Annotated in this window: 206 protein-coding genes, 1 other RNA gene and 5 other annotated features; of the genes, 24 read left to right on the top strand and 183 right to left on the bottom strand. The window is 37.3% G+C overall.

The genetic code is table 11. From position 1 onward, the window contains the following. Positions 1 to 41: 41 nt before the first annotated feature. From AC6CHV_RS14300 to AC6CHV_RS14285, 4 genes are all read right to left on the bottom strand, one after another. Entirely contained in the window at positions 42 to 431 is a 390-nt protein-coding gene (locus tag AC6CHV_RS14300) for a DUF4190 domain-containing protein (RefSeq protein ID WP_341330855.1), read from the bottom strand. A 115-nt stretch (positions 432 to 546) separates the two neighbouring features. Further along, positions 547 to 960 carry a zinc uptake transcriptional repressor Zur gene (zur, locus tag AC6CHV_RS14295; RefSeq protein ID WP_341330854.1) on the bottom strand — a complete coding sequence of 138 codons (414 nt, stop codon included), beginning with the start codon at positions 958 to 960 and terminating at the stop codon, positions 547 to 549. Further along, a complete protein-coding gene (locus tag AC6CHV_RS14290) occupies positions 957 to 1,799 on the bottom strand; it encodes a metal ABC transporter permease (RefSeq protein WP_341330853.1) in 843 nt (280 codons plus the stop codon). The genes zur and AC6CHV_RS14290 overlap by 4 nt, the downstream gene beginning before the upstream one ends. A 4-nt stretch (positions 1,800 to 1,803) precedes the next feature. Continuing rightward, complete coding sequence (locus AC6CHV_RS14285) at positions 1,804 to 2,577, bottom strand: metal ABC transporter ATP-binding protein (RefSeq protein WP_341330852.1); 774 nt, start codon at positions 2,575 to 2,577, stop codon at positions 1,804 to 1,806. Between the two features lie 167 nt (positions 2,578 to 2,744). On the opposite strand from AC6CHV_RS14285, the gene AC6CHV_RS14280 reads away from it, so the two are divergent. Beyond that, on the top strand, positions 2,745 to 3,011 hold the full coding sequence (locus AC6CHV_RS14280) for a DUF2624 domain-containing protein (protein WP_246006428.1): 267 nt from the start codon (positions 2,745 to 2,747) through the stop codon (positions 3,009 to 3,011). A gap of 25 nt (positions 3,012 to 3,036) precedes the next feature. Here AC6CHV_RS14280 and AC6CHV_RS14275 read toward each other — a convergent pair whose 3' ends face one another. Beyond that, positions 3,037 to 3,930 (bottom strand): deoxyribonuclease IV, encoded by an 894-nt coding sequence (locus AC6CHV_RS14275; RefSeq protein WP_341330851.1) that lies wholly within the window; start codon positions 3,928 to 3,930, stop codon positions 3,037 to 3,039. 57 nt (positions 3,931 to 3,987) lie between these two features. Next, positions 3,988 to 5,295 carry a DEAD/DEAH box helicase gene (locus AC6CHV_RS14270; protein ID WP_498079085.1) on the bottom strand — a complete coding sequence of 436 codons (1,308 nt, stop codon included), beginning with the start codon at positions 5,293 to 5,295 and terminating at the stop codon, positions 3,988 to 3,990. A 236-nt stretch (positions 5,296 to 5,531) separates the two neighbouring features. On the opposite strand from AC6CHV_RS14270, the gene vrrA reads away from it, so the two are divergent. Together vrrA and AC6CHV_RS14260 are read left to right on the top strand one after the other, a co-directional pair. Next, positions 5,532 to 6,110, top strand: a complete 579-nt coding sequence (gene vrrA / locus AC6CHV_RS14265; protein ID WP_341330849.1) for a VrrA/YqfQ family protein — start codon at positions 5,532 to 5,534, stop codon at positions 6,108 to 6,110. A 103-nt stretch (positions 6,111 to 6,213) separates the two neighbouring features. After that, positions 6,214 to 7,161, top strand: a complete 948-nt coding sequence (locus AC6CHV_RS14260) for a 4-hydroxy-3-methylbut-2-enyl diphosphate reductase (protein WP_341330848.1) — start codon at positions 6,214 to 6,216, stop codon at positions 7,159 to 7,161. Between the two features lie 61 nt (positions 7,162 to 7,222). Here AC6CHV_RS14260 and AC6CHV_RS14255 read toward each other — a convergent pair whose 3' ends face one another. From AC6CHV_RS14255 to rpsU, 27 genes are all read right to left on the bottom strand, one after another. After that, positions 7,223 to 8,350, bottom strand: coding sequence for a Nif3-like dinuclear metal center hexameric protein (locus AC6CHV_RS14255; RefSeq protein ID WP_341330847.1), 1,128 nt, complete (start codon positions 8,348 to 8,350; stop codon positions 7,223 to 7,225). Next, positions 8,347 to 9,051 carry a tRNA (adenine(22)-N(1))-methyltransferase gene (locus AC6CHV_RS14250; RefSeq protein ID WP_341330846.1) on the bottom strand — a complete coding sequence of 235 codons (705 nt, stop codon included), beginning with the start codon at positions 9,049 to 9,051 and terminating at the stop codon, positions 8,347 to 8,349. Before AC6CHV_RS14250 ends, AC6CHV_RS14255 begins: the two co-directional genes overlap by 4 nt. 435 nt (positions 9,052 to 9,486) lie before the next feature. Then, positions 9,487 to 9,840 carry a cytochrome c550 gene (gene cccA, locus AC6CHV_RS14245; RefSeq protein ID WP_341330845.1) on the bottom strand — a complete coding sequence of 118 codons (354 nt, stop codon included), beginning with the start codon at positions 9,838 to 9,840 and terminating at the stop codon, positions 9,487 to 9,489. Between the two features lie 229 nt (positions 9,841 to 10,069). Beyond that, a complete protein-coding gene (locus AC6CHV_RS14240; RefSeq protein WP_341330844.1) occupies positions 10,070 to 11,209 on the bottom strand; it encodes an acyl-CoA dehydrogenase family protein in 1,140 nt (379 codons plus the stop codon). Between the two features lie 66 nt (positions 11,210 to 11,275). Continuing rightward, positions 11,276 to 11,800, bottom strand: coding sequence for a hypothetical protein (locus AC6CHV_RS14235; RefSeq protein WP_341330843.1), 525 nt, complete (start codon positions 11,798 to 11,800; stop codon positions 11,276 to 11,278). 151 nt (positions 11,801 to 11,951) lie between these two features. Continuing rightward, the gene (rpoD, locus tag AC6CHV_RS14230) at positions 11,952 to 13,088 is read right to left on the bottom strand and encodes an RNA polymerase sigma factor RpoD (RefSeq protein WP_121447233.1); all 1,137 of its coding nucleotides are present in this window, start codon (positions 13,086 to 13,088) and stop codon (positions 11,952 to 11,954) included. A gap of 52 nt (positions 13,089 to 13,140) precedes the next feature. Then, positions 13,141 to 14,949, bottom strand: coding sequence for a DNA primase (gene dnaG, locus AC6CHV_RS14225; protein ID WP_341330842.1), 1,809 nt, complete (start codon positions 14,947 to 14,949; stop codon positions 13,141 to 13,143). A 34-nt stretch (positions 14,950 to 14,983) separates the two neighbouring features. After that, positions 14,984 to 15,424, bottom strand: a complete 441-nt coding sequence (locus AC6CHV_RS14220; protein ID WP_099352237.1) for a YaiI/YqxD family protein — start codon at positions 15,422 to 15,424, stop codon at positions 14,984 to 14,986. A 381-nt stretch (positions 15,425 to 15,805) separates the two neighbouring features. Beyond that, positions 15,806 to 16,618: a pyruvate, water dikinase regulatory protein gene (locus AC6CHV_RS14215; RefSeq protein WP_341330841.1), complete on the bottom strand. Its 813-nt coding sequence runs from the start codon at positions 16,616 to 16,618 to the stop codon at positions 15,806 to 15,808. A 40-nt stretch (positions 16,619 to 16,658) separates the two neighbouring features. Continuing rightward, complete coding sequence (ccpN, locus tag AC6CHV_RS14210; RefSeq protein ID WP_341330840.1) at positions 16,659 to 17,303, bottom strand: transcriptional regulator CcpN; 645 nt, start codon at positions 17,301 to 17,303, stop codon at positions 16,659 to 16,661. A 193-nt stretch (positions 17,304 to 17,496) separates the two neighbouring features. Beyond that, a complete protein-coding gene (glyS, locus tag AC6CHV_RS14205; protein WP_341330839.1) occupies positions 17,497 to 19,575 on the bottom strand; it encodes a glycine--tRNA ligase subunit beta in 2,079 nt (692 codons plus the stop codon). Then, a complete protein-coding gene (glyQ, locus tag AC6CHV_RS14200) occupies positions 19,568 to 20,458 on the bottom strand; it encodes a glycine--tRNA ligase subunit alpha (RefSeq protein WP_099352233.1) in 891 nt (296 codons plus the stop codon). The genes glyS and glyQ overlap by 8 nt, the downstream gene beginning before the upstream one ends. An 851-nt stretch (positions 20,459 to 21,309) precedes the next feature. After that, positions 21,310 to 22,059 carry a DNA repair protein RecO gene (recO, locus tag AC6CHV_RS14195; protein ID WP_341330838.1) on the bottom strand — a complete coding sequence of 250 codons (750 nt, stop codon included), beginning with the start codon at positions 22,057 to 22,059 and terminating at the stop codon, positions 21,310 to 21,312. Between the two features lie 99 nt (positions 22,060 to 22,158). Continuing rightward, complete coding sequence (locus tag AC6CHV_RS14190; protein WP_099352231.1) at positions 22,159 to 22,302, bottom strand: YqzL family protein; 144 nt, start codon at positions 22,300 to 22,302, stop codon at positions 22,159 to 22,161. A 151-nt stretch (positions 22,303 to 22,453) separates the two neighbouring features. Next, positions 22,454 to 23,365, bottom strand: coding sequence for a GTPase Era (gene era / locus AC6CHV_RS14185; protein ID WP_341330837.1), 912 nt, complete (start codon positions 23,363 to 23,365; stop codon positions 22,454 to 22,456). Continuing rightward, complete coding sequence (locus AC6CHV_RS14180; protein WP_121447240.1) at positions 23,355 to 23,756, bottom strand: cytidine deaminase; 402 nt, start codon at positions 23,754 to 23,756, stop codon at positions 23,355 to 23,357. The genes era and AC6CHV_RS14180 overlap by 11 nt, the downstream gene beginning before the upstream one ends. 124 nt (positions 23,757 to 23,880) lie before the next feature. Next, the gene (locus tag AC6CHV_RS14175) at positions 23,881 to 24,258 is read right to left on the bottom strand and encodes a diacylglycerol kinase family protein (RefSeq protein ID WP_341330836.1); all 378 of its coding nucleotides are present in this window, start codon (positions 24,256 to 24,258) and stop codon (positions 23,881 to 23,883) included. Further along, on the bottom strand, positions 24,242 to 24,712 hold the full coding sequence (gene ybeY, locus AC6CHV_RS14170; RefSeq protein ID WP_341330835.1) for an rRNA maturation RNase YbeY: 471 nt from the start codon (positions 24,710 to 24,712) through the stop codon (positions 24,242 to 24,244). Before ybeY ends, AC6CHV_RS14175 begins: the two co-directional genes overlap by 17 nt. Beyond that, positions 24,709 to 26,907 (bottom strand): HD family phosphohydrolase, encoded by a 2,199-nt coding sequence (locus AC6CHV_RS14165; RefSeq protein WP_341330834.1) that lies wholly within the window; start codon positions 26,905 to 26,907, stop codon positions 24,709 to 24,711. The genes ybeY and AC6CHV_RS14165 overlap by 4 nt, the downstream gene beginning before the upstream one ends. A 73-nt stretch (positions 26,908 to 26,980) precedes the next feature. Continuing rightward, positions 26,981 to 27,952, bottom strand: coding sequence for a PhoH family protein (locus tag AC6CHV_RS14160; RefSeq protein WP_341330833.1), 972 nt, complete (start codon positions 27,950 to 27,952; stop codon positions 26,981 to 26,983). Positions 27,953 to 27,955: 3 nt separating this feature from the next. After that, positions 27,956 to 29,143 carry a sporulation protein YqfD gene (yqfD, locus tag AC6CHV_RS14155; protein WP_498079084.1) on the bottom strand — a complete coding sequence of 396 codons (1,188 nt, stop codon included), beginning with the start codon at positions 29,141 to 29,143 and terminating at the stop codon, positions 27,956 to 27,958. 26 nt (positions 29,144 to 29,169) lie between these two features. Next, positions 29,170 to 29,454, bottom strand: coding sequence for a sporulation protein YqfC (gene yqfC, locus AC6CHV_RS14150; protein WP_341330831.1), 285 nt, complete (start codon positions 29,452 to 29,454; stop codon positions 29,170 to 29,172). Between the two features lie 206 nt (positions 29,455 to 29,660). Continuing rightward, positions 29,661 to 30,143, bottom strand: coding sequence for a YqfB family membrane protein (locus AC6CHV_RS14145; protein ID WP_498079083.1), 483 nt, complete (start codon positions 30,141 to 30,143; stop codon positions 29,661 to 29,663). Positions 30,144 to 30,188: 45 nt separating this feature from the next. Beyond that, positions 30,189 to 31,175 carry a flotillin-like protein FloA gene (floA, locus tag AC6CHV_RS14140; protein ID WP_341330829.1) on the bottom strand — a complete coding sequence of 329 codons (987 nt, stop codon included), beginning with the start codon at positions 31,173 to 31,175 and terminating at the stop codon, positions 30,189 to 30,191. Between the two features lie 24 nt (positions 31,176 to 31,199). Beyond that, entirely contained in the window at positions 31,200 to 32,531 is a 1,332-nt protein-coding gene (locus AC6CHV_RS14135; protein WP_498079082.1) for an NfeD family protein, read from the bottom strand. 217 nt (positions 32,532 to 32,748) lie between these two features. Next, positions 32,749 to 33,195, bottom strand: coding sequence for a GatB/YqeY domain-containing protein (locus AC6CHV_RS14130; protein WP_341330827.1), 447 nt, complete (start codon positions 33,193 to 33,195; stop codon positions 32,749 to 32,751). Between the two features lie 16 nt (positions 33,196 to 33,211). Continuing rightward, positions 33,212 to 33,385, bottom strand: coding sequence for a 30S ribosomal protein S21 (gene rpsU / locus AC6CHV_RS14125; RefSeq protein WP_010678174.1), 174 nt, complete (start codon positions 33,383 to 33,385; stop codon positions 33,212 to 33,214). Between the two features lie 340 nt (positions 33,386 to 33,725). On the opposite strand from rpsU, the gene AC6CHV_RS14120 reads away from it, so the two are divergent. After that, the gene (locus AC6CHV_RS14120; protein WP_341330826.1) at positions 33,726 to 34,652 is read left to right on the top strand and encodes a Na/Pi symporter; all 927 of its coding nucleotides are present in this window, start codon (positions 33,726 to 33,728) and stop codon (positions 34,650 to 34,652) included. Positions 34,653 to 34,685: 33 nt separating this feature from the next. Here the strand turns inward: AC6CHV_RS14120 and deoC are convergent, their stop codons facing one another. The 13 genes from deoC to gpr form a co-directional block, all read right to left on the bottom strand. After that, positions 34,686 to 35,354, bottom strand: a complete 669-nt coding sequence (deoC, locus tag AC6CHV_RS14115) for a deoxyribose-phosphate aldolase (RefSeq protein WP_498079081.1) — start codon at positions 35,352 to 35,354, stop codon at positions 34,686 to 34,688. Positions 35,355 to 35,501: 147 nt separating this feature from the next. After that, positions 35,502 to 36,860 carry a tRNA (N(6)-L-threonylcarbamoyladenosine(37)-C(2))-methylthiotransferase MtaB gene (mtaB, locus tag AC6CHV_RS14110; protein WP_341330824.1) on the bottom strand — a complete coding sequence of 453 codons (1,359 nt, stop codon included), beginning with the start codon at positions 36,858 to 36,860 and terminating at the stop codon, positions 35,502 to 35,504. A gap of 5 nt (positions 36,861 to 36,865) precedes the next feature. Beyond that, entirely contained in the window at positions 36,866 to 37,609 is a 744-nt protein-coding gene (locus AC6CHV_RS14105) for a 16S rRNA (uracil(1498)-N(3))-methyltransferase (protein WP_341330823.1), read from the bottom strand. A gap of 27 nt (positions 37,610 to 37,636) precedes the next feature. Then, positions 37,637 to 38,581 carry a 50S ribosomal protein L11 methyltransferase gene (gene prmA / locus AC6CHV_RS14100; protein WP_498079080.1) on the bottom strand — a complete coding sequence of 315 codons (945 nt, stop codon included), beginning with the start codon at positions 38,579 to 38,581 and terminating at the stop codon, positions 37,637 to 37,639. A gap of 49 nt (positions 38,582 to 38,630) precedes the next feature. Beyond that, a complete protein-coding gene (gene dnaJ, locus AC6CHV_RS14095) occupies positions 38,631 to 39,761 on the bottom strand; it encodes a molecular chaperone DnaJ (RefSeq protein ID WP_498079079.1) in 1,131 nt (376 codons plus the stop codon). A gap of 363 nt (positions 39,762 to 40,124) precedes the next feature. Continuing rightward, positions 40,125 to 41,966 (bottom strand): molecular chaperone DnaK, encoded by a 1,842-nt coding sequence (dnaK, locus tag AC6CHV_RS14090; protein ID WP_498079078.1) that lies wholly within the window; start codon positions 41,964 to 41,966, stop codon positions 40,125 to 40,127. 32 nt (positions 41,967 to 41,998) lie between these two features. After that, positions 41,999 to 42,595: a nucleotide exchange factor GrpE gene (grpE, locus tag AC6CHV_RS14085; RefSeq protein WP_341330819.1), complete on the bottom strand. Its 597-nt coding sequence runs from the start codon at positions 42,593 to 42,595 to the stop codon at positions 41,999 to 42,001. 94 nt (positions 42,596 to 42,689) lie between these two features. Continuing rightward, entirely contained in the window at positions 42,690 to 43,721 is a 1,032-nt protein-coding gene (gene hrcA / locus AC6CHV_RS14080) for a heat-inducible transcriptional repressor HrcA (RefSeq protein ID WP_341330818.1), read from the bottom strand. Positions 43,722 to 43,823: 102 nt separating this feature from the next. After that, positions 43,824 to 44,960, bottom strand: a complete 1,137-nt coding sequence (gene hemW, locus AC6CHV_RS14075; RefSeq protein WP_341330817.1) for a radical SAM family heme chaperone HemW — start codon at positions 44,958 to 44,960, stop codon at positions 43,824 to 43,826. A 204-nt stretch (positions 44,961 to 45,164) separates the two neighbouring features. Then, positions 45,165 to 46,988, bottom strand: a complete 1,824-nt coding sequence (gene lepA, locus AC6CHV_RS14070) for a translation elongation factor 4 (protein ID WP_341330816.1) — start codon at positions 46,986 to 46,988, stop codon at positions 45,165 to 45,167. A 129-nt stretch (positions 46,989 to 47,117) separates the two neighbouring features. After that, on the bottom strand, positions 47,118 to 47,471 hold the full coding sequence (locus tag AC6CHV_RS14065) for a YqxA family protein (protein WP_341330815.1): 354 nt from the start codon (positions 47,469 to 47,471) through the stop codon (positions 47,118 to 47,120). 375 nt (positions 47,472 to 47,846) lie between these two features. Beyond that, positions 47,847 to 49,043: a stage II sporulation protein P gene (gene spoIIP / locus AC6CHV_RS14060; protein ID WP_341330814.1), complete on the bottom strand. Its 1,197-nt coding sequence runs from the start codon at positions 49,041 to 49,043 to the stop codon at positions 47,847 to 47,849. A gap of 88 nt (positions 49,044 to 49,131) precedes the next feature. After that, positions 49,132 to 50,259, bottom strand: a complete 1,128-nt coding sequence (gpr, locus tag AC6CHV_RS14055; RefSeq protein ID WP_341330813.1) for a GPR endopeptidase — start codon at positions 50,257 to 50,259, stop codon at positions 49,132 to 49,134. Positions 50,260 to 50,522: 263 nt separating this feature from the next. Between gpr and rpsT the strand changes: the two genes are divergently transcribed. Then, a complete protein-coding gene (rpsT, locus tag AC6CHV_RS14050; RefSeq protein WP_121447264.1) occupies positions 50,523 to 50,789 on the top strand; it encodes a 30S ribosomal protein S20 in 267 nt (88 codons plus the stop codon). 44 nt (positions 50,790 to 50,833) lie between these two features. Here the strand turns inward: rpsT and holA are convergent, their stop codons facing one another. Beyond that, positions 50,834 to 51,850 (bottom strand): DNA polymerase III subunit delta, encoded by a 1,017-nt coding sequence (gene holA, locus AC6CHV_RS14045; protein ID WP_498079077.1) that lies wholly within the window; start codon positions 51,848 to 51,850, stop codon positions 50,834 to 50,836. 426 nt (positions 51,851 to 52,276) lie between these two features. On the opposite strand from holA, the gene AC6CHV_RS14040 reads away from it, so the two are divergent. Then, complete coding sequence (locus tag AC6CHV_RS14040) at positions 52,277 to 52,411, top strand: YqzM family protein (RefSeq protein WP_121447266.1); 135 nt, start codon at positions 52,277 to 52,279, stop codon at positions 52,409 to 52,411. Between the two features lie 79 nt (positions 52,412 to 52,490). Here AC6CHV_RS14040 and AC6CHV_RS14035 read toward each other — a convergent pair whose 3' ends face one another. Genes AC6CHV_RS14035 through AC6CHV_RS14025 form a run of 3 tightly spaced genes read right to left on the bottom strand, consistent with a single transcriptional unit; the run spans position 52,491 to position 56,055 of the window. Next, positions 52,491 to 54,860, bottom strand: coding sequence for a DNA internalization-related competence protein ComEC/Rec2 (locus AC6CHV_RS14035; protein ID WP_498079076.1), 2,370 nt, complete (start codon positions 54,858 to 54,860; stop codon positions 52,491 to 52,493). Next, positions 54,823 to 55,392 (bottom strand): ComE operon protein 2, encoded by a 570-nt coding sequence (locus AC6CHV_RS14030; protein WP_341330808.1) that lies wholly within the window; start codon positions 55,390 to 55,392, stop codon positions 54,823 to 54,825. Before AC6CHV_RS14030 ends, AC6CHV_RS14035 begins: the two co-directional genes overlap by 38 nt. A 60-nt stretch (positions 55,393 to 55,452) precedes the next feature. Then, positions 55,453 to 56,055: a helix-hairpin-helix domain-containing protein gene (locus AC6CHV_RS14025; RefSeq protein ID WP_341330807.1), complete on the bottom strand. Its 603-nt coding sequence runs from the start codon at positions 56,053 to 56,055 to the stop codon at positions 55,453 to 55,455. A gap of 104 nt (positions 56,056 to 56,159) precedes the next feature. On the opposite strand from AC6CHV_RS14025, the gene comER reads away from it, so the two are divergent. After that, on the top strand, positions 56,160 to 56,993 hold the full coding sequence (gene comER / locus AC6CHV_RS14020) for a late competence protein ComER (RefSeq protein ID WP_341330806.1): 834 nt from the start codon (positions 56,160 to 56,162) through the stop codon (positions 56,991 to 56,993). A 78-nt stretch (positions 56,994 to 57,071) separates the two neighbouring features. Here the strand turns inward: comER and AC6CHV_RS14015 are convergent, their stop codons facing one another. From AC6CHV_RS14015 to AC6CHV_RS13980, 8 genes are all read right to left on the bottom strand, one after another. After that, a complete protein-coding gene (locus AC6CHV_RS14015; protein ID WP_341330805.1) occupies positions 57,072 to 57,815 on the bottom strand; it encodes a class I SAM-dependent DNA methyltransferase in 744 nt (247 codons plus the stop codon). Beyond that, on the bottom strand, positions 57,812 to 58,168 hold the full coding sequence (gene rsfS, locus AC6CHV_RS14010) for a ribosome silencing factor (protein ID WP_341330804.1): 357 nt from the start codon (positions 58,166 to 58,168) through the stop codon (positions 57,812 to 57,814). Before rsfS ends, AC6CHV_RS14015 begins: the two co-directional genes overlap by 4 nt. 1 nt (position 58,169) lies before the next feature. Next, positions 58,170 to 58,742: a bis(5'-nucleosyl)-tetraphosphatase (symmetrical) YqeK gene (yqeK, locus tag AC6CHV_RS14005; protein WP_341330803.1), complete on the bottom strand. Its 573-nt coding sequence runs from the start codon at positions 58,740 to 58,742 to the stop codon at positions 58,170 to 58,172. Beyond that, positions 58,732 to 59,301: a nicotinate-nucleotide adenylyltransferase gene (locus tag AC6CHV_RS14000; RefSeq protein WP_341330802.1), complete on the bottom strand. Its 570-nt coding sequence runs from the start codon at positions 59,299 to 59,301 to the stop codon at positions 58,732 to 58,734. The genes yqeK and AC6CHV_RS14000 overlap by 11 nt, the downstream gene beginning before the upstream one ends. Before the next feature lie 228 nt (positions 59,302 to 59,529). Next, on the bottom strand, positions 59,530 to 59,832 hold the full coding sequence (gene yhbY, locus AC6CHV_RS13995) for a ribosome assembly RNA-binding protein YhbY (protein ID WP_121447275.1): 303 nt from the start codon (positions 59,830 to 59,832) through the stop codon (positions 59,530 to 59,532). Then, positions 59,826 to 60,671, bottom strand: coding sequence for a shikimate dehydrogenase (gene aroE / locus AC6CHV_RS13990; protein ID WP_341330801.1), 846 nt, complete (start codon positions 60,669 to 60,671; stop codon positions 59,826 to 59,828). Before aroE ends, yhbY begins: the two co-directional genes overlap by 7 nt. A 37-nt stretch (positions 60,672 to 60,708) precedes the next feature. Continuing rightward, positions 60,709 to 61,818, bottom strand: a complete 1,110-nt coding sequence (gene yqeH / locus AC6CHV_RS13985) for a ribosome biogenesis GTPase YqeH (protein WP_341330800.1) — start codon at positions 61,816 to 61,818, stop codon at positions 60,709 to 60,711. A gap of 5 nt (positions 61,819 to 61,823) precedes the next feature. Beyond that, a complete protein-coding gene (locus AC6CHV_RS13980; RefSeq protein ID WP_341330799.1) occupies positions 61,824 to 62,378 on the bottom strand; it encodes a YqeG family HAD IIIA-type phosphatase in 555 nt (184 codons plus the stop codon). Positions 62,379 to 62,743: 365 nt separating this feature from the next. Between AC6CHV_RS13980 and AC6CHV_RS13975 the strand changes: the two genes are divergently transcribed. Continuing rightward, positions 62,744 to 62,884, top strand: coding sequence for a sporulation histidine kinase inhibitor Sda (locus AC6CHV_RS13975; protein WP_121447319.1), 141 nt, complete (start codon positions 62,744 to 62,746; stop codon positions 62,882 to 62,884). A gap of 21 nt (positions 62,885 to 62,905) precedes the next feature. On the opposite strand, the gene AC6CHV_RS13970 is transcribed toward AC6CHV_RS13975, so the two are convergent. Further along, the gene (locus AC6CHV_RS13970) at positions 62,906 to 63,706 is read right to left on the bottom strand and encodes a phosphatidylserine decarboxylase (protein WP_341330798.1); all 801 of its coding nucleotides are present in this window, start codon (positions 63,704 to 63,706) and stop codon (positions 62,906 to 62,908) included. Positions 63,707 to 63,848: 142 nt separating this feature from the next. Between AC6CHV_RS13970 and pssA the strand changes: the two genes are divergently transcribed. After that, the gene (gene pssA, locus AC6CHV_RS13965; protein ID WP_341330797.1) at positions 63,849 to 64,388 is read left to right on the top strand and encodes a CDP-diacylglycerol--serine O-phosphatidyltransferase; all 540 of its coding nucleotides are present in this window, start codon (positions 63,849 to 63,851) and stop codon (positions 64,386 to 64,388) included. A 114-nt stretch (positions 64,389 to 64,502) separates the two neighbouring features. On the opposite strand, the gene AC6CHV_RS13960 is transcribed toward pssA, so the two are convergent. Next, positions 64,503 to 66,296, bottom strand: coding sequence for a M3 family oligoendopeptidase (locus AC6CHV_RS13960; RefSeq protein ID WP_498079075.1), 1,794 nt, complete (start codon positions 66,294 to 66,296; stop codon positions 64,503 to 64,505). Positions 66,297 to 66,475: 179 nt separating this feature from the next. Here AC6CHV_RS13960 and AC6CHV_RS13955 point away from each other — a divergent pair, with 179 nt between their 5' ends. The 6 genes from AC6CHV_RS13955 (at position 66,476) to sigK (ending at position 71,432) form a co-directional block, all read left to right on the top strand. Then, positions 66,476 to 66,700, top strand: coding sequence for a hypothetical protein (locus tag AC6CHV_RS13955; protein WP_498079074.1), 225 nt, complete (start codon positions 66,476 to 66,478; stop codon positions 66,698 to 66,700). A gap of 15 nt (positions 66,701 to 66,715) precedes the next feature. Further along, complete coding sequence (locus AC6CHV_RS13950) at positions 66,716 to 68,029, top strand: spore germination protein (protein ID WP_498079087.1); 1,314 nt, start codon at positions 66,716 to 66,718, stop codon at positions 68,027 to 68,029. Positions 68,030 to 68,032: 3 nt separating this feature from the next. Next, the gene (locus tag AC6CHV_RS13945) at positions 68,033 to 69,142 is read left to right on the top strand and encodes a GerAB/ArcD/ProY family transporter (protein ID WP_498079073.1); all 1,110 of its coding nucleotides are present in this window, start codon (positions 68,033 to 68,035) and stop codon (positions 69,140 to 69,142) included. Then, a complete protein-coding gene (locus AC6CHV_RS13940) occupies positions 69,117 to 70,373 on the top strand; it encodes a Ger(x)C family spore germination protein (RefSeq protein WP_498079072.1) in 1,257 nt (418 codons plus the stop codon). The genes AC6CHV_RS13945 and AC6CHV_RS13940 overlap by 26 nt, the downstream gene beginning before the upstream one ends. Positions 70,374 to 70,376: 3 nt before the next feature. Further along, positions 70,377 to 70,535: a hypothetical protein gene (locus AC6CHV_RS13935; RefSeq protein ID WP_165918189.1), complete on the top strand. Its 159-nt coding sequence runs from the start codon at positions 70,377 to 70,379 to the stop codon at positions 70,533 to 70,535. 183 nt (positions 70,536 to 70,718) lie between these two features. After that, positions 70,719 to 71,432 carry an RNA polymerase sporulation sigma factor SigK gene (sigK, locus tag AC6CHV_RS13930; protein ID WP_309099832.1) on the top strand — a complete coding sequence of 238 codons (714 nt, stop codon included), beginning with the start codon at positions 70,719 to 70,721 and terminating at the stop codon, positions 71,430 to 71,432. A 465-nt stretch (positions 71,433 to 71,897) separates the two neighbouring features. On the opposite strand, the gene AC6CHV_RS13925 is transcribed toward sigK, so the two are convergent. From AC6CHV_RS13925 to AC6CHV_RS13835, 19 genes are all read right to left on the bottom strand, one after another. After that, positions 71,898 to 72,038 carry a YrzI family small protein gene (locus tag AC6CHV_RS13925; RefSeq protein WP_121447284.1) on the bottom strand — a complete coding sequence of 47 codons (141 nt, stop codon included), beginning with the start codon at positions 72,036 to 72,038 and terminating at the stop codon, positions 71,898 to 71,900. Between the two features lie 368 nt (positions 72,039 to 72,406). Then, positions 72,407 to 72,637: a YrhC family protein gene (locus AC6CHV_RS13920; RefSeq protein WP_246006429.1), complete on the bottom strand. Its 231-nt coding sequence runs from the start codon at positions 72,635 to 72,637 to the stop codon at positions 72,407 to 72,409. A gap of 138 nt (positions 72,638 to 72,775) precedes the next feature. Next, complete coding sequence (locus tag AC6CHV_RS13915; protein ID WP_498079071.1) at positions 72,776 to 73,909, bottom strand: bifunctional cystathionine gamma-lyase/homocysteine desulfhydrase; 1,134 nt, start codon at positions 73,907 to 73,909, stop codon at positions 72,776 to 72,778. 2 nt (positions 73,910 to 73,911) lie between these two features. Continuing rightward, complete coding sequence (locus tag AC6CHV_RS13910) at positions 73,912 to 74,835, bottom strand: cysteine synthase (protein WP_498079070.1); 924 nt, start codon at positions 74,833 to 74,835, stop codon at positions 73,912 to 73,914. Positions 74,836 to 75,099: 264 nt separating this feature from the next. Continuing rightward, the gene (gene mtnN / locus AC6CHV_RS13905; protein WP_121447287.1) at positions 75,100 to 75,804 is read right to left on the bottom strand and encodes a 5'-methylthioadenosine/S-adenosylhomocysteine nucleosidase; all 705 of its coding nucleotides are present in this window, start codon (positions 75,802 to 75,804) and stop codon (positions 75,100 to 75,102) included. A 22-nt stretch (positions 75,805 to 75,826) separates the two neighbouring features. Then, on the bottom strand, positions 75,827 to 76,471 hold the full coding sequence (locus tag AC6CHV_RS13900; protein WP_498079069.1) for a methyltransferase domain-containing protein: 645 nt from the start codon (positions 76,469 to 76,471) through the stop codon (positions 75,827 to 75,829). Positions 76,472 to 76,620: 149 nt separating this feature from the next. Next, complete coding sequence (locus tag AC6CHV_RS13895) at positions 76,621 to 77,379, bottom strand: DUF1510 family protein (protein WP_498079068.1); 759 nt, start codon at positions 77,377 to 77,379, stop codon at positions 76,621 to 76,623. 89 nt (positions 77,380 to 77,468) lie between these two features. Then, positions 77,469 to 79,244, bottom strand: coding sequence for a penicillin-binding transpeptidase domain-containing protein (locus AC6CHV_RS13890; RefSeq protein ID WP_498079067.1), 1,776 nt, complete (start codon positions 79,242 to 79,244; stop codon positions 77,469 to 77,471). A gap of 90 nt (positions 79,245 to 79,334) precedes the next feature. Then, positions 79,335 to 79,811, bottom strand: coding sequence for a transcription elongation factor GreA (gene greA / locus AC6CHV_RS13885; protein ID WP_099352177.1), 477 nt, complete (start codon positions 79,809 to 79,811; stop codon positions 79,335 to 79,337). Positions 79,812 to 79,979: 168 nt separating this feature from the next. Continuing rightward, on the bottom strand, positions 79,980 to 80,615 hold the full coding sequence (udk, locus tag AC6CHV_RS13880; RefSeq protein WP_121447291.1) for a uridine kinase: 636 nt from the start codon (positions 80,613 to 80,615) through the stop codon (positions 79,980 to 79,982). Position 80,616: 1 nt separating this feature from the next. After that, on the bottom strand, positions 80,617 to 81,891 hold the full coding sequence (locus AC6CHV_RS13875) for a U32 family peptidase C-terminal domain-containing protein (RefSeq protein ID WP_498079066.1): 1,275 nt from the start codon (positions 81,889 to 81,891) through the stop codon (positions 80,617 to 80,619). Positions 81,892 to 82,095: 204 nt separating this feature from the next. Continuing rightward, complete coding sequence (locus AC6CHV_RS13870; RefSeq protein ID WP_498079065.1) at positions 82,096 to 83,025, bottom strand: U32 family peptidase; 930 nt, start codon at positions 83,023 to 83,025, stop codon at positions 82,096 to 82,098. Continuing rightward, positions 83,022 to 83,672, bottom strand: a complete 651-nt coding sequence (locus AC6CHV_RS13865; RefSeq protein WP_341330781.1) for an O-methyltransferase — start codon at positions 83,670 to 83,672, stop codon at positions 83,022 to 83,024. Before AC6CHV_RS13865 ends, AC6CHV_RS13870 begins: the two co-directional genes overlap by 4 nt. 305 nt (positions 83,673 to 83,977) lie before the next feature. Then, complete coding sequence (gene mltG / locus AC6CHV_RS13860) at positions 83,978 to 85,114, bottom strand: endolytic transglycosylase MltG (protein WP_498079064.1); 1,137 nt, start codon at positions 85,112 to 85,114, stop codon at positions 83,978 to 83,980. Positions 85,115 to 85,576: 462 nt separating this feature from the next. Next, positions 85,577 to 85,864 (bottom strand): DUF1292 domain-containing protein, encoded by a 288-nt coding sequence (locus tag AC6CHV_RS13855; protein ID WP_341330779.1) that lies wholly within the window; start codon positions 85,862 to 85,864, stop codon positions 85,577 to 85,579. 14 nt (positions 85,865 to 85,878) lie between these two features. Further along, positions 85,879 to 86,295, bottom strand: a complete 417-nt coding sequence (gene ruvX, locus AC6CHV_RS13850) for a Holliday junction resolvase RuvX (RefSeq protein WP_121447297.1) — start codon at positions 86,293 to 86,295, stop codon at positions 85,879 to 85,881. 5 nt (positions 86,296 to 86,300) lie between these two features. Continuing rightward, positions 86,301 to 86,567, bottom strand: coding sequence for an IreB family regulatory phosphoprotein (locus tag AC6CHV_RS13845; RefSeq protein WP_010678229.1), 267 nt, complete (start codon positions 86,565 to 86,567; stop codon positions 86,301 to 86,303). Between the two features lie 147 nt (positions 86,568 to 86,714). Then, the gene (gene alaS, locus AC6CHV_RS13840; protein WP_341330778.1) at positions 86,715 to 89,348 is read right to left on the bottom strand and encodes an alanine--tRNA ligase; all 2,634 of its coding nucleotides are present in this window, start codon (positions 89,346 to 89,348) and stop codon (positions 86,715 to 86,717) included. A 53-nt stretch (positions 89,349 to 89,401) separates the two neighbouring features. After that, positions 89,402 to 89,617, bottom strand: a binding site (T-box leader). Between the two features lie 92 nt (positions 89,618 to 89,709). Next, positions 89,710 to 90,783, bottom strand: a complete 1,074-nt coding sequence (locus tag AC6CHV_RS13835) for an AI-2E family transporter (RefSeq protein ID WP_498079063.1) — start codon at positions 90,781 to 90,783, stop codon at positions 89,710 to 89,712. Between the two features lie 124 nt (positions 90,784 to 90,907). On the opposite strand from AC6CHV_RS13835, the gene AC6CHV_RS13830 reads away from it, so the two are divergent. After that, positions 90,908 to 91,834 carry an NERD domain-containing protein gene (locus tag AC6CHV_RS13830; protein WP_498079062.1) on the top strand — a complete coding sequence of 309 codons (927 nt, stop codon included), beginning with the start codon at positions 90,908 to 90,910 and terminating at the stop codon, positions 91,832 to 91,834. Positions 91,835 to 93,366: 1,532 nt separating this feature from the next. On the opposite strand, the gene AC6CHV_RS13825 is transcribed toward AC6CHV_RS13830, so the two are convergent. The 9 genes from AC6CHV_RS13825 to AC6CHV_RS13785 form a co-directional block, all read right to left on the bottom strand. Next, on the bottom strand, positions 93,367 to 93,498 hold the full coding sequence (locus AC6CHV_RS13825; RefSeq protein ID WP_121447300.1) for a DUF3918 family protein: 132 nt from the start codon (positions 93,496 to 93,498) through the stop codon (positions 93,367 to 93,369). Between the two features lie 24 nt (positions 93,499 to 93,522). Further along, the gene (locus AC6CHV_RS13820) at positions 93,523 to 93,711 is read right to left on the bottom strand and encodes a YrzR-like zinc ribbon domain (RefSeq protein ID WP_010678234.1); all 189 of its coding nucleotides are present in this window, start codon (positions 93,709 to 93,711) and stop codon (positions 93,523 to 93,525) included. A gap of 26 nt (positions 93,712 to 93,737) precedes the next feature. After that, positions 93,738 to 94,217 (bottom strand): PRC-barrel domain-containing protein, encoded by a 480-nt coding sequence (locus tag AC6CHV_RS13815; protein ID WP_121447301.1) that lies wholly within the window; start codon positions 94,215 to 94,217, stop codon positions 93,738 to 93,740. 102 nt (positions 94,218 to 94,319) lie between these two features. Next, positions 94,320 to 96,728: an SF1B family DNA helicase RecD2 gene (recD2, locus tag AC6CHV_RS13810; protein ID WP_498079061.1), complete on the bottom strand. Its 2,409-nt coding sequence runs from the start codon at positions 96,726 to 96,728 to the stop codon at positions 94,320 to 94,322. Positions 96,729 to 96,748: 20 nt separating this feature from the next. Continuing rightward, a complete protein-coding gene (locus AC6CHV_RS13805) occupies positions 96,749 to 97,411 on the bottom strand; it encodes a tetratricopeptide repeat protein (protein WP_498079060.1) in 663 nt (220 codons plus the stop codon). A gap of 86 nt (positions 97,412 to 97,497) precedes the next feature. Then, positions 97,498 to 98,610, bottom strand: coding sequence for a tRNA 2-thiouridine(34) synthase MnmA (mnmA, locus tag AC6CHV_RS13800; RefSeq protein ID WP_341330773.1), 1,113 nt, complete (start codon positions 98,608 to 98,610; stop codon positions 97,498 to 97,500). 11 nt (positions 98,611 to 98,621) lie between these two features. Further along, on the bottom strand, positions 98,622 to 99,764 hold the full coding sequence (locus tag AC6CHV_RS13795) for a cysteine desulfurase family protein (RefSeq protein WP_341330772.1): 1,143 nt from the start codon (positions 99,762 to 99,764) through the stop codon (positions 98,622 to 98,624). A 51-nt stretch (positions 99,765 to 99,815) separates the two neighbouring features. Next, positions 99,816 to 100,229 (bottom strand): cysteine metabolism transcriptional regulator CymR, encoded by a 414-nt coding sequence (gene cymR, locus AC6CHV_RS13790; protein WP_099352159.1) that lies wholly within the window; start codon positions 100,227 to 100,229, stop codon positions 99,816 to 99,818. 12 nt (positions 100,230 to 100,241) lie between these two features. Beyond that, positions 100,242 to 100,913: a DUF6198 family protein gene (locus AC6CHV_RS13785; protein WP_494776416.1), complete on the bottom strand. Its 672-nt coding sequence runs from the start codon at positions 100,911 to 100,913 to the stop codon at positions 100,242 to 100,244. A 194-nt stretch (positions 100,914 to 101,107) separates the two neighbouring features. Here AC6CHV_RS13785 and AC6CHV_RS13780 point away from each other — a divergent pair, with 194 nt between their 5' ends. After that, entirely contained in the window at positions 101,108 to 102,409 is a 1,302-nt protein-coding gene (locus tag AC6CHV_RS13780; protein ID WP_440272226.1) for a replication-associated recombination protein A, read from the top strand. A 27-nt stretch (positions 102,410 to 102,436) separates the two neighbouring features. Here AC6CHV_RS13780 and AC6CHV_RS13775 read toward each other — a convergent pair whose 3' ends face one another. Both AC6CHV_RS13775 and AC6CHV_RS13770 read right to left on the bottom strand, forming a co-directional pair. After that, a complete protein-coding gene (locus AC6CHV_RS13775; protein ID WP_341330770.1) occupies positions 102,437 to 103,387 on the bottom strand; it encodes an ABC transporter permease in 951 nt (316 codons plus the stop codon). Then, the gene (locus AC6CHV_RS13770; protein ID WP_341330769.1) at positions 103,380 to 104,300 is read right to left on the bottom strand and encodes an ABC transporter ATP-binding protein; all 921 of its coding nucleotides are present in this window, start codon (positions 104,298 to 104,300) and stop codon (positions 103,380 to 103,382) included. The genes AC6CHV_RS13775 and AC6CHV_RS13770 overlap by 8 nt, the downstream gene beginning before the upstream one ends. Before the next feature lie 504 nt (positions 104,301 to 104,804). Here AC6CHV_RS13770 and AC6CHV_RS13765 point away from each other — a divergent pair. Continuing rightward, positions 104,805 to 105,500 (top strand): RsfA family transcriptional regulator, encoded by a 696-nt coding sequence (locus AC6CHV_RS13765; protein ID WP_498079059.1) that lies wholly within the window; start codon positions 104,805 to 104,807, stop codon positions 105,498 to 105,500. 31 nt (positions 105,501 to 105,531) lie between these two features. On the opposite strand, the gene AC6CHV_RS13760 is transcribed toward AC6CHV_RS13765, so the two are convergent. The 5 genes from AC6CHV_RS13760 to AC6CHV_RS13740 all read right to left on the bottom strand — a co-directional run bounded on the left by AC6CHV_RS13760 (position 105,532) and on the right by AC6CHV_RS13740 (position 110,645). Further along, positions 105,532 to 106,296, bottom strand: a complete 765-nt coding sequence (locus AC6CHV_RS13760; protein WP_341330767.1) for a tRNA threonylcarbamoyladenosine dehydratase — start codon at positions 106,294 to 106,296, stop codon at positions 105,532 to 105,534. A 183-nt stretch (positions 106,297 to 106,479) separates the two neighbouring features. After that, positions 106,480 to 106,672, bottom strand: a non-coding RNA gene (gene ssrS / locus AC6CHV_RS13755) — 6S RNA. Between the two features lie 195 nt (positions 106,673 to 106,867). Next, positions 106,868 to 108,637 carry an aspartate--tRNA ligase gene (aspS, locus tag AC6CHV_RS13750; RefSeq protein ID WP_440272229.1) on the bottom strand — a complete coding sequence of 590 codons (1,770 nt, stop codon included), beginning with the start codon at positions 108,635 to 108,637 and terminating at the stop codon, positions 106,868 to 106,870. A gap of 11 nt (positions 108,638 to 108,648) precedes the next feature. Beyond that, positions 108,649 to 109,917 carry a histidine--tRNA ligase gene (hisS, locus tag AC6CHV_RS13745; RefSeq protein WP_341330765.1) on the bottom strand — a complete coding sequence of 423 codons (1,269 nt, stop codon included), beginning with the start codon at positions 109,915 to 109,917 and terminating at the stop codon, positions 108,649 to 108,651. A 91-nt stretch (positions 109,918 to 110,008) separates the two neighbouring features. Beyond that, positions 110,009 to 110,364 (bottom strand) — a binding site (T-box leader). Between the two features lie 104 nt (positions 110,365 to 110,468). After that, on the bottom strand, positions 110,469 to 110,645 hold the full coding sequence (locus tag AC6CHV_RS13740; protein WP_498079058.1) for a hypothetical protein: 177 nt from the start codon (positions 110,643 to 110,645) through the stop codon (positions 110,469 to 110,471). 135 nt (positions 110,646 to 110,780) lie between these two features. Here AC6CHV_RS13740 and AC6CHV_RS13735 point away from each other — a divergent pair, with 135 nt between their 5' ends. Further along, entirely contained in the window at positions 110,781 to 112,562 is a 1,782-nt protein-coding gene (locus AC6CHV_RS13735) for an SH3 domain-containing protein (RefSeq protein WP_498079057.1), read from the top strand. 47 nt (positions 112,563 to 112,609) lie between these two features. On the opposite strand, the gene dtd is transcribed toward AC6CHV_RS13735, so the two are convergent. The 7 genes from dtd to AC6CHV_RS13700 form a co-directional block, all read right to left on the bottom strand. Next, a complete protein-coding gene (gene dtd, locus AC6CHV_RS13730; protein ID WP_341330763.1) occupies positions 112,610 to 113,050 on the bottom strand; it encodes a D-aminoacyl-tRNA deacylase in 441 nt (146 codons plus the stop codon). Between the two features lie 13 nt (positions 113,051 to 113,063). After that, positions 113,064 to 115,253: a RelA/SpoT family protein gene (locus AC6CHV_RS13725; protein ID WP_341330762.1), complete on the bottom strand. Its 2,190-nt coding sequence runs from the start codon at positions 115,251 to 115,253 to the stop codon at positions 113,064 to 113,066. Positions 115,254 to 115,482: 229 nt separating this feature from the next. After that, positions 115,483 to 115,995, bottom strand: a complete 513-nt coding sequence (locus tag AC6CHV_RS13720; protein WP_121447738.1) for an adenine phosphoribosyltransferase — start codon at positions 115,993 to 115,995, stop codon at positions 115,483 to 115,485. Continuing rightward, on the bottom strand, positions 115,995 to 118,349 hold the full coding sequence (recJ, locus tag AC6CHV_RS13715; protein WP_498079056.1) for a single-stranded-DNA-specific exonuclease RecJ: 2,355 nt from the start codon (positions 118,347 to 118,349) through the stop codon (positions 115,995 to 115,997). Before recJ ends, AC6CHV_RS13720 begins: the two co-directional genes overlap by 1 nt. A gap of 86 nt (positions 118,350 to 118,435) precedes the next feature. After that, the gene (locus tag AC6CHV_RS13710; protein WP_341330760.1) at positions 118,436 to 119,332 is read right to left on the bottom strand and encodes a cation diffusion facilitator family transporter; all 897 of its coding nucleotides are present in this window, start codon (positions 119,330 to 119,332) and stop codon (positions 118,436 to 118,438) included. 137 nt (positions 119,333 to 119,469) lie between these two features. Beyond that, on the bottom strand, positions 119,470 to 121,716 hold the full coding sequence (secDF, locus tag AC6CHV_RS13705) for a protein translocase subunit SecDF (protein WP_498079055.1): 2,247 nt from the start codon (positions 121,714 to 121,716) through the stop codon (positions 119,470 to 119,472). A gap of 277 nt (positions 121,717 to 121,993) precedes the next feature. Next, positions 121,994 to 122,275, bottom strand: a complete 282-nt coding sequence (locus AC6CHV_RS13700) for a post-transcriptional regulator (RefSeq protein ID WP_341333516.1) — start codon at positions 122,273 to 122,275, stop codon at positions 121,994 to 121,996. A 272-nt stretch (positions 122,276 to 122,547) separates the two neighbouring features. Here AC6CHV_RS13700 and spoVB point away from each other — a divergent pair, with 272 nt between their 5' ends. Then, complete coding sequence (spoVB, locus tag AC6CHV_RS13695) at positions 122,548 to 124,110, top strand: stage V sporulation protein B (protein ID WP_498079054.1); 1,563 nt, start codon at positions 122,548 to 122,550, stop codon at positions 124,108 to 124,110. A gap of 30 nt (positions 124,111 to 124,140) precedes the next feature. Here the strand turns inward: spoVB and AC6CHV_RS13690 are convergent, their stop codons facing one another. Beyond that, positions 124,141 to 124,806, bottom strand: a complete 666-nt coding sequence (locus tag AC6CHV_RS13690) for a YetF domain-containing protein (protein WP_121447732.1) — start codon at positions 124,804 to 124,806, stop codon at positions 124,141 to 124,143. Positions 124,807 to 125,013: 207 nt separating this feature from the next. Here AC6CHV_RS13690 and AC6CHV_RS13685 point away from each other — a divergent pair, with 207 nt between their 5' ends. Beyond that, on the top strand, positions 125,014 to 125,397 hold the full coding sequence (locus AC6CHV_RS13685) for a TIGR04086 family membrane protein (protein ID WP_121447731.1): 384 nt from the start codon (positions 125,014 to 125,016) through the stop codon (positions 125,395 to 125,397). Between the two features lie 49 nt (positions 125,398 to 125,446). Here the strand turns inward: AC6CHV_RS13685 and yajC are convergent, their stop codons facing one another. The 44 genes from yajC to AC6CHV_RS13465 all read right to left on the bottom strand — a co-directional run bounded on the left by yajC (position 125,447) and on the right by AC6CHV_RS13465 (position 172,219). After that, positions 125,447 to 125,707, bottom strand: a complete 261-nt coding sequence (gene yajC / locus AC6CHV_RS13680) for a preprotein translocase subunit YajC (RefSeq protein ID WP_099352139.1) — start codon at positions 125,705 to 125,707, stop codon at positions 125,447 to 125,449. A gap of 45 nt (positions 125,708 to 125,752) precedes the next feature. Continuing rightward, entirely contained in the window at positions 125,753 to 126,892 is a 1,140-nt protein-coding gene (gene tgt / locus AC6CHV_RS13675; RefSeq protein WP_121447730.1) for a tRNA guanosine(34) transglycosylase Tgt, read from the bottom strand. A 65-nt stretch (positions 126,893 to 126,957) separates the two neighbouring features. Further along, complete coding sequence (queA, locus tag AC6CHV_RS13670; RefSeq protein ID WP_440272238.1) at positions 126,958 to 127,983, bottom strand: tRNA preQ1(34) S-adenosylmethionine ribosyltransferase-isomerase QueA; 1,026 nt, start codon at positions 127,981 to 127,983, stop codon at positions 126,958 to 126,960. A gap of 26 nt (positions 127,984 to 128,009) precedes the next feature. Continuing rightward, positions 128,010 to 128,201 carry a DUF2905 domain-containing protein gene (locus AC6CHV_RS13665; RefSeq protein WP_099352136.1) on the bottom strand — a complete coding sequence of 64 codons (192 nt, stop codon included), beginning with the start codon at positions 128,199 to 128,201 and terminating at the stop codon, positions 128,010 to 128,012. Positions 128,202 to 128,395: 194 nt separating this feature from the next. After that, positions 128,396 to 129,397, bottom strand: a complete 1,002-nt coding sequence (ruvB, locus tag AC6CHV_RS13660; protein WP_341330756.1) for a Holliday junction branch migration DNA helicase RuvB — start codon at positions 129,395 to 129,397, stop codon at positions 128,396 to 128,398. 13 nt (positions 129,398 to 129,410) lie between these two features. Continuing rightward, positions 129,411 to 130,013 (bottom strand): Holliday junction branch migration protein RuvA, encoded by a 603-nt coding sequence (ruvA, locus tag AC6CHV_RS13655; protein ID WP_121447727.1) that lies wholly within the window; start codon positions 130,011 to 130,013, stop codon positions 129,411 to 129,413. A 110-nt stretch (positions 130,014 to 130,123) separates the two neighbouring features. Next, the gene (locus AC6CHV_RS13650) at positions 130,124 to 130,651 is read right to left on the bottom strand and encodes a BofC C-terminal domain-containing protein (protein WP_341330755.1); all 528 of its coding nucleotides are present in this window, start codon (positions 130,649 to 130,651) and stop codon (positions 130,124 to 130,126) included. A gap of 177 nt (positions 130,652 to 130,828) precedes the next feature. Beyond that, entirely contained in the window at positions 130,829 to 131,734 is a 906-nt protein-coding gene (locus AC6CHV_RS13645) for a YhcN/YlaJ family sporulation lipoprotein (protein ID WP_341330754.1), read from the bottom strand. A 227-nt stretch (positions 131,735 to 131,961) separates the two neighbouring features. Next, positions 131,962 to 133,395 carry a SafA/ExsA family spore coat assembly protein gene (safA, locus tag AC6CHV_RS13640; protein ID WP_498079053.1) on the bottom strand — a complete coding sequence of 478 codons (1,434 nt, stop codon included), beginning with the start codon at positions 133,393 to 133,395 and terminating at the stop codon, positions 131,962 to 131,964. 262 nt (positions 133,396 to 133,657) lie between these two features. Continuing rightward, on the bottom strand, positions 133,658 to 134,512 hold the full coding sequence (gene pheA / locus AC6CHV_RS13635; protein WP_498079052.1) for a prephenate dehydratase: 855 nt from the start codon (positions 134,510 to 134,512) through the stop codon (positions 133,658 to 133,660). A gap of 11 nt (positions 134,513 to 134,523) precedes the next feature. Next, positions 134,524 to 134,964 (bottom strand): transcriptional regulator ThrR, encoded by a 441-nt coding sequence (thrR, locus tag AC6CHV_RS13630; RefSeq protein ID WP_099362046.1) that lies wholly within the window; start codon positions 134,962 to 134,964, stop codon positions 134,524 to 134,526. Positions 134,965 to 135,006: 42 nt separating this feature from the next. Continuing rightward, on the bottom strand, positions 135,007 to 136,293 hold the full coding sequence (gene obgE, locus AC6CHV_RS13625) for a GTPase ObgE (RefSeq protein ID WP_498079051.1): 1,287 nt from the start codon (positions 136,291 to 136,293) through the stop codon (positions 135,007 to 135,009). A gap of 33 nt (positions 136,294 to 136,326) precedes the next feature. After that, positions 136,327 to 136,866, bottom strand: a complete 540-nt coding sequence (locus tag AC6CHV_RS13620) for a Spo0B C-terminal domain-containing protein (protein WP_341330750.1) — start codon at positions 136,864 to 136,866, stop codon at positions 136,327 to 136,329. Positions 136,867 to 137,297: 431 nt separating this feature from the next. After that, positions 137,298 to 137,591 carry a 50S ribosomal protein L27 gene (gene rpmA, locus AC6CHV_RS13615; RefSeq protein ID WP_309099782.1) on the bottom strand — a complete coding sequence of 98 codons (294 nt, stop codon included), beginning with the start codon at positions 137,589 to 137,591 and terminating at the stop codon, positions 137,298 to 137,300. A 29-nt stretch (positions 137,592 to 137,620) separates the two neighbouring features. Next, the gene (locus AC6CHV_RS13610; RefSeq protein WP_341330749.1) at positions 137,621 to 137,947 is read right to left on the bottom strand and encodes a ribosomal-processing cysteine protease Prp; all 327 of its coding nucleotides are present in this window, start codon (positions 137,945 to 137,947) and stop codon (positions 137,621 to 137,623) included. 11 nt (positions 137,948 to 137,958) lie between these two features. Beyond that, on the bottom strand, positions 137,959 to 138,267 hold the full coding sequence (gene rplU / locus AC6CHV_RS13605; protein ID WP_010678279.1) for a 50S ribosomal protein L21: 309 nt from the start codon (positions 138,265 to 138,267) through the stop codon (positions 137,959 to 137,961). A 16-nt stretch (positions 138,268 to 138,283) separates the two neighbouring features. Beyond that, positions 138,284 to 138,363: a sequence feature (ribosomal protein L21 leader region), on the bottom strand. Positions 138,364 to 138,427: 64 nt separating this feature from the next. After that, positions 138,428 to 139,894 (bottom strand): Rne/Rng family ribonuclease, encoded by a 1,467-nt coding sequence (locus AC6CHV_RS13600; protein ID WP_498079050.1) that lies wholly within the window; start codon positions 139,892 to 139,894, stop codon positions 138,428 to 138,430. A 59-nt stretch (positions 139,895 to 139,953) separates the two neighbouring features. Beyond that, positions 139,954 to 140,820 (bottom strand): site-2 protease family protein, encoded by an 867-nt coding sequence (locus AC6CHV_RS13595; RefSeq protein WP_498079049.1) that lies wholly within the window; start codon positions 140,818 to 140,820, stop codon positions 139,954 to 139,956. Continuing rightward, positions 140,813 to 141,592 carry a peptidoglycan DD-metalloendopeptidase family protein gene (locus AC6CHV_RS13590; RefSeq protein ID WP_440272245.1) on the bottom strand — a complete coding sequence of 260 codons (780 nt, stop codon included), beginning with the start codon at positions 141,590 to 141,592 and terminating at the stop codon, positions 140,813 to 140,815. Before AC6CHV_RS13590 ends, AC6CHV_RS13595 begins: the two co-directional genes overlap by 8 nt. Positions 141,593 to 141,715: 123 nt before the next feature. After that, positions 141,716 to 146,125 (bottom strand): S8 family serine peptidase, encoded by a 4,410-nt coding sequence (locus AC6CHV_RS13585; RefSeq protein ID WP_498079048.1) that lies wholly within the window; start codon positions 146,123 to 146,125, stop codon positions 141,716 to 141,718. A gap of 644 nt (positions 146,126 to 146,769) precedes the next feature. Next, positions 146,770 to 147,570: a septum site-determining protein MinD gene (gene minD / locus AC6CHV_RS13580; RefSeq protein WP_341330743.1), complete on the bottom strand. Its 801-nt coding sequence runs from the start codon at positions 147,568 to 147,570 to the stop codon at positions 146,770 to 146,772. Positions 147,571 to 147,572: 2 nt separating this feature from the next. Then, positions 147,573 to 148,265 (bottom strand): septum site-determining protein MinC, encoded by a 693-nt coding sequence (gene minC / locus AC6CHV_RS13575; RefSeq protein ID WP_498079086.1) that lies wholly within the window; start codon positions 148,263 to 148,265, stop codon positions 147,573 to 147,575. An 83-nt stretch (positions 148,266 to 148,348) separates the two neighbouring features. Further along, on the bottom strand, positions 148,349 to 148,858 hold the full coding sequence (gene mreD, locus AC6CHV_RS13570) for a rod shape-determining protein MreD (RefSeq protein ID WP_165918213.1): 510 nt from the start codon (positions 148,856 to 148,858) through the stop codon (positions 148,349 to 148,351). Beyond that, the gene (gene mreC, locus AC6CHV_RS13565) at positions 148,855 to 149,718 is read right to left on the bottom strand and encodes a rod shape-determining protein MreC (protein WP_121447714.1); all 864 of its coding nucleotides are present in this window, start codon (positions 149,716 to 149,718) and stop codon (positions 148,855 to 148,857) included. The genes mreD and mreC overlap by 4 nt, the downstream gene beginning before the upstream one ends. A 76-nt stretch (positions 149,719 to 149,794) precedes the next feature. After that, the gene (locus AC6CHV_RS13560) at positions 149,795 to 150,817 is read right to left on the bottom strand and encodes a rod shape-determining protein (protein WP_099352118.1); all 1,023 of its coding nucleotides are present in this window, start codon (positions 150,815 to 150,817) and stop codon (positions 149,795 to 149,797) included. Positions 150,818 to 150,922: 105 nt separating this feature from the next. Beyond that, positions 150,923 to 151,594, bottom strand: a complete 672-nt coding sequence (gene radC, locus AC6CHV_RS13555) for a RadC family protein (RefSeq protein WP_440272291.1) — start codon at positions 151,592 to 151,594, stop codon at positions 150,923 to 150,925. A gap of 152 nt (positions 151,595 to 151,746) precedes the next feature. After that, on the bottom strand, positions 151,747 to 152,313 hold the full coding sequence (locus tag AC6CHV_RS13550; protein WP_121447712.1) for a Maf family protein: 567 nt from the start codon (positions 152,311 to 152,313) through the stop codon (positions 151,747 to 151,749). Between the two features lie 217 nt (positions 152,314 to 152,530). Further along, positions 152,531 to 153,613: a hypothetical protein gene (locus tag AC6CHV_RS13545; protein WP_498079047.1), complete on the bottom strand. Its 1,083-nt coding sequence runs from the start codon at positions 153,611 to 153,613 to the stop codon at positions 152,531 to 152,533. Positions 153,614 to 153,794: 181 nt separating this feature from the next. Beyond that, entirely contained in the window at positions 153,795 to 154,610 is an 816-nt protein-coding gene (locus AC6CHV_RS13540; protein ID WP_440272249.1) for a PRC-barrel domain-containing protein, read from the bottom strand. Between the two features lie 74 nt (positions 154,611 to 154,684). Then, positions 154,685 to 155,881: a hypothetical protein gene (locus AC6CHV_RS13535; protein WP_498079046.1), complete on the bottom strand. Its 1,197-nt coding sequence runs from the start codon at positions 155,879 to 155,881 to the stop codon at positions 154,685 to 154,687. Between the two features lie 357 nt (positions 155,882 to 156,238). Further along, the gene (locus AC6CHV_RS13530; protein WP_498079045.1) at positions 156,239 to 157,033 is read right to left on the bottom strand and encodes a hypothetical protein; all 795 of its coding nucleotides are present in this window, start codon (positions 157,031 to 157,033) and stop codon (positions 156,239 to 156,241) included. Positions 157,034 to 157,035: 2 nt separating this feature from the next. Beyond that, the gene (locus AC6CHV_RS13525) at positions 157,036 to 157,704 is read right to left on the bottom strand and encodes a PilN domain-containing protein (RefSeq protein ID WP_498079044.1); all 669 of its coding nucleotides are present in this window, start codon (positions 157,702 to 157,704) and stop codon (positions 157,036 to 157,038) included. 2 nt (positions 157,705 to 157,706) lie between these two features. Further along, positions 157,707 to 158,678 carry a pilus assembly protein PilM gene (gene pilM, locus AC6CHV_RS13520; RefSeq protein ID WP_498079043.1) on the bottom strand — a complete coding sequence of 324 codons (972 nt, stop codon included), beginning with the start codon at positions 158,676 to 158,678 and terminating at the stop codon, positions 157,707 to 157,709. 17 nt (positions 158,679 to 158,695) lie between these two features. Beyond that, positions 158,696 to 159,460 (bottom strand): prepilin peptidase, encoded by a 765-nt coding sequence (locus tag AC6CHV_RS13515; RefSeq protein ID WP_498079042.1) that lies wholly within the window; start codon positions 159,458 to 159,460, stop codon positions 158,696 to 158,698. 72 nt (positions 159,461 to 159,532) lie between these two features. Next, positions 159,533 to 159,982 carry a prepilin-type N-terminal cleavage/methylation domain-containing protein gene (locus tag AC6CHV_RS13510; RefSeq protein ID WP_498079041.1) on the bottom strand — a complete coding sequence of 150 codons (450 nt, stop codon included), beginning with the start codon at positions 159,980 to 159,982 and terminating at the stop codon, positions 159,533 to 159,535. A gap of 142 nt (positions 159,983 to 160,124) precedes the next feature. Continuing rightward, positions 160,125 to 161,330, bottom strand: coding sequence for a type II secretion system F family protein (locus tag AC6CHV_RS13505; RefSeq protein WP_498079040.1), 1,206 nt, complete (start codon positions 161,328 to 161,330; stop codon positions 160,125 to 160,127). After that, the gene (locus AC6CHV_RS13500; RefSeq protein WP_498079039.1) at positions 161,323 to 162,369 is read right to left on the bottom strand and encodes a PilT/PilU family type 4a pilus ATPase; all 1,047 of its coding nucleotides are present in this window, start codon (positions 162,367 to 162,369) and stop codon (positions 161,323 to 161,325) included. The genes AC6CHV_RS13505 and AC6CHV_RS13500 overlap by 8 nt, the downstream gene beginning before the upstream one ends. Positions 162,370 to 162,380: 11 nt before the next feature. Further along, positions 162,381 to 164,036 carry an ATPase, T2SS/T4P/T4SS family gene (locus AC6CHV_RS13495; RefSeq protein ID WP_498079038.1) on the bottom strand — a complete coding sequence of 552 codons (1,656 nt, stop codon included), beginning with the start codon at positions 164,034 to 164,036 and terminating at the stop codon, positions 162,381 to 162,383. A 13-nt stretch (positions 164,037 to 164,049) separates the two neighbouring features. Then, positions 164,050 to 165,390 (bottom strand): G5 domain-containing protein, encoded by a 1,341-nt coding sequence (locus AC6CHV_RS13490; RefSeq protein ID WP_498079037.1) that lies wholly within the window; start codon positions 165,388 to 165,390, stop codon positions 164,050 to 164,052. 262 nt (positions 165,391 to 165,652) lie between these two features. Continuing rightward, positions 165,653 to 167,182 carry a PilX N-terminal domain-containing pilus assembly protein gene (locus tag AC6CHV_RS13485; RefSeq protein ID WP_498079036.1) on the bottom strand — a complete coding sequence of 510 codons (1,530 nt, stop codon included), beginning with the start codon at positions 167,180 to 167,182 and terminating at the stop codon, positions 165,653 to 165,655. Positions 167,183 to 167,192: 10 nt separating this feature from the next. Further along, positions 167,193 to 167,585 carry a prepilin-type N-terminal cleavage/methylation domain-containing protein gene (locus AC6CHV_RS13480; protein WP_341330727.1) on the bottom strand — a complete coding sequence of 131 codons (393 nt, stop codon included), beginning with the start codon at positions 167,583 to 167,585 and terminating at the stop codon, positions 167,193 to 167,195. A 13-nt stretch (positions 167,586 to 167,598) separates the two neighbouring features. Beyond that, positions 167,599 to 168,024: a prepilin-type N-terminal cleavage/methylation domain-containing protein gene (locus AC6CHV_RS13475; RefSeq protein ID WP_341330726.1), complete on the bottom strand. Its 426-nt coding sequence runs from the start codon at positions 168,022 to 168,024 to the stop codon at positions 167,599 to 167,601. Between the two features lie 168 nt (positions 168,025 to 168,192). Further along, the gene (locus tag AC6CHV_RS13470; protein WP_341330725.1) at positions 168,193 to 169,497 is read right to left on the bottom strand and encodes a bifunctional folylpolyglutamate synthase/dihydrofolate synthase; all 1,305 of its coding nucleotides are present in this window, start codon (positions 169,495 to 169,497) and stop codon (positions 168,193 to 168,195) included. A gap of 79 nt (positions 169,498 to 169,576) precedes the next feature. After that, a complete protein-coding gene (locus AC6CHV_RS13465; RefSeq protein WP_498079035.1) occupies positions 169,577 to 172,219 on the bottom strand; it encodes a valine--tRNA ligase in 2,643 nt (880 codons plus the stop codon). 168 nt (positions 172,220 to 172,387) lie between these two features. Next, positions 172,388 to 172,614, bottom strand: a binding site (T-box leader). Between the two features lie 214 nt (positions 172,615 to 172,828). Between AC6CHV_RS13465 and AC6CHV_RS13460 the strand changes: the two genes are divergently transcribed. Continuing rightward, positions 172,829 to 173,023, top strand: coding sequence for a YszA family small membrane protein (locus AC6CHV_RS13460; protein WP_121447694.1), 195 nt, complete (start codon positions 172,829 to 172,831; stop codon positions 173,021 to 173,023). 13 nt (positions 173,024 to 173,036) lie between these two features. Here the strand turns inward: AC6CHV_RS13460 and ysxE are convergent, their stop codons facing one another. From ysxE to hemA, 8 genes are all read right to left on the bottom strand, one after another. Next, positions 173,037 to 174,077 carry a spore coat protein YsxE gene (gene ysxE / locus AC6CHV_RS13455; protein WP_341330723.1) on the bottom strand — a complete coding sequence of 347 codons (1,041 nt, stop codon included), beginning with the start codon at positions 174,075 to 174,077 and terminating at the stop codon, positions 173,037 to 173,039. Between the two features lie 87 nt (positions 174,078 to 174,164). After that, on the bottom strand, positions 174,165 to 175,454 hold the full coding sequence (gene spoVID / locus AC6CHV_RS13450; protein WP_498079034.1) for a stage VI sporulation protein D: 1,290 nt from the start codon (positions 175,452 to 175,454) through the stop codon (positions 174,165 to 174,167). A gap of 142 nt (positions 175,455 to 175,596) precedes the next feature. After that, positions 175,597 to 176,886, bottom strand: coding sequence for a glutamate-1-semialdehyde 2,1-aminomutase (gene hemL, locus AC6CHV_RS13445; protein WP_341330721.1), 1,290 nt, complete (start codon positions 176,884 to 176,886; stop codon positions 175,597 to 175,599). A 96-nt stretch (positions 176,887 to 176,982) separates the two neighbouring features. Then, positions 176,983 to 177,969: a porphobilinogen synthase gene (gene hemB / locus AC6CHV_RS13440; protein WP_341330720.1), complete on the bottom strand. Its 987-nt coding sequence runs from the start codon at positions 177,967 to 177,969 to the stop codon at positions 176,983 to 176,985. Continuing rightward, on the bottom strand, positions 177,970 to 178,773 hold the full coding sequence (locus tag AC6CHV_RS13435) for a uroporphyrinogen-III synthase (protein ID WP_341330719.1): 804 nt from the start codon (positions 178,771 to 178,773) through the stop codon (positions 177,970 to 177,972). Next, entirely contained in the window at positions 178,773 to 179,705 is a 933-nt protein-coding gene (gene hemC / locus AC6CHV_RS13430) for a hydroxymethylbilane synthase (RefSeq protein WP_341330718.1), read from the bottom strand. The genes AC6CHV_RS13435 and hemC overlap by 1 nt, the downstream gene beginning before the upstream one ends. A 15-nt stretch (positions 179,706 to 179,720) precedes the next feature. Further along, positions 179,721 to 180,554: a cytochrome C assembly family protein gene (locus AC6CHV_RS13425; RefSeq protein WP_341330717.1), complete on the bottom strand. Its 834-nt coding sequence runs from the start codon at positions 180,552 to 180,554 to the stop codon at positions 179,721 to 179,723. Between the two features lie 16 nt (positions 180,555 to 180,570). Next, a complete protein-coding gene (gene hemA, locus AC6CHV_RS13420) occupies positions 180,571 to 181,920 on the bottom strand; it encodes a glutamyl-tRNA reductase (protein ID WP_341330716.1) in 1,350 nt (449 codons plus the stop codon). Between the two features lie 252 nt (positions 181,921 to 182,172). Between hemA and AC6CHV_RS13415 the strand changes: the two genes are divergently transcribed. After that, positions 182,173 to 182,658 carry a LiaI-LiaF-like domain-containing protein gene (locus tag AC6CHV_RS13415; RefSeq protein ID WP_341330715.1) on the top strand — a complete coding sequence of 162 codons (486 nt, stop codon included), beginning with the start codon at positions 182,173 to 182,175 and terminating at the stop codon, positions 182,656 to 182,658. 103 nt (positions 182,659 to 182,761) lie between these two features. Here AC6CHV_RS13415 and AC6CHV_RS13410 read toward each other — a convergent pair whose 3' ends face one another. The 28 genes from AC6CHV_RS13410 to AC6CHV_RS13275 all read right to left on the bottom strand — a co-directional run bounded on the left by AC6CHV_RS13410 (position 182,762) and on the right by AC6CHV_RS13275 (position 212,675). Next, positions 182,762 to 183,484, bottom strand: coding sequence for an amino acid ABC transporter ATP-binding protein (locus AC6CHV_RS13410; RefSeq protein ID WP_341333514.1), 723 nt, complete (start codon positions 183,482 to 183,484; stop codon positions 182,762 to 182,764). 31 nt (positions 183,485 to 183,515) lie between these two features. Further along, entirely contained in the window at positions 183,516 to 184,178 is a 663-nt protein-coding gene (locus tag AC6CHV_RS13405; RefSeq protein ID WP_341330714.1) for an amino acid ABC transporter permease, read from the bottom strand. 82 nt (positions 184,179 to 184,260) lie between these two features. Beyond that, complete coding sequence (locus AC6CHV_RS13400) at positions 184,261 to 185,010, bottom strand: transporter substrate-binding domain-containing protein (protein WP_341333513.1); 750 nt, start codon at positions 185,008 to 185,010, stop codon at positions 184,261 to 184,263. A 242-nt stretch (positions 185,011 to 185,252) separates the two neighbouring features. Next, a complete protein-coding gene (gene yihA / locus AC6CHV_RS13395; RefSeq protein ID WP_341330713.1) occupies positions 185,253 to 185,849 on the bottom strand; it encodes a ribosome biogenesis GTP-binding protein YihA/YsxC in 597 nt (198 codons plus the stop codon). Further along, on the bottom strand, positions 185,846 to 188,170 hold the full coding sequence (gene lon / locus AC6CHV_RS13390) for an endopeptidase La (RefSeq protein ID WP_341330712.1): 2,325 nt from the start codon (positions 188,168 to 188,170) through the stop codon (positions 185,846 to 185,848). The genes yihA and lon overlap by 4 nt, the downstream gene beginning before the upstream one ends. 333 nt (positions 188,171 to 188,503) lie before the next feature. Next, entirely contained in the window at positions 188,504 to 190,183 is a 1,680-nt protein-coding gene (gene lonB, locus AC6CHV_RS13385) for an ATP-dependent protease LonB (protein WP_121447680.1), read from the bottom strand. A 491-nt stretch (positions 190,184 to 190,674) separates the two neighbouring features. After that, positions 190,675 to 191,937 (bottom strand): ATP-dependent protease ATP-binding subunit ClpX, encoded by a 1,263-nt coding sequence (gene clpX / locus AC6CHV_RS13380; protein WP_099352083.1) that lies wholly within the window; start codon positions 191,935 to 191,937, stop codon positions 190,675 to 190,677. Positions 191,938 to 192,410: 473 nt separating this feature from the next. Then, the gene (gene tig / locus AC6CHV_RS13375) at positions 192,411 to 193,697 is read right to left on the bottom strand and encodes a trigger factor (RefSeq protein ID WP_341330711.1); all 1,287 of its coding nucleotides are present in this window, start codon (positions 193,695 to 193,697) and stop codon (positions 192,411 to 192,413) included. Positions 193,698 to 193,901: 204 nt separating this feature from the next. Beyond that, positions 193,902 to 194,930 (bottom strand): tetratricopeptide repeat protein, encoded by a 1,029-nt coding sequence (locus tag AC6CHV_RS13370; protein WP_341330710.1) that lies wholly within the window; start codon positions 194,928 to 194,930, stop codon positions 193,902 to 193,904. Positions 194,931 to 195,061: 131 nt separating this feature from the next. Continuing rightward, on the bottom strand, positions 195,062 to 195,649 hold the full coding sequence (leuD, locus tag AC6CHV_RS13365; RefSeq protein WP_121447676.1) for a 3-isopropylmalate dehydratase small subunit: 588 nt from the start codon (positions 195,647 to 195,649) through the stop codon (positions 195,062 to 195,064). Between the two features lie 2 nt (positions 195,650 to 195,651). Then, positions 195,652 to 197,079: a 3-isopropylmalate dehydratase large subunit gene (leuC, locus tag AC6CHV_RS13360; RefSeq protein WP_341333512.1), complete on the bottom strand. Its 1,428-nt coding sequence runs from the start codon at positions 197,077 to 197,079 to the stop codon at positions 195,652 to 195,654. Positions 197,080 to 197,171: 92 nt separating this feature from the next. After that, entirely contained in the window at positions 197,172 to 198,284 is a 1,113-nt protein-coding gene (gene leuB, locus AC6CHV_RS13355) for a 3-isopropylmalate dehydrogenase (RefSeq protein ID WP_341330709.1), read from the bottom strand. 53 nt (positions 198,285 to 198,337) lie between these two features. Beyond that, positions 198,338 to 199,882, bottom strand: a complete 1,545-nt coding sequence (locus AC6CHV_RS13350) for a 2-isopropylmalate synthase (RefSeq protein WP_121447673.1) — start codon at positions 199,880 to 199,882, stop codon at positions 198,338 to 198,340. Then, the gene (gene ilvC / locus AC6CHV_RS13345) at positions 199,869 to 200,897 is read right to left on the bottom strand and encodes a ketol-acid reductoisomerase (RefSeq protein ID WP_341330708.1); all 1,029 of its coding nucleotides are present in this window, start codon (positions 200,895 to 200,897) and stop codon (positions 199,869 to 199,871) included. The genes AC6CHV_RS13350 and ilvC overlap by 14 nt, the downstream gene beginning before the upstream one ends. Positions 200,898 to 200,971: 74 nt before the next feature. After that, positions 200,972 to 201,490, bottom strand: coding sequence for an acetolactate synthase small subunit (gene ilvN, locus AC6CHV_RS13340; RefSeq protein WP_121447671.1), 519 nt, complete (start codon positions 201,488 to 201,490; stop codon positions 200,972 to 200,974). Further along, a complete protein-coding gene (gene ilvB / locus AC6CHV_RS13335) occupies positions 201,487 to 203,205 on the bottom strand; it encodes an acetolactate synthase large subunit (RefSeq protein ID WP_341330707.1) in 1,719 nt (572 codons plus the stop codon). The genes ilvN and ilvB overlap by 4 nt, the downstream gene beginning before the upstream one ends. 269 nt (positions 203,206 to 203,474) lie before the next feature. Further along, positions 203,475 to 203,735: a binding site (T-box leader), on the bottom strand. Between the two features lie 570 nt (positions 203,736 to 204,305). After that, complete coding sequence (locus AC6CHV_RS13330) at positions 204,306 to 204,461, bottom strand: group I intron-associated PD-(D/E)XK endonuclease (RefSeq protein ID WP_341333511.1); 156 nt, start codon at positions 204,459 to 204,461, stop codon at positions 204,306 to 204,308. Positions 204,462 to 204,768: 307 nt separating this feature from the next. Beyond that, positions 204,769 to 205,629, bottom strand: a complete 861-nt coding sequence (locus AC6CHV_RS13325; RefSeq protein WP_341330706.1) for a DUF421 domain-containing protein — start codon at positions 205,627 to 205,629, stop codon at positions 204,769 to 204,771. A gap of 24 nt (positions 205,630 to 205,653) precedes the next feature. Then, positions 205,654 to 205,860: a DUF1657 domain-containing protein gene (locus tag AC6CHV_RS13320; protein ID WP_341330705.1), complete on the bottom strand. Its 207-nt coding sequence runs from the start codon at positions 205,858 to 205,860 to the stop codon at positions 205,654 to 205,656. A 12-nt stretch (positions 205,861 to 205,872) separates the two neighbouring features. After that, complete coding sequence (gene spoVAE, locus AC6CHV_RS13315) at positions 205,873 to 206,223, bottom strand: stage V sporulation protein AE (RefSeq protein WP_341330704.1); 351 nt, start codon at positions 206,221 to 206,223, stop codon at positions 205,873 to 205,875. After that, positions 206,220 to 207,239 carry a stage V sporulation protein AD gene (gene spoVAD / locus AC6CHV_RS13310; protein WP_498079033.1) on the bottom strand — a complete coding sequence of 340 codons (1,020 nt, stop codon included), beginning with the start codon at positions 207,237 to 207,239 and terminating at the stop codon, positions 206,220 to 206,222. Before spoVAD ends, spoVAE begins: the two co-directional genes overlap by 4 nt. Continuing rightward, complete coding sequence (spoVAC, locus tag AC6CHV_RS13305) at positions 207,239 to 207,718, bottom strand: stage V sporulation protein AC (RefSeq protein WP_341330702.1); 480 nt, start codon at positions 207,716 to 207,718, stop codon at positions 207,239 to 207,241. The genes spoVAD and spoVAC overlap by 1 nt, the downstream gene beginning before the upstream one ends. A 22-nt stretch (positions 207,719 to 207,740) precedes the next feature. Then, positions 207,741 to 208,208: a YhcN/YlaJ family sporulation lipoprotein gene (locus AC6CHV_RS13300; RefSeq protein ID WP_341330701.1), complete on the bottom strand. Its 468-nt coding sequence runs from the start codon at positions 208,206 to 208,208 to the stop codon at positions 207,741 to 207,743. 109 nt (positions 208,209 to 208,317) lie between these two features. Further along, on the bottom strand, positions 208,318 to 208,524 hold the full coding sequence (locus AC6CHV_RS13295) for a DUF1657 domain-containing protein (protein WP_341330700.1): 207 nt from the start codon (positions 208,522 to 208,524) through the stop codon (positions 208,318 to 208,320). Between the two features lie 1,076 nt (positions 208,525 to 209,600). After that, a complete protein-coding gene (locus AC6CHV_RS13290; protein WP_341330699.1) occupies positions 209,601 to 210,110 on the bottom strand; it encodes a metallophosphoesterase family protein in 510 nt (169 codons plus the stop codon). Further along, the gene (locus tag AC6CHV_RS13285) at positions 210,107 to 210,712 is read right to left on the bottom strand and encodes an XTP/dITP diphosphatase (protein WP_341330698.1); all 606 of its coding nucleotides are present in this window, start codon (positions 210,710 to 210,712) and stop codon (positions 210,107 to 210,109) included. Before AC6CHV_RS13285 ends, AC6CHV_RS13290 begins: the two co-directional genes overlap by 4 nt. 1 nt (position 210,713) lies before the next feature. Next, entirely contained in the window at positions 210,714 to 211,463 is a 750-nt protein-coding gene (rph, locus tag AC6CHV_RS13280) for a ribonuclease PH (protein ID WP_341330697.1), read from the bottom strand. A 141-nt stretch (positions 211,464 to 211,604) separates the two neighbouring features. Further along, complete coding sequence (locus tag AC6CHV_RS13275) at positions 211,605 to 212,675, bottom strand: GerMN domain-containing protein (RefSeq protein ID WP_498079032.1); 1,071 nt, start codon at positions 212,673 to 212,675, stop codon at positions 211,605 to 211,607. Positions 212,676 to 212,839: 164 nt separating this feature from the next. Here AC6CHV_RS13275 and AC6CHV_RS13270 point away from each other — a divergent pair, with 164 nt between their 5' ends. Further along, positions 212,840 to 213,757, top strand: a complete 918-nt coding sequence (locus tag AC6CHV_RS13270) for a nuclease-related domain-containing protein (RefSeq protein WP_341330695.1) — start codon at positions 212,840 to 212,842, stop codon at positions 213,755 to 213,757. Positions 213,758 to 214,102: the final 345 nt, after the last annotated feature.

Here is a 214,102-nt window from a genome sequence, read left to right as displayed (position 1 = left end):
ACAATATGTCGGGCTTATTTTTATTTCACATAATCAAGTTGTTAAAAAAATGGGAGGATAAAGATGCCAACGATAATCGAAACAGCACCAATTCCAATTGCCCATGCTCCTAAACCAGTTGCACCACGACGACGTGCGATAAATCCAATGATAATACCTGCTGCTCCTAATAGTACAGGCATTACAAACAAGGAAATGATTGATAAAGCTAGAGCTAGCCAGCCTAAACCAGCACCACCCGCTACCCTATCATCCGTATTGTTTTCTTCATAGTTCGCTTCACGTCTTGTCGTCCCATAATTAATTGGAGCGGCAACTTCTGCTGCCGTTTCCTCATCGTAGCTTGAGTCAGCATTTGCACCTAAGTTTGGATCAACGTATTCAAAATCATCATCTCGAATCTTTCTTACGTTTGTATCTTCTTCCGCCATGCTTATCCCTCGCTTTCCTTATCGGTAAGGAGCATTTTTAGTATGAGTTAAAGGAGCGAGAAATATAATTGTTAATCATTGACTCTAATACCAATGCAGATTAGTCTAAAAAGCGTTAAATTCTACATTCTGGACATGAACCATAAATTTCGAATTTGTGACCGGTTATATCATATCCAGCTAAATTATCGTTCATTTTATCCATAGGACATGATTCTATTTCCTTGGTTTTACCACATTCTAAGCAAATAAAATGATGATGATGGTGATTTCCACCACATGTAAATCGAAAATGCTTCTCACCTGAAAGCTCCGTCATTTCCAATATACCTAGCTCTACAAATAATGAAAGATTTCTATAAATTGTATCAAAACTTAATCCAGGATAGTTTTCCTTTAAATCGTCCAAAACATCCTTAGCTGTTAAATACTTATCAGATACGGAAAAGAGTTCAAGCATTTCCTGTCTTTTTCCTGTATGTTTAAACCCTTTTTCCTTCATTAACTGCATCGCTTCAGAAACATTCATGCTGATCTTCCTTTCCGCCTTTTTTTCCAACTAATTGCGCCTAAAAGAATAATAATTGCAAGTACAACGATGGTTCCCCCTGGAGCTAAATCCAGATAATATGAAAGCACTAATCCAATAATGACGGCTAACTCTCCAAATACAACCGAGAGGATAATCGTTTGTTTAAAGCCTTTTGCAATTCGAATGGCTGCAGCAACAGGCAATGTCATTAAAGATGACACTAATAAAATTCCAACAATCCTCATTGATGCAGCAATAACTAATGCTACGGTAACAATAAAGATAAAATGAATTGTTTTTGCATTAATCCCTGAAACAGCGGCATGCTCTTCATCAAATGATAATAAAAATAATTCCTTGTATAGAAAAGTAACAATAATAATAACAAGCACAGAAATTGCAAGAATGGTCCATAAATCTGACCGGCTAATCGCGCTTACACTACCGAACAAATAATTGAATAAATCTGTATTAAAGCCGTCCGCGAGTGAAATAAAAATAACACCTAAACCAATTCCACTTGATAAAATAATGGGGATTGCAAGTTCCTGATAATGCTTATACACCGTTCTTAAACGTTCAATAAATAGAGAACCAACGACTGAGAATGTCATTCCCATGTAGATGGGATTGATTGGCCCTGCTAACCCGAGTTTCTTTTCAAGTAAAAGACTCGCAGCAATCCCTGCTAAGGTCACATGGCTTAAGGCATCCGCAATAAGTGACAGTCGTCTTACCACTATAAAAACACCGAGTAACGGTGCTATAAATCCAATTAGCAAACCACTAAAGAATGCATTTTGTAAAAATTCATATTGAAAAATATCTGAAAGCATCGTTTCACCTTCCATGGTTATGTTCATGAGTAATTACTTGAAGCGAATGTCCATAAAATTGGGATAAGTCCTGATCTTGAACATGTTCAAACTCATCAGCACTTCCATGGAAATGAAGATGCTTATTCAAACATGCAACATGTGACACTTTTTCCGATACTGTCCCTACATCATGGGTAACTAATATCAATGTAATTCCCTTGTTTTTATTTATGTCTTCAAGCATATTGTAAAAAGTTTGAACCGTTTGGGCATCCACCCCAACAGTCGGTTCATCAAGGATAAGAAGATCTGGTTCACTGACAAGCGACCTTGCAATAAAAACGCGCTGTTGTTGCCCTCCAGAAAGCTCTCCAATGTTCCGATATAGAAACTTTTCCATTCCAACTGCTTGAAGTGCGTCCGTGACTTTTTTCTTGTGTTCTTGTTTGAAAAAATGAAATAATCCAAGCTTTGCGGTTAGGCCGCTTGATACAACCTCAAATACCGTAGCCGGAAATCCTGAGTTAAAACTATTTGCTTTTTGAGAAACAAAACCTATTTTTGGCCAATCTTTAAATTTCGAAATTGGTGTGCCAAATAATTCAATTGACCCCTTTTGAAGTTTAACTAATCCGAGAATGCTTTTTAAAAGCGTGGTTTTACCAGATCCATTAGGACCGACAATAGCTAAGAAAGATCCTTGAGGGACAACTAGGTTAATGTTTTCTAAAACGGTTTGTTCCTCATATCGAAAAGAAAGATCCTTTATCTTTAATACCGAATTTGGATGTGTCAAGTTATCACCTTATCTATCGTTAATTTTTGTTCTTATTAAGAATCATTACGATTTATACTTTAAGAAGTATACAGGATGAATTTTATAAAGTAAAGAAATTGATTATCAAAAAAGATTTATGCACACACCTTTTCGTTATGAAATAGACTAACGAGAGGAAGGTGAAGATGATAACAATGAACATTTATCAACAAATCATTAACCAAAAATTAAAGACGTTAACACCTGATGACTTAATGAAATACGGGAAACAATATGATATATATGTATCCAAAGAACAAGCAACAAATGTATTAAAATTAATTCGAAAAAACAAGAATATTAATATCTTTAATCCAGAAGAAAAAAATCAATTATTAAGAGAAATTGCCCGTGTTACAAGTCCTGAGGTCGCAAGAAAACTCAATCAATTGTTTATCAAATTTACAAGTTAAAAAAAGCTGTCTATCGACAGCTTTTTTACTGATTGGTTATTTTCTCGAGTAAGCCTTCATCAAATGATTTTGATCGAATCATTTCAATTTCGTACTTATATGGAGCCTTTTTATTGTTTTTGTCCTCACCTACATATGGTGTTTCAAGGATTTTAGGGACATTTTCTAGGGATGGATGATGAACAATGTAATTGATTGCATTAAACCCAATTTTACCAAACCCAATATTTTCGTGACGGTCTTTTCTCGCCCCTTTATCGTTTTTGCTATCATTGATATGAAGGACTTTGATTCGATCTAGACCCACTAGTTTATCGAATTGTACTAAGACTCCATCAAAATCATTCACAATATCATAGCCTGCATCATGAGTATGACAAGTGTCAAAGCAGACAGATAACTTTTCATTGTGAGTAACTCCATCAATAATTTGGGCAATTTCCTCGAACGATCTTCCACATTCAGTGCCTTTACCAGCCATTGTTTCTAATGCTATCTGTACTTTGTGGTCCTTTGTCAGAACCTCATTTAAACCTGCAATTATCTGCTTTATTCCTGCTTCTGCGCCTGCGCCTACATGTGCACCAGGATGAAGAACAATTTGATTTGCACCGAGCGCCTCTGTTCTCTCAATTTCAGAACGTAAAAAGTTGACACCTAGTTCATACGTTGCGGGGTTTGAAGTATTACCGATATTTATGATATACGGAGCATGTACAACAATGTCATCAATCCCATTTTCCTTCATATGAGCATGTCCTGCTTCTATATTTAAATCCTCTATTTTTTTACGTCTTGTATTTTGTGGTGCCCCTGTATAAATCATAAATGTATTTGCACCATATGATACTGCTTCTTCACTCGCTGCAAGAAGCATTTTTTTTCCACTCATCGAAACATGTGAGCCAAGTTTTAGCATGGTATACCTCTCCTATCTCCCAACTATTTCATAAATGTATATTATCATAATTCATGTTTATTTTCTCTTTAAGCGTTTTTGGCGCTTTTTAATTTTTTCCATTTCTTGATTCATCTTTTTCTTATAGCCTGGTTTCACTTTCTTAGGCTTCTTCACTTGACTTTGCGCAAGTTTATCAATTTCATCAACTTGTTTTTTGCGAGCCTTTCGTTTGTTTCTTTCACCAATGTTGACCCATTCACCGTTTTCAAGGTCCCTATTTACAAAAGTAACGCCCATTTTTTCAAGCCTTATAATTGCATCTTCATCCCCTGGCTCATAAATAGTTGCTGCGATTCCTGAGTAGCCTGCCCTTGCCGTTCTACCAACCCTATGAATGTAAAAATCAAGATCGCTAGGTAGCTCATAATTGATGACATGGCTCACACCTTCAATGTCAATTCCTCTTGCTGCTAAATCCGTTGCCACTACATATTGAAACTCTAATGAGTTAATTTGCTTCATGACCTTTTTACGTTCTCTTGGAGGAAGGTCTCCGTGGAGTCTTCCTACCTTCATCCCTTTTGTAAGTAACCCATCCGCTACTTCGTCTGCCAACTTTTTCGTATTGGTAAAAATAATGGCTAAATATGGATTATAAACCTCTAACATAGATTGCAAAAGGTTTAGCTTATTCCGATGTCGTAAAGGAACAAGTATATGTTCTACCTTGGCTGCGGTAGCTTGTTCAGGTGCAACATGAGTGTATCTAGGGTTTTCCATATACTTTTTTAGAAATGGCTTTAATTTTTCAGGAATGGTTGCTGAAAACACTAAAATTTGTAGGTCTTCGGCCATCCTCGCTGCAATTTGGTCGACATCTTCGATGAAGCCCATATCAAGCATTAGATCAGCCTCATCGACTACAATTTGATTCGCTGTGTAAACTTGAAGAGCTTGTTCTTTAATTAAATCGTGAATCCTTCCAGGAGTTCCTACCACAATATGTGGTTGTGTTTTCAGTTTTTCAATGGCCCTCGCTTTATCCGTCCCACCTACAAACAATTTTGCTGTGACGGGATTTTCTCCACTAAATTTAATGATTTTTCCAATTTCATGATGGATTTGAGTTGCAAGCTCACGAGTAGGCGCAGTTATAACGGCCTGTACCTCCTGTCTTGCTGAATCAATATTATTTATAATTGGCAGTATATATGCATGGGTTTTACCTGTACCAGTTTGTGATTGCCCAATCGCACTTTCGCCCCGCTGAATGCTCGGTATTAACCGTTCTTGAATTTCGGTTGGCTTTGTAAATTTTATCTCTTTTAATGCTTCAAGTATAAATGGCTGAAATTGAAAACGTTCAAAATCTTTTACTGTCATTACGATCCCTCATTTTATATAAATATGAATTTGTTTTGCAAGGTTTGGGTTTAATTATATGTTTTCTCATAACCTAACAATTTATTATATAGGAAAGCTTGTCAAAATACCAATTGCGCCCATTTGAAGCAATTGGGAAAACATTTAATTCACCCACCGCATATCCTAAAAATAAGGTATTATCACCCGATTCATTCTTCTACTTAACTTAGGTAATTTGAAAGGAGGAGAAGCAAATGTTTTATCCACGACAACCAATGAATCAAATGAGACCAATGAGAGCAATGAGACCGATGAGACCGCCATCCATGTTTCCACAGCAATATGGGGTTCGACCACCAGGAATGTTCGGTGGTATGCAGGGAATGCAGGGCATGCAAGGACAAGGAAGATCCGGATTAAGTGGCCTTTTGAAAAAGTTAATCCCTGGAATGGGAAAGTCAAACCCAATGCAAGGAATGGGTGGTATGCCGGGTTTCTTTAATCCTTCACAAGGAATGAACCCTGGCACCCTTCAAGGTTTAGCAAATCCCTCAAACCTTAGTGCGATAATGGGAAATGTACAAAAAACGTTAAAAATGGCTGAATCTGTAGTTCCAATGGTTCAACAATATGGACCATTAATGAAAAACATCCCAGCAATGGTTAGGATGTATAGTGCTATTAAAAATGCAGGGAATGAACAAGAAGAAGAAGAAGATAATGAGACTATTTCACTATCGGATGTGACATCAAATAGTGAAGGAGTTGAAAATGAAGAAGAAAATTCAAAAGCAAGCGGTACCGGTAAATCTGTTCCAAAGCTTTACATTTAAAAGACTTTGTATTATCCTTCATACTCAGATATAATAAATACGAGATTACGAGAGTACCAATAGGTATGAGCTATCCGATTTATTGACTGAGGAGGAGAAGAGCATGGAAGTAATCAAAATTGCTCCACGTGGATACTGCTATGGTGTAGTAGATGCGATGGTAATTGCGAAAAATGCAGCTTTAGATAAAACATTACCAAGACCTATATATATACTAGGAATGATTGTTCATAATAAGCATGTAACTGATGCCTTTGAAGAAGAAGGAATTATTACGCTTGATGGAGCAAACCGTTTAGATATACTAAATCAGGTTAAAGAGGGTACCGTTATTTTCACAGCACATGGCGTTTCACCTGAGGTGAAAAATTTAGCAAAAGAACGTGGTCTTTTTACACTTGATGCAACTTGCCCTGATGTAACTAGAACACATGATTTAATTAAGGAAAAAACAGCTGAAGACTATCATATCATTTATATTGGTAAAAAGAACCACCCAGAGCCTGAAGGCGCATTAGGTGTAGCACCTAGTTTCGTTCATCTTGTTGAAACGGTTGAAGATGTTGAAAAACTTGAACTAAATCATGAAAAGCTTGTTGTGACCAACCAAACAACAATGAGTCAGTGGGACGTTCTTCATGTAATGGATAAAGTTAAGGAAAAGTTCCCACATGCTGAAGTCCACAATGAAATTTGTTTAGCTACACAGGTCCGACAAGAAGCTGTTGCCCAACAAGCAACCGTGGCCGACTTAACGATCGTAGTTGGAGATCCGAAAAGCAATAATTCAAACCGACTTGCACAAGTTTCCGAAGAAATTGCAGGAACAAAAGCATATCGTGTTGCAGACGTAAGTGATATACAACTTGAATGGCTTAAAGGTGTTGAAAAAGTAGCCGTAACAGCTGGTGCTTCCACCCCAACGCCGATTACAAAAGAGGTCATTACCTTTTTAGAGCAATTCGATCCTGAAAATGAGGAAACATGGGAACGATCTCGAAAAGTTCCACTCCATAAAGTGTTACCAAAGGTAAAAGCAGCTAAAAAATAAACGTTCAAAAGCGATCTTAATTAAAGTAAAAGGTACTCCAGTAAAATTGGAGTACCTTTTTTCATAGATATCGAAATGGGTCTGTATTAAGTTCTGAGGTTATCACAGTAACCTCGAATTTCCTTTCTTTAAAACGCTCTGTTAAGATATTAGCTACCCCTGTTTTCATGACCTTTTCAACATTGTGGCCAGGATCAACGATATTAAGTCCCATCATCATCGCATCGTGAGCAACATGGTAGTACATATCTCCTGTTACATACACGTCTGCACCAGCTCTTTTAGCATGTGAAACATACTTATTTCCGTCTCCTCCAAGCACCGCAACCTTCTTCACTTTATCTGAAAGAGAACCAACAACCCGAAGTCCATCTACCTCTAATTTATTTTTAACATGCAAGGCGAATTGTTCAAGTGTCATTTCCTGTTCAAGATTGCCAACACGTCCAAGTCCAAGCACATTACCTTCATTTTCAAGGGGATAAATATCGAAAGCAACCTCCTCGTATGGATGCGCGTTAAGCATAGCAGTGACCACCTTCTTTTGAAGGCCACTTGGGAAAACTGTCTCAATTTTGATTTCCTCTACAACTTCTAATTTACCGACTTCGCCAATATGTGGGTTTGTCCCTTGGTGTGGTAAGAATGTGCCTGTACCAGGGGTATTATACGTACAATGACTGTAATTTCCGATATAACCTGCACCAGCCGAGCCTAAAGCAGCTCGTACTTTATCAGCAGACTCCCGAGGGACATAAACAGCTAGTTTTTTTAATTTTTCCTCGTAGGTCGGCGCAAGCAATTCAACATTCGTTAAACCCAATGCATCCGCAAGCATGTCATTAACGCCACCGACAGCCACGTCTAAATTTGTATGTGCTGCATAAATCGCTATATTATGTAAAATACATTTTTCAATGATTCTTCCAGATGATGTATCTGTTTGAACTGTTTTTAAGGGTCGAAAAATAGGAGGATGATGCGCAATAATCAAATCAACATCATTTGAAATGGCTTCATCGACGACGTTTTCTAACACATCAAGTACAACCATGATTTTTTTTACCGGCTTGTTTAATGTCCCAACTTGAAGGCCGATTCTTTCTCGATCACCTTCGACGGCTAAGTGCTTTGGAGAAAATTGCTCAAATACTTGTATCACTTCAAAACCATTAGGTATTTTGCTCATTGTAATGCCTCCTTTACTATTTTTATTTTTTGCTTAAGCTCTTCTTTTCGTGTCCGATTATCGGGTGTTTCACCTGCTGTCTCAAGCTGTGATAAAATCTTTTCCCAATGTTTGAGTTCATGAGCCCATTTTTTTTCGAAAACTGAATTTTTTTCTTTTAGTAAGAAAGGTCCTAGTAAAAGTTCTTGTTCCTTATGCTGATAAGGCTTAAGGGGGTTTCCTTTTTCAGCAACTAAAACTTCATAGATTTTTTTGTCTTCCTCTAGGATTTCTTCGGCGATTAGCTCCCAGTCGTTTTCAATAAGCCATTCTCTAATTGCTGATGCGCCAATATTCGGTTGTAGGATAAGTCTTTTTACACCTGGCAGTTTGTTTTTACCATTTTCCAGAATGGAGCGAATAAGCGAGCCACCCATACCTGCTATGGTTATACATGTAACTTCATTTGGTTGAATGACTTCAAGTCCATCCCCTTTACGAGCTTCAATTTTGGAATCAAGCTTACTTTTGGAGATTTGTTTTTTTGCAGATTGTAATGGCCCCTCTGCAACCTCACCAGCAATTCCCCCAGAGATGAACCCATTTAAGTATGCATAGCATGGAAGATATGCGTGGTCAGATCCGATGTCTGCTAAAATTGCCCCTTTTGGTATGTATGATGCGACCGTTTCAAGCCGCTTCGATAATCTCTCTTCATTCATAATAGCACCACATTTTTTTAGGATAGTTAAAAAGTCCGGTGAAAATGACACATCGATAGAGGAACTTCGACTAAAAACCGACACGTCCTGTGTCGAACGTCGAAGTCACCACATCCTGTGGAAGCTCGTTGGCTTGTTTTTCCGTTCCTTGGAAAAGAAACCCACTTTTCCGGCGTGCAAAATCGTCTGCTCAAGTATTCACTACATACTATCCGCTACTCAAAACTGCGCCGCCTTGAACTTTCGACGCACAGGATGTGCTAGTGTCGACAATGCCACAGGATGTGGCGTTTTTGTCGACGCGGTCCTTTTCATCCTCCTTTTTAACACAATATTTTTTAGTTTTTATTATACAAGATGTCAGTAGAAACTTCCATCTTACTGGGAATGGCAGTAAAAAACCCTTTACATTTATGCAAAGGGTTTTTTTATTATTTATTTTTGTTCAACTAACCAATTTGCGATTTCTTGTACTTGTGCAGGGTCTTTAACTAAACCAGCCGGCATCGCACCTCTACCATTCGTGATTACATCCTGAATCTCTTCTACGGAAAGATCAATACCTTTTAATGCAGGTGCATTACCTTGACCTGATAAATCTTGGCCATGGCATGCTGCACATGTACCTTGGACAACTTCTTCTGGGGAAGCAGCTGCTGTTTCTGGAGCCTCTTCACCTTGGTTTGCCATTTCATCCATGTTACCTAGTCCAACAAAGCCTAATAGGAACATAAGTCCAATACCGAAAACTGCAATCAGGGCAAATGGTATTAATGGATTCTTTTTCATTATTCTGACCTCCCTTACCTTATGTACATCAAAAATAGATATAATTATTATTCTATACAAACACTCTCTATTTTACTTGAAAAATGATAGAAGTAAAAGACCTATTTGTACAAGAACTTATTTAACATAATATTGTAAAATTTTTTTACACAAAAATGTCACAAATTTGTCATAATAAATAATAAAACTCCTTACCAATTGGTAAGGAGCTATATCAGACATATTCATTTTAGCATCCAATTGAACGTGCGATGACCATTCGTTGAATTTCAGATGTCCCCTCTCCGATTTCAAGAAGCTTTGCATCTCGCATATATCTTTCAACATGATATTCCTTCATATAGCCATAACCACCATGTATCTGGACGGCTTGATTTGTCACCTCCATACAAATTTCAGAGGCATAAAGCTTCGCCATTGAAGCTTCTTTTGAGAAATTTTTTCCTTGATCCTTCAACCAAGCAGCTTTATACACCATATTCCGTGCTAGTTCAATCTTCATTGCCATATCTGCTAATTTAAATTGAATAGCTTGGAAGCTTGAAAGGGACTTACCAAATTGTTTACGTTCTTTTGCATAATTTAGGGCCTTCTCATAGGCTGCTTGTGCAATTCCAACTGCCATTGCTCCAATACCGATTCTTCCCCCATCCAGCGTAATTAGAAACTGTCTGAAGCCTTCTCCTCGCTTTCCAAGCAGGTTCTCTTCAGGTACATGTACATCCTCTAAAACTAATTCCGTCGTGTTTGAAGCATTCAGTCCCATTTTCTCGTAATTATCAATAACCTTAAAGCCTTCTGCATCAGTTGGGACTATAATTGCGCTTATTTCTTTTTTAGTCCCGTGACGGCCCGTTATCGCTGTGAGGGCTAAATGCTTTGCAAAACTTGCATTTGTGATAAAGCATTTATTTCCATTAATGACAAATTGATTATTTTCAAGAAGGGCTTCTGTTTGGGTTCCACCTGCATCTGATCCAGCATTGGGTTCTGTTAATCCAAATGCTCCCAAGGACTCTCCTGTGCAAATAGGGGTTAAGTATTTTTGTTTTTGCTCTTTTGTTCCAAATAAATGAAGGGGTGCACCACCAAGTGAGATATGTGCCGAGTATGTAATTCCGGTAGACCCACAGGCACGGCTTAGTTCTTCGACCACGATTGCAAAGCTAATTGTATCAGAGTCTGCTCCACCATATTCTTCAGGAAACGGCAAACCCATCATCCCTAATTCACCAAGCTTTTGAAAAACTTCTTTTGGGAAACGTTTATCTTTATCCCGTTGTTCAGCACCTGGTGCAACTTCTGCTTCGGAAAACTCTCTAATTGTTCTTTGAATCAATTTTTGCTCGGTCGTTAAATCGAAATTCATAATACCCCTCCCGTTGTATACGTTTTCATATCTATTATATCGGGAGTTGACGAATTTTCAAATAATTTAAATATTCAATAAAGTGACGACTGAAATTATACTAACCAGAATACCTGCAATCAAAAAATACCGCATCTTTAAAATAACCCCAACAAAAATCCAGCCGATACAATTCAAAAAGATCATACCGATTAAATATAGTGCCTGTCCTTTAAAAATGAGTTCACTTACATTCGCTGTTAAAAGCAAGATAAATAGAGCGAGAATAATGGAGCCAATATGAACGAAAAGTGAATTTGTTCTTTGAGTAATTAGGCCTAAAATGCAGATAATTAAAAAAATAAAGTTTAATACCATTTGCAAATTAGTCGATATTTCAGTAAAATAAGTGACAAGTAATAAAACTGGTAAAAGTGAACCAATTACGATAATCAAAACAAATGGTGTTTTCTGATTTTCTTTTGTTGATTCAATTCCTTCACCCTCTGTATATAACGAGAGTAGGAAATTACAATATGCTTCTGGCAGTAATTTATTTTTACGCCAATATAGAATTTCATTGATAATAATCTTTTTTCTATCTTGATTCATGAAAGCGCTCACCTTGTTTAATTGATATCTAAATCTAAAAACTCCACGATTAAGTGGCAATGTCTTCATGACCCACATCGGATGGGCTAGAACAAAAAAAATAGTTTACTTCAATTGTATGAAGTAAACTACGGAATGTAAATGAAAATGTTTATTCTAAGAAATCCTTTAATCTCTTACTTCGACTTGGGTGACGAAGCTTTCGTAGAGCTTTTGCTTCTATTTGTCGAATACGCTCACGAGTAACACCAAACACTTTACCAACCTCTTCGAGAGTACGAGTACGTCCATCATCCAATCCAAAGCGAAGACGTAATACATTTTCTTCTCGATCGGTTAGGGTATCCAGAACATCTTCCAGTTGTTCTTTTAATAGCTCGTATGCAGCATGTTCTGATGGAGAAGTTGCGTCTTGGTCCTCAATAAAGTCTCCAAGATGTGAGTCATCTTCTTCACCAATTGGTGTTTCTAATGATACAGGTTCTTGTGCAATCTTTAAGATTTCCCTTACCTTTTCTGGTGTTAAATCCATATCTTCTGCAATTTCTTCAGGCGTTGGTTCGCGCCCAAGGTCCTGGAGTAACTGACGTTGTACACGGATTAATTTATTAATTGTTTCTACCATATGAACCGGAATACGGATAGTTCTAGCTTGGTCTGCAATCGCACGTGTGATGGCTTGACGTATCCACCATGTTGCATACGTACTAAATTTGAATCCTTTGCGATAATCAAATTTCTCAACAGCTTTAATAAGTCCCATATTACCTTCTTGGATTAAATCTAGGAACAACATACCGCGACCAACGTAACGCTTTGCAATACTTACTACAAGTCGTAAATTGGCTTCAGCAAGTCTACGTTTAGCCTCTTCATCACCTTGTTCAATACGTTCAGCAAGTTGAATTTCATCATCAGCTGATAGTAAATCAACACGGCCAATTTCTTTTAGGTACATACGCACCGGGTCATTTATCTTTACTCCTGGAGGAACACTGAGATCATTAAGATCAAATTCTTCTTCCTTGGATAATTCTTGAATATTTGGATCATCTTCATTGTCATCATCAACATCATGATCCCCGCTATCACCTAATAATTCAATACCCTGCTCTCCAAGGAACTCATAGTATTCATCAAGGTGGTCTGATTCAACTTCAAAACCAGACATACGCTCTGCGATTTCTTCATATGTCAATACACCGCGCTTTTTTCCTAGTGCTGTTAATTTTTCTTTAACTTGCTCTAATGTTAATTCTGTATCGACTTCTTTAGACTTTTCAGCCATTTGTTCCCCTCCTTCCAAACTTGTAAGACATAGAGGTTAGAAAACCTATTTGTTAAATTAATGCTTTTTTCATTTGAATGATTTCATTTGCAATTGTAGCAGCCTTTAAATAATCCTTACTTCGTTCAGCCTCGAGTTGCTCAGATTCTTTTTCTTTTATCATTGACATTTTTTTGTGATTCAACACCTGTTTCACATAATCCGATAAAACAGAATCCGATACTTCCTCTTCAATTGACATCATTGCAATATCAGTGACAATCCTTTTTAAACTCTCATCATGAACCCTTGTTAGTAGTGTACTGATATCTGGTTCAAATCCTTCTTCATAAAATGCATATAAGTACGTTACAATCGCTCGATGCTCTTCGATATTAAATTCGGCTTGAAGCTGATCCTGTATTTTTTCAGCAATATCCCGACTACGTAACATATAAGCAATTAAATATCGTTCTGCATTATGATAGGCTTTTAGTAAATGTTTTGATACGGCAGGTTTCGCTTTCGTATTATTTCTATTCGAAGAGAAATTATCCCTTTTTTTCCGTTCAGATTTATAATATTGAAGCTGTTGCGTTTTTAATGCATCCAGTGAAATAGAAAATTCACTGGATAATTGGCGCAAGTAATGGTCTCTTTCTACAGCCTTTTCTAATGAGGAAATTTCTTTAATAACATCTTCTATATAACGGATGCGATCTCCTTCATCCTGAAGATTTTTTCCTTTTCTTAAGTACTGCATTTTAAATGCCATTAATGTAAGACTTGCCCCTATTACATCATTTTTAAACTTCTCTGCGCCATATTTTCTAATGTAGTCATCAGGGTCCATACCATTTGGCATTGTAGCTACTCTAACATAACAACCCGCTTCACCCAGCATAATTGAAGCTCGTAAAGCCGCATCTACCCCCGCGTTGTCAGAGTCATAACAGATAACAACAGATTCCACATTCCGTCTAATTATTTTCACATGTTCATCCGTCAAGGATGTGCCCATCGTACCTATTGAATTAGGAACATCAGCTGTATCAGCTGCAATGACATCTGCAAATCCTTCAAATAGAACCACTTGCTGTTGTTTTCGAATAGCAAGTCTAGCTTGATGAAAATTATAAAGGGTCTTGCTTTTATTAAAAATAATCGTTTCGGGACTGTTTAAATATTTTGGTTCCTGCCCCTTATCAAGCACCCTGCCAGAAAATGCTATGGTTTTACCTTGGTGGTCCCATATCGGGAACATTATGCGGTTTCGAAATCTATCAAAGAATGTACCGGTATCCTCCTTTTTCACAAGCAGTCCGGCCCTTTCCATCAACTCAGGCCTAAAACCTCTTTTCTGGAGAAATTTCGTGGCAAAGTCCCACGAGTCAAGGGCATAGCCAATTTCAAACTTATCGATGATTTCTCTTGTAAAGCCCCTATTGGTTAAATAGTCTAGCGCTGGTTGACCCTCTTTTGTATTAAGTAATAGGTGATGATAGAATTTCTTTAATAATTCGTGTGCTTCTTGCATTTTTGATGCTTCATTGTTTTTATCAGAAACAGCAGTTGGCTGTTCATAATCTGACAAATCTATGTTCACTTTATTAGCAAGGTTTATTGCCGCTTCCGAAAAGGAGTACCCTTCTAGGTCCATTAAAAAAGAAAATACATTTCCACCTGCTCCACACCCAAAACAATGAAAGATTTGTTTATCGGGAGATACAGAGAATGAAGGGGTATTTTCACCGTGAAATGGGCATAAGCCAAAATAATTTCTTCCTTGCTTCTTCAATTGAACATATTCACTAACAACATCAACAATGTCAACAGAAATACGAATTTTTTCGATTGTTTCTTCGGGTATTCGATATCCCATGTATAACATCCCCAAGTACTAAATTATTCGATGTTTAGAGTTTAAATCCTGCAAGATTCGACAAACTTTTTTTAAAAATTTTAGTAAAATGTTGTCTGTCTTCGTCAGTAAAGGGTTTTGGTCCTTTTGAATATGAACCACTACGTCTTTCTTTTGCAGATAAAAAGCGAAAATGGAGGATCTGTTCCATATCCTCTTCCTTAAACTCTTTGCCACGAGGTGATATAACATTTACACCTCTATTTACTAAAATACTCGCTAAGCCAGTATCCTGGGTAATGACGATGTCTTTTTTTATTGCATGATTCATAATATAGAGATCTGCTGCCTCTTTCTCAGCATCCACGTACACCCATTTCCCACCCATCGGGGTCGACATAACATGGGCATATGACGCTACAAATACAACATTGATATTATATGTACCTGCTATGCTAAGTATTTCTTCTTTAACTGGACATGCATCAGCATCCACAAATATTTTATTCTTTTTTTCGTCATATTTCTCTATTCTACATCACTCCGAAGAATCCTTCTTTTCAAGGGAAAAGATTAAAAATAAGTTCAAAAATCTGTGATTGGGCCATCTTTAGGTGAGCAATTATGGGTAAATATTCTATCATTTTTCGAAGGCGAACCACTGAATCAAGAAAAAAATGTCGAAAATTAATTCACCTATTCCATAATTTATCCTTGACAACCTTCAATATATAGTTTATTCTATCCAATCGAACTCTAAACCTAAAAATATGTATTTTTATCACAATTTTTTATTATAATACAAAATTCTTTCAAGCGCCATAAAAAAACATATCTTTTTAGAGATATGTTTTTTACTGTATAGGTAGTCTTAAGATTATTTTGTTTTACGATTACTTATTTTATTTAAAATAATATTTGCCGTTTCTTCAACCGCTTTATTTGATACATCCACTACATCACAATTGATTTTATTCACAAGAGACTCAAAATGGTCCAGTTCTTCTTTAATACGATTAATATTTGCATAGATCGCTTGATCATCTAAACCTAATGACTTTAATCTTTCACGTCTAATATGGTTTAGCTTCTCAGGGCTAATTTTTAGTCCAAAGCACTTGTTGGGTGATACTTTGAAGAGTTCTTCGGGTGGATCAACTTCTGGTACAATTGGCACGTTTGCCACTTTATAGCGCTTATGTGCAAGATACTGAGATAATGGTGTTTTAGATGTTCTTGAAACACCGATTAAGACGATATCTGCACGCAAAATCCCTCTTGGGTCACGACCGTCATCATACTTAACAGCAAATTCTATAGCCTCGATTTTTTTGAAATAATCCTCGTCGAGTTTTCGTACAAGACCAGCCTCAAATCTTGGGTTACTTTCATAAAGGCCAGACATTTTTTCGATTAGTGGACCTATTATATCGTTTACAATTACCCCTTCACGTGCAGCTTCCATCACAAGAAAATCTCGTAGTTCTGGAACTACAAGTGTGAATGCAATTATTGCATTATTCAGTTTGGCAAGTGCTACAACCTCTGCTAATGTAGCTGTATCTTCTACATAAGGAATTCGTTTAATTTCTGTATGTGAGCCGTTAAATTGGCTAACTGCCGCTTTAACAACTAATTCAGCTGTTTCCCCAACTGAATCTGATACTACATATACAACCCGATTACTCATTTTAATTCTCCATCTCCTAACTTAAAAGATCAAATGCTCATTAAAGGATTTCATCACCAGCAAGTCCTACCAACGCTTTTGTCATATTTGTCTTAGTAATTCTGCCAATTACCTCGATACCCCGTTCCGATTGCTTAACAATTGGTAATGCATCAATTTGTTTTTCAATCAATTTATGTGCCACGTCAATTAAAAGATCATCTTTTTCACACATCGTAATATTTGGCATTCTTGTCATAATAATAGTAACAGGGACAGATTTTAAATCTTGATTTCCAAGACTTGCCCGCAGTAAGTCTTTTCGAGATAAAACGCCAACAAGAAGTGAGGATTTATCCACTACAAACAATGTACCGACATCTTCTAAAAACATAGTAACAATTGCATCATAGACAGATATACTCTCATTTATCACAACAGGGATAGATTGGTAATCCATCACTTTAATTTTGTTTATTCTATCCGCAAGTAATTGCTGCCCTGTTTTGCCCGTATAGAAATAGCCGACACGAGGCCTGGCTTCCAGATATCCTGCCATAGTTAAAATAGCGAGGTCCGGACGAAGAGTAGCCCTAGTCAAATTTAAACGATCTGCAATAGCCTCACCAGTGATAGGCCCATTGTCTTTTACAATTTGTACAATTTGTTGTTGCCGCTTACTCAGTTCTATTGTACTCACCACCATTCCTAAAATCTATACTATTTATTTTAAATATGTAAAGTACTGAAAAGAGTTATACTAATTATTAATTATTATATACTAATTGCGTAATCACGTATAGTAAATAGAAAAAGACTAGGAGCTAATTTTTCTGCTCCTAGTTTTTAATTTGTTTTTTAAATGTGCTTCTTTTTTGAGTTCAAAATGTTGTTCGCGCTTATTTTACAATAATTGCGTTCATGTCCCCAATTAAGTAAATAATGTTCGCTAGTTGCACCATTTGTGCAAGTCTGTTTTGCCTTACTGCCGCATCTTCTGCCATAACCATTGTATGTTCGAAGTATTGATCAATTAGCTCTCTCAATGAAGCTAACAAATGGAATGCTTCAGCTACTTCATGATTGTTTAGACTTTCAATTACTTTTGGCTTTACTTCCGTGAACTTCTCAAAAAGATGCTTTTCCTCTTCAGATTGGAAAAGGCTTGGATTAATTTCAGCTTCTTCGCCTTTTTTGGCAATGTTAACAACCCTACCTAATGACTCAATAGTTGTTTTAAAATCTTGATGGTCCTTGTTGTTCTCAAGCATTTCCGCTTTTTTAATAACAAGACCAACATTTCCAATCTGGGTGCCAAGAACCGCGTCAATTATATCATAGCGGATGTTTCTAGTATTTAGTTCATGTTTGATTCGTAATTTAAAGAACTGAACAAGTTCTTTCTTAATTTCTTGTTTTTCAAGTTTCGCAACTTTTGCCTCAATAAACAGATCTAAAACATCATCGATTAGTTCTTCAAGGCCAATATTCCAACCTTTATCAAGTAAGATTTGAACGACACCAGAAGCCATACGGCGTAATGCATATGGATCCTGTGAACCTGTTGGAATAATACCGATAGAGAAACATCCAATGATTGTATCCAATTTATCAGCTAAACTAACTAATGCTCCAATAGTGGAAGTTGGACTAGAATCGTCAGCATGTCTAGGCATGTAATGCTCGTTAATAGCTACCGCCACCGCCTCGTCTTCTCCACTAATTCGTGCATAGCGTTCACCCATTACACCCTGAAGCTCAGGAAATTCATATACCATATTGGTTACAAGGTCAAATTTGCATATTTCGGCTGCTCTATTTGCTTTTTCCTGTGTTTGACTATCAATTTTCAAAAGTTCTGACACGTTCTTAGTGATAAGCTGGATTCTTCTAACCTTATCACCAATTGAACCAATCTCTTCATGGTAAATGATTTTATCAAGCTTTTGAACTAAGTTATCAATTTCTAACTTTTGATCTTCTTTATAAAAGAAGTCTGCATCAGATAAACGTGCTCGTAAAACCTTCTCATTCCCTCTAGCAACTTTTTCAAGATAGTTATGATCACCATTACGAACTGCAACAAAGTAAGGTAGCAGAGCCCCGTTTTTGTCCTTTACAGGAAAATAACGCTGATGCTCCCTCATACTTGTAATTAAGACTTCTTCAGGTAAATTCAAGAATTCTTCTTCAAATTTTCCGAAAAAAGCAGTAGGATATTCAACAAGATTCGTTACTTCACTAAGTAAATCTTCGTCAATTGGAATCTCCCAATTATTGTCTTCTTCAAGTATTTTAATTTGATTCGTAATGGCTTCCTTACGCTCTAAATAATCCGCAATAACATACTGAGACATAAGCACTTTTTCATAGTCCCTAGGAGATGTGACTTCAACCTCTTGGCCTAAGAAACGATGTCCCCATGTTTTATTCCCTGATGATACATTTGTAATTGTGATTGGAATAATTTCATCTCCAAACAAAGCAACAATCCATTTAATAGGACGGACATAGCGTAGATCTTGATCGCCCCAGCGCATATTTTTAGGGAATGAAAGATGTACGATAACATTCTCAAGTTCACCTAAGATTTCTTTTGTGTTTTTTCCTTGAATAAATTTATTGATATGTGCGTATTCCACACCATTTATTTCTTTAAAAAAGATGTCCTCAACAGTAGCACCCTGTCCTCTTGTGAACCCCATTGCAGCTTTTGTCCAATTTCCATCTTGGTCTAAAGCAATTTTTTTCGCAGGACCTTTTGCTTCTAGTTCAACATCCTTTTGTTTGTCAGCAACGTCCCGAACAAGAACTGCTAGTCTTCTCGGTGAAGAAAAACTCTCTACCTGCTCAAATGAAATATTATGTTCAATCAACCAATTTGTAATCTTGTCAGAAAGCTGATTCATAGAATCTGTTACAAAGCGTGCTGGCATTTCCTCTAATCCAATTTCAATCAATAAATCTCGATTACTCATTACGATCGTCTCCTTTTGCCTTCAGCATCGGGAAGCCCAATTTTTCCCGCTCTTCATAAAACGTCTTAGCTACCTTACGAGCTAAATTACGAACTCTGCCGATATATCCTGTTCTTTCGGTAACTGAAATTGCTCCCCTTGCATCTAATTGATTAAAGGTGTGAGAACATTTTAAAACATAGTCATAGGCTGGATGGACGAGTCCTTCGTCCATTTGACGATGCGCTTCCTTTTCATAAATGCTAAATAAGTTAAAAAGCATTTCTGTATCTGATGTTTCAAACGTATACTTTGAATGTTCGTATTCAGGCTGATGGAAAATATCTCGAACTGTAAATCCTTTTGTCCATTCAAGATCAAATACATTTTCTTTATCTTGAATGTATGAGGCTAAACGTTCAATTCCATATGTAATTTCGACTGACACTGGCTTACATTCAATGCCTCCAACTTGTTGGAAATAGGTAAATTGAGTAACTTCCATCCCATCTAGCCATACCTCCCAGCCAAGTCCCGCTGCTCCAAGTGTTGGTGCTTCCCAATTATCTTCAACGAAGCGGATATCATGTTCTAATGGATTGATTCCTAATGCACGTAAGGAATCCAGATATAATTCCTGAATATTATCAGGCGACGGTTTCATGATCACCTGAAATTGATGGTGTTGATATAAGCGGTTTGGGTTTTCTCCGTAACGGCCATCGACTGGACGTCTTGAAGGTTCAACATATGCCACATTCCATGGCTCAGGGCCAAGGCTTCTGAGAAATGTGTAGGGGCTCATTGTTCCTGCACCTTTTTCAACGTCATAGGCCTGCATCAGAATGCAACCTTGATCTGACCAATGCTTCTGTAGGGTTAATATCATTTCTTGAATATTCATTAATCTTGCACCTCCAAAATTATAAAGCGGAAGCGCCTTGCTCAGAAACGAGGAAACTGGCCGACTAGAATCGCCACGTCCTGTGGCAACGTCGGCACTAGCACTTCCTGTGCGTCGGATATTCCGACAAAGAGGCACTATTTGCCTCTGCAGGAGGAGTTGAAGTTTCTCGAGTTTCTAGGCGCTGCAGCTAGATTGAAAAAACTATTTAAAATAAAATAAAAAAACTCCCCTCCTCTATGCCTAATTGTAGACATAGGGACGAGAGTTTACCCGCGGTTCCACCCTATTTGCAAATAACTCTATTATGAGTTATTGCCTCTTTCAAGCGATACACTCTGGAACGCCTTCCTTATCTGTTCATACCCTAGCTTCCACCATCCTAGGTTCGCTTTTATGAACTAAAGCGGATGTTCAAAAGTCCGGTAAAAATGACACATCGAATTTCTTCGTTGGCTTGCTTTTCCGTTCCTTGGAAAAGAAAATCACTTTTCCTTCGTGCTAGAACATCTGCTCACGTATTAACTGCATACGTTCCGCTACTCAAAGCTGCACCGTCTCGAACTTCTTGGTCCTTTTTATCCTTCTTTTTGCACACTCACTGTAATAAGTACTACTTTCCTTCACCGTGCAAATATTTTTAGATGAATTTCAAAAAGTAGCCAAATGATAAGACTTCGAATCTCTGCGTCACTCGGCCTCTACGGTCCTCACGTATTAAAATTAAAAGCATACGCTGCGGTCCTCAAGGCACTCTTTCCTTGACCTTCTCGCTTCTGATTCGTCAACTTTTTGAACTCTTATTTTAATTGAACTATATTCCAATTTCACTGCGATGTCAAGTCGCCACGTTAGGTTAGACGTAAATTTTCAAGTTGGTCTAGGAATCGTTTAGACTTTAGATACAAGCCTGAATATTCCTCGTAGTACATGTCAATAACCATCTTCAATTCTTTCTTCGTTTCGTCTTTTACGGCAATTTTTCCTAATCGGTTTAAATCAAAATAATAAAATAAGCGCAACAATCGTATTGTTGCTTGCGATACTTTTAAATGATAGGGTTCTTTTTCATAACAACGGTGGCAAAGTAAGCCACCCTCTCTAACTGAAAAAGCAAATTCTCCCTCTGTACTGTTACAGTTTGTACATTCATTAAGTCGAGGATACAACCCAAGCAATGGCAGCATCTTAAGCTCATATATGTACAATAGAATATCAGGATCATACCCCTCATTTAAGTAATTTAGTGTTTGATACAACATTTCAAATAAAAACGGGTTTGATCTCTTATCTTCAGTACATTTATCAGTTAACTCGACAACATAAGATGCATATGCCGTTAGGAAAATATCTTCCCGAATACTTCGGAAGGTTGAAATCGTTTCACCTTGTTGTAAAACACCTAAACCTGACGTCTTTTGAACTAAAAACTGTCCATATGTAAAAACCTGGGTAATGGCTGCGAGGCGACTACTAGGTTTCTTCGCACCTCTTGCCATTACCCCTATTTTCCCCCATTCACGGGTATACAAAGTTACGATTTTATTTGTTTCACCATAATCACTTGTTCTTATGATAATACCTTCGCATTTTTGTAGCACTACTGTCACCATCCGTTGGCAACTAGGCAATCCAATTACCATTGTTTATTTGCGTCATACATGCCTTATAAAGGTTTAAGACGCTTGTTTTTAGGATGGTCAAGTAATTGGAAAATCTATTTCTGCTAGCTCCTCACTTTGTGCCTCGGGTCTCTCTGTCTTCTCTTGTTCCAATTCCTTAAAAAGAAGATACGTATCAACATTACCTGTTTGACTAAACACCTTCCAGGTAAAATCTAACATAGTAACCCCACCTTTCTGTAATTTAAACACTAGCAAAGACTATTCCAATTTCATTCACTTGTAAGAATATCATGACCGAAAATCCTAAAAAACATGTTACATAAATTTTGCTAATCCGTGTATTTTTTTGGAATTTACGTATACTTAGACTTTAATATTCATCTTCCCTAAAGCCATAATCGCGAAGTTGAGAACTTTTGTTGCGCCAGTCCTTTTGAACCTTAACCCAAAGCTCTAGAAAAACTTTTGAACCGAGCAATGCTTCAATATCTGCTCTTGCTCGTTTTCCTACTTCTTTTAGCATACTGCCCTGCTTTCCAATTACGATTCCTTTTTGGGAATTACGTTCGACAATAATAGTAGCTCCAACGTACACCGTATTTCCACTTTCTCTTCTTTCGAGTGAATCCATTACAACTGCAATCGAGTGTGGGATTTCCTCTCTCGTTAGGTGAAGAACTTTTTCACGAATCAATTCCGTAATAATGAATCGCTCAGGATGGTCCGTTACCTGATCAGCAGGATAGTATTGAGGTCCCTCTGGTAAATAAACTTTGATCTGTTCAACTAATCTAGCGGTATTCGTTCCTTGGAGTGCTGAAATTGGAACTATTTCCTTAAATGGATAAAGTCCTTTGTACTTCTCGATCAACTCCAATAATTGGTCAGGATGTATTTGGTCTATCTTATTAACAACGAGAAAAACTGGTGTCTGAATATTTTTTAGTCGTTCAATAATAAACTCATCCCCACGACCATAACCTTCTTCCGCATTGATCATAAATAAAACTAGATCAACTTCCTTAAGAGTGTTCTGAGCGACTTTCATCATAAAATCGCCCAGCTTATGCTTTGGCTTATGAATACCAGGCGTGTCAATAAAAATAATTTGAGAATTTTCTTCGGTATAAACACCTTGGACTTTATTTCGTGTCGTCTGTGGTTTATCACTCATTATAGCAATTTTTTGTCCAATAACATGATTTAAAAAAGTGGATTTTCCAACATTCGGTCGTCCTATTATTGAAACAAACCCTGATTTATAATTAGTCTTAGTTTCCATGTAAATCCTCCGGTGTAAATGCTCCTGGTAGCAGTTCATCAATTGTAATCTCTTGTACGTCACCTTTAAGATTCGATAAGAATACCTTTGTATCACGTCCACAAAGCTCTGAAATCACTTGACGACATGAGCCACAAGGCGGTACTGGTCGTTCTGTATCTGCAACTACAGCTATTGCTGCAAACTCTTTATCTCCTTCAGAAACAGCCTTAAATAGTGCTGTCCTTTCTGCACAGTTTGTTACACTGTATGCTGCATTTTCGATATTACAGCCATGGTACACTTTACCATCCTTTGTTAATATCGCAGCCCCTACTTTAAATTTTGAATATGGAACATATGCTAATTCTCTTGCTTTTTTCGCTTCGTTGATTAGTTCCTCTGTTTTCACTATTTCTTCTTCCTTTCTTCGTATCTAAGTACGGAAGTGTATTTTCATTTTACATAAAAACGTTCACGAAATCATCGTTTATGTTTCATTTGTTACATATGTTACATAATTGTAAGAATTTTCTCTAAATTAGATAAGGTAGAAAAATGATGAATCCAACTAAAATGGAGATTATCGCATATATAAGAACAGCTCCGGCCGCAATATCTTTAGCCTTTTTGGCTAAGGGGTGATACTCATCCGTGACTAAATCAACCACTTTTTCAATTGCGGTATTTAGCATTTCTATTGCAAACATTCCACCGAATAAAAGGAGTACAATCAACCATTCTACCTTTGTAATATGAAACAAGAAACCACAAAAAATAACGATAACCGAGAAAAAAAAATGAATTTGCAGATTTCGTTCTGAAAAAAATGCTTCTCGCAAGCCTTGTAAAGCATACGAAAAGCTATTGATTAAGCGTGACCATTCATTCTTTTGTTTATCTTTCAAGACCATACGCCTCTAAAATTTCCTTTTGTCTTGAAAACATTTTTTCCTCATCTTGTTTTGTTATGTGGTCATAGCCAAGTAAATGCAAGAAACCATGGACAGCAAGGAAACCTAATTCCCTTGCAAAAGAATGACCATAATCTTCAGCCTGTTCCTTTGCTCTCGGAATCGAGATGATGATATCCCCTAATACTTTTGGTATGTCTTCACCGACAATCGCAATTTCCCCTTCACCCATCTCTTCCATAGCAAATGAAATGACATCAGTCGGTTGATCTTTGTCACGATATTCTCGGTTTATTTCTTTAATCCGTTCGTTATCAACAAACGTGACAGAAACCTCAGTTCCTTCACTGACTCCTTCTTTATCGGCAGCCAAAAATAATAGTTCTTGAACTAATCTACATTCTTCTTCTTTTACTTCACCAATTTCATCATTAAAATCAATTTCTAGTCTCATGCTTCCTTCACCTTCTGTTTTGTGGTCTCGGCAGGGTACTCAATTCTTGAATGAAAAATTCCCTTGAGTGATTCACAAAGTGTTTTCGCAACTACATCAAGCTCTTTAAGAGTTATATCGCATTCATCAAATTGTCCATCCTGTAAGCGGTCCGCAATAATGCTATTTACTAGAGATTCAATTTTATGTGGAGTAGGATTTGATAGAGACCTTACAGCTGCTTCAACACTATCTGCAATCCCAATCACCGCTGCCTCTTTGGTTTGTGCTTTTGGACCTACATATCTAAAATCTGATTCTAGGATATCGCGTTCACTTTGTTGTTTAGCTTTATGGAAAAAATATTTTAACAGTGTTGTACCATGATGCTGTTCTGCTATATCCACGATTTCTTTTGGCATCTTAAATTTTCTCAAAGTTTCTGCCCCGTCTGTAGCATGTGCTGTAATAATTGTTTTGCTAAGCTGCGGTGCAATCTTATCATGCGGATTTTCAATATTCATCTGATTCTCAATAAAGAAATGCGGGCGCTTTGTTTTTCCAATATCATGATAATACGATGACACTCTAGCTAATAATCCATTAGCTCCGATTGCTTCACAGGCAGATTCTGACAAATTCGCAACCATAACACTATGATGATAGGTTCCAGGAGCTTCTGTCAAAATTTTTCGCAGTAACGGATGATTTGGGTTTGATAATTCAATTAATTTCATCGTTGATAAAATATTAAACCCTGCTTCAAAGAATGGTAGTAACCCAATCGTTAATACAGCAGCAATTACACCAGATAAAACGGCCATAATAATCGAAGAACCATAGTCTAGACTTGAATAACTACCGTTTTGCAATAACATAATGGAAAATATGACTAAGATATTGATTAAAGCTACGAAGAGTCCAGCTTGGAGAATTTTCCCCCTACGATTGTGCTTACTTAGGAAAAGTACCCCAGCTAAGCTGCCAAACAGGAAGTAGATCCCCGCTGAGAAATTAAGCGTGCCCGTCACACCTTCATTAAAGATAAGGCTTCCACAAACTGCAAAAACCATGCTTGAAAGTATTGCAACTTTTTCATTAATCAATAGCTTTATCAGCATTGCCCCCATTGCCACGGGCACAATATATCCTATATCAGAATAATCGATTTGTTGGAATAAACTAATACCCTTCATTAATAGAATGGTAATAGTAAAGATAATTGCAAAAATTAATAAATAGATATTCCGATGCCGATCAGTTGGAATCATCTCATTATGAAAATGATAAATTATCCCGGTAATAATTAATAGAATAATCAATAACAGGCCGATGAATGGCTGTATAGGGTTATTAGTGTTAGTCATACCAAGCAGCTCTAACTGACGATATATATCCCTAGTGATTAAGTGTCCTTCTTCAACAATAATTTGACCTTGTAGGATCTTAACCGGCTCGACTGCTTCAATCGCTTGCTGTCGCTTTTCTTCCGTGGCTTCAACATCATAATAGACATTTTGAACAACTGCAAAACGCGCCATTTCCCGCATTGGTTCTCGAAGAGCAGTATCTACACTTGAATAACGTAGTTCCTCCACTACCTTATTTTTTGCAGTCTCAACTTCAGAAGCTGGAATTCTTGTGTTCATCACATTATTAACTGCGGTGATAACTGCATCCTTTGTGCGTGATAATTGATTGGGACTAGCTGTTAATAATGCGGTAAGAACATCGTTTTGAATTCGATCAGTTAAATCTTGTGGAAGTTTTGTTTTTAAAATTTGTAACTTTTCAGAAGCTGTGAGCTGCTTTGGTTCTTCTCCTCGATCATCCTCCGAAAGGTTTTCCCACTCTTTGACCTTTGATTTGTGTATATCCATTGCTTCATTATTTGTTTCATCAATAGAATCAAAAATTGAAATGACTAGGTCAACTTGATTGTCTGCATAATCTGATTTGAGAGTGAAAACATCTTCAACCTCTTTTGCAGCTGCATCTTGTTTTGTTTTTGTGGCAACCTTATCCTCTATTGTCAAAGGTGAACGAATCGTCTGTTCAGAGGGTTTTAAAGCTTCGATTTGTAAAACATCCGGTTTCACATTGCTAAACATGACTAAAAACATAATTCCCGCAAGGAGGATATATATCAAAATATGTAGGGATTGATAGCTTTTTAAGATGGACAACTTATGTTGCAGCTTATTCGGTTTCCTCATCTCTCTAACCTCCTTTAACCTGATTTTACCAGTTTCACTAATGGTAAAAAAGACCCATTTCGCATGGGTCTTGTCATGATTGTCCTGCTTCTGCCTTTTCATAAGCTTCAATGATACGAGCTACAAGTGGGTGACGTACTACATCAGACTGCTCTAAGAAGATAAAGGCAGAACCATATACGTCCTTCAGTATATCCATTACTTCATGTAATCCAGACTTTACCCCTCTAGGTAAATCGATTTGCGAGATATCCCCAGTAATGACCATTTTAGAGCCAAAACCAAGTCGTGTCAAAAACATCTTCATTTGGGCTAGTGTTGTGTTTTGAGCTTCGTCTAAAATGACGAAAGCATCATCAAGAGTACGCCCTCTCATATAGGCTAATGGAGCAATTTCAATTGTTCCTCTTTCTATTAGTCGTTCCGTATGTTCTGCTCCGAGTACGTCATGTAATCCATCATATAATGGTCTTAAATATGGATCGACTTTTTCTTTTAGATCTCCAGGTAAAAATCCTAAGCTTTCACCCGCTTCTACAGCAGGGCGGGTTAGAATAATTCGTTTGACCTGTCCATTTTTTAGTGCATTTACAGCCATTACTACGGCCAAATAAGTTTTTCCTGTACCTGCTGGACCAATCCCGAAAACTAAGTCATGCTGTTTGATAGCAGCTACATATTGGCGTTGTCCATGTGTTTTTACACGAATTGATTTTCCTTTTGCAGTTTTTGTGATTTCTTCATCATATAATTCTTCAAATGAATCTAAATTTCCATTCTTCGCCATTTGAATACAATAAATAACATCACGTTCACTTACTCGTATTCCTTTTCGAATTACCCCAAGAAGCTTTTCAATAATTTCTTCAACTAATTGAACACTTGTTAAATTTCCTGAAACATTAAGTGCCTCGCCTCTAGTTATAATTGAAACATTTAATTCCTCCTCGATCCTTTTAAGGTGGAGGTCATTGTTTCCAAACAGCACAAGTGCTTCGTTTGGATTTTCCAGTTGATGTTTACTCATTACTAAATCTTCTGACATCCTTTAGTCTCCTTGAACTAATGGTATCGTAGTGACGATATTCTCAATAACATTATATTTTATTTCCAATTTTACTTTACCATTGTTAATGGATTGACGCAAAACTTTTTCTTCAATAATTTCGGCATCACTATCCAAATCTTGTTCTAAAGCATTCCGACCTATTCTTTTTGCTTCTTCTACAGCCTCATTTGTTGTATATTTTCTTGTGATTTCTTCACTTTCTCGAATAGCCACTTTTTCATACGCAATTGGAAGTTCCCAATTAAAGAATTTGATAGGTCTCTTATCTATTTCAGTTTGATATTCCTTATATTCAACTTTACCATATCCCCATACTGGAATACGTAAATCCCCTATCGAGATATAATGCTTTTGTTTATTTTCTCCTGTCATCACATTAAGTTTCGTTGTAATTTCTACCTCTACTGAAGACTTGTACCAAGTCTCGCCAAAAATCTTCCCACGAGCAGGTACGTAGACTTCTTCTCCTTCTTTTCCAATTTTGCCCGAAACTAGTATGTCTCCTTTTTTAACAAGATCATTTACTGCTTTAACTGGTCTTCCTTCTTCGACAATTAATTTTTTGATAATAGCTGTTTTATTTGCAACAAGATTTCTTGGACTATACTGTTCCGGCGGGTCAGGTTGGTTCTTTTCAACAACCTCAAAATGATAGGTCGTCCCATTTAACTCCACACCAATCCAAGTAATATCGTTAATCGCTTCTTCTAAATGCCTTTGTAAGGACTCATTATCTTCAATAAAAAATTGAAGCTTCCCTTTTTCAACTCCAAGTTTCTTCAGCTCTTTAATAATTAAATGTTCTGTTTCTGGCTTAGCACCCTCTACTTTAATGCCCCATACCATATTTGATAACAAAGTAACAATGATAAGAAATAAAAAAGCTCCAATTAGAAATCCACTATTGTATATTGCCTTTTGAACGAGAAATGGCAATCCTTTTTTTCCAATAAAGCGAAGCTTACAATCATTTTTACGGACAACCCTTCGAATTTTTTTTATATCCTTTAAATACATAGAGAAGCTCAGGGCATGGGTTCCTGGCTTCTTTACATCCCACACGACAATTCCTTGTCGTACACATTCATTTATGAATCTCTCTGTACCTTTTCCAGTAATAACAGCTTTGACACTCCCACTAAAAAAGTGCATCCAATGATTTTTCATGCTTATCCCCCTACTGATTCATTGATTCAATTCTCAATATATTGCACATGTTCAATTTTTCCTTCGAGCATTATTTCCTCAGGTAAAATTGTTTTAATCACAAATGCATTTCCCTTTATCAGAAGTTGTCCTTGTTTCAGTAATAGCCGTACCTCTTTATCTGAAAAGGTTAATAATCCTCGATGATTTTCTATGTAAATATGTAATTGTCCAATCATGGTTATTCTTGGAAGATCCATCATGACGTCAGCAGGAAGTTCCATCTTGTTTGTAATCCAACTCTTCATTCGTTGACCTAGTTTTTTAGGCATAACAAAGAACCCCCTTTCATCTCATGTTTATGAGTGAAAAGGGGTTCTTAGTACATTTTTTAAGGAGGATGTAAATGAGACATCGAACTCCTGTGTTGGCTTACTTCTCAGGTCCTCACGTATTTACTGTATACGCTCCGGTCCTCAAAATTGCGCCGCCTTAAACTTCTTGGTCCTTTTTATCCTCCTAGATCAGAGAACTAGTCTTAACGACGGATTTGGTATGGTCTTTTTGCTCTAGGCGGACCTAGAATTTCGGACCATATAATACCTTCTACAACCTTATTTTTCGAGTATGTTTTCGCTTGCCTTGTTTCTCTAGAAGCAGTTGGTTTAAGAACCTTTAGCATTGGTTCTTCTTCCCTGGTTACAGTTTCCGTCTCTGTATAGACGCCCTGCTGTTGAAGCTCTAGATAACGATCATAAAACGTATTTGGAACTTGAGTATCGGGAATCTCTTCTGGTTCTACTTCAGTTTCATATTTTGTTTCAACCTGATATTCATCTTTTTCAGGTTTACGTTCTTGGTCAAACGGATTAAACTGTTTTGGCATTGGAACCGGGGTTGTAGGTTCTGACTCCCCTCTGGTAAATCGCCTGAACGTATTAAAAACAAAACCGATTATAATGACCACAATCCAAGCATTTGCCATTACAAATTCAATCAAGTCTTGCAAAGGTGATTCCACAATGTAAACCTCCCTTCAAATTTTGAGGTTTATTTCAGTTTATTATTATTTTTCTTCATCTTCTGGATGTGTGCTTTTACCAATTGAATTTCTCATATCAGTATCAGCCATGATATTCTTAAGGTTCGTATAATCGAGTACTCCTAAGTTACCTGAACGTAATGCTTCTGCCATAGCAAGAGGTACTTCTGCTTCTGCTTCCACAACCTTCGCTTTCATTTCTTCAACGCGAGCGCGCATTTCTTGTTCACTTGCAACCGCCATTGCGCGACGTTCTTCAGCTTTCGCTTGAGCAATTTTCTTATCTGCTTCGGCCTGGTCTGTTTGAAGCACAGCACCAATGTTTTTACCAATATCAATATCGGCGATATCAATGGAAAGAATTTCGAATGCAGTACCTGCATCAAGTCCTTTTGCAAGAACGGTTTGAGAGATCATATCTGGATTTTCAAGTACTTTTTTATGGTCAGTTTGTGAACCAATTGTACTAACGATACCTTCACCTACACGGGCAATAACAGTTTCTTCTCCTGCTCCCCCGACCAAGCGGTCAATATTCGCACGCACAGTGATACGTGCTTTCGCTTTAACTTCGATACCATCCATTGCCACACCAGAGATAAATGGTGTTTCAATAACCTTTGGATTAACACTCATTTGAACGGCCTCTAGCACGTCACGACCTGCTAAATCGATTGCAGCTGCCCTTTCGAAAGTTAATTCAATGTTCGCACGTTGTGCAGCGATTAACGCGTTTACGACGCGGTCAACATTACCACCTGCCAAATAGTGACTCTCCAGTTGGTTTGTATTAAGATTTAGTCCCGCTTTTTGGGCCTTAATTAAAGGGATAATGACACGGTTTGGGATAACCCGACGCAATCTCATCCCAATCAATGTAAAGATACTTACACGGACACCCGCAGCCAGTGCAGAAATCCATAGTGCAACTGGCACAAATGTAAATAGTACAGCTAATAAAATAATACCCAGTGCAACTAATATTAGAATTGTTATCATACCTGTTGGCATTCTAATTTTCCTCCTAGATTAAGTTTATTTATCAATATCAGTAACCTCTCGAACAACAATTCGAGAACCTTCTGTTTTGATCACTTCAATTTTTGTGTCTTTCTCAATGTAATTCCCTTGTGAGACAACATCTAGTCTTTCTTCACCAATGATTGCTGTACCAGAAGGTCTTAAGGTTGTTAAGGCCATTCCTCGTTTTCCAATTAAATCATCACGATTCTTATTTGACACATACCCGCTTTCAGTATTGGTAGAATCGAAGAGAATAATCTTTTTAAAGGCATGTAATTTCTTTCCGAATATTTTAACTAAAATAATTGAAACAATGACAGTAGCTACTAAAGCAACTAATAATGAAACTCCAATAACCATAACACTACTCCCTGCCAAGAAAAAGCTTGTTAAAATTGCTCCTAAACCTATCAAGCCTATGATCCCCCCCGGCAATACAAACTCCAATAGAACTAACACAATTCCAATTACAAAAAGGATAATGGACTCCATACCAGCTAGTCCCGCTACCAAATGTCCGTAGAAAAAGAGTAGTAGCGATGATATTCCCATTATACCTGGAATACCAAATCCCGGTGAGTAAAGTTCAACAACTAAACCTAAACTTCCAATTGTTAATAAGATCGAAACGACAATTGGATTCGTAATAAAGCGTGCAATTTTTTCTGCCAAGCTAAGTTCAGCTTCTTCAACTGCAGCCTTTTCATAGCCAATTGTCTTTAGTAAATCTCCTCGATTCTTTACAACACCTTCTGCGTACCCAACTTCGAGAGCCTGATTTGCAGTTAAAGTGAGAAATTTACCTTTTTCAGCACCTAGTTCTGGCAGGTCTATTTCTTTGTCGGCCATTGCTAATGCATAAATCGGATTACGACCATTGTTTTCAGCAGCGCCTTTCATCGCTGAAAGCCAGTAAGAAACGGCTTTTTCATCAGCAGTATTCCCTGCCTGGTCGATTATTCCTGCTGCCCCCATTCTTCCATTCTCAGACATATAAATCTCATCGGCATTTAAGGCGATAAAAGCACCTGCAGAGATGGCGTCGTTATTGACAAAAGCAACGGTAGGAATAGCTGCTTCCTGTATTCGTTTTCCAATTTGAGTTGCTGCATCAACAGCCCCACCAGGAGTATTTATCTCAAGAATGATGACATTGGCTCCTTTCTCCTCAGCATCGGTAATCGAGCGATCAATAAAAGCATGTAAGCCTTTTTCAACCGTTTCTTCCAACGGAATAATGTAAACTACCTGATCTGTTGCACTTAAGCTTTTATTGGGCGTTAGTGTAAGGAGTAAAGGTAAAACAATAATGGAAAGATACAAAAATATTCTCAATCTTTTCAAGGCGTTCCCCCCCTCTCTATTTATTTTTACGACTTGATAGTATGTTATACGATTGAGATGTAAGCGAGGTTTCAATATTTTGTGTAATTCTATACATTATTTTCGTTGGTAATTCTTGGGTTTTGTATGTATGGAGATGAAGATCAAGGCCAGCGAAACGAGCAATTTATTTCCTCCCATATAAGAAAAACACCTTACACAATGTAAGGTGCTTTGTTTAAGATAGTTGCTGTTGAACAAGTTTGTTGATGAGACTGCCATCAGCCTTCCCTTTTACTTTTGGCATAATTGCAGCCATCACTTTGCCCATGTCAGCTTTTGAAGAAGCATTGACCTCTTGTACTGTTGCTTTCACAATCTCAACAAGTTCCTCTTCGGATAATTGCTCTGGAAGGTATACTTCTAATATCTCAATTTCAGTTTGAATTTTATTAACAAGATCTTCACGACCAGCGTTACTAAATTCGCGGAGGGAATCTTTTCGTTGTTTTAATTCACGAGTAAGAACAGTTAGTTCTGCTTCTTCTGATAGCTCATTGGTACCAAGCTTAATGCCTTCGTTTTGAAGAGCAGCCTTAACCATTCGAATAACAGATAGCTTATCTTTCTCTTTATTCTTCATCGCTGTTTTCATATCATTATTTAAACGCTCGAGAAGACTCATAAAACTACACCCTCTTTTAGTATTTGCGCTTTCTAGCAGCTTCAGATTTCTTCTTACGCTTTACGCTAGGCTTTTCATAGAATTCGCGCTTTCTAGCTTCTTGAATAGTACCTGATTTAGATACAGTACGTTTGAAGCGGCGAAGAGCATCTTCAAGCGATTCGTTTTTACGAACGACCGTTTTTGACATTCTAATTCCCTCCCTCCGAAAACAACCACTAACATCTAATTAAGACACATGTTCCATTGGTTCTCTTAGTGTCGATAGCTAAATATCGTCTAAAAAATAAACATGTACTTTGCAATTATAATATATGCATGTTTTTTGGTCAACTATTTATCACAATTGAACACTACAAAGTAGTTCATATTCAATAGTTTTGATAAAGTTTTATGCTCTATTCCTACTAAATCCTTACTTTTTACAGTTTGTTACTTATTCCAAAATTTTAACAAGTAAAAAGTTTAATAAATTGAAATAGTCATTTTCAAGCAGCCTTGTCCATACAATGTGATAGGGGTGAAGATGAATGATTGAACTTATATCATTATTTGCTGTATTTATCGCCATTTTCTTATTTGGTATGACTGTTATGAGGACAGGCTTATATAATCTGACAGGCGAAAAATTAAGAGTATGGTTAATTCGTTTTACAAATAATCCGATAAAAGGTTTATTAACTGGCATGATCATTACAGCAATTATCCACAGCAGTTCTGCTGTTATGGTTCTTGTTGTTGGATTAATTGCTACTGGATATTTAACCTTTAAACAATCGTTTGGAATTATTCTTGGGACAAATATAGGCACGACATTTACTGCAGAAATGATCACTATTGATATATTCGAATGGATTGTCCCAATATTAATCATAGGATTTTTATGTTTATTTGTTCGAAATCAGCAGGTTTTTAGTTTTGGTGCCTTTTTGTTTGGGTTGGGATGCATGTTTGTGGCAATGAATGGATTCGAACAACTCGCAAGACCTATAGGAGATTTCCCCTCAATTTATACTTTTTTTCAGCAGACAAACCAAAGTAATCTCTTTGGTGTAGGGGTTGGAACCATTTTAACTTCTATTATTCAATCAAGTACAGCGACAACTGGAATTATTATGGGGTTTATGAATGAACAACTATTAACTTTAAATGCAGGAATCGCCGTATTACTTGGTGCGAATATAGGAACTTGTATTACAGCGTTTATAGCAAGTATTGGGAGTAAGCATGAAGCAAAATTAGCGGCATATGCTCATATTTGGGTGAATGTAATCGGGGTAACCTTATTTTTCCCGTTTATTAATGTACTTGGTCAAATCGCCATGTTACTCACATCACATCCTGATGTGCAAATCGCACACGTTAGTTTAATCTTTAACGTCCTCAGTTCACTCCTATTTTTACCATTTGCAGGAGTTTTAACAGATTTTATCACGAAAGTACATAGAACTACATAATAAGCTGGCCATTTGGCCAGCTTATTTTCTTTATTAGTAATCTGAAGAACCAGATAATCCATTGACGATTGCAACACCCGCACTCGCACCGATTCTGGTTGCCCCAGCATCAATCATATCTTGAGTTCCCTTCACATCACGAACACCACCGGATGCTTTTACCCCGATATCGGGACCTACTGTTTTACGCATTAAACGAATATCTTCCACTGTAGCACCGCCTGTTGAGAAACCAGTTGATGTTTTAACAAAATCAGTTCCAGCTTTGACGGAAAGTTCACAAGCTCTTACCTTTTCCTCTTCAGTTAGCAAAGATGTCTCGATAATAACCTTAGTAAGTGCCTTACCTTTCGCTGCTTCAACAACCATACGAATGTCTTTTTCAACTAATTCGTCATTTTTATCCTTCAGAGCACCGATATTGATTACCATATCAACTTCAGTAGCTCCTTTTTCAATTGCATCCTTTGTTTCAAATGCCTTTGTTTCAGAAGTACTAGCTCCTAATGGAAAACCAATAACCGTACAAACCTTTACATCTGAACCATTTAACAAGCTTGCTGCTGTTTCCACCCATGTTGGATTTACACAAACTGACATGAACCCATATTCTTTAGCTTCTGCACAAAGGGTTTCAATCTGTGCTTTCGTAGTATCCGCTTTTAATGCTGTATGATCAATCATTTTTGCAATATTTGTCATTATGTATTTCTCCCTTCAACTTTCAGTTGTACGTACCTCTAACATCATATCATTGTTGCAATAGCTTGACTAGCACTTCTCTTTCATATTATGCGATAAAAAAAAGAAGCTAATCCAACGATTAACTTCTTTACGTTATTCTAATCTTTATGCAGTCGTTCTTTGTTCTTGTTCAACCGAAAGTTCTTCTTCGACTTTTACAAATTTACCTTCGTTATATGGATAACCGGCTTTTGTAATTTTCACTTTTACGATTTTTCCAATCATATCTTCAGTGGCATCGAACTTTACTTTCAAATAATTATCGGTATACCCGATGTATAGACCGCTTGCCGGGTCATCTTTGTCAATTTCCTCTGGAATTACCTCTAGTACTTCGCCTTCGTAATTAGACGCATACTCCTTCGCTAATTGGTCAGATAGTGAAATTAAACGGTGTACACGCTCGTTTTTCACTTCTTCATCAATTTGGTCTTCCATTCTAGCGGCTGGTGTACCAGTACGCTTTGAATATGGGAAAACGTGTAATTCAGAGAATTTATGTTCGTTAATAAAGTTATAAGTTTCCATAAACTCTTCTTCCGTTTCTCCAGGAAAACCAACAATAACATCTGATGTAATTGCCAATCCTGGTAAAGCCTGACGTAATTTTGTAAGACGTTCAGCAAAGAACTCCATTGTATATTTACGTCTCATACGCTTTAACACGGTGTTTGAGCCCGATTGTAATGGAACATGTAGATGTCTAACTACTTTTTCGGAGTTATCTAACACTTCAATAATTTCATCTGTAATTTGGCTAGCTTCAATGGAAGAAATACGAATTCTCTTAAGTCCTATCACCTTTGATTCTAGGTCACGTAAAAGAGCTGCGAGATTGTAATCTTTCATATCTTCCCCATAGCCACCTGTGTGGATTCCAGTTAAAACAATCTCTTTATAGCCTGCATTCACAAGCTGTTGTGCTTGTTTGATAACCTCTTGTGGGTCACGAGAACGCATTAAACCACGTGCCCATGGAATGATACAGAACGTACAGAAATTATTACAACCTTCTTGGATTTTTAATGAAGCACGCGTACGGTCAGTAAATGCAGGTACATCAAGTTCTTCATATACACGTGTTTTCATTATATTTCCAACACCATTTATCGGTTGTCGCTCTTCTTTGTATTGCTCGATATATTCAAGCATCTTCTTACGATCCTGTGTACCTACGACAATATCAACGCCAGGAATCGCCATGATTTCCGCTGGTGATGTTTGTGCATAACAGCCTGTAACACAAATAACAGCATCAGGATTTTTACGGATTGCTCTACGAATAACCTGTCTACTCTTTTTGTCCCCTGTATTTGTAACAGTGCAAGTGTTAATTACATACACATCAGCAGTGCTTTCAAACTCAGTACGCTCATAGCCAGACTCTTTAAAAAGCTGCCATATGGCTTCTGTTTCATAATGATTTACTTTACATCCTAATGTATGGAATGCAACTAATGACATGATTGTCACCTCGCTAATTCAAAATGATATGATACAGCTGATAAAACATATAGTGGTGCTGTTTCAGTACGTAAGATTCTTGGTCCAAAGCTGCAGGAAATAAACTCATTTTCGATTAATGAGGAAACCTCTTTTTCGGTTAGTCCTCCTTCAGGCCCTATCACAACAAAAAGAGATTCCCCATTTTGCATTTGTGATAAAAGACGTGCCAAATTAGAGTTTTCACCGCGCTTTGCATCCTCTTCATAAGCTACTACCTTATAAGTATAAGATTGACTAAAGGACAATAGTTCTCGGAATGATAATGGTTTGGTAACGTTTGGAACCATTCCGCGATGGGATTGCTCAGCTGCTTCTTTTGCAATTTTCCCCCATCGTTCAACCTTTTTTTGTCCTTTTTTTTCATCCCATTTGACGATTGAACGTGCCGCAACAAAAGGGACAAACTCAGATGCCCCAAGCTCCGTCCCTTTTTGGATTACATATTCAAGCTTATCCCCTTTTGGTAGTCCGCTTGCAATACATACCTTAATGGGAAGCTCATTCGAGTTCTCTACCCATTCTACAACATTTGCCAAAACTGTATCATTGGTAATTTCAGTAATTGTACAAATAGCTACTCTACCATTATAACAACAAAAAATAGAGTCTCCAACTGACATTCTCATAACTCGTGTTATATGGTGTACATCTTCACCTGTAATTGTAGCTTGTGTTTCGTTAATATGATCGACGAAATATCTTTGCATTTATTCTTCCACCACCTGCAAATATCCTTATTCGCTTATCTTTCTAGCAATCATTGATACCCAGTCTTCCATAACAAGTACTTCCTCAATCTCGAATCCGGATGCTAGAAGACTGTCCTTTACTTCTTGTTTTTTCGTATTAATAATCCCAGAAACAATGAAAGCTCCATTCGGTTTTAGGATTTTTGCTGCATCATCAGTGAAACGGACAATAATTTCAGCAAGGATATTCGCTACAATGAGATCCACAGGTCCCTCAATACCATCAAGGAGATTATTTTGAGAGACAGTAACTTTATCATGAACCTTGTTTAATTTAATATTGAGTTTTGCACTTTCAACTGCAACTGTGTCTAAATCAAGCGCTTTGATAGAACTAGCACCTAGCATTGCTGCTGCAATACTTAACACACCCGAACCGGTACCGACATCGATAATTGTATCTCCGTCCTTAACTGTTCGTTCTAAAGCTTGAATACTCATGACAGTAGTAGGGTGTGTACCTGTTCCGAAAGCCATGCCTGGGTCTAATTCAATTATTAATTCATCACTATGAACAGGCTCGTACATCTCCCAAGTAGGCACGATTGTAAATCTCTCAGAGATTTTTACAGGATGATAATACTTCTTCCATGCTGTGGCCCACTCTTCCTCATGTACTTCACTAATAGTGACTTTATTATGGCCCAAGTCTATATCAAAAAGCAAAAGATTGTTAATTGCTTCTTTTATCTCTTCAACAGTTTCACCTAAAAAACTATTAACTGGGAGGTACGCCTTAACGATAACACCTTCTTCAGGATAGTCATCAGGATTGAGTTGGTAGATCTCACCAAACACATTTTCACGTTCTTTTGTTAAGTCAAATGGATCCTCAATGACAACTCCACTTGCACCTGCCTCATGAAGTATATTTGATACCGGCTCCACTGCCTCTTGTGTAGTGTGAATACTAATTTCAGACCATTTCATTACTACCAACTCCAATCCATTTGTTAAAAAGTTACTAAACCATTCTGTATCATTCGCCTTTAAAAGCTCGTTTTACCTTCGCGAAAAAATTATCATGTTGTTCATCTGGAGCTTCATTACCGCTTATTTCCGTAAATTCACGAAGCAATTGTTTTTGCTTTTCAGACAACTTTGTTGGGGTAATAACCCGAACCCGAATATGTTGATCTCCTTGACCATATCCACGAACATTTGGGACACCCTTGCCTCTAAGTCGGAATTTTGTTCCAGTCTGAGTGCCCGCAGGTATCTTAAGCTTTACCTTCCCATGAAGAGTAGGCACTTCAATTTCATCACCTAATGCAGCTTGCGCAAAGGTTAGTGGCATTTCACAGAAAATATCGTCTCCGTCACGCTCAAAAAACTCATGTGATTGAACATGGAACACAACGTATAGATCCCCTGGAGGTCCTCCGTTTACACCTGGTTCACCTTGACTTGATACGCGAAGCTGTTGGCCATCATCAATACCAGCTGGAATTTTCACATGAATTTTCTTACGTTTTTTCACTTTACCCGTTCCACTACATGTAGAACATTTATCCTTAATAAATTTACCTGTTCCACTACAATGGTGACAAACACGTCTGTTTACAATTCTTCCGAAAGCTGTGTTTTGTTCAACATTGATTTGACCCGAACCTCCACAGTGTGAACATTCTTGTGGGTTTGTTCCAGGTTTTGCACCTGACCCATGACAGGTTGAACATTCTTCCTCTCTCGGAATTTCAATGTCTGTTTCCTTACCAAAAACAGCCTCTTCAAACTTAAGTGTCATTGTATATTGTAAATCTGCCCCTTGACGTGGTGCATTTGGGTCTCTTCTTCTAGTTCCGCCACCAAAGATTGAGCTGAAGATATCTTCGAAACCAAAGCCACCACCAAAATCTGCACCTCCACCAAAGCCGCCGAATCCTTGATTTGGATCTGAATGGCCAAATTGGTCATAATGAGCACGTTTGTTATCGTCTGTTAAGGCATCGTAAGCCTCTGTTATTTCCTTAAATTTATCTGCAGCATCTGCTTCTTTATTGATATCGGGGTGATATTTTTTTGATAATTTTCGATATGCTTTTTTAATTTCGTCTTTACTAGCATTTTTCGAAACCCCGAGTACCTCATAATAATCTCTTTTACTCATTGAATCCACTCCCGCATCATTCACATAAAGAATATTGTATCATTTAATTTTATGAAAAGGCAATAATACTTGTTTCAAGCATCAAGTTCATAATTGTCAAACTTTTAAGAGGTATCCACTTTAAACAAAAAAAGTCAAAGCCAAGACAGGCCTGACTTCGACTTTTTTTACATTTAATTCTTTTTAATGATGTCTGGTTTCAGTGCCTAGAAACTCGAGAAACTTGAACGCCTCCTGCAGAGGCAAACTACGCCTATTTGTCGGAGTCTCAAGCACACAAGAAGTGCTAGTGCTGTTTTCCCACAGGACGTGGTGTTTTAGGCGGCCAGCTTTCTCGTTTCTGTACAAGGCACTTACGCCTTTCTATTTATCATCATTTACTTCTTCATATTCAGCATCTACTACATCGTCGTCTTTCTTGCCTTGAGTTGCGCCTTCTGCTCCTTGTGCACCTTGAGCTGCTTGAGCTTGTTGCTGAGCTTGCTCATATAGTTTCACAGAAAGCTGTTGAACGATTTCTTGTAGAGCATCTTTCTTTGCTCTAATTTCATCAAGATCGTTTTTCTCGATTGCTTGTTTTAATGCGTCTTTAGCTTCGTTAGCTTTCTCAACTTCTGCAGCATCTACCTTACCTTCTAAGTCTTTAAGTGTTTTTTCAGTTGTAAACACTAATTGATCTGCTTCATTGCGAAGTTCAACTTCTTCTTTACGCTTTTTGTCGGCTTCTGCATTTTCTTCTGCCTCACGTACCATACGTTCAACTTCATCGTCAGAAAGGCCTGAAGAAGATTGAATTGTAATAGCTTGCTCTTTATTTGTACCAAGGTCTTTTGCACGAACATTTACGATACCGTTCTTATCGATATCAAATGTTACTTCAATTTGTGGCACTCCACGTGGTGCTGGTGGAATATCAGTTAATTGGAAACGACCCAATGTTTTGTTATCTGCAGCCATTTGACGTTCACCTTGAAGTACATGGATGTCAACAGCTGTTTGATTGTCTGCAGCAGTTGAGAATGTTTGAGACTTACTAGTTGGGATTGTTGTATTACGATCGATTAAACGAGTAAATACACCACCCATTGTTTCAATACCAAGTGACAAAGGTGTTACGTCTAATAGAACGACGTCTTTAACATCTCCAGTTAATACTCCACCTTGAATTGCTGCACCTAATGCAACTACTTCGTCAGGATTAACCCCTTTATGTGGTTCTTTGCCAGTTTCTTTCTTGATTGCTTCTTGAACAGCAGGAATACGAGTTGAGCCACCAACAAGGATGACTTTATCAATATCGCTAGCTGAAAGACCAGCATCTTGAAGCGCGCGTCGAGTTGGGCCCATTGTACGCTCAACAAGTCCAGCTGAAATCTCATCAAATTTTGCACGAGTTAAATTTACTTCTAAGTGAAGTGGTCCTGCTTCTCCAGCAGTGATGAATGGAAGAGAGATTTGTGTAGAAGTTACACCAGATAAATCCTTCTTCGCTTTTTCAGCAGCATCTTTTAAACGTTGTAATGCCATTTTATCTTTTGAAAGATCAATTCCATTATCTTTTTTGAATTGATCTACTAAATAATCAATAATTACTAGGTCAAAGTCATCTCCACCAAGACGATTGTCACCTGCAGTGGACTTAACTTCGAATACTCCGTCACCAAGTTCTAGGATGGACACGTCGAATGTACCACCACCAAGGTCATATACAAGAATTGTTTGATCTTCTTCTGTTTTATCTAAACCATATGCAAGAGCAGCAGCAGTTGGCTCGTTAATAATACGTTCAACTTCAAGACCAGCAATTCGACCCGCATCCTTAGTTGCTTGACGTTCAGCGTCATTAAAGTATGCTGGGACAGTGATAACTGCCTTTGTTACCTTTTCTCCAAGGTATTCTTCTGCATACGATTTAAAGTATTGAAGTAGAATAGCAGATACTTCTTGTGGAGTATATTGCTTACCTTCTATTTCAGTTTTGTAATCTGTTCCCATATGACGTTTGATCGACATAATTGTGTTAGGATTTGTGATAGCTTGACGTTTTGCCACTTCACCAACTTGTCTTTCCCCATTCTTAAAAGAGACAACAGATGGTGTTGTGCGGTTGCCTTCTGGGTTCGGAATAACTTTCGGTTCTCCACCCTCCATAACAGCAACACATGAGTTTGTTGTACCTAAATCTATACCAATGATTTTACTCATAAAAAAACCTCCTAATTGAATAAAACTTAGAACTATTCATTTACCTTCACCATTGAAGGTCTTAACACTCTATCTTTAAGTTTGTATCCTTTTTGGAACTCTTCTAGAACCACATTTGATTCCGTATCTGGCTCACTCACTTGCATAACAGCTTGATGCACATTCGGATCAAATTGTGTTCCCACTGCTTCAATTGCTTCTACCCCTTCTTTTTTCAGGGCATCTATAATGCTTCGGTATACCATTTCTACACCTTGCATAATTGATTTTGCTTGATCATTTGTCGCTTCTATTTGAAGTGCCCTCTCAAAGTTATCAAGAGCTGGTATCAAATCCGTTACAAGACTTTGTGATCTATATGTAGCAGCTGTTTCTTGATCTAAGCGTGCACGTCTCTTAAAGTTTTCGAAGTCGGCAATCTGGCGCAAAATTCGACTTTCTGCTTCCTCTAGCTTAGCTTCAAGTTCTGCAATTTTTTCATTGGCTTTCGAAAGTTCGGCTTGCACATTATCTTCTTGTTCTTCTACTAATTCTGCTTCAGCCTGTTCAATCGTTTCTACCACATCATTGTCTACGTTAGTTTCTTCTAGTTCAATATCTTCTTTTACTACTTCGTTCTCGTTAGCCAATACACTCACCTCCCTTAAAGTGAAGTCCCTATTATCATAGTACCTAGTATATGTATTAGAGGGTTATTCCACCCTCTACTAAATATAGCCACGGCTATTCGTTTTGATACAGTTTTGTCAGCACCTTTGAAAAATCATGACTGATATGCTGCAACAATGTAATAACACGTGAATATTCCATTCTGGTAGGGCCTAAAATCGCGATTGACCCAAGGTGTTCATTCCCAACGGAATAAGTTGCTGTTATTAGGCTACAATCATTCATTGCGATATTGTTGTTTTCATGACCGATTTTAATATTGATTCCCGCTTTATCTGTTCGTAACAGTCGAGAAAATTCATGTTCACTTTCAATCATTGTTAATAAAGATCGAATTTTTTCAATGTCATGAAATTCTGGTTGACTTAACATCTTTGTTTTTCCACCAATAAACACTTTTTCTTCGGTAGATAGTGAAAGTGTTTTGTCTAAAACACTTATAACCGTATCGTAGTTACGAATATTTGTTTTCAGCAGAGATGCAACCTCTTTATAAATTTTGTTTTTTAGATCAGTCAGTGGAACACCAACAAGACGCTCATTTAGAATATTTACCATCTTTTCAATATCGCTTGGATCGATGGACTCCGGAAATGAAATTGTTCGATTTTCCACATGGCCATTATCTGTAATGATAATCGCAACAGCTGTCTCATTGTTAATTGGAACAATTTGCAGCTTTTTCACTTTATTTTCTTTAAAGGCGGGACCTAAAACAATCGAAGTATAGTTTGTTAGATCTGATAAAATCTGTGCAGATTTTTGAACAATTTTTTCAAGCTCATAAATTTTCTCTGCAAAAATAGACTTTATCTCATGCTTTTCCTTTAAAGTTAATCGACTCGGAGATAATAAATGGTCCACATAGTATCGATAGCCTTGTTCAGATGGGACTCTACCAGATGAGCTATGAGTTTTCTCAATAAATCCTAGTTCTTCTAGATCTGCCATCTCATTGCGAATAGTTGCTGAGCTAAACACAATCCCATCCTTTTTCGACAATGTTCTTGACCCTACTGGCTGTGCAGATCTAATAAAGTCATCAATTATTACTTGAAGAATCAATAGTTGACGATCTGTTAGCAAGGAACATCACCTCTGTTAGCACTCCTAATCTGCGAGTGCTAATTCTATAATTAAATTACCAAATACGAGTGCCATTGTCAACGATTTAAACTCCTTCTTTATTTACAGCAAAAACGCTTGAAAAACTTCATTCCCAAGAAACTTTCCGGCATGAGTTAATCGAATATAATCATCTTTTTCTTCTAGCAGACCTTTTTCTTTTTGTTCTTTAATTTGGTCTGCAAAAACATCAAAAATACTGATTGAAAATTTTTCCGAAAAATGAGGAATTGAAACACCTTTTGTTTTACGCAATCCTAAAAAAAGCTCTTCTTCCATTTTTTCTTGTTTTGTCACTTCATGCGTTTCGACATACGGAAAGCCATGATCATCTATGGTTTGCATATATTTTTTAATGGGTCCTGCATTTGAAATTCTTCTTCCTCCCAAATAGCTATGAGCGCCTGCACCGATTCCATAGTACTCTTCATTATTCCAATACGTTAGATTATGGCGACTTTCATAGTTATCCTTTGAGAAATTACTTATTTCATATTGATGCAAACCATGTTTCCCCATCTCTTCCATTAAGATTTCATACATTCTTGCTTCATTTTCTTGGCTTGGCAGATGCAAATTTCCTTTTCTCATCAAATTATAGAACACTGTTTTTGGTTCAATGATGAGGGAGTATGCTGATACATGCTCTACATCGAGTGAAAATGCTAAGTTAAGCGATTCTTGAAAACTTTCTATCGTTTGTTGGGGTAAGGCATACATCAAATCAATACTAATGTTTTTAAAACCAACACGTTTCGCTAATTCAATTGTGTGAAAAACATCTTCACGACGGTGTGTTCTACCAATCGCCTTGAGGAGCTCATCATCAAAGGTTTGTACCCCAAAACTTATTCGATTGACACCTGAATCAAGCAATACTTTTAATTTATCCTCTGTAAGATCACCAGGGTTTGCTTCAAAGGTGAATTCAATTGTATCGCTTTGGGGCTTTAAATATTGATTAATACTCGTGAGGAATGTCTCTAACTGGTTTACGGAAAGAACGGTTGGCGTTCCCCCACCGACGAAGATGGATTTGAGAGTAGCAGGAGGATGAGCCTCGACTGTATTTTTCATTTCAGTATCCATGTATTGAAGATATTCATCAACAGGTTGACCTTTTAGAAAAACTTTATTGAAATCACAATAGTGACAAATTTGTTCACAAAAGGGGATGTGAAGGTATGCTGCTCGTACCAAAAAATCACTTCTTTCTTTAAGCGAATGTCGTAAATAATAGAATAAAGAAAACCGCAGAAAAGTCTGCGGCATCTTACTTTATATGTCTAGTACCAGGCGCCATCAGCTCTCTGGTATAAGCCAATCGCTTCGGAAGGTAAAAGGCACCTTCTGTCAGCTCTTATCTTATGCTTGTCACCTTAGACCTCGCGCCTTGCACTTTTCTTATTTATCATCCATTTTCAATACTGCCATGAATGCCTCTTGAGGTACTTCGACTGAGCCGACTTGCTTCATTCGTTTCTTACCTTCTTTTTGTTTTTCAAGAAGTTTACGTTTACGGGAGATGTCCCCACCGTAACATTTTGCCAATACATTTTTACGCATTGCCTTAATGGTTGATCGAGCAATAATCTTTTGACCAACCGCGGCTTGAATAGGTACTTCAAAATGCTGTCTTGGAATTAATTCCTTTAGCTTTTCTACGATCACTTTTCCTCGATCATAAGCTGAATCCTTGTGGACAATGAAGGAAAGTGCATCTACTTTTTCAGCATTTAATAAAATATCCATCTTCACAAGCTTTGAAGGCTTGTAACCTATTAATTCATAATCAAATGATGCATAGCCTTTAGTGCTCGATTTTAATTGGTCAAAGAAATCATAAACGATTTCTGCAAGTGGAATTTCATAGACGATACTTACACGTCTCTCATCAAGATACTGCATATCAATGAAGATACCACGTTTGCCTTGGCATAACTCCATAACAGCACCAACATAATCATTTGGAACCATCATGGTTGCTTTTACGTAAGGCTCTTCAATTCTGTCAATTTTTTGTGGATCTGGCATTGCTGATGGATTATCAATTCGTACATCTGTACCATCCGTTAGAAACACATCGTATATAACGCTTGGTGCAGTGGTAATTAAGTCGATTTTAAATTCTCTTTCAATTCTTTCTTGAATGATTTCCATATGCAATAGACCTAAAAATCCACATCGGAAGCCAAAACCTAGTGCCTGAGAAGTCTCTGGTTCGAATTGAAGGGCTGCATCATTTAATTCAAGTTTTTCTAATGCTTCACGTAAATCATTATATTTAGCTGTATCGATTGGATATAAACCGCAGTACACCATAGGATTTAAGCGTCTATATCCTGGTAGGGGCTCAGTAGCACCGTTTTTCGCGTTGGTAATCGTATCACCCACACGTGTATCCCCTACATTTTTGATTGCAGCTGTTAAAAATCCAACGTCACCAACAGTTAATTCTTCCTGAAGGGTTGCGCGAGGTGTAAATACACCAGCTTCAATTACTTCAAACTCCTTACCTGTTGCCATCATTTTTATTTTATCACCAGGTCTAACTTTACCTTCTATTACTCGAATGTAAGCAACTACACCACGGTATGGATCATATAAAGAGTCAAAAATAAGAGCTTTTAGAGGTGCCTCAGGGTCCCCCTGCGGTGCAGGGACTTTTTCAACAACCTGCTCTAATATCTCTTCAATTCCAATCCCTGCTTTCGCAGAAGCTAAAACAGCTTCTGACGCATCGAGTCCGATAACATCTTCAATTTCTTGTCTAACACGCTCTGGATCTGCACTCGGTAGGTCGATTTTATTAATTACCGGTAATATTTCTAAGTCATTGTCTAAAGCGAGGTACACATTTGCTAGTGTTTGTGCCTCAATCCCCTGTGCTGCATCGACAACGAGCACTGCACCCTCACATGCTGCTAAACTCCGTGAAACTTCATATGTAAAGTCAACATGTCCTGGGGTGTCAATAAGATGGAAAATATATTCCACACCATCTTTTGCCTTATATTTTAATTGTACTGCGTTTAATTTAATCGTAATGCCACGTTCTCTTTCAAGGTCCATGGAATCTAGCAATTGTTCTTTCATTTCACGATGGGTTAACGCATTGGTTTTTTCAAGTATGCGGTCAGCCAATGTAGATTTACCATGGTCTATATGAGCAATAATTGAAAAATTTCGAATTCTAGATTGTCTATTACGTCTCTCTTCTTGGTTCATTAAAAATCCTCCTGTATGGAACAACTACACTAGATTAGATTATACAGAACTATTTTGTCACATTCAATTACGAAAAAAAACGACCATAAAACAAAGAGAGCTTGCTTATTATTCATAGCATGCTCTCTTCTAAATTTTATCAAGTAAATTTCCTATTCCATTTCCAATTGCAATCATGATTTTTTCAAAAATAGCACTGATTCCATTTCCTAGTTTTTCACCAATACTTGAAAAAAAGTTAAATGATTCTACATTTTCAAGTTGTTTCTGTTTTTCTTCTAGGTCATGACTTGTGACCTTTCTGCCTAAGACAGATGCTTCAACTTCACCGTCATTATCGGTGATATGAAAGGCGCCTTGAAGGGAGGGGTCATTATAGCCCCTCATTTTCTTCATCCCTTCATTCGCCTGCTGCATGCCAATCAACACACCCAGGAGAAGCACGGTTACTATTAAAAAACATTTCATCATGAATTTAACCATTGGAATTACACCCTTTTTTTAACACAATGTTTTTTTACATGGATATTTTTTTATCGGTTTTGCAATGATGTGTTACTTAGGTGCCTTTTTTCACTTTAGCAAGTGCCTCAAAATGGCTCTTGCGATACATGCTTTTGCTTTTTTCACCTGAGCATGTACCTCTAAACGGTGCTTGTGGTACATGCTTTTGCTTTTTTTACCTGAGCATGTACCTCTAAACGGTTCTTACAGTACACGCTTTTGCTTTTATCACCTAAGCATGTACCTTAAAAAGGTGCTTAACGGTACATACCATTACTTTTGACTTTTTACCGCCCAAACATGTCCTGAAAGCTATTTTTAGGTCAATAAGGTCCGAATATAGCATCGATAAAGTTATTCTTTATTCGTTTCATTTGCATTCACTTTTTCGGCTTGCCAGTAGTATTCTGCTAAGACATCAGCTACAGCAGCTGCTGTTCGGCGGAGTTCTTCGAAATTATTATCGACACCACCAAATTCAATTAACATGGCATTGCCTGATTTATCTTGGTTATATACTCCATTATTGCCAACTCCGCCTTGTTTAAAAATACCTCGATTTAAACCTGGATATTTTTTTTCAAATATATCGTGGAGCGCATTGGCAAGCTCAAGATTTTTCGCAATGTTTGGATTCTCTGACCCAACTATAAAAGCTATTTTCGCATAGGCCTTTCCGTTAATTTCTACGGTGGTTTTTTCTTTTCGATGCGCATCACGGTGAATATCAATGAAATAATTTAAGTCCTTATTATTTGCCATAGCGCTAGCCATAATCTCACCAGAGCCCTTGTATGACTGATAATAATCATAGCCTTTAGACTTTAAATACTTGTCCATATTTGTCTTATCAATATCTGTACCGATTCCTCTTGCCTCTAATTCTTGCTTAAGCATTTCCCCTACTTTGGTTACATTCACTTCAGGATGTCTTGCATTATTCGCATTGGTTGTATCTACACCTTTTAAATGTGGAAAATAGGCTTCTGCTGAGTGAGTATGATAAATATAGGCAACTTTTTTCTCACCAGTTGTCATCGTCGGTGGTGGCACAGGTTGAGTAGGCTTTTCTGCCTGTTCAACATTTTGTGTAGCCACTTTTCGTTCATCTAATAAAACATCTAATGGTGGTGGAGACTCTATCGGCATATTCGTGTAATTGGTTCCTTCACCTGCTACTATTATCTTCCCATCAAAAATCGAGAACCCAGGGAGCTCCCTGCCTAAGAAGCTTCGTGGGTCATCTAATGTAAGGTTTGTAGCTGCTTTAAAAACAGCTCCTAAATAGTCTGGTTTCGTAGTCGATTCAGGTAAGCCTTGAACAAAATAATGGTTTTCATACCCTAATAGATGTACAAGTGCTTCTCCTGAGAGATTTGTTGCGACATTACTTATAGACGAAGAACTTATTCTAAACTCTGGTTTAAGAGAGACAATTGCTCCCGTAATCGTAAACAATAAGATAAAGCTAAATATGAGGAATAGAATCCCTTTTACAACGCTGGTTCCTTGAATTGAGATCATCATTCCTTGAGACCGAAAACCCTTCATATTCTACCTCCTCAATGGTTTGTCTATCATATTGATATGAGCAAACAAGAGTTAGTAGAACCGAAATGATAGAATCTATTCAATTTTATTAATGAGTATACGCACCTGAATTATCTTGGCCAATCTCACCATGCAATGCAGTATTTAGGCCACCCGCTATTACATTTGCCATGTCCTCAATGAAGACATCTACCTCTTTTGGTGTAACCATTAAGTTATGGCCAAGAGGTGACAACACTTCGTGAATTAATTTTCTTTTCTCATCTTCTGGTAGAGTTCCGACTATTCCTAAGAATGTATTCCTTTCTTGCTCACCAGGCAAGTCATCCTCTGTTAATACTTTTTTCTCCCCAAAAGTCATGCCCGCAGGTATTAGAGAACGTGAAGGTTTATCCCCTTCTTTAAGCTCTCTACCAAAATGCTTTAATATAAAATCAAACGCATCACTTGTAATAGAAACAGCATCAACGACTGTTGGAATCCCAATCGCGATTACGGGAATACCTAATGAATCCTTACTTAGTTCTTTGCGTTTGTTTCCAACTCCAGAACCCGGATGAATACCTGTGTCCGATATTTGAATCGTTGAATTCACCCGCTCGACTGAACGTGCTGCCAATGCATCGATGGCAATAATAAAATCAGGTTTTGATTTTTCAATGACTCCGTAGATGATGTCACTTGTTTCGATTCCTGTTAACCCCATCACCCCTGGTGCAATTGCACTTACAGAACGAAAACCATCCTGCACATTTTCAGGCTGCAATTCAAAGAGATGCCTTGTAATGACAAGGTTCTCAACTGCCAACGGCCCCAGCGCATCTGGTGTTACGTTCCAATTTCCTAAACCAACAACTAGACAGCTAGCATCTTTCCCGATATTTAGTTTTGATAAAAAGTGATTAAATTCCTTAGCGAATACTTCTTGCACCTTTTGTTGGAGTTCTGAATCTTTTTGACGTATCCCCTGAACCTCTAGTGTTAAATAATTTCCTTTTTTCTTTCCAACTGCATTTGCACCTTCCTCGGTAATTTCGACTGTAGAAATGGTAATTCCATCCTCTTGTCTCTCTTTTATGATGACACCTTCAATTTCTGATACAGGCTGTTGATCTTCTTTTAGTGTTTTATTTCGTTCTTCGACTGCCATTGCGCTTGCTTCTAGCGCTAAGTCAGTACGAACAGAGTATTTTGTTAAGTCTAGTTGTTCTCCCATTCCAATGACCTCCAATTTTTACATAGTATCTATAGCTTTACCTGTTAAAATGTGGTTCATGCAATTTTTATCAAGTAGGAATTAGATTGGTATTGCATTCTCACAGCCAATTTGATAGAATAACTTTTGTTGTAACATCAGAGTATCAATGAATGTATAAGAGATCATTAAGCGAAGGAAAACTATAATAGAGAAGGTTTTCGTTAATTTTCGTAGATGATTGATCGTGTTAGATCATCTTGATATTCGCAGGAGGTGAAAGTATGCCAAATATTAAATCAGCTATCAAACGTGTAAAAACAAGTGATGAAAGCCGTGCTCATAATGCAACTGTTAAGTCTGCAATGCGTACTGCTGTAAAAAACTTTGAAGCTTCAGTTGCTAACAATGACGTTGAAAACGCAAAAGCAGCTTTTCTTACTGCTTCAAGCAAGCTTGACAAAGCGGCTCGTAAAGGTCTTATCCATAAAAATGTTGCTGACCGTCAAAAATCTCGTCTAGCGAAAAAACTTAACGAGGTTAACGCATAATAAATAAACGACTCGATTTGAGTCGTTTTTTTTTGCGTTCTATTTTACTTACCTAACTTCATAATAAATAATTCCAGAATTAATTTTTTATCCATTTTTCCGTTTTTCATTTCATAGTCAGCTTCAGCAAGCTGGCTTAAAATACCCAGCAATTCTTCCTGTGTAAATAAATTTGCTTGTCCACCCGCAAGCTTGACCCGGAACGGATGAACTTTAAGATTTCCAGCAATCTGCTGTTGTCCGTAGCCTTGTCTAGAAAGCTCCTTCACCTGAAAAATCAACCTAAATTGTGTAGCAAGCAAAGATAATATTTTGATGGGCTCTTCATTATTTTGCAAAAGGTCATAAAAAATTCTTAGTGCCTCATCAAGTTTCCTATTTACTACCTTATCAATTAATGAAAAAATATTTTGCTCCAAAGACCTAGGTACGAGTAATTTAACGGTTTCCTCTGTTATCTCGCCATTTTCCCCAAGGTATAAACACATTTTATCGATTTCTTGGGTTATGTTCATAAGATTCGTCCCAGCCACATGTAACAGTTCCTGAATCGCAGAGGGGGAAATGGTAACCCGATGCTGGTTTGTTCTTTCAGTTATCCAGCTATGTAAATCCTTTTCAGATAATGTATTAACAGTCAACACTTCAGCATTTTTCTTTAACTGCTTAACAATTTTCTTCCGCTCATCTAACTTTTCATACGGAGCCGTAATCACAAGAATCGTAAAAGGAGCAGGCTCTTTTAAATATTGTTCGAGTACCGTTACATTATGTTCAACCTTTTCCTTACTCTTTTCAGCTTTTAAAAAGTGTGGATTTTGTAAAATAACCAGACGTCTTTCTCCTATAAAAGGAAGGGTCTCAGCATCAGCCAAGGCAATTTCAACAGGAGTTTCCTCTAAATCAAAAATAGATAGGTTAAAATCTTTTTCTTCCTCTTCAACGCTATATTTGATCAGCAACTCCTTTGTTTCCTGTATTAAAAAGGTTTCTGAACCATGTAATAAATAGACAGGTGCAAATTGCCTTTTCTTAATTTTTTTCCAAAGCTCTAAATTCATACTTATTCCTCTCCACTGTAAGCCTTCAAATCTTCTCTAATCGTATCGGTAAAACACAAATTTTTCAACCTCCATAAAAATTTCAAAGGGAATTGGTTTTCACCAATTCCCTATCTATAGAAACATTACCAAACAAGCCCCGGGTATCTTGTCGAGTAATGATTATTTGTAATCTGACTATTACTGTGTTGTTGTTCTTATGTACTATTAGGATTTACATTGTTTTTTGAACTATTTGTGACAAGTGTTGTTAATAAAGGAAGAGTATCGGATAATAGGGGAAAAAGGGTTCTACCTTTTTTTGGCTTTGTTTTATTCACTGAGGTTTCTAACTTTTTGATTTTAAAACAAAACCAACTTTTTAAAGGAATTATAGATTTTTTTGACTAGTTAGGCTATACTATAAGTGTTTAGGAGGGGTTAGGCGTGAACGAATTCGAAAAGAATATAAAAAACACACGAAATGACGTTATCGATGCTGGAGTAGCTTTCGTTGTATCATTTGGCTTCTTCGCTATAATTTTCATTATCGCAACTTTAATTAAAGTTATCGGAGCTTAATACCGACAGAATACATACTGTCAAAACCAAGACTGCCCATATAAGGCAGTCTTTTTTCGTTCCTTGCCTATACTGTATCTTATGGAATTGTCGTTATAAAGGTTCCTGGTTTTTTGAAAAAACGGTATTGTATCGCCCCATCTGTGTCAGTTCTATATACTATGATTTTTTCTTGTTTTAATCGATTAATCACCTCTGGATGTGGATGATTAAAACGATTATTAACACCCACTGGAATTAGGGCAATTTTAGGTTTTAAGGATTGGATAAATCTCTCCGTAGATGAGGACTTGCTTCCGTGATGTCCCACCTTTAATACATCTATCCTCATGTTTTTATATGTATTGATAAGATCAAGTTCCACATCTTTTTCAATGTCCCCTGTAAATAACCAACTTAGACCACCGATTTTTGTAAATATAACGATTGAATTGTTATTTTCCACCATTTCATCTCCCTTTGGGGAAAGTGTATAAAATGTATTTCCTCCTTCCTGCCATTTATGTCCACGTTCAACTAAATGTATGGGAATCCCTTCTTTAGTAGCTATTTTCTTCAACTCTGTTTCTTGTTTTGTATCTTTCGTGCTTTTTCCTATGACGATTTCATTAATCCTCATTTTTTTTATAATTTCCTTCGCTCCACCGATATGATCTTGGTCACCGTGGGTAATGATTAGCTTATCTAAACTTCGTACTCCTTTTGACTTTAGGAATGGAATGATTATATCTGCAGTCGAGAACTCTTTCCTTCTTTGCCGCCATTGCTCTTGATTAAACTCAATGTTTCCACCTGTATCAATGAGATACGTTCCTTTTCGATACGGTAGCTCAATTAATATACTATCGCCTTGTCCAACATCTAACATTGTAATTTCACCATATGGATTTATATATGGTAAAAGCAAATGGAGTATCAAAACCGAAATTGGCGCGAAAAGTGCCCTTTGGACTAAGGTTTTTCTTTTTTCCCAACAAATTAAAAGGTATAGAATAGATACACAATACAGAATCATTAAGATGAAACCTGGCTTACCTAGTGTCAATAAAGTGAAAGGGAATTGTGATGCCCAAACCGTCACTTGATTTAAAGTTTCGAGCATCCACGAAAGCATCGCAGCAAAGATTTGGCCAATCGGATCGAATATGCTCAGCAAAAATACGGTGAGTAAGGCAAATGGTAAAATCACAACTGAATATAATGGGACATAAAGCATATTTAGAGGTAAGCTCAATAACGAGAACTCATAAAAGTGGAAGAGTAGAACCGGCATTGAAGTAATTTGCGATAACAATGAAACGACAAATAAAGAAGCAATCGTAGTTGGATAGTATTTAAAAATGGCTCTAGAAGAAAGGATCAGGGACGCACTCACTAAAAAGGACAATTGAAAACCGATATTTACGATATAGTACGGATTAAACAGTAGCATAGTCATGCAGGAAAAACTAATGACATCAAGGACACTACCTTTTTCCCACCATTTAATGCTTGCTAATAAAAGCATACTCATTAAAACGGAGCGAATAACTGAAGGAGAGCCTCCGGCAATTATGATATATGCTGGCAGTAAACATAACAGTAAAATTGTGGTTATTTCACGTGTCAAGCCAAAGCGAATACATAAATAGTAAAACATCCCTGTCATGAGACTTACATGCAGTCCTGATATCGCCAATAAATGTATCAATCCTAATGATTGATAGGAACTTTCTATTTCATTTGCGATATTTGTTCTTTCCCCATAGATCAATGCTTGGATAATCCCTGCGGTTGAGCCAGCAAAATAAGTATTAATATGATGGATTCCAGTATCTCTTATATTTAGAAGCATATGATTTATCGTCCACTTTTCGTTTGAAGAACAATTTTCTATTTTTATTTCATTCGCTTCAAAAATCCAATGGATTTTTTGTGTATACAAATATTGTTTATAGTTATAAGAATTGGGATTTCGTGCGACTTGGGGTTCCTTTAGACTTCCATGAAAAGTACAAACCAACCCTATTCGAACAGTAGAGCTTAGCTGCTTTCTCTCTAACTCCGTTTCGAAATAATAAACTAACAGCAGTTTTTCATCCTTTGAAGTATTTACGGTAACGGATAGCTTGTCACCATTAATATCTGGTGTTTCAACTATTTCCGCATCAATCCTTTCTGTGGTAGGGATCAAATTTGTATGATTGTTGGAGTCGATGATGGTAAAAATACACATAAAAGTAAAAAGAGTGATAATACAGAGGATAACGAGTGAATAATGGTGGCGGATCATAACAAATCCTAATAAGAGTAGGGTGAGGATTAAACTTAACCATGAAAAAGATGTATAGGGGACTAGTATTCCAAATATTGCAAAGGATGCAAGAAAAACAAGCTTTCCTCTTACATAGTCCCCATACTTATTTATCAAACTAACCAATATTTGAAAATAGTGCAGCAGTTTTCTCATGCAGCTTCTCTATTTCTCTATCATCCGCACCTGACTCTGTTATTTTTTCTATTAAATCATTAACAAATGCTAATTTCTCCTTTGATTTTAAGTCAATTACCATTTCTTGAAGAGGAACCTTCTCAATTCTTACATTTGATTTCTCAAGTAATTCTATTGCGTAAGGATGATTTTTATAATCTTCTGCATAATATACAACCTTAATCCCTGCTTGAATAATTGCTTTTGTGCATTGGAGGCATGGAAAATGAGTAACATAGATTTCCGCATTTTCTGTAGGGACTCCAAACTTGGCACATTGCAGTAATGCATTTATTTCAGCGTGAACGGTTCTTATACAGTGATTTTCGACTACATAGCAGCCCTCATCTGAACAGTGTGTACCGCCAGACACAGAGCCATTATATCCCCCTGCGATAATTCGCTTATCTCGTACAATGGTTGCCCCAACTGTTAGTCGTGTACAGGTACTTCTTAATGCAAGTAAATGGCTTTGTGCCATAAAATATTGATCCCATTTGATTCGATTCAAATTTTCCCCATCCCTTCAACAAAATCTTACAATTATTTTATCGGTTATTTGTACAAACCGTCAATTTAATTTGAGTTTGTCCCTTATTTTTTCAAAGGATTTTTCCCCGATTCCGCTAACTTCCATCAGGTCCTCAAGTTGTTTAAACGGTCCATTTTCTTCACGGAATGCAATGATCGCTGCCGCTTTTGATGGGCCGATTCCTGATAACGTTTCAAAATCTGCCTGTGCTCCTTTATTTAATGAAATCTTTCCATCGCCTTTTGGGGACAAACTGCTATCCATTTCAAAATCCTCACCAATGCGTGGAACATAAATAACCATTTCATCCTCCACTCGCTGTGCTAAATTCACCTGATTGATGTTTGCATCTTCAGTAAATCCACCCGCCATCACTATAATGTCCTTAATTCTCATCCCATCCTCGGCCTTATATACATTTTCATTATGTACCGCTCCCTTGATATCAACAAGAATTACCTTAATCTCTTCCTCTGCATCAGTCTCTTCCTCAACGTTCGGTTCAAAGAGCAAATCCTCTTCTACCTCGTAAGGTTCTGCCCTTGTTCCATGATCAAAAATATTATAAAAGACAATAAAGATAACTAGACAGACTCCACAACATATACTAAATAACTTAATCTTTTTTTCTCTAAAATTCATGGTTTGGTCTCCTTTGTTTTTTTTTACTTTAAGTAAAATCATTCATAATTTTATTCGGGAAAACATATTGTTTTAGGAGAATAGTCTGTAAAGGAGGGACGAACTTGAATATAGGGTTTATTGGTACAGGAAATATGGGGAAAATTTTAATAGAGTCCTTTGTAGAATCTCTTGCTGTTCCGCCTTCAAAATTAACGATAACAAATCGAACCATTGAAAAAGCAATAGCCATTAAGAACTACATGCCAGATATCACAGTTGTAGCAACAAATGAAGAGGTTGTAAAAGGCTCTGATTTAATTTTCATTTGTGTAAAACCTTTGGAAATTCACCCCCTTTTACACCAATTATCTCCTTGCCTAACGAGTAGTAAATGTATCGTTTCAATTACGAGTCCGATTTCTGTTGAACAGCTCGAATCAATTGTAAACTGTCAGGTCGCACGTATTATTCCAAGTATTACAAATCGCGCACTAACAGGCGTATCCTTATTTACTTTTGGAAGTAGCATTAGCAGCAGATTTAAGGATTATTTGGAATTTCTTTTTGAGCAAATTTCTGCTCCGGTTCACATAAATAACGACATTACAAGAGTCGCTTCTGATATTGTAAGCTGCGGCCCTGCGTTTTTTACTTATCTTGTGAGAAAGTTTATTAATGCAGCAGTGAAGGAAACGAAAATTACAGAGGAGCAAGCAACAATTTTAGCTAGTGAAATGATTGTCGGAATGGGAAAATTGCTTGAAAAGGAAATATATACGTTGCCCACTCTCCAGGAAAAAGTATGTGTAAAAGGTGGTGTTACTGGGGAAGGCATTAAGGCAATGGAAGAAAATATCGGTGAGTTATTTGTAGAACTTTTTAGGAGTACCCATCGAAAATTTGATGAGGATATTTACGAAGTAAATAAACAATTTAACGAGACTCCATCTCGATAAATATACCATGTTCCTTCTTAAATAGGAATACTCATTTTTTCACGACAAATAAAACGAGGGCAGACATCGTCTGCCCATCTATTTTTTTGCGGTAAATAATATCCGTTCAGAAGTCTCCTGAACTGGGTTACTAAAATCTGCAAGCACATTAACTACTTTGAAACCTATTCTCTCAAGCCAATTTTGTAAAGTCTGAATCGGAAAGGTTCGCTGTTCATGAAATTCGTCAAATCTCGTATAATCATCAGAATGTTTATTTTTTACAAAAAACGATAATTCATGTTCTACACTGTGAGGATGTTCCCCCTCAAAACAATTCCAAATAAAACTAACCTCTTCATCACTGCTCACAAATGGCCCATCCATAAAAATGGAGTCCATTTTATAAACGGAATGGACATCAAACAAGAAAAGTCCATCGTGTTCCAATAGCTTGAAAACATTTTGAAAGGTTTTCTGCACATCTTCTTCAGTACGCAAATAATTAAGTGAATCACAGAAAATCACAATCACATCAAATGGATCTAACCCCGAGATTTCCACCATATCCTGTTGGTAAAACTCAATCTTCACTCCGGCTTCCATTGCTTTGTTATTCGCGACTGCCAGCATATCCTCAGAGAGATCTACCCCAACAACCTCAAAGCCTTCTTTTGCAAGTCGAATCGCAATTTCACCTGTTCCGCATCCAATATCAAGAACACGCAGTGGATGTTTTTTATTAAAGTGCGAAACTCTCTCTTTAAAGAACAAAATCCATTGCTCATAATCCACATCACGCATTAGTTCATCGTAGATATAGGCAAATTCTCCATAGCTCATAAACTCAGCACATCTTCTATTGTTTCAGTAGGCGCATCTCCCCACAGACGTTCTAAATTATAGTAGGTACGCTCGTCTTTATGAAATATGTGAGCAATTACATCTCCAAGATCAACAAGAACCCATCTTGCTTCGTCAAAGCCCTCAAGACGCTTGATTTGAATACCATTTTCATCGGCTTTGTCTTTGATTTCGCGTGCAATTGCTTGTACTTGTTTTTCAGAATTCCCATGACAGATTAAGAAATAATCGGCAACAAGGGATAGCCCCTTCATATTTAATGCTACAATATTTTCAGCGCGCTTATCGTCAGCAGCTTGAACTGCAAATGTTAAGATGTCTCTTTCATTCACCCTAGGATTCCCCCTTTTTATTTAAGATTAATGCATTATATGTTTGCAAAGTATCAGGATAAATGGCTTGATTTTTTTTTGCCAAAAACATGATCGTGTTTCTTAATGAATAGATGAGGGCTGTGTCTAAATCCTGTTTTGCGATTTCTCTAACTTCCTCTACACCCGGAAAATGTCTACCTGGCTCGATGTAATCTGCGACAAATATAACCTTTTCAAGCAGAGTCATTCTTTCACGTCCAGATGTATGGAAACGAATTGCATCAAGGATTTCTTCATCCTGAATCCCCACCTCTGTATTAACAAGGTAGGCTCCTACCGGCGCATGCCATAGTTCTGTATTATAAAATAATAAATCCTTCGGCATATGTTGGTCGATAATGATCTGCTTCATCTCTTCCTTTGATCTAAATTTCGCATAGTCATGGAAGATGGCAGCTGTTTCGGCCTTTTTCAAATCAGCATCATATCGTTTGGCCAGGTCAATGGCTGTCTCCATAACACCTAGTGTATGCTGATAGCGATGCTCCGTTAACTGTTCTTTAACAAGTTCTAGGGCCATATCACGTTCCATATAAATGCTTCTCCTCTATATAGTTTCGTACTTTTTCAGGAACTAAATACATTGTATTTCTATTTTCCCTCAGCCTTTTTCTAATCATCGAAGAGGATATATCTAATTGAGGAACATCTACTTCAACAATTGGATATTGAGTCGGAAAAGAATATCCTGGTCTTTTCACCCCAACAAACGTAATCAAATCGATGAGTTCATCAATTTTATGCCAATGCGGCAAATATTCGACCATGTCCCCACCAATAATAAAATAAAATTTTGTATCACGATATTGTTCACGTAACAATAGAATTGTGTCGTATGTATATGAGGGTCCTTCTCTATCCAGTTCAATAAGCTGTAATTTGAATTTTGGTTGGCCTGCAATGGCTAGAGAGAGCATTTCAACCCGCTCCTCATCAGTCACATAACTTTTCCGTTCTTTGTGTGGAGGTATACGATTTGGCATAAACCAAATCTCCGATAAGTTTAGCTGTGTTAATACCTCTGAAGCAATGAACAAATGACCAATATGGGGCGGATCAAATGTACCACCTATGATTCCGATATGGTTCATTTTTTCCCTCCTAGTCGGTCGAAAATGACGCATCAAATTTCTTGCGTACTTAGCTCCGAGAACATAGTGAACAACCAGTTATGCGCTTGCGTCTACTAGTATATTCACGATGTTAATTCCTTAGCGCAAGGGTGTTAGGAAGTAATCTCAAGCAGTTGCCTCGCTTCGGTACTCGGAAGCTCGCGCCGCCTTGAACTTCGGTCCTTTTCAACCTCCTTATTTGAATGCTTATTTGTTAGCCTTTGGTAGCTCCAATTGCTTGTTTTCTTTAGACTCTTTGTATAGTACAATTGTATTTCCAATGATTTGGACCAATTCAGCTTTTGCACCATTGCTCAGCTCTTGCGCTACCGTATCACGGTCATCCTCGCAGTTTTGAAGGACACTTACCTTTAATAGTTCACGAGCTTCTAACGCATCGCTGATTTGTTTAATCATGTTGTCATTTACCCCACCTTTTCCAACCTGAAAGATTGGATCTAAATGATGAGCTTTAGATCGCAAAAAGCGTTTTTGTTTACCTGTTAGCATGTCTTACCTCCTAATAGCTTTGTAACTAGTCTTTCCATTCTGTCCGTGTCTGGAAATATTCCTGTCCATTTTTCAAATGCTAAAGCACCCTGATAAACAAACATTCCAATTCCATTTTGCGTAATTGCACCACGTTTTGCTGCTTCATGCAAGAGTTTGGTTTCAAATGGATTATAAATGATATCACTTACGATAGTTTTTGGAGCCAAATTCTCCAGTCTAAGCGGAATTTCATCAACCTTAGGATGCATACCAACTGAAGTTGTATTGATTATGACTTTATATTTACCCAGAATACTCTCTGCTTCCGCAAAAGCGAGTGCATGCGAGTCAACCGCGAATTTGCAATCGTCAATAATGGCTTTTGCCCGGTCAATCGTGCGATTTACAATATCAATTCTTTTCACACCCATAGCTGCTAATGAAATAAATATCCCTCTAGCTGCACCACCGGCTCCGATTATCAATACATTTGAAGAACACAATTCCTCATTATTGATGACGCGATTTAATGAACGGATAAATCCATTTCCGTCCGTGTTATAGCCTACTAATTTCCCATTTTCATTTACAATCGTATTCACTGCACCGATATTCTTAGTAACCTCTTCAATTTCATCTAAATAGTCGATTACCTTTAATTTATGTGGAATTGTTACGTTAATGCCTGATACCCCGAGTGCCCTTATTCCTTCAATTGCGGCTTTCACCTGGTCCTGTTCCACATGGAAAGCATGGTATCTAGCATTAAGCTTATAATGTTCAAAAATATCATTGTGCATCATCGGTGACATCGAATGTGAAATGGGACTTCCAATTACCCCATATACCTTTTCCATTTCCTCACCCATTACCATTAAGATTACTACTTTTTTGTTAAATTAATGATTTTCTTATCATAACCCCAACGCCCTTTGGAACATGAGCTACTACCTTCGTATGTGGTTCATTAATCGTTACCCAACCCAGTCCTGAGAAAACAATATCTGTTTTCGCTTCTTTGATCATGAATTCATGGGCAACCAGTGGCGGAAAATCATTTAATTCATGTTTACCAGGAGGCTGTAAGAGCTCACCCTGATGTTTCTCATATAATTCATCAGCATTTTCTAGTTTTGTGCGATGGATATTTAACAAATTTGAGAAATGACAAACGAAAGACTGTCTGCCACCACTTATAAAATCAAACCTTGCTAAGCCACCAAAAAACAAGGTTTGTGCTTCATTTAACTGAAAGACTTTCGGTTTAATTTCTTTCTTAGGTGTAATAACTTTTAAGTCTTGTTTTGATACAAAGTGTGCCATTTGGTGATGATTGATTATTCCTGGAGTATCAAATAAGGAATGCTCCTCATCAAGAGGAATATCAATAATATCTAATGTTGTACCTGGGAAGTGAGAAGTAGTGATGATGTCCTCTTTCTCTCCACTAAATTCCTTAATCAGACGATTAATGAATGTAGACTTTCCGACATTCGTACATCCTACTACGTATACATCTTTTCCAGAGCGATAATGCTCAATTGCCTCAGCTACCTCCTTGATGCCTGTACCTTTTTCTGCACTGATTAAAAAGACATCTACCGGTTTTAAGCCAAGTTCTCGAGATGATTCTTTCATCCAGTTTACTAGTTTTTTTGGTTTTACCGATTTCGGTAGCAAATCCACTTTATTACCTACTAATAGTATATTATTGTTCCCCACAAAACGATGAAGACCTGGTAACCAACTGCCATTAAAGTCGAATATATCAACAATCTTTACGATTAATGCATTAGTAGAGCCTATTCCGTGTAGGATTTTTAAAAAGTCATCATCGGTTAAGGATACATCTTGTACTTCATTATAATGCTTTAATTTAAAGCAGCGTTGGCATATGACTTTATCCTTCTCTAAAGCAGATGTTGGTGCATATCCTAATTTTGTTTCGTCAGCTGTTTGGATTTCTACTCCACAGCCAATACAGCTAATCTTCTCTTGTTCCACTCTATTTAATCCTCCCAATAAAGCATTCCACGACGCTTCATCCAAGTTAATATTCTTCTTTCGACTAGGCGGTTAAATTTTGTAAAGAAACCGTCCGTTTGGGCAACTGGAACAACAAGAATAGTATGCATGCCACTCCTGTTCCCACCAAAGACATCTGTTAGAAGTTGGTCACCGATTACAACAACCTCCTCCTTTTGTAGACCCATTTCCTTTACTGCGCGCTTAAAAGCACGTACTAATGGTTTTCTCGCCTCAAAAATAAATGGAATACCTAGTGGATCTGCAAATTCTTTTACCCGTTTTTCATTATTATTTGAGACAATTGTGACGGTAATACCTTGCTCCTTAATTTCCTTAAACCATTCAACAAGTTCTGGAGTTGCACTTGGGCGATCCCATTCTACCAACGTATTATCTAAATCGGTAATGACACCTTTGATGCCTAGTTCTTTTAATTTGCTTGGTGAAACCTCAAAAACTGATTTCACATGTTCATTTGGTAAAAAAACATTTAACAATTTGTTACACCTCTCTCGGACTACCCTTTTTATACCCATCCTATCATAACGAATTAATATGATTTCCACAAAGCAAAAAGATGACAAAATGCATGATAATCTTTCATTTTTTATACAAAAAATAAAAAGTTTTCGACAAAAGTCAGTAAATTTCAACACCTGTGGATAATCTTATACACATTTTACACAGCGATATACATAGATTTCCAAATTTTATAAACAAAATACCCACAGGTTATCCACTATTTCCTGTGGATAACAGAACGGTTGTTCTATTATTTTTTTCGTGATAGAGTAATTTTAACAACAACGAATAACATAATAGTATATGCAACATGAGAAACTTTAGAACATATTACATGTAATTAATTTAGGAGGTGAATGGCCAACTATTGGCAGTTGATATGAAAAAATTATCAGATGACTTGTTAGTTGAATCTTATTTTAAAGCAATAAAATTAAAGCTAAGTCCTGATTTTATTCACCTTATTGAAACTGAAATTATGCGCAGATCATTGGGACATAAAATTAAAAATATATCATAATTCATTTAATTAAAGAGCCATTTAACGGCTCTTTTTTTCTTTATCATTAATTATCCCTAATACTTCACCTACTTTAATATCCGTCAAAGCATTAATTTTAGGGTTAAGCATAAAACTGTCTTTTTCAAATAACAATATGACGGTTGAGCCAAATGAAAAGTACGCAATTTCTTCCCCTTTTTCCACAGTATCACTTGTATATGTAGTTTCTATACTATTTACAAACATTGCACCTACCTTAACCATTGCAACATATGTATCTTTGCCCTTTATTTCTGTGATTTTTCTAAAATTCTTGGATAAAGGATCTCTACCATATTTTAACCCCAGTCGATTAACCGGATACGATTTCCGGCCTAATGCCCATTGTTTCGTAACGACCCCAGTTATTGGACTATGAATTCGGTGATAGTGGCTTGGGCTTAAATAAAGAATAAGGAAGGTACCACCTATGTATTTTGAAAGGGACTCTTCATCACCTAGCATTTCGGCAACCTGGTAGTGTTTACCCTTTACAATCATTTCTTTTGAAGCGGTAATAATCCCCGTTTCTTCAATGACAGCATCAACAGGACTAATAACCGTATTTTCGGTCTGATCGATTTCCCTACTTCCTTTTCTAAGCCGTCTTACAAAAAGGTCATGTAGGGTTGAGAACTCTGTCAAGTTTTTTTCCATTTCGGCTTGGTTAATATTGTATATTTTCGCATAACTCGGAATAAGTATAGCACTAACTCTTGATTGTGAAAATTTTTTTAAAATCGCCGATGAAAAACGATGATTTGTTAATTCTATAAAAAAGCGATAAAGCCATTTTTGCAAACCCAATTCCTCCTAGGATGTAACAATTCTCTTTACAAAAGCAAAATGGAACGAATAAAATAAGATTAATAAAGTAATACTATACCATTTTATTGATTTTTGGTCCTTTTTACAAAGACTTTTCCAAGAAAGGAGTGATGAGATGTTTTTATTAGATTATTTAGATTCAACTTTAAAAAAGCTTAAAGCACACACCGCTAATATTCTTACTTTAATTAACTTAAGCTTAGGTGGTTTTTCAATATTATTTATTCTTAAAAACGAATTAAATTTAGGATTATTATTGATCTTTTTAGCCGCTCTTGCTGATCGATTTGATGGAATGGTAGCAAGAAAATTTCAAATTGAATCAGAGCTTGGAAAACAGCTTGACTCGATGTGTGATATTATTTCATTTGGAGTCGCACCTGCACTTTTATTATACCAAGGAATTATTCATGAATTCGGAGCACCGGGAATGTTTTTCACCGTTTTTTATATCGGATGCGGCGCATTTCGATTAGCAAAATTTAATATTAGCGACAATAAAGGCTTCTTCATTGGCTTACCAATTACAGCTGCAGGCTGTCTTTTGACATTAAGCTTCTTAGCAATCCCTTATGTTTCTCCTCAATTTTTTATTTACCTCATGATTATCCTGTCCTTCCTGATGGTTGGTACATTTAAATTAAGGAAAGTTTAATTCAAATCCAAAAACACCTATCCACTTTTAACAGCAGATAGGTGTTTTTTCTTTTCTGGCTCCAGGCACCAAAGGATTCTATTGCCTAAGGCCATGCAGATTTTGCTTTTCTAATTACTTGGTCAGTTCTAAAAATTCCTCGACATCTTTTATCGAAAGTTTTACTGCTTTTTCCCAGAAGTCGCGCTTCGTCAAATCAACACCTAAGTGCTTTGCAGCAAGGTCTTCTACTTTCATGCTTGCTGTATCCTTTAACAGTGCAATGTACTTCTCTTCATAATCTGTTCCCTCTTCTAATGCCTTTGCATAAATACCTAAAGAGAATAAATAGCCAAATGTATATGGGAAGTTATAAAAAGGTACTCCAGTTATATAGAAATGCATTTTTGACGCCCAGAATTGTGGATGGTATTCCTCTAGTGCGCCACAGTATGCTTCCTTCTGCGCTTCAAGCATAAGTTCATTAAGACGATCTGTGCTTACAATACCCTGTTTGCGTTCTTCATAGAATCTTGTTTCAAATAAGAACCGAGCATGAATATTCATATAAAACGCAACACTTCTCTGGATTTTATCCTCTAGAAGAGCGAGCTTTTCATCTTCTGATTTTGCATTTTTTACAGATGCATCCGCGACAATCATTTCTGCGAACGTGGATGCAGTTTCTGCAACGTTCATTGCATAACTACGATTTAACGTGTGAACCCCTGCCATAGCATGCTGATGAAATGCATGGCCCAGCTCATGGGCAAGCGTTGATACATTAGATGGTGTTCCTGAGAACGTCATAAAGATTCTAGATTGATTGCTTTCAGGGAAACTTGTGCAAAACCCGCCTGGTCGTTTACCAGGACGATCTTCAGCTTCAATCCAGCTATCTTCAAATGCTTTTTGGGTAAATTCAGTAAGCTCAGATCCAAACTTACTAAATTGGTCTAATATAAATTCGGCACCTTCTTGATAGGAGACCTTTGATTCAGTTTGTCCTACTGGTGCATCCAAATCATACCAACTAAGTTTATTTAGACCTAATACCTTTGCTTTACGGTTCAAATACTCAACAAATGGAGCTTTGTATTCCGTAATAACGGACCACATGGTTTCAAGCGTTTCCTTAGACATTCTGTTTATATCTAACGGTTCTTGGAGAACATTTTCCCACCCTCGTGCTTTATACACATTTAAACGGAACCCGCCAAGATGATTCAACGACTCACCAATATAATCTGAATGTTCAGCCCAAGCTTTTTCCCATTGCTCAAACATCGTCTTGCGGACATTACGGTCAGAGCTTGAAAATTTGTTAAATGCTTGTCCAACAGAAAGTTGTTTTTCTTCTCCATTTTCCTTAAATGGAACTTTGATGTTTCCAACTACCATATTATAAAGCTGTCCCCAAGCGTGATATCCATCAACACCTAAGGCATTAATAAGATTTTCTTGCTCAAGTGATAGCTTTTCTTTTGCTCTCATTCTTCTTTCTTCTAATACATACGATAGCTCATTTAATGGCTCCTCTGATAAAAGCTTATTCCAAACTGATTCCTCAATTGCAACCAGCTTTTGATCAAAAGCAGTAAGTACCGATTGAAGTTGTGCACTTAACTGTGTTGTTTTTCCTTGTAAAAGAGTAGCGCCACGATCTGTAGTATCTTGTGCTGTCAAGCAGCTAACAAAGGCACCTGCTTGGCGAAGCTTTTTAAAAGATGATTGGAAAGCATTTAGTATGTTTAATAATTCTTCTTTATCTTTCTCATTTGTTGGTACTTGAAAAGCGTCAACTAAAGCATCGAATTCTGAAAGTTCCTTATGTAGCGCTTCCAAGAAGGAGTGAAATGCAGGTGAACTGCTTCCCCCTTCGAAAAAGACGTCTAAATCCCATTTTAGTTCATATGTACTCGTGCTCATATTTGTTTCTCCCTTCTAATTACTTAGTCTCCCTAAATAATTTATATGATTCATTATAAATGGATTTTTAAAAAATTTCTATCATTTCGGGAAGTTTTTGACTTTCTCACCTTTTTACATACCTTGAATGAAATTTTACCTTTGGTGGTAAACTTAGGAAAAACCCGGAGTTGTTTGTAATGAAGAAGAAATTAATTCAAAACTATATAGAAAAGTTTAAAGACACTAAACTGGACCCCGAACAATATCCGGAAGAATCTGCTACTGAAGATATTCAAATAAAAAAGCAGGAAATTGACTTAGACCTGCAAATAAATATTTCAATATTAAAAAAGATATATTCGGTCCCGGAAAACAATGATGTAAAAATCCATAATTTTACGATTGGTGGGCTAAATAAATAAGCAGCTGTATTATTTATTTCAACTATCACTGATATAAAAATGATTAGTAATCATATTCTAGAACCTTTGCTTAACAATCAAAGTCCATCTAAGGAAATACAGGACCTTATAGAAGTCCAATCATTTTCAAAAGTAAACAAAGTTCAAGATATTGTTATCGGTGCAAATCAAGGGAATGCAGTATTACTAATTGATGGTAAACCACATTCATTTATCATCGGTACCTCTGATTTTCAAAGTAGATCCGTTGAAAAAGCCGAAAATGAAGTTGTCATTAAGGGCCCAAAGGAAGCTTTTAACGAAAAGGTAGATACAAATATATCACTAATTCGAAAAAAGATTAGAAGTGAAAACTTAATCGTAGAGCAATCTACTATATCCAAACGATCTAATAATGAACTTTATATTCTATATATCAAGGATCTCGCCAACGACAAAATGGTCAAAAATATAAAAGAGAGAGTAAATTCATTGGATGTCGATGCAATCCAAAACCTTTCACTTTTAGAACAATATATTGAAGAAAGACCGAAATCAATCTTCCCTAGTCTCTTGTATACTGAAAGACCTGATCGTGCGTCTTCATTCTTAGAAGACGGATATATCGTGTTATTAATGAATAACTCACCTGCTGCATTAATATTGCCGACAACATTTTGGTCTTTTATTCATAACCCTGAAGATCATTATTTACGATTTATTTATGGTAATTTCATCCGAGTATTACGTGTATGTGCATTGTTTATTACTCTTTTCGCATCAGCTATTTATGTATCAGTAACGAATTACCATTCAGAAATGGTCCCCACTGATCTTTTATTAGCTATATCTGCAACTCGTGAAAAAGTTCCTTTCCCTGCACTTGTAGAAATATTAATGATGGAAATAGCTTTCGAACTTATTCGAGAAGCAGGACTTCGAGTCCCTAATCCTATCGGACCGACAATTGGGATTGTTGGGGCACTTATTTTAGGTCAGGCAGCTGTACAGGCGAACATTGTTAGCCCCATTGTAGTTATTGTTGTAGCTTTAGGTGGTCTTTGTTCATTTACACTAAGTGATGTAAGCATGAATTTTGCGATAAGAATTATACGTTTCATTATTATTCTTTCTGCTGGCCTATTTGGTATTTTTGGTATGACTGCTTTGTTTACTGTTGGGATGTTTTATATGGTTTCCTTAAAATCTTTTGGTGTTCCGTACTTATCTCCAATGTCACCAAAATACCTTTCATCTAAGGATACAATCATCAGACAGATTTTAAAGAGTGAAAGAATTCGTCCAGGTTATCTAAAGCCAAAAGACGTCATAAAAAAAGCTGAGGAATAAAAAATGGAGCAATCTAAAGGTAAAATTGGAATAAGAGAATTTGTTGCTATGGTAATCTTGGTTGTTGGTGTAAAGCTTTCTGATGATACCCCAGCCATTTTCGTAAACTATCTTAGTAACGCCTTATGGATGGCACCTATTATTATTGGGTTATTTTCTATTATTCCAATTTTTTTAACATTAAAAGTCATAACAGCCTACAAAAATAAAAATTTACATGACGTTATTATTCATCTATTTGGAAAATTTTTAGGAACCTTTCTTTCCTGTATTCTGGTCCTTTCGGGTCTTACTGGGCTCACTTTGGACTCTGCCATTTATGTTGATATTATTGGAACAATGTATTTTACAGAGACACCTATCTTAATCATTTATACTGTGCTAATGGCTGTTTGTGCTTATGGCGCAAACAAGGGCCTTGAACATATTGGAAGTGTTTCATGGCTAGTACTTTTCTATATAAAATTTTCACTGCTCATCGCCTTAATTTTATCGCTAAAAGAAAGTAGCTCTTCTTTCTTGTTTCCATTTTTCGGACCAGGGATTGTAGAAGTAGTAAAAAAGAGTACAACCCATGTATCTATTTTTGTAGAATTCTTTTATTTAGGATTAATTGCTCCCTACCTTGTATCAGCAAAAGCCTATAAAAAAGGAACCTGGATTGCATTTTCTATTGTGATTATTGAGATTACTATTTCATTTATCATCTATTTACTTGTTTTCGATTATGAGGGATTAAAAATGATTGATTATCCTTATCAAGAATTAATACGCTTAATTAGGGTAGGATTTTTAACAAATATTGAAACTTTTTTCTTTCCATTTTGGATAATTGCCTCATTTATTCGTTTTACAGTCTATTTATATTTAATTGCCATATTTATCGGGGGTATATGTAATATTAAAAATTTTGAATATCTAACACCCATTATAGCAACAATCGTTGTTATTTTCGGGATTGCACCAGAGGCGCCTACCTTCACAATCTTTAAGATAAGAGAAAATCTGATTAACATTCTGAGCCCTATGTTTCTTTTGCTTCCTTGTGTCATGTGGATAGTTGCAAAATTTAAAGGGGATTTGAAACATGAAAAAACAAGCCAAAAAAATTAGGCCATTCTTAATACTATTTATTTTATTTATGTTAGTCGGCTGCTGGGATATGGAGGAGATTGATCAAAGAGCTTATGTCCTTGGAATTGGTCTTGATAAATCAGATGTAAAAGGATTTATAGAAATCACTTATCTAATATCTAATCCAGAAGCTGGTTCAACGCAAGAAGGTGGAGGCTCAAGTGAACCAACACATGAAACAATTACATTCAATGCTTCAGATTTTATTCAATCACAAAATATCGCTAACGCTGTTATAGCGAAAGCTATTACATACGACATTTTAGACTTCTTTATTGTTTCAGAGGAGCTTGCAAAAGATAAGGATTTTGTTCGCTGGATGTATGATGCAACCAAGGACCGTGAAATTAGACGTGATTCAAAAATCATAGTTACGAAGGAAGAGGCAAAGACTTTTATTGATCAAAACAAACCAAAGCTTGAAACAAGAAGACACGAATATTTTGAGACAATGTTCGTCCATGCAACCGAAATTGGATTTATTCCAAATTCTAAGATACACAATTTTTTTAGAATAACCGAAGCAGATGCAGATCTATTTATTTCTGCCTATGCAACAACTGAGCAAGACAAAGTGACTGCCAAAAAAAACATGGATGCAAACTTCATAGCTGGAAACTTACATGTAACTGGTGATACTAACCCTGCCCAATTTCTTGGTTCTGCAGTCTTTAAAGAGGGACAAATGATTGGAAAATTATCAGTGGAGGAGACAAGGTTAACTCAATTGCTTAACAAAGAGGCAACTAACCCTAGCTTTTTGGTTTCTTTCCCAGATCCTTTTAAGAAAAATTATTATATTACATCACGCTTTATTCAAATAAACTCCCCTCAAATAACTATGGATGTATCAAAGCAAGCACCAAAAATCAAGGTGAATCTACCTCTCCAAGCAAAAATATTAACTGACCATAGTATGGTGAGTTATGCAGATAATGAGCAAAAAAGGAGCGAATTAAAGGATCACATCAAAAAAGGTTTTGAGCAAAGAATTAATAATCTGCTTAAACGTACGCAGGAGGAATTCAAAGCTGACCTCTTTGGTTTTTCCCTAGAAGCTAGGAAACAGTTCTTAACTATCCCAGAATGGGAGGATTATGATTGGATGAAATCCTATCCTGAAGCAGATATTAGCGTTAATGTCGATATCACTTTTTCTGAATTTGGGCGTCAGTCGGAATTACCAAGTTATGAAAGGATAAGAGATTAAGGTATGAATGCATTTATTTATTTGATGATGACTATTACCACTCTCTATGCAGTCGGGTTTTCCATTTCTCTTTGGAAAGATAAAAATAAACCTGGTTCCATCGTTGTTTTTGGATTAGCTTTAATTATTGCAATCGCACCATTTTTTACTATTATAAAGTAACTCGAAATATTTTAGGGCTGTTGGAGTATAAAAGATCGTCTTTTGTACTATCATCAGCTTTTTTACATTGGACAGACACAAGGAAGCATCTTTCCACATAACATTAAGTAAATGGGCAAACGCCTAGGGTAGTAGTGTAATGGATATGGATACATACACTACGATATATGTGGAGGTGAGCGAATGTCTGGACTTTTAGCAGCATTAGGTTATTTTGTAAAAGAATTATTATTTTTAGTATCCTATGTTAAGAACAATGCTTTTCCTCAACCGTTATCTTCTTCTGAAGAGAAGAAATACTTACAATTGTTGGCCGAGGGAAATGAACATGCTCGGAATGTGTTAATTGAACATAATCTACGGCTAGTCGCTCATATAGTAAAAAAATTCGAAAACACAGGTGAGGACACAGAGGATCTCATATCAATTGGGACTATCGGTTTGATTAAGGCAATCGAAAGCTATTCACAAGGAAAAGGAACGAAACTTGCAACGTATGCCGCGCGTTGTATAGAAAATGAGATTTTAATGCATTTGCGAGCCCTAAAAAAGACAAAAAAGGATGTATCTCTTCATGATCCAATCGGCCAGGATAAAGAAGGAAATGAAATTAGTCTAATTGATGTGTTAAAATCTGAAACGGAAGATGTGATTGAAACCATCCAATTAAATATGGAGCTTGAGAAGATTAAAGAATACATTGATGTCCTTGATGACCGGGAAAAGGAAGTAATTGTGGGCAGGTTCGGACTTGATTTAAAGAAGGAAAAAACCCAGCGTGAAATTGCTAAAGAACTTGGTATCTCAAGAAGCTATGTATCGCGGATTGAAAAGCGTGCATTAATGAAAATGTTCCATGAATTTTATCGCGCAGAAAAAGAAAAAAGAAGGACATAAAGTATAAGTGGACTGCAGGCTATGCAGTCCACTTTTTTTCTAATTTTTTATAATTCTACACTTACCTCTGTTCCAATAACAATGGCAATAACAGCTGTAATAACAACTCCCATAACGATCATAAACATAATTATCAACCTCCATAAAGGATGTACTTCTTACTTTTACTTTATCACTTAGGAACTGTGTAAACGTTATCCACTTTTGAACATTGTGTTAAAGAAATTTGACAAAATTAAGTCGGCAAAAAGGAGCGCCTCTTATGGCGCTCCTTTCAATTTATTGTTTATCTTTCTTTGAAAATAAAATGGTAAAAATCAGCACATGTACCGAAAGCATTCGAAACTCCTCCTATGATTTTAGTACGTTAGGTGGAATCCTTCTCCACAGATAACCAAGCTATAATCGGAAAATTTCTCATTAACATTTTCAACATTCCCCTTTCCTTTTCTTATTTTTGGTTGATTAAAATAAGCGTATCATTGAATATTGGCGTTCCTTCATTTCTTCCATATGTTTATTGACTTTTTCTTCATGTACATATTCCTCGATAGACTTTTCACGTTTTGAAATCGAGATTGTTAAGAAAAATAGATTGATGGTCATTATTGGCTCACCTCCTTTGTTCGTTAGCTTTACATTTAAAAACTTGTGCAGGAAAAATTGACACAAAAAGGCCACAGGTATACGAGTCCTGTGGCGTTAAGGCCATAATAAAGCCACAGGCATACTATTCCACCTGTGGCATGATTAACGTATCAATAAAATTAAAAATTAATCACCGGTTTGGTCGAATAGATTGTTTCATATGAAGTTGTAATATTTGTCATCGTCACTTTTACTTTCATCATTTTACTCGACCTCCTTTTGTCATTAATTTTTTCCTACTGTGGTAATTATAACCAATTAAGGTGCACATGTAAACACTTTTTTTGCAAAAAAATTCCTTCACCAAAAATTCAGGTGAAGGACTATTATTCTTCGAGTCGTTTTTTATATTTAATCACTAAAATAAAAAATGTAAATGACAAGCTTAAGAGAATGAGTGTAGAACCCATCATTGTATATAGTTGAAACGGAGAACGTCCCTCCGGAATGATAACGCCGATATATAAAAATACACTTAATACAAGAAGGATGTAACCGAAGTTTGTGTAGTCTTTGACTTTAGTACGCAGGTTCTTCATTTGTTTACTTTGTTCCATCATGTATCCACCTACCAATTTATTAAACTTCTACCCTATAATATCATAGCTTGATAGGTTGTTACGGATGTAAATATTAGCAGTTTGAATCACTGAAAAAAACCTCTAACCCATAAAAGGGCCAGAGGTTTATAATTTTTATCGCAAGCCTTGTTCGAGGTCTTCGATTAAGTCTTCAACATCTTCTAAACCAACAGAAATACGTACTAGCCCATCTCCAATGCCTAGTTCCGCACGGCGATCTGCTGGGATGGAGGCATGGGTCATTTTAGCTGGCACAGAAATCAAGCTTTCGACTGCACCTAAACTTTCCGCTAAGGTAAAGTATTTAACTTTACTTAATAGCTTATCTGCATTTTCTTCACTGCCAACATCAAAGGAAACCATTCCACCAAATCCTTTTGCTTGTTCTTTAGCAATGGCGTGATTTGGATGGGATTCAATCCCTGGATAATATACTTTATTAACCGCTGGATGGTTTTGAAGAAACTCAACTATTTTCTTCGTATTTTCCTCATGCTCTTCCATCCTTATTCCAAGTGTACGAATTCCACGAATTAATAACCAGGAATCCTGAGGACCAAGAACCCCTCCAGTTGAGTTTTGAACGAAATGTAATTCTTCACCCAGCTTAGCAGAGTTAACAACCGCAAGACCAGCTACTACATCGCTATGACCACCAATATATTTGGTAGCACTGTGTAAAACAATATCAGCACCAAGTGCAATTGGTGTTTGCCAATACGGTGTGCTAAACGTGTTATCAACGATAGTTAAGAGGTTATGTTTCTTTGCAATTGCTGAAGCCCCTTTAATATCGGTAATTTTTAATAAAGGATTTGTTGGAGATTCGATATAAATCGCTTTAGTATTTTCACGAATTTCACCTTCAATATTGTCCAGATTACTCGAATCAACAAAGGTTGAATCAATACCTAGTCGGTTAAGAACCTTTGTCATTATGCGATATGTTCCACCGTATACATCGTCTGTTAAAATGACATGGTCCCCGCTGTTAAATAACATCATTACGGCTGTAATCGCAGCCATACCAGAGCCAAATGCAAACCCTCTTTCTCCACCTTCAATATCCTTAATTAATTCTTCTAGTGCATGTCTGGTTGGATTTCCAGTTCTTGAATATTCAAAGCCTTTATGGCCTCCAATTCCTTCTTGTTTATATGTGCTAACCTGGTAGATAGGCGTATTAACCGCACCTGTCTGTGGATCCTCGCCAACTCCTCCATGAATAAGCATCGTTTTACGTTTCATCTTTAAATCCCACCTTGATATATTTTTTTACTTAAATAGCGTTCACTACTATCAGGAAAAATGACTAGAATATGTGATCCTGGCAGTGCCTTTTCTGACTCTACAAGAGCAGCATGAAGGGCTGCACCTGAAGAACTGCCGACAAGAAGCCCCTCCGAACGTGCTATTTCTTTCACTCGTCGGAACGCATCTTCATCAGATACAGTATGAATCGAGTCAAAATAGGATGTATCCATATAGCCTGGAAGAAATTCCATTCCAATTCCTTCTGTTTTATGTGGGCCTGATTCACCACCATTTAAGATTGAGCCCTCTGGTTCAACGATAACGGTCTTTATTGACTGTTTCTTTTCCTTTAAATACTTCGCAGTCCCCATAAAAGTACCACCAGTACCTGCTCCCGCTACGAAAATATCTATTTGTCCCTCAAGCTGTTGCCAAATCTCCGGTCCAATTGTTTTATAGTAGGTTTCAGGGTTCGCTGGGTTTGCGAATTGCTGTGGACAATAGGAATTTGGAATTTCATTAAGAAGCTCTTTTGCCTTTTCAATCGCACCAGTCATACCTGCCTCTGTTGGAGTATTGACGATAGTGGCCCCTAACGCCTTCATCAACTCTTGTTTTTCAACTGAAAACTTTTCAGGAACACAAAGAATCACATTTACATTACGATCGATTGCAGCAAGTGCAAGTCCAATCCCAGTATTGCCGGCAGTAGGCTCAATAATCGTTCCTCCTTCAGTTATCTGACCTGTAGCAAAGGCTTCTTGAAGAAGTTCAACTCCTAAACGATCTTTTATACTCCCGCCCGGATTAAAGAATTCGAGCTTTGCAAAAAGACGAACACCATTAGTTAATGGAAATTTCGTAATCTCAACAATCGGGGTATTTCCGATAAGCCCGTGAACATTTTGATACACTTGCATGTTAATTCACTCCGTTTTAATCAAATTCGCCTTGGCGAATTCCCGCCCAGATTTTAGGTCCACAGGAAAGTGGGTCATATAGACGTTGCCACAGGAAGTGGCGTTTTTAGTCTTTGATCTTACTGATTGATAATCTTCCATTGAAAATCTGTGGCATCCGCCAGGGCATAACTTTATTCAGCCTGTTACTGACTCTATTCAAAATATTGTAAAAATCATTATGGAATCAATTACTTTCAAAGGTCTAAGGTATCCTGAATAAAGTTATAAAGACTTATTAATCTGTTCTACTATTTTTTCAACCACGTTTGATGAATGTGCTGCTGCCGTTTGGAGGAATTGTTCAAACGATACATCAGACTCTTTACCTGCGATATCCGATAAAGCACGGATTACTACAAATGGTACTTTAAATTGGTGGCAAACTTGCGCTACAGCCGCTGCTTCCATCTCTACAGCATATAGATCACCAAACTTTTGACTTACAAATGAAACTCGCTCTGGATCATTCATGAAGGAGTCACCTGTTGCAATCAATCCTGTCACAACCTGTATATCTGTGATTCCTTCCGCACTTTTTTCAGCTAATTCGATTAGCTTTTCATCTGCTTTAAATGCAGCAGGCAATCCAGGAACTTGCCCATATTCATAGTTAAAAGCAGTTACATCCACATCATGATGTCTTACCTCTGAAGAAATGACAATATCTCCTACATTAAGCGTTTTTAAATGACCACCTGCAGAGCCTGTATTTACAACATAATCTGGTTTAAATTGCTGTAATAAGATAGTTGTAGATATAGCTGCATTAACTTTCCCAATTCCTGATTTTAATAAAATAACATCATACCCATTCAGCGTCCCGGTATAAAAAACACTTTCAGCAACTTTGGTTTCCTGTCTATTCTCAATTTTCTCTCTTAAAATTGCTACTTCTTCATCCATTGCTCCGATAATTGCTATCTTCATTAGTACGTATCACCTTTCGTATTTACTGTTTCGTTGCCTCCATGACCCATACAAAATGATTAAAACGTGTAAAATCAACAGTAAAGCCATTTTGCTCTGCAATTTCACGTAATACAGGAATAGTTGTGTAATATTCCGTCTCTAGATCTTTTGCAAGGTTATGAAAGCCATTTTGTTTTGCGGAATGAATCGTCATTGTATATTCTTGTTTATTCTCAAACATTGTATCCGCAAACACTATTTTACCACCTTTTTCAAGCAAGTTGCTATATTGTGAAATAGCTTGTTTTTTCTCGGTGTCAGTTAAGTGGTGAAATGCATACGTACTTACAATAGTATCAATCTGAGCAGCTGGCTTATTGAAAACAATAAAGTCTCCATCTTCTATTTCAAAAGCAAAGTTATGAAGCTTTTCTAATGCGATTTCCCGCATCGGCTTTGATGGTTCCACTCCATACACTTTTTTATTATCGTTAAGTAATTTTTGAGTGAGATTTCCTGTGCCAACACCAAACTCCAAAACAGCATGGCCAGATTTTTGTACAACATCATTTAAAATGTCATCATATCGTGAAAACACTTCTTTATATTCCACATCATGACCGGTCACAGTTGAATCATAGGATTCCGCCCAACCTTCAAAAACATCTAAAAATTCTCGTCCCATTTTTCTCACTCTCCGCAATTGATTATTATTCCTATAAGTATAGTATGAATTAAACAATGAATTGTTCTAAATTTAACATATTATACTGCTATTATCAATTATTAGTTGAGAAAACGGCACAAAAAAACGCAGGAATATCCTGCGTTTACTTAATCTTCATCCTCATCTGGTTCGTTTTCGTCTTCATCAGGTTCTGAAGTTTTATAGTTTTTATAAGTTTCACTGTCATTTTCTTTTAATTCTTCAATTTTAGTTGGTTTCCAGCCTTCGTTAGGAACCCAATCTAAATATACTTTAAGTACTTGTTTTGTTGTTTTTGATGAAACCGTAGCAGTTATCGAATTTCCACCATTTCTGCCAAGCCACCACACAACCATATCTGAGCGGTCAAAGCCAGTGGCATAGCTTGTAGCCATTTCCATTTCATTTCGGTCAACTGAATCAGGAGCGAAGTTCGTTGTATGTGGTTCTGCTTGTTCAGTACCGACAGGCTTCCAAGCAGAATTAACGATTGTTTTCACAATATTTGATTCAGGATCACCTTCTGTAATCACTTCAGATTCTTCCGATTCTGTTGTTTTTTGCTCTTCATTTTCTTCAGGCGATTCTTCTTTGGTGTCTTCTTTCGTTTGTTCATTTGTTTCGCCAGAAGTTTTCTCTGCTTCATTCTCTTTGTTGTCTGAAGGATCTGGAGCAGCTTTTCCATTATCATTTGACGGTTGGTTTGTCTGTTTGGAAGCTACTGAATCATCAACATTTTTATCACCAAAAATTAACTTTCCTCCAAAAAAGACGATCATAACAACCACAAGGACAATTAAAATATTTAAAATTCGATTTACCTTTTTTCTTTTCGCTCTTCTTTCAGATCGAGGCCCTTCATTCAGTTTGTTTATCTCATACCCCATATAATAGTACCTCCTAAAAACGACTATTAATCAGTAAACTATCTTCTTATTCTAGCATGTGTGAAAGAAAGGTTGAAGACATTTCTTTATCAGTCGCTTTGATTGGTACCTTTTTCCTGTTCCAATTGATATATCCCTTGTACAATTTCATAAAAAACAGTATTGGTTACAGATTTTGATCCTGGCTGTTCTAAATCGACGACGACAAGCGCGTACTTTGGTTTTTCAAATGGAAAATAACCTGCAAACCATTTATTTACAAGGACTGCATCACCTTGTTTTTTTCCTGTCTCAGCAGTACCAGATTTTCCGGCTACAGTATAGGGAAGTTGTGCGAACCTTTGTCCCGTTCCGGATAAAACCACTCCCCTTAATAATTCTTGAAGTTTACTTGCCGTATAAGGAGCGATTTTTGGTCCGTCCATATCCTGTTTCGAAAATGAGAATAGAGTTGTTCCGTTTTTATATAATACATCACTAACTGTACGAACTTCCTTTTTGGATCCGCCACGAGCAATAGTTGCCATCATATTTGCAATTCCCAATGGAGTTACTCTAACATCCTTTTGGCCAATTGCTGTTTGCGCAACTGCTTTTGCTACTTTTTTGTCACGTTCATCCGTCCAAATTCGACCATTGTATTCATTTGGTAGCTGCTTAAAATCTTGAAATCGGAATACATCCCCATTCCAACCAACTGGTCCAAGTAAACCAAGCATTTCTGAATACTGTTCAATAACGTTTTGGTCTTTTTGTATTAATTCTTGCGCGAGCTTAGCAAAGGTGAAATTACAGCTTTTTGCAAAGCTATCCTGAAAGTTCAGCATACCATGTGGGTATTCGGCTCGCCCTTCTCCGTACAAATCTTGGTCACAATTAAACATTCGATCGTTTGAGATTTGTTGATTTTCAATTGTAGCTGCGGCTATGACTGTCTTAAATACAGAACCAGGGAATTGTGGCATAATCATTTGATTTTCTGCAGAACCATCCCTAAATGGGTTTGATGAATTTATATCTGGTTTGCTCACCATAGCAAGTAAATCGTTAGATTCAATATCAAGAAGAACAATTCCACCCTTTTTCAAATCATGCTTATCAAGTATCTCTTCTGTTAACATCTGGAGGTCTCGATCAAGTGTTGTCTGAATAGCAACTGGATAATAAGGATTTGCAGGTGCTGTGTACTTTACATCAATACCGAATAAAGGTCCTCCATCGCCTGCTACGTGATATAAAAGCTTCGCTTCTCCTTCTGGTAATAAAAATTCATCAAACGTAGATTGTAAACCAGTGATACCTAGCTTTGTATTTTTCGGTAAATAGTTTTTCTCTGGATAACGTTTTTCAAACAACTCTCTGTTTTCCCGGATTAAACCGATTAAGTGTTCGGCGATTTCACTATCGAGTTCATATTGACGATGGACAGCAAATACACCAGGAATTTGGAGGTTATTGATATTATTCATTTGCGTTTCCGTTAATTCTATGGGTCTTTCTCCACCTACAATAACCGGTTTTTTCGCTTCATGGATTTCATTTTTTAGTTTTGAAGCAGGAATATTTACAATATCCGCCACTTCTTCAACTGGCCATTCAACGTTTTTTAAAAAAGGAAACAACACGAGTGTAGGATAATATTCATGAGTTAACGCCTTTTTATTTCGGTCAATAAATCTACCACGGCCTTGATCAATAACAAGTTCTTGAGTTCGTTGCGATACACTTGCCTCAATTAAATTCACATCTCGATCCGTAAATGATTCTGTACTTACTAGCTGTAATTGTATAAGCCTGCCCATTAATCCAGCTAAGCCTAACAGAATGAATATCAGAATTAGTACTGCTCGTCTTTTAATAGCCATAGAAAAAACACCTCGTCTACAGTTTCGACGAGGTGTCACACTATTTATACATATTAAAATGTTATAAAAAGTCCTAGTGCAATGTCAATACTAGTCAATCTTAGTGATTTCGACAAGCATTTCTCCACCTGGAGTTTGAACAGTTACCTTATCACCAACATGTTTACCTAAAAGGCTTTTGGCAATTGGAGAGTCATTTGAGATTTTTCCTTCAAATGGGTCTGCTTCTGCACTTCCTACAATTGTATATGTTTCTTCTTCACCATCTGGAAGTTCAATAAACGTCACAGATTTTCCTAGTGAAACACGGCCAGCACTGTCAGCGTCTTCTTCAATAATCTTTGCATTACGGATCATATTTTCAATTGTTGTAATACGTCCTTCAACAAATGCTTGTTCATCTTTCGCAGAGTCATACTCTGAGTTCTCTGAAAGATCCCCAAAGCTTCTTGCAATTTTAATGCGCTCAACTACTTCTTTGCGCTTAACTGTCTTTAAATGCTCTAATTCCTGCTCTAATTTTTGCTTTCCTTCTAATGTCATAGGAAATACTTTCTCTACCATAATCCCTTCACTCCTTGTAGTCGTTACAATCCCCCTGTGATTGCTTTTAAGTTAAAATATGTAGTACGATTTGTTTCTTTATTGTATGTAGGGAAAGGAATGGTAGAAAATTACCACCATTCCTTTCCTTATTGATTGTACTATCATAACACCTTTTTCTCTGTTATGTTATTACAAAATCACTTTTTGTTCAAGAATTGTTTGAATTTTTGTTACCATTAGGTCTATTGCAACGTGATTTTGTCCACCTTCGGGGATGATAATGTCTGCATATCTCTTCGTTGGTTCAATGAATTGATTATGCATCGGACGAACCACTGTTTCATACTGTTCGATAACAGAATCTAACGTACGGCCACGGTCTTTTATGTCACGTAGCATTCTTCGGATGATGCGGATATCGGCGTCCGTGTCAACATATAGCTTAATATCCATCAGATCGCGTAATCTTTCATCCTCAAGAACAAGAATTCCTTCTAAAATAATGACATCTTTAGGTTCAACATCGATCACTTCAGAAGACCTTGTATGAAATTTATAGTCATAAACTGGTTTTCTTATACCTTTATATTCAAGAAGATTTTTAATATGCTCAATGAGTAAATCATTGTCAAAAGCCAATGGATGATCATAATTTGTACTTAATCTATCTTCAAAAGGTATATCACTTTGATCTTTGTAATAGGAATCCTGCTCAATCATCATGATTGAATGGCCTCTAAAATGCTCATAAATGGCTTTGGAAACACTTGTTTTACCAGATCCTGAGCCCCCAGCAATGCCAATGACAATTGGCTTTCTGCTCATCTTACTTCCCCTTTCGCATCATGTTGTTTGGATAAACAGGCTTGTCCACTTTAAATGAAACAATTTGCAATGGATGTTTCGCAGCTTCTATTTCGTTTCCGTCCTCATCCCAAATCGTATCAACTGTTTGTGTAAAGTTGTCAATTTCAGGGCCGAAAAATTCAACCTGGTCTCCCTTTTTAAAGTAATTGCGCTGTTGTAACGTTACAATTCCTGATTCCTTCTCATAGTCTAACACGAGACCCGCAAAATCATAAGTTGTTTTTTTACTATGCATACCATACATTTGCTCTGATACACCAGGAACCCCTTCAAAGAAGGCAGGAGCCGTCTCACGATTTGCACATTTATCAAGCTCTTTAAGCCACTCTTCATCTATGACGAAATTATCTGGATCAGCACTATACGCATCGATAACTTTACGATAAACACTTACTACTGTTGCAATATAATGAATTGACTTCATTCGTCCTTCAATTTTCAAGCTATCAATTCCTAATTCAATCATGCGTGGAATCGATTCGATTAGCTTTAAATCTTTTGGACTCATTGCAAATGGAGCATCACTATCATCAAAAAGGGCTACTTCATTTTCATTTTCATCCAACTTAAATAAATCGTAATCCCAACGACATGATTGGCAACAACCACCACGATTCGAATCGCGGGCTGTCATATGATTACTTAATGTACAACGTCCAGAATAGGCAATACACATCGCACCATGAACAAAAGTTTCGATTTCAATATCGACCTTTTCCTTCATTTCTTTTATTTCTTCGGCACTTGTTTCACGCGCTAAAACAACACGTTCTAATCCCTCTTCTTTCCAAAATTGAACAGCCTTCCAGTTAGAAAGTGATTGCTGTGTACTTAAGTGTACTTCCATCTTTGGAGCCACTCGCTTGCACGTTTCAATAATAAGTGGATCTGCTACAATAATTCCAGATACTCCAGCATTTTCTAGTCCGACCAAGTATTCATCTAATCCATCTATATTTTCATTATGAGCAAATATATTTGTTGTAACATAGATTTTCGCACCATATTTTTTCGCAAATTCGACACCTTCTGCGATTTCTTCTAATGTAAAATTATCAGCATTTGAACGCAATCCATATTCTTGACCACCAATAAAAACAGCATCCGCCCCATAATGAACAGCAATTTTTAGTTTTTCAAGGTTACCTGCTGGAGCAAGCAATTCAGGTTTTTTAACAATTACACGTTTGCCGTCTACTATTTTTGAAATAGGTTCTTTCACAACTGCTGTCATACAATATCCTCCTTTATCACTTTATATCAAATGCGCCTTGGCATATTGCGCCCAGATTTTAGGCCCACAGGAAGTGGGTCATAAAGACGTTGCCACAGGAAGTGGCGTTCTTAGTCTTTGATCTTACTGCTAGAAAAACTTCCTTTAAAAATCGCATGTCTCCGCCGGAGGCTCTAGCTTTATTCAGTCTTCTAATGAATAAAGTTAGTAAACTGTTTCTTTAAAATAGAAACCTGTATCTAGTGGTCGATTAGTTGGTTGAAGTTTCTCAAGTTTCGTTAATAATTCATCCTTGATATCTTCATACTCATCACGATTTTCGACACATAAGTCTATTGCTTTTCGATAGATTTTTGTAACCTCAATCAGATACTCTGTTGATTTTAAAATCCCCTCAATTTTAAAGCTATCTACACCAGCATCAATCATTTCTTCCAGTTCATCGACAATACACACATCATTTGGGCTCATGATATGAGTGCCATTTTCGTCTTCAAAAATAGGATATTTATTACCGCGCTCTTCATCAAATAGAAACATATCTTTTTCTTTTTTGCGATTTTCAATTTCCATTACATTGCCTTGATATTCGAAATAGTTTCCGACTAAGGAACGCTTCGATTGGAACATGCACATCATTCCATGTACTTGAACTTCAATTTCAACTTCTGCATTGTCCTTAATTTCAACAATTGCATCCATATTTAACTCACGTGCTAGAACTGCACGCTTTGAGCCTTTTCTGCCCCAGTAATTGCATGTATACCAATTTGTCGCTGTTGTTTCAGTATTCCAGTGAAGTTTCATTTCTGGTGCAACCTCTTTAACAGTCATCAGTACGGCAGGGTCACCAAAAACAATCGCATCAACATTGCTATCACGTAGAAACGCAACATAGTCTCCTAACTCAGGGACCTTTTCATTGTGGAAAAGAGCATTCATTGCAATATATATTTTAGCGTCATGTGCATGAGCAACCTCAACTGCTTTTACTATTTCCTCCCGGTTAAATTCACCTGCAAGACGTAAGCCGTATCGTTGTTCACCAATAATAAATGCTGTAGCACCAGCATTTATCAGTGGTTCAATATCTTCTACACATGTAGGAGTCACCAGCAACTCTGGTTTCTTCATTCCGTTACACCTCTTCTTTTACTTAATGCAACCCCATCCCCAACAGGTAAGATAGTAGTCAGATAATCTGGGTGTGCAAGGAGCCATTCATTATAGGATTTAATTTTTGTAACAAGATTTCTTATTCTTTTACTCTCAATTTGTTCCTCTGCAACAAGCCCTTTAAATAGTACATTATCCGTTACAATTAAACCATCCTTTGAAAGGCATTTTTCATAGATGTCAAAAAAATGTCGATATTGCCCTTTAGCAGCATCGATAAAAATGCAATCAAATTCCCCATGTTTCTTTACTTCTTCAGCAGCTTCAAGAGCATCCCCGAAAATCACTTCAATTTGTGAGCCTGTCCTTGTTCGTTCAATATTTTCAAGGGCTTTTTCGTATCTTTCTAGATCCCTTTCAATAGTGACAATTTTTGTCTTTGGAAGTGCCTGAGCCATTCGAATCGCAGAATAGCCGATTGCTGTTCCAATTTCTAAAATTTGCTTTGGCTCAGATATACGCAATATTTGAAGCATTGTTTCAATGCCTACTAGTTCCATAATTGGTACATTGTTTTCTTTTGCATATTGTTCAATTTCTTCAATGATTTCGTCTCTTTTTGGAAATAGATCTTCTAGATAATTGGTTATTTTGCTTGATAACAAGAAAAAAACCTCCATTTCAGTATGGTGGTATTGGTTAAAAAGTGCAGTCATTTGTTTTTGTATACCTAATCAAATACGCATTGGCGTATTTGCGCCAGAGTTTTTCGAGCATGCTCGAAAAACTTCCTTTGAAAAATCTTTGCATCCGCCGGAGGCTAATTTTATTCAGTCCGTGTTATAACCCACAAGAAGGTTTTTAACTAATACTTAATCCCACTATAAATGAGAGTGATATCTACTGAATAAAGTTCCAACTTATTTTACCATAAAGAAAAAGGGAACGCCATATTGGGTTCCCTAGTAAGTTATTCTTGATTGGTTATATACTGTGCTTTTTTAGCGTTATGCTCTTCTAATGTCTTGGAGTAATACACTTCTCCTGTTGGAGCGGCTAAGAAATATAAATAATCAGTCTCTGCAGGATTTAAGGCAGCTGATAAGGATGATTCACCGGCATTTGCAATTGGTCCAGGTGTTAAACCTTGGTTTTTATATGTGTTGTATGGCGAGTTCACTTCAAGATGATCATATAGGACACGTTTTTTATGTTCTCCTAATGCATAAAGAACAGTAGGGTCGGTCTGAAGTGGCATTCCATCATCTAGACGATTATAAAATACGCTGGAAATTTGCTCACGGTCTGTTTGTGCCGTTGCCTCTTCTTCTATTAATGACGCCATGGTTAATAGTTTATGAGTAGAATCAATGTAGTTGTTCCCTTCCATTAGCCCTACGTATTTCACTAGGATTTTATCCGTTTGTTCTAGCATGGTTTCGACTATGGATTCAATTGAAGGTTTTTTCTCATAAAATGAATACGTTGCTGGGAATAAATAACCTTCTAGTGGATGTTTAATATCCTTGTTTAAAATTTCATCCGATAGTGTATTTGGAAACCTGCTAATCAAGTCTTTAACATAGGCAGGGTCATCGACCTTTTCCATGATCTCTTCCTGAGTATAACCGGTTTGCTCCGCAATAATTGTTGCAATTTCTTCAAGTTGTTTTCCTTCTGGTATCACTAGTTTAAAAGCTGCTTCTCCCATAAGGATTCCTGATTTCAGACTTTCAATGATTTGGTCAAAATTCATAGATTGATTAAATGTATATTCGCCAGCCTGAAAACCTGATACATTTTTAAATTTTGTGTAATAACGAAAAACTTTTGCGTGTTTCACAATATTATTTTCTTCAAGGATTCTTGCAATCGCTGTTGGCGACGAACCAATTGGTATAGTTACTTCGATTGGTTCCTTATTCGTAGGGTCAACAGGCTCAAGTGCTGATTTTATATATAAATAGCCTCCGCCAATTATTCCAGATAAAACTACTAATATAACGATAAATACGATAAACACAATTTTACGGATTGTTTTGGCTTCTCTATGCCGTTCTTGCAGATTCTTTTTATATAAATCCTTTTTCGATTCGTTATCAGACATATATCGAAAATCCTCCCCTCACTCGAATTATTATACTACATTTTTTTATCTAATTCGTCAATTTTAGGGAGAATTCACTATATTTTTGCAGTTTTTTCTAAAAATTTCGTGCATTTTTAGGTATCAATTGAAATTTTTTAAGCCATAAGTTGGAGAAAAACATAGACTGCCTTTGCAGGTTTTTTTTGTCTTTGACGCCGTTGATCTTCACTGCAGGCGGCCGCTTTCCGCGGGCGTGACTTGAGCCTCCTTGTCGCATACGCTCCTGCGGGGTCTCAAGTTTCACGCTTTTCACGCTGGACATTGAATTTGCTTCTTTGAAATAACCCACGCACGAAGAAAATGTGAATACATTTTCGAGGAGTCGCCGCCTTCCGCTTCAATCAACTTTGTTTGCATATCTTATAAAAGCAACAAATAATTAGAAAGGAGCCAAAAGAAAAAAACAGCCCGAGGCTGTTTTTATTCTTCTCCTTCTTCATCAAGGAATGTATTTAACATTTCTTCGACAAGGTCCCATTCTTCTTCCGTTTCGATTGGTTTTAGTTCACCATCTTCTCCGTCTTCAGAAGGGCTGAAGCTTGATGCATGAATTTCGATGTCTTCATCATCTTCATTTTCATCACTTACAGGATAGTAAAGGACGTATGATTTTCCAAATTCTTCTGATTCGAATGTAAATAAAACCTCACAAAGAATTTCATTTCCTTGCTCGTCAATTACTGTTATTTGCTTTTCACCATGTTCCATTTTAATCCACCTCATTAATTTTTACTATCTAGATACCCCTGGAGGATCATGACTGCAGCCATTTTATCAATGACCTGCTTTCTCTTTTTTCGACTTACATCCGCTGATAATAGGACACGTTCAGCTGCTACTGTTGAGAGACGCTCGTCCCACAATACAACAGGCAAACCGAATTTCTCTTGTACCATATCCGCATAGTATTGACTGGCTTCACCACGTGGTCCAATAGTTCCATTCATATTCTTAGGTAAACCAATCACAACAGATTCTACTTTATATTCCTTGATAATTTCACCAAGTCTTTCTAAGCCAAACTGCTGTCGTTCTTCATTTATCTTGATTGTTTCAATGCCTTGAGCAGTCCAGCCCATTTCATCACTAACGGCGACACCGACTGTTTTAGAGCCGACGTCCAAACCGAGAATCCTCATTCGTTTTACCCCTCACGATGGATCTTTAAATACGACTTAACTAACTCCTCGATTATTTCATCTCGTTCAAGCTTTCGGATAATATTCCTTGCATCATTATGACGTGGAATGTATGCAGGATCTCCGGATAACAAGTATCCTACAATTTGATTAATTGGATTATATCCTTTTTCTTGAAGAGCATCATAAACATTGAATAATACTTCATTTACATTTGTTTCAACTGGTTCCTCTGGAAAGTTGAATTTCATCGTTTTATCAAATGAGCTCAAGTTTTGCACCTCACTCTTTAGATTCTGGTGTCCGCATCCGTACATGTAAATCTTACCACTCATTGTACACTAATCACAACTAAATAGAAACAAGAAGTGACATTTTGTATCATACTTTTGTGACAGTATGATACAAATTCACTTATTTTAGATACTTTTTACCCATTCTTCTACAAATTGTAGTGCGGATTCAAGTTGTTCTGGATTTTTACCACCCGCTTGCGCCATATCAGGTCGGCCACCACCGCCCCCACCACAACGAGTTGCTACTTCCTTAATTAATTTTCCGGCATGGAAACCTTTTTCAATTAAGTCTTTTGTTACACCAGCCGTTAAGTTTACCTTGTCTTCGTTTACAGAACCTAAGACAATTACTGCTGACCCAAGCTTTTGCTTTAAGTCATCTACCATTGCACGAAGATTATTCATATCTTGGGCATTTACCTTACTATATAAAACAGTTGCGCCATTAATTTCTTTCGCTTTTTCAACCAGGCTTCCAGCTTCTATATTGCCAAGTTTTGCTGAAAGTGATTCATTTTCACGATGCAAATTGCGAATTTCAAGTTGTAATGCTTCAATACGACTTGGAACTTCTGCAGGCTTTGTTTTTAATAGGCTAGCAACTTCCTGTAGCATTTTTACTTGGTCATTGATTACATGATATGCCGCTTCACCAGTTACAGCTTCAATACGGCGTGTACCTGCGCCTATTCCGGACTCAGAAACGATTTTGAATAACCCGATAGTTGATGTATTTGGTACATGACAACCACCACAAAGCTCTAAACTATAGTCACCAACCTGAACAACACGAACGATGTTGCCATATTTTTCACCGAATAGGGCCATTGCTCCCATTGCTTTTGCCTCAGCTAGAGATTTATTGTCAATATTAACTGGGATGCTGCTCCACACTTTTTCATTCACAATCGCTTCAATTTGCTCAATCTCGGCTTGCTTAATTTGACCAAAATGAGAGAAGTCAAAACGTAAACGATTAGATGTCACAAGTGAACCCGCTTGGTTTACGTGCGCACCGAGCACATCTTTTAATGCTTGATGTAACAAGTGAGTTGCCGTGTGGTTTTTAATAACACCCGAACGATTCTCTTGGTCAACCTTCGAATGAAGCTTGTCACCTTTTGTTAAACTTCCTTTTTCAACAACTACCCGATGAAGGTTTTGTCCATTAGGCGCTTTTTGAACGTCTTTTACAACTAGTTTTGTATTTTCGTTTTCAACTGTACCTCCATCCGCGATTTGTCCACCACTCTCAGCGTAAAAAGGTGTTTGGTCTAAAATAAGTTGAATTTCGTCACCTTCATTTGCCTTCTCCACCATTTCTCCGTCTTTTACGATGACAAGAACGGTTGATTCAGCTTCAAGTTCATCATACCCAACAAATGTACTTTCAACTTTAATTTCACCAAGAACCCCGCTTTGGACCTGCATGGAATCAACATCTTGACGAGCAGATCTTGCTCGTTCACGTTGACTTTCCATTTCACGCTCAAAGCCGTTGTGGTCGACTTTCATACCTTCTTCTTCAGCGTATTCCTCAGTTAATTCAACAGGGAAACCATACGTATCATATAAACGGAAGACATCTGCACCTGAAATAATGTTACTGCCTTTTGCTTTTTCCTTTTGAATAACAGTTGATAGTATTGCTAATCCATCATGTAAAGTTTCGTGGAAGCGTTCCTCTTCTGTTTTCACGACTTTCTGAATAAATTCAGTCTTCTCTTTAACTTCCGGATAAAAATCAACCATAATCTCCCCAACAACTGGAACGAGTTCATACATGAACGGACGGTTGATGGATATTTGTTTTGCATAACGTACAGCGCGTCTTAATAAGCGTCTGATTACATAACCTCGACCTTCATTGGAAGGAAGCGCCCCATCACCTACTGCAAATGTAACTGTACGGATGTGGTCAGCAATAACTTTAAATGCTTCATCCTTTTCTTTTGATTGACGATATTTTTCACCTGAAATGGATTCAGTTGCCTCTATAATCGGCATAAATAGATCTGTGTCAAAGTTCGTAGGCACGTTTTGAATAACAGAGCACATTCTTTCAAGACCCATTCCTGTATCAATATTCTTTTTTGGTAGTGGTGTATAAGAACCATCTGGATTATGATTAAATTGTGAGAACACAAGGTTCCAGATTTCTAAATATCGCTCATTTTCTCCACCTGGATATAATTCTGGATCATTCGGGTCGTTTCCAAATTCTTCACCTCTGTCAAAGAAGATTTCTGTATTTGGACCACTTGGACCTTCACCGATATCCCAAAAGTTTCCTTCAAGACGAATGATTCGCTCCTCAGGAATTCCTATCTTTTTATTCCAAAGCTCAAACGCTTCATCATCCTCAGGATGAATCGTAACAGAAAGCTTCTCTGGGTCAAAGCCAATCCAGTCTTTGCTTGTTAAAAATTCCCACGCCCATTCAATTGCTTCCTCTTTGAAATAATCACCAATGGAAAAATTCCCTAGCATTTCAAAGAAAGTATGGTGGCGTGCTGTTTTTCCAACATTTTCAATGTCATTTGTACGAATCGATTTTTGTGCATTACAAATTCTTGGATTTTGAGGGATTACACGTCCATCAAAATATTTTTTTAAAGTCGCAACACCACTATTAATCCATAGTAAGGACGGATCTTCATGTGGAACTAAGGAAGCACTTGGTTCTATTGCATGCCCCTTTGATTGGAAAAAATCCAAAAACATTTGGCGAACTTGAGCTGATGTTAACTGTTTCATTTCATTACCTCCAATTACATTTTAGACATAAAAAAATACTCTAATCCCCTAAAAACAGGGACGAGAGTATGCTCGCGGTACCACCCTGATTATGGACACAAAGAAATAGTGTCCATCACCTTCGTATATTGATAACGGTATTCACCGGTAGGTTTACCTACACTCAGGAGTAGCTTTCTGTTACCCTTCATCCGAAATTCCTCTCAGCCTTGGAAATTTCTCTCTGGTTTGATGGTACTGTAACATACTGATTCCTTCATAGTTTTCACTGATTGTGATTAAATTGTTACATTATGTATTACCTAGTTCTTGTCAATTATATTCAAGTCAAAAATGTTTGTCAACGTCGGCGTTCATTGTGTTAATGTTCCTTTCTAGCAACTGTAAAATGCTGTTTCGCGTGAACAATAAACACCTTTAATATGGCTACAACCGGAACAGCCACAATCAGGCCTACCACTCCACCAACTTCTCCTCCTACTAATAACGCCGCTATTATCACAATCGGATGTAATCGTAAGCTTTTCCCGACAATAATTGGTGAAAGCAGGTTTCCTTCGATAAACTGAAGGCCAAACACAACAAGAACCACGATGATAAGCATTTTGATTGAAATGGTTGCAGCTATAATAGCGGCAGGAATTGCACCAATGATTGGACCGAAGTATGGAATGATATTCGTTATACCAACAATGCTTCCAAATAATAAGGGATATTTCATACCGGAAATCCAAAATGCAACTGAAGCTGTTGTTCCAACAAGCAAACAAACAATCAACTGCCCTCTGATATAATTCCCCAACGACTCATCAACATCTTGAAAAAAAAGCTGACCAGCTCTTCTAAGTTTTCGAGGCGTTATATACCAAAGTGCTTTCATCATTTGGTCGTGATCCTTCAACAAATAAAAAACAATGAATGGAATGATAGCAATGATGAAAATGGAATTAAACAATGCTTTCAAAAATTCAATTGTCCTTGAAAGCAGAAAATCCACATAATTTTCTAGCGAATTAAGCAAATCATCAAGCTGTGCGTGAACAAAAGCAGGAAGCTGTGAACTTCCTGATTCAATTTCTTTTAACCAGACCCTGTAGGTCTTACTGAATTCCGGAAAGCTCTCAGCAAGATCCTTGAGCTGTGCAAGAATCACCGGAATTCCTTTGTATATACCAAAACCAACCCCACCGAAAAAAACCAAATAAATCAGTAGGATTGCAAGGGATCTCGGTACTCCACGATTGCTGATTTTTTCGATGATAGGATGTAGTAAATAAGCGATAAAAATAGAAAAAACGAAAGGAACCAGAAATGTTTTTAAGAGTAAAAGAATTGGGAGCCAAACTGGTGCCAATTTCAAAAAAATATAGATAGTCAAAAATGCTAGTAATAATAGTGATATTCTGAAGATCCATTTAATTCTATTTTCACTCATTTCATCCACTCCCTTGTTAGTAGTTTTTGGAGTCTATGCGGTTTTATACGGGTCGTGCTCGTAACCTATAATATTGTAAAAAGAAAGATTATTTTGTAAAATATAGCTGAAAGGATGTGGTAAATTGGTTATAGTTATTAAACCACGTGGTGAAAACATTGAACTAGAGTTACTTCGCTCTTTACGAGTCCACAAAAAATTAGAGGAAGAAGACGAAAACAACTATGTATCCCTCGAAAAAGGCTGGGCAGGTGAAAAACAGTTTGACCAATTGCTTTTAGGCCTCACAAATGAATGCCTCATATTAAACGACCTTCTCCTGAAGGTGAACAACACCCTCTTCCAAATTGATTCCCTGCTTATCACGCAAAAGAAAATATTCATCTTTGAAGTAAAGAACTACGAAGGAGACTATTACATCAAAGATGGACGCTTGCACATTATTAATGGAAAAGAAATCAAAAACCCACTCATTCAAATCTCCCGTAGTGAATCCTTATTTCGGCAACTCCTCCAAGAATTGAAGTTTAATGTCCCCGTTGAATCTCATGTCATATTCATCAACCCAGAGTTTTATTTATATGAGGCACCGGTGAATGACCCTTATGTATTCCATGCGCAACTTGGTCGATTTATTAAAAAACTAGATGCGGGTGCGGCATCTCGGGTTTCCGATGGTCATATTGACTTAGCACATAAATTGGCTTCTTTGCATATAACGAAAAATCCCTATTCGCGCCTGCCTGATTATACATATGAGGAGTTGGAAAAGGGGATTGTTTGTAAGTGTGGGTGCTTGGGATATGAAGATACAAAAGGGCAAACTTTGTTTTGTAAAAAATGTGGCTTTGTAGAGGACAAAGAATTAGCCGTGCTAAGGAGTGTAGAGGAGTTTAGGTTCCTTTTTCCTGAAAAACGTATAACTGTGGATGTTATTTATAATTGGTGTAAGGTTATAAGATCAAAAAAAACAATACAAAGAATCCTATCCAAAAATTTCGATTTGATATCATTTGGCAGAGGCTCATATTATGTAGATAAAAGGAAGTAAAAGTGGTCCGAGACAGTTTTTGGGGGGTATTTATTGGGATGGTTTATTAAACCTTATAGCTGGTATGGCAAATCATAGTTTTATCCAGGGGTGAACCTCTTTCTCTACTTTGCTGGTTCGATAACTCCTAGTTTTATCCAGTTGCGAGCCTCTTTCTCTTCTTTGCTGGTTCGCTAACTCCTAATTTTATCCAGGTGCGGGACTCTTTCTATACTTTGCTGGTTCACCGATTCCTAATTTTATCCAATTGAGAGCCTCTTTCTCGACTTTGCTGGTTCTCTAACTCCTAATTTGTCCAGTTGCGGGCCTCTTTCTACACTTTGCAGGTTCGCTAACTCCTAATTTTATCCAGGTGCGAGCCTCTTTCTCTTCTTTGCTGGTTCGCTAACTCCTAATTTTATCCAGTCACGGGCCTCTTTCTACACTTTGCTGGTTTGCTAACTCCTAATTTTATCCAGTTGCGAGCCTCTTTCTCTTCTTTACTGGTTCGATAACTCCTAGTTTTATCCAGTTGCGAGCCTCTTTCTCTTCTTTGCTGGTTCGCTAACTCCTAATTTTATCCAGTTGCGGGCCTCTTTCTACACTTTGCTGGTTCGCTAACTCCTAATTTTATCCAGTTGCGAGCCTCTTTCTCTTCTTTGCTGGTTCGCTAACTCCTAATTTTATCCAGTTGCGGGCCTCTTTCTACACTTTGCTGGTTCGCCAACTCCTAATTTTATCCAATTGCGGACCTCTTTCTACACTTTGCTGGTTCGCGAACTCCTAATTTTATCCAGTTGCGGAGCTCTTTCTATACTTTGCTGGTTCGCCAATTCCTAATTTTATCCAATTGAGAGCCTCTTTCTACACTTTGCTGGTTTGCTAACTCCTAATTTTATCCAGGTGCGGAGCTCTTTCTATACTTTGCTGGTTCGCCAATTCCTAATTTTATCCAATTGAGAGCCTCTTTCTACACTTTGCTGGTTCGCAAACTCCTAATTTTATCCAGGTGCGGGCCTCTTTCTACACTTTGCTGGTTCGCCAACTCCTAATTTTATCCAGTTGCGAACCTCTTTGGACACTTTACTGGTTCGGTAGCTCCTAGTTTTATCCAGTTACGAACCTCTTTAGACACTTTACTGGTTCGGCAGCTCCTAGTTTTATCCAGTTGCGAACCTCTTTGGACACTTTACTGGTTCGGTAGCTCCTAGTTTTATCCAGTTGCGAACCTCTTTGGACACTTTACTGGTTCGGTAGCTCCTAGTTTTATCCAGTCACGGGCCTCTTTCTACACTTTGCTGGTTTGCTAACTCCTAATTTTATCCAGGTGCGAGCCTCTTTCTCTTCTTTACTGGTTCGATAACTCCTAGTTTTATCCAGTTGCAGGCCTCTTTCTACACTTTGCTGGTTCGCCAACTCCTGATTTTATCCAGTTGCGGGCCTCTTTCTACACTTTGCTGGTTCGCCAACTCCTAATTTTTTTCCAGTTGCGAGCCTCTTTCTCTAGATTTCCAAACCAATACCAAAAAACCCCACATCCGTGGGGTTTTCATTTAAAACATTTTCGTAATGCGTTTGCGCATTTTTTTCATGTTGCGGGCAGACATTACATCTGTTCTTTGCATAATTCCGTATGCCGCAGCACCTAGACCTATAGTGATTAGAGAAGTCATTGTTTTGTTCATATCCTCTTCACTCCTTGTTTAGGATTACATACTGATCCTTCTGTCGTCCTCAGCAAACAGATCATCCAACGAACTGAGTGTGCCATCTTCCTCTACCTGATGTGTGAATATTTGTCCTTTGTTAACAGATAGTTCGATAAAACATCCCCAGCAGTAATATTGGTTGACACCAATTTTACCGATATCTTTACTTTTACAGTTTGGGCACTTCACAGGGTACACCTCACATCATGGAATTCCTAATTTATAGATACGACGATGACATCTTCACCGATTTTTAAAGGCTCGTTGGTTTTGATTACCTTTTTTCCTTCTGTTATATCAGCAAAAAAGCCATCCGTTACTTCATACCCTATAATAGTGCCCACTTCTTCTGTAAAATATACATCTTCAAGTAAGCCTAATTTTTGACCTTCAGAGGATAAAAGCGGCTTTCGGAATAATCCATGATGGGTGTGTAAAAAATATGTGGGTGTATCGGCTTCATTGTCAAGTAGCTCCAAAAGCGACCTGTCCGAAACCATGACACCATCATCTCCAATGGAGGAGATACTTTCGATAGGGACTACTCGATCTCGTTCAAAAAGTCCTTTCCCTTTCAAGATCAGGGCATTCACCTTGCCATCCGATGTGATACAAAGATCTGAAACTCGGCCGAGCTCTTCGGCAGACTTTTCATCATAGACCGGTAAATCCTTGAGTAGTGAGAACGTCCGCAAAGATAATCGCCACCTCTCCGAACATTACTTATCATTCACTTTCAGATAAGGTGTCATACTGTACAAGAGTTTCCAAAAGAAAAAAGCTGGTATCCCCAGCTTTTATTCAACTTCCATATAATCGTATGGAGTAATTCCTTCCATGCCAATATTTGGGTCGGTTTGGAAAATAACCTCTTGATATGACTTTGCCTCTTCAGGTATTTCAACAGGAATAGGAGCTTCCTCCATTGCACCAAAGGTAGTTTTTAACTTTTCGCACAAGGTTGTTTGACGGTTTGTATCGTTTGCACGTTGAACCCCTTGTCTTAATGCGTCTTCTTCGCCACATAGGATGAGGAAGTTTTTGGCTCTCGTTATGGCTGTGTAAATTAAATTACGTCGTAGCATGCGATAATAACCTTTAACAATCGGTAAAATGACAATCGGGAATTCACTACCCTGTGATTTATGAATGGAACAACAATATGCGTGTGTGATTTGGTTTAAGTCCTGTTTTGTATATGTGACTTCATTGCCTTCAAAATTTATAACAACCATATCCTGTTTTTCTGTGTTTTCTTTTGCATAAAAGATCGACTCGATTTCACCAATATCGCCATTAAACACATTATTTTCAGGCTGATTGACGAGTTGAAGCACCTTGTCACCACGCCGATAAACGATATCTCCATATTTTAATTCCCGCTTACCATGTATGGGCGGGTTAAAGAGCTCTTGCAGCATAACATTTAAACTGTCAATCCCTGCAGGACCGCGATACATTGGTGCCAAAACTTGAATATCCTTAACGGAAAAGCCCTTCTTTTTTGCATTATCCGAAACTTGCTTAACCACTTCAAGTACCTGGTTCTGGTAGCACTTTAAGAAAGAGCGGTCCTTTTTAGGTGAGGAAATATCAGGTGGTAGGGTCCCTTTTTTAATATCATGAGCCAATTCAATAATTGACGAACCTTCTGATTGTCGATAAATATCAGTTAGACGAACGGTTGGTACTACTTCAGATGCCAATAAATCCTTTAATACCTGACCAGGACCGACAGAAGGCAACTGGTCTTCATCCCCTACTAGCACAACTTGGACATGCTCCGGTAGTGATTTAAACAACTGATGTGCAATCCAAATATCGACCATCGAAACTTCATCCACTATCAGCAGCTTGCCATTTATCGGATTATCTTCATCATGACTAAAACCCTCGACTCCATTCCATCCAAGGAGTCGATGGATGGTAACGGCAGGAAGACCTGTTGATTCGCTCATCCGTTTTGCCGCACGACCTGTTGGAGCCACTAATAAAACTGGGAAAGGATTTTCGGAATTATAATCTTTTGGGTCTAAGGAGCAACCGTGCAGTTCTCCGTATAATTCAACGATCCCCTTAATAACGGTTGTTTTCCCCGTACCTGGACCACCTGTTAAGAGGAGCATTGGAGACATAAGTGCTTTTTGGATTGCATCTTTTTGCGAAGGCGCATATTGGACTTTGATCCTTTCCTCAAGTGCACCAAGTGCTAGCAAAAATTCAGACTCTGGAAAAAGATTTTCGTATTCAGTTTGTTCCATGACCCGTTTAATATTTGTAATTAATCCTTTTTCAGAAAAATATAGGGTAGGTAAGTAGACCCTGTCCTCTTCAATAACAAGCTTACTTTCTTCTGTTAAACTTATTATTTCCTTAGAAATATCGGTTGCAACGATTTCTTCACGGCTACTTTGTTCTAATAATTGCTGAACACGAATGATTAAATCCTCTGCAGAAAGGTAGACGTGTCCATCTTGTAATGAATCTTGTTCAAGTATGTATAAGCATCCAGCTTTGATTCGGTCTGGGTGATTTCCAGAAATCCCAAGTTGGCGTCCCAATTCGTCTGCTCTACCGAAACCAATACCTTCAATATCTTCGACTAACTTATACGGGCTATGTTGAAGAATTTCAAGTGTTTGCTCTTTATAGACTTGATAAATCCTCATGGAAAGCTGAGGACCAAATCCATATTGAGAGAGACCAATCATAATCTGTTCAAGACCTTGGTGTTCTTGTAGTGTGTCATAAATTTCTTTGGCCTTGTCTGCTGAAAGTTTATCAACCTCCTGCAAGACGTCTGGGTTTGCGATGATCTTTGAAATGGCTCCTTCACCAAGTGTCTCTACAATTTTTTCTGCTGTCTTCTTCCCAATTCCTTTAAAAAGATCACTTGAGAGGTATTGGACGATTCCTTGTTTAGTATGTGGAATTTCTTTTTGGAATTGTTCAACATGGAATTGGATGCCAAACCGCGGATGCTCCTTTAAGCGACCAAAAAAGATGTATGTTTCATTTTCATGAATTCGAGGGAAATACCCTGTTACAACTGCTTCTTTTTCATTATAGTCTTCATTTGTTTCTTGAAGCCTAATCCGAACGACAGAATACAAATTTTGCTCATTATGAAAGATTGTTACTAAATGAGTACCCTTCATAAATTTTCGTTGTTCATCAAATAAATCTAAAGATTCCTGTTGTTCCATTAAGTATCCCCTCCCCTCATTTATTCACTTAATGCTTCACTTACAATCTTTTTCCCGTTTGCTGCAAGCATATGGTCAGGTTGAATTTCTAATGCTTTTTCAAACATGTCGAGTGCTTTTTCATAATCATTCTTAAAACCTGCATAGGCTACACCTAGATTGTAATAGGCATCTGAGTGATTAGGTTCTAATTCAATTACAGAATGGAACGATTTGATTGCTTCGTCAATTACTGCTTCACCTGCTAGGCAGAGGCCATACTGAAATAATGCATCCACATCATTTTCGTTTAATTCAACTGCACGTTTCATATATGGCAGTGCTAATTTTGGCTGGCCAAGCTGAATCAATGTCATCCCTAACATAAAATATGTATCACTATTTTCCAAGCCTGCTTTTAGAGCTTTTTCAAACATATCCTTTGCTTTTAAGAAGTCTTCTTGGTTGTAGAGAAGATTACCAATTCCGTAATAAGCCGTTCCCGCTCCTTCGTCAAGCTCAAGTGCTTTTCTAAAAAAAGCAATCGCTCTTTCAGGGTCACCCACAGCCGCTAAAAGATTGCCAAAGTTAATATAATAAACCGGCTCTTTCGGGTTTTCTTCAATAGCCTGAGTAAAGCATTTAGCTGCTTCTTCGTACTTACCTTCTTGCATATATTCAATGCCTTGTTTATTTAAATCCAATGATATTCAACTCCAGAATCGACTTTTTTTGCACTCATATTATAACACAGGAAAACCCCAACCCTAAATATAGAGTTGAGGTTTCTTCATCCAACATATGTTAGACGTTCTTCATTTTTAAAGACTTTATCAATTGTTGCACCACCGAGGCATTCGTCCCCATTATAGAAAACGACTGCTTGACCTGGTGTTACCGCACGAATGGGTTCATCAAAAATGACTTTAACTGTATTGTCGTCCACCTTTTTAACCGTTACTGCATTATCCGGTTGACGATAACGGAATTTAGCTGTACATTTTACATCCTCTTCAGGTTTCATATCCGAAACCCAGCTAACATTTGTAGCTAAAATGGAATCTGAATATAGAAACTCATTGTGGAAACCTTGGTCAACATAAAGAATATTTTTCTTAAGGTCTTTTCCAATTGCAAACCACGGTTCTCCGCTTCCACCAATTCCAAGGCCATGACGTTGACCAATCGTATAATACATTAAGCCATCATGTTTACCTTTTACTTCACCTGAAAAAGTGACCATGTCGCCTGGTTGAGCAGGTAAATAATTGCTTAAGAATTCTTTAAAATTACGTTCTCCAATAAAGCAAATCCCGGTACTATCTTTTTTTGTAGCAGTCGCAAGGTTTGCTTCTTTTGCAAGCTCCCGCACCTTTGACTTTTCTATATTCCCGATTGGAAACATGACCTTTGAAAGTTGTTCCTGTGTAAGTTGATTTAAGAAATAAGTTTGGTCCTTATTCTCATCTACCCCACGAAGCATCTTGTATTCTCCGTCTCTGAACTCAACACGAGCGTAGTGGCCAGTCGCAAGATAATCAGCACCCAGTGTTAAAGCATGCTCTAAAAAAGCTTTAAATTTAATTTCTTTATTACACATCACATCTGGATTTGGTGTTCTACCTGCTTTATACTCGTCCAAAAAGTAGGTAAAGACTTTGTCCCAATATTGCTTTTCGAAATTGACCGCGTAGTAAGGAATGCCGATCTGGTTACAAACTCGGATTACGTCTTCATAATCTTCAGTGGCAGTACATACCCCATTCTCATCGGTATCATCCCAGTTTTTCATAAATATCCCGATTACATCATAGCCTTGCTCTTTTAGTAAAAGGGCTGCAACTGATGAGTCTACTCCACCAGACATCCCGACTACTACTCGAGTATCTTTAGGATCCTTCATATTTCCACCTCCTATTTCGTTAATCGTGAAACGATTTTTGCTGTTTCTAATGCTGCAGTTTTTATATCTTCAATTGTATTTCCAATACCAAAGCTAAAACGTATAGATGAAGCGATTCGGTCCGAATCTTTTCCAAACATCGCAACCAGGACATGAGAAGGATCAATCGATCCAGCTGTACACGCTGACCCACTCGAAGCTGCAATTCCTTCTAAATCTAAGTTAACAAGCATAGACTCGACGTTTGTACCAGGAAAATAGATATTTAACACATGTGGTAAAGACTTCGCTAAGTCACCATTCACTTCAAATGAGATATCTTTTTCTTTTAATACTGAAACAAAAGCCTCTTTGAAATCTTGGTATAGAGCTTTTTTTTCTCTCATTGTTTTCTTCGCCAACTGTGCAGCAGTTTGTAATCCAATAATCCCTGCTACGTTTTCTGTTCCTGCACGACGTTTCTTTTCTTGTTCTCCTCCAAATAGAAGAGGAGCTAACTTTACTCCCTCTCTCATAAATAAAAAACCGGTTCCCTTAGGGCCATTTATTTTATGAGCTGAAACGGACAGCAAGTCAATTTTATAATGATTGACATCTATATCAACCAGCCCATATGCTTGGACGGCATCTGTGTGAAAAACTGCCTGATGATCCTGAAGAAGTTCTCCAATTTCCCTAATTGGTTGTATGGCTCCTACCTCATTATTGCCAAACATGATTGTCACAAGGATAGTTTCCGGAGTTAGTGCCGCTTCAACATCTTTGACAGAAACGAGTCCAGCCTCATTAACTGGTAAATACGTAACTGTAAATCCTTGTTTCTCCAGATTTTCACAAGTATGAAGTACGGCATGATGTTCGATGGCAGACGTAATGATGTGTTTACCTTTTCCTTGCATCTTCATAGCAGTTCCAATAATGGCTAAATTATCTGCCTCAGTTCCACCGCTTGTAAAGATAATCTCGTTTGGTTTTGCATTGATTGAATCGGCAATGGTTTGTCTTGCTTCATCAACTGCATGACGACTTTTTCGTCCGAAAAAATGAATGCTTGACGGATTGCCAAATGCCTCTGTCATAAAGGGAAGCATACTCTTTACAACATCAGGGTGCATGGGCGATGTGGCTGCATGATCTAAATAAATATGCTGCATCTGATCAGCCCTCCTTTTTTAAAAAAGTAACGTTATTATGACATGTTTTTCTTAAATGTAAAACATATATGCATCGTTTCCATCGCTATGGCTTGCGAGGTCTTCGAGTGTAGTACTGTCTAGTACTTCTTTTACAGCATCTCGTATTCGTATCCATAATTCCCGTTTTGCTGGCTCTTCATCCTCTAGAACTTCTACAGGGCTAATTGGTCCCTCAAGAACGAGAATAACATCTCCTGCTGTAATTTTTGTAGGTTCATCCCCTAATACATAGCCTCCATAGGCACCACGAATACTTTTCACCAATCCTGCATTACGTAAAGGTGATATTAATTGTTCAAGATAGTGTTCAGAAAGTTCGTGTTTTGCTGCAATTGATTTTAGGGAGAGCGGTCCTTTTCCATGATTTTTTGCAAGTTCAATCATGATTGTGAGACCATATCTACCTTTTGTTGATATTTTCATTCACTTTCACCTCTAATTACTAAAATGATTCACTTCAACTACTCGTGTCTTCGCCAATTTCTGTTTTAATACATCATGCATTCGTTGAGTTTGTGGCAATGCAAAACCTGCGATATAGCCTATACCTACACAATATATTAAAGTTCCGATAAAAACAGGTCCTCCTAACAACCAACCAATCGTTAGTACAATAATTTCCATTCCTGTACGTATATATTGCACTTTCCAATTAGTGAGTTGGGTTAGTGCTAGCATCAGACTGTCTCTTGGACCTGCACCAACACTCGCTGATATATAGATTCCCATCCCATATCCGTTAATAAGTAATCCCATCAACAGCATGATTAATTTCCCGATAAAACTTTCTGGTGTTACAAGGAAAGGAGCCATCATGAACATATCAATGAAAATACCTACTGATATCATATTTAAAAAAGCACCAATTTGAGGCAGTCGCTTTAATAATAATGAGGATAGGAACAAAACAAAAAAGCCGACAATGATCGACCATGAACCAATAGTGAGACCAATTTGTTTAAATAGTCCGATATGCAAAACATCCCAGGGTGATGCCCCAAGCTCTGCTTTGATTATCATGACTACCCCCAATGACATAATTAACATCCCGATAAAAAAAGTAGACCACTTCAAAATGTGGCGGCTAAAGCTAATCTGTGCTCGCAATTTCCTCACTCCATCTCTTATGTCTCCCACTGTTGCATAACTTTTCTCTATTTGCTATTTCGATTTCGTCTAAACTCACGACATTATATCATAAATTGCATTGTATTTGTATTTTATCGGGTCGAAACGTATGATAAAGTTGATGTACATACATTAAAATTATTAGGATTTTGTTGGCTAAGGGGATGAATGTTTTGCTTTTTGAATCACTTATCGAAGCACCTTTATCGTACCGAATGCGCCCCAAGCATATTGAAGAAATTCTTGGACAAAAGCATATTATTGGTAAGGATACAGCTTTATATAAAATGATTATGAATGGACATGTTCCTTCCATCTTACTTTACGGTGAACCTGGAATTGGAAAAACTTCCATTGCAACAGCGATTGCTGGTACGGTTGATATGCCATTTATCTCAATTAATGCAACAACTGCTGGGAAAAAGGATATAGAGGATGCTGTTTCAACCGCAAAAGCGGAAGGGAAGTTAATATTTTTCATTGATGAAGTCCATCGTTTTAACAAAGCGCAACAAGATTATTTGCTTCCACATGTTGAAAGAGGTTTGATATCATTAATCGGGGCAACAACGGAAAACCCGTTCCATGATGTAAACCCTGCGATTCGGAGCAGATGTGGACAGATTAAAGAGCTTCGTCCATTAACAAAAGAAAATATAAAAGAATTAATATTGCGTGCATTAGCGGATTCAGAACGTGGACTTGGCGATTTACAAATTTCAATTTCAGAAGAAGCAATAGATCTCATTTCATCGTCGACAAAAGGAGATGCACGTTCTGCTATGAATGTGTTAGAGGATGTTGTTATGGCCTCAAAAGTGAGAGACAGTGAAGTCGTTGAAGTTGACATAGAGCTAGTTAAGGAATGTGTTGAAAATAAGGGCTTTTCCCATGACAAAGATGGGGATCTTCATTATTCACTTCTCTCCTGTCTTCAAAAAAGTATCCGTGGTAGTGATGTAAATGCGGCGTTACATTATTTAGCAAGACTAATTGAAGGTGGAGATTTAGTTTCAATTTGCAGACGTCTAACGGTAATTGCCTATGAAGATATTTCAATCGCTGCACCTGAGGTTGGGGCTCATACAATTGCTGCTTGCCAGGCTGTAGAACGATTAGGGCTGCCCGAGGCACGCATTCCACTAGCAAATGTTGTGATTGAACAGTGTCTATCACCCAAAACAAATAGTGCTTATAAATCACTGGATAAGGCAATTGAAGATATTCGAAAGGGAAATATCGGGGAAATTCCAGATCACCTGCGAGATGCCCATTACAGCGGTGCAAAAGAATTAGGTCATGGAATTGGCTATAAATATCCACATGACTATCCAAATGGATGGGTTAAGCAGCAATACTTACCAGAACTACTAAAGAACAGAAAATACTTTAAACCCAAACAAAATGGACAAGAAAAATATTTTGCAAAAGTATATGATCGACTTGAACAATTACAAAAAGAGGGGGAGAAATAGACTAAACTATTTCTTCCCCCTTATTTATTAAGCAGCAACATCACGTTTCGTAAAGACAAACCACGTTAATGTATTAAAAATGACAAAATAAATAATTAACATAATAACTGAAAATGTCATCGTCATTCCTTCAACTAGAACATATCCAGTTAAATATTGAGATAAATCTGTATTCGCAAATAGAATGTATTTTGCCCACTCAAACTTTGTGGCCAAAAGGGCTGTAACATTCACTCCTACAAACATTAAGAAGATTGCTAAACCAATTGCTAGACCACTATTTCTAAAAATAGTAGAAATCATAAATGCAAATGTTGACATCATGATTAAATTAATTGATTTTAATCCGAAGACCCCGAGAATATGTGAAACCATATGAACCTCATGTACGGCGCCATCTCTATAAACAAGGTGAGGTGTAGAGCCTTCTATACCAAAGAATATACTACCTACTAAAAATGAAACTACAAATAGTAAAACTAAAGAAAATAACGCAAACAAAATGGTAGCTAAATATTTTGACAGAAGAATCTTCGCTCTTGATACTGGTCGTATTAATAATAATTTAATGGTTCCCCAAGTAAATTCAGAGGCAACACTACTCGCACCAACAACTATTGTAAACAATGTAATCAATGAAACAATTTCTGCAGCAATCGTCATAAAATTCCAGGTAGATCTAGATTCCACCGGAGCAATATCATGCTCGATTCGATATTCATTAATCGCTAATTCTTTTTTTGATATATCCTTTACCATGTCAGGTAAGTCTTCGCTCGCTAAATCTGTCTTATACATTTCATTCTGTTGTTGTAAGTTTTGTTTCCATTGTTCATCAACAGAGTCTGAAGCAGTGATATTCATTACAATTCCTACAACTACAGCTACTGCTATCAATATTACAAGCATAATCCAAGTGGAAATTCGACGGTAAATTTTCATATTTTCATTTTGTATCAGTTTCACGATATTAGCCAATTCTGCTACCTCCTGTTACTTCTAAGAATCGGTCTTCTAGTGATTTGGAAAGCTGTGTGATTCCAAACACCTGAATCTCATTTTTTACAAGACTAGCATTTATTTGCGGGATCATCCCATGTTCAATGTTAAGTTCAATTCCTTTTTCGGTTTGTTTTACTTCAAGTGCAGGGTATTCAGCTGATAGTATTGATAGAGTTTTTTCTACATTACCCACTTGGAAATGGACTCTAATGCTTGTTTCTTCATTCATAAAATCAGTGACTTTTTGTACACCCACTAATCTACCATCTTGTATAATTCCAATCCGATCACACATCATTTCCATTTCAGAGAGCAAGTGACTGGAAACAATTACAGCTAAGCCTTCTTCCCTAGCAAGCTTTCGAATATAATCGCGAACTTCACGAATTCCAGCAGGATCTAATCCATTTGTTGGTTCGTCTAGAATCAAAATCGAAGGACTGTGTAATAATGCTTGAGCAATACCTAAGCGCTGTCGCATCCCCAATGAATAGGTTTTAACCTTCTCATTGATTCTCTTTTCAAGACCAACAAGCTTTGTTACCTCAAGGATTCTTTCTTTTGATACACCGTTTACCATCCTTGCATAGTGAACAAGATTTTGATATCCCGTTAAAAACTTATACATTTCCGGGTTTTCAACAATGCCGCCAATATGTCTTACAGCTTGTTCAAAATTCTTGGCAACATTTGTTCCTTTTATCATGACTTCACCATCAGTGATGGACATTAGCCCTACAAGCATTCGAATCGTAGTCGTTTTACCAGCGCCGTTTGGCCCTAAAAAGCCGAAAACTTCACCTGGATATACATCAAAGGAAATTCCCTTAATGATTTCTTTTTTACCAATTGTCTTTTTTACATTTTTTAATTGTAAAACTGGTTGCACATTTTTTCCCCCTATCAGTTTGTGAGATTCATTTGTGTAGAATCTCGTTCGCCGTTTACCGGATTATGCGACAATACTACTTACGTATTATAGATGAAAAAGTTCCCATTTTTTTAGGTTATGAGAGAAATTAACAATACTTTTACATTGCAAATGCAGTCCCTGTACTCCTTATGTAGTATTTTCTTTTTGATAAAACTATTAATGTATAAAACAAATAGAACGTGGTCATGCTAGATATAAAGAAAAAATCTATTATTTTAAATCAATTAAAGTGTTCAAAAAAGAGGTTGAAAAGGACCGAGTAGTTCAAGGCGGCGCAGCTTTGAGTACCGGAACGTATGCAGTTAATACGTGAGGAACGAAAAAGCTAGCCAACGACTTCCACAGGATGTGGTGACTTCGACGTTCGACACAGGACGTGTCGGTATTTAGTCGAAGATCCTCTTGTATCGCGGCATTTTCTGCCGACTTTTTGAACATCATCTAAAGGGAGTTGGTTATATGAAAGTAAGACAAGACGCATGGTCACATGAAGATGATTTATTATTAGCTGAAACTGTTTTACGCTACATACGTGAAGGTGGAACTCAATTAGCTGCTTTTGACGAAGTAGGCGATAAATTAAACCGTACATCAGCGGCATGTGGGTTTAGATGGAATGCGGAAGTCCGAAATAATTATGAGCAAGCAATTGCTATTGCAAAAAAGCAGCGTAAAGAAAGAAAACGAGCATTAGAAAGAATGAACAAGGATAAAGGAACATCTCAAGAAAAACCAGTCAGTCAGGAGGCATTTGTAGAAGAAACACCTGCACCTGTTTATATCGAGGAGGTTTCTGCGGAACTAATCCCTTCATCTAAATCATTCAGTAGTCCAATCAATAATTCAATTACGCTTGAAGATTGTATTTCATTCTTATCTTCATTACGTCATAATGATTTTCTTTCGAATCAGTTAGAAATGGAAAATAATCGGTTGCATCGTGAAAACGAATCATTAAAGCAACAAACTAAAGAGCTTGAGAAGAGACTTGAAAAGTTATCTGACCAACAGACTATCATTCAAGAAGACTACCAAGCACTTGTACAAATTATGGACCGTGCAAGACGCTTAGTAATGTTTGAAGATACAGAGGATCGTAACTCCCCGACATTCCGAATGGATAAAAACGGGAATCTTGAGCAATTAGCAAAATAGGAAAAACGTGGCTATCATGGCCACGTTTTTTTTATGAGTCCTTAACTCTAGTTATTTTGATGTCCTTCAGCAATTCCCGAACAACATAGCTAGCCATTATTAGTCCACAAGCGGATGGAACAAACGCATTAGAGGATGGTGGCATTTTTGCTTTACGAATTTTAGCATTCTCATCAGTGATTTCCTTACGAACATCTTCCCGAATAACGATTGGGCTTTCATCTGAGAACACAACCGGAATACCTTTACGGATTCCTTCTTTTCTTAATTTGGTACGGATTACCTTTGCAATTGGATCCGTATGAGTTTTTGAAATATCTGCAATCATAAAACGGGTTGGATCCATCTTATTTGCAGCACCCATACTTGAGATGATTGGAATATTTCGTTGTAAACATTCCTTCATAAGATGAATTTTATACATAATCGTATCTGATGCATCAACAACAAAGTCTAGATCATAGCTAAAAAATTCTTCGTAAGTTTCTTCTGTATAAAACATTTTAAGAGCGATTACTTCACAGTCAGGATTAATATCTGCGATACGCTCCTTCATTACGTCTACTTTTGATTGACCAATAGTAGAAAGTAAAGCAGGTAACTGACGGTTAATATTTGTGATATCCACATTGTCCTTATCTACGAGGATTAATCGTCCAACACCAGAGCGTGCGAGCGCCTCTACTGAGAAAGAACCAACGCCACCCACTCCAAGAACAGCTACTGTACTGTTTTTAAGGATATCTACCCCGCGCTTACCTACTGCTAGTTCATTTCGTGAAAATTGGTGTAACATATCTTCAACTCCATTGGGTATCAAATTCAATGTGATTTTTATTTTTACCAGAACTAGAATATAACATACTTTCGACACATTTCAAGTATTTCTATGTGAATTTATGTGTTTTAAATATAAAAACATAAATAACCCCTGTTCACACAATGTAAACAAGGGTTTGTTCTTGTATAAAGTATCCTTAGAAGTCCCAATCGTGCAGTCGATGCCTTAGTTTTGAACCCGCTCACCGCAGGTGGGCACCCTGTTTCGACTTTTGTAAGTCCTCTTTTTAAGTATAGATGAGGCATTTACGCAAGTGCGAAAACTCCGGGCTCCCGTATAATCTATTGTTCGGTCAAAACAATAGGTTATACGACAAACACATCAGGACTTCTAACTTTAAAGGATGTTCAAAAAGTGCGGTGAATATGACACATCGAATTTCCACGTTGCCTTGATTCTCCGGTACTCAAAGCTGCGCCCTTGAAATTCTCGGTCCTCTTCATCCACCTTTTTGAACTTTATTTCTTGTCAACATATTAACACACGAAATTCGTCTTTACAAGTTGACCTAAAAGGGTTTTGTTCGCTATTTTCGTACATTTAACGACAAATACAAGTCATTTAATTGCGCTTTGCTAACTTCACCAGGAGCGTCTGTTAAAAGATCACTTGCACTTGCAGTTTTAGGGAAAGCAATCGTATCACGTAAGTTAGTTCTACCTGCTAGAAGCATGACTAGTCGGTCTAAACCTAGTGCAATACCACCATGTGGTGGAGTACCATATTCAAATGCTTCTAATAGGAATCCGAACTGTTCTCTTGCTTCCTCATCTGTAAATCCTAAAACGTTGAACATTTTTTCTTGGATATCGCGTTCGAAAATACGGAGTGAACCTCCACCTAATTCATACCCATTTAATACAAGGTCATACGCCTGTGCTTTGACTTCCCATGGCTTGCTTTCAAGTAACTCAATATCCTCTCTCGCTGGCATTGTAAACGGATGGTGAGCTGCATAATAACGACCATCTTCTTCATCAAATTCTAAAAGTGGCCAGTCCGTTACCCAAAGGAAATTAAACTTAGATGCATCGATTAAATCAAGGTCTTTTCCAAGTTTTAAGCGTAGTGCTCCAAGTGCATCTGCAACTACATTTGGTTTATCTGCTACAAAGAATAGTAAGTCTCCCGCTGTAGCTTCTAATACAGTTCTTAATGCTTTTTGCTCATCTGCATCAAAAAACTTTGCGATTGGCCCTTTTAACTCATCTTCTTCAACTTTTAACCATGCAAGTCCTTTTGCACCGTAACGATTTACATATTCAGTAAGGCCGTCAATGTCTTTACGAGTATATTTATCTGCAGCACCTTTTGCATTGATTGCTTTTACCTGCCCACCAGTCGCTACTGCATTGCTGAACACTTTAAATCCGCTATCTTTTACAACTTCAGAAAGATTAATTAATTCCATTTCAAAGCGCGTATCAGGTTTATCTGAGCCGTAACGGTTCATTGCATCTGCATACGTTAATCGAGGCAATGGAAGTTCGATATCCATACCTTTTACGTCCTTCATTAATTTCTTCATCATTTGTTCTGTCATAGCAATGATGTCCTCTTGACTCATGAAGGACGTTTCAATATCGATTTGTGTAAATTCAGGCTGTCTGTCTGCACGTAAGTCTTCATCTCTAAAACAACGTGCAATCTGGTAATAACGATCAAATCCACCCACCATCAATAATTGTTTAAATATTTGTGGTGATTGTGGAAGTGCGTAAAACTCACCTGGGTGGACACGGCTTGGTACAAGATAATCACGTGCGCCCTCTGGTGTACTCTTTGTTAAAATCGGTGTTTCAATGTCTAAGAAGCCTTCGCCATCTAGATACTCGCGAATGGATTTTGTAACATTGTGACGCATTTGGAATGTTTCAAACATAGCCGGTCTACGAAGATCTAAATAACGATATTTCAAACGTAAATCTTCTGAAACCTCTGTACGATCTTCAATCATAAATGGAGGTGTTTTTGCTTCATTTATGATATTTATATCAGAAACCTTGATTTCGATTTTTCCAGTCGGGATATTGTTGTTTATTGTTGCTTCATCACGAGCTACAACAATACCTTCTACACCTAGTACATACTCATTTCTTACCGTTTCAGCAATTTCTAATGCTTCCTTAGATTCTTCAGGATTAAATACGATTTGAACAATTCCACTTCTGTCTCTTAGATCAATAAAAATAAGTCCACCTAGGTCTCTGCGTCTTTGAACCCAGCCCTTTAGTGTTACTTTTTCACCAATTGCTTGTTCGGTTATTTCACCACAATAATACGTTCTTCCAGACATGTTTCCCACTCCTAATGACTTTTTTCAACTATATATGATATCAATTGCTCAAGTTGGACTTCTTCTTGATGACCTGAATCCATGTTCTTCACGTTAATAACTTTTCTTTCCAATTCTTCATCGCCCAAGATCGCAACAAATTTGGCTTGTAATCTGTCAGCTGCTTTGAATTGGCCTTTTACTTTTTTATTTAAATAGTCCTTTTCTGCAACCAATCCTGCTTTTCTAAGTTCATTCACGAGGAATACAGATTTAGCTGATGCAGCCTCTCCGATAGCAGCTACATAGCAATCCACTCTTTCTTCAACTGGTAGTTCAATACCTTCTGCATTCAGAGCGGCTAAGAGTCTTTCAATACTTAACGCAAAACCGATACCTGGAGTTTCAGGTCCACCAAGACTTTCAACTAAACCATTGTAGCGTCCACCACCACAAAGTGTTGTAATGGCTCCAAAGCCCTCTGCATCACTCATAATCTCAAATGCAGTATGGTTATAGTAATCTAAACCTCTTACAAGTCCAGAATCAACTTCGAAGTCAATTTCTAAATCAGTTAAGTAAGACTTTACCTTATTGAAATATTCACTTGATTCGGCATTTAAATATTCCAAAATCGAAGGTGCCGTGTGCATTAATTCATGGTCCCTGTCCTTTTTACAATCGAGGATACGCATTGGATTTTTCTCAAGTCTAGAATTACAGTCTGAGCAAAACTCATCAATTCTAGGTGAAAAATGTGCGATTAGCGCATCGCGGTGTGCACTTCTACTAGATTTATCACCAAGGCTGTTAATGACAAGTTTTAGTTTTTTCAATCCAAGTGATTTGTAGATTTCCATCGCGAGTGCGATAACTTCAGCATCGATACTAGCATCGTTGCTTCCTAATGCCTCAACTCCAAATTGGACAAACTGACGGAACCGACCTGCTTGCGGTCGTTCATAACGGAACATAGGGCCGCAGTAGTATAGCTTGGTTGGTTGTGATGGGTTACCAAACATTTTGTTTTCTACATATGAACGAACTACAGCTGCTGTACCTTCAGGTCGAAGGGTTAGGCTTCGTTCCCCACGATCTTCAAAGGTGTACATTTCTTTTGTTACGATGTCGGTGGTCTCCCCTACACTTCGTAAGAAAAGTTCTGTATGTTCAAATATTGGCGTCCGTATTTCCTTATAATTAAATCTTTTGCATAGATCTCGGGCCATCTCCTCGATATATTGCCATTTTTCCACATTACCTGGAAGGATGTCTTGCGTTCCTCTAGGAATATTAACCATTTATTTACTCCTCCTTACTCAAAGAAAAGATATGTATTTACACTTCTGGGATAACAAACAAAACAAAAAAGCTCCCATCCCTACAATTTCTTGTAGGGACGAGAGCTTATAGTTCCCGTGGTGCCACCCTAGTTAAAACCTAATGCCAAATAATCGGCGAATCTCTTCGTTAGCAGCGTTTTCTACATACTCATACACCAAAAAACGTGCACTCCGTCTACCGAAATCTTGCTACCTCGACCTTCTTGGTCTTTTAGAGACTTTAGATTTTCACTCGATCAGTTAACGCCTGAAACGTTCAACTCCTAGTAGAGCAAATTGCTTTTTCAGAGAGAAACCTAAGAGGTGTTCGTTCAATAAGTCATCATGTAGGAATGCTTGCAGCCTATGACATTCCCTCTCTATTCATGTGTAGTCCTATTTACTTTTCCCCATCACTGGTTCATAATATCATATTTTTTTGTAGAATTTTATATTATCATACGTATGAACTCGATACATGTCAAGTTTATGATTCAATTTTTTATTTTTTTTAGAACAAAAAGGTTATTTTAGGAACGATGTAATTGTTTTTTTAAGTTTCGTACATCTTTAAGTGAAACACCAAATTCACTAGCTAATTCCACATAGGTTGATGATTGTTCCTTCTGAATAAAGTCGTGGAAATCAACCCCGAATAGATTTCCTCCTGTATTTTGTACATTGTTGCTTTTTTCGCTAAATCTCATCCTTTTCGCCCCTTTTTCATGGTAAGATATTACGTATCTTTCCCTTTTTTAAGAAATTATTTCTTTTAAACAGGAATTTTTTTATTTTTAGCGAATCTTTATAAAGCTATGCTTTTTACTCAAGGAGGCTTTTACGTGTTACACAAGATTTTTAAAATAGGACTAGCGTTCCTACTCGCGATTATTTTTTCAGTTACAACCAACCCGGGAAATCTTACAAAAGCTGAACAAATCGCAATTATTGACACCACCATACTAAACGTGAGGGACGGCCCCGGACTCTCCTACTCAAGAACTGCACAGGTCAAACAAGGAGAGAAATTTACCATCATCGAAAGAAAAAATGATTGGGTAAAGTTACAACTTTCTACTGGAAAAACAGGCTGGGTAGCTTCTTGGCTTATTAAAGAAACTCAAACTAATTCTACCCAATCTGGTACATCGTCCACCGTTGTTTCAACTGTAGATGGACTTAGATTTCGTAGCGGTCCAGGAACAGGATTCCAAGTGATCGGATCGTTAAACAAGGGAAATGAAGCTGGTTTTATTGAAGCAAATGATAATTGGTCAAAAATCTCTTATAAAGGACATATTGGCTGGGTTTCCTCACAATTCTTAACAACAAAGCAAACATCTGGTTCTACGAATTCAAAACCAAATTCAAATTCTGGTACATCAAAGAAAACAGGAACTGTTACAGCTTCAATCTTAAATGTACGCGATCAACCTAATTCGCAAGGAAGAATTGTAGGAAAGTTAAAGCAAAATGCTACTGTTACGATTACTAATGAAAGAGAAAAATGGTTAGAAATTAAATTTGGCAGTGGCTCTGCTTGGATACATAGGGATTTTGTTGCAGGTATTTCTTCTTCAGGAGAAAAACCATCTCAGCCTGCTGCACCTCCACAAAGTCCAACAAATCAAGGAAAAATTGGAAAAGTGACAGCATCCAGCTTAAATGTGCGAGATAGTGGCTCCCTTTCAGGGAGAATTATTGGCAGTTTGAAGCAGGGGAATAAAGTCACTATTCATGAAGAAGTAAATAATTGGAGCCATATTACGTTGCCAAATGGGAATAAAGGATGGGTCGCTAGTTGGTATCTTGACGTTCAGTTGGATTCACAACGTGAAACCCCAAACAACTCTGAATCTACTGTAAAAATTCTTTACAATGGAACAAATATTCGTTCAGGTTCATCTACTTCAACTTCAGTGGTTGCTCGTGCGAATGAAGGGGATTCCTTTGCAATGGTAGCAAAGGAGGGTGACTGGTATAAAATCAACCTTCCGGGCAATAAAATTGGATATGTTGCAGGTTGGCTCGTTTCCTTTAGTGGATCAAACCAAATTGTAGAAAGACCTGGTGTTAATCAATATTTAAAGGGAAAAACTATCGTGATTGATCCTGGTCATGGCGGAAATGATAGTGGAGCCATTGGAGTAAGTGGTACTTATGAGAAAACACTAAATCTACATACAGCAAGAATGGTATTTGATAAATTAAGTGCATCAGGTGCAAATGTAGTTCTGACACGAAATAGCGATAATTATGTCAGTCTTCGCTCAAGAGTGAGTATTTCACATTATCGAAGTGCAGATGCTTTTGTAAGTATCCATTATGATAGCATTTATGATCGAAATGTTCGTGGCGTTACATCTTATTATTATAAAAACAGCGATGTTGGACTCGCTTCTAACATTCAAAAAGAGTTAGTCAAGAATACAGGATTTAAAAACAGAGAACACCGTCTAGGTAATTATCAAGTGTTACGTGAGAACCTTAATCCATCTGTTTTATTAGAATTAGGATTTCTCAGTAATCCGACTGAAGAATATACAGTTAACACAAATACGTTCCAAGAAAATGTTTCGAACGGAGTCTATTATGGACTAGCTCAATATTTTAAGGGAAAATAATTTTTCAACAAAAATGCCCCAAAAGCAAATCGCTTTTGAGGCATTTTTTATTTACTCTCAATGATTAAAGTAACTGGTCCAACATTTGTGAATTGAACATCCATCATCGCTCCAAATGAACCTGTTTCAACATGTACACCTTTTTCACGAATTTCTGCATTAAAAAGGTCATACATTTTTTCTGCAAATTCAGGTTTAGCAGCATCCATAAAGTTTGGACGCCTTCCCTTTCGGCAATCCCCGTATAACGTGAATTGAGATACTGAAAGAATATCTCCTTTAACATCAAGCAGTGATTGATTCATTTTCCCTTCATCATCTTCAAAAATACGAAGGTTCACAATCTTGTCTGCTACATATTTAATATCTTCCATTGTATCGGTATGTGTAATTCCAACTAAAAGCATTAAACCATTCTTAATGGCTCCGACTACTTCATTTTGAACCACTACACGCGCGTTTTTTGCACGTTGTACAACAACTTTCATGACAACTTATCTCCTAACTCATGACACGTCGAACTGAATAAATATCACGAATTTGCTTAATCCGTTCTACAACTTTATGAAGATGACTTACATTTTGTATGGAAATCGACATGTTGATTGTAGCTACTTTATTACGGTCGGATCTTCCGGAAACAGCTGAAATATTCGTCTTTGTTTCATTAACAGCCTGAAGAACCTCATTTAATAATCCACGACGATCAAATCCGTTTATCTCAATTTCAACATTAAATTCTTTACGATCATTTATATTACTTTCCCATTCAACCTCAATGAGTCGCTGCTGAGCATCCTCAGTATGAACATTTTGACAATCTGCACGATGTACGGATACACCTCTACCTTTAGTAATGAATCCAACAATTTCATCTCCAGGTACCGGATTACAACATTTTGAGAGGCGGATTAGTAAGTTATCAATCCCTTGAACCTGTACGCCCGAATCACGTCTTTTCGAACGAGATGAAACTTGTTTAACCTCAGATACGGTTTCAATAACTTGTTCTAAGTCACGCTGTTTTCTCAATTTATCAGTCAATCGATTTGCAATTTGAGCTGCAGTAATGCCGTTATATCCAATCGCTGCATACATATCCTCTTCATTTGAAAAATTAAATTTCTCAGCAACCCTTTTTATATTATCAGGTGTTAAAATATCCTTTACTTCAAATTCCAAGTTGCGAATTTCTTTTTCAACAAGCTCTTTCCCTTTTTCAATATTCTCTTCACGACGTTGCTTTTTGAAGAACTGACGAATCTTATTTTTAGCTTGGGATGTTTGGGCGAGTTTAATCCAGTCCTGGCTTGGGCCATAGGAATGCTTCGAAGTTAGTATCTCAATGATATCCCCTGTTTTCAACTGATAATCTAAGGTCACCATTTTTCCATTTATTTTTGCACCAATTGTTTTATTACCAATTTCCGAGTGAATGCGGTATGCAAAGTCAATCGGAACAGAACCAGATGGTAATTCTATGACATCACCTTTAGGTGTAAAGACGAAAACCATGTCAGAAAACAAATCAATTTTTAAGGACTCCATAAATTCTTCGGCATTTGACGCATCATTTTGCCATTCTAATATTTCACGGAACCATGTTAATTTTTCCTCAAATGACGATTGTGTGTTGACCTGTTTCCCTTCTTTATATGCCCAATGCGCTGCAATCCCGTATTCGGCAATTTGGTGCATCTCAACAGTTCGAATTTGAACTTCCAGTGGGTCACCCTTCGGACCAATTACTGTAGTGTGTAAGGATTGATACATATTTGGCTTAGGCATCGCAATATAATCTTTGAATCTTCCTGGCATCGGCTTCCAGCAAGTATGGATGATTCCTAAGACTGCATAACAATCTTTAATGCTATTTACAACGATTCTTACTGCAAGTAGATCATAAATCTCATTAAATTGCTTATTTTGGAGAACCATTTTCCGATAAATGCTATAGATATGTTTAGGTCGGCCTGAAATATCAGCTTTGATCGAAACCTCATCAACATGTTCTTTAACATCTTTAATGACTTCCTCGAGATACTCCTCGCGTTCCGCACGTTTCTTTTTCATCAGGTTAACAATCCGATAGTATTGCTGTGGATTTAAATATCTTAAAGCTGTATCTTCAAGCTCCCATTTAATTTTAGATATCCCAAGTCGATGTGCTAATGGAGCAAAAATTTCAAGCGTCTCATTGGAAATCCTGCGCTGTTTTTCTGGTGGGAGATGCTTTAAAGTACGCATGTTGTGCAATCGGTCAGCTAGCTTGATTAAAATAACACGAATGTCCTGAGCCATTGCAACAAACATTTTACGATGATTTTCAGCCTGTTGTTCTTCCTGAGATTTGTATTTAATTTTTCCTAACTTTGTGACTCCATCGACAAGCATCGCTACTTCCGGAGTAAATGCATCACTAATTTCTTGAAGCGTTACATTCGTGTCTTCCACTACATCGTGTAGAAAACCACCCGCAATTGTTGAAGGATCCATCTCAAGATCAACTAAAATGCCTGCCACTTGAACGGGGTGAATGATGTACGGTTCACCAGATTTGCGAAACTGCTCGCGATGAGCTTCTTCAGCAAATTTATAAGCTCGTTCAATAAATTCCAGATCCTTATTATTCAAATATTTTCTTGCCTTTTCTATCACTTGCTCAGGAGTTAAGACCTGTTCGTTTGCCATGGATTTTATCACCTTTTTATAAATTGAAGATTCAAATATAGTCTCTTTGAATCATTTTTAAAATATAGAATTAAAAAGATTATTGTTTCTATTATCTTGAAAATCTTGATAGATGTAAAGGGAAATAACATAAATATAAACTATAAAGTCTAAAAATTCTTTACCTACGGGTTGTAGAAAGGATTCTATTAAAAAAAGCACTCAATCTGAGCGCTTTTCAATTTACATCTTAATACTGCATAAGGGTTAATACATCATAACCATCGAGCTTGTCACGACCATCTAGGTAAGTAAGTTCGATAAGGAATGCGATTCCTGCAACAATACCACCAAGCTGTTCTACAAGTTTAATTGTTGCTTCGATTGTTCCACCAGTAGCTAATAAGTCATCTGTGATTAATACACGTTGACCCGGTTTAATAGCATCTTTATGGATTGTTAAAACATCTTTACCGTACTCAAGGCCATAATCCACTTTAATTACATCTCTAGGTAGTTTTCCTTCTTTTCTAACAGGAGCAAATCCTACACCATGTGAATAAGCGACTGGACACCCAATAATGAAACCACGAGCCTCTGGTCCAACAACAAGGTCAATTTCTTTTTCCCTAGCATATTTCACAATTAGGTCTGTAGCATATTTATACGCTTCACCGTCATTCATTAAAGGAGTAATATCCTTAAATTTAATTCCTGGCTTTGGATAATCGTCAACAATTTCAATATACTTTTTTAAATCCATTAATTAATTGCCTCCTCAAGCGAATGCGAACCTTTATTTATTGCATCAAACCATTGCTTTAATTGTTGATATGATGAATACAATAATTGCTTTTCCAATTCAATTCGTTTTGCTTTTAATTGGTATGTTCTCGATTCAGTCAAATCCCTTTTCTTAGCTTGATTTGATAATGAAATAAATCCATTGTCTATTTTAACAAAATCTAATTCAAAAAACACCTGTGACATAAAATCAATTGTTTCCGTTGACCATCCTCTATATTTTGCTAACTCGTGCGCATAGCGATTCATATCAAACGGACCTTTTTTTGCCAGAAATGCATAAAACCATTTAAAATGTTCCCGAGTCGGGATTGTACTGAAAAAATGATCCTGCTCATGGAAAAATAATGTATAAATCCGATTTGGAAAACTAGTATCAAACAGTACTTTTATCAATTCATCATCTTCTGGCAAGTCAAGAAGTACAACATGCTTTGAATCTAGTTGCAGCTCTGTCGCCTCTTCAAAGGAGGAAATTACCGTTACTTCATAATTAGACAGACCAAGTTTTTGAATAGTTTCCTGAGCAAATGAAACTAATCGGAGTTTATCATCTTTGATTTTTTCTAAATAGGATAAAAAATCACGCATCCCACGAATATCAAATAATTGCCACTCATGAACAGCTATATCCTGTAACATAATTTGAGGCTTTCTATTATTATTCCATTCATTAATAGATAATTCTCCTATAACGGAAACCTTCGATAGCGGTGAGATTCCGTCAACAGTATGTCCTAATCCAAATCCAACTCCATCTAAAGCTATTTGGTCTTCCTGAAGCACAATTTTTAAATGACTTTGATCAGACCCAATTCTTCGAAGCGAATTGATTTCAACATCATTGATTTGCACAGTGGGTTTTGGGTTTCCCATTCCAAATGGTGCTAATTTGTTCAACTCTAGTATAGTTTCAATCGAAACATCTTGTATATGGCAAACAGCATCTACAGCTGTGATAGGTTGAAAGTCTTCTGGTGTTAGGACCTCATCTGCAATTGTATTAAGACGATTTCTTAAGTCGGCCACATCTTCTACTTGTAGTGTCATTCCAGCTGCCATTGGATGCCCACCAAAATGCGGTAAAATATCACGACATGTTGATAGATTCTCGTATAGATTAAAACCTTCAATACTTCTTGCTGAGCCTTTTGCCAGACCTTTTTCAGAATCAATACTTAAGACAATTGTTGGCCGGTAGAAGCGGTCAACTAATCTAGAAGCAACAATTCCGATCACCCCAGGATTCCAGCCTTCCCTTGCAATGACTAATACTGAATTTGAAGAAGGTGGAAAGTTTTCCTCTACTTCTTGAATGGCCTCTTGAGTCATTTGATTGACTAATTGCTGCCTTTCTTTGTTCAGTTCATCGATTTCATCGGCTATATATGCTGCTTCTTCTAAATCATTTGTTAATAATAAATCAACTGCAGGATCTGCAGATTGCAATCGACCTACCGCGTTTATGCGTGGACCGATTGCAAATCCAACTGTTTCTTCAGAAATGTCACTGGATTCGATTTTGGCTTTTTTTAATAACGCTCTTAAACCTGGCCGTTTTGTATTTTGTAACGCCCTTATTCCCTTTTTTGCAAGGAGCCGATTCTCCCCAGTTAAAGGAACTAAATCAGCAATTGTTCCAATAACTGCTACATCTAATAATTCTGTAGGGACCTCTCCTCGTAAAGCATGAGCTACTTTAAATGCTACCCCAACTCCTGCCAATTCCTTAAACGGATACTGGCTATTCGGCTTTTTCGGATGGATAATCGCTGTTGCTACGGGTAACACGGGACCAACCTCATGGTGATCCGTAATGATTAAGTCAATACCTAATTCTTTTGCAACCTCTGCTTCATGAAGCGCAGATATACCTGTATCTACAGTAATAATAAGTGAGATTCCTTCCGATTTTGCCCAACGAAAAGCTGTTTCATTTGGTCCATAACCTTCCGTGAATCGATTAGGAATATAAAATTCAACATTGGCACCTTTTTCTTTTAAGGCAGTGACCATGACGGTCGTACTGCTCACACCGTCCGCATCATAATCACCAAACACTAAAATCTGTTCCTCATTTTTAATGGCCAAAGTAATTCTGTCAATAGCCTTATCCATTTGGTCCAATAAAAATGGATCGTGGAACTCAAGTAAATCTGGTTCTAAAAATTCACGTGCTTCCTGGACGGTTGTAATTCCTCTATTCACTAGTAGGGATGCTACTAGAGGTGTAACTTGCAGTTCATTAACTAGTAGATTTGCGTTAGCCTGGTTGTAATCATTTACTTTCCAACGAGTTTTAGATTGTAACAAAAGTTTCACCCCTTAACCATACTATTATATCGAAGCTTTGGGAGTGTTACAACGATTGACATTTTTTATATAGTAGGTTTCCATTTTCAGTCATCATCAGAGTATGGATTGATATGGATAAAAACGTTCTGGACCTCTGCATATTCCATCAGTTTTGCTTTTACCTTTTTCCCAACCTTATGTCCATCTTCAACAGTCATGTAAGGATCGACAGAAATTTTCAAATCAACAATAACATAATGTCCATGCTCGCGAGCATGGAGTTCCGTAATTTTTTTTACTTCTGGAACGGACAGAACCAATTCTCTATATTCAGTTGTATCTTCATCATGTAACACATGATCTAATGTATTGTGTATCGCTTCCGTTCCAAATTCCCAGGCCATTTTTACAATTAAAACAGCAACAACTAACCCCGCAACCGGGTCAGCATAAACAAGCCAGTCAATTCCTAAATAGCCACCAAGAATGGCTCCCACAATGCCCACAAGCGTCGCAATGGAAGCAAAGACGTCAGATCGGTCATCATATGCATTAATTATTAGTGCATCGCTCTTAATTTTTTTTCCGAGATTATATTTATAGCGAAACATGATTTCTTTAATGATGATGGAGAATAGGACAGCATAAATAGCCATCGTCTTTGGAACATCGATAGGCTTAAAAAAAGCCTCAATTGATGCTTTTCCGATTTCAAATCCGACTAGTGCCAGTAGTACAGCAACAATGATGGCCGAAACAGACTCTGCTTTACCATGACCATATGGATGATCTTCATCTGGTGGCCTTTTAGCAGCACGGACCCCAACGAAAACTGCAACAGACCCTGCCACATCAGATGCAGAATGGACCGCGTCTGCAATCAGCGCACGACTATTGGATTGTACCCCAATCACCCATTTTATAATCGCTAGAATGATATTCCCCACTACACCGATAATTATGGCTTTTTCTGCTTGTTTAAAACGATCGTTCTCTTTCAAAAAATCCTCATCCTTCCCATGTAAGTTTGAGAACAAAAATGCGCTTTTTTCATCTGCGCATACGCCATGCTTTTTAGTGTATCCATATTCAAAGAGAAAATAAAAAGTCGTGAAAATTCACGACTTTTACTAATATGTTATACCTGTTGTTCTGATTCAGACTGTGCTGGACGTTTTTTAGTAATTTGCTTTGTCTTCCATACTAACCATAATTGTGCTGCAATGAAAATAGATGAATACATACCAGCTACTAAACCAATTGTTAAGGCGAAAGAAAAATTGGTAATTGCCTGTCCACCTAATAATAATAAAGCAACACTTGTGAAGATAACAGTTATAGCAGTATTAACGGAACGTCCTAATGTTTGTCTTAATCCATTATTTACAATACTTGCAAGATCTTCATATGTTTTAACACGCTTTTTCTTCTTATAAAGTTCACGAATTCTATCGAACGTAACAATTGTATCATTTATAGAGTAACCAATAATGGTTAAAATAGCAGCGATAAATGTTACATCTACTTCAAGTCGTGTAACACTAAAGATAACAATCATAAAGAGAGCATCGTGGAATAGTGCAACAATTGCTGCAAGCCCCATTAACCACTCAAATCGGAATGCAACATAGATAATAATACCCGCCATCGCAATTAAGCTTGCGATAAAGGCATTTCTAGCTAATTCTTTTCCAACTGTTGGAGAGACTGTGCTAACGTTAGGGTCTGCCCCATACAGGTCATGGAAATGAGCTTTTACTTCGTTTACTTTATCTTTAGATAGCTCATCTGCAAAACGAGCCACACCAATGTCACTATTATCTCCTGAAATCAAGATTTCCTTAGCCTCTAGATCAAGCTTACTAAGTTCATCTGTGAACTCTTCTTGAGAGATTGGGTGGTCAGCGAGCACCTCCATACGGGTACCAGCAACAAAATCAATTCCGAGATTAAGCCTAAAGATTACCAATACTGCTATGCCCAAGATAACCATTACACCAGATGCTATAAAGAATTTATTTTTTTGTTTCGCAAAATCAAAACGATCAAATCGAGTTGGATAATTCCCTTCCTCATCGGCATCTGCTAAGTTTCGAATGTCACTTTGTTTAACGCCAAACCAGCTTGGTTTCTTATTTAGAAATTTACTATTTACCCATAGTCCAAGTAATAATCTGCTTCCATATACAGCAGTTATAAAGCTTAGCAAGATACTTACGATTAACATGGTAGCAAAGCCTTTTACAGCACTTGTCCCAAAAATAAATAGAACTACACCTGCTAAAAGAGTTGTAATATTTGCATCAAAAATTGTTAGGAATGAGTTTTTACTTCCTGAACGATACGCAGATAAGATAGATTTTCCGGACTTAATTTCTTCCTTTATTCTTTCATAGGTAATAATATTTGCATCGACGGCCATACCTACTCCAAGGATTAAGGCTGCAATGCCTGGTAGAGTAAGAACTGCATTCATCCAATCAAATACTAATAAGTTTAAATAAACAAAGATACTTAATGTAATAGCAGCAATCAGTCCAGGGAATCGGTAAAAAATAAGCATAAATAATAGCACTAAGAAAATACCAATTGCCCCTGCGAAAACAGTTTTGTCTAGAGCTTGCTCACCAAATTTTGCTCCAACAGATGTGGAATAGATTTCTTCTAAATCAACAGGTAGTGCCCCTGCATTTAACAAAGAAGCGAGTTCTTTTGCAGATTCAACTGTAAAGCTGCCTCCTTCTATTGAGACCGTCTTTCTATTGAATACTTCATTTACAGATGCTGCTGAAAGGTACTTTGGATTTGGCTTCTTACTTTCAGCCTCAAAGGAATCCACACCTTCTTCAAAATCCAACCATATCACCATTAAATTGTTTGGAGCTTGGTCAAGAACTTTTTGTGTAGCATTTTTTAGGTCATCTGAATTTTTAACGGTTAGAGAAACGGCTGGTTTTCCCATTTGGTCGAACGCCTGACTAGCACCATTTTGCGCTAGTTGTGAGCCGTCAAGTAAAACGTTATCGTTTACATCTCTGAAGGTTAGTTTTGCTTGTGTAGATAGGATGTCACGAACCTTTTGTTGGTCTTCAACACCCGCTAATTGCACACGAATGCGATCCTTACCTTCAATTTGAATATTTGGTTCATTTACCCCTAGTACGTTTACACGGTTATTTAAGGCATTCACCGTACTTACTAAGGCTTCCCTATCAATTACATCGCCTTTCTTAGCAGGTTGTACCTCATAAAGGATTTCAAAACCACCTTGAAGATCGAGTCCTAATTTAATATTTTTTGCGGTATCTGTACCGGTTACTCCGATTAATGCTCCAAAGAGAAGCACCAATACAAAAAACACCACAATGCGGCCTTTTTTAACCATAAGTATGTATATCCTCCTTTATATAAGAAAAGCGAAAGGTGCCCTGCCTATCGGTACAAGCATAAGACGAGCGCTTGCAGAAGGCGCACTTGCCTTCAAAAGCGATTGGCTTATGTCCACTGGCCGATGGAGCCAAGAGCTTGACAATTCTATTCTAGTAAAAAACCTAGCCTGTCCTTTAAGCCCTCCATCACAATTATGAAACAATGCGATTTTGATGTCAATTACAGCTTTTGTGAATATTAAACTACATCTAAATAATTTAAGGTTCTATGAATTATAGTAATTTTTCTAAAGCGGCTTTTCCTTCACCTTCAAACCAATTCGGTGCTTTAAAAGCCTCTACTGTTGCATAGTTCATATAATCTCCAACTTTTACTCCGAGAATATCACTGACAATTTGGTGCAATTGCTTTTCTTCTCTTTCTTTTCTCCATGTTTTACTTTTCATGAACTCCCACAGTTCTTCCTCTTTAACGCTGTCGTATCCATAAAGTACGAATTCTTCCAGCTTGCTCTTTAAAAATGGACGAACTGTTTCACGATACTTGTCATACATGTGATTCTCTGATTGACTCACTCATCATCTCTCCCATTTTTCAACTAACTAATCAAATGCGCCTTGGCGTATTTGTGCCTAGATTTTTTCGAGCTTGCTCGAAAAGATTCCTTTCAAAATCTGTGGCATCCGCCGGAGGCTTTAACTATATTCAGTATAAGTTTTGACCTCTACTGAATATAGTTAACAATACTTGTCATGCTTGGCCACCTACTTAGCATATAGTTAATTGTAAATGATATCACCTTTTTTGAGAAGGTAGGGAAAATGAATTGTCAAAGCAAACATTCCTTAAAGGTACGTTAATATTAATTATTGCAGGTCTCATTACTAGAATATTGGGGTTTATTAATAGAATTGTTGTCGCCCGTCTTATCGGTGAAGAAGGTGTAGGGCTGTATATGATGGCAATCCCTACATTTGTCCTCACCATTACATTAACCCAGATGGGACTTCCAGTGGCCATATCGAAATTAGTAGCTGAAGCAGAGGCACAGGGTGATAGAAGAAAAATTAAAAAAATCTTGGTTGTTTCCCTATCCATTACTGGGACATTAAGTATTATTTTTACACCTATGATGATTTTTCTTGCACCATTATTATCTGAGACGCTTCTAACCGATGAAAGGACATATTATCCTTTGTTAGCAATATCACCGATTGTCCCAATCGTAGCGATATCTTCTGTTCTCCGTGGTTATTTTCAAGGTCGTCAAAATATGAAGCCACCTGCCTATTCACAGGTAATTGAACAAGTCGTCAGAATTACCTTAGTGTATGTATTTACGAATGCGTTTTTACCAATGGGGATTGAATACGCTGCAGCAGGTGCAATGCTTTCTGCCGTTGTGGGAGAATTAATGTCACTCATTTATTTATTCTTTATGTTCAAACTGAAAAAACGAATCCGAATCCGGCAAAACTTTTTTAAATCAGCTAAGCACGGAAAGGAAACTTTCAATGATTTGACACGAATTGCGGTACCAACATTAGGCAGTAGAATGATTGGGTCGATTTCTTGGTTTTTTGAACCGATTGTCGTTGCCCAAAGCTTAGCCATTGCAGGCGTCGTAACACATATCGCGACCAGACAATACGGGGAGTTAACCGGTTTTGCATTACCACTACTTATGCTTCCTTCATTTATTACGACTTCACTTTCTACGGCACTTGTGCCTTCTATAAGTGAAGCAGCAGCAAAAAAGCAAACATTATTAATTGAATATCGTCTCAAACAGGCGTTACGATTATCTCTTGTTTCAGGTGGCTTAGCAATTGTTGTTTTATATGTGTTTGCTTCTCCAGTAATGGAGCTAATGTATGGGAATAGTAATTCAGCCATTTATATAAAAGTAATGGCTCCGTTTTTTATCTTTTATTACTTCCAAGGTCCACTTCAAGCAACCTTGCAGGCTCTTGATTTAGCCAAAGCTGCAATGATTAATAGTTTTATCGGTAATTTTATAAAAACTGGCGCAATTTTTATTCTAGCAACAAGACCTTCCCTTGGGATTATGGGGGCAGCTCTTGCTATTGTCATTGGAATGATGCTTGTAACCTTGCTGCACTTTTCAACAATTGTAAAAGTGATTTCCTATAGTTTTTATGTTAAGGACTATATAAAGAGTGGTATAACCATGGTTCTAGCAGGAATAGGTGGTCATTACTTTTATCAATTCTGTTTAACGGATGGTTCCCTTGCTATGAGAACACTGTCAGCAATTGGTGTTACATCATTCATTTATATTGTTTTATTATTTGTATTTAAGCTTTTAACAAAAGAGGAAGTTAAGAGAATTCCGTTTATTGGACCAAAGCTTGCAGCACTTTTGTAATTACTAAGCCAGAAGGTAACCCGACCGTGGTTACCTTTTTTCATCTTTTATATCTACATGCAGTTTTCCATGATGATAATTACAAATAGAAATTTTCTTAATATCACTATAACCTAATTTCTTCAACTCAGATCGGAGCCAAAATTCTGTCTTATTAATTTGTGTTAAATGTTCCACTTGTATTTCTCCATCAAGAACGACTGGTAAATCAATTGTATAGTCTGAGAAATCAGAAGGTTCATTTTTACTTTTTTCCAACACGGACAATTCTCCTGATGACTCAAGTATAGCAAATTCCACATCAGCTAAATTTTTTATGTTTTTTTCACGTAGTTGCATCATAAGATCATCATGATTATATCGTTGCTGTCTCATAGCATGTTCATCAATTTTACCCCTATTCACAATAACTGTTGGACGTCCATCGATGAGTTCTCTAAGTTTTTTACTTTTTAACGACAGCAGGGCTAGTAAGTATTGTATCCCCATTAGTAAAATCATTGGTATCAGTGAATGGAGTATTGGGTCTCTAGTACTCTCGATACCGATAACAGCCATCTCTGCAATCATCATAAAAACGACTAAATCGATAAGACTGAGTTCCCCAATTTCCCGTTTACCCATTAACCGAAAAATTGTTAACAAGATAACATAAAGTAAAATAGTCCTCCCTACAATGATGAGGTATTCTTCCAATGAAAGTCCCCCCTCTCAAATGGACCCTAATATATAAAACACATACTGCAACTTAGTGTGCTCAAATTCTCTTAAAACATTATTCGAATTTTTCCTGATATGTTAAATGGACAAGAAAAGTTTGTATTTTTTATTCTAATTCATTGTGATAGTGAATATGCTCGTACTAAGGGTTATCTGTATACATTTGAGGGGGAGAGAATCGATATGAGGAAAATGGGAGTTGCAATGGTTTATGGTGTGGTAGCAATTTTTTTAATTGTTATTGTATCTAGTTTACTAATCTCACTATTACTTCGATTTACTTCACTTCAGGAATCTTCAATGTCCTGGGTGATTTTAGGGGCTTCCTTCCTTGCTCTTTTCATCGGTGGTTTTGTTTCAGGTGGAAAAGGAAAGGAAAAAGGTTGGCTCATTGGTGGAGGCACAGGTATTTTATATTCTATCATTGTATTCATTGTTCAATTCTTAGGGTATGATGCTACATTCACTGCGGAACAAACAATGTATCATGTTGGTTTTTTAGCGGCAGCTGTAATTGGTGGAATTTTCGGTGTAAATATGACCACTCCTTCAAGAAGAGATGCTTAATAGAAAAACAAAAAAAGAGCGCCCGAGTCGCTCTTTTTTTTATGAAAAATTAGTCCTTGATGACATCACGTACTGCTTGTCTGTCATATGTAAGATTTGCATTTCCAGATTTAATAATAATCTTGTTTTCGTCAATTGCATCAACTGTTCCGTGTAAACCGCCTACAGTTACAACCTTATCCCCTTTTTGCAGGTTAGATTGCATATTAAGAGTAGCTTTTTGACGCTTTTGTTGTGGACGAATTAACAAGAAATAGAAAATCGCAAACATTAGAATCAAAGGACCAACTGTTCCTAAAATACCTTCCATTTATTTCACCTCCCGACTCTATCTTTTTTTTCATTTTTTCTTTAGTTAGAAGTTTTTCGCGTTCGGCTTATTAAAACCATATCGCTCAAAAAATTCTTCACGGAAGTCTCCAAGACGATCTTCGCGAATCGCTTGACGGACTTGCTCCATTAATTTTAACAGAAAATGAAGATTATGATAAGTAGTAAGTCTTATTCCGAATGTTTCACTTGTTTTTATTAAGTGTCTAATATAAGCACGGCTATAATTTTTGCATGTATAACAATCGCAATTTTCGTCCAACGGTCCAAAATCACGTGCATACTCCGCGTTTTTAACAACTAATCTTCCTTCGCTAGTCATAAGCGTTCCATTCCTAGCAATTCTAGTTGGTAGTACACAGTCAAACATATCAATGCCACGAATTGCTCCATCGATCAAGGAATCCGGCGAACCAACACCCATTAAATATCTAGGCTTATTCGTTGGTAAAAGTGGTGTTGTAAACTCGAGTACCCTGTTCATAACGTCTTTAGGCTCACCAACAGATAAGCCACCTACAGCATAGCCTGGGAAGTCTAGGGATACTAAATCCCTTGCACTTAGTTTACGAAGTTCCTCATATTCCCCTCCCTGAACAATACCAAATAGTCCCTGGTCATGTGGGCGACTATGTGCCTGTATGCATCTTTCAGCCCAACGACTGGTACGTTCAACAGATTTCTTCATATATTCAAAGCTAGCTGGATATGGTGGACACTCATCAAATGCCATCATAATATCTGAGCCAAGTGCATTTTGTATCTCCATTGCTTTTTCTGGTGACAAAAATAACTTATCTCCATTTAAATGATTACGGAAATGAACGCCTTCTTCTTTAATTTCTCTAAATTCACTTAAACTAAATACCTGAAATCCTCCCGAATCAGTGAGAATTGCTCGATCCCAGTTCATGAATTTATGCAAGCCACCCGCTTCTTTGATGATTTCATGGCCTGGTCTTAACCATAGATGGTAGGTATTACTTAGAATAATACCAGCACCCATCTCCTTAAGGTCTTCTGGTGACATTGTCTTTACCGTTGCAAGTGTTCCCACTGGCATGAAAGCAGGTGTTTCAAAAGAACCGTGCGGGGTATGTACAATTCCTAGTCTCGCACCTGTTTGCTTACAAGTCTTAATATGTTCGTATCTTATTGCTGTCACTTATATGTCTCCTTTATCGTGGGTGTGATAACTCACCACCCGAAATATCAAATTTGGACTGTGTCTTACTTAATTAGCATTGCATCTCCGAAGCTAAAGAATCGATACCGTTCTTTTACTGCTTCGTTATACGCATGAAGTATATTCTCGCGTCCGGCCAGTGCACTTACAAGCATAATCAGTGTTGACTTTGGAAGATGGAAGTTTGTTATAAGACCATCAATTGCCTCATACTGATATCCTGGGTATATAAATATATTCGTCCAACCGCTTGATTCAACGAATTTGCCATTGTTTTTCACAATCGTTTCAAGGGTTCTAGTTGAGGTAGTTCCCACAGAAATGATTTTACCGCCATTTCTTTTTACCTCATTTAGTAAATTAGCAGTTTCCTCTGTCATTTGATAAAATTCAGAATGCATATCATGATCTTCAATTGTGTCTGCGCTGACGGGACGAAATGTTCCTAACCCAACATGCAAGGTAATAAAAGCTGTATGTACTCCCTGATCACGGATTTGCTGTAAAAGTTCTTCTGTAAAATGCAGCCCAGCTGTAGGCGCTGCTGCTGAACCACGATGTTTTGCATACACTGTTTGATATCGTTCTTTGTCATCCAATTGCTCATGAATATAAGGGGGCAATGGCATCTCGCCTAAGGCTTCCAAAACTTCATAAAATATACCTTCATAATGAAAGTTCAACATTCTTCCACCGTGATCACCGATTGACGTACACGTTGCTTTTAATCGCCCATCACCAAAGGTTAACACAGTACCTTCTTTCACACGTTTTGCAGGCTTTACAAGAGTCTCCCAATTATCACCGTCTTTTTGTTTTAAAAGGAGTACTTCTACTTTTGCACCCGTGTCCTCTTTTACCCCATAAAGTCTTGCTGGCAACACACGTGTATCGTTTAAGACTAGGCAATCTCCTTTATTTAGATAAGATAGGATTGAACGAAAATGAGTATGAGTAATTGCCCCTGTCTCTTTGTCCACTACCATTAAGCGCGAAGCTTCTCGATTTTCCAGCGGTGTTTGTGCAATTAATTCCTCCGGTAAATCAAAATCAAATAATTCTACTTTCATATTTCCACCTAATTTCTACTGACTTTCTAACGAAACTTACCAAATACGTAAAAAATTAATGATAATACAATACTAATTACAATAGATGTAACGATTGGAAAATAAAATGTGGTATTTCCTTTTTTCACTACAATATCCCCAGGCAGTTTTCCTATAAAATGCATAATAAAACCGACTACTAATAGTAGAATCCCCATTATCATTAGCATTTTACCCATTTTAACTTTATTCACTCCTTATAAGGTATCGGAACGAAGGCATCTATTTGTTAGTCAATTTTCGTGTAGGAAAAAACTTAATTGAATAAAGTTAAAAAGCCTCCGGCGGATGCCACGATTTTTCAAAGGTAATTTTTCGAGCGAGCTCGAAAAAAATCGGGCGCATATACACCAAGGCGTATATGATTAGGTTATTACTCCTTTGGAACCTCAATTTGAAAATGTCGATATACTTGTTCAGTTACAATTCGACCACGCGGGGTTCGTTGCAAGAAACCAATTTGCAGAAGGTAAGGCTCATATACATCTTCAATCGTATGCGCCTCCTCGCCGATCGTTGCAGCAATCGTCTCGAGACCAACCGGACCACCTCGAAATTTCTCAATGATTCCTCTAAGTAATTTATGGTCAATATGATCAAGACCTAAACGGTCAACCTGTAGCAATTCTAGAGCAATATCTGCCATTTGTGTTGTAATGGTACCATTGCCACGTACCTGTGCGAAGTCTCTTACTCGTCTTAGTAAACGGTTCGCAATCCTTGGAGTCCCTCTTGATCGTCTCGCAATTTCTTTGGCTGCTTGTCCATCAATTTCTACTTCCAACAATTCAGCTGTTCTTGTTACAATACCAGCTAATTGATTTTCAGTGTAATATTCAAGTCGACTCAGCACCCCAAATCGATCCCTAAGAGGTGCAGATAATGAGCCAGCACGTGTTGTTGCTCCAACTAAAGTAAAGGGGGGTAAGTCAAGTCGAACAGAACGTGCCCCCGCTCCCTTACCAATCACGATATCCAAACAGAAATCCTCCATCGCAGGATATAAAACCTCCTCGATGGACCTTTGAAGGCGATGAATTTCGTCAATAAAAAGGACATCACCAGGTTCAAGTGCTGTCAAAATAGCCGCTAAATCCCCAGGCCTTTCTATAGCTGGCCCTGAGGTTGTCCGTATATTTACACCCATTTCATTTGCGATAATCGTAGCTAGCGTTGTTTTTCCAAGTCCTGGAGGTCCATATAATAATACATGGTCCAGGGTTTCTTGTCTCATTTTAGCTGCTTCAATAAATATCGATAAATTTGATTTTACCTTTTCTTGACCAATATATTGAGCTAAGGTTTGTGGTCTGAGGCTTTGCTCGATTGCTGACTCTTCGTAATTGGCACTACCTGAAACGATTCTGTCCTCCATCCAAGCATCCTCCTTATTTTAATAGCTTTTGTAAAGCCTTTTTAATATATTGATCCGTTGAGAGCTTTTCTTTTCTTAGCTCTGGCAACACTTTATTGATTTCTCTCTCCGCATAACCTAACACCTTAAGCGCTTCAACTGCTTCATCAATTTCTGTGTGACTCGTATTATCCACAAATTCATGATCTTCACTAAACAAATCGGGATGGAGCGTTGGCATAAGGTCATGGAGCTTTCCTTTAAGATCTAATATAATTTGTCGAGCTGTCTTTTTCCCTACACCTGGAAACTTGACAAGGAATTTTTCATCCTCGTTTTCAATCGCACGAATGACTTGTTCTGGTTCCCCCGAAGCCAAAATCGCGAGTCCTCCCTTTGGACCAATCCCTGTAACATTTAAGAGTTTCAAAAATAAAGCACGCTCTTCACGTGTCTTAAAGCCATAAAGTGCTAATATATCTTCTCTTACATGCTGATATGTATAAACAATTTCCTTATTATTTTTTTTAAAAATAAACGGATTTGGTGTAAGAATTTGGTAGCCCACTCCATTATTTTCGATAACGATATATTCCGGATTTATGTAGTCAACCGTCCCTTTAATAAATTCAATCAAACTTATTCTCTCCCCTACTTTGCTGTACCCCATTTTATCATATTCGTCAAAAAAAGACTAAAAATAAAAGAGAGACTAGAAGGGGTCTAGTCTCTCAAAAATGTTTTATATCAAGGGGAGGATGTATAAGTTTTGTAGGTTTCAATGACATTAATATACTCATCTTTAGTCCCTATTTTGATTCCCTTTTTTAGTAAATCATGTTGATAACTTTCAAGCTTCTCAACGTCGATCTGAAAGAATGATTGGATAACCTTTTCTGATTCATCTGGTTTTCCATTAAAGATAGATAAAATTCCATCTTCCGTTATACCAAAATAGCCATTTGTTTTAAGCAAAGGTGAAATATCGTCTATTCGTTGTTGAAAAACAACTTGAGTATCATCTTGATGGACTAGGTTCCAGTCCTCATACTGTGCCCAAAAATCTTCCATTGATAGGATTGTTTCTTTTATTATTTCTTCACTTACCTCGCCGTCTACATAAACACGTTCAAGAATAACAGTGACCTCTAATGGACCGGTTACCTCTTGAACAGAATTATTATGTTCTTCTTTTAACTCGGCATTAATTCCAGAAAAGCTAGGCAATATAAAAACAATCGTTAGACAAACGATTACTTTTACAATCATTCTCATTTTGGCATCACCTCTTACAATTAGTTGCCAACTCTTATTTACACTTGTATATGACCGTCCCACACAAATTAGTTTGACCATTATTAACAAGAATATCCAATGTTTTTTGAAAAAATATTCCATAAAAAAAGGATGTCCCAAAGGACACCCAATTAAATATGCAATATGCAGGTTACGTTAACCCCTATTATGATTTGTGAATGGCTCACGAATAGCATCGCCAATGTTGTCAAAAAGGTCTTTTATGTCAGCATCAATTGTCTCACGTCTATTCCCGTTACGTATATCATTATCGATATCACGTACTCGTGTAAAAGTACCTTCATCTGTCACAACATTGACATTACGTTTTCCAACTAATGGCTGTACAGCCCTTTCTACAGCGTCTTGGACATTATTACGATTTGAATTATCGTTCGTATCAACAGCAACTAAAACATTATCGTCTGTTACGATGACACGAGCATCATCAACATTTTTTACCTTTGAAGCACGTTCGGAAATTTTTCGAACTAAATTTCCGTTGTCATTGTAATATCCATATGTTTGTACTCTATGGTTATTGTCATTGAGATGGCTGTGATAGTTAGTATCGGAATGTCCATGTCCATTATCTCTAATTGTATTTGGGTTACCATCATTAAAAGGGTTAACTGTTCGACCATTACGGTTATTCATGATACCATTTCGACGTTGTTCGTCGCGATAATTCATGATCCCAGGACGATTTTTTCTTGTTTTATCATTGTTATTTACCATACCGGTTCTGTCATCGTTATTCCTGTTGTTCATGATGCCAGTGCGATTATTTCTGTCATTTCGATTGTTCATAATACCGGTACGGTCATTCCTGTTATTCCCTGTGCGATCCATAATTTCTGTTAATGGACCATCATTGTCACGAAGACGGTTTCCATTTCCATCTTCATTATTTCGATTATTTTCATTCGAGTAATAACCGATTGGTCTAGCATTATCATTATAATCCTTGTTTGGACCCGCCCCTTGATTATCTGTATTACACGCCGTTAGACCACCAAGTAATAATGCTGCAGTCGAAACTGTATAGAGTATCTTCCTCAATACAATAACCCCCTTTGACCTTTTGAACATATCTACATGTTCACCTTTAGGTTGGCTTATTCAAAGGGGGATTATTTCTGTTAGTTTTTTGCAGGTTGTTTAAATCTTGGACAGATAAGTCTGTTTTATTCTTTTTACATTATTAGAATTTATCTTTTATATAAAGACTAAAAAAAATACAAGGACGAAAATGTATGATTTATTCGTCCTTCTTTATATGTTTATGATTAGTCGTCTAAGTCATCATCAACATCTGGCATGTTAAACATAGGGTTAAATGGCATTTGCTGATTTGGATTCATTCCAAACGGTGCACCCTGATATCCCGGGAATCCACCACCTTGGAACTGAGGTTGAAATGGTGGTTGGAATTGTCCTTGAAATCCTGGTTGCCCCATCATTGGGTAGCCTTGTTGCGGGAATCCTGCAAATGGTGGTTTCGGTCCACCACAGCCACAATCTTTTTTATTATAAAATTGTGATGGCATCATTTGTGGATTCATTGGTCCAGCAAAACCTGGTCCTGGATTGTTAGCCATCGCTGGACTTACGGCTTGTGGTGCAACTTGCATTGGCATATTTGGTCCGAAGCCAGCAGGTCCAGGGAAACCTCCATTAAATCCGTAACCCGGCATTACTGGAGTAACTGGTACACATGGCCCCATTGGAAACGGCGGTGCCTGCATTGGTGCCATTTGTGGCATTACATGTACATCTTCAAATTCATCTTCTACACCTGCGACCATTTGAGGCATTTGTGCTTGCATAATATTAAAATTGTTAATATCGATTTCAAATGGATGTTGCGGTTGCATTTGTACTGGTGGCATTTGTACTGGTGCCATTTGAACAGGTAGCATTTCTTCTTTTACTTCCTCTTTTACCCCTTCTGTTCGAGGGAATCCTCCCATCGGATTAAATGGCCCTTGTTGTGGTGGGAAGCCTCCCTGAAACCCTGGTACATAATTAAAGCCATACCCAGGCATAACTGGCGTAATTGGTACACAATTATTAAACATAGCTGGCTGTTGTAACGGCATTTGTGGCATTTGCTGCATTTGTGGCATTTGCGGCATTTCTGCTTCAAAATCCTCTTCTGGTCCAAAATCTTCTTCCGGCGCCATCATTCCAGGTAGAATATTGGTTGGTGGTGTTGGAATTTGTGGCATCCCCATTTCCATTAGATTAAAATTATTTATATCGATTTCTAGTGGCTGATATTGCGGCATTTGTGGTGGCGGTGCAACTGGCATCTGTGGTTGAGCAATTGGCATCTGCGGCATCACAAAAATCTGAGGCATTTGTGGCATTTGAGGAATATATGGTCCAGTCTCAACGCCCTTTACTTCCTCTTCAACCTCTGGTACCTCCTCTTCAAAATCCATTACAGGAAAAGGTTGTGGTGCAATTTCAGCAAATGGATGCTGAATCTGTTCCTCTTTCGGTGCTACATTAATCTGAGCCTCTTTTTTAGCACCACCAATTTGAGCTTCTTTTTTTACATGAACAGTTCCGGTTGGCACCTTAATTTTCATACCAGGCATAATCATATCGGGATTACTTAACTGAGTATTGACAGCTTTTAGTTCTTGGAAGTCGACCCCATATTTTTTTGCAATTTCCCATAAGGTGTCGCCTTTTTGAACGATATGGATCTTCACGCGATTTTCCCCTCCTATACATAAGTCAATACATACTATGTCAAAATAGGCAAATTGCCACTATTTCTCATCACAACTTATGCATAGGCTTCACAAATTATGTACAGCATGAGGGCTGGTCAAGCATAAAAAGTCTGTAAAAATCAAATACACCTTGGAGTATTTGTCGTCCGATTTCTTTCGATTCGAAAAATGGATCATAGCATCCGCTGGAGAATTAACTACAACTAAATAAAGTTAAAGACTCGACGAATTGCCGAGTCTAAATACGATAATATGGATAACTTCCTAAAACAGTCACTCCGCTCCCTAGGGCTTCTAATTCTGCAATTGCACTTGGGATTAAAATTTCATCCATTCTTTGTTCAATATCAATTAAAAATAAATAATTACCAAGACCAGTTTTCATAGGTCTTGATTCGATTTTAGACAAATTTAACTTTCTCCAGGCAAAAACGGACAATACCTGATGTAATGCCCCGGCTTGATCGGAAGGCAATGTAACCATCAAGGTTGTTTTATCTCCTGTATTTTCCTTAGTTAAATCTAAATCTAACATTTCTTTATGTAAAACAACAAATCGTGTATGGTTATTATCAAAATCATGAATGTCATGTTTTACAATCGATAAACCATATTCCTTTGCCGCAAATGAGTTTGCAATAGCTGCATGATTCTGATCTGGATGCTCACTTACAAATTTAGCGGCTGCACCCGTTGAACTTGTTTCAATGGGCTGTATATTTGGAAAATGGTTATATAAAAATTTATGGCACTGCGCGATTGCATGTGGGTGTGAATAGATGCCTTGTACATCTTCCCAATTGTTTGTATTGTTGGGATGCACCATTAAATGCTGTTTGATTGGAATTATCACTTCACCAATAATTTTAAGTTGTTTTACATGAATTAGATAATCAATTGTTAAATTAACCGTTCCTTCAATCGTATTTTCAATTGGAACGACAGCCACATCCACTTCCCCATTTTCTACTGCATCAATACATGCAGGGATTGTTCGATATGGTTTGTTTTCCTTACCGGGAAACAAGGCCGCAACCGCTTGTGCTGTGAATGTTGCATTCGGTCCTAAAAACCCGACATTAGTAATGTTCATCGATTTTCCCCCTATGCTCCTGTTCCAAGAATTTCAACTTTATCTACAAATTCAAGTTTACGAAGTCTAGCTAGGAGGTCAGTTACTTCACCATGCATACCAGATGTGTTTAATGAGAGTGTTACATTCGCTTTTCCCCTAAGCGGAATTGTTTGGTGGATTGTTAATACATTACAACCAGTATCTGCTACAGTTCTTAATAATTGAGAAAGGGTACCAGACCGGTCCTCCAGATGAAAAAACAATGAAATGATTTTTTCCTTAACAGTCGTATGAAAAGGGAATACAGTGTCTTTATATTTGTAATATGCACTTCTACTTAAGTCAACTTTCTGTGTTGCTTCTGCAATAGATTGTGCTTCTCCACTGTCTAATAGTTCCTTTGCATCCAATGTTTTACGAACTGCTTCTGGAAGTACATCCTCACGAACAAGATAGAATTTGCCATCCATGTAAGCTACTCCCCCCTACTTACCTTCTTTTAAACATGTTATTTATTCTATAAATTCAAATTCATATTCAAGCAATTTTACGATATCCCCGTGTTTTGCACCTTTTTCACGTAATGCATCGTCGATTCCCATACCACGCAATTGGCGGGCGAATCGTTTTACTGACTCATCTCTTGTAAAATCAGTCATCTTAAAGAGTTTTTCGACTCGTTCTCCAGAAATTACAAAAGAGCCGTCACTTTCACGCGAAATAACAAAATCTACTTCTTCTTTTTCGTGACGATACATCACGCGGTGATTGCTCGTATCTTCCTCGACCTCTAGCGGAAATTCTGGAGTCGTTTCAAGTAAATCTGCAATCGTGAATAACAAGTCGCGAAGACCTTGTCTCGTTATTGCCGAAATTGGAAAAATTTTCACATCATCCTGGAGCTTCTCTTTGAATGCTTTTAAATTTTCTTCAGCTTCAGGTATATCCATTTTATTTGCGACCACCACTTGTGGACGTTCAGTTAAACGAAGATTATATTCCTTTAATTCTTGATTAATAGTGAGATAATCCTCATAAGGATTGCGTCCTTCCATTGCTGACATATCAATTACATGAACAATGACTCTTGTTCGTTCAATATGTCTCAAAAATTGATGTCCCAGTCCGACGCCTTGGTGTGCTCCCTCAATTAAACCAGGAAGGTCAGCCATCACAAAGCTGCGTCCATCTTCTGTTTCAACAACACCAAGATTTGGTACAATCGTTGTAAAATGGTACTCTGCAATTTTTGGTTTTGCAGCAGAAACAACTGATAATAGAGTAGACTTTCCTACACTTGGAAAACCAACTAGACCTACATCAGCTAAAACCTTAAGTTCAAGTTTTACATAACGTTCCTGTCCTGGCTCACCATTTTCAGCAATTTCTGGTGCAGGATTTGCTGGTGTTGCAAATCGAGAGTTTCCTCTTCCACCACGACCACCTTTAGCGATAACTGCTCTTTGGCCATGCTGTGTTAAATCTGCAATAACCACACCTGTATCATCATCTGTTACGACTGTGCCAGGGGGAACCTTAACAACCATAGGCTCTGCGTTCTTTCCGTGCTGATTCTTAGACATTCCATGTTCCCCACGTTTTGCTTTAAAGTGGCGTTGGTATCGGAAGTCCATTAAGGTTCTTAAACCTTCTTCAACTTCAAAAATGACGTCCGCGCCTTTTCCACCATCTCCACCTGCAGGACCACCCATTGGAACATATTTCTCACGACGATAAGCAACCATTCCGTTACCACCGTCTCCACCTTTTACATACACTTTGACTTGATCAACAAACATCTCTTACCTCCGGTTATTTATGCACCTAAATTTTCATGCAATATGTATTGTTATACTTACTTCTTTATTATGTACTTTATACTCAGTTATTTGCGGGAATTGTTCTGATTTGCTTATTCTAGTTAACCAATTTGTAAGGTATTCCCTATCTTTTAGTATTCCACTAAAATCGAAAAAGAATCGAGTTTCCTCTAACGAACAGTCTATAGTAAGGGATAAATGATTTTCTCCCATTTCATCTACCGCTTCTTCCAGTATCGCAAAAAATTGCGAACACCATTCTGTTAGTTTTGAATCGTAGTTTGATAAATTTCGAATATCACCGACAACATCATAGTCAAATTGATATTTATGAGGCTCCCAATTTAAGGTCATGATAAGTGCAGCAAAAGTTGGAATTTGTAAATTTGTAAGATGTGTTTCATTTTGAGCATCTATAACAATTTCTTCAATTATCGTATTAACCCGATCAATTTTATTTAGTGCGATGTTCCCTTTGATTAGCTGTATTTTATTTAACCAATCGTGACGTGTATGTTTTAAAACTTCAATCGTACTCCAATTTTTATTCATGTCATTTCCCCTAAAATTCAATGTGTCAATAGACAACATTTAGATTTCGAATCTTGTCTAAAAATTATATCAAACCTTGGAAAATAACACTACATTCTACAATCAGGATTATTTCAATAAATACAAAAAAGAGGTTGAAAAGGACCGCTTCGACAAAAACGCCACGGCTTCATGTCTTGTCGACACTAGCACATCCTGTGCGTCGAAAGTTCAAGGCGGCGCAGCTTTGAGGACCGGAGCAAGGCAACTGCTTGAGTTAACATCCTTGCAGCCCTGCGCTGAGGAATTAACTTCTTGAATAAACTAGTAGACGCAAGCGCATAAACTTGTTGTTCTCGATGTTCGCTGGAGCAATGACCGCAGAAGTTCGAAGTGTCATTTTCATCCTCCAAAAAATAAAACTCTAACCTTAAGGTTAGAGTTTTACACGATTACGCTTCTTGCGCAGCTGGGTATACACTTACTTGTTTGCGGTCACGGCCTACACGCTCAAATTTAACAACTCCGTCAACTTTTGCGAATAGAGTGTCGTCACCACCACGGCCAACGTTTACTCCTGGGTAAATTTTAGTACCACGTTGACGGTATAAAATTGATCCACCAGTTACGAATTGACCGTCAGCACGTTTTGCACCAAGACGTTTCGCGATTGAATCACGACCGTTTTTAGTACTACCTACCCCTTTTTTAGAAGCGAAGAATTGAAGGTCTAATCTTACGAACATTATTGTCCACCTCCTATTAATGAAGTTTTTTATGATTGAATTTTCATATATTGTCCATAATCAAGTTCAATCGTTTGTAAGGATACAAGCATTCCCTCTAGAAGAAGCTGCACCTTTTCCCTCGTTGCCTCATCCTCGAGTTGAGGAATTTGACAGCGGAGGAATCCATTTTTTTCTTGTTCCAATATCGGCTCTACTTTACAGAGAGCATATATGGAATTAATGGCACCAAAAGCAACTGCTGAGGCACCTGCACAAACGATATCCTTTCCAGGAACATCATATTCGGCATGTCCACTCATTGTAAACGAGTCGATTCTACCAGAACTATTACGGTTAATAGTTACTTTTATCATGATAGAAAGCCTTATGCGTTGATTTTTTCGATTGTAACTTTAGTGTAAGGTTGACGATGACCTTGTTTTTTACGGTAGTTCTTTTTAGCCTTGTATTTGAAAACAATGATCTTCTTAGCGCGACCTTGCTTTTCAACTTTAGCTGTAACAGTTGCACCTTCAACAGTTGGGCTGCCAACTTTTACGTTTTCGCCACCTACGAATAAAACTTTGTCAAAAGTAACTGTTCCACCTTGTTCTACGTCAAGCTTTTCAACATAGATTTCTTGGCCTTCTTGAACTTTGATTTGCTTACCGCCAGTTTCAATAATTGCGTACATATTTGCACCTCCTAATAGTATGACTAAGACTCGCCAATACACAGGCGCTCCATTGATGGAAACTTAACTACCTGGAATGAGCGGTTGTAGCAGTGGGTGCTACAAACAATAACATGAAAATATTATCACAAAGACAAGTTGGAGTCAATCATTTCTTATATTAGGATTGATTATTTAGCCTTCCTTCCACTTCATCAATGGATCCTGTATGTCTAATTAAATAGTTATGTCGGGGGGAAGCTATTTCAGTTACATAAATACGAAAAGACAGGGCTTCTTCCAAACGTTTCTTATGATTCATGTTTTCTCCGAGCAGTACTTGTTTTACTTCTGCGGTTGTTTCAACCCAAATCGCATCGTGGTCCATGCCTTTATATTCCCATAATTCACGCTCAAGTTTGAAAGCAATCGTCTCGGCAGAGTCTACCCGTCCTGTGCCTGAACAAGTTGGACAACACGTCTGCAATATTCCTGAAAGATCTTGCCTGGTTTTCTTCCGTGTTAGCTCGAGAATACCTAGAGAAGTAAAGCCATGAATAGTGATCCGATTTCGATCTTCCTTCGCTACAGAACGTAAGGCTTGGATGACTTTTTGGCGATCATCATTATGCTTCATATCAATAAAATCAACCAAGACAATACCACTAATATCTCTAAGCCTTAATTGAGAAGCAATTTCTTTTGCTGCTGCGATATTTGTTTTAAACACCGTATCTCGCAAATTTTCTTTTCCTTGAAACTTTCCAGTATTCACATCAATTATTGTTAAAGCCTCTGTCTGCTCAATTAATAAGTACGCCCCATTATCTAGCCATACAATATGCTTAAGTGCTTTTTCAATTTCCCGTTCTATTCCGTAAGAAGAAAAAATGTTTTCTTTTCCACGATAAAAAGAGACTTTTTCACCTAATAGGGCTTTTATCTGTTTATATTCTTGCGCATCATCAATTACGATTTCCTTAATATGTTCAAGCTGATGATCAAGTAAAATTTTAGCAACAAGATTATTGGCATCAAATAAAAGACTTGGAGGCTTAAGTTGTTTTTGCTTTTCAATTAATGAGTTGAAACGACTTCTTTGAAATTCAAGCTCATTTAGAATGATTGATTCATCCTTGTTTTCACAAGCAGTCCGGATAATGAGACCTTCAGAGTTGTCAAGATGTGTTTTTCCAAAGTTACGCCATCTTTCCCTTTCTTGTTCCTCTTTCATTTTCCTCGAAACGGCTACATAATTCCCAAACGGCGAATAGACAAGGGAAGTTCCAGGAAACTCTATAAGTCCAGTTAGTTTGGGGCCCTTTCGCTCTGTCCCTTCTTTCGTAACTTGAACAATGATTTCCTCACCTTGTCTAATAAAATGAGCTATACTTTTATCTTTTTCACTTTGGGGTGAAAGATGGTAGGACGCAAGCTGCTCTCGTCCGATATAGCCGTTTCTGCCTATACCAATATCTACAAAAGCTGCCTGCATACCTGGAAGAACGTCTATCACTCGACCCTTATATACATTTCCAACGATTTCTTTATGTGTAGGTTGCTGGATATTCAACTCTAGAACTTTATGATCCTCTACTACCGCTACGCGCTTTTCACTTGTCTTAACATTTATTATAATTGTCTTCAAACTCTTGATCCTCGCTTTAACATTTCACTCTACCTTATAATGTACCTCATTTGGAAATGTCAATACAAGTAGAGAAGCTCACCGACAGGTTGGGTAATTTTTTTATCATTAAAATAGGCATATAGCAGCTCATTTTCATCAAGAGGCTGTTGGTTTTCTCCGTCCTTTCTAATGACAATGGGGTGCTTACAACCTCGTTGAAACATCGAGAGTACGGAATACACCATTTCAGTTTCGTCCACAACGAGTGGCTTCAATTTCGTAAAGGTGTCCTGCTTACCGTAATAGCGTTCCAGTAAGAATCTCATGAAGACATAATGCCGTTTCTTCCATTCCATGATAATCGAAAAGAATAGGAAGGATAAAATCACCCAGAGATTTAGATTGTTTGGGCTATAGAATAACATTCCTATTAAGATTAGCCCTGCTACCATGCAGGATACGATAAGCATCCGTTTATGTGCCTCAAAAAAAGAATGCTTATAAGAAAAAAACAAATATAGTAATTTCCCTCCATCTAATGGCCAAATTGGAAGAAGATTAAAGACTAGAATGACCACGTTATGGTACAGAAACAAATCAAACGTTTTTGGAGATATGACTGAACCCAAAAACAGGCAATACGCAACACCCACTAACCAAATATGTTGCAGTGGACCTGCTAAAATCACGAGGAGTTCTTCCTTTAAAGGACGATTCCCATGTTCATCCATCTCTGCCACTCCACCAAATGGTAGGAGCTGAATCTTCTTAATTCTCCATGAAAAAAAATGGGCACATGCAGCATGTCCCATCTCGTGGACCAATATGATTAAAAACAGCATCAATAGTTCTCTAAAATGTGCAGTAACAACCGCAATTGCGACGATAAGCCAAAGTAGAGGATGTATTTCTATTTTTCTTAGAAGTTTTACGTAATTATTCAAATTTTATCACCTGTATCGGGTCAATAAATGTTTCACCTTGCTTTATTGCAAAATAATACGATCCTTTGTTCTCGCCTTCAGGGTCTTGAACCTTTCCAACCTCTTGTCCTGTCTCTACATAATCATATAGTTTTACATTTACTGATCCTAAATTTCCATACCAAGTTTCAGTGCCATCGCTATGTTGAATCACCACAGTTTTGCCTAGATCCCCTTTAACTGCAACTTCTGTCACATTTCCTGCATTCATTGCCTCTACTACCTTGCTGTCAGTTTCAACTATAATACCTTGACCATTTGCTTCAAAAGTCTCGGTCACTGTTCCAGCTGCAGGAAGGGCATATTTACCGGGTTCAGGTGTATCAACTTTGTCTTTGTTTTGATTAATAGGAATTAAAGCAAGTGGACTACCAAAAGTATCTTTATACCATTCAGTTACAGCTGCAAATTGAAATTCAGTTTCCATTGTACTAGATACAAAATGCCGGACCTTTTCAAAATTTGGCGACTGATTTTTAAATATAATTCCAATTGACAACACAAGAATGGCTGAAAGAAGTACCTTAAATAAAAAAACTTCTTTTCGGAAGAGTGGATGGCCTCCATCTCCAGGTCCACCCCCATCGAAAGATGCGTATGTACTGCCTCCAAACCGTTCTTCATCATTTGCTAAAAAGGGGGAAACAGTCTTATGGTGATTAGTGGGGCTCGGGTATCTGGAACGCTTTCTCTTCGCAATCCGCCTTCTAATTTCATTCGCTCGATTACTCATATATTCACATCATCCCTTGTCCATATTATTTGTACAAGTTTATGATTAAAGGAACTAAGATATGACAATATTGAAGCACTCGAAAAAAGAAGGATGAGATTTCTCCCATCCTCCTTCTTCTACTTATTTATTTTTTCCTGGTTTGTCAGGTTTTCCTGGTTTATCAGGCTTTCCTGGCTTCCCTTTCCCTGGCTTTCCATCATCTTCTTGAACATTGATAAACAGCTTACCAGTTGCAACTTTTCGAGCCTCATTGCCATATTCATCTCTTACAATAACCTCAATTTCAGCACCTTCTGCAACTACGCTTGAAACAGCCGTCCAATAACCAACGTAGACACCAGGAGATACCTCTTGTATTGGAAGTTCTGTAGCATTGCTAAGATCAGCTTTTGCGTTCGTTAAAGGCATCCGAATCGCAAAAGTTGCATCTAATCCGGATTCAGTTGTGAATTCTATTTTCACACTTTCACCAGATTGTAAATGTACATCCTCTGTAGGTTTAAGATCAGCTATTGTTATTTCACCAAATTTAGCCGTCACAGTAACCTGATTAGTAGTTGTATTACCTGCTTTATCTGTAGCAATGACCTCGATATTATTTTCACCATTTTCAAGTAAAATGCGTTTTGAGAAACTTCCGTCCGTGATAGTTGCATTTTCACCATTTACTGTCACAGATTCAATATTTTCATCTTGAACAGTACCTGTCACTGTTACCGTTTCTTTATTTGTCTTTGAACCATCTTCAGGGCTTGTAATTGCGAGTTCCGGAGATGTTTGGTCAAGAACAACTACAACAGGTTCTGATGCATCAGTAATTCCTGTATCAGTTGAAGCTTTAGCTGTTAGTGAATTCTCACCATCCTGCAGTTCCATATCAACTGAAAAAGTACCAGCATCTGTTGTTTCAGTTGTCGCTATTTCTTCCCCATTGTTAAAGACATGAACAGTAGTAGTCGGGGCTGCCTTTCCTTCAACAGTAACAGTTGATTCATTCGTGTAAGCTCCTGTTATTGGAGAAGTAATGGTCGGAGCCGTTACCTCATAATTAACTGTTGCACGAATCATGTAGTTACCTTCAGCTTCTGGAGCTAATGACCATGCTCCTCCAACCAACTGCCAGCTACGACCTGAATACTCCCCATCTTCATCGGTTCCAAGTCCCGGTGCATTTGGATTTGGATCTGCTTGAATGTATACCATATAGAAGTCTCCTTCTACGATAATACCTTCAGCTGCAAGATCCACATTTGTCCATTCACCAGTTCGTAGAGCAGTTGCATCAATCGGCCCAGCAAGTTTTTTACCTGGTGTTCCATCTGCTCCAGTTGCATCCCATACTTCTACTTTGAAATCCGTTCCTCCTGGTGTTGGCCATGTTGTATCCCAGAAACGGAATTGTCCTCCTGTAACAAGAGCAGCATTTTGACCTTCATTTAATGACATTTTCACTGCCCATCCGTTGCCAGCATCATAGAAAGCACGTGCATTTTCTGCAGTTCCATCGTCATATCCAATTTCACCAGGATATCCGATGAATGGCCTTAATTCTACGTTTTGCGAAACCTCACCATTTCCTTCGAGAACAACTTCAAATGATTCACTATAATAGGAAGGTGCCATTACACGAACTGTATACGTACCTTCATATGCAGTAAGTGAATACTGACCATCTTCATCTGTCACAACTGGTGCAACATTTGCATCTTCGACGAGTAATAGAGTCGCACCTGAAACTGGTTCACCGGTTGCCGCATTTGTAATCGTACCTGTTACTGTTCCTTGTGCTTTCTCCTCTAAAACAAAGTTTGCTACTGCTTCACCATCTGCCTCGACTGTTACAGTTTGTTGCGCTGGATGATATCCATAGCTTTCTGCAACTACTGTAAAATCACCTGTGCCGTGAATTAATTCATAAGCCCCAGTGGCTGGATTAGTTGTAACAGATCTGCCCGATTCTAATACACTTACTTGAGCATTTAAAGGTAAAGCTTGTGGGCTATTTTCTTTGACATCTACTTCCTTGAACTCGATGTTATAACCTTCTGGCTGAATTTTCGCTGGGTCAACTTTTTCTCCTTCTTTTAGAGAAACTGAACTGTCACCTCTATCCGCGCTGTCACCTTTCGTAGGTTGTACTCCTAATTGCGCTTTACTTTGACCAGTAAGTTGCTCGTCTGTTAAGCGTACATCATCAATGTACCAGCCATCACGTGTAACACTTCCATCAGTTGTTACATTGAAGCCAATATATACACGCTGTCCCGCATAATCTGATAAATCAACTTCTGCGGTTTGCCATCCAGAAGATGTATCTGTGATCTGTAGTAATTGTGTCCAGTTTTCCATATCTGTAGAAACAAATACATGACCATAATCCCAGTTACGTTCAAGATTAAACCAGTTCATATATTGTAGATATGACGGACCTTCAGGCAGGTCAACTGGTGGCATAACAAGAGTCATATTCGCTCGGCTACTATATTGTCCAGCTAGATTCGTAGCATATACTTTTTCTCCGGAATGTGCACCATTTGGACCACTTGTAGGAACACCCCATTGCCAAGAATCTTCCGCACCATAGGAGAACCAACCTACAGGAGTAGATTCAAAATCTTGGAAATAACCAACTGAAATTCCCGGCTGAACCGTAACTTCATATTCATCAGTTGTTACATTATTTTGACCAAAATCAACAACTTGCCAACGATACGACACAGAAGGCTCTGCAATTTCTTCACCTGGAATCACTGCTTCATATGTTCCTTCATTGTACGTACCTGATGTTTGAGTAGCTGATACATTCACCCATTCACCATCTTGATTTTCATATTGAAGCACAACAGATGTAATGCTTATGTTGTCTTGTACTGAAATAGAAAGTGGTAAATCCATACCTGCATAGGTTTCAGAAGGAGCTGCATGTTCAAACGTTGGAGCCTCTTCATCCACACCATCCTTTGCAACTTGACCTTTAATTTTCCCTAATCCAGAAGCAACTGAGGAAACAGCTAGATAGGCATTAGCCAAACCATAACCATAACCAAAGTTAGGGGATTCTGGGAAGGTGCCGTCAGTTAAAGGCGTTGCAGTTGATATAATGATCTCTTCAATTTGCTCAATCGTTAATGACGCGTTTGCTTGCTTTAATAACGCTACAATAGCTGAGATATGCGGGCCTGCCATTGATGTTCCATTCCATCCACCTTCATACCCACTGCCTGGAACGGATGAACGAATATTCACACCTGGAGCTGAAATATCCGGCTTAATATCCCCTTCATATGGTGAAGGACCTTGTAACGAGAAGTTTGCCAAACGATCATTAATATCCGTTGCTCCAGTTGCAAACGATTCAGGATAGTTTGCTGGTGTAGCAATTGACCCTGGGCCACCTGGATTAAATAAAGTTGTATTACCTGCAGAAAACTCTGGGAAAATATCGGCTGCTCTCCAGTTTTGGACCATCGGGCGATACCATTCATCTAAACCAGGTCCTCCACCCCATGAATTGTTAACAACGTCAGGAGCCATATCCGGGTTACCGCCAGGAGCGATAATCCATTGCCCAGCTTCTAATAAGTCAATATCTGACCCTCCGGCATCTGTAAATGCTTTAACTGCGATCCACTTTGCACCTGGGGCAACACCAATCTGATTAGCACCATTTGGCTCTGCACCAACCATTGTACCTGTAACATGTGTACCATGACCAATATCGTCATACGGAGTAGATTGACCAGCAGTTGCATCAAACCAGCTATATTGGTGGTTCGGATTGCTTGGATTAGCTGGGTCATAGCCACGGTACTGCTCCATTAATGCTGGATGATTCCATTGAACACCCGTATCAATGCTCGCGACAACCGTACCAGAACCATCGATTCCCATCTCCCAAACCTGTGGAGCTCCAACACGATCAATATTCCACTCAATGTTTTGAGGGGTCGCTTTGGATTCAACTGCTACTGAAGACTTTTCCGTTACTGGAACATGCAATGTTCGTGTTTCATTAGGTAACACTTTTTCAACTTCAGGGAACGATGCAATTTTCTCCATAACATCTTTCGTAGCGGTAACCGCCATTCCGTTTACAATGAAAAAGGATTTGATATCTTTTGCATTACCGGAAGCCTCTTCTTTTTGTAGATATGTCTTAACATCACCTTGTGTTTCAATCGCTGTTGTACGAAGTTCTGAAACGATTGCATTTCGTTTAATCGATTTTGTTTTAGCTACAGTAGATTTTTGAATACTAGCTTTTTTAGCAGCTTCATTTGCTACTTTTTTAGAATCAACTTGTTCCTTGAACTTAACCAGAAAGGTAACCATCTTCTCATCGGCAAATTGGTCTTTTAAGCTTTTAGAAATTTTACTTGAAGCAACTTCCTTTTTATTTCCTAGATAAGATGTTGAAGTTTCCTTTTCCTGAGCAAATGCTTGCGGTGCCATTACACTTGGTGCTAGTAATAACGCACACATTACAATACTTGCAACCTTTGTTAACCTACGTTTCCCTTTTTTCCTCATCAAGTTTCCTCCCTCTATTTTTTTATGATCTGATATGTCCTCCTTTCGTAAGAATCCTATACTCCAATGCATTGAGGTCTGTTCGGTATTTCTCATTGATAAATACCGCGTATTTCCAACCGGAAATAACATTATGTAGAAGTACAGGTATGAATTAACCTTAGCTAAAAAAATATGAAAAAAGTGTCGAAAAACGACTTATTTGTTTGAAGATTCAGAATTTGGTTAATTTGTATTATATGGAAAAAGATAAATAAGGAGTTTAGTACGAATAAATATATTTTCGTTATATTATTGTTTTTTTGGGGGTTTTCCAAGAAAATGGGGATTTTGCTTTACCTTACTTAACAAAAGATTGGTAATTTATTTGTTAGGTAGATTGACTTATTTGTAATGTCTTTGTAAATATTTTCACAAAAATGATTATATTCTCCTTCTGATTTTTCTGGAATTATTTAGGTAAATAAGAATTTGGTAAATAATCCCTCCTAATTTCATTATTACGATAGGTATAGTCTCCTAAGTTACATTGATAAATTTGATGGGAAAGGACTAAACTCTCATAGTTGTCGTTTAATTTCTATATGTACAACATAGAGGAATCTTTTTACAGCAACAAAAAACCACCTTATTTTGAAGGTGGTTTAACGTACGCCAAAGAATTTCTTGATTTTTGAGAACATCCCCTTTGGATCGTTATCAAGAGATTGAAGTGGAATCGACTCCCCAAGAATTCTCCGAGCTATATTTCGATATGCAATTGCTGTTTTGCTGCTTGAATTTAACGCAATCGGCTCACCATTGTTTGATGCTTTAATGACTTCATCATCATCTGAGACAATTCCGATTAAGTCGATTGAGAGATGTGTCACAATTTCATCAATATCAAGCATCTCACCTGATTTCATCATATGATTCCGAATCCGGTTTACAATTAGACGTGGAGGCTCTATATCCTCTTTTTCAAGTAATCCAATTATGCGGTCTGCGTCTCGAACGGCAGAAGTTTCTGGTGTTGTTACAACAATAGCTTTGTCAGCTCCAGCGATAGCATTTTGAAAGCCTTGTTCAATACCGGCAGGACAGTCAATGATTATATAATCAAAATCCTGTTTTAACTCCTCTACCAAATTCTTCATTTGGCTAGGTTCTACTGCAGTTTTATCACTTGTTTGGGCAGCTGGCAGTAAATAAAGATGGTCATCGAATCTTTTATCTTTAACTAAGGCTTGTTTAAGCTTACAACGCCCCTGTACAACGTCAACTAAATCATAAATGATTCGATTTTCAAGACCCATAACAACATCTAGATTACGCAGGCCAATATCTGTATCTATTAAACATACTCGTTTCCCTAGCACAGCCAAGGAAGTGCCTACGTTAGCAGACGTGGTCGTCTTTCCGACTCCACCTTTTCCTGATGTTATAACTATAGCCTCTCCCACAGCTAGATTCCCCCTTCTAACCTTGTTAAATTAGGTCTTAAATGAGTTAACTGTTGCAATCTTTCTACTACAATTGTCTCATTATCGTCCACATAGGCACATTCCATAAGATTGTTGTCTGTTTGAACAGCATCTGGTGCTCTATTCATGATGTCACCAATTCGAAGCTGTGTAGGTTTCATAACTGATGCAGTGATGATTGCATCTCGTCTCCCATTGAAACCAGCATGTGCAATTCCACGTAAAGTGCCTAAAATAAAAATATTTCCTCCTGCAATTACCGTAGCTCCTGGGTTCACATCACCAACTAACATAAGATCTCCTTCGACCTTTAGAACTTGTCCGGAACGAATCACCTTAGCAACTGAAACGATTTCATGTTTCTTTCTCATCTCTTCTGCTTCTTGTTTTGTAATGACATTACTATCAATTAGATCTACGACTAAATGTTTTTTATTTCGAATAATCGATCTGATTTCTTCTTCTTGATCATGTGATAAAAAACGATTACCAATCTTTACTTTAACAGGAACAAACGGAACATCCTCATTCCGCTTCTGATTCAAGGAAAGCTTAATCTCTAAGTCTTCGATTAGCTCTTTAAATGAACAAGAATCATCGAGATGCAACGTTAGTCCGTCTTTTGTCCCTTTTATTGTAACATACTGTTGTTTTTGTCCTTTCACGACGTTCACCTCAACGATAATATACTTCAACAAGAGACTCCATTTTTCCTGTTAATTATCAAATTTTTTTAAGAGATTCTATCAAATTCTACTTATTCTTCAATATGCAGCTTTCCTAGTAATTTCTTAAAGGGAAATGCAAACACTAGTATAAATATACTATTTATTAGTAACGTCGGTAAAATTCGGATTTGAAGGAATCGTTCTATTGAAATAGTAGTAGATCCGATTACCAAATTTACACCATACACACAAAATTCCAACACAAAGATTCCAATGAGACTTAGAAAAGAGATGACAAAGATATTTGTTTGTAAAATTCGACTTGCCCAGGAAATAAGATAAACCACAAGTGTGTATAAAAATAAATAAACTCCTAAAACTTCCGTATAAACAATATCATATAGTAAACCAAAGATAGCCCCATATAGAAGTCCCATTGGTTTATTAAAATAGACTGTAGTAAAAGCAATCAATAAAAATAAAAAACGGGGTACAAAGACATTTTCTTTGTGAAATATATCTACCGGCACTAAATCAACAAAGCTGCTCTCTAGTAAAAAAACAAAGGACAAAATAAGGGGAAGAACGAAACGTTTCACGATTCTTCCTCCTCCTCTTCCGGTACAATCATCGTTCTCTCGACAATGATAACATGATCAATTTCATAAAAATCAGCAGCTGGTCTGATGTAGGCTGTTTTTGTTAATCCATAATCGTCAGGTACAATATCCATAACCTCACCAATATATAGTTCACTTGGGAAAATTCCACCTAGTCCGGAAGTAAGTACCTTTTGATCTTTTTCAATCTTAGAATCTGGCGTATTGATTTTAAATAGTAGAGCTTCTTTTTCCTCGTCATACCCCTCAATTAACCCCATAATCTTTGATTCTCCTTGAATGTAGGCAGAGATTCGATTAATGCGATTAGGGGAACTCAAAAGCTGGATGGTGGAAGTAAATGTGTTAGCATGCTTTACCTTACCAATTAATCCTTTTGAGGTGACAACCGCCATGTCAACTTTCACACCATGCCGAGTTCCACGATTAACTGTAATAATTTCATGCCATTGATCAGGGTTACGTCCTATTACAGTGGCCTGAATTTTATTAAAATGATCAAGTGATTCCGTTTTTTCCAAGACATCACGTAATTTTCCGTTTTCTTTCTCTAACTCCTGTACTTTTGCTTCTAATTGACCATATGAATCAAGCTTTTCCTTTAAGAGTTTATTCTCTTCATATGTATTTTGAATATGATTGATATTATCAAAAAAACCCGCAATGGCTTGTGAGGGCTGATGAAAAACACTTTGAACCCAACCAACTGAGTCTTTTATAAATTGCTCCGGCCATGATAATTTGTTACGCTCTTGTAAGGAAAATCCAATCAATGCCACTAGAACGATGATACAAACAAGTAAGATGATTAGTCGCTTATTGAGAAAAAATTGTGGCATGTGTTACACCCTCTAACTAAACTTTAAATTTCAACACATATAGTGGGGAAGTTAAATTCCCCACTATTAAAGTATCTTATCGTAAATCCTTTGATTTCCCTTTAAATAAATGGATATGGTCGAGTGCCTTACCGGTACCGATTGCGACACAATCTAATGGGTTTTCTGCGATAAGGACAGGCATACTAGTCTCTTCACTAATAACCTTATCCAAATTACGTAAAAGAGCTCCCCCACCTGCTAATACAATTCCACGGTCCATAATATCTGCTGCTAATTCAGGTGGCGTCTTTTCAAGCGTATTTTTAACAGCATCGACTATCGCATACACTGTATCATGAAGGGCTCCCGAAATTTCCTCTGCTGTAATTTCAATTGTTTTTGGTAAACCAGTTAGTAAGTCTCTTCCGCGGATTTCCATGTTTTCTACACCTTCTGGAGCACCCGCTGATCCAATCTCAACCTTGATTGCTTCCGCTGTCCGATCTCCAATCATAAGGTTGTAGGTCTTTCGAATGTATTGAATAATTGCATCATCCATTTCATCACCAGCAATACGGATGGACTGACTTGTAACGATTCCACCTAAAGAAATGATTGCTACTTCCGTTGTTCCACCACCAATATCAACGATCATACTGCCAGTTGGTTCCCATACAGGAAGGTTAGCGCCAATTGCCGCTGCGAATGGCTCCTCGATTGGATAAGCATCTCTCGCACCAGCCTGACGAGTCGCGTCGATTACCGCGCGTTGTTCAACTGCTGTAATACCAGATGGTACACAAACCATAATATATGGTTTTCTTGAAAAAAAGTTCTTTGTTTTAACCGCTTGATTTATGTAATACTTCATCATTGTGGCAGTTGTTTCGTAGTCAGCGATGACTCCATCCTTCATAGGACGAAGCGCAACAACATTCCCAGGTGTACGCCCAATCATGTTTTTAGCATCATTTCCGACTGCCACAATCTGCTTTGTATCTGTTTGCATGGCAACGACCGATGGCTCTCTCACTGCAATTCCTTTACCTTTAATGAAAACAAGCGTATTAGCCGTTCCTAAATCTATACCAAGGTCTCTTGTACCTATTCCAAACATATATGTATCTTCCTTTCTGATACGCGAATAAAGAGTTGTAATAATTGTTACTCACGCGAAAAACTCATAACAAATATTATATCGTACAAAATTAAAAATTAATAGTCACACATAACCTTTTTCTTTAAGACTGACATATTTATGTTCTCCAATGATCAAATGATCCAATAGCTCTATGCCAATTATCCTACCACATTCAACAAGTCTTTTCGTTACCTCAATATCCTCTCGGCTTGGAGCAGGGTCACCAGAAGGATGATTATGAATGCAAATTATCGAAGCAGCTGACCTACGAAAGGCCTCCTTATACACTTCACGAGGATGAACAATCGAGGCATTTAAACTTCCGATAAAAATTGTTTGGCGATGTATCACCTGATTTTTCGTATTTAAGTATAGACAAACAAAATGTTCCTGAGTTAAAAAGCGCATGTCCTCCATCACATATTTTGCCCCATCTTCTGGAGACCTGATGACATAGCGATCTTCATATTGAAGTTTGCCTATTCTTCGACCAAGCTCAATAGCTGCCATAATTTGTACGGCTTTTGCTTGCCCAATCCCCTTAATCGAGGTGATTTCTTCAACAGAGGCTTCCTGCAATAATCGTAGTCCTTCGAAATGATGTAATAAGCGGTTTGACAGTTGGATAACGGATTCTTCCTTCGAACCCGTGCGTAATAGAATGGCTAAAAGCTCATGGTTCGAAAGGCTGTCGGGTCCATCGGAAACCAAACGTTCCCGAGGCCTTTCCGCTTGAGGGTAATCCCGAATCATAAGTTCAGACGTTTTCAAATAGGTTCCTCCTACCTTCACAAATAGATACTCGGACCCCACTCTCATTTATTAAACTGCAGACTACTTTGTGAAAGTGTCGTACCTAGAAATGCAACGTATAGAGTTTTCTTTTCTCAAACTGTACAAATTTTTTAGCAGTGAAAACCTAGATTTCTTAATTCACGAAGGGTTCTTGATACAGGCAATCCTACTACAGAAAAATAGTCCCCTTTAATATGTTTGACGAGTGCAGATCCAAGTCCTTGAATTCCATATGAACCTGCTTTATCCTTTGGTTCGCCTGAAGCAACATATGTTTGAATTTCCTCATCCGTAAGGTCCCAAAACGTTACTTCTGTTCTCTCAAAAAACGTTTTTTGGGTGTCCTTAAAAAGGATCGCAACTCCTGTTACGACTTCATGTGTTTGATTTGAAAGTGTTTTTAAAACATCTATAGATTCCTGTTCGTTTTTAGGTTTACCTAAAAATTGGTTTTGAAACACAACAGCTGTATCTGCTGCAAGAATATAGGAATCAGGGAATTGCTCCAGGATTGCCTTTGCTTTTTTTAAGGCTATGGTCATTGCTTTTTCTTCAGGAGTGAGTGTTTCGTCAATGGATTCATCAATATTACTGACGGAAACATCGAAGGAAAGTTTCACATTTCTAAGAAGTTCTTTTCGTCGTGGGGAACCAGAGGCTAAAACGAGGTGTTGCATGATTTATTCACCCTTTATCTTTATATTTCAGAATGGAAGATACCTGTTTATCGTATCAAACAAAACCTGACTCTACAATTACGAAAAATTGAATTTTGTCGATAATTTATCGTTTGTAAAAATTTATCTATTTATGTAAACCCAAAGAAATTCAATCCATAAAGAAGGAAAGGAGTTTATTTCTCCTTTCCCAGTCGATTGTAAAATTTAATTTTGACTAACTTAGCTCAGAAATCCAAACGGTATAGGCTTGGTACGCATTTAATAGTGATTGTTGTGATTGCCACAATGCCTTCTCGTCGCCACCATTTTTAAAGGATTGTAGCTGAGTAAAGGAAGACTCAATATTCGCATTGAATTCTTTAAGCTGTTCATGCAGGTTGTCTTTTTTGATTTCCTTTACTGCCGATAATTGTTTTGATAGATTCTCTAATTGTCCGTTATCAATCGTACCCGTACCAAATGCTTGAGAAGATAGAGTTAATAATTCCTTAAATACTGGTAGACTTAACTTAATTGCTTCTGAGTCCATTTTTCCTACTTTCGAATAAGACCCACCCGGCATCTCGAATGTTTTCGTAAAAAACTCAGGGAATGCTTCTTTGTATTTGGCCTTAATATCCCCAACTGAGCCTTGTTCAGAACCGATACCAGCAAGAACGTAAAACGCACCATCCATTTCAACAGTCGTTGCAGCAAACCCTTTACCTTTGATATCACTCACAGTTGTATTAGCAGATTCAGCAGTTGAAAATTTACCACCTTGTACGATCCCAGTTGATAGAGTCTCTAAATCTATCGCAACCTGATCACTTGCAGGTGGGTCTTCCTGTTTCCCAGTTGGAGCAGGATTGCCGTTTGTAACTTGTGTTGGGTTTTCATTATCTGCTGGTCCAGCATTCACATCTTCTACGACTTTTAAAATCATGAACCCAAAACCTGTGCCAAGAACGATGGCTAAAGCAATTGAAATAACCAATTGTTTTAATGAAAATACTTGTATTCCTTTACTCTTTTTCGGTAAATATGGAATTTTGCTAGGACCATTGGTATGACGTAAATCTTCAATTGGAATCACAGGAATCTCTTTTTCTTTTGTTTTTTGATTTCTCAAATCTTCATCTGGTAGAACCCAGCTAAAATCATCCTCTTCTTCCTCTTGTGCTGCCGCAACCTCTTCATTTTCAACAATAATAAGAGGTTTTTCCTTTTCGACAAATTCTGTTTTCTCTTTCTTTTCCTTCTTAACCTTCGGCTCCTTGCCATTAATTTTAATAGAAATCCGATTCTGCTTGTCCATTTTTTCACCACCCATTTAAGGAACGCCTACTTTTTTTTCAATGCTACCATACCTATAAAAAAAAAGAACAAGACATTTGTCGTCTTGTTACTAGAGGTTTTCGTCAAATTGTTACAAATGATAACAATTGTTGGGTTTCCATGAGTACATATAAAGTAAAAAAACCCACTAATTCGTGGGTTTATTGTTCAACATTCATTGATAATTCTACAAAAACATTAGGACCTAAGTCTTGAGCCTTTATAATATCATCTACTGATAAATGAGTGCCAGCTGGTATTAAAACATTTCCTTCATTGTCCAAAATGTCTTTAGTGACTACTTTGCCATATAGAAGATCTACTTGTTTGAGGCGAAGTGCTTTTGCTTCTGCTTCTTCATGCTTGTCTATTGATGCATTAATTTCATCAAATGGACTTTGTTCTTCTGTTGATGATGCGGGTAAAACTTTTTCAATGATTTCTTCATTTGGTTCATTTTGTGTTTCTAGTATTGGATTTTCGAAATACTCTACAGAGTCAAGGAACTTAGATGACGCGTCTTCCTCTACAATAATAATGTCTTTTCCATATGTAAGAACAGAATCAGATGCGAGAGCCACTTCACTTCCAGAGACATTTAATAATGTACCTAATAGATTTCCTGTTTCATCATCCACATAATATTCAAGGACTTCCCCTAATAATTGTCCTTTTCTTGTCATGACTTTTGTATTCGTAATTTTGATTTTCTTATTTACAAGTGAATTTGCAATTGGTATCTCATTCAAATCTATAACAGAGCCTTCACTTTCAATAGTGACGGCGTACTCACCAATACCAACTACCCTTTTGAACGGAATAGCCTTCACACTAACTTGCCAATCTTCATGTTCTATAGTAAGAAAGTCCACTGAGCCTTTTTCAGGATTTATCACTAAGGATTTAACCTTTCCAATTTCGATTCCATCTATAATACTAATGATTGGCAGACCAACTATTTCAACACTCTTCTTCATTCTATTCACCACACCTAGTTATTTTTTCATGCGTCTTTTTTCATTCATTTTACCATGTTCTTCGATATTTTTCGTCATATTTTGCAATATTCATCTTTAATATAATTAATTTCATGTAAAATTACAGGATATTTTTCAAACCTAACTCTATTTTGTGATAGTAAAGATGATAGTTCTTCAATTTGTCCTGTATTTATATAATGTTCTATTAATAAACTAACAAATGTATAATACTCATGATCAGAAAGTTGAGGATTGAGATGGTCCAGAATTATCTTTTCATAGCGAGAATTTGAGACTTTATTACGTGAAAGTTTTATTTGAGAAATCATCGTAGCAAAGATCTTTTGTCTTAGCACGTTATTATTGTCTTGATTTCCTTGAGTATCGTCCTCTACTTCAACAACTTCCATCGTTTCAGTACTAGGATAATCTTCCTTTGTTTCATCGAATTGCTCAATTTCTAATGATATTCTTCCGATTTCTTCTAGTTCTTCTATTTCCCGAGCTTCACCAATCTGATTCTGTGATGCGTCTAGTTGTACTTCCTGAATTGTATTCTCGTTTTCAACAGGAATGGACAGAATGACATCTTCTTCAGTTGAATCACCCTCAATTTCTTCAAGCGTATTTTCGCTAGGTTCAATGAGTGGGATACCCTCTATACCACTTTCTTCACTCGGATGTTCGACTTTATTGACTGGTAAACTAGCAATTTGAATTTCTTCAAGGGTTGAAGGTGCAGTCATTTGAATTTCATCTTTCTCTTCATCTAGATCGTTTGGTTCAATTTCTATCGTTTCTTCAGATGCTTCAAGAATTTCATCCGTTTTTTGTATTTCATTAGTAGGGTTTAATTCCAGTTCGATTTCTTTGAGCAGTTCCTCAAATTCGTGATTTCCGTCCTGATTGTTTGTGTGTGTGACATCTGGAAGTTCTTCATTTTCAACATGTATATTTTCAATGATGTATTCATCATTTTTTTGATTGACAATTGGTTCAAGTTCTTCAACAAATTCCTCATCAACTGCTTGTGTTTGAGGAGAAACGATATCCCGCTCAACTTGAAGTGCCTTGTCTTTTTGAGGGCTTGCCTGCTTTCGTATTTCTTCTTCAATCTCATCTTCAATTTCAAATTTAATGACTTGATCTTCGTATTCTGCACTATTTTCGTGATGAATAAATAATTGATTTCCATATTTTTTTCCAATTAAATATGAAGCTCCTATTGCTAGCAGTATTAACACTAAGCCAGTTTGCCATACACTCATTACTGTCTTCAATGCGATACCAATAGTGAATACGATAAATGCACAAAAAAGAATTAGTAACTTTCCCTTGTGAGTAAAACCAATAGGAAAAAAATAAATAATGGGTAGTATTATTAAAAGAGAAATAATTGCAATTACAAGAGATTCCAAGTTGCTCTCACATCTTTCTATAAAGATCATCAAGTTCCTTTTAACAGTTGCATTAAATGTTTAGGAAAGTGTTTTTTCATCGAATCCATTTTTTTACATTTTGTTATTTTATACTAATGTTTAGATTTTATAAAACTTTTATGATACTGCGATAACAGCTAAAAACGAGACATTTTTGCTTTGCCTCGTCCTTTACTAGGTTATCAGCTACTCATTTTCTTCACTTTTCTTTTCTAAACCTGTTGCCAAAGGATTATCCTTGTTGCTTGGTGGGGGAACCGTAAGTTTTGGTGCCTCTTCAGCAAGTTCAGGGTATTTAGGCATATAAAAAGTTGAAATGGTCACATCATACACGAGTGGTTGTGCCATTTGATCCACAGATGTCAACTCCGGAGTACCTGAAAAGCTTATTGAATCCACCCTTGTTATTCTAGTCTGGTGTTCGATAACAGATAAGAACTTCTCCAAATCGGGATAGGTGGGTGATTGGATTTGTAATGTTACAGTTATCTGGTTTAGTCCATCGATAAGTTCAGGATCAATATCCTTCACTTCTTCCACAGTCTCATTGGCATCATTTGACCCATCTTCAGTCGAAGCTTGATCATTTTTTTCATTTTCGAGATTCGTTGCTTCCCGTTCCTCAACAGGTTGAGTTTCATCGAATAATGTGAATTCACTTTCGCTATAAGACATACTAATAACTCGACTCTCAGATAAAGTCTCTGCACGTTCAAGATCCAAGACGATTTGCTCGACTAGAGGAACTACTGGAATTCTTTTTTGAATTTCAGTAGAACTAATATTTGGCGTTTCGTTCGTACGTTTATTCGATATTAACTCTAATAGTCTTTCTTCTGTTTTTACACTTTTCTCTAATTGAGATATTTTCAACTTCACTGGTTTTACTAAGAGAAAATAGGTTAAATAAAAAACACCAGCTAAAAAGACGATAGACATAACCAAATAGATAATTTGTTTTCGTGAAAATTGGAGAGTCATACCTAATTTCCCTCCTGTAATGAACGGATGGCACTCTTCTCAAAAACAATCTCATATTGAGCAAAATACCTAGGCAGAATGTCATTATTTATGTCTGTTTCAACCGCATTACCAGTTGGAGCATCCTCAGCCTCATTACTATTATTGTTCGATTGTTCTTTATTATCGGCCTTCTCCCCATTCTCTTCTAAAATTGGGGTAGTAGAGACAGTTAATAGACGTGCTGAACGAATAAACGGAGATTCAGTAAGTAAAGCCAGATAATGAGCATTTTCTGTATTGGTATCAAACTGAACTTCTAAAGAAACAATTCCATCCTCTGAGTATGAAATTTTTTGAACAAAACCCCGTTCAGGCAATAACTTAGTTAAATGATTTATAATCGGTACCGACTCTACAAAATAGCCATCAGCCCACTCCACAGTTCTTTCTAAATTGATTAGATTATTCGAATTATTTGCGGATGCATATTTTTGTTCCTCTGCTGCTCGTTTTTCTTGTAGTGTCTCAATTTGGTTTGCAAGATTTTCTTCAAGTGAAGTTACTTGTTTATATTGTAAAAAGATTAACAAAAATCCAATGATTGCAACACCAAGAATCATAAGAAGGAGTAGTAATTTCGCTCGATTTTTAAACTCTTTTCTTGGTAGTAAATTAATATCCACAAGCATAATTACACCTCTTTTAGCGCCAATCCTAATGGTAGAAAATATTGACTAGGCATTTTCTCAAATGTATCAATTGTACATACTGGAATTTCATATCGTTCAACAAGTGTTGATGTGATGTCTGGAAGATTTGGATGATCCCCGCTAACGAGAATATTCGTAACTCTCTCTTTCCCCTGTGACATGTTAAAACTATAAAAATTCATCACATGTTCAATCTCTTTAGTTATTTCATCTATCAGGACTTCTAACTTACTGCGATGACTATTCCATCTTATGTCTGCTAAGGTTTTGGAAGAGTTTTGTTGGATATCCCAATCATCAATTGATGTTTCTAAGGTAATATGCCTCATAAACAAAGGGATGTCGTGATGAAAAATACTTATATTTGCAGATTGTAGATCAAATTGAAGCAATAGTGAATGTTCTTCTGCACTTGTTTTCTTACAAAAATGAAATAGTCGATACATACAAAGTGGTGAAATATCTGCTGCAATAGGCTTTAACGAAATATCCTCTAATAGGGACGAGTATTCGGTAGCAACATCCTCAGGTGCTGCAAAAATGAGAACCTCTTTTTTCTTTTCAACTTCAGAAAGAATTTTATAATCCAAAACAGGGTCTTCGAAAGGAAGATGAATGGTTGCTCCGAGCTCTAAGTAAATATATCCTAAAATCTCATCATCTTTCACTTCATTTGGAATCGATATCTTTCGAATGACTACAAATGAGTCTGGAATAATAAATTGGACTTGATTATTTTTGATACCCCAATCTGTCATACATTCTTCTAGAATTAAATGAAGTGTGTCACGTTCAATGATTCTGCCTTCATGAATAATGCCAGGCGGTAAATATTTTTCTCGAAACTTATGTACTGTGATAGGGTTAGAGCGTTTCACACCCACATAACGAATTACATGATCTTTTAAAATGATATTTGCAAGTTTACTTGGTGAAAAAAGTGTAAAAGCCATTATGTATCCCCTTACTATCAAAATCCTATTAGGTCAATATACATCGCGATTAGGTTGTGTCCCCAGAAATATGCTATAAGTGTACCGATGACAATGGCTGGACCAAACGGCATGGGTTTTCCTTTTTTAACTTTGCCAATTGCAATCCCGATTAATCCGAAAAACGTACCAATAAGAGTAGCGAGGAAAAAGGACAGAAGGACAAGTTTCCAACCCAATGCAAGACCGATGACTGCATAAAGTTTAATATCGCCTCCACCCATCCCACCTTTGCTAACGACAGCGATAAGATAGAGTAACAGAAAGCCAACTAAACTACCTGTGATCATATCCCACCATGGTTCAAGTGGCACATAAATACGCTCTATAATAAGTAATGGGGCAAAAAAGAATAGAACCTTATCTGGGATGATCATATAGGTGATGTCTGAAACGAAAATTATGACCAATAATGAAATCAAAGTCCAAGCAATGATCAATTCTTTTGACCATCCCACCAGCAATGGTGAAATCGTGAAAAGAATTGCAGTAGCAAGTTCGATTGAAGCATATATAGGTGAGATGTGGGTTTTACATTTTCGGCACTTACCTCTTTGTAATATGTATGAAAAAACCGGGATTAATTCTATCGCTGTAAGCTGATGCTTACAAGTTGGGCATGCAGAACGCGGGCGAACAATAGACTGGCCTGCTGGAATGCGGAGGCCTACGACGTTGAAGAAGGAGCCTAAAACCAATCCAAGTAACAAAATGTAAATAAAACCTATAACTAAAATACTCAACATTATCTCCACCCATTTTAAAACGATAACCCTCTTATTAATAGAGGGTTATCTGGTTAAAAAACAATATAATTACCCAGCATTTTCTTCGTCTTCTTCTTTATTATCATTTCCTGCCTTTTCAGTATTCAATGCTTTTTGTATCTCTGCTTCAGTTAATCCACCCTCACTAATATTTGCAACTCGAGCATCGGCTGCAGTATTAGCATCTGTATGGCCAATAATAGTATAAACGCCATCTATTAAAGTAACTTTTTCAAATCCTTCAGCTTTATCTACATAATCTTTTAAATTTGCTTTGGTTATTTCTCTATCTCCTGTACTATTTGTTGATGCAACATATAATTTAGCCCCATCAATTATTTGTTGGGCATCAGCCAATGCAGCATTATCCCTACTATTGTTAATCACATTCCCAATCGCCGGAATCGCAATCGCCGCAATAATACCTAAAATTACTATAACTGCTAGTAATTCAATTAAAGTTAACCCCTTTTGATTTTTCAAATGCTTTTTAAACATGTTTCCCTCTCCTTTTTAGGAACTAGTCCATTTATACTATTTATTATAATAGCAAATGCTGTTGAAAACACTAGAAATTTGTTCGAAATAACATGAATTTAAACATATTTTTTACAAAGATGTGTCTTTTTTCATAATTCTATCATTGTATTTGATTAAAGATGTCGAACATTGGGACCAGAATCGCTGTGACTATAGTCCCGACAATACTACTCAAGAATACAATCATTAATGGTTCAATCAATGATTTTAATTGGTCGGTTGCATTTTCCACTTCATCCTCATAAAAATCTGCTACTTTCCCTAGCATCTCATCTAACGAACCTGTACTTTCACCAATCGCAATCATATGGATGATTAGCGGTGGGAACGCCCAGTGCTTTTTCATCGGATCTGTCATCGATTTTCCTTGTTCTAGCGCTTTTCTTGACTGCTTAATAACTTCCGCTATTACTTCATTTTCAACAATTGTTTCAACAACAACTAACGCTTGTAAAATAGGTACTGAACTATTCAACATGGAACTTAGTGTTCTCGTTAGGCGGGCAAGAACAGCCTTTTGAATTAGCTTCCCAAAAATGGGCATTTTTATTTTGGCATAATCTAAGTAATATCTTGTTTCTTGTCTTTGTTTAAGAAGAACAAACATTATATAAATGACAATGCCGAAAAGTATTACAAGCCACCAAAACTTTTGCATAAACACACTTGCGTTTAACACAAATTTTGTGATAGTAGGTAATTCTGCGCCAAAGTCAGCAAACATATCAACAAAGGTTGGGACAACAGAAACTAATAAAAAGATGACAACAGCAATTGCAACGATTCCAATTACGATTGGATATGCCATCGCTGATTTTACCTTTTGTCTTGTTTTATTTTGTTTCTCATAATACACTGCAAGGTTTTCAAGTGTTTCATCCAGACTTCCGCCAACCTCACCTACACGTACCATATTCGTAAATAAGTTAGTAAAAATTCGTTTATGCTTTGCAGTAGCAGTTGATAAGGCAATCCCTTCTCTAAGGTCCAGCTCTACTTCTAACAGAGCATTTTTAAGTGGTTTACTATCTGTTTGGTGCGCCAAAATATTCATTGAATCGACAATGGTTACCCCAGCTTTAATCAGGGTTGAAAACTGTCTTAAAAAGATGACAAAGTCCCTTAGTTTAACAGGATTGCCAATGGCTAAATCCTTCGTTAAAAAGGTCTCAGGTACTTCATTAATACTAATTACCCTAATTCCTTTATCACGCAGAGTTGCGACCGCATCAGTCTTAGAAGTTCCTGAAATTGTGCCGGACTTTTTTCCAAATTTATCTCTTCCCTCATATTTATATCTAGCCATTTGAATTTAACTCCTGTATAAATGGTTCTGCAATTTCCTTTGAAATAACCCCGGCACGGATTAAGTCCCGAATATTGCTTTCGAGCGTATGCATTCCTTCGGCACGGCTTGTTTGCATCACATTTTTAATTTGATGATTTTTATCGTTTCGAATTAAATTTGCAACTGCTGAATTATTAAGCAAGATTTCTGTAGCAGCTTTCCTACCCTTTCTATCAATGGTTGGAAATAATCTCTGTGAGATAACACTTACTAGAACGTTTGCTAGCTGAATCTTGATTTGAGGCTGCTGGGCATAGGGAAACATGTCAATGATTCGGTCTATTGTTGAAGGAGCACTTACTGTATGTAAGGTGCCTAGCACAAGGTGGCCAGTTTCTGCAGCTGTAATAGCCGTTTGTGTTGTTTCTAAATCCCGCATTTCACCTACAAGAATAACATCAGGATCTTGCCTTAGTGCTGCGCGAAGACCATTTGCAAAATTATGAGTGTCACTTCCAACCTCGCGTTGCTCAATAATACTCATACCATGTTTATGCAAGTATTCTATCGGGTCTTCTAACGTCACAACATGTTTACTCATTGTTTGGTTAATATATTGAATCATTGCAGCAAGTGTGGTTGACTTCCCACTACCTGTCGGGCCTGTTACTAGTATCAAGCCCTGAGGTTTTTGACAAATCTTTTTAAGCACCTGGGGCAATGCAAGATCTTCGATTGTCGGAATAGACGTAGGAATTACTCGAAATGCAATTGCAGGACAGCTTCTTTGCATATAAATGTTAACGCGGAAACGTGATACGCCAGCGATTCCATAGGAAAAATCAAGTTCTCCTTTTGCTTTGAATTGGTCCCACATTTCTTCTGGGACAATCGCTTTGGATATTTCCTCAATTACAGGCTGCTTTAAGATTTCTTTTCCGTATCTTTTTAATTCTCCATTGATACGGAATATTGGTGGTACACCAGCGGTAATATGAATATCCGAAGCCTTATGTTCATTTGCTGAATATAAAATTCGATTTATTTCTTCTCTCATTTAGTTCCCACCTATTCAGCAGTTGTTACTCGTAATATTTCTTCAGTCGTTGTTAATCCTTGCTGAACCTTTAATAGTCCATCATCAATTAGAAAGATGGTTTCATTTTTAATGGCCAACTCACGAAGTGTCGTGTAGGATTCTCGATTCATAATTGCCCTTTTCAAATCATCATTAATTACCAATAATTCATGAATAGCAACTCTGCCTTTATAACCCGTCATATTACACGTCCCGCAGCCTTTTCCTCTGTTCACCTTATCAACTGAAATACCACGTTTTACGAAGATTTCGAGCTCACGAACGGTAGGTTCCTGCAGTTGACCACAATCCCGGCATACCCGGCGAACTAATCGTTGGGCCACTACACCTGATAGTGAAGAAGCAACAAGAAAAGGTTCAACACCCATATCAATCAGACGAGTTATTGTTCCCAGAGAATCATTTGTATGTAGAGTACTTAATACTAAATGACCCGTTAGGGAAGCTCTTACTGCTACATCTGCTGTTTCTCGATCACGTATTTCCCCTACCATGATGATATTAGGGTCTTGTCTTAATATCGCTCTTAGGCCTTTCGCAAACGTCATTCCTACATTAGCATTTACTTGAATTTGATTAATACCTTCGAGTTGATATTCAACAGGGTCTTCAATTGTAATTATATTTACTTGCTCTGAATTAAGATGGTTTAAAGCAGCATAAAGGGTTGAAGACTTACCAGATCCCGTTGGGCCTGTGATCAATACAATACCCGTAGGTTTTTTAATTAAGTTCTTAAATTTATTAAAGTTAATTTGATTAAATCCTAATTGTGAAAGATTATTAAGGGAGCTTCCTAAATCTAAGACCCTCATTACGATTTTTTCGCCATAAACGGTTGGCAATGTTGAAACACGTAAATCAATATGGTGTGCTTCAAGATTAACTTTTATGCGGCCATCCTGTGGGATTCTACTTTCTGTAATGTCAAGATTTGCCATAATTTTGATTCTTGCAGTTAAGACTCCTTGCATGCTTTTCGGTAAAGCACGTTCTGTACGGAGCACTCCATCCACTCGGTAACGAAGCATAACCTTCGTTTCATGTGGATCCACATGAATATCACTTGCACGCTGTTGGACTGCATTTTGCAATATCTGATTGACTAACTTAACAACCGGTGAATCCTCATTTGTAATTTTCTCTTCTTGGATTTCAGTTGGTGCTTCATTAAAAAGTTCCTTTACTCCTTCATCCAGATCATAGAACTTATTAATTGCACGTAAGATTTCATCCTTTGAAGCGATGACAGGTTCAATATGAAATCCGGTCAATAGACGTAGATCATCAATTGCATAAAAGTCCATTGGGTCTGCCATTGCCACAAAAAGCTTGTCCCCTTCTTTTCGAAGTGCAATTAAAGAATGACGTCTCGCCATTTCTTTTGGAATCAGGTTTGTTAATGTCGTATCAACTGGATAACGGAATAAACTAACATGTGGTATCCCCAATTGAAATTCTAGTACTTCAATTAATTGTTGTTCGGTTATAAACCCTTTTTGAAGAAGAATATCCCCAAGTTTTTGAGACTCTGTTTTGTCCTCAAGCGCTTGTTTTAATTGATTTCCTGTTATCAGACCTGACTCAAGTAGTAAGTCCCCTAATCGCTTACGAAGTTTTCGCATGAATTTCCCCTTCCTAAGATTTTATTAAATGCATTGGGTCAGGATCTTCCCATAAATCTATATTTTCTTGTTCGTTCTCTTCCTTAGATTCATTTCCCGATTCTTTGTTATTTTTTTCTCCTTCTGTTCGATTATTATTGCCAGGAGTGGTTGATTCGAAATTAGCTTCATTGTCTTCAGGATCAGAAACATTTAGGTTTGGCGATCGTTCCGGTACGATAATACTATGGGCTTCAATCGTATGGATTGGTGGATAATAATCCTCAGCTATCTTCACCCTTTGATCTACTTGGCCACTCTCACTCATTATTCGATATACTTTTGCAACTTTACCAGGACTACCTTGTTGTTTGACAACCATTTTTCCCTTGGGAAGGGTACTATCATATTGCTTAATTATCTTTGGCTTAAAGGTTTCTTCATCCTCTATGGAGACTTTGATTGTTTGTGGAAGCTCCGCACCTACAAGTTGGACTTCTAACCCTTTGCTCGTTAATGAAAAGACTAGTTTATAATCGTAAGGATTTTCATTGTAGATAATTAAATCCTTTTTCTTGTTTTCAATTTTTGCCTCATATCCAAAATCAGCATAAGAAGGCAGCACATCACTAATATGTCGTTCAATGATTTCAAAATTAGACGGTAGTACAGTAGAATATATTCCTGTAGCGATTACACTTAATGCTTTGTCTGAATAGTGATTTGTTGTGCCACTTTCAGATAATAAGGTAAGTAGTGAAAATGGCTTATTTGCAGGTACATGAACAACTCCATATTCGTTAACCCATTTTTCTATTTCACTCTCATCGTCTATATTACTAACAACCGACTGTGATAGTACATTGGAATCATCTACAATAACAAATTGATCAAGGTTAATTTCTATTTCACCAGGAAGTAAATTTGAGGCTGGTGATAATATCCCAGATTTAAGTTCTTTAGATTCAAAATCCTCTATTTCCATCAAAGTTAATTCAGTAAGTACTGTTTCAATTTGATCATCCTTTAAATCTGTAAGAAGGGGGTTTTGGAAGCCATTAGCTGCTGAATTAATACTCTCAAGAATATGAAAGCTATATACTTCACGTTTGTTCAATTTCATTTTTTTATCACCAGATACAACTGAGAGTTCACCTGTCCCATACCAGTTTTCAATCTCTGATAATAAAATGCCTTTTGCATCTTCCTTAGTTAAGCCTGAAACATCCACGGGTCCAATCATAGTCCTTTCCTTGAAGATTTCTTCGGCAAAGAATGCATGATACGTTCTTGCTCCAACAGTAGAAAAAAGTGATAGCAGTAAAACACAAATAATTAGCAGACTAAATATTTTAACTGAAACTATTTTTTGCAAAGTTGTCCCCCCTTCAACTGCTTATAGCGGTAGCTTTTATTAGACGAAACTAAATTGTAACTTTAGTTTGTAGTGTCCCCAGATTCAAACGCATGTTTTTATAGTAAAAAATGCCTATTCATCACCTATCATTTTATATGAAAATAGGAAAATACTAAAGAAAATTTAGACGATATTTGTAATAAATTCATACATTTTGTCATTTTTTCAAACTCGATTCTAAAGCATAAAAAAATAGGGCCGTTCGCCCCATTTACTATCGTTATTTTTCTCTAGTTGGTTCTAATGAGAGAATATCTTTTGATGATACGGCACCCGTTGAACCACCAAAGATTGGGGGTAAATCGTCATCTGAGGCATTATTATGTGTTATTGATCCTCCCCCAGAAATGGTTAAGTTCTTAGAAATAATATTACCTACAATGGTGCCTCCACCTGATATATTTACATTTGAATTTGGTGCATAAAAAATTTGAGTTATAGCATTAGCTCCTCCACTAATGTCTATCTTTCCACCACCAGTAATAATATGACCTTGAAAACCCGATCCCCCAGTCAGAGAAATGTTTGCATTTCGTGCATATAACGAACCATATATTTTTTGACTTCCTGACATATCCAGGCTAAGGCCTTTATAAAAAATATCAAGCATTTTAATTTGTTCTCTGATTAGCTCCGAACTTGTTGCTTCATTATTCTTTTTAATATTTTCAATCTCATCAGTGGTATTAATAACACTGCCTGCACCCATTGTTATATTGTTATTAACATAAAGGGTAAGTTTTCCTGTTCCAATGATATTTATTTTTCCGTTTGGAACATTTAAATGATTTAGTACGATGTTTCGATCAGCACTACCTATATCTATATTTAATGTATTATTCGAAGTAATATAAATCTCATCGAATTGCAAATCCTCTGTCATATATAATGTGTAATTGTTAGCAACCCAATCATTAATATGTAATGATCCGTTATAAATGACATCATGACTATTGTTATTGTTATAAATTCTTTCGTTCTTTGGTATTGGATTGGTAGGAAATGCAGGAAACTGCGGTAAGTTAAATACTTTTATATACGGTAATTTAACTATTTCAAAGTCAACGGCCATATTTTGAGGTTTCTCAATAACATCATTTCCAGCACTAGGGCCTACATATACCGTACCTGAAATATCAGCACCACCGCTAAGTCTGACCGATTTAGGGGCAGATGAGTTTGTCCCTACATTACCAAAAATATCGGCCCCACCTGATAAATCAATAACTTCTTTAACAAAAACAGCTGTATCAGGGATTTCCACATTATTTTTAGCTACCCATTTGATGCGGATTTGTTTCTCCACCGTTCGTGACCGATTATCGATTGTTCCGATTGATGTGATTTTATAATCTTGATGACTTGAATTCGTATTTTGATTTCCAATCTTTTCGATCAAAATTTTTGCTTCTGGTTTATGTCCAAAAGCTTCTTCAAAATTTGTATAGGGTAGTTCATTGTTAATATCCGTGAACATACTATCAATTTTTGAGAAAAACGTAGTTTTATTTGTAGAGTCATTATAAATATTTACTATGTTCTTATTCATTTTATCCAACGTATATGTTACGCCTGATTCAGCAATATAATAAGTAGATTGATAGGTTCTATCACTGGAGCTCATTTTCATATTATTCAATGTAAGTCCCATTAGAGCTAGGCCTAAAATAGTAACAACCGTTAAGATTAACAGCACCATAACTAAGGCAACGCCTTTTTCATTATTTAAGAATGAAGTCCGTTTTTTCAAAATATCACGCCTATTCTCGTATATAAATAGTGGTTTCTGGCAGGTTCCCAATTTTTAAACTAACTTTATTTTCATTCTTTGAAACAGAAAAACCATTTATTTTTGTCATGAACTCTTCATTGTTTTTCTTAATTGTCGTTCCTTCAAGTTTGTAAGTATCTGTATCATTAAGGGTTAACTGATTAGGGTTTTTCACCTCGACAGTTTTTGCTTTTCTAATTTCCTTTGTGATTATATTTGCCGCTAGTCTTTCTTGTGATTGTATTTGTACCTCATCTGATTGGGAATTCATTTGTTTTTGTCCAAATAAATGAACAGAACTAGCTAGGAGTAGAACGACTGAAAGAAGTGCAATGGCGGCCAAAAGTTCAATTAAGCTAACACCTCTTTCGGACTTTATCATTTATTAACACCCACTATTTTTTCCAAGATATAATCATCTCCATTTGGGATTCAAGCTCTTTTTTAGATGTATCTCTATAGACTTTTAGAACAACTTTTCCTAGGTCAGTTGAATGATCTTTGATCTGTACAAATACATACCGTCCTTCTTTAGATATTCCATAACAATTCGTGCATGAAGGATCATTTCTGTATCCTTTATTTTGTAACTTATTTGATAGATCAGTTAATGAACGTGTAGTAGAATTTGTATTTAAATTTATGATTTCTTCCATCTCGGATTCTGCAAGATAAGTTGACTCTGTTATATTTTTTGATAGATGATTAGCCCTAGATGATTGTATGTACATTGGTGTGATTGAAACAATGATAATTGACAGAATGACGATGGAGGCGAGTATTTCAAGTAAGGTGATTCCATTTTGATTCTTTAACTTCAACCTCCATTCCCCCTCTACAAATAGTTCTTTAGCACCATTATATTGTTATTAAATAATATTGGAAAGAAAAAAACATAAAGTCGTGTCAGAATTTGTATTTTCATGTAAAAAAATAGACAAGAAAAATTCTTTTCTTATCTATTTCACTTCTATCTTGCCTCTATTCAGTTATTTTGATAATAAATATCCCCTAACCTCTGATATAAAATAAAGTGAACCAGTTATTACTAGGACTGAATTTTGTTCCGCTGTCACCTTGTCTAATTCCGATTTCACAGCTTCCATCCAGTTATCAATCGTTACGATTGTTTCACCTTTAGAAGAATTTTCATATAGTTCCTTGGAGCTTGCTGCTCTCGGAAAGTCAAAGGTTGTAAATGTTAGGTTATGAGCGACTGCTTCTAGTTGGCCAATCATTGTATCAAGTTTTTTATCATGTAATGCGCTAAAAATAATGTGGACTTCCTTACCTTTTAAGTGAGCCTGGATTGTATCAACAAGGCTTTTAATTCCTTCTGGATTATGAGCTCCGTCTAGAATGACGAGAGGCTTTTTCGAAATTTCTTCAAAGCGACCGATCCATTTTGTTTTTTCCAATCCAGCTGCAAGCTCTTGATCTCCTATTTGTACAATCCCGCTATTTTTCAAAATATTTATCGTCATTACTGCAAGACTAGCGTTTCTTACCTGATGTGTACCCTTCATGGCAATGGTTAGATTATGAAATGTTTTTTGATGTGCTTTTAGAGTAAATGATTCTCCATTTTTGTGTTGGTGATCTGAAATAAAAAAATCCTGTCCCAACTGATAAATTGGGCTATTTGTTTCTTTTGCCTTGGCATTAATAACTTCAATAGCTTCCTGTTGTTCAACAGCTGACACGACCGGGACATTCTGCTTAATGATACCCGCTTTTTCTCCGGTAATTTTTTCAATGGTGTCCCCTAGTATGTTCATATGATCAAATCCAATGCTCGTAATTATGGATACAAGAGGAGTTATCACATTTGTAGAGTCTAACTTACCCCCTAATCCAACCTCCATTATCACAAAGTCGATATTGGGATTTTCCCCGAAATAATAGAGAGCCATTGCTGTGATTACTTCAAATTCAGTTGGACCCCCGAGTTCGGTTCCTTCTAGTTCATCTGCTAATGGTTTGATCACCTTTAAAAGGGTGACAATTTCGTCGTTTGTTATAGGTTTTCCATTTACACTAATTCGTTCATTAAAGGTCTCAATATAGGGTGAAGTAAATGTTCCAACTCTGTATCCAGCTTCTTGTAACATATTGCGAATGTAGCTAACAGTTGAGCCTTTCCCATTTGTTCCTGCTACATGGATTGCTTTAATTTTTTTTTGCGGTTGACCGAGCCGTTCCATCATCCATTCCATTCGCGCAAGTCCTGGTTTCATACCAAGTCTTAATCTTCCATGAATCCAAGTCAAAGCATCTTCGTACGTATGTATCATATGGGTTCCTCCATATATAATCATTCAACTTAAAAAATGAAGGAAAGACGAATCTATAGTAGATCCGCCTCTCATTCCTTTAGCCTCTTAATTCTGAAATGCGTTCACGAACTGTTTCGCGTTTTTCAAGATAATCTTTTTCTTTTGCCTGTTCCTCTTCAATTACCTTTTGAGGTGCTTTCTTCACAAAACCTTCATTACTAAGTTTCTTCTGAACGCGTTCAACTTCTTTATCTAGTTTATCTAGTTCTTTTTCTAGTCGTTTAATTTCTTCATCAATGTTGATCAATCCTTCAAGTGGAAGGAATAATTCTGCTCCTGTTACTACTGAAGTCATAGCCTTTTCAGGAGAAGTAATTTCAGTTGCAAGTACAAGTTCACTAGGATTACAGAATCTTTCTAAATAAGAACGATTCTTCTCCAATTGTGAAAGAACGGCTTCATCTTTTGCTTTGATATGAAGCTTGATTTGTTTGCTCATTGGTGTATTAACTTCTGCCCTGATATTTCGAACAGAGCGAATAATATCGACTAATAGTCGCATTTCACCGGCTGCTTGATCATCAGATAATTCACGATTCACCTCTGGCCATTTTGCAACAGTAATGGATTCGCCATTATGTGGCAAGTTTTGCCATATTTCCTCGGTAATAAACGGCATGAATGGGTGTAGTAATCTCATCGTGTTGTCTAAGACATATGCAAGAATCGATCTGGTTGTTTTCTTTGCTTGCTCATCTTCACCGTATAAAGGAAGCTTCGCCATTTCTATATACCAATCACAGAATTCATCCCAAATGAAGTTATATAAAACTCGACCCACTTCACCGAATTCATATTTATCCGCAAGCTTTGTTACTGATTCAATTGTTTCATTTAGGCGAGTTAAAATCCATTTGTCTGCAACAGATTTTTCACCACTAAAGTCAATATCTTCGAACTTCATGTCACCCATATTCATTAATGCGAAACGTGACGCATTCCAGATCTTATTGGCAAAGTTCCAAGTTGCTTCAACTTTTTCCATACTAAAGCGTAAATCTTGACCAGGTGAACTTCCAGTAGATAAGAAGTAACGTAATGAATCGGCGCCATATTGGGCGATAACATCCATTGGGTCCACACCATTTCCGAGTGACTTACTCATTTTACGGCCTTCCGCATCACGTACCAGACCGTGAATCAGAACATCTTTAAATGGCCGTTTTCCTGTAAATTCTAGTCCTTGGAAAATCATTCTTGAAACCCAGAAGAAGATGATATCATAGCCAGTTACAAGAGCATCTGTAGGGTAATAGCGTTTAAAATCGGCTGCTTCCTTATCTGGCCAGCCCATTGTGGAGAATGGCCATAACGCAGAACTGAACCAAGTATCTAAAACATCATTGTCCTGCTCCCAGTTTTCGATATCACTTGGTGGCTCATGGTCAACATAAACCTCACCTGTTTCTTTATGGTACCACGCTGGAATTCGATGCCCCCACCATAATTGTCGTGAAATACACCAGTCACGGATGTTTTCCATCCAGCGCAAGTATGTTTTTTCAAATCGTTCCGGAACAAAGTTTACTTTCTCCTCTTGTGATTGAAGCTTAATTGCCTCATCTGCTAATGGTTGCATTTTTACAAACCATTGTGTGGATAGGTATGGCTCAACTACAGCACCGCTTCGCTCACTGTGACCTACTGAATGGAGATGCTCTTCAATATTAAATAGCACGCCTTCTTCTTGAAGATCTTTAACAATTTGTTTTCGGCATTCAAAGCGATCCATTCCTTGGTATTTACCAGCGTTTGCATTCATGGTTCCATCTTCATTCATAACTAAAACACGCTCAAGATTGTGACGATTTCCTACTTCAAAGTCATTCGGGTCATGTGCCGGTGTAATCTTAACTGCACCAGATCCAAATTCCATATCAACATAATCATCAGCCACAATCGGAATTTCTCTACCAACGATTGGGAGAATAACCGTTTTACCGATTAAATGCTTGAACCGCCCATCTTCTGGATGAACAGCGATTGCCGTATCACCTAGCATTGTTTCTGGTCGAGTCGTAGCAATCTCAATAGATCCGCTTCCATCTGCTAATGGATAACGCATATGATAAAATGCACCCTGAACATCCTTATAAATTACTTCAATGTCAGATAGAGCTGTTTTTGTAGCTGGGTCCCAGTTGATGATATATTCACCGCGGTAAATTAGACCTTTTTTATATAAAGTAACGAATACTTCACGTACCGCCTTAGAAAGTCCTTCATCAAGAGTGAAACGTTCTCTGGAATAATCAAGTCCAAGACCTAGTTTAGACCATTGTTCACGAATATGGCTCGCATACTCTTCCTTCCACTTCCATGTCTCTTCTACAAACTTTTCTCGCCCTAGGTCATATCGAGATTTTCCTTCTTCACGTAGCTTAGCCTCGACCTTTGCTTGGGTTGCAATACCAGCATGGTCCATTCCCGGTAACCATAACACATCATAGCCTTGCATTCTTTTAATACGAGTAAGTATATCCTGTAAGGTTGTATCCCACGCATGACCTAGATGTAACTTACCAGTTACGTTTGGTGGTGGAATGACAATCGTATAAGGTTTTTTCTCAGCATCATCTTTTGCTTCAAAAAATTTACCCTCTAACCAATATTGATAGCGCCCCGCTTCAATGGCTTGCGGATCATACTTAGTTGATAAAGTCTTTTCATTACCTTCCATTTGAGTTCCTCCTTAAACTAATAAACAAAATCAAATGCGCCTTGGCGTATTTGCCGTCCAGATTTTTTCGAGCTTGCTCGAAAAGTTTCTTTTGAAAATCTGTGACATCCGCCGGAGGCTTATTTTTCAGCTTCGGCTGAATAAATAAAAAAACTCCATTCATCCTAATAAAAGGACGAATGGAGTCTATTCGCGGTACCACCTTTTTTCATAGATAAAAAACGTATCTATGCTCTCAAAAAAAGATAACGGCTTTTCACCGGCTTTTACTACTTCATTTCATAAAAGCTACTTAAGGGTGACCTTCCATCGTTACGTTCCTAAGAAATCTCACAGCTAATGATTTCTCTCTCTGAAGGTGTTCACAATGTACTCTTCCCTGTCATCGTATGTACTCATTATGGGGATGTAAGTTAAGTTCTTTAAAGAATTTTACTACTTATTTTGTTGAATTTCAATAGGTATTGTCAATAAGGGTAGCCAAGTTTTTTATACTTTATTCTCTTTAAGTTAATTTGTTACAAAATTTTCAATCTGAATTGACAGGAACTTTTCTGCTTTTCCAAGCATAGTTTAGTTATAGGATTTCTTTGAAGGGAGAGATAAAGCATGAGAAGACGACGATTTAGAAAATACTCTTATCCTCATTGGCTACGACAATGTAGAGATGTTTGTCACCAATTTATCATCCCCATCACCATTGTTCAAGCGGTTCGAACTATATTTATACCCACCTCATTTGATGTGCTCTTTTTGGCCATATTAATTTTACTCGCAGTTGCATTTTACCTCGACATGATCTAAAAAATCCCATACTTTATTCCGTATGGGATTCTTCTTCCTCTTGTTCTTTTCTTTTTTGTTCAGCTTCCAACAGTTTCACTGAAACAAATTCAATATTTTTAGTCAACCAATAGGCTCGTTGTAAAACTTGGACATGTTCTAGCTCTGATTTCTTCTGTTTATTATCCATGTAATTTCGAAGACATTTATAGATTGGCTCAGGGAAAGTCAAATGGCTTAGAAAGAGATAGAACTCTTCTTCACGTAATGGAAAACGGCTTTGATAGGTTTCAAACCACTCAAGACAATCTGTACACAAAGTCGGATAAGTCTTTAATATTCGAAAATAGAGGCTTACTAAATCATTGGTAGGGCTGGCATACCCTGCCCTTTCAAAATTTGATAGATAGCCCCTTCCACTGTCATCATATAAAAAATGTGTATCTGAAAAATGATTAAGTGTTAATGCGGTACGGTATGCTTTTTCTCCTATCATTAACTCATGCCATTTATCGAGTTGTGATCTTGCAAATGAGGCTGCTAGACTTACTTCATAAAAATACGTACAGAATTGAAGTTCAAATGGAGACATATACCATTTTTGTTCGGCAGTTTCTACAAAACCTTCTAGTAACTGATTCCGTTCATCCCATTTCTTAACGATTGATTCATAATGCCTTGTAATCTCAGTTTCATCGTTCATTTGTATTTTTCTTGCAGTTGTTAAGTGAATTCTAGCAATTTCTTTAAAAAAGGAATGATAATGTTCTCCACGATGTTCGATGGTCGCAGTTTTTAACCAAGGCATTAGGTAGTGGAATTTATGGTTATGATAGACAAGGTACTTCCCCTCGATGGTTGAGTAAATGGGAACTGCCCTTGTATAGCCCTGTTGCAATAAGTGTTGAAGGAAAGTAGGGAAGGAAGGATTTATTTTATTTGAAACAGACTTTAATGCAAAAATTCCTTTGTTTGTCACAACCTTGGTAACTTTACCGAGTTGTTCAAATGATAAGGGCTTTAGATTATATTTTTTTAAGATGGGCCCTAATTCTCTAGCATCGTTATTATCCATTGGGCCAATCACTCTCTTTCCTAACAGTTTTGGTAATTCGTTTCATAAAGAAAACAGGGTGAGGTTTTCCTCACCCTATCTATGTTTCTAACTATTTGCTTGAACAGGGATGTATAAAAGCTGTCCTTCAGAGACGGAATCTGTGTTTAGTGAATTTACACGTACTAATTGTTGTACTGAGATATCATAACGCTCTGAAATCTTTTCTAACGTATCTCCGTGTTGAACGATACAAATTTTCATGGTTGTATGGTCATCTACTTCATCTCTACCAAAAATTTTAGTTAATAATAAATCATTTTCGCTACGTTTTGAAGGCTCATCAATCTTTTCTTCTCTTTGTTCTTTCACTGCATCTTTTTCCTGGACGGCAGTCGAGTTTTTCTTATTTGGATTATCAGACCCAAAGGATAATTGATTATCATGTCTTGCTTTCACTTCAATTGAAGGGGTTAACACTGCATGAACCTCTTCTTCAATCGCTTCGACTACATCAACAACCTCTTCTTCCTCATGTACCTCGTGTTCTTGGTATGCCTCTTTTCTAGCCTCCACTTCAAATGGAACAAATAGATCAGTATCTTCTTCCTCATTCTGCTGTTCATTTACAGCAATAACCTCTGGTTGTTTCTCCACCTGAGCTTCTTCTCGAGCCTCTACCTGAACATCATCTTTAGCCTCTGACTTAATATCATCTTGAGCCTCTACCTGAACTTTTTCTTGTGCCTCTCTATGTAGCACCACTTCGTCTTTTTCTTGTAGCACTACCTCTACTTGCTCCTGTGTTTTTTCCTCTTCCACCTGTTCTGAAACCGCTTGAACTTCCACTTCGGTTTCTTCTTCAGGAGGAATGCTTCTTACAAGCTCCAGTCCCTCTTCTGCTTCTTGTTCTGCTACAACAGGAGCTTGCACCTCTTGTTTTATTGTCTCCTGCACAGCATCCTCCTTAGGCGCCTGAGTAACACCTTGGATACCGCTAATTGCTAAATCGGCAATAATTTGTAAACATCCACGCTTCGGAATTTCATAGTCAAACGTCTCAATTGAAACATATACATCATCGAGGCTTTGTACACGATCTTGTGGAATTGTAATATCGACTGGGAATCGATGGTTTAGTTCACTAACCCCATCTTCTCTTGTGATCACTTCATTCACAAGGCGAACCGACGTAAAATCGCGTTCCTCCTTCTCGGAATGGTTTTCATCTATACGATATTCACCTGTTAGCTGTAATGCACCGCGTATGGACACATATTGGTCATGCTCTTGAATCACAATATCTGGGTCAAGAGATATTGAGATGAGCTCTGAGACTTCCTGTCCCTTTTGAAACCAGACTGATTCCTCTACTGAAAATCGCAAGTTTTCAGACATAGCTACTCCTCCTTTCAGTCCTCTTCTATACAGATTTACTATGACATTACAATTTTTATGATAAATCATAAGCATTTATGATACTTTCCGTAAATAAAAAGACAGACTCAGTCCGTTTACTGAGTCTGTCCTACTATTCTCGTTATCCTTTTAGTTTAGAAAATGCTTTTTCAGCTGCTTGAATTGTTTTTTCAATATCTTCATCAGTGTGTGCTGTTGATAAAAACAGTCCTTCAAATTGTGATGGTGGAAGGAATACTCCTTCATTTGCCATTTCACGATAATAGGATGCAAAGTACTCTAAATTAGATGTTTTTGCAACTTCATAGTTTATCACTTTTTCATTGGTGAAGAAGAATCCAATCATTGAACCCGCACGATTGATGCAGTGTGGGATCTCGTATTTTTCAGCTGCTTGTGTAAGCCCTTCTTCTAGTCGATCAGCTTTCTTTTTAAATTCAGTGTAGTCTTCTGGTTTCAGCTGTGATAAAGTCTCATAACCTGCAGCCATTGCTAATGGATTACCAGAAAGGGTTCCTGCTTGATAGATTGGTCCAGCTGGTGCAATATTCTCCATAATTTCTGCCCGGCCACCATATGCGCCTACAGGGAGTCCACCACCTATTACTTTACCAAGACATGTAAGGTCAGGAGTGACACCAAAATATCCTTGTGCACAATTATAGTCGACCCGGAATCCAGTCATTACCTCATCAAAAATGAGCAATGTTCCATTTTGTGTTGTAATCTCACGAAGTGCTTCAAGGAATCCTGGCTGTGGAGGAACAACCCCCATATTTCCTGCCACTGGCTCGACAATAACACCTGCTATGTCTTCTCCAAATTGTTCAAACGCGTATTTCACAGCCTCTAAATCATTATAAGGAACGGTAATCGTATTTTTTGCAATTCCTTCGGGTACTCCCGGGCTGTCAGGTAAACCGAGTGTAGCTACACCTGAACCAGCTTTAATCAATAAAGAATCGCCGTGTCCATGGTAACAACCTTCAAATTTTAAGATTTTACTGCGACCTGTATATCCTCTAGCTAATCGTAACGCACTCATCGTTGCCTCTGTACCGGAGTTAACCATCCGAACGATTTCAATTGATGGGACTCTTTCAATGACAAGCTTTGCAAGTTCGTTTTCTGCTAAAGTTGGGGCACCAAAGCTAGTTCCCATTTCGGTTGCTCTTTTAAGTGCTTCCACAACTTGATCATTCGCATGACCATGAATAAGAGGTCCCCATGATAAAACGTAATCTATGTATTCATTTCCATCGATATCATATATTTTAGAACCTTTCCCACGTTCCATGAAGATTGGATCCATAGCTACCGATCTAAAAGCACGAACTGGGCTGTTTACTCCACCTGGCATGAGGTGTACTGCTTCTGCAAATGCCGCTTTTGACTTTTCATAACTTCTCATCTTCGTAACCCCTTTCTTTTTTGGGGGCCTGACCCCCGATGCGTTAATGCGTTAACACGGTGGGGGGCAGGCCCCTTAATAAGCTTAATAAAACAATTACTTATCCTGTAACCAGCGAGCAACATCTTTTGAATGATACGTAATGATTAAATCTGCACCTGCACGTTTCATTCCTGTTAGCATTTCCATAACAATTTCTTTTTCATTTATCCATCCGTTTTGAGCAGCCGCTTTAATCATGGAGTATTCGCCACTCACATTATAAGCTACCACTGGTGCATTAAAATTATTTTTAACGTCACGCACGATATCCAAGTAAGACAATGCTGGTTTTACAATTAAGAAATCAGCACCCTCTTCAATATCTGATTCAGCTTCTCTTAATGCCTCTAGACGATTCGCATAGTCCATTTGATACGTTTTACGATCACCGAAGGAAGGAGCACTCCCTGCAGCATCACGGAATGGACCATAGAATGCTGATGAATATTTAACCGCGTAAGACATAATTGGAACATTTTCAAATCCAGCTTCATCTAAGCCGTGTCTAATCGCTGTCACAAAGCCATCCATCATATTAGATGGGGCAATTATATCCGCACCAGCTTTTGCCTGGCTTACAGCCGTTTTTGCTAATAGTTCAAGGGAAGGATCATTTAAAACTTGTCCATTTTCTATTACACCACAATGCCCATGTGATGTATATTCACAAAGACATGTATCAGCGATTACCACCAAGTCTGGATGCTTTTCTTTTGTTAATTGAGTTGCCTTTTGGACAATTCCGTGGTCATGAAATGCACCAGTACCCGTTTCATCTTTTTCATTTTCATTTGGTACACCAAATAATATAACAGATCTAATTCCTAATTCTACGATTTCATCAAGCTCTTGCTCAAGTAAATCCAATGAAATATTATATACACCAGGCATAGAAAGAACTTCTACTTTCTTATTTTCGCCCTCAGCGATAAACAATGGGTAAATTAGGTCATCTGTATGAAGATGAGTTTCACGTACTAATGCTCGAATATTTGCCGTTTGACGTAGTCTTCTATGTCTTGCAAATTGTAATTTTTCCATTTATTTTTCTCCTTCTTGCGCTTTTAAATAATCGACGATTTCCGTTAATAAATGATCAATGGTGTAATTAGCAGGACATATGTGAATTGGTATATGTAATTGCTTTGCACACTTTTCTGTTTCCGGTCCAATACAAGCAAATATCACATTTTTTGTCCAAAGTTGCCACTCTAATTGTTCAACCATTTTATAAAATTGCTTCACAGTTGAAGGACTTGTAAAGGTTATAATATCAATTTGTTTGTCTTTTAAAAGCGTTATTAAGCGCTCTTTTTCACGAGAATCTCCAACCGTCTCATAGACAACTAAATCGGTAGCTTCTGCCCCATGCCTAATCAATTCATCAACTAAATAAGAACGTGCTAGATTTCCACGAGCAAGTAAAAAGCGAGCACCTTTTTTCACAAAAGGTTTTAAACTCTTAAACAAGCCTTCCGCGATAAACTCTTCCGGGACCAACTCCGGTTTATATCCCTTTGTTAATAGAGCCTTTTCTGTCTTTGTGCCAACTACAGCAATTTTGGGTAGTGGAAGGTTCATTCCCGCTTCTTCCACTACCTGATTATAAAAATCGAAAAAGGAATCTACACCATTCTTACTCGTAAAAATCAACCAATCATATGACTTTAAATTGCTTATTGTATTCTTAATAATCGTTGTATTTTTCGGTTTATCAAATGTTAATAACGGAAGTTCAATTGGCGTTCCGCCAGCCGCTGTAATTTTCATTGAAAATTCAGCAGCTTGCTTTTTACCTCTCGTATTTAAGATTCTTTTCCCTAAAAGAGGTTGTTCGCCTTCCATTACTGATTTAGCTCCTCTTTCACTTTGTCGATGAGTTCTTTTGCACCCAGATTTGTCAATTTATTTGCTGCTTCATGACCAACCTCGATTGGATTATGACCGTAGACCTGTTCCTTGTAAATCGTATTTCCATCAGGAGAGCCCACTAAAGCTGTCAAAGCAATCTCATTATCATCGGACATAGTTGCATATGCTGCGATTGGAATTTGACAGCCGCCTTCCATTTTATCAAGGAATGCACGTTCAGCTGCAACCGTTTTTTCCGTATATTCATCATTAAATTTTGACAATGCTACTAAAAGTTCTGCATCATCTTCACGACATTCTATTGCTAACGCACCTTGACCTACTGCTGGCAAGCAAACCTCAGGGTCTACGAATTCGGATACTACATCGTCAGACCACCCCATACGCTTTAAGCCGGCTGCTGCTAATACAATTGCATCGTAATCTTCGTTCTCAAGCTTTGCAAGTCTCGTATCAATATTTCCACGAATCCATTTAATTTCGATATCGTTTCTTTTTGCTAGAAGCTGTGCACTTCTTCTTAAGCTACTTGTACCCACGATAGCCCCACTTTGAAGCTTTTCAAAGGAAACATTCCCCTTGGAAATGATTACATCACGATGATCTTCACGTTTTGGCACACAACCAATAATTAGGCCTTCAGGTAGCACTGCGGGCATATCTTTCATACTATGAACCGCCATGTCAATTTCCTTATCGAATAAAGCTTGTTCAATTTCCTTAACAAAAAGGCCTTTACCTCCGACCTTAGATAAAGTTACATCAAGGATTTTATCCCCTTTAGTGACGATTTCCTTTACCTCGAACTCATATGGAACACCAAGATCCTTAAGCTGTTGAATAACCCAGTTTGTTTGTGTAATAGCTAATTTACTTCTTCTAGACCCAACAATTATTTTTCTCATGAATGTACCTCCTGTCTATGTATACCAAAAATGAAAACTTGATAAGCTTCCAAATAAAAAGAAATTAACAAGCAAAAGTAAAAATGCTCCAATATTCCAATTAGCGATGGCCTTTCCTTGAAGCTTTTGGACCACCCTTTTATATAAATACCATGCATAGATAACTAGAACAAAAAACGATCCTACCACCTTTGCATCGTAAAAATTAAAATTATCAACCTTAATAAAGGCCCATAACAAACCTAAAATAAGTGATAGTAAAAGCATGGGCACTCCAATGAGATTCAATACATATGACATATGGTCTAGTTTTGATAAATCATCTAAACGAAGGAGTCGTTTTCCCCATTTTTTCTGTTTCAATAAGTTATATTGAATCAAATACAGAATCGAAAAAACAAAAGATAACGAAAATGCGCCATATGAAAGAATCGCCATCGAGATATGAATCATAAGTAATTCTGAGATTAACTGACTTTCCACTGCACTTGAACCGTGCTGACCTGGAGCAAATGTGTGCAATGCCATTATGAAAAAACCTAATAAATTTGTAAAAAATACAATGAAATCTACTCTCAAATATTTGTTTAAAATTAAAGAGAGGGTTATCAGCACCCATGCATAAAAATAAAGCCCCTCCACCATAGATAAAATCGGTAATCTACCTGTACTTAGCAGTCTCGTTAATAGAAAAATCGATTGAATTACCCATACAAATGCAAGTAACCAGAAGGCAAACTTATTCACCCTCCGGTTATTATGAAGAAAGTCTATAAAATAAAGTAGGACACTTAAGGCATAGAGAATTACTGTGAACTCATGTAATCTCATTACATTCATCTCTACCATATCGATTTTCTCCTCATTATGACTGTAGAGAAGGCTGCTGTCTATTTGCTACCTTGTTCAAATTACTCTTAGCCGTTTGCATCCCCTGCTCAGAAACAACTGCTTCCTCAATATCGAAGATTTTCATAAATAATGAAAGTGATTCCTCTGCATTTGGTTGTGCAGCAAGTTCCTTTGCTTGTAAAATAGGGTCTTTTAATAGCTGATTTATGATACTTTTCGTGTGCTTATTTAATACTTTTCTCTCACGTTCGGAAAGATTAGGCATCTTTCGTTCAATACTTTCCATTGTTTCAGCTTGAATGGTTAATGCCTTTTTGCGAAGAGCTGATATCACTGGAACTACGCCTAAGGTATTCAACCAGTTCTTAAATTCAACGATCTCTGATTCAATCATAAGCTCTATTTCTTCAGCCGCTACCTTACGTTCCTGAAGATTGGCTTCCACGATTCCTTCTAAATCGTCAATATCATATAAAAAGACACTTTCTAAATCTGCAAGTCCTGGATCTAAGTCCCTCGGTACAGCAATATCGACCATAAATAAAGGACGACCCTTTCTCATGCGTTCGACATCCTGCATAATCTCTTTTGTAACCACATATCCCTTAGCTCCAGTTGAACTAATCATGATATCAGCTTCAACTAGGGCACATTGAAGTTCCTCTATAGTCTTGGCTTCACCCTGGAATTTCTCAGCTAGGTTTTGTGCTTTTTCAAAAGTTCGATTCATTACCGTTACTTTACCTACGCCTGAACCGTGTAGGTTTTGAACAGCTAACTCACCCATTTTTCCGGCACCTAAGATGAGAACATTTTTATTTGTAAGGTCCCCAAAGATTTTTTTAGCAAGCTCAACAGCAGCATAACTTACTGAAACAGCGTTTGAGCCGATTTCAGTTTCTGAATGTGCGCGTTTAGCTAATGTAATAGACTGTTTAAATAAATGATTGAAAACAGTTCCTGATGTTCCTTTTTCCTGTGCTGATAAAAAGCTTGAACGTACTTGTCCAAGAATTTGTGTTTCACCAACAACCATAGAATTTAATCCACAAGTAACATGAAATAAGTGTTCAACTGCTCCCTCATCTTCAAAGATACTTAAATATGGAGTAAATTCCTCTTTCTCAATACCAAACCATTGTGAAAGAAAATCTTTAATATAGTAGCGTCCTGTATGCAATTGGTCGACTACAGCATATATTTCTGTCCGATTACAAGTTGAAACGATAATATTTTCAAGAATACTTTTTTTCCCTTTCAATTCCTTCATAGCTTGTGCAATGCTATCCGGATCAAAAGTTAATTTTTCACGTATTTCAACAGGGGCTGTTCTATAATTAAGTCCGACCATTAGTGTATGCATAATATCTCTCACCCCAACCTTTTAAATAATCATAATGGATCATTCGTCCAAAAAACTACTACTATTATACCATGTAATACGTTGCGGATTGTCGAAAAATGTGTGAACAGTTTTTGACAACCTATGCTAAGATAAATTTATAATAGATAATAATGATAAAGGCAGTTATATAAATGATTTAATCATCTTGACTTCAATCGTTACATTAACAAAAAAATAGGGTCAAATCAAGTTAATTGCACGGGGGATCATATGAAAAAAAATAATATCTTTTCTGGCATCATCCTTTTAGGGATTGGTTGCTATCTCTTACTACAACAACTGGGTATACCAGTATTTACTAACTTCTATTCTTGGCAAACACTCATCATCATTGTCGGGATTGCCTTTCTCGTTCAAGCTTATCTTGAAAACAATCCAGGCAGTGTTTTACCTGGAGTAATTCTGGTTGGATTTGGATTTCATTTTCACAGTCTCAACCAACTCAGCTTTTGGCCAAAACAGCCGGGTACCTTGCTTCTTATTGTTGGTCTTGGAATGCTATTTACATATTTTAAAACAAAAAATGGGCTATTCCCTAGTATTGTTCTATTATTTATTTCATTATTGTTTCTCAACTACAGCCGATTTATGGGATGGTTAAGCTTTTTTGAAGGTGGGTTTTCATTTATTTTGAACTATTGGCCCGTCCTTGTGATTGGAATCGGCTTTTATTTATTATTCATTAAGAAAAAGTAAATTATACCAAAATGCAATTTGCCCACGAAGAACTTGTCCCGTGGGTTATTTTTATAAAAAAAATAGCATCTCAAAGTTTGTCTTTGAGATACGTATCTTTCTGTTAAAGAATAGAGTTCAAAAAGTCCTTCGTTCGCTGTTCTTTCGGATTTTCAAATATGTCCCTAGGCTTTCCGACCTCCACAATTTTCCCATCATGCATATAGATAACTCGATCTGCAACCTCTCTAGCAAATCCCATTTCATGCGTAACTACAATCATGGTCATTCCTTCATTTGCTAATTGTTTCATTGTATTTAGAACCTCACCGACTAATTCTGGGTCAAGGGCTGATGTTGGTTCATCGAATAACATAATTTCGGGTTTCATTGCTAATGCCCGAGCAATGGCAACACGTTGCTTTTGTCCACCTGACAATTTTGACGGATACACATTCATTTTATCTGCCAATCCCACTTTTGCAAGAAGCTCCTTTGCCTGCTCAATGGCCTCTTGTTTCGGAAATCTTTTAACCTGAGTGGGCGCTTCAATCACATTCTGAAGAACCGTCATATGGGGAAATAGATTAAAATGTTGAAACACCATACCAACTCGTTGCCGTATTTCATTTAGGTTATGGCTATTAGACTCGATATTTTCATCATTAATTATGATTTCTCCACTTTCTTTTAATTCTAAGAAATTCAAACAACGTAACAAGGTGCTTTTGCCAGACCCACTTGCTCCAATTAAACAAACAACCTCACTTTCTTTCACAATCATGTTAATATCTTTTAACACGTGTAAATCCCCGAATGATTTATTTAAATCGACAACTTTTATCATATCCTTCTTTTGCAACTCACTTCACCTTCCCCTATTTATCGCTTGCCGCCAATTTTTTCTCGAGCATTCCAACTAAAATAGTAAAAATCAAGACAAGAATTAAATAATAAATCGCAACGATAAGTAAATATGTCATATAATCAAAATTGTTTGAGCCCAATGTTGTTGATACATTAAAGAGCTCGTTTAAACCAATAAATGCGGCTAGTGATGAGTCCTTTAATCCAATAATAAATTGATTTCCTAGGGGTGGTATTGCTCTACGAAACGCTTGAGGTAGGATAATTCTTCGCATCGTTAAAATCCTGCTCATTCCTAATGATTGTCCCGCTTCCATTTGGCCATTATCAATGGATTGAATGGCACCCCTAAAAATTTCAGCAATATATGCACCATTATGGAATGCCAATCCTAGTGTTACGGACCAAAACATTGATATATCTAAAGCTGATAAGCCAAAATAAAAGACAAAGATTTGAACGATCAACGGGGTTCCTCTTACCAAATAAATATACAAATCAGCAATCTTGACGAGGATGGTTTTCCCGGAGATTTTTAAGAATGCAAAAAACAAACCAATAAAAACCGCGATGAAAATAGCAACAATTGTTACTTGTAATGTAAGTAGCATCCCTTTTAAAAATACTGGATACGAATCAATCAACTGTTCTATGATATGACTAAATTCAGGCAATTACCTTCAACTCCTTTTTCCAAAGTACTTATTAGAAAAAGAAACGAATGCGAAAAAATCACATTCGTTTCTATGATGATACCTATTCTTCTGGATTCGTTGTGATATCTTCTTTAAAGTATTTTTCACTAATTTTCTTTAGGGTCCCGTCTTCCCTTAATGTATCTAGTGCTTCATTTATTTTCTTCAATAGTTCTTCATTGTCCTTCGCCACTGCTACGGCCTGCTCGCTTAAACCAAGAATATCTTTCCCCTCAATTTCTATACCGTTCCCGATAGCTTCTTTTCCCGTTAAGAAGTCAGTAATAACAGCATCATGCTTGCCGATTGCTAAAGCTTCCAATGCCGTAACATCACTGTCGTATTGAACGACATTGTCAGTTACTTCTTGAGCTGTTTTTGCATAAGTAGAACCTTTTGAAACAGCAATTTCCAACCCTTTCAGATCATCTAGGCTTGCTACTTCACTGTCAGGTCTTACGAATATCTGAGGTCCTGAATAGTAATATGGTGTTGAAAAATTAACATGCTCTGCACGTTCATCTGTAATCGTATGACTTGCAACTGCAGCATCAAAACGTCCTGTTTTCACACCCTCTACAATACTGTTAAATTTAAATCTTTTTTGATCTGGTTCTAAACCTAGCTCTTTTGCAATTGCTTCTGCTACTTCAATATCAAACCCAGTCATAACACCGTCTCCATCTGTAACACTAAAAGGATTGTATTCTCCAGATGATGCAAACGTAAATTTTCCGTCTTCAACTAATTTCATCCCTGTTTGAGATGACTTTTCACTTCCACAAGCACTCACAACACCAACCGTCAACATCAGAACTAAAAAAGAAATGAGTTTCGTTTTCAATTTTTGTTTCCCCCTTTTTCTACTTCTACTAAAAACGGCTACCAAAATCCGGCTAGTAAAGTGTACCTAACATTTCTTCTATCTTATTAGGCCAATCCCTTGCTTATAACCGAATCGGTAAAATCGCCTTAATATCTCCCCAATTCTCCATAATGTCCTTTGTTTCGCCAAGCTTGGTTAATCAATAAAAAACAGCTAAAGCATATGCTTTAACTGTTTTCATTGTTCATATATGATTGTAGGACGGTCCATGCCTGCTCTTTTCCTAATCCCGTTTCTGATGAGAACTTGATGATATGGTCATCAGGCTCAAGTTCTAATGTTTCACGAACGACCTTCAAGTGTTTATCCCATTTTCCTTTTGGAATTTTATCTGCCTTTGTTGCAATAACAACAACAGGGATTTCGTAATGTTTCGCAAAATCATACATTAACACATCATCATTGGATGGAGGGTGACGTAAATCAACAATCAAAACAACCGCTTTTAGCTGTTCACGTGTTGTTAAATACTTCTCAATCATTTTACCCCATGCCGCTCTTTCTGTTTTTGAAACCTTTGCATACCCATACCCTGGAACATCCACAAAATGCAATAATTCATTAATCAGGTAAAAGTTTAAAGTTTGCGTCTTTCCAGGCTTTGATGATGTACGTGCCAACGCTTTACGATTAATCATTTTATTAATAAACGAAGATTTTCCAACATTCGAGCGTCCGGCCAGCGCAAATTCAGGAAGATCTCCTTCTGGATATTGCTCTGGCTTTACAGCACTTATAACGATTTCTGCACTTGTAACTTTCATTTTTTCTCCTCTATTAACGCATGTTTTAATACTTCATCTAAATGTGAAACCGGAATAAATTCGACATCATTTCTTACACTATCAGGGATGTCCTCTAAATCCTTTTCGTTTTCCTTTGGAAATAAAATCTTCGTTAAACCGGCACGATGGGCACTTAATGATTTTTCTTTTAAACCACCTATCGGGAGAACACGGCCTCTTAAGGTAATTTCACCAGTCATCCCAACTTCCTTGCTGACAGCTTTACCAGTTAAAGCAGAAATTAGTGCGGTCGCGATTGTAATCCCAGCTGAAGGTCCGTCCTTTGGAACAGCACCTTCTGGAACATGAATATGGATATCATTTTTTTCATTAAAGTCAGGATCAATCTTTAATTCTTGTGCTTTAGATCGAATATAACTAAAAGCTGCTTGAGCAGACTCCTTCATGACATCCCCTAGCTTCCCAGTGAGGACAAGCTTTCCTTTACCAGGTGCTAGCGATACTTCGATTGAAAGAGTGTCTCCGCCAAAAGCAGTATACGCAAGTCCAGTAGCAACTCCAACCTGGTCTTCGATTTCTGCTTGGCCATAACGGAATATCGGTTTCCCTAAAAATTCAACTACATTTTTTTCGGTAATGACAACTCGTTTCTTTTCACCAGAAACGATTATCTTAGCCACCTTACGACAAATTTTCGCGATTTGACGCTCTAGACTACGGACTCCCGCTTCTCTTGTGTAATGACGAATAATATTCAATAGAGCATCTTCTCTTATTTGTAATTTACCTTTTGTCAAACCATGCTCTTCAAGTTGTTTTGGTAATAAATGATCTTTGGCGATATGGACTTTTTCAAGCTCAGTATACCCAGCGATTGTGATAATTTCCATTCGGTCACGTAGTGGTCCTGGAATGGTTGCCAAGTTATTAGCAGTAGCAATGAACATAACCTTCGATAAATCATAAGGCTCTTCAATAAAATGATCACTAAAGTTGAAGTTCTGTTCAGGATCCAATACTTCAAGCAAGGCTGCTGATGGGTCGCCTCTAAAATCGTTGGACATTTTATCTATTTCATCTAATAAAAAGACTGGATTAATTGTACCGGCCTTTTTCATTCCTTGGATAATACGCCCTGGCATTGCTCCTACATATGTTCTACGGTGCCCCCTGATTTCAGATTCATCACGAACACCACCTAGAGAAATCCGCACAAAATTTCTACCAAGTGATTTTGCCACTGATTTTGCTAACGATGTTTTACCAACTCCTGGAGGTCCAGCTAAACATAGAATTGGCCCTTTTAAAGAGTTTGTTAATTGTTGAACAGCTAAATATTCAAGTACTCTTTCCTTTACCTTATCAAGCCCAAAATGGTCTTTTTCAAGGATTTCCTCTGCATGGTGAATATCTAGTCGATCTTCCGTTGCATTTGTCCATGGCAATGACAAAAGCCATTCTATATAATTCCGTATTACAGCGCTCTCTGCCGAAGTTTGTGGGATTTTTTCGTAGCGGTCAAGTTCTTTCAAAGCGACTTGCTCGATATGGTCAGGCATTCCTGCTGCTTCAATTTTATCCTTTAGTGTAGTTACCTCACCTGTTTTTCCCTCTTTATCTCCTAATTCTTTTTGAATAGCTTTCATTTGTTCACGCAGATAGTATTCCTTCTGAGTTCTTTCCATGGAACGCTTTACACGTTGGCCAATTTTCTTTTCAAGACTTAAGACTTCTTTTTCATTATTGATGATAGTAATGACCTTATTCATTCTGGCTCGAACATCAATCGTTTCAAGAATTTCTTGTTTTTCTTTCAGTTTGAGAGGGATATGGGAGGCAATGATATCTGCCATTCGACCTGGTTCCTCAATATCAGTAACAGACGTATATGTTTCAGTCGATATCTTTTTAGAAAGCTTTATGTACTGTTCGAAATACTCAAGCATCATCCGCATGAGTGCTTCAGATTCTACATCCTTTGTTTCGTCTTCCTCAAATGTTCTTACTTTAACCGAATAATACGTATCTTTGTCAAATATTTCTTTAATTTCCGCGCGATAAAGTCCTTCAACCAATACACGTATTGTTCCATTTGGTAATTTAAGCATTTGTTTTACTTGCGTTAATGTTCCTATATTATAGATATCATCCTCTGTAGGATCGTCAATAGCCACATCTTTTTGGGTTGTTAAAAAAATGATATGGTCTTCTACCATTGCTTTTTCCAATGCTTGCACTGATTTTTCACGGCCAACATCTAAATGCAAAACCATAGTTGGATAGACAAGCAATCCGCGAAGTGGTAAAAGAGGAACAATGATTTCTTTTTTTCTTGTCATTGCATACACCTCAAAATTGAATATAGTTCTTAAAGTTGATGTTCAAAAAGTCCGGTGAAAATGACACATCGAATTTCTGCGTTGGCTTGCTTCTCCGTTAATCACGTATTAACTGCATACGCTCCGGTACTCAAAGCTGCGCCGCCTTGAAATTCTCGGTCCTTTTCATCCTCCTTTTTGAACATGTTCTTAAATGTAAATTTTATCTTATTTGATAGCTAGTGTCTATTTTGGAGGATTTTTCATTTTTATATTAAAGATGAAAAACATAAAAAGACTTCGACGTTCTTTTTATAGTATGTCGAAGTCTTTCTATTTTAAACTGTTTTACATTTAGACAGATTCTGTTTTTGAAAAGTTAGTTGAAGCCGGAATGATTGATTGCTTGGATTGCTTTTGCCGTTCAGGTGTTTCAATTGCAATCTCAAAGACTTCTTCCAAATTGGTAACTGGAATAATTTCAATTCCCTCAATTTCCTTTAAGATTGATTGCATATTTTCTTGAGGGATGATGACCTTTTTTGCTCCTGCTTGTTTTGCTGCTTTAATTTTCGGCACAACTCCACCAATTGGCTTTACATTCCCATGAATACTAATTTCGCCTGTCATGGCAACTTTATGATCGACTGGGAATTTATGAATGGCAGAATAGATACCGGTAGCCATTGCAATCCCTGCAGAAGGTCCATCAATTGGAATCCCCCCAGGGAAATTAACATGGATGTCATAATCATGTGCAGGAACGCCCATTGAACGAAGTACAGTAATGACATTTTCAATGGAGCCCTTCGCCATACTTTTTCTTCGAACAGACTTTCCACGGTCCCCAATACTTTCTTCTTCAACGATACCAGTTATATTGATCGTTCCTTTATCTTTAGCAGGGATAACGGTGACCTCGATTTCTAACAATGCTCCAGTGTTAGGTCCATATACAGCTAAGCCGTTAACAAGTCCCACCCTTGCACTTGGATATATCTTCTTATCATAACGAGGTGTTAACTGACTTGAATGAAGTACCCACTCTATATCTTCATCCTTAATAAAATCGCGATCCTCGGAAATTGCAATTCCAGCGGCGATTTGAACCATATTCACCACTTCACGTCCATTCCTTGCATATGAGGCAAGTGTAGCAATCCCTTTTTCAGTCGCCTGCATTTTGACTTTCTCAAGTGCTTTTCTTGTTACAATTGCTAATTCATCCTGATCTAAATCACGGAAAAATACCTCTAAGCAACGGGAACGAATCGCTGGTGGTATTTCATTAGGTGTGCGTGTTGTCGCGCCAATCATTCGAAAATCAGCTGGCAATCCATTCTTAAAAATATCATGAATATGTGTAGGAATTTGTGTGTTTTCCTCGCTATAATAAGCACTTTCAAGAAATACTTTGCGATCCTCTAATACCTTTAACATTTTATTCATTTGAATGGGATGCAGCTCTCCAATTTCATCGATGAATAAAACGCCTCCATGTGCATGTGTTACAGCCCCTGGTTTTGGTTGAGGAATACCTGCTTGCCCCATCGCACCTGCTCCTTGATAAATCGGATCATGAACAGAACCTATTAAGGGGTCCGCTATTCCACGTTCATCAAATCGTGCGGTTGTCGCGTCTAATTCTACAAAAACAGCTGATTGCTTAAAAGGAGACTTTGCATTGCGTTTTGCTTCCTCCATTACAAGACGTGCTGCCGCTGTTTTACCTACTCCGGGTGGTCCATAAATAATGACGTGCTGAGGATTTGGTCCACAAAGCGCTGCTTTTAATGATTTTATTCCATCCTCTTGTCCAACAATATCTGAAAAACTAGTTGGTCTTACTCGCTCAGCTAGAGGTTCTGTTAAGGAAATGGACCTCATTTTACGGAGTTGTTCCATTTCTTTTCTAGACTCTTTATCTATAGATACCTTTTGAGTTCGCTGGTTTTTAAGGAGATTCCAAAAGTAAAGTCCGATGATCACTCCAAAAAATAGCTGTACGAATAAAACAATACCTGTCCAACTCATATTATTCCTCCTGCTCGCAAAGATAGACTACTATCTGCTATTATCTCCTGAGTATAGGTGGAATAAACCAAATTTGACGGATTTTTGGCTAGTCATTTCGTTATATTTATTACGTAACTCTTAAAATAACGTACTGAATAAAATCAAATTAATACATATTATACAAATTTGTCCGGTTATTTAGGACTATTTTATAAAAGCTGACTATCTGTAAGATATGGAAGTATGGAAGGAGTGAAAATATGAAGAAAAGGTAGTTACTAGCCTTTCTTTCAGCATCTATTCTTATTTTCGGAGGATGCTCAGCAGAAAAAGAGAAGCAGTCAGCAAAAAAATCACAAGAAGAGAAAGTAAATAAAACGGAAAACGAAACAGATCCAAACAAAAGCACTTAAACAATCACTCAGGTTGATGAAAGGGATGCTAAAAATCTAAATATTAAAATGGAAATTACTCAATAAAAAAATCCCGAGTTGCCTCGGGATTTTTTCTTATGCGGAGATTTCTGTGTTTTCAACAACCGTTCCATCATCCAATAAAAGCTTTGGAGAGGTATTTTTTGATACAGTTTCCGCAGTAATGATGCATTTCTTAATATCGTCTCTTGAAGGAAGATCAAACATCACATCGAGCATAATTCCTTCGATAATGGAACGCAAACCACGGGCTCCTGTTTTACGTTCAATTGCCTTTTTTGCAATTTCCTTGAGAGCATCCTCTTCGAAATCCAATTCGACTTCATCTAGCTCAAGCATTTTTTGATATTGCTTAACTAAAGCATTTTTTGGTTTCGTTAGAATCTCTACCAACGCGTCCTCATCTAAAGGTTCAAGGCTCGCAATAACCGGAAGACGGCCAATAAATTCAGGAATTAAACCAAACTTTAATAAGTCTTCTGGTAATGATCTAGAAAGTAGTGATTTTTGGTCTAATTCTTCTTCCACAACGTTAGAACCAAATCCAATTACTTTTTTACCAAGACGGCGCTTGATGATTTGTTCAATTCCATCAAAAGCTCCACCACAAATAAATAGGATATTTGAAGTGTCAATTTGAATAAATTCTTGATGAGGGTGCTTCCTTCCACCTTGTGGAGGTACACTTGCCACTGTGCCTTCAAGAATTTTCAATAATGCTTGCTGTACACCTTCACCCGAAACGTCACGAGTAATTGATGGATTTTCGGATTTACGTGCAACCTTATCAATTTCATCGATATAAATGATTCCCTTTTCAGCTTTCTCCACATCATAATCAGCTGCTTGAATAAGTTTTAATAGAATATTCTCTACGTCTTCTCCAACATATCCAGCTTCTGTCAATGAAGTAGCATCCGCAATCGCAAATGGTACATTTAAAATACGAGCCAAAGTTTGCGCTAATAATGTTTTACCACTACCAGTTGGCCCAATCATACAGATATTACTTTTTGATAATTCAACATCATCAATTTTACTGTTTGAATTAATACGCTTATAGTGGTTATATACAGCGACAGCTAATGACTTTTTCGCTGCATCTTGACCTATCACATATTCATCTAGGATTTCTCTTATTTCTTTTGGTTTAGGTACATCTTTAAATTCAACTTCTTCCTCTGTACCTAGTTCCTCTTCAACGATTTCAGTACATAATTCAATACATTCATCGCATATATAAACGCCAGGACCTGCAACTAACTTTCGAACTTGATCTTGGGTTTTCCCGCAAAAAGAACACTTAAGTTGCCCTTTTTCATCATTAAATTTAAACATCATGTCACCCCTTATTTGTTTCTTTCTCTCTACACTAAGCCCCTACGGCTTCGATAAGCGTCGAATCTCATCGTCACCTCTAGTCGTCAGCATCCTCACGTACATTTAAATACGCACCGGTGCTTCCTCAATTGTTTCCTCGATCTTCTCGCTTCTCGTACACCTATTACATAGGCAATCTTGTTTGAACTTTGGCCATTACCGTCAGTTCCATTATCTAATTATGTAATGCACATTGTACCATATTTCTTCTTCAGAATGGTAATAATAACTCTCGCGCTCATTATGTAAGTTATGTGTGGTCTTAAAAAACAACTAGTGAAATATGTGCTGACTTCGCCCCTCCTTTTTCAGTGTTCCCTTTTTCTTTAGATTAAAACTACTACAAAATGCTTATTATATGTACAACTTTTTAGTTTTGGGTATAAAACAAGGCACGATCATATCGCGCCTTGATATTCCCTTATTTATTATTATGCAACACTTTTGCTATTTTCTACAAGAAAATCGATTGCTTTTCTAATTTTTAAATCTTCTGTAATTCCATCTAAGCCACCAAGCATTGACTTAATCTCATCAGCAGAAACGCCATACATTGTTGCCATATTTTCTAACTCTGCATTGATTTCCTCTTCAGTCACTTCAATGTTTTCAGCTTTTGCGATCGCTTCTAAAGTTAAGTTAACACGAACGCGCTTGCCAGCATCTTCTTTCATTTGTTCACGTAAAGCATTTTCGTCTTGACCAGAGAATTGGAAGTATAGGTCAAGGTTCATGCCTTGCATTTGTAAACGTTGTTCAAATTCACGTAGCATGCGGTCTAATTCAGTATTAACCATTGCCTCTGGAATATCGATTTCAGCATTTTCTGATGCTTTTTCGATTAATGTATCTTTAAGGCTATTTTCAGCGTCACGCTTCTTAGTCTCTTCTAAACGAGTTCTAGTTTTAGCTTTTAATTCATCTAATGTTTCAACTTCATCGTCTACATCTTTTGCAAACTCATCATCAAGCTCTGGAAGTTCTTTTGCTTTGATTTCGTGAACTTTCACTTTAAAAGTTGCTGGCTTACCTGCTAGGTTTTCAGCATGGTATTCTTCAGGGAAACTAACTTCAACGTCTTTTTCTTCACCTGTAGCAATACCAACTAATTGTTCTTCGAATCCAGGAATGAATGAACCAGAACCAATTTCTAATGAATAGTTCTCAGCTTTTCCACCTTCGAATGCTTCTCCATCAACGAAACCTTCGAAATCAATTACAACAGTGTCGCCATTTTCTACAGTACCTTCTTCTTTAACAACAAGTTCTGCATTGCGCTCTTGTAATTGTTTGATTTCTGCATCAACTTCTTCATCTGTAACAGTTTCTTCAAGCTTTTCAACTTCTAGACCTTTGTAGTCACCAAGTTTAACTTCTGGCTTAACAGTTACTTTAGCAGTGAAAATAAGGTTTTTACCTTTTTCGATTTGTTCAACATCAACTTCTGGACGATCAACTGGCTCAATACCAGTTTCTTTGATTGCATTTTCATATGCATCTGGAAGAATAATATCTAATGCATCTTGGTAAAGTGATTCAACACCAAAACGCTTTTCGAACATTCCACGAGGCATTTTACCTTTACGGAACCCAGGTACGTTAACTTGCTTTACTACCTTTTTGAAAGCTTCGTCAAGTCCTTGGTTAAATGTTTCTGCGTCAACCTCTACTGTTAAGACACCTTGGTTTCCTTCTAATTTTTCAAACTTTGCGGACATAATTCTTTCCCTCCAACTATCTATTTACTAACTATTTTTTCCGATATGTAAATTTCATAACTATTACCATATGTCGGTAAACTAGCATTTTACAACCATTACATTATAACATAGAATAGTCACCTTTCAACATATAGAATATTTTTATATTGTTAGAAAGTTTAACCAACTAATCAAAATTATAATATCTTCGATTACCATTTTTTATTCGATATACGAAAAACGCTCTACCTTTTCTAGCATATCTAGAGCATGTTTTAGTTCAAACAAACTTATCCCATAGATTTGCTCAAGTGTTCGATTCTCAATCTCCATTCCGTGAAGTTCAGCACTATATAAATGAAGAGCAGCAGCATACGTTGCTGGATTCTCATCATCTAATGTAAAAGGAAAAATCACAAAAAGATGCTGAAGCCAAATCTCTTTTGCTGTTTCATATAGAGTCGGATTCTCATTTTGCAATTGTTCCTCCAAGATCGATAAAACCTGAATTGCAAAAGGTGACATGGATGGATCAATTAACTTTGAAGGGATAACTTTAAGGGTCTCCCCAAGCTTCTCAACCTCTGTCTCACGATCCACCTGATTCATTGCAAGCAACTGCAATATCATCGTTTTTACAACAGGATGTTTTTTAGGATTAGCTAAAAATGGAACCAGCATATCTAAGTATTTCCGTACATTGAGTTCCTTCATGGATTGTATGGCAGCTATTTGATTCCCGATAAATTCTTCATTATATAAAACATGTTGTAGATGTTCCATAACATCCTGATTCGTGTTCTCAGCTTCTCTTTCCACCTCATCAGAATAAAGCATTCTTTTACTCAGTTCTAAGAGCTGGGACAGATTGTCTAAATACTCGGGAGGAACTGAATCTTCATCAAGCACAGCCTCAATTGTTGTTTTTACTTCATTATATTGTCCGAGTTGAATGAGAATGGTTAAGTAGATTTGAAGGACATGAAAATAGTCCCCAACATCTTCTTTCATCATAACTAAACAATTTTCTTTTGCTTGCTCTAATTCTCCTAGTTCAAAAAGACAGATGACAATTCCAAGCTCTATTTCATGATTGCCCTCTTCAAGTTCCTGAGCTTGTATTAATAAAGTTAAAGCTTCTTTAAATTGCTTATTGGTTAATGCATCAAGACCTTTTTCCATTAATCTTTCCTTTAGATGAGGAAAGGGAACAACTTTATCCTGCTTCTTACCATTAAACTTTTTTTCCATAGAGTTTTTCCAACCCCAAACTCGTTTTCTACTTGAGTTATTAGTGTACCAATGAAAAAAAGAGAAAACAATAGTGATACCATGATAGGATACAAAAAAAGACAAAGTCTGATGGACTTTGTCTAGAATTATTAGTTCGCAGTTTTAACTTCGTACTCTTTAATTTGTTGTTCATAGGAAAGAGTCTTGTCAATCTCATCCCAACCATTGATCAACATTTCCTTCCAGTATGCATCAATTGAAAATTCTGTTTTGAAGCCTTTTGAATCAACTATTGTTTGTTCCTCTAATGAGATAGTGCATTGATAGTCAGCAGCATTCGCTTCTTTTAGAAGATACTCGATCACGCTTTTTTCTAATACAATAGGCAAAATACCATTCTTCAAGCAGTTATTATAGAAAATATCTGCAAATGATGGAGCTAGGATTGCCTTAAATCCATAGTCTTGTAATGCCCATGGAGCATGCTCACGAGAAGAACCACAACCAAAGTTTTCATTTACAACAAGAATCGTCGCACCCTCATTTTCTTTTCGATTTAATTCAAAATCTGGATTCGGGCTTCCGTCAGCTTCGAAGCGCCAATCAAAAAAGGCATATTTTCCAAACCCAGTTCTTTCGATACTTTTCAAAAATTGCTTCGGAATGATTTGGTCGGTATCCACATTGTTTCGATCCATTCCTGCAACTTTACCTTGATGTGTGATAAATGGTTCCATAATTATGCCTCCTCCCAAGCTGTTACCTTTTGAATTTTACGAACATCTACGAATTTCCCATAAATAGCTGCAGCAGCTGCCATTGCTGGACTTACTAAGTGTGTACGTGCACCCTTACCTTGTCGTCCCTCGAAGTTACGGTTTGAAGTTGAAGCACATCTTTCACCAGCAGGAACTACGTCTGGGTTCATACTTAAGCACATGCTGCATCCAGCATCACGCCATTCAAAGCCAGCGTCACGGAATACATCAGCAAGACCTTCTTTTTCCGCTTGTTGTTTCACTTGTTGAGATCCTGGAACGACTAAAGCCCGTACATTAGGAGATATCTTTTGACCACGGATAATTTCAGCCGCTTCGCGTAAGTCACCAATTCGTGAATTTGTACATGATCCAATAAATACATGTTGAATTTCTACTTCATTAATCGGCGTTCCAGGAGCAAGCTCCATATATTCATAAGCACGCTGAGCAGACTTCTTGTCAACTTCTTTATCAAAATCCTCTGGATATGGAACTGTATCCTCAATAGTTATACTCATAGATGGGTTAGTACCCCATGTAACAGTAGGTAAGATTTCATCTGCATGAATTTCTAGAATTTCATCGAAAGTAGCACCCTCATCAGTTGCAAGAGCTCTCCATCTTTCAACAGCTGCATCAAAATCTGCACCTGAAGGGCTATGCTTTCTTCCCTTTAAATAGGAGAATGTTGTTTCATCTGGGCTTATTAAGCCAGCTTTCGCTCCACCTTCAATTGACATATTACAAATGGTCATTCTTTCTTCCATTGACATGTTTCGAATTGCTTCTCCTGTATATTCGATTACATGTCCTGTTCCGAAATCAATCCCAAACTTACGGATAATCGATAAAATAACGTCCTTCGCATAGACGCCAGGTGATAATGTTCCAACTACATTTACCTGCATGGTTTTAGGTTTTTGTTGCCATAATGTCTGGGTTGCAAGAACATGTTCGACTTCACTTGTCCCAATTCCAAACGCTAATGCTCCAAATGCTCCATGTGTAGATGTATGGCTATCCCCACATACAATTGTTTTTCCTGGTTGTGTTAATCCAAGCTCAGGTCCAATAACGTGAACAATTCCCTGTTCTGGGCTGTGTAGATCTGCTAATGGTACGTTAAATTCCTTACAGTTTTTCTCCAATGCACTCATTTGTTTAGCAGCTATCTCATCCTTTGTTTGGAAGCGATCACTTGTAGTAGGTACGTTGTGGTCCATTGTCGCAAATGTTAAATCAGGTCTTCTGACTTTTCTATTTTTTATACGTAAACCTTCAAAAGCTTGCGGAGAAGTTACTTCATGGACAAGATGTAGGTCAATGTATAATAGGTTTGGTTTCCCCTCTTCATGATTGATAACGTGCTGATCCCATATTTTTTCTATAATCGTTTTCGGTGCCATTAGTATCTTCATCCTCCTTTTTCACTTTTTTTGAAAAGATAAGCTCGGTATATACCGAGCTATCAGCAGGTCTAGCTTTGCAATTTATAAATCTATGCATAGCAAGACATAATATTTGAAATCGCCCCGTCCTCAACTAAGGCCTCTTTAATTTTTTCTACCATTTCTGTTGTTGAAATTGCATTTCCTTGTGGTTGAACAACATCTGCAGTACGATAACCAGCAGCTAATACATCATCCACGGCTTTTTCAATAGCTTTTGCCTCTTCTTCTAATCCAAAAGATAAGCGTAAAAGCATAGCTGCAGATAATATGGTTGCAATTGGATTTGCAATATCCTTTCCAGCGATATCTGGTGCAGAACCATGGATTGGTTCAAATAGACTCGGTCCATCCGTCGATAAACTTGCTGAAGGAAGCATGCCAAGTGATCCTGTTAACATGGATGCTTCATCACTTAAAATATCTCCAAACATATTCTCAGTAACGACTACATCAAATTGCCTAGGGTTTCGGATTAGTTGCATTGCCGCGTTATCCACTAGCATATGCTCTAATGTAACCTCTGGATAAGAAGTAGCTACTTCTTCAGCAACCTCGCGCCACATTCTGCTAGATTCCAAGACATTAGCTTTGTCTACAGATGTCACTTTCTTCCTTCTTGTCATAGCCATTTCAAATGCTTTTTCAATGATTCTTTTCATTTCAGAGCGTTTGTAGGAAAGAGTATCAACAGCTGCTTCTTCGCCATCTTCAATCTTTCTACCACTTGGCTTTCCAAAGTAAAGACCACCAGTAAGCTCTCTGACAATTACGAAATCCGCATTTTCAATCACTTCTTGTTTAAGTGGAGAAGCGTCTAGTAAGCTATTAAAACAAGTTACCGGTCTTACATTCGCATACAAGTTTAAGGCTTTTCGAATTTGTAATAATCCTTTTTCAGGACGTAAGTGTGGAGGGTTAGAATCCCACTTCGGACCCCCTACAGCCCCTAGCATTACTGCATCACTTTGTTTACATACTTCCAGTGTTTCCGCCGGAAGAGGAGTGCCTTCAGCGTCTATTGCTGAACCACCTATTAAAGCGTGTTGAAATGTAAACTCATGATTGTATTGTCCGGCGACAGCCTTCAACACTTCGATTGCCCCTTTAGTCACTTCTTTGCCAACGCCATCTCCACGAAGTACGGCAATACTCTTCTTCATATTGACTCCTCCTCTTTTATCTTATCTACACTGAAAATAGTAAATTTAAAAGTTTAAACTCCAACTTTTTCAAGTAGCTTCTTATTCTTTTCAACTGTTATAAGTCTATTTACTGCATTAACATATGCTCTTGCAGAAGCTTCTAACACGTCTTGTGCAGAGCCTCTTCCACTGCTTTCAACATTCTCATGTTTTACTTTTACAAATACCTCTGCAAGTGCGTCACGCCCTGCGCCAACAGATTGGATTCGGTAATCATCTAATGTTATTGAAATACCGAAGCAGCGTTCGAGTGTATTGTAAAGTGCTTCAACACTTCCTGATCCTGTAGCAGCCTCTTGGATTTGGTTACCTTCACGATCTGTTAAGGTGATGGTTGCAGTAGGGATTTGGTTTGTACCGTATTGAACCTGCATAGAGGTTAATTGATACGTATCCTCCACGTTTGCTACCTTTTCATTTACTAATAATGTAACTAAATCATCATCAGTAATTTCTTTCTTTTTATCTGCTAAATCTTTAAATAGCTTAAATACGCGATTAATTTCTTGGTCATCTAATGTGTAGCCTAATTCTAAAATACGATTACGAAATGCGTGTCTACCTGAATGCTTTCCTAGCACCATTGAATTTGATTTCACCCCTACTAACTCTGGAGTGATAATTTCATAGGTCGTTTTTTCCTTTAACACACCATCTTGGTGAATACCTGATTCGTGTGCATAAGCATTTCTACCAATAACAGCTTTGTTTGGAGGAACAATCATACCTGTTAATTTACTAACTAAATCACTTGTACGCTTGATTTCATCCAACTTTAATCGAGTATGTGCTTGGTAGAAGTCCTGACGAATATGGAGTGCAACTGCAACCTCTTCTAATGAGGCATTACCTGCCCTTTCCCCAATTCCATTTATGGTTCCTTCTACTTGTAACACACCATGTTCAATAGCTGATAATGAATTGGAAACTGCCATTCCAAGATCATCATGACAGTGAGTTGATAAAATAACTTTATCTATATTCGGTACGTTTTCTAGTACATAGGTAAACATTTTGCCGTATTCTTCTGGAGTACCATACCCAACTGTATCCGGTAGATTAATCACATTTGCTCCAGCATCTATTACTTCTTTGATGATTTTTGCTAAGAAGTCTAATTCTGTTCTGCTCGCATCTTCCGCAGACCATTGGATAATTGGGAAGAATTGAGAAGCATATTTAACACTATCCACAGCTGTTTGAATTACTTGTTCTTTTGTCTGCTTAAGCTTATATTTTCTATGAATTGGGGAAGTTGCAAGGAAGGTGTGGAGACGAGGCTCCGCTCCTCCCTTCAATGCTCCCCATGCTGCATCAATATCACTTTGTACAGCACGTGCAAGTCCTGTTACGGAAACATTTTTGATGATATCAGCAATTTGTTTAACTGACTGGAAATCACCTTCAGAGGCAGCTGGAAATCCGGCCTCCATAACATCCACATTGAGTCGTTCCAGTTGCTTAGCAATTTCAAGTTTTTCATGTAGGTTTAAGTTTACTCCAGCAGACTGTTCTCCATCTCTTAATGTAGTGTCAAAAATATTAATTTTCCGCACGGGCACCCACCACTTCTTTCACTTGTCTTTGTTTGACGAATGGCATCATTGCACGAAGCTTCTTACCAACTACTTCAATTTGATGTTCAGCTTCAATTTTGTTAATTGCGTTAAATTCTGGACGATTCGCCTGATTTTCAAGAATCCAACCTTTTGCAAACTTACCTGTTTGAATATCCTTTAATACTTCCTTCATTTCAGCTTTCACACTGTCATTTACAATACGTGGTCCAGTTACGAAATCGCCCCACTGAGCTGTGTCAGAGATTGAATATCTCATTCCAGCTAAACCTTCTTCGTACATTAAATCAACGATTAGTTTTAATTCATGTAGACACTCAAAGTAAGCAACTTCTGGTTGGTATCCAGCTTCTACTAATGTTTCGAATCCTGCTTTAACTAATGCAGTGGTACCACCACATAATACCGCCTGTTCACCAAATAGATCTGTTTCAGTTTCTTCTTTAAATGTCGTTTCAAGAACACCCGCTCTAGCCGCTCCAATTCCTTTCGCATATGCTAGTGCAACCTCTTTTGCATTTCCAGTTACGTCTTGTTCAACCGCAATTAATGCTGGAACCCCTGCACCTTCAGTGAATGTACGACGTACTAAATGTCCCGGGCCTTTTGGAGCTACTAGGAAAACATCTACGAAGTTTGGTGGTACGATTTGGCTAAAGTGAATGTTAAAACCATGAGCAAATACTAATGCATTTCCTGGCTCTAATCCTGGTTCGATTTCTTCTTTATATACCTTTGGTTGATTTTCATCTGGTAGTAATACCATAATTACATCCGCTTGCTCAGCAGCTTCTCGAACTGAATAAACTTGTAGTCCATCATTTTTTGCTTGTTCAAAAGATTTTCCTTGACGTAGACCAATAATTACATCCACGCCACTTTCACGTAAGTTCAGTGCATGTGCGTGTCCTTGTGAACCGTAACCAATGATAGCAACCTTCTTATTTTGTAAAACTGAATCATTTACATCTCCGTTATAATATACCTTTGTCATTTTAAAATCTCTCCCTTATTAGAATTAAGTTTTGTATGTTAATGTGATTAAACCCTTTAGTTGATGAAACGTATTTAAACAATAGAAATATTCTTTGGATTTGAAGCTGTCTTTTGGTTACCCCTTGTGAAAGCAGTTGTGCCTGTACGGGCTACTTCTTTAATTCCGTATGGCTTTAAGAGGTTAATTAAAGCTTCGACTTTTTCTGATTCACCTGTAACTTGGATAACCAGGCTTTCCTTACTTACATCAATAATCGATGCCCGGAAAGGATCTATTAAGCTATAAATCTCATTTCTATTTGATGGACTGGATGCTACTTTAATGAGAGCAAGCTCCCTAGCCACAATGGCTTGATTCGTAATATCCACGACCTTTATAACATCAATTTGTTTATTTAGCTGTTTTGTGATTTGTTCAACAACGGTTTCTTCATCGAGATGTATTACAAATGTCATTCGTGAGAGTCCCTCTGTTTCGGAATGTCCCACTGTAATACTCTCAATATTGTAATGACGTTTAGTTAACAGGCCAGTGATTCGGTTAAGTACACCAGCGCGGTTATTTACTAGTAATGTGATGATTCTTTTCACAGTTTAACACCTACCATTTCATGATGACCCTTTCCTGTGGCTACCATTGGGTATACATTTTCGAAAGGCGTCACATTAAAGTCCATAAGGACCGGTCCAGCGTATTCGATAGCTTCTTTTAACACTTGCTCTGCTTCTTGTTCATTTGTAGCTCTCAAACCTTTAATTCCATATGCATCAGCTAGTTTCATAAAATCTGGCTGATTAGGAATCAGAGAATGTGAGTATCTCTCTTTATAGAAAAGTTGTTGCCATTGTCTAACCATTCCCAAAGCTTTGTTGTTAAGAATGATGATTTTGATTGGTAGGTTTAATTCATGAATGACTGAAAGTTCTTGGGAAGTCATTTGGAATCCACCGTCTCCTAGGATGGCAACCACAGTTGATGACCTTTCAGCTAACTGTGCTCCGATACTAGATGGTAAGCCAAAGCCCATTGTTCCAAGTCCGCCTGATGTTACCCAACGATTTGGTTTTGTAAACTGATAGTATTGGGCAGCCCACATTTGATGCTGGCCAACGTCAGTTGTAACAATTGCTTCCCCATCTGTATATTTATAGATAAGTTCTATTAATTTTTGTGGTTTTAATTCATCTTCTGATGGTTTATAAACAAGTGGATATTCTTCTTTCCATCCAGCTAGTTTTTCTCTCCATTCTCGGGAATCTCCAGGTTTACCATCTTGGTGAACTAGAGCTTTAAGAACCTCTTTTGCATCCCCTACCACTGGAATCTTAGTAGGTACGTTTTTCCCAATCTCAGCAGGATCAATATCAATATGTGCTACTATTGCATTTGGAGCAAAGTGTTCCAGGTTTCCAGTTACCCGGTCATCGAATCTTGCTCCAATACTGATTAATAGATCACATTCATGTAAAGCCATATTCGCTGAGTATGTTCCATGCATTCCTGCCATGCCTAGATATAATGGATGATCAGCTGGGAATCCACCTAAACCTAAAAGTGTATGTGCTAAAGGAATATTTTGTTGTTCAACATATTCTCTTAATTCGTTTGCAGCTTTTGCATGTATAACCCCAGCACCAGCAAGAATGACCGGTTTTTTCGCTTGACTAACTGCTTCAACTAGCTTACGAATTTGCAGATGATTTGGGTGAATTGTCGGCTGATAACCTGGCAACTGAATTTCTTGATCATAATCAAATACCGCTTCATTTGCTGTCATGTCTTTTGGAATATCAATTAATACAGGACCTGGTCTTCCAGAAGTAGCAATATAAAATGCTTCTTTAATTATTTTTGGTAAGTCCTTTACTTCCCTTACCTGGTAGCTATGTTTTGTAATTGGCATCGTGATTCCAAGAACATCTGCTTCCTGGAATGCATCTGAACCAATGACTGATGAAGCAACCTGACCTGTAAATACAACAAGTGGAATTGAATCAATCATCGCGTCTGCTAATCCCGTCACAATATTTGTTGCACCCGGTCCAGAAGTTGCAATGACGACACCTGGTTTTCCTGAAATTCTCGCATACCCTTCAGCTGCATGTATACCACCTTGTTCATGTCTGGTTAATACATGAAAAATTCCTGAATCATATAAACTATCATAAATGTTTAGTACAGCACCGCCAGGATATCCAAAAATGACTTCTACGTTTTCCCGTTTCAATGCTTCGATTAGCATTTGGGAACCATTCATTTTTGTAGAAGCTTTAGTTTTTTCTTCCACTTTTGCATTTACGCCCATTTTTTCTTACATCCCTTCCTTATAGTAATTAAATTTTCTTAATCAAATATGCCTTGGCATATTATCGCCAGATTTTAGGCCCACAGGAAGTGGGTCATAAAGACGTTGCCACATGATGTGGCGCACTTTGTCTTTGAATCTTACTGCTCTAAAAATTCCCTTTGAAAAATCGTGACATCCTCCCAGAGGCTTTTAACATAATTAAGACCGGGTCTTAATTATGTTAAAAAAATAAAATGCCAATCCACCCACTAGACCAATTTCTTGGTCGAAGGGGTGAAAAGGCATTTATCACTTTTCACGGTACCACCCTTGTTCGCGATCAAAAAAAGACCACCTCAGGAACAACTTTTGTTGTTCATTTTGATAACGGGTGAGCTGTTACCAAACACCCGGTTAACTCTACTACAAATGTTTCAAGCTAACACTCTGAGGTGAGTTCATCCAACGGGATAACACCGGCTTCCAGCATTACCGGCTCTCTGTTGATATCTTTACGTTAGACTACTTATCCTCTTCAACGTTTATGAATATTCAATATTTTTAAATTACATTTTTATTAGCTTTATGCCACAGGTATTTCTTTAATACCTAAAAACATAAACGCTTTACATGATTGAAAACTTAGGTTCAAAAAATAATCCAAATCCATGACCTTCCACCTTTTTAGTAAAAGGATGGGTTAGTTATGATAGGACTTTTCTAAGTTGATAATTTGCTTATTCATTTTCTTTTTGCTAGAAAATATTTGATATTAGAGCCTATATTACGCCCATTTTTTATCGGAGTCAACACCATTTTAAAGAATTGTTAGATTATTTTGATTTGATAAACTATCTGAATCCGCTTACAACTCAGAAGTGACGCGGTTTTTAGAATTGAAAGATTTTGTTGAAATTTTCGTGACTGAAAATGATTGATTCGGATGCGATATAGGTAGGAATCTTTCAAGGTCAATCTTTAATATCTGATCGCACGTAATACTAAAATTTTTGTTTGTAGATGAGTCCATTGGACAAATAAAAAAACACTTCAATTCATTTACATGAAAAGAAGTGTTTGTGATTAAGTATGTAAAATGGCTATGCTAGGTAATTAGCCTAAGGGAGGTTACGAAAATCCTTAACAAAGTGAACATTCTTTTCCTGATTATTCTTAGGATGTTTTACTCTTATAGTTAACGATTTATTGCAGAACTTTGGGTCCAAGTAGTAACATTCATCGGTGTCGGGAAAATATACACAATAAATATCAATTTCTTGTTTATTTGTTTATCAAGGTCAACAGTATATCGGAATTTAGAGAGGTCTCCTAACCTGCTGCTGTACATGCGATACATAACTTTGTTAATAATCAGTTATATACATATGAAGGACTTTGCAATTTTTAGTCACTTTTTAGATAGAAATAAGCTATTTCCATTAATATTTTCGTACATTTGGCATGGAGGCTTCATTTTTTGGACCAAAGAGAAGGCATAGAATTGATGTAAGTCAAATTTATTATTTTCAAAGTCCTTTCTGCATAAAATGGTAGAATGCGAAACCTATCCCCGTGTCCCTTTTAATTGCTTAAAAACGGTGTCACTTTTTCAAGTGCCTCCTGGAGTTTCTCACTATTTTTTTGATACATTTCTTTTGCCGATTGGTTATTTGTTTGTAAAGAAAATAATTCCAAATCCGCCTGACATTTCTTTATCGATGCAAGAAGTAATGGTTTTTCTTGTGGGGATGGGACCTTGATTTTATCATCATATAGATCGACTGTCAGTTGTCCATGTGTATCGACTTGCCCGATGAATACATTTTCAATGCTGACACCTATTTTATCTAGCTCCGTTTCAAGCCAATTCTGACTATGTCCTGATGAGGACAATGGTTCATGCATAATTTCTCCATCCATTATAACTGTTTGCGATTCTTTTATCGGAGCTACTGCGAGATTTAGAACTTTCGCAGTTATTGGTTGATTTTCCTTTTTTAATAATACGCTTAAGCTTCCATCTGTCTCCAATACTGCAAACTCAACATCCGCTACCTGAAATACATCCTTATTTCGTAGTTTTGCTAATAATTCATCAATCGTAAATTTTTCTTTTTTTAAATTATCCTCCATTACCTTTCCATCCTGAATAAAAATGGTTCCTTTTCCTTCAGCAAAGTCTCGTACGGTTTTGCTTTTTAATGAAATGAAACCCATAACAAATGGAACAGCAAACCAGACACCCATACCTATTAAGCCGTGACTAATTTGTTTATCCAGACCTGTGGCAACCTCCGCAGCAATACTGCCTATTGTTATTCCATTAATATATTCAAAAAAGGATAACTGAGAAATTTGCTTTTTCCCTAACCATTTCGTTAATAAAAACAATACAATAAGTAGGACTAGTGAACGTACTGCAATACTTAACCAATCTGGCATGTTAATAACTCCTTGAAAAAAAATTTAAAAACCTTTATATTGATATTCCTCCCGCTCAATTTCGCCAACACGTTTTTTTAGATCATTCTTTATTTCATCCATGATCAACATGGTTTCATGAAAAGTTCGTTTCGCTTCTGTGTCTTGTGTACGCAATGCCAAGCTTGAAAACAAAGCTTCAATACTTTTTATACTAGAAAGACACTGTTTCACCTGAGAGCCTACTGTCACCCTACATCCTCCTTATCCTTTAGGTTTAAAAAATAATGCTCCAATCATCCCGAAAATGATGGCAGCCGATATGCCTGCACTTGTCACTTCAAACATCCCAGTTACCACGCCAACCAGTCCATGCTTTTCCGCCTCTGCCATCGCTCCATGTACAAGGGAATTTCCAAAACTGGTAATCGGAACAGTTGCTCCAGCACCTGCAAAGTCGATAAATGGTTCGTATAAACCAAACGCATCTAATAGTGCACCAAGTACTACAAATGTACATAATGTATGTGCAGGGGTTAGTTTAAAAACATCAAACATAATTTGACCAATCACACAAATGAATCCACCTATGACAAACGCCCAAAAGAATATCATGACTTCTCTTCACTTCCATTTTCAATTGATACTGCATGTGCAATACAAGGAATCGATTCATTTTGCTGAAAGGTAAGCGGAGAAAGTAAGGCACCTGTTGCAACAACAAGGACCCGATTCAATTCCCCTTTTTTCATCCGATTTAAAATATGGCCGTAAACGACTGTAGCGGAACACCCTGCGCCACTGGCACCCGCAAGGACGGGTTGCCCTTCTCGATAGATGATTAGTCCACAATCATGATAGTTTTCTTCCTTAATTGGGGTACCATGTTTTTTAAACAAATCAAGAGATACCTCTCGACCTATATGACCAAGATCCCCCGTCACGATTAAATCATAATATGATGGATCGATGTTTCGTTCCTTTAAATGAGCCTCAATTGTATCGACAGCAGCAGGTGCCATTGCACCGCCCATATTAAATGGGTCAGTCAACCCCATATCAACAATTCTACCAATGGTGGCTGATGTTACTCGTGGGCCTTTGCCTGTAGAACTTAGTATGGCCACACCAGCACCTGTAACCGTCCATTGTGCAGTTGGTGGTTTTTGGCCACCATACTCTGTTGGATAGCGAAATTGCTTTTCAACAGCTGCATTATGGCTAGACGCACCGGTTAAAATATATTTTGCTCCGTTATAATTAACAAGAAATGCCGATAGGGCCAATCCTTCCATTGAGGTTGAACAAGCTCCAAACAATCCTAGATATGGACTACCTAGTGTTCTAGTTGCAAAGCTTGTAGGAGTGATTTGATTGATAAGATCTCCGCCAAGGAAAAACTGTATCTGTTCCTTTTGCAGATTGGCTTTTTCGATTGCCTTTTGACAAGCTTCCTCTAACATGACTTGATGTGCCTTCTCAAACGAATCTTGATTTAGCCAAATTTCACCATGAATTAAGTCAAAATCTTGTGGAATTTTGCCTTTTGCTTCAAATGGTCCAACTACTGTACCGGTTGAAATAATCACTGGCTTTTGATTGAATATCCATGTCCGATGACCAATCAGCATTACAATCCCCCCCACGTGATCAGAATGGTCTTAATGGTGGCAATAATAAAGGCAGAAAAAACACCAAAAAGAATAACTGAACCTGCCAACTTAAACATATTGCCACCAACCCCTAAAACAAATCCCTCTGTACGATGTTCAATCGCTGCAGAGATAACAGCATTTCCAAACCCTGTCACTGGAACGGCGGAACCGGCACCTCCAAATTGGGCAATTCGATCATAAACCCCAAATCCTGTAAATAACATAGAAATAAAAATTAAGGTAGCAACTGTTGGATTTCCAGCTGTTTGTTCTGTAAAATCGAAAAAGTATATGTAAAAGGTCTGAATCGCCTGTCCAATCAAACATATGATGCCACCTGTTAGAAATGCTTTAATACAATTTTTAAACAAGGGTCGTTTTGTCTCCCTCTGTTGTTGAAGAGCTTTATATTCTTGTTGAACTGGGGTTAATTTTTTCTTCTTACTTTTCGACATATGCTATTCCTCACTTTACAGCTCATGCTTCTTCTTTCATAAGACTTTTAATATTATCTAATTCTTTTTTTAGTTCTTTTTCCCCAACTTTGCTTTTCTCAAGCTTTTTCTCCAATTTATCCAATTCCAGAAATATTTTTTGATCAGTTGATACTTGGATATTGTGTTCTGGATATTGCTTTTTTAACTCTTTTTTAACTTCCTTTTCGATTGTAGATAGTTGAAACCTGTCCTTTTGTGGTACCTTTATAGCAATTAGAAGTTCTTTATCCTTGTTAACTCCTCTAACCCCGGTAATATCATCCCTTTTGATCAATAGCTCCTCTGCTTGGTTAGCCACGGATTGATTCGTCGCCGTTTTCGCACTGATTTTGGTTATAGACGTGCCTTGGCTTTTGATAGAATCCATATCCTCCTTACATCCAGCTAATAATCCTATAGTTAGAAATAATAAAACACTATATTGAAAGAAAGACTTTTTCATTTTCATATCTATCAACCCCATCCATAGAGCGTAATAACTGGAGAAAGGTTGGTATGTTTAACCAACCTTGAAAGAAATATGGTTTTAAAATTCAAGCCCGATTTTTTGAGCTTATTTATTCTTGTTGATATTGTGGTTCTTCCGCGTCCAATTCCTGCAAACGCGGGTTTAGACTATCCACTATCATTTGGGTTTGTTGGGCAGCATTTTGATATAGTTGTTTTGCTTGTTGATTTTGGGTTTGAAGTGAAAATTGTTCAAGGCTTGCTTGTGCACTTTTCAGACCTGCTAACGTTTGTTTAACCTGACTCTTAACTGTCATTACTTTACCTCCACATATTCTGATTTCCCTTAACACCTATAGGTTCAGTTAAATAGGTATATTTTATAAAAGCCAATTTTTTACAAAAAATCAGTGTAGGTGTAACAATTCGTAAAAAATGTTATCTTAAACTAGAAAAAGTTGAATAATGATCTGAAAGATTAAAAGATTTTTCGGTAAAAGTTTCCTAAAGTGTTTACAAGCTTTGGTCTACTTAATGTGTTTGTTGTATTTGTAGGCGGAACTAAGCATATTTGTGCATACGAAAAGGTGCGTTGTTCTAAGAAGGATTAACCACTTTTTTGTTAACTTTCTTATTGAACCGTACATCAATAGGTCCTGGGGATATCACTTAAAAAAACGGAGGAGGTTTAAAATCTGAATGGTTATGCCACCTAATTAAACCTTAATATATACTTTCATGTAATTTTGGGTTTATTCTTGCGTAAAAAATGTGTTAAACGGTTTGATAACTCACCTTTTTCTATCGTATTTCTAGAAAAATAAAAAACACGCTAATCGCTTGAAATATCAACGATTTAACGTGTTTTCCGGATATCTTATCGTATCCAATTTTACCTATTAGCGTCCCAGGAGAGATTCGAACTCCCGACCGACGGCTTAGCTTACCACTATGACTTTCGCCACCAACAATAGTTGTTTGTAGTCTGGACTATATCTTCACCATTTCAGGTGCGACACGTGTAGTCTCTACGGAACCTCATGATAATCACTTGAAGATTATTCTTTGGAGTTTCTACCATCAATTTACATGATCATTCGAATCTCCTCAGTCTAATGCAAGACATAAGTTTCCTCGGTATTACCATCAGCTAAAAACTGTTAAGGCTTCACCGATATAGTGTCGTCCACTCTATAAGTTCTTCTTTCCTTATAGAGGCTCCTATTTTCTTGAAGGCCGTTGCTCTATCCTGCTGAGCTACTGGGACATTTTAAATTTTTCCGCTAAGTTATTAGCGACATTTTTTATTATAGTCAGATAGGAATCAGATGTCAACACATTTTGAAGAAAAAGTTTTAAAAGGGAGTATTTTTTTACTCCCTACGCTATTGTATCATAAGTTTACCTTGGTTGATAACTCCTCAACAATATTTCCTTCACTATCATAAAAGACAACATCAGCTTGATTATTATCAACCTCTACTATTACATATGTTCTTTCTTTGCGCATTCTTGGCAATCGGAAACTACCTGGATTAATAAATAAAACACCATCAATTAATTCAGTTCCTGCAATATGTGAATGTCCGAAGCAAACAATAGATGCGCCGACTTCTCTAGCACGATAGGATAAATTCATTAATGACATCTTTACATTATACAAATGACCATGTGTCAAGTATACCTTTAGCCCATTTAAAAGAACAATCATATCGTTCGGATAGTTAGAGTCAAAATCACAATTTCCTCTGACTACTGAAAATCCACTCATTTCTTCTGATTGAGATGACAACTCAGAATCCCCGAGATGGAACATAAACTCAACATCATTCTTATGCCTCTCCTTAATGTCGAGTAATTCCTTTGTTAATCCATGGCTGTCACTCAAAATTAATACCTTCATCTTTGAAACTCCTCACGATCTTTTAAAAGCTCGTCTAGCTTTCTAAGTGCATTCCCACGATGGCTGATAAGGTTTTTCTCATCTTTTGATAATTCAGCCATTGTTTTGCCCTTAACAGGCACAAAAAAGATTGGGTCATAGCCGAATCCATTTTCCCCAACAGGCTTATCTGTAATAACACCCTCACAGGTCCCCTCTACAATTTCCGTTTTTTCTCCAGGAATTGCCAAAGCTAGTGCACAATGGAATCTAGCCGATCTTTTTTCATCGGGAACTCCTTTTAATTCTTCTAATACTTTATTAAGATTATCCACATCATTTTTATGCTCACCAGCATATCTTGCTGAATAGACGCCCGGTCTGCCATCAAGATAGTCAATAGCAAGTCCAGAATCATCTGCTATAACAGGTATGTGGAGCTTTTTAGTAATAGCTTCTGCTTTTATTTGAGCATTTTCTGCAAATGTAGTGCCCGTTTCTTCTATATCCTCTATATTAGGATAGTCGACCAGTGATTTTACGTCTATTCCTTTGCTTGCAAATAAATCCCTAAATTCCTTTACTTTTCCTTTATTTTTAGTAGCAATCATTATTTCCTTCACGTTAAGACTCCTTCTTTCCAATTAAGTCTACTAAATCTCCTAATGCAGCTCTCTGGGCCTGAATCAACTCAGTAATCCCTATTTCGGCTAATTCTAATAATGTTTGTAACTGCTGTCTTGAAAAGGTGGATTCTTCTCCCGTTCCTTGAAGCTCAACATACTCCCCCGCTCCTGTCATCACAACATTCATATCAACATTTGCAGCCGAGTCTTCTATGTAATTTAAATCAAGGATTGCCCCTTTTTCAGGATCAATTCCCACTGAAATAGCTGCTAAATAGTCTGTGATTGGAAATACACCCATTTTTTTATCTTTATAGATTTTATGTACAGCAAGGACCATCGCTACAAAAGCACCCGTTATCGAAGCAGTCCTTGTACCACCATCCGCTTGAATAACGTCACAATCAATCCATATTGTTTTTTCACCAAGCTGTTCAAGATTAACCACTGATCTTAATGCACGCCCAATTAAACGCTGAATTTCCATCGTTCGTCCAGAGATTTTTCCTTTAGTGGACTCTCTCATATTCCGCTGCTCAGTTGCTCTTGGAAGCATAGAATATTCCGCTGTAATCCACCCCTTACCAGACCCCCTTATAAAAGGAGGCACCCTATCATCAATACTCGCATTACAAATAACCTTTGTATCCCCAATCGTAATTAATACCGACCCCTCGGGGTGCTTGATATAATTCACTTCAAACTGAATCGGCCTTATCTGATTATGTACTCGTCCATCAACTCTCAAAAACTAAAAACCCCCTGTCCATCCTTAAAAGTAGGCTAAACACTGCCTACCTACTATCCTTTATATAGTATAGCAAAATTTTGTTTTTCTATCGTCTTCCATAGGAAAAAGGTGTGAACATAGTCCACACCCCTACTCTTTTTAGAAACTACCTGTATTCACATTTGCTGGACGTGTTACTGGTTCAGTTAGGGATTTCCCATCTTCCGTAACAACATCTTCATTTCCATTTACCGTGATAGCAACACTCTTTACATCAGGCTGCTCCGTTAAAGATAATACTAAAGAGTTAATAACATGCTTAGAGATCATCTTCTCGTTAAAGCTACCAAAGATAGCTTCATTAAAATCTAAAGTAACTTTGCCATCTTCCAATCTCGCACCTAGTAGTTTTACATCTTGATGAATTTCGCTTATTAAATTCGATGACAAATTTGGTCCGTCAATTAGTGCATTAACCACTGCTGAAACTTTGTCATCCCCTGTATTTTCAATTCGCTTCGTTACAGGCACATAATATTCCGCGTCTTCATTTTGCACATAGAAATAGAGTGTCACAGGGCGGCTATTTGTAATATCTACTACACCGCTGTTATCAATGTTAATTCCATCCGCTCTACTTAAATCCGTTGGAATTGGTGTACTATTAACAGGCATTTCATCTAATTTATATCCATTTACGCTAATTACAACGTTATTGACATTATCAAATTGGGTTAATGTCCAAGTAATGGCTTGTAAGATTTTTGCTTCATCCTCAGGATTATATGTGCCAAATTCCTTCGAGAAGTCAGCTGTAATTGTGCCATCCTCCAATTTCACATCCACAACCGTATCTTGTGGAATAACCGCTCTAAATCCATCTGGAAGAATTTCATTTAAAGGTCCACCCGCTACCAGGTATTCAAGCACTTGTCTTGCCGCAGCATCTGTCTTCGGAAGATCTACAGTATATGGTACTACAAGACCACTATTATCAATCAGATACAGGTCTCGTTTTACTGTTTCAGTTGTAGCTTCCTCTTGGTCAGTAGCCTCAGTAGCATCAGTTTCTGAGTTATCCCCTTTTGCTACTGTCTCATCCACCGCTTCGTTTTTAGGTGGATCCATTTGTTTAACTTCTTCCTCTCCACCAAATAAGCCGCATCCTGAAAGTAGAACTGTAGAAGTAACAACTGTTGCAGCTATTGCAGATTTAGTTATTTTACGCATTCTTTTCCCTCCTAAGGCAGTTTGTACTACTATGTATACGAGCCCTCTATACAAATTAGACCGCTTTTTGTTGAAAAATATGGACAAAATGTTTTGATTTTAGAAGGAAACAAAATGTAAAATAAAGGGGTAAGATTTAGATTTATCGAAAGGAAGTGTTGTGTTTGATTATTAAAAAACGTACCGTACCTCTTGAATTACAGCTCCTAAAGTCTAATCGAGCAAGAAAGAAAGTCCCTGAAAAAATCGAGCATCAAATCATTACGCTCGAAAAAGGCTTCATTGGGGAAACTATATTTGACCAGCGTATGGAAAGTCTTTCACTTGACTCCCTCACCATCAATGACTTGCTTCTAGAAACAAACAGAGCTCATTATCAAATTGATTCACTACTTATTTCCCCACCCAAGATTCACATATTCGAAGTAAAGAACTTTGAAGGCGATTTCATAGTAAAAGGAGACCAATGGAAAAGCTTATCAACTGGAAAAGAGATCAAAAATCCCCTTCTACAGCTATCCCGAAGTACCTCTCTACTTAGACAATTGCTCCAACAACTCGGTTCCAACCTCACCGTCGAAGGCCACCTCATTTTTATAAATCCAGAATTTTATCTGTACGAAGCTCCACCAAATCTACCGATTGTATTTCAGCCTCAACTTAATCGTTTTGTACGCTCTTTAAATGCACAATCGTCCAAAATCTATGATACACATCATACGTTAGCAAAAAAGTTGCTTTCGATACATATAAAAAAGTCCCCTTTCTCATTGCTACCAGCGTATGATTTTGATGAGTTAGAAAAAGGGATTTTGTGTGGAGAGTGTTGGAATGGGTTTATGGAGATTGGGAATCAACATAAATTAAAATGTCCTAAATGCAACAAATGGGAAGATAAGGAAACTGCTATTATTAGATGTATTGAAGAATTCGAGCATCTTTTTCCTCATATGAAGATTACGGTTAGTACAATATTTGATTGGTGTCAGGTAATTAAAAGCAAAAAGACAATAAGAAAAATACTTTCAAAAAGGTACAAACTAATCCAGTTTGGAAGATCGTCTTTTTATGTGAAGCTTTAGTTTCTATTATTAATAATAATTTTGTTGGATGGGATTGACTTTCATTATTAAATTTTCTTTTCTTACACTTATTCGTTTTTTGATTATGCTTAAAGGTATTTAAGATTTTACTTACCACACTTAGTAGCGGACCTTTGTGTGATGATACGATTAACCTCTTTGCTTACCCTCACTTAGACGATGACCTTTGCGTGAGGGTACGATTATCCCCTTTGCTTACCCTCACTTGGACGATGACCTTTGCGTGAGGGTACGATTATCCTCTTTGCTTACCCCCACTTGGACGATGGACTTTGTGTGAGGGTACGATTATCCTCTTTGCTTACCCTCACTTAGACGATGACC

Source organism: Ferdinandcohnia sp. GQ5 (assembly GCF_059759275.1).
This window is presented reverse-complemented; position numbering and strand designations above follow the sequence as displayed.

Excerpts from the sequence above, each read along its gene's own strand:
- AC6CHV_RS14300 (WP_341330855.1), bottom strand. The coding sequence starts at position 431 with ATGGCGGAAGAAGATACAAACGTAAGAAAGATTCGAGATGATGATTTT.
- zur (WP_341330854.1), bottom strand. The coding sequence starts at position 960 with ATGAATGTTTCTGAAGCGATGCAGTTAATGAAGGAAAAAGGGTTTAAA.
- AC6CHV_RS14290 (WP_341330853.1), bottom strand. The coding sequence starts at position 1,799 with ATGCTTTCAGATATTTTTCAATATGAATTTTTACAAAATGCATTCTTT.
- AC6CHV_RS14280 (WP_246006428.1), top strand. The coding sequence starts at position 2,745 with ATGATAACAATGAACATTTATCAACAAATCATTAACCAAAAATTAAAG.
- AC6CHV_RS14275 (WP_341330851.1), bottom strand. The coding sequence starts at position 3,930 with ATGCTAAAACTTGGCTCACATGTTTCGATGAGTGGAAAAAAAATGCTT.
- AC6CHV_RS14270 (WP_498079085.1), bottom strand. The coding sequence starts at position 5,295 with ATGACAGTAAAAGATTTTGAACGTTTTCAATTTCAGCCATTTATACTT.
- vrrA (WP_341330849.1), top strand. The coding sequence starts at position 5,532 with ATGTTTTATCCACGACAACCAATGAATCAAATGAGACCAATGAGAGCA.
- AC6CHV_RS14260 (WP_341330848.1), top strand. The coding sequence starts at position 6,214 with ATGGAAGTAATCAAAATTGCTCCACGTGGATACTGCTATGGTGTAGTA.
- AC6CHV_RS14255 (WP_341330847.1), bottom strand. The coding sequence starts at position 8,350 with ATGAGCAAAATACCTAATGGTTTTGAAGTGATACAAGTATTTGAGCAA.
- AC6CHV_RS14250 (WP_341330846.1), bottom strand. The coding sequence starts at position 9,051 with ATGAATGAAGAGAGATTATCGAAGCGGCTTGAAACGGTCGCATCATAC.
- cccA (WP_341330845.1), bottom strand. The coding sequence starts at position 9,840 with ATGAAAAAGAATCCATTAATACCATTTGCCCTGATTGCAGTTTTCGGT.
- AC6CHV_RS14240 (WP_341330844.1), bottom strand. The coding sequence starts at position 11,209 with ATGAATTTCGATTTAACGACCGAGCAAAAATTGATTCAAAGAACAATT.
- AC6CHV_RS14235 (WP_341330843.1), bottom strand. The coding sequence starts at position 11,800 with ATGAATCAAGATAGAAAAAAGATTATTATCAATGAAATTCTATATTGG.
- rpoD (WP_121447233.1), bottom strand. The coding sequence starts at position 13,088 with ATGGCTGAAAAGTCTAAAGAAGTCGATACAGAATTAACATTAGAGCAA.
- dnaG (WP_341330842.1), bottom strand. The coding sequence starts at position 14,949 with ATGGGATATCGAATACCCGAAGAAACAATCGAAAAAATTCGTATTTCT.
- AC6CHV_RS14215 (WP_341330841.1), bottom strand. The coding sequence starts at position 16,618 with ATGAGTAATCGGGTTGTATATGTAGTATCAGATTCAGTTGGGGAAACA.
- ccpN (WP_341330840.1), bottom strand. The coding sequence starts at position 17,303 with ATGGTGGTGAGTACAATAGAACTGAGTAAGCGGCAACAACAAATTGTA.
- glyS (WP_341330839.1), bottom strand. The coding sequence starts at position 19,575 with ATGAGTAATCGAGATTTATTGATTGAAATTGGATTAGAGGAAATGCCA.
- glyQ (WP_099352233.1), bottom strand. The coding sequence starts at position 20,458 with ATGAATATTCAAGAAATGATATTAACCCTACAGAAGCATTGGTCAGAT.
- AC6CHV_RS14190 (WP_099352231.1), bottom strand. The coding sequence starts at position 22,302 with ATGTTAGATTTTACCTGGAAGGTGTTTAGTCAAACAGGTAATGTTGAT.
- era (WP_341330837.1), bottom strand. The coding sequence starts at position 23,365 with ATGGAAACTAAGACTAATTATAAATCAGGGTTTGTTTCAATAATAGGA.
- AC6CHV_RS14175 (WP_341330836.1), bottom strand. The coding sequence starts at position 24,258 with ATGGTCTTGAAAGATAAACAAAAGAATGAATGGTCACGCTTAATCAAT.
- ybeY (WP_341330835.1), bottom strand. The coding sequence starts at position 24,712 with ATGAGACTAGAAATTGATTTTAATGATGAAATTGGTGAAGTAAAAGAA.
- AC6CHV_RS14165 (WP_341330834.1), bottom strand. The coding sequence starts at position 26,907 with ATGAGGAAACCGAATAAGCTGCAACATAAGTTGTCCATCTTAAAAAGC.
- AC6CHV_RS14160 (WP_341330833.1), bottom strand. The coding sequence starts at position 27,952 with ATGTCAGAAGATTTAGTAATGAGTAAACATCAACTGGAAAATCCAAAC.
- yqfD (WP_498079084.1), bottom strand. The coding sequence starts at position 29,143 with ATGAAAAATCATTGGATGCACTTTTTTAGTGGGAGTGTCAAAGCTGTT.
- yqfC (WP_341330831.1), bottom strand. The coding sequence starts at position 29,454 with ATGCCTAAAAAACTAGGTCAACGAATGAAGAGTTGGATTACAAACAAG.
- floA (WP_341330829.1), bottom strand. The coding sequence starts at position 31,175 with ATGCCAACAGGTATGATAACAATTCTAATATTAGTTGCACTGGGTATT.
- AC6CHV_RS14130 (WP_341330827.1), bottom strand. The coding sequence starts at position 33,195 with ATGAGTCTTCTCGAGCGTTTAAATAATGATATGAAAACAGCGATGAAG.
- rpsU (WP_010678174.1), bottom strand. The coding sequence starts at position 33,385 with ATGTCAAAAACGGTCGTTCGTAAAAACGAATCGCTTGAAGATGCTCTT.
- AC6CHV_RS14120 (WP_341330826.1), top strand. The coding sequence starts at position 33,726 with ATGATTGAACTTATATCATTATTTGCTGTATTTATCGCCATTTTCTTA.
- deoC (WP_498079081.1), bottom strand. The coding sequence starts at position 35,354 with ATGACAAATATTGCAAAAATGATTGATCATACAGCATTAAAAGCGGAT.
- mtaB (WP_341330824.1), bottom strand. The coding sequence starts at position 36,860 with ATGTCATTAGTTGCATTCCATACATTAGGATGTAAAGTAAATCATTAT.
- AC6CHV_RS14105 (WP_341330823.1), bottom strand. The coding sequence starts at position 37,609 with ATGCAAAGATATTTCGTCGATCATATTAACGAAACACAAGCTACAATT.
- prmA (WP_498079080.1), bottom strand. The coding sequence starts at position 38,581 with ATGAAATGGTCTGAAATTAGTATTCACACTACACAAGAGGCAGTGGAG.
- dnaJ (WP_498079079.1), bottom strand. The coding sequence starts at position 39,761 with ATGAGTAAAAGAGATTATTATGAGGTACTCGGGGTTTCGAAAAATGCT.
- dnaK (WP_498079078.1), bottom strand. The coding sequence starts at position 41,966 with ATGAGTAAAATCATTGGTATAGATTTAGGTACAACAAACTCATGTGTT.
- lepA (WP_341330816.1), bottom strand. The coding sequence starts at position 46,988 with ATGAACCAAGAAGAGAGACGTAATAGACAATCTAGAATTCGAAATTTT.
- AC6CHV_RS14065 (WP_341330815.1), bottom strand. The coding sequence starts at position 47,471 with ATGGTTAAATTCATGATGAAATGTTTTTTAATAGTAACCGTGCTTCTC.
- spoIIP (WP_341330814.1), bottom strand. The coding sequence starts at position 49,043 with ATGAAGGGTTTTCGGTCTCAAGGAATGATGATCTCAATTCAAGGAACC.
- gpr (WP_341330813.1), bottom strand. The coding sequence starts at position 50,259 with ATGGGAGAACAACTAGACTTAACAAAATACTCTGTTCGTACTGACTTA.
- rpsT (WP_121447264.1), top strand. The coding sequence starts at position 50,523 with ATGCCAAATATTAAATCAGCTATCAAACGTGTAAAAACAAGTGATGAA.
- holA (WP_498079077.1), bottom strand. The coding sequence starts at position 51,850 with ATGAATTTAGAGCTTTGGAAAAAAATTAAGAAAAGGCAATTTGCACCT.
- AC6CHV_RS14035 (WP_498079076.1), bottom strand. The coding sequence starts at position 54,860 with ATGAGAAAACTGCTGCACTATTTTCAAATATTGGTTAGTTTGATAAAT.
- AC6CHV_RS14025 (WP_341330807.1), bottom strand. The coding sequence starts at position 56,055 with ATGAATTTTAGAGAAAAAAAGATTAAGTTATTTAGTATATGTTGTGGA.
- AC6CHV_RS14015 (WP_341330805.1), bottom strand. The coding sequence starts at position 57,815 with ATGAGCTATGGAGAATTTGCCTATATCTACGATGAACTAATGCGTGAT.
- yqeK (WP_341330803.1), bottom strand. The coding sequence starts at position 58,742 with ATGGAACGTGATATGGCCCTAGAACTTGTTAAAGAACAGTTAACGGAG.
- AC6CHV_RS14000 (WP_341330802.1), bottom strand. The coding sequence starts at position 59,301 with ATGAACCATATCGGAATCATAGGTGGTACATTTGATCCGCCCCATATT.
- yhbY (WP_121447275.1), bottom strand. The coding sequence starts at position 59,832 with ATGCTAACAGGTAAACAAAAACGCTTTTTGCGATCTAAAGCTCATCAT.
- aroE (WP_341330801.1), bottom strand. The coding sequence starts at position 60,671 with ATGGAAAAGGTATATGGGGTAATTGGAAGTCCCATTTCACATTCGATG.
- AC6CHV_RS13980 (WP_341330799.1), bottom strand. The coding sequence starts at position 62,378 with ATGGGTATAAAAAGGGTAGTCCGAGAGAGGTGTAACAAATTGTTAAAT.
- AC6CHV_RS13975 (WP_121447319.1), top strand. The coding sequence starts at position 62,744 with ATGAAAAAATTATCAGATGACTTGTTAGTTGAATCTTATTTTAAAGCA.
- pssA (WP_341330797.1), top strand. The coding sequence starts at position 63,849 with ATGTTTTTATTAGATTATTTAGATTCAACTTTAAAAAAGCTTAAAGCA.
- AC6CHV_RS13960 (WP_498079075.1), bottom strand. The coding sequence starts at position 66,296 with ATGAGCACGAGTACATATGAACTAAAATGGGATTTAGACGTCTTTTTC.
- AC6CHV_RS13955 (WP_498079074.1), top strand. The coding sequence starts at position 66,476 with ATGAAGAAGAAATTAATTCAAAACTATATAGAAAAGTTTAAAGACACT.
- AC6CHV_RS13945 (WP_498079073.1), top strand. The coding sequence starts at position 68,033 with ATGGAGCAATCTAAAGGTAAAATTGGAATAAGAGAATTTGTTGCTATG.
- AC6CHV_RS13940 (WP_498079072.1), top strand. The coding sequence starts at position 69,117 with ATGAAAAAACAAGCCAAAAAAATTAGGCCATTCTTAATACTATTTATT.
- AC6CHV_RS13935 (WP_165918189.1), top strand. The coding sequence starts at position 70,377 with ATGAATGCATTTATTTATTTGATGATGACTATTACCACTCTCTATGCA.
- sigK (WP_309099832.1), top strand. The coding sequence starts at position 70,719 with ATGTCTGGACTTTTAGCAGCATTAGGTTATTTTGTAAAAGAATTATTA.
- AC6CHV_RS13925 (WP_121447284.1), bottom strand. The coding sequence starts at position 72,038 with ATGACCATCAATCTATTTTTCTTAACAATCTCGATTTCAAAACGTGAA.
- AC6CHV_RS13920 (WP_246006429.1), bottom strand. The coding sequence starts at position 72,637 with ATGGAACAAAGTAAACAAATGAAGAACCTGCGTACTAAAGTCAAAGAC.
- AC6CHV_RS13915 (WP_498079071.1), bottom strand. The coding sequence starts at position 73,909 with ATGAAACGTAAAACGATGCTTATTCATGGAGGAGTTGGCGAGGATCCA.
- AC6CHV_RS13910 (WP_498079070.1), bottom strand. The coding sequence starts at position 74,835 with ATGCAAGTGTATCAAAATGTTCACGGGCTTATCGGAAATACCCCGATT.
- mtnN (WP_121447287.1), bottom strand. The coding sequence starts at position 75,804 with ATGAAGATAGCAATTATCGGAGCAATGGATGAAGAAGTAGCAATTTTA.
- AC6CHV_RS13900 (WP_498079069.1), bottom strand. The coding sequence starts at position 76,471 with ATGGGACGAGAATTTTTAGATGTTTTTGAAGGTTGGGCGGAATCCTAT.
- AC6CHV_RS13895 (WP_498079068.1), bottom strand. The coding sequence starts at position 77,379 with ATGGGGTATGAGATAAACAAACTGAATGAAGGGCCTCGATCTGAAAGA.
- AC6CHV_RS13890 (WP_498079067.1), bottom strand. The coding sequence starts at position 79,244 with ATGGCTATTAAAAGACGAGCAGTACTAATTCTGATATTCATTCTGTTA.
- udk (WP_121447291.1), bottom strand. The coding sequence starts at position 80,615 with ATGAGCAGAAAGCCAATTGTCATTGGCATTGCTGGGGGCTCAGGATCT.
- AC6CHV_RS13875 (WP_498079066.1), bottom strand. The coding sequence starts at position 81,891 with ATGACAGCAGTTGTGAAAGAACCTATTTCAAAAATAGTAGACGGCAAA.
- AC6CHV_RS13870 (WP_498079065.1), bottom strand. The coding sequence starts at position 83,025 with ATGAAGAAACCAGAGTTGCTGGTGACTCCTACATGTGTAGAAGATATT.
- mltG (WP_498079064.1), bottom strand. The coding sequence starts at position 85,114 with ATGTCTGATAACGAATCGAAAAAGGATTTATATAAAAAGAATCTGCAA.
- AC6CHV_RS13855 (WP_341330779.1), bottom strand. The coding sequence starts at position 85,864 with ATGGAACATGGTGAAAAGCAAATAACAGTAATTGACGAGCAAGGAAAT.
- ruvX (WP_121447297.1), bottom strand. The coding sequence starts at position 86,295 with ATGAGGATTCTCGGTTTGGACGTCGGCTCTAAAACAGTCGGTGTCGCC.
- alaS (WP_341330778.1), bottom strand. The coding sequence starts at position 89,348 with ATGAAACAGTTAACATCAGCTCAAGTTCGCCAAATGTTTTTGGATTTT.
- AC6CHV_RS13835 (WP_498079063.1), bottom strand. The coding sequence starts at position 90,783 with ATGAGTGAAAATAGAATTAAATGGATCTTCAGAATATCACTATTATTA.
- AC6CHV_RS13825 (WP_121447300.1), bottom strand. The coding sequence starts at position 93,498 with ATGAACAAAACAATGACTTCTCTAATCACTATAGGTCTAGGTGCTGCG.
- recD2 (WP_498079061.1), bottom strand. The coding sequence starts at position 96,728 with ATGGAACAACAGGAATCTTTAGATTTATTTGATGAACAACGAAAATTT.
- mnmA (WP_341330773.1), bottom strand. The coding sequence starts at position 98,610 with ATGAAGGATCCTAAAGATACTCGAGTAGTAGTCGGGATGTCTGGTGGA.
- AC6CHV_RS13795 (WP_341330772.1), bottom strand. The coding sequence starts at position 99,764 with ATGCAGCATATTTATTTAGATCATGCAGCCACATCGCCCATGCACCCT.
- cymR (WP_099352159.1), bottom strand. The coding sequence starts at position 100,229 with ATGAAAATATCAACAAAAGGTAGATATGGTCTCACAATCATGATTGAA.
- AC6CHV_RS13765 (WP_498079059.1), top strand. The coding sequence starts at position 104,805 with ATGAAAGTAAGACAAGACGCATGGTCACATGAAGATGATTTATTATTA.
- AC6CHV_RS13760 (WP_341330767.1), bottom strand. The coding sequence starts at position 106,296 with ATGTTACACCAATTTTCACGAAATGAACTAGCAGTAGGTAAGCGCGGG.
- aspS (WP_440272229.1), bottom strand. The coding sequence starts at position 108,637 with ATGTCTGGAAGAACGTATTATTGTGGTGAAATAACCGAACAAGCAATT.
- hisS (WP_341330765.1), bottom strand. The coding sequence starts at position 109,917 with ATGGTTAATATTCCTAGAGGAACGCAAGACATCCTTCCAGGTAATGTG.
- AC6CHV_RS13740 (WP_498079058.1), bottom strand. The coding sequence starts at position 110,645 with ATGAGATTTAGCGAAAAAAGCAACAATGTACAAAATACAGGAGGAAAT.
- dtd (WP_341330763.1), bottom strand. The coding sequence starts at position 113,050 with ATGAAAGTTGTTGTACAACGTGCAAAAAACGCGCGTGTAGTGGTTCAA.
- AC6CHV_RS13725 (WP_341330762.1), bottom strand. The coding sequence starts at position 115,253 with ATGGCAAACGAACAGGTCTTAACTCCTGAGCAAGTGATAGAAAAGGCA.
- AC6CHV_RS13720 (WP_121447738.1), bottom strand. The coding sequence starts at position 115,995 with ATGGATTTAAAAAAGTATATTGAAATTGTTGACGATTATCCAAAGCCA.
- secDF (WP_498079055.1), bottom strand. The coding sequence starts at position 121,716 with ATGGTTAAAAAAGGCCGCATTGTGGTGTTTTTTGTATTGGTGCTTCTC.
- AC6CHV_RS13700 (WP_341333516.1), bottom strand. The coding sequence starts at position 122,275 with ATGTATGACAAGTATCGTGAAACAGTTCGTCCATTTTTAAAGAGCAAG.
- AC6CHV_RS13685 (WP_121447731.1), top strand. The coding sequence starts at position 125,014 with ATGAGGAAAATGGGAGTTGCAATGGTTTATGGTGTGGTAGCAATTTTT.
- yajC (WP_099352139.1), bottom strand. The coding sequence starts at position 125,707 with ATGGAAGGTATTTTAGGAACAGTTGGTCCTTTGATTCTAATGTTTGCG.
- queA (WP_440272238.1), bottom strand. The coding sequence starts at position 127,983 with ATGAAAGTAGAATTATTTGATTTTGATTTACCGGAGGAATTAATTGCA.
- AC6CHV_RS13665 (WP_099352136.1), bottom strand. The coding sequence starts at position 128,201 with ATGGGTAAAATGCTAATGATAATGGGGATTCTACTATTAGTAGTCGGT.
- ruvB (WP_341330756.1), bottom strand. The coding sequence starts at position 129,397 with ATGGAGGACAGAATCGTTTCAGGTAGTGCCAATTACGAAGAGTCAGCA.
- AC6CHV_RS13650 (WP_341330755.1), bottom strand. The coding sequence starts at position 130,651 with ATGAGAATGATTGTAAAAGTAATCGTTTGTCTAACGATTGTTTTTATA.
- pheA (WP_498079052.1), bottom strand. The coding sequence starts at position 134,512 with ATGAACATTACTAATGTCGGGTTTTTAGGACCGAATGCAACATTCACA.
- thrR (WP_099362046.1), bottom strand. The coding sequence starts at position 134,964 with ATGGATGGCAAATTCTATCTTGTTCGTGAGGATGTACTTCCAGAAGCA.
- obgE (WP_498079051.1), bottom strand. The coding sequence starts at position 136,293 with ATGTTTGTTGATCAAGTCAAAGTGTATGTAAAAGGTGGAGACGGTGGT.
- AC6CHV_RS13620 (WP_341330750.1), bottom strand. The coding sequence starts at position 136,866 with ATGAATAAAAATTGGAGTACGATTGAAGTTTTAAAACATACACGTCAC.
- rpmA (WP_309099782.1), bottom strand. The coding sequence starts at position 137,591 with ATGTTCGTAAGATTAGACCTTCAATTCTTCGCTTCTAAAAAAGGGGTA.
- AC6CHV_RS13610 (WP_341330749.1), bottom strand. The coding sequence starts at position 137,947 with ATGATAAAAGTAACTATTAACCGTAATAGTTCTGGTAGAATCGACTCG.
- rplU (WP_010678279.1), bottom strand. The coding sequence starts at position 138,267 with ATGTACGCAATTATTGAAACTGGCGGTAAGCAAATCAAAGTTCAAGAA.
- AC6CHV_RS13590 (WP_440272245.1), bottom strand. The coding sequence starts at position 141,592 with ATGAGTAATCGAGCGAATGAAATTAGAAGGCGGATTGCGAAGAGAAAG.
- AC6CHV_RS13585 (WP_498079048.1), bottom strand. The coding sequence starts at position 146,125 with ATGAGGAAAAAAGGGAAACGTAGGTTAACAAAGGTTGCAAGTATTGTA.
- mreC (WP_121447714.1), bottom strand. The coding sequence starts at position 149,718 with ATGCCACAATTTTTTCTCAATAAGCGACTAATCATCTTACTTGTTTGT.
- AC6CHV_RS13560 (WP_099352118.1), bottom strand. The coding sequence starts at position 150,817 with ATGTTTGGAATAGGTACAAGAGACCTTGGTATAGATTTAGGAACGGCT.
- radC (WP_440272291.1), bottom strand. The coding sequence starts at position 151,594 with ATGATTCGGGATTACCCTCAAGCGGAAAGGCCTCGGGAACGTTTGGTT.
- AC6CHV_RS13550 (WP_121447712.1), bottom strand. The coding sequence starts at position 152,313 with ATGCAACACCTCGTTTTAGCCTCTGGTTCCCCACGACGAAAAGAACTT.
- AC6CHV_RS13545 (WP_498079047.1), bottom strand. The coding sequence starts at position 153,613 with ATGGACAAGCAGAATCGGATTTCTATTAAAATTAATGGCAAGGAGCCG.
- AC6CHV_RS13540 (WP_440272249.1), bottom strand. The coding sequence starts at position 154,610 with ATGAAGAAGAGTGTTGAAATAGTTGGTCTGCCAATCATTAGTATTATA.
- AC6CHV_RS13535 (WP_498079046.1), bottom strand. The coding sequence starts at position 155,881 with ATGAGTGTATGGCAAACTGGCTTAGTGTTAATACTGCTAGCAATAGGA.
- AC6CHV_RS13530 (WP_498079045.1), bottom strand. The coding sequence starts at position 157,033 with ATGACTCTCCAATTTTCACGAAAACAAATTATCTATTTGGTTATGTCT.
- AC6CHV_RS13525 (WP_498079044.1), bottom strand. The coding sequence starts at position 157,704 with ATGCTTGTGGATATTAATTTACTACCAAGAAAAGAGTTTAAAAATCGA.
- pilM (WP_498079043.1), bottom strand. The coding sequence starts at position 158,678 with ATGGCTTTTACACTTTTTTCACCAAGTAAACTTGCAAATATCATTTTA.
- AC6CHV_RS13510 (WP_498079041.1), bottom strand. The coding sequence starts at position 159,982 with ATGTTTAAAAAGCATTTGAAAAATCAAAAGGGGTTAACTTTAATTGAA.
- AC6CHV_RS13505 (WP_498079040.1), bottom strand. The coding sequence starts at position 161,330 with ATGGCTAGATATAAATATGAGGGAAGAGATAAATTTGGAAAAAAGTCC.
- AC6CHV_RS13500 (WP_498079039.1), bottom strand. The coding sequence starts at position 162,369 with ATGAGAGAAGAAATAAATCGAATTTTATATTCAGCAAATGAACATAAG.
- AC6CHV_RS13495 (WP_498079038.1), bottom strand. The coding sequence starts at position 164,036 with ATGCGAAAACTTCGTAAGCGATTAGGGGACTTACTACTTGAGTCAGGT.
- AC6CHV_RS13480 (WP_341330727.1), bottom strand. The coding sequence starts at position 167,585 with ATGATAAAGTCCGAAAGAGGTGTTAGCTTAATTGAACTTTTGGCCGCC.
- AC6CHV_RS13470 (WP_341330725.1), bottom strand. The coding sequence starts at position 169,497 with ATGATACATACGTACGAAGATGCTTTGACTTGGATTCATGGAAGATTA.
- AC6CHV_RS13465 (WP_498079035.1), bottom strand. The coding sequence starts at position 172,219 with ATGGAAGGTAATGAAAAGACTTTATCAACTAAGTATGATCCGCAAGCC.
- AC6CHV_RS13460 (WP_121447694.1), top strand. The coding sequence starts at position 172,829 with ATGAGAAGACGACGATTTAGAAAATACTCTTATCCTCATTGGCTACGA.
- ysxE (WP_341330723.1), bottom strand. The coding sequence starts at position 174,077 with ATGGATAATAACGATGCTAGAGAATTAGGGCCCATCTTAAAAAAATAT.
- spoVID (WP_498079034.1), bottom strand. The coding sequence starts at position 175,454 with ATGTCTGAAAACTTGCGATTTTCAGTAGAGGAATCAGTCTGGTTTCAA.
- hemL (WP_341330721.1), bottom strand. The coding sequence starts at position 176,886 with ATGAGAAGTTATGAAAAGTCAAAAGCGGCATTTGCAGAAGCAGTACAC.
- hemB (WP_341330720.1), bottom strand. The coding sequence starts at position 177,969 with ATGGAAAAATTACAATTTGCAAGACATAGAAGACTACGTCAAACGGCA.
- AC6CHV_RS13435 (WP_341330719.1), bottom strand. The coding sequence starts at position 178,773 with ATGGAAGGCGAACAACCTCTTTTAGGGAAAAGAATCTTAAATACGAGA.
- hemC (WP_341330718.1), bottom strand. The coding sequence starts at position 179,705 with ATGAGAAAAATAATTGTTGGGTCTAGAAGAAGTAAATTAGCTATTACA.
- AC6CHV_RS13425 (WP_341330717.1), bottom strand. The coding sequence starts at position 180,554 with ATGGTAGAGATGAATGTAATGAGATTACATGAGTTCACAGTAATTCTC.
- hemA (WP_341330716.1), bottom strand. The coding sequence starts at position 181,920 with ATGCATACACTAATGGTCGGACTTAATTATAGAACAGCCCCTGTTGAA.
- AC6CHV_RS13415 (WP_341330715.1), top strand. The coding sequence starts at position 182,173 with ATGAAAAAAAATAATATCTTTTCTGGCATCATCCTTTTAGGGATTGGT.
- AC6CHV_RS13410 (WP_341333514.1), bottom strand. The coding sequence starts at position 183,484 with ATGATAAAAGTTGTCGATTTAAATAAATCATTCGGGGATTTACACGTG.
- AC6CHV_RS13400 (WP_341333513.1), bottom strand. The coding sequence starts at position 185,010 with ATGTTGACGGTTGGTGTTGTGAGTGCTTGTGGAAGTGAAAAGTCATCT.
- yihA (WP_341330713.1), bottom strand. The coding sequence starts at position 185,849 with ATGAAAGTTACAAGTGCAGAAATCGTTATAAGTGCTGTAAAGCCAGAG.
- lon (WP_341330712.1), bottom strand. The coding sequence starts at position 188,170 with ATGACAAGAAAAAAAGAAATCATTGTTCCTCTTTTACCACTTCGCGGA.
- lonB (WP_121447680.1), bottom strand. The coding sequence starts at position 190,183 with ATGAGTTGGACAGGTATTGTTTTATTCGTACAGCTATTTTTTGGAGTG.
- clpX (WP_099352083.1), bottom strand. The coding sequence starts at position 191,937 with ATGTTTAAATTTAATGATGAAAAAGGGCAACTTAAGTGTTCTTTTTGC.
- tig (WP_341330711.1), bottom strand. The coding sequence starts at position 193,697 with ATGTCCGCAAAGTTTGAAAAATTAGAAGGAAACCAAGGTGTCTTAACA.
- AC6CHV_RS13370 (WP_341330710.1), bottom strand. The coding sequence starts at position 194,930 with ATGGAAAAAAAGTTTAATGGTAAGAAGCAGGATAAAGTTGTTCCCTTT.
- leuD (WP_121447676.1), bottom strand. The coding sequence starts at position 195,649 with ATGGAACCATTTATCACACATCAAGGTAAAGTTGCAGGAATGGATCGA.
- leuC (WP_341333512.1), bottom strand. The coding sequence starts at position 197,079 with ATGGCACCGAAAACGATTATAGAAAAAATATGGGATCAGCACGTTATC.
- leuB (WP_341330709.1), bottom strand. The coding sequence starts at position 198,284 with ATGAAGAAGAGTATTGCCGTACTTCGTGGAGATGGCGTTGGCAAAGAA.
- ilvC (WP_341330708.1), bottom strand. The coding sequence starts at position 200,897 with ATGACAAAGGTATATTATAACGGAGATGTAAATGATTCAGTTTTACAA.
- ilvB (WP_341330707.1), bottom strand. The coding sequence starts at position 203,205 with ATGGGCGTAAATGCAAAAGTGGAAGAAAAAACTAAAGCTTCTACAAAA.
- AC6CHV_RS13325 (WP_341330706.1), bottom strand. The coding sequence starts at position 205,629 with ATGCCAGATTGGTTAAGTATTGCAGTACGTTCACTAGTCCTACTTATT.
- spoVAE (WP_341330704.1), bottom strand. The coding sequence starts at position 206,223 with ATGATATTCTTTTGGGCGTTTGTCATAGGTGGATTCATTTGTGTGATT.
- spoVAD (WP_498079033.1), bottom strand. The coding sequence starts at position 207,239 with ATGCTGATTGGTCATCGGACATGGATATTCAATCAAAAGCCAGTGATT.
- spoVAC (WP_341330702.1), bottom strand. The coding sequence starts at position 207,718 with ATGTCGAAAAGTAAGAAGAAAAAATTAACCCCAGTTCAACAAGAATAT.
- AC6CHV_RS13300 (WP_341330701.1), bottom strand. The coding sequence starts at position 208,208 with ATGAAAATGAAAAAGTCTTTCTTTCAATATAGTGTTTTATTATTTCTA.
- AC6CHV_RS13295 (WP_341330700.1), bottom strand. The coding sequence starts at position 208,524 with ATGACAGTTAAGAGTCAGGTTAAACAAACGTTAGCAGGTCTGAAAAGT.
- AC6CHV_RS13290 (WP_341330699.1), bottom strand. The coding sequence starts at position 210,110 with ATGAAGGTATTAATTTTGAGTGACAGCCATGGATTAACAAAGGAATTA.
- AC6CHV_RS13275 (WP_498079032.1), bottom strand. The coding sequence starts at position 212,675 with ATGCGTAAAATAACTAAATCTGCAATAGCTGCAACAGTTGTTACTTCT.